Below are 230,686 nucleotides of genomic sequence, written 5' to 3' on the forward strand. Positions count from 1 at the left end.
CAGGGATATTATTGATTATGGATGCATCTATGGATAATTTTTGGACGGCTTCCAGTGTGTTGCCTGTTCCCAGACGTGGGCTTGTATTACCGTCACCCCAAGCTACAATTACCAGCTGGCAGTCGGGATTTTCGACCAAAGAAAGGGTGATGGCGGAACCTGTAGCCTGTTGCATAACTGCGCTTGGCATTCCACCAATGCGTTTGCCGGATTGATCGTATTGCTGTATTTCCAGATTATAGAGTAGATCCGGTTTTACCGAAACATCGCCTTTAGTCATAGCATTAGGTTGTAGCTCGTAACTGAATGCTCCTTTCCCGGTTGATGTGCCGGATTTAGTGGCAACGGTATAGCCGTCTGCTTCATCTGCAAATCCGATATGGAGAGATACTTCGACAGTCTTTCCCTCCGATGGATTCACCGCCGGATTATCGATTTTGTCCTCGCAACTTATGTTCATTAATACCAGTGTTAAAAGTGCCATAATGACTCCTTTCGTTTCTAAGTTTCGTCCTATACTCACCATCCTTTTATCATTTTTTCACTACTACATTTATGTTAAAACCAACTTCGACTTGTGTCTCTTTCTTATGTAGAAAGAGACACGGGACTGACGGTTTTTGTTAATCGCTGTTTTACAACGACTTAATGCAGTAATATTCCAATGATCGCTTACGCTTCAAAAGATGGCGTAATTTTAATATTACTAATTTGTAGCCAAATTAGGCCACGTTTCTTGCTCTACTCGTTAAAAGTTGCTACTTTAGCCCCCGATAACGGATAATAATCAATCATTTTGATAGTGTGTCTCTTTCTACATAAGAAAGAGACACTTTCTTTTTTTATCACCTCTTGATTGTCATTTCCTATGTTTATTTTCTTCATTTCCATTTTTATTCTTTTTTCGTGCTTGTCTCTTTACTTTTTTACGCACATTAACAATTACATTCAGACACACAAAAAGCTGCGCAACACCCGGCAGGATGCTGCGTAACTATTGAGTGCATCTGGCTTGTTTAACAGATGCGATTGAAAGGAAATGTGTTGATTTATTCGGCTGTCTTCACCCAGACACGTTTACCGTCGAAGGTGATGGCCATTTTCAGGATATCAGTGAAACCATCTTTACGGAGGATAGAATCGTATTTCTTATCTTCTATTTGTTGCAAGGCGGAATTTAAGGCCTTTTCCACCGTTTCTGTTTTACGAAGCCGTTTCAGTTCCATGATTACTGCCTGGCCTTTTCCACCTTTGGGACGCAAAAGAATATCGTAGCGGCCAAAGCCGGATTCGCGGTTACTGCTTACCTCATAGTCAGACATGCTGGCCAGCAATCCCAACAGGAATGCCTGATAAACCTTTTCCGGGTCACGACCGTTGGTGTCGTAATAGGATAAAGTATGGATCACAAAGTCGTTCAGTATCTCTTCAAAATAATCTATATCTCCGGCACGCAAGGCTTGCAACATGATCTCCAAACGGTCGTTCTTTACAGGACCTCCATCTATCCAACTCTGAATAATCGTGCGAAATACAGTCTTAACTTCGCGGTTAGGCACCTGCAACGTATATTCAATCAAATCTTCCGGAGTTAATACCGGATTTGAAGCCTTCAGGTATCCGCTAAACAACATAAACGACCAGATATTGGTCGGCTTTGCCAGTAAATCAGGAAACGCCAGTTTATCATTTATCACACTGCGAACAGGCTCACCTTGTATCAGAGCTTCCACTCCTGTACGTATCTGCGAAGGACCGTCGGCTAGCAAATGGCGTAGCAGTACATCGGAACCTGTGTTCACCCAGTAAGGAGCAAAAACGCCATTATACATTATATAATTAAGTACAGACCAAGGATTATACATTACTTCGCCGCCAAACAGATAACCATCATACCAGGTCTTTACATCTTCCTTATGCTCTCCCTGGGAATAATCGTCTAGAAGCCGGTCTGTTTCTTCTTGCGTAAAACCGAAAGCACTACAAATGGGCTGATCAAGTAGCGTAAATACAGCTATATTATTTAATCCGCTGAAAATAGACTCCTTGCTCACCCGCAAAATGCCAGTAATAACGCCACGGAATATGTCCGTATTGTCCTTGAAGACCTGACTCATAAAGTTACGCATGAAACCGATCATCTTGTCATAATAACCATTATCAAAGGCTACATGGATCGGGGTATCGTACTCGTCAAGCAAAACCAATGGCGGCATGCCCCAGTAAGAGGTAAGTAAATCAGACAATAGACGGAGCGCCCCCTCTAGCTGTTCAGATGTGGCACGCCCTTCGTAAATCGCATGAAACCACGGACGATATACTTCTTTCAATTGAGGATCAGACAATAAGTAGTCATGTCGGATAAATTCTCTTTGAAGTTCTTCCCCGATTTTAGTCTGGACACTTTCGAACGTATCCGCCTTGCAGTCTTTCAACGTTATCAGTATCACCGGATACTTTCCCTGATATTTATCAAAGTCTTTCCAATTTTCGATACTTTTACCTGCAAACAGCGGACGGTATACATTCCCTTCCGTCTTCTCAAAGAAATACCGCAAGCCAGACAGATTCAGCGTCTTACCGAAACGGCGCGGACGCGGAAGCAGCGTTATTTTACTTCCTTCCTCTATCACCTGACGGATAAAGTCTGTCTTATCCACATAATAATAATCTTCGTCTATCAACTCTTTATAATCGCTGATGCCTACCGGTAACTTTTTCCTGTCCATATGTCACTGTTTTTATCGTGCATACAAATATAGGAATTATTATGACAGGCACATTCAACTATTATTCATTTCCTATTATTCATTTCCTATCAATCTCATCATGTCAAAGAACTCGTTTTCCCCGATTGCTGGCAGGTTCGGGAAAGAACCTTCATATTACTACTCCACCATCCCTCTCAAAGGGGAGAAATAGTGTTCAAAACGGACACACCTCAAAGGTGCTATTTTTGTATACAGCGAAACGGTGCCGGATCGCTCATTGTTGCACCTGGTACTAATTCAAAACTACCCGAATAAAATCTGAGGTAATAATAAGCATAATTGTTGGTGCCTGTCGTACTGGTTCCTATATATCCTGTTGAGCTACTCTTTAAATTACCTGTGTTGCCAGCCCTGTTTCCAGCTACAGGGAACCAAGCTGAATTGTGAATAGTAATAGGGTTGGGTTCAGTTGTTCCTCCTGATATATTATACAAACGTCCAGCTACATTTACTTCTTTTTGATGCCAAAAGGTATTCTCTGCATTCAATCCGGTAAAAGCATCCTTTGGTGCAATCTTCCAACCTGCAGGACAAGGGTCATAAAGAGTTTTCAACTCATCGTATAAGTTTACATGTTTCTGTCCACTTGGATTGTTATCATACCATGATCCGGTGCTTATAATAATCTCATTTGGGTGTTGTATGGTGTATTGCATCATATTTCCGTTTACCATCAGATTATTGCTACATGTTGTTCTGGGTAAACTCAGGGAATACCCTTCTCCGTTATAAATTATATCTATTTCATTTGTTGTTCCGTCCACTATACCAAAAAACGGATCTTTACGCCCCCAGAAATACTGGAAGCCGGCTCGTTTAAAAAAATCTATCGACGAGACTTCCGTACCAGGATAATCTCCGGCAGTAGCCCCCAGATTGCGATCCATAATTACTTTACTGCTATAAGCTCCTTTATTAAAAGCGTCATTGTTATATTGGTGTACACTCCCTTTAAGGGTTGATTTTTGTGCCTGTTCATATGTTACAGAGGGAGAAATGCCTTGAGGCACATAATTAGTTATCCAAAGATGCCAACTCCAGACAATTATATCTTCATGATAAGCCGCTATTACCGCGTTGCCACCACTGGTAACAGGCACTTTTACGTGAATACGAGCTTTCTTCAAATCGCCTCCATCACTGAGATTTACCTGATTCGAATGATTATTTTCATCAATAGAGTAACCCATTACGAGTTCTCCCGTAGTTCCGTTATCTTTCGTTTGCCAAACTATTTTAACTTGGGTGATTTTTTTATCGTCCTTAAGAGTTGTTCCATCCGTTAGATGTGAATTCCAACCGCTTAAGTCGTTTCTGTAACCATCTTTTACAGCATCATGCTTAAAAGGGTTGAAACAGATATTCGTACCGGGTTGCATCATGAAGCAATTGGAGGTAGTTTGGACGTTAGTGCTTATCACCGGAGACAAATCTTGTAGTTGAATACGCTGGTCGGAGGTGTAATGATCTGTGTTGAGATTGATCGTCCAATGATAATTAGTGTTTTCAAACAGATTGAAATCGTTTGTCGTATTACCTCCCAGGTAGGCACGGTAAAGTAATCGTTCATTTTTTGTGGTACTATTTACCACAAATTCCACATAAGTAGCTGCCGAATGAGCGTAATTCTTATTACGATAGGTAGGATAGGTTACGTCGTTGCGAGTGCCACGGACGTTGGCGGGCATCCAGAAGGTTTGAGATCCATTTGCATTGGTCAATTTGTCTCCTGTCAAGCGGAAACCATCAACAAACTCGCTTATGCTGGTTGGATACATTTCGCCAAATGTAGGATCATTCTCTGTTTCAGGCAGGATACGGTAGTCCTTCGGTACCTGCATCAGGCGGACTTCAGAAAGGGTATAGCCTTTTTTCATTTCTTCGCTAAACGTCCAGTCAATCGTTACCCCCACGGCCAGACGTTTGAGCAGCAGGCGGACATCGGTACCTTCGGGACTGACCAGTTTGCCACTTTCTATTTTAACATGGGGCAGAAAAAGCAGATAAGGCATATTATTGATATTGGTTCCATCAGTAGCGCTGATGGCTTTGATTGTTGTTGCATTAGCTATGATTTTCCGAACTTCGGATAAGGATTTATTAGCCAAAGAAGCCACTGCCGGAACTGAGCTACGGGCTATGATAAGGAGTTGGCAATCACTACTGTTGGTTAAAGAGGCAATAGTAGTTCCGGGGGCTTGGCTTGCAATATTAGAAGAAGAGGCTAAATGCCCTCCTGCTGAGTTGTATTGATGAATTTCCAGATTATAGAATTTATCGGGATGGACAGCCGTAATCCCTGCCCGTGTTTGTGATGCAGGAACGAGTTGCATATCGAAGGGGGCTTGTTCGTTGCCTGCGCCATTGTTTGTGGTTTTGGTGCCGGCAGAGAGCGTGGCTCCGTCTACCTCGTCTGCAAAGCCGATGTTAAGCGCTACTTCCACCTTCTTTCCTTCCGACGGATTCACTGCCGGATTATCGATTTTGTCCTCGCAACCTATGTTCATTAATACCAGTGTTAGAAGTGCCATAATGACTCCTTTCGTTTTTATGTTTCGTCCTATCCTCGCCATCCTTTTATCATTTTTTTACTACTACATTTATGTTAAAACCAATCTTTTCGGGTGTCTCTTTCTTATGTAGAAAGAGACATGGGACTGACGGCTTCTTGTTAACCGCTGTATAACAGTTATTTAACGCAGTAATATTTCAATGATCGCTTACGCTTCAAAAGATGGCGTAATTTTAATATTATTAATTTGTAGCCAAATTAAGCCACATTTCTTGCTCTACTCGTTAAAAGTTGCTACTTTAGCACCCGATAACGGATAAAAATCAATCATTTTGATAGTGTGTCTCTTTCTACATAAGAAAGAGACACTTTCTTTTTTTATCAACTCTTGATTGTCATTTACTATGTTTATTTTCTTCATATCCATTTTTATTGCATTTTCGTGCTTGTCTCTTTACTTTTTTACGCACATTAACAATTACATTCAGACACACAAAAAGCTGCGCAACACCCGGCAGGATGCTGCGTAACTATTAGGTGCATCTGCTATTTTTTACAGATGCGATTGATAAGGGAAAAGATTTTTATTTCAGGAGTTGTCGGTTGCCGGTATCCTCCAGGATTCTCATTTGCGAAATGGCTATTTGGTTCAACTTCAAAAGACGCTCTTTTTGAGTCAGGCCTTCGTCAATGAATACAGCATTCAGATTTTCCATATTCGACAAACAGATCAGTTCGTTGATGGATGCGTAATCACGGATATTTCCTTTCAGGTCGGGATGTTGTTCGCGCCATTCTTTGGCTGTCAGACCAAACATGGCAACATTAAGTACATCGGCTTCACTGGCATATATAACGGATGCTTGCGCCATCGTTAATTCAGGCGGAACCAGATTCTGCTTAACGGCATCGGTATGTATATGGTAGTTGATCTTTGAAAGTTCCCGCTTGGCACTCCAACCGAGTTGAGCTTGTTCCTGGGCTTTGAGGCGTTGGAATTCTTTGATAAAGTAAAGCTCAAATTCCACAGAAATCCAACTTGCAAACTTGAATGCAATGTCTTTATGTGCAAATGTTCCACCATAACGACCTGATTTAGAAACAAGTCCGATGGCATTTGTTGATTCAATCCATTTTGAAGGAGAAATAGTAAAAGCATTTAATCCGGCTTCTTTTCTAAACCCCTCGAATTCGAGGGGTTTAAAATGAGGATTATACAATGTTTCCCATAAACCTAAATACTCGATAGTCATTCGGCTATCTTCACCCAGACCTGCTTTCCGTCGAAGGTGATAGCCATTTTCAGGATATCGGTGAAACCGTCCTTACGCAAAGTGGCATCGTAATGCTTATCGTCTATTTGCTGTAATGCAGAGTCAAGTGCTTTCTCGACCGTTTCCTTCTTACGCAAGCGTTTCAACTCCATGATGACGGCTTGTCCCTTGCCACCTTTGGGACGGAGCAGGATGTCATAACGACCAAAGCCGGATTCACGGTTACTGCTGACTTCATAATCAGCCATACTAGCCAGCAGTCCTAATAAAAATGCCTGGTATACCTTTTCCGGGTCACGCCCATTTGTATCGTAGTATGAAAATGTATTGATAATAAAGTCGTTCAAAAGTTCTTCGAAATACTCGACATCTCCTGCACGTAAAGCTTGGAGCATCAGCTCCAGACGATCGTTCTTAACCGGGCCTCCATCTATCCAGCTCTGGATGATGGTACGGTAGACGGTTTTCACTTCGCGGTTAGGTACCTGCAACTCGTATTCGATCAAATCTTCCGAGGTCAATACCGGATCGGAAGCCTTCAGATAACCACTGAATAGCATAAATGACCAGATATTAACCGGATTAGCCAATAAATCGGGAAATGCCAACTTATCGTTTATTACGCTACGGATAGGTTCTCCTTGTATCAACGACTCAACCCCTGTGCGGATTTGTGAAGGGCCATCGGCCAGCAGGTGACGCAAAAGGACATCCGAACCAGTGTTTACCCAGTAGGGAGCCAATACTCCACCTTTGCTTATGAAAGACAAGACAGACCAAGGATTATAGATTGTTTGCTCTCCAAATAAATAGCCGTCATACCATTGCTTAACCTCGTCCTTCAGATTACTCATTGAATAATCTTCGAGCATCCGGTCAGTTTCCTTCTGGGTAAAACCAAAGGAAGTGCACATCGGTTTCTCCAGGATGGTATCAACATCTATATTATTCAGTCCACTGAAAATCGATTCTTTACTTACTCTTAAAATACCGGTAATGATACCACGGAAAATATCCGTATTGTCTTTAAATACCAGACTCATAAAAGTACGCATAAAGCCAATCATCTTGTCATAATATCCTTTGTCGAAAGCCACATGGATTGGTGTATCATACTCGTCAAGTAAAACCAGAGGGGGCACTCCCCAATGAGTGGTTAGCAAATCGGATAATAAACGCAAGGAATTCTGTATGATAATGTCGTCTGCCTGCAACCGAAGCATCTTATCAAACCATTCCCGGTTGATTTCCGAAAGGGGGTCGTCAAGCAAATACCGGTGACGCGCAAACTCTTGTTGCATTTGTATTCCTATTTGAATGAGGGTTTCTTCAAATGTGTCTCCTTTGCAATCTTTCAACGTAATAAGTATCACCGGATATTTCCCCTGATATTTATCGAAGTCTTTCCAACTTTCAATGCTCTTTCCTTTGAACAACGGACGGTAAATATTCCCTTCCGTCTTCTCGAAGAAGTATCGGAGTGTAGAAAGATTCAACGTCTTACCGAAACGGCGTGGGCGCGGAAGCAGGGTGATCAAACTGCCCTCTTCTACTATCTGACGGATAAAATCGGTCTTATCCACATAATAATAATCCTCGCTGACCAACAGCTTGTAATCACTGATACCGATCGGTAATTTCTTTCTGTCCATATGTCACTGTTTTTTTAACGTGTATACAAATATAGGAATAATTATTTCATTCCTTATCAATCTCATCATGCCCAAGAACTCCCATCCGGCAAGATGCCGCGTAACTATTAGGAGAATCTCATGTATTCGCTAAAAAATGTAAACAAATAAATGCCCTTTTCAAAACACTGGTCTTTTGAAAACAAAAGTCCTGTATTTTAAATTCAAAAGTCTAGTCTTAACATTTCAAAAGACCAGTCTTTTTTTGTGACTGTAAATAGGATGTAGGATTTACTTTTACAGAACTTCTTCTGTATCTTGGTTGACAGTATTTTGCATATTCAGAGAATTATTGATTTCCCGACTATATTCGTTGACTAAGTCAATATCATGGATATCTTTGATATCTAGTATCTCACGGATCAATTCAACTTTACCATTCTCCAATTCAGTGTTAGGTATCATAAGTCTTTCTTGTTTTAGATTGATTAATATTGTATTATCTTATCACTTAACAATATAAGTTTCACATTGTTCATCAACCCCCACTCTTTCCTATACTTTTTAGGAAAATTGATATCATATCCGGTAATATTGCTATTTTCTATACCAAATGAAATACGGAACTTTACAGCGTCGATTATTTATAAATAACAGCACGAACAAATTATGCTTATGAAACGTTATATATTCATTCTATCAGGATTGCTGATATCGATTTCGATATTAGCTCAAAAAAACGAGGTAAATATGTTAGTAAAAAGCAAAAGCCAATTCAGCGTAGATGAGACTGTCAAGCGAATAGAGGCCAATCTTAAAGAGAAAGAGATACAGGTGTTTGCCCTGTTCGATCATAGTCAAAATGCCAAGGACAGCGGTATGGAGTTGTTACCTAATCAAGTAATTGTATTTGGTTCTCCCAAAGTCGGAACACTGTTGATGCAGCAAAATCCGGAAGTATCCATTGAACTACCGTTAAAGATTTCCGTATGGCAGGATAAGGATGGTCATGTCTGGACAGCATTTATCAGCATGAAGTCGATAGCCGACCGATATGATCTGGGCGATAGTCCAATCGTCACGAACATGCAGAATTTACTGGCAAGTATCGTAGAACAGGCTACAACCGAAAAAAGGTGATTGCCCTGCATGGACAATCACCTTTCCCTTTACTAAATAATTTCTTATTTCTTAGATGCTTCGATAGATGCTTTTCTGAATTCTTTCAGTAACTTTTCCAGTTCAAGAGAAGCTTTACGAGCACGAGTACCAGCTGCCTTGTTACCATTTTCTACCTGAGCATTAGCATCTGTGCTGAATTCTGCAATTGATGCATTAATTTTTTCTACTAATTCTTTCATTTTTCTTTGTATATATTGTTTGAGCCACAAAAGTATAAATAATTATATTATGTGCAAGAGAAATGTGTCTGTCAAGTCATATTTTATTTTATCTGTACACGTTTTTGCATGGCCGGACACCCCGGATAAACAGCCGTAAACGGATACATGTCGTAAAGCATATTCATTTTCAAGTTTATTTTAACTAAATAATTTGCCCTCTTGAGAGATATTGCCTAAGTTAGTGCCATTAAATAATTAACCGAAGTATTAACCTTCAAAATAAGGGAACCATGACAAAGACAATCACTTTTAATGAATTGCGCAGACTGAAAGACCGTCTGCCTGACGGAAGCACTCATCGCATTGCAGATGAGTTAGGTATATCAGTAGAAACTGTTCGTAATTATTTTGGTGGATATAATTATAAGGACGGTAAAAGCTGTGGGATACATATCGAACCGGGGCCTGATGGCGGTCTGGTCGTATTAGATGACACAACAATATTTGAACGTGCTCTACAGATACTCGCAGAAGTACAGGATGTATCTGAGGCACAAGAAGCGTAAAGAAATTCAAAGCAAATAAAAATCCCATAGCAAACGAAAGAAAAACGCTGTGGGATTTTTTATTTAGCAACATTTCCTATTTTCCGATTGTTTAATTTATAAAAACACACGAGTATGGAAGATAAACTAGTAACATTAGCTATTCACACGTTCGAGAAAGCACAAATTCTTAAGACGATACTGGAAACGGAAGGGATCGAAGTCTATATACACAATGTAAACCAGATCCAACCGGTTGTATCGGCAGGCGTACGTGTGCGAATTAAAGAAAGTGACCTGCCTCATGCTTTACGCATTATTGAGGATAGTAAATGGCTGAGTGAAGATACAGAGGAAGAATCGACTGCCCCACAGGTAAAAAAGATCCTGATCCCGGTTGACTTCTCCGACTATTCGATCAAAGCTTGTGAACTGGGTATTAATTATGCTTATCAGGCCGGTGCCGAAGTGATGATCATGCATGCTTATTTCAGTCCGTATTTCCCGTCGGCTATCCCTATGGGCGACACGCTGGCGTATCAGGTGAATGAAGAGGAATCGGTACAGAATGTATTGAAACGTGTTCAGATCGATATGGAAAATATCTGTACGATGATCAACCGCAAAATACAAGCCGGAGAATTACCCAAAGTGAAATATAATTATGTACTTCGTGAAGGATTACCGGAAGAAGAGATCATCGCTTACTGCAAAGAATACCATCCTACCCTGATCGTCATGGGAACCCGGGGTAAGAGCCAGAAAGATATGGATCTGATCGGTAGTGTGACCGGAGAGGTGATCGAGGTCAACAAAGTGCCTGTACTGGCAATTCCTGAAAATATACGTTTTAATGATTTGAGTGATGCTAAGAATATTGCTTTCGCCACTTCATTCAATCAACGTGACCTGGTTGCATTCGACGAATTTATGGAAATAATAAAAGGATACGACGTTAATATCCATTTATTCAATATCTCGACAAGTAAAGACGAATGGAATGAAATTCGCCTGACCGGTGTCAACGAGTATTTCAAAAAACAATATCCTGATGCAAATATCAGTCACACTGTTTTAGCCGATGGCGACTTGTTGCTGGCAATCGAGAAATTCGTTCGCGACAAACAGATCGATGTCATTGCATTAAGCACTTATCGTCGGAATATCCTGGCCAGAATGTTTAATCCGTCTATTGCCCGTAAGATGTTGTTCCACACCGATACTCCATTGCTGGTAATGCATTCCTGAAAAGATTAATGTAAGCAAGTGATTATTCATATCGGAGCGGGCTATCAATGTATATTGGTAGCCCGCTTTTCTTTTTTTTAACTACAAATCAATAATCATTAACAAATTAAAGAAAACCAAATCTCTTTATTCCTTGTTTATATAGTGCAAAAAATTAGGCTAGTTTTAATTATTATATTTGATCGAGATTTATTTATGAAAGAGAAAAGAATCGTTATGCCAGCGGGCAAACAACAAGAAGAAAATGTTCAGGAACCAAAGAACAACGGCGAGAAAAACGACTTAGTAAAAGGAAGGACTTTATTTATGGACAAGAGATATAGAAAACGTATTTTCTATGGATTAGTGGCAGTAGTTGCAATTGGAGTTACTATAGATACTCTTTTTATCTCTCCTTCCACCTCTCCGCCAACAGCTAATGAGCTCAATAAAAATGATGACCTGCTCTCCCGTTCGCTACCGACACTTGCTGATATTAAATCCTTCCAACCGGATAACATTTCCGGCCTTTACACCGTTTCCATTTATTCACGTAATGATTCCCTGAAACTGGATTACTGCTATCCGGATACTGTTATAACACGAGCTTTCACCCCTACCTCTCATCCAACTTCACATAGCAACCTTCAACCTACTTATCAGACTTACCTGGTAACAATTCCTGAGAACGAAAATATCATTCCGGGCGGAAATTATCCGGAGATATGGATCCCTTGCATGATCAGCCTGGTTCTATTAGGGGGATTGCTGGCATTTGAAGGGGGACGTCATCTAACCGGGTCGATCCGAAGAAAACAAATGATCGGAGAAGACACTTACCTGCCTGTCCTGTATCGCAAAGAAAGATGGAGCCGTATAACCGTTGTAACAATCCGTGTAGTCGGCTGCCTGTTCAGTACGACAGGATTACTATCCATGTCTCCGGTTCCTGAATGGTTGGAACATGCCCGTCCAAATGCCGATCACAAGAAACTCCATCCTGCCTTGGATCTGGAAAACTACTGCATGGAGCCTAAAACACTTCTGAAACCGGAAGCATTCGGCTTATCCGCAAGCGAAGGAAATAAAATATGCGAATTACGCTTGCGAACTTATCTGGATCGTCCGTTAATAGAAATTGTCCGCCAGTTTGGTAAGGATGAAGCATTGTCGGAATATGTCTATGCCAAAGACAGCATTCCCCACCGTTTTGTATTGACACGACCGGACATCGTACAATCACTAAAAAAGCTCTATGGTTCACAGATACCGCTCTTGCGTATCTCGCTAATAAGGGAATATGACGATTACTATACCCCTTCATCCCAATCAGCCCCTTTACCGTTGCCGGCATTTAAAATAGAAATGGATAATAAAGAGAAAGATTTATATTATTTTCCGGCAACAGCTCCTACTTATTATCATTATAATTCAAACACGAAACTAAGAAAACAAATACTGAAAACATGGAAGAATATATAACTTAAGATGCTCACATAAAAACGGCCGATAAATATCCTCAATATATTTATCGGCCGCTTTTTATTGTCCGGTATCAAACTTTTGTTTCCTATCTTAAACAGCTAGCCAAAGGTACATTGAATACGGCTATCAGTAAAACAGCTATAAAGATTGCATAAACGATGATACGTTTCTGTTTATCAGAATATAAAGCACTTGCTTCACCACTTGTACCGGGTACCAATGAACGGGCTTTTACATATAACCAGTAAACCAGCCAGCCAAAGAATACGCCAGCAATAGCCCCCGGCACAATATCAGATATAAAATGAACACCCAGATAAACCCTTGTATAAGCCGTCAGTGCAGCCCACAGAAAGATTGTCCATGTAAATAACCGGTAACGGAAGAGCAATGACATAAAAGTGGCAAAGCCAAAAGCATTGGCCGCATGACTGGAAATAAAACCATATTTACCACCCCGATAGTCGAACACCGTCTTTACCTGATCCATGAAGTCCGGATGATGTGTAGGCCGGAAACGGGTAAAAATAGGTTTACATACATGTGATGCAAACTGGTCACAAAAGGTTACAACAAGCACGATTGCCAATAAGATCAGGATAGATTCCCGCCATTTTTTCTTATACAGCAATACGATCAATATAAAAGCGGCTAACGGCAGCCATACTGCCTTTCCAGAATATAACCACATAAAGCGGTCGAGGAAAGGAGAATCGCTGCCGTTAAGCATAAAGAACAAGTCGCGTTCGTAAACTAATATTTTTTCTACCATCAGATTATTTCAATGTCTTTGGTCGGCATCCAGCCAACGTTTCCGTCTTCCAACGCAATTTCACTCCAATCACCTAACGTACTTTTAACGGAAACCTTAGTCCCTTCATGCAGGATAAACAAATCTGTACCGCTGGCATCAGGAGAACTCTTCACTGTTACTGTAGGAGCAAATACGATAGCATGAGAACGGTTAACCAATTCTGCTTTCTGGTTTGAGGCAAATACATTTGCCATAATCACACAAAACAGCAAAAGCAAGCCAACATAGAAACCTGTTTTCTTCAGACGGATCTGCCTTGAGAAGAAGAACAGGATCAAGCAACCGATGAACAGGATGAAACATACAATTCCCATTTTCGCCCATGAGTCGGCTGCTCCCATATTCTGAACCGAATTAAACCATCTTGCCAAGAAAAAGCTGTCAACCGGTTCAATCTTGTCAACGGTCTTTTGACGGGCTAACTGCAAGTTGAATCGGGCATCGCTGTCTCCCGGATCAAGAACCAGGGCACGCTCATAATTCAAAATGGCAGAAGCTGTTTTACCGGCTTTATAATAGGCATTCCCCAGATTGTAATATATCTCCGGAGAATCTCCGCTACTTTTTAATATGCCTTCATACAGTTCAATCGCTTTTCCGTAGTCTTCCTTGGTGTAAGCAGTTTCAGCTTCTTTGATCGCTGCATCCTGTGCGTAAGCAGTCCATGCCAGACACTGAATCAATAGGAAAAACAATATCTTTTTCATATTTATATTCGTCTTCATTTTATTGCTTTTTAATTGTATTCTCCATCTTACCAATGGCATCTACGGTTAACTCATATAATTTATCCATAGCATCCGAAGCTTGTGCCGGAGCGTAACGGGCAAACTCGCAAGTATTCAGGATATCCATAAATTCGTTTGTCAGCGTATCGTCCACACCGTATTTAGCCAACTCGGTTTCCACATTATCCTTCGTAAGATTTGCTTGCGGGATATTCAGCTTGTCACTCAGATAGCCCCACAGAGCGCGAAGAACTTCATCGTAGAACTCTTCTTTCTTGTTTTCCTTCATCAGCTTGCCAGCATTCTTCAATCTTCTGACAGCAATCTTATTGGCTTTCTTCGTTCTAACCAAAGCTATGTTAGAATTTTCTTTTACCTGTTTACGATAGATAAAGAAGAAAACAATAAACAGTATGGCTGGTACGATATAGCACATATAATACATGAACGAACCGAAGAAGATATCGTTATTAGTAACGAAGTTAAAGTCTTTCACTTTCAGGTAACGGATATCCTTACCCAGATACTTCACACTTTCCCTGTTGCTGAAATTAGATACTGCCGGAGAAGAACCACTTCCTTCCTTGCCTTGCTCTACATGCAATTTATAAGGTTCAGACTTTAATGTTTTATAAGTTCCTGACTTCGGGTCGAAATAAGAGAATGAAATAGCTGGTATTTCAAAATCTCCCGCATAACGGGGAATAGCCATGTATTCGATCGTTTTGCTTCCGCTTACTCCGGCTGTTGTAGTCTTGGTATCTGTTTCCACCTTCGGATCGAAAATATCGAAATCGTTCGGGAAAACAACTTCCGGATTCTTGATCAGTTTGATATTTCCGTTACCGGATATCTTCAGTTTGATGGTTACAGCATCATTTGTCTTTACATTTGTTGAATTGATATCCGATGTCATGGTGAAATTACCGACACCACCAGAGAATGAAGCAGGTTTACCTGACGGTAACGGTTTCACATCGATCGTAGCTGGACTCGATACCAGAGTTTTTTGTACATCATCATGCATATCCCTGAATTCATCAAAGATACTACGAATCTGCCGTTGTGTCGGGATGCGGATCAATGCGTCGAATTTACCGCTCTCAATGGTAATCTTACCCGAACGCTGCGGATAAAGAACTGTCTGCTTCATTACAACCGTGTAATAATTACGGCCATTGTAATGATCCTGCGACCATTGCGGATCGGGCTGTTCTATTTCTTGTGCAAGAAAACCTTCGAACTCTGGAAATTTGGCACCCGTTATATTACACATCCGGGCTGCATACAACTTGAATGTCACCAGAAAGCCCTCCTGCTCATATACATTCCGGTTGGAGACTTCCATTCTTACAAAATAATCATCCTTACCGATAGAAGCAGACTGACCTCCTCCGTTAGCTTCGGCAGCTTTATCCGGTGGAAGCACTTTTATGGCCAGTGCGTTCGAGGTATAATTCGCACCTTTCACTTTGATCGATGCCGGCCCGATATTGTATGTACCCTCTTTCTTCGGCATCAATATATAAGTAAATGTATAGGCGACTTCCGAAGAGACATTACCATTAATAATCTGAGTACTTGAACTGGTAGCCAAAGACGGCCCCATCAATACATCAAAATCCGGAAGTTCCGGAACACGCAAATCGCTGGCTTTCGCCTCTGCGTTTACAGTATACGCTAATCTGAATTGTTGCCCCATCACAACAGCATTCGGAGCGACTGCCTTAAAGGTCACATCGGCGGCCTTTGACATCACTCCCACTGTTAGAAAGAGAACGAATAAGAAAGCTAATCTTCTCATTATATTGTTGTTTTTTCTGTTTTCTGTATCCAAATTACCATTCTTTATCTGTCTTACGACGTTGATGTTGTTCAGCCTGTGCCTTCTTCACCTTTTCCTGGGTATTCTTTTCATCCTGCAGGAAGGCATCCAACATTTGCTGCGCATTATCCTGACTCATCTGTTCATTTTGCTGTTGTTCCTGCTGAGTCTTATCTTCCTTCTTGTCATCTTGCTGCTGCTGTTGTTGCTGTTGCTGCTGATCATCTTTGTTTTCCTGATCTTCTTTTTTATCCTGGTTCTGTTGATCCTGGTTTTGATCCTGATTCTCGTTTTGTTGGTTTTCCAGCAACTTCTGGGCTAAAGCCAGATTATAGCGCGTTTCATCATCTTTCGGATTCAGGCGTAAAGACTGCTTGAATGCTTCCACACTCTTCTGATATTCCTTTCCCTGCATACTGATATCTCCCAGGTTATGGAACACACTGGCCAGACGGGCTTTTCCCTCTTCGGTTTCCACCATCTTTTCAGCCTGCCCGGTCAACAACTGGTATTGCTCGGCAGCTTCAGGGAATTTCTTTTGTTTATATAAGGCGTTACCTAAGTTGTAAGTACCTTCAACAGAACGGGGATTTACCTCCAGGCTTTTGCGGTAAGATATTTCCGATTCGGTATATTTTTCGTCGGTGTACAACTTATTACCTTCACGTACGTTCTTACGCTCTGCTTTTTGGGCGAATACGGCTCCCGAGCAAAACAGGAGCGCTCCCATCCATATCATTGATTTTCGTATACGTCTCATCTTATCCATTGAATTAAGAGAACAATTTTACTTTTCTGAAAATACGGTTCTTCCTGTCTAATGTTAGGAAGTCGGCTATCAACAGGATCAATGCGATCCATGCCAAAGTTTGAAATTGCTCGTTATATTCGGAATACACTTTACTGTCTAACTCCGATTTATTCATCTTTTCTATTTCCGTCTGCAATGCTTTCAATGCAGAATTCGTGTTGTCGGCACGGACATACATACCATTTCCTGCTGCTGCAATCTCCTGGCACATCTGTTCGTTCAACTTGGTGATAACGACGTTACCATCTTTATCTTTCATGTAGTTATTGGCTCCTGCCACAGGAATAGGCGAACCTTTAGGATCTCCCATACCGACAATATTTACATGAATATTTTTCTCTGCTGCGGCAGCGGCTGCTTTCACGGCATCGTCTTCATGGTTCTCCCCGTCTGTTATCAGGATAATCGTTTTATCCGATGTCTCGCTGGGAGTGAATGAACGCATAGCCAGGTTGATTGCCGAACCGATAGCCGTACCTTGTGTCGAAACCATCGACGGGTTAATGGAAGAAAGGAACATCTTTGCCGAAATATAATCGGAAGTGATCGGCAATTGGGTGAAAGCATCACCCGCAAAAACGATCAGTCCCATCTTATCATCTTTAAAGCCATCTGTCAATTTCGATAACATCTGTTTAGCCTTGTCTAAGCGGTTAGGCGAGACATCTTCAGCCAACATTGAGTTTGAAACGTCCAGACAGACCATGATCTCCACTCCCTGACGTTTTACGGTTTCCAGTTTAGAACCAAACTGCGGCCCCGCAATAACAAAGATAACCATTGTAATGGCTCCGAACAATAGCCAAAACTTCAGATGCTGGCGTTTCGGAGATACCTCCGGCATCAACTCTGCCAGCAATTCGGGATTACCATATTTCTTTATTGCCTTTTTCTTCAGGATCATCGCATATACATAAAATGCAATGAGTACCGGAAGAATAAAAAGCAAGTACAAAAAGTCCGGATGTGCAAAACGAAACATAAGCCTTTATATTTACGGTATATTTCTTAACAATGTATTTCTCAATAAAATCTCAACCAGCAGCAACGCAAATAACAACAAAGCCCAGTTCTTATATTCTTCCTGTTTCTTGCTGTATTGCTGAACGCTGATCTTCGTCTTTTCCATCTTGTCGATCTCTGAATAGATCTCTTTCAGACTGGCATTATCCGTAGCACGGAAATACTGTCCGCCGGTCGTTGCTGCGATCTGCTTCAAGGTCGGTTCGTCGATATCGACATCCACGTCCTGATATTGTATACCGAATGCAGTCTGGAACGGGAATGGTGCCTTACCACGTGTTCCGACTCCGATTGCATATACACGGATACCGAATGTCTTAGCGATTTCGGCTGCCGTAACAGGTGCGATCTCTCCGGCATTGTTCACACCGTCGGTAAGCAGGATAATCACTTTCGACCGGGCCTGGCTGTCTTTAATACGGCTCACCGCATTAGCCAATCCCAGTCCGATCGCTGTTCCGTCCTGGATGATACCCGGCTGAATATCCTTGAACAGGTTCAGCAACACGGTATGGTCGGTAGTAAGCGGGCATTGTGTAAAACTTTCCGCCGCAAACACGACCAGTCCGATATTATCGTTCGGACGGCCATTGATAAAAGAAGCAGCCACATCTTTGGATGCTTCCAGACGGTTCGGCTTCAAGTCCTGTGCCAACATACTACTCGAGATATCCATCGCCATTACAATGTCGATACCTTCGGTAGAGGTGTTTTGCCAGCTATTCGTAGACTGCGGACGTGCCAGTATAATGATAAGTACAGCTACTGCCGCCATCCTCAAAACAAAAGGGACATGCCTCAGATACACCTTCCAGGAAGTCGCTCCCGGTGCATCAAATGCTTCCGAAGATGATACCTGCAAACTAGCCTGACTTTTACAGAGCTTCCAGATATACCATCCTATCATCGGGATAAGCAGCAATAACAAATACAGATATGTAGGATTTGCAAATACCATTTTATTCTTTTGTTATAGTTGAATCGTTCGTATCAGTTGCCTGTTTCTCTTCTGTTTCTGCTGTTTCAGGAGTTACAACTTCTTCTTTCTTCGTCTGATTAATGAACAGATATGCATTCGACAGACTTTGTTCATTCTCGCTGGGTAGCGGATTCATCTTCGCAAATTTCACGTAATCAGACAAATTCAATATCTGTTTCAGATTTTCGTACACTGAATCTGCTTCGTGATCTTTACGCAGAATATCCAGGATCTCGCCAGAAGTCATTTCCATCGCATTAATATTGAAACGTTCTACGATGTAACGACGCAACGTTTCAGTAACCAATGTATAATACTCCTTATTGCGACCCTGCTGCCACAGCTTCTGCTGTTTGATCTCGTCAAGTTCCTTGATAGCCTGTTCGTGAGGCGGAAGCTTTGGCTCCGGTTTCTTGAACGGGATAAGAGACTGTTTGTTACGCAGACGTTTGATAATGTATGCAATCACACAGATCAGGAAAAGAGCCAGCAATACGCCATAGATGATCGGATAATAGTCGGCCAGTACAAAAGGCGGCTTCCAGATCTCTTTGATATCGTAAAACTCTTCGGGCTTATCCACATTCACGGGAATGGTCGAAACCTTCAGCGCAATCTGGTTTGAATAAATAGTATCTACTCCGTCTATCACTTTGAACGGTGGCAAAAGATACAAGGATGAATCGAAAGAAGTAACCAGGATATCCTGCTTGATCAGCAGGCGGTCGTTTTCGATCACGGATGAATCGGCCTTCGACAGTTCCAGTACCTCTACTCCACGCATCAACGTATCGCTGGGTATCACGATCTGAACTGGCTTATCCTTGTCTGTTGTAACCGTCAAATGTAAAACAGTCTGTTCACCGATCAGAATGGCAGCAGAGTCGACCTTTACATCGATCAAAGTCCGCTGTGCAAACATCTTTCCTCCTGTCAGCAAGATCAGAAGAAGGAACAGAAAGCTTTTATTTATAAATTTCTTTTGCATGCTTAATTACGTTTATCAAAAAGAGCAATCAATGCTTTCACATAGTCATCTTCCGTACGGATAGAAACGGAGTCGACACGGCATTTCTTGAATGAGTCGCTCATTTCAGCTTGCCGGCGGTTCCACCATTCTTTATAGGCTTCGCGAACACGGGCCGAAGAACTGTCGATCCAGCGTTCCGCTCCTGTTTCCGCATCCTTCACTTTCATAAGTCCGACCGACGGAAGTTCGGTTTCACGGCGATCATACACCTGGATAGCCACCACGTCATGTTTACGGTTGGCAATGGTCAGAGCGTCTTTGAAACCACCCTTATCGATAAAGTCGGATATCAGGAAGGTCGTACAACGTTTCTTTATGGCGTTAGTCAGAAATTTCAATACCTGACTGATATCAGTCTTCGTATCCTGCGGCTTAAAGTCGATCAGTTCGCGAATGATATAAAGAATATGTTTCTTTCCCTTCTGGGGCGGAATAAATTTCTCGATCTTGTCGGAGAAGAACACCACGCCGATCTTATCGTTATTCTGTATGGCAGAAAACGCTAGTGTAGCTGCAATCTCCGTAATGACCTCTTTCTTCATTACGTTCACGGAACCAAAGTCACGACTCCCCGATACGTCAATCAGCAACATCACGGTCAGTTCGCGCTCTTCTTCGAACACCTTTATATAAGGGCGCACGTAGCGGGCGGTCACATTCCAGTCGATATCGCGGATATCGTCGCCGTATTGATACTCGCGTACTTCGCTGAAAGCCATACCACGGCCTTTAAAGGCAGAGTGGTATTGTCCTGCAAATATATTACGGGACAAGCCGCGGGTCTTTATTTCAATTCGCCGAACCTTTTTTAATAGTTCACTTGTTTCCATCGTAATCCTTTTAATTTTTTAATCACTATTCCTAACTATTCTTCCGGATGAAAAAAACATTCCTCCCGGAAGAAAATTCAATTGCATTCGGAAGGAATTTCTTTTCCTCCCGGATGGGATTAAAATTAAGGTACTTCTACCTTGTTAAGGATTTCGCTGATTACCTCTTCGGATGTCAGGTTGTTTGCTTCCGCTTCATAGCTCAAACCGATACGGTGGCGCATCACGTCGTGGCATACGGCACGGATATCTTCTGGGATCACATACCCTCTGCGTTTGATGAATGCATAAGCGCGGGCAGCCAATGCCAGGTTGATAGATGCACGGGGTGACGCTCCGAAAGAGATCATGTTCGACAGGTTAGCCAAACCATGTTCCTGCGGGAAACGGGTTGCAAACACGATGTCGACAATATAACGTTCGATCTTTTCGTCCAGATAAACTTCACGTACTACTTTACGTGCTTCCAGTATCTCGTTCTTAGTCAGGATCGGTTTAATATCCGGCTTCACTCCTGAGATGTTCTGACGAATGATCAGTTTTTCTTCTTCTTTCTTCGGATAGTTGATAATAACCTTCAGCATGAAACGGTCTACCTGTGCTTCAGGCAGCGGATAAGTACCTTCCTGCTCGATCGGGTTCTGTGTTGCCATTACCAGGAAAGGCTCCGGCAACTTATAAGTGTTCTCGCTGATTGTCACCTGACGTTCCTGCATGGCTTCCAGAAGTGCACTCTGCACCTTAGCCGGGGCACGGTTTATTTCATCCGCTAACACAAAATTAGCGAAGACCGGGCCTTGTTTTACCTGAAATTCTTCGCTTTTCTGACTATAGATCATTGTACCGATCACGTCGGCCGGCAGCAAGTCCGGGGTAAACTGTATTCGACTGTATTTTGCATCGATCAGCGAGGCCAGGGTTTTAATGGCAAGCGTCTTTGCTAACCCGGGAACCCCTTCTAGCAGGATATGCCCGTCGGAAAGCAGACCAATCATTAATGATTCCACCAAATGCTTCTGTCCAACAATTACCTGGTCCATGCCCATCGTAATCATGTTTACAAACGAACTTTTACTTTCAATTCGCTCGTTCAACTCACGAATGTCTACTGTCTGACTCATAGATTTTCTTATTTATATTGTTATTGTTTCTTGCTTGTTTTTATAGCTGCACAAAATTAGAAATGTTAAATTCGTATTCTTCACTTTTGCAGTTAAATAATACTAACCCAACAGCAACTATTTTGTTTTATTTTACTTAAAAGAGTGGAGTTTTGTTACAAATTCCCGGACAGTATTTCCGTTTGACGCGCAGCTGCTTTATCTATCGAAGCACGACTATATTTATCGATGCCATACAGAGACGGATCCGGAACCAGTATTTCAGTACCTACCGGAATGTTATTCGGGTCTTTTATCGCAGCTTTATTATAGTCATAGAGATAAACCCAGAATATCTTACTGCCATAATATTCCAGAGAGATCAGGGTCAAACGGCTACCCGTTTCTATTTTCACCTTGGCCAACACTTCAGGTGCTTTGGCAGGAACTTCCGGAGTCGCTACAGATGGTTCAGTTATAACAGTGTCTTTTATTTCTTCAATTTCAACATCGGTTTCAGTTTCTACTTCATGAAGCGTATCGACAGCAGCTGTCGCTTGATCGGGTAAAGATCTTCCGGTTAAGACAGGAGTAGGTATTTCGGGGCCTAAAAAGAAACTACGGTTGAGATACAAAAATGTACTACCTGCAACAACAATAGCCACAATACCGGCAATGACCAATCCTCTTACCCAATGAGAAGAAGAAGGTTCTTCGTCTTCAAACTGATAATCTGTATCAGAAAAATCATTTGCAGAAGAGATTTGTCCGGGTTCCTCTTTCGGTTCTTCTTCGGATATATCCTGCTCATCAACAGTTTCTTCCGGAGCAGGATCTTCTATATCAGGAGCATTCGGAACTTCTTCAGGCACGACCTCTTCGGATACGGTTTCCTCCTGTTCGACATCTTCCGGCAACTCTTCTTTTTCTGTGTCTTCAGGCACTTCCTCTGTAGATTGCAGAGATTCCACAACCTGCTCTTCTTCATTTTCGGGGATAACCTCTTCTACAGATTCATCTTCTGTTTCCTTTTCTTCCACGTCAGCAGAAACATCCAGATCTGTAAAATCGACATTTTCATTCAATTCTGTCGTTTCAAAGAATGAAAACGGTTTATTAACCAGTTCGCGCAACTCTTTATCAGGAAGAAATGAGAACTTATAATGTGCCGGTATCAGAAAGCGTTCACCTGTATTCACATGGATGCTCTCCCGTTTTTCCACCAAAATAACTTTAAAGGTACCAAGCCCTTTTACTTTAGCTATTTTATCCGTAAAAACACCTTGTGATACGATCGCAATAAACTCTCTCAGAAACTGTTCAGCACTGTTTCTGTCCTTTCCTGTACGTTCCGCTAATAAAGCAGCCAGATCTTGTATCGTCAGCCGACTATTCATTGTCGCTTAATTCTTTTAGTTTAGATTTGATAGTTGCCCCCGGCTTAAACACCGGAACCAATTTAGGGGGAACCAAATAACGTTTTCCATTTGCCGGATTTACAGAGATGCGTTCCGCTTTCTTCTTTATTTCAAACAGACCTAATCCCTGCAAGTAAATGGCATCATTATCTATCAGTTTCGAACCGACAACAGAGCCAAAAGCAGACAGCATTTCCGTTACTTCCTGTACAGTCCAGCCTAATTTTGCGGACAATTCTGTAATCAGTTCCTTGTTTTTCATACTTACTTCATCAATAGATTCAGCAGCGATATTAGTTATTTTTTTGTAAACAGACAAACTTATTAATGGTTTTTATATCAAAGAAACACTTTTCCGTAAAGGTCAAAAGCCTGTGATTCTTCGATAATTACGTTATAAAATTCTCCTGGATTTAGCGATAGTTGTTTAAAAACAACAACTTCCGGATCAACCTCCGGTGAGTCGAATTCGGTACGTCCGACATAACAATCTTCTTCTTCCCTGTCGACTATTATTTTAAAGTTTTGACCGACTTTCGCCTCATTTATTTCTGCGGAGATACCTTCCTGTATCCGCATAAGGTAATCCAAACGCTCCTGTTTTACTTCGTCGGGGACATCATCCGTATAGTTTTTGAATGAATAAGTGCCTTCTTCATGGCTATAAGCAAAAGCTCCCATACGTTCAAAACGTGCTTTCTTGACAAACTCGACAAGTTCTTCGAAATCTTCTTCCGTTTCTCCCGGATGGCCTACCATCAACGTCGTACGAAGGTGGATACCCGGAACTTCTTCACGGATACGCTCCAATAAGGCATAAGTTTCTTCTTTCGTGATATTACGGCGCATCTTTTTAAGCATGGGGTTACTGATATGCTGCAAGGCTATATCTAAATATTTGCAGACATTATCGCGCTCACGCATCACCCGCAGCAGATCATAAGGGAAATGAGACGGATAACCATAATGCAAACGGATCCATTCCACACCGGGGATATCGGAAATACGTTCGACTAATTCCGGCAAAGCGTATCTTTTATAGATATCCAGTCCGTAATAAGTCAAATCCTGTGCAATAACCTGAAACTCCTTTACTCCCTGCGCTACGAGCAAACGAACCTCCTCCTCTATCTGTTCCATCGGAATAGACTGGTAATGGCCGGTACTGATAGGAATAGCGCAATAAGAACATGTACGGTTACACCCTTCAGCAATCTTCAGAAATGCGTAATGCTTCGGAGTAGTTAACACACGGTCTGAAGCCAACTCACGGTGATAAGATTTCCCAATATCCGCAAGGAGCTCTTTCCAGTTGAATTTCCCATAGAAATGGTCAACCTCGGGTAATTCCTGCTTCATTTCTTCCAAGAAACGTTCAGTAAGACAACCCATTACATATAGCTGACCGATCTTCCCTTTTTTCTTTGCTTCGCCCAGTTCCAGAATCATATTGATCGACTCTTCCTGGGCATCACCGATAAAGCCGCAGGTATTTACCACCACGATCTCTCCGTTTATCTTATGCGGATCATGTTCTACGGTATAACCATTGGCGACAAACTGACGCATCAACTGTTCCGAGTCTACCAGATTCTTCGAACAGCCAAGCGTGATTATATCTACTTTATTTTTTCTCATACTTATTATTACAAACAAAAAGGGTGTTACAATTCCTGTAACACCCACTTTTATGTGATATGATTATTCTCCAAATAATGAATTTACAAATTCTTTTTTGTTAAATACCTGCAAATCCTCTATACCTTCACCCAGTCCGATATACTTTACCGGAATACGGAAATGATCTGAAATACCGATCACTACACCACCTTTTGCCGTTCCATCCAACTTCGTCACAGCCAGAGCATTCACTTCGGTAGCGGCAGTAAATTGTTTTGCCTGTTCAAATGCATTCTGTCCTGTCGAACCATCCAATACCAACAAAACTTCGTGGGGAGCATCAGGAATGACCTTCTTCATCACGTTCTTGATCTTGGTAAGCTCATTCATCAGGTTAATCTTATTGTGCAAACGTCCTGCCGTATCAATAATAATAACATCAGCATCATTTACCTTGGCAGAACTAAGCGTATCGAATGCTACGGAAGCAGGATCGGAACCCATTTTCTGTTTTACGATAGGAACACCTACACGTTCGCTCCAAATCACCAACTGTTCCACAGCGGCTGCACGGAATGTATCGGCGGCACCCAGATAAACGCTCTTACCGGCTTTCTTGAACTGGTAAGCCAATTTCCCGATCGTAGTTGTTTTGCCAACCCCGTTTACACCGACAACCATGATAACATACGGCTTCTTATCTTCCGGTACAGTAAAGCTTTCAGCATCTTCCGTATTATTTTCAGTCAGTAAAGTTGCGATCTCATCACGCAACAACGTTGTAAGTTCCTGAGTAGTGACATACTTATCCCGGGCCACACGCTTTTCGATACGTTCAATGATCTTCAACGTAGTATCTACACCGACATCGGAAGTGATAAGTACCTCTTCCAGATTATCCAATACTTCATCATCGACCTTGCTCTTTCCTGCAATAGCCCTGGTGAGTTTAGAAAATACAGTTTCTTTTGTCTTAGATAACCCTTTGTCTAAAGTTTCTTTCTTTTCTTTACTGAAAAAGCTAAAAATACCCATATATTAATTCGCTTAATTTATTTCTGCTTAGAATGAGACCGCTAAGTTACAACTTTTTTAGTTGACAGCCGACAGTTGACTACGGAAAGTTGTTCATTTAACTGTTTCTTCCTTTATAATCTTCGTAACCGAACGTCCGGTAAATCACCAATTCATCGTCTTTACTCCAAAGAGCCAGTGCCGGATGCGGTATACCGTTGAACATCGAAGTCTTCACGATGGTATAATGGATCATATCTTCAAAGATGATCTTATCCCCTACTTTCAAAGGCTCGTCAAACGACCAGTCTCCCATATAGTCCCCACTCAGACAACTGTTTCCTCCAATACGGTAAGTCGGCTTTCCTTCCACCTTATCAGTTGCATGACGAATAACCGGTTTATAAGGCATTTCAAGGCAATCTGGCATATGACAGGTAAAAGAAGCATCTATAATCGCTGTCTTTATACCGTGATTTTCTACGATATCCACCACTGTTGTCAATAAAAATCCGGTCTGCCAGGCGAAAGCACTTCCAGGCTCCATAATAAGCTCTAGATTAGGGTACTTAGCCTTAAATGATTGAAGTAATGATATCAGATGTTCCGTGTCATAATCTTTGCGTGTCATTAAATGACCACCTCCCATATTCAGCCACTTGATATGCGGTAGAAAGCGCCCGAAACGTTTTTCTACTTCAGATAATGTTTTCTCCAGATCATACGATGTCGATTCGCACAACGTATGGAAATGCAATCCTTCCACACCTTCCGGCAATTTATCACCCAACAGGTCTGCAATGATCCCCATCCGCGAACCGGGAGCACAGGGGTTATACAAGTCAGTCTCCACATCCGAATATTCAGGATTGATACGCAAGCCACAGGATATGCGGTTACCGTCAGCCTTCACCATCGAATAGAATCGTTCAAACTGCGATAATGAATTAAACGTAATATGACTGCTGTATTTCAATATGGCAGGAAAATCAGCCTCTGTATAAGCCGGTGAATAAGTATGTGCCGGACTTCCCATTTCCTCAAAAGCCAACTGTGCTTCAAACTTCGAACTGGCAGTTGAATATGGGATATATTCGCGAACGATAGGAAAAGATTTCCATAAAGCAAAAGCTTTAAAAGCAAGAATAATATTCACCCCTGCCCGCTCCTTCACACTTTTAATAAGCGCCAGATTATTACGGAGCAGCTTCTCTTCCATCACATAGCACGGAGATGGTATTACGTTGAAATCGATCATTTAGCTATATCTTTCTTAAAAAATTAAGGTACAAAGATAATAACTAAACTCGTTCGTGACAGGTCGACAGGGAGAAATTTATTATTTCACTCTATAATCGTCAACCGTGCAAACTTCAGCAACAACTGTTTTTGTCCGAAATGGGTAAATGAAACGGTTGCTTTTGCATTTCCTCCATCGCCCTCAATAGCTACTACTTCGCCTTCTCCGAAACGATCGTGACGAACCTTGGCACCCACACGCAAACCGGAAAGGTCTGAAGCCGGAGCAGAAGAAGCCATCGGTGTTGAAGTTGCCGTTTCCACCTTCGTCAAGCGTTGACGCTGAGCAGCTTGGGCAACAGGAGAAACAAAGGTAGCCTCCTCCTTCTCCATCGCACGCGGTTGCTGGAAAGGAGATGTAAACGCCGGACGTTGAAAACGTTCGCGGGCAGCAGCAAAGGTATCGGCTGACGAATCGGCCGGAAGATCCAGAAACTGCACATCGATATCTTTCAGGAAACGACTGGGCGAACACATCGCACTCTGCCCGTTCCTGAAACGGCTCTTGGCATAAGTCAACACACAATTCTCCTCAGCACGCGTAATCGCCACATAAAACAAACGACGTTCCTCTTCTACCGCACGCGGATTATCCTTCGACATTTGCGACGGGAACAGGTCTTCTTCCAGTCCGACCACAAACACATTCCTGAACTCCAACCCCTTCGCAGCATGTACAGTCATCATCGTCACCTTATTAGCCTGCTCGTCTTTATCATTATCCTGGTCAGTCAGTAAAGATACTTCAGAAAGGAAATCAGCCAATGAGACCTGCTCCACTCCCTCTTCACGGCGAAGCTCACAGAACTCGGCTATCCCTTTCAACAACTCCTGCAAGTTCTCCTGCTTACTGATACCTTCTACCGAACGATCCTGAAAAAGTGTACTTACAAGACCACTCTCTTTCACCACAATAGCCGCCAGTTCTTCTGCAGACAAACGGATATTCTGTTCCATAAAACGTTCCATCATTTCACGAAAATCCGTCAGCTTCTTAGCCGTTCCGCTATTGATAGGCAACGCATAATCGATCGGGGCATTCAATACCGTCCACAAACTTACATTATTCTCCGTAGCGGCACTGATCAGTTTGCCGACAGTCGTATCACCGATTCCACGCGACGGATAGTTGATGACACGCTTAAAAGCTTCCTCGTCATGCGGATTCACAATCAGGCGAAAATATGATATAATATCCTTTATCTCCTTACGCTGATAGAAAGACAAACCACCGTATATCTTGTAAGGAATTCCCCTTTTACGCAAGGCTTCCTCCAAAATACGTGACTGTGCATTCGTCCGGTATAAAATAGCAAAATCCGCATAATCATAATCCCTGCGCAACCGCATATCATTGATAGCAGAAGCAACCGCATATCCTTCCTCATAATCCGAGTAAGAAGCAAATACCCGCACCTTACTACCTTCCTCCTTCTCCGAATAAACATTTTTCTGTATTTGCTCCTTATTCTTATGGATCAGGCTATTTGCCGCATTTACAATATTTTGTGTAGAACGGTAGTTACGTTCCAATTTGAAGATACGGCATCCCGGATATTGATTCTTGAATTGCAGGATATTATCGATATTAGCCCCGCGAAAAGAATAGATACTTTGCGCATCATCTCCCACTACACAGATACGACGATGTTGTTCGCATAGTTTCTGAACAATCAAATGCTGGGCGAAGTTCGTATCCTGATACTCGTCAACCAATACGAACTGGAAGAAGCCACGGTATTTCTCCAACACCTGCGGATGATCACGGAACAGGATATTCGTCTGAAGCAGTAAATCATCGAAATCCATTGCTCCGGCCTGCTGGCACCGGTTCTGATACCGTTTATATATTTCACGCAACAAGGGCACTTTCGAGTCAATATCATGCTGCATCAGTTCCTTGCTTTGCTCGTAAGCTTTCCAGGTCACCAATGCATTTTTGGCATTTGAGATACGGCTCTGTACCATACCGGGACGATACACTTTGTCATCCAGCTGCATCTCTTTCATGATCGCTTTCAACAGGCTTTTTGAATCTGTCGTATCATAAATCGTAAAATTAGAAGGATACCCGATATGTTCAGCTTCATAACGCAGGATACGTGAAAAGATCGAGTGGAAAGTCCCCATCCACAAACGTCGGGCAGTCTGTTCACCGGTAATCGCTGCAATACGTTCTTTCATCTCACGGGCAGCCTTATTGGTGAAGGTGAGCGCCAGGATGCTTTGAGGTGCCAGCCCCAGATGTACTAAATAAGCAATTTTATAAGTAAGCACTCTGGTCTTACCGGAACCGGCACCGGCGATCACCAGTGACGGCCCTTCATTATATACCACAGCTTCACGCTGACTTTCATTCAGTTGATTCAGATATTCTTCCACGTACCTTTTCTTTTAGGAACACAAAGGTACTAATTTTTATTTATCCGGTTTCATCAAATCATCATTCGTGCAAATCGATACAATTCTGTAAGTCCGGATCACAATAATTTCTTATCTTCGGGCGTTAATAAAAGAAAAACGATGAACACACGGTTAGCAGCAAATCTATCGGTACTCTTTACAGCCTGCATGCTTGTACTCTCATTCAGTTTCGGCTTTCATAATTACTCAGTGACACAGAAAGCAATCGTTTCGGATCTGAACCAGGCATTACAGCAAACCATCATGCAGAATTCCGGACAATGGATGAATCAGGATACACTCAAGACCTATTCGCGCCTGTCCGCCCTTTTCGGAAATCCGGTTTCCATCGAAAGCTATAATAAAGATTTTGCCGAAGCACTGAAGTTCGAACAATTAAAAGACAAAAGTGGTATCATCATACATGTAAAAAATAAGAAATCCATAGGTAAACCCGTTGCAGACACAACACCGGGAAAAGATCAAACCCAAAATTACCTGGCAAGCGATACCGTTATCTGGTTAAGCGCCAATTCGAATCTCCCCGAATCATCCCAGGAAGATCTGGGAATATCTTTCCAGGGATATGTAAATTATTCCACATCCGACGTATTGGCACTGACTGACAAAAAGGCTCCCCTCCTGCTCCTGATAGCTGCTTTCATAGCCGGTTGCCTTTCATGGGTTTTGATGAGACGCAAACAGGCTGAGACTCCTGTACAAAAAGAAAACCTTATCGCTTTCGGAAATCTTACTTTCTCGTGCGATAAGGCTTATTTCTTTAAAGAAGACCAGGAAAAATTGAGACTGACCCCGCAACAGTATAAAGTAATGGAAATGTTTTTCCTTTCTTCCTCCCATGTGCTGGCCAGAACAGATATCTGCGACGCATTATGGCCAGGCAAGGAGAATGCCGACGAAACACTGAACACGCTGATACGCCGTCTCCGTCCGCTTATCGAGGATAACAGCAACCTGAAGATAACGACAGACCGGGGACGGGCTTATCAACTGGAGATCAAAGAACCGGTGACAGAAGTATATACTCAGACAGCATAAACGAAGATCTATTTTAATACACGTGCTATCCTGTTCAATCCTTCGATCAGTAGTTGCCGCGGGCAAGCTATATTGATACGTATGAAACCATCTCCGGCTTCACCATACATACTACCTTCGTTTACCCAAAGCATCTCTTTCTCAAGCAGCATCTTTACAATCTCTTCCGACGACTGTTTCAAAACAGAGCAATCCACCCAAACCAGATAAGTACCCTCCAATGCCAAAACCGGGAACTGAGGAAGCTGTTCCTCGAAAAATCTCTTCAGATAATTATAATTTCCCAGCAGATACTGCCTGAGTTCTTCCAGCCATTCTTCCCCCTCATTATAGGCAGCGATCAAGGCCTCTACAGCAAAAGGATTGATCTCGCAAACCTCGTTTACGTTGAGTGCCTTGTCTATTTTCTTCCTGACAGCCGGATTTGCAGCAAAAATATTGGCAACCTGCAGGCCTGCCAGGTTAAATGCTTTGCTGGGCGACGTACAAGTCACGGAAGAATGAAGGAAATCTTCGGAAATGGAAGCAAACGGAATATACTGATGACCGGGATAAACCAGTTCACAATGTATTTCGTCCGCCACAACAAAGACATCATTCTTAAGGCAGATTTCACCGATACGGGTCAATTCCCGCCTCGTCCATACCCTTCCTGCCGGGTTATGCGGATTACACAACAATAGTAATTTTACCCGGGGATCAGCCGCTTTCTTTTCCAGATCGTCAAAATCGATAGAATAGGCTCCATTCCGATAGATTAGCGGATTAGCAACCATTTCACATTCATCGTTGCGGATAGAAGAAAAGAAACAATTATACACAGGAGTCTGTACCAGAACCTTATCCCCCGGATGAGTCAACGCTTTGATAATGGCGGACAAGGCCGGAACCACTCCGGTAGTAAAAAGTACCCAGTCTTTCTCTACCCTCCAACTATGCCGGCGTTTGAACCAATCCCCTATAGCATCGTAATAAGCCGTAGGAACTTTCACATAGCCGAAAATACCATGTTCCACCCGTTTCCTTAATGCTTCAACCACAGCGGGAGCCGTACGGAAATCCATATCAGCCACCCACATAGGCAAAACATCCTCACTTCCCGCACTATCCCATTTATAGGAATTGCTTCCGCGACGCGGTACTAATTCATCAAAATTGTATTTCATTAATTGAAACAAGTTCTCGTATCCCACAATCTGATCTCACAATCCCCCGGAGTCTTACAATTCTCGTCGAAGATAATATCCCCATAACTTTCTGCAATAATCAAACCGCCACTGGGGTTCTTCACACTATGAACCGGCCCGTCGATCCGCGCCTGCAGCGTGCTGTATTCAAAGCACAGATCAGCATCCTCGCCCATCGTACAATTTACCATTACCAGATCTTTTGCATAACAAAGAGGTTGTGTACCGGAAATCTTACAATTGACAAGCCGCAGATTTTTTGAATGCCAGCCCAGATATTCACCATCCAATGTCGAGTTATAGACCGTTACATTTTCCGTATTCCAGAAAGCATCTTTCGAATGGATTTCAGCATTATGAATTTCCACATTCTTGCAGTACTGGAAAGAGTAATTACCTCTCAGTATAAAATCTTCGATATGGATATCGGCACCGTGAATAAACAAATAATCGCCTTTATCGACAGTCACATTTTTCATTTCTACATTTTTACAATGCCAGAGCGTTTCCTGCGCATTCGGCAATTGTACGTTTTCCAGTTTTATCCCATCCATTTCGCGGAACATCTTCGGTGCTTCTACTAACGTATCCTTCATATACAGGTTCTTGGAATACCAAAGAGCTGCACGCGCACCTTCGGTAAACATACAGTTCTTCACCACAAAGCTATCGTTATGCCAGAAAGGATATTTTCCTTCAAACCGGCAGTTTACAGCTTCTATGTTCCTACACTCTTTCAAAGCAGACTCTCCCGGATAAATTGTAACATCTTCCAACTGCAGGTCACGCGTGGCAAACAACGGACGTTCGCCTTCATAAGATTTATTCCTGATTAATTCCATATTCGATCATTTATTCGTTTTTATTGTAATTCAAAAGTCACCGTCACATTTCCTGAACCCACGGCTGCATTAAGCCCTGACACATCGTTAATACGTCCGAGCCGGCTATAGCTGTAGGAAGTAGAGAAGGTCTTATAAAAAAGTACCACTGTATTGCTCCCCCATAACATCAAGTCGCCGTTTTGTATAGTACCGGGACTGGATGCAGCTGTAGGCAGGTTACCCGGCAAATTGTAGTACTTCTCGTTCCCGTTCATTTCATTCATGTTGACCGTCATCGGCAATAAAGCTTTGAATGCGGTAGCCGTCGGATTATCGGAAAGAGTGGCTGTGAATGTAGATGAACCGATCTTAATCTTCATTGTGTTGCTCATAGGATTATCGTTATTGTCATCGTTGTCGTCGTCACCGGGAGTATCTGTTTGCCCCGAAACATCCGTATCGGGCAGTTCTATCGGACCATCTGTATCACAAGATGCAAAACAGAAGGTAAAAGATAAAAGCGAGAATAGTACGATTAATGAATGTTTCATATCCTTCTTTTTTTAATGATTTGCTTTTCTATATTTCCACATTGCAAATGTACGGTAGGAAAAACACATCTTTTGTAGACGGATTACTGGTATAATTACCCAAATTACAGGAATTAAAGATAGACATTTGGCTTTGTGGTCCAAGCCGAATGAAAGAGGATAGTAATGTGGATTTTGTAAAATGCGATAGATATAACGATAATATAGTATTAAATTCAAGGTTATGAAAGATTTAAACTCTTAAATCTCTGATACAGCATATAAAGGATAAACCCGAATTTTCTCATAAGTCGAATAAGGCTCAAGAGCACATCTGATTCCATAGGACGCTCCTTTTTTCTCTAAAAACAAATATAAGCTCTGCATGGATCCTCGCTTACCGGCTTTTACTTCCAGAGGAATAATATCTCCATGTCGTATTATCACATAATCGACTTCAGCCTGTGATTTAGGCTCCTCTCGCTGCCAATAATACAAACGCTGCCATTCATAAGGGTTGTCATATTTTAAAAGTTCCAGGCCAACAAACATTTCTGCCAGGCTTCCCTTATTAACAAATTCCATTGGTTCTGAAAGTAAAAAATCCTCCACTTTCAAATAATGTAAACGTAACAACAAAGCCGTATCCAGAAAAATAAACTTTCGGAATTTTTCATTTGCATCCGCCCCTAAAGGCTGTCCGTTTGCAGAAGTATGTGTAACGGGTATGATAACACCAGCCATTGTTAAAAGCAGCAAAGCCTCTTTTACCTGTCGTGAATCATAATTCGCAACACTTGCATACTTGAACTTCGCACAAACATTCGCCGCTATGACATTCATTACATTGCGGAGTAACTGGGGATCGACTTTCGATCCGTACTTTGAAAAATCATCCATATAGGACTGCACAATATCATTATGCACATCCCTGCATTCCTGGTAATTATGAGTCTGACACCATAGACTTACTGCCGCCGGCATCCCTCCGACCAAATGAAAATAACGAATCTGCTCTACCAGCTTATCATGTAAAGGTTCTGTCAAAGGATTTTCCGGAGATGCATTTTTCTTTGCCTCTAAAAGCCCTGTCAAATTCTGCGCTTCCAAAAACTCATTAAATGAAAACGGATACATAAATAATGATCGAATCCTCCCAACCCCAAACGATTGCAAATCTTTCAGGGCAAACTCCAACAGTGAACCTGCAGCAATAACATGTAATTGCTGATAATCTTCATAAAAAAAACGTAAAGAACTGATAGCCTCTTTACTCCCTTGTATTTCATCAATAAACAAAAGTGTTTCACCCGGTATAATAGGGGTAGATACCAGAACAGACAAATCCCTGCAAATTCTTTGTGGAGACAGATCTCCTTCAAATATCTTTTTGAGGTTCTTATCCCTTTCCAGATTCAATTCGACAAAATACTTAAATGATTTAGCCAAATGCCTCACAGCCGAAGATTTTCCCACCTGCCTTGCCCCCCTGATCAGAAGAGGTTTATGCCTCCGGTCTTCCTTCCATTTCAGAAGCTCCTTATCTATGGTACGTGGTATATATACATTATCATTTGTCATAATTCCGAATTTAAACTGGTTTTCAATGACAAAGATAGTATTTTGCAGAAAATTCGCACCATAAAAACGATCTTTTTGCAGAAAAATCAGATCATAGAATTCGTATTTTTGTAATAAATACAGACCATAAAAATATGACTAGGACAACAAACATTACAAAAACTCAAACTCTAACGTTTTGGCCAGCCCTTCTCCTAAGGTATAAGGAGCTTTAAAACCGGAGGTATGCATTTTTGTGGCATCGAATTGAGTCGTAGCACAAAATTTCTTTACACGGATGGAACTGATTGACAACTTTTTCCGGGAGACAAAAGCCAAACAATCAAAACAATACCCTCCCAGCATACCTAACCAATAAGGGAAATGAGTTGTCGGTATATGCTTCTTCAAAACCTCACTGACATGTCCAACCAGTTCATTCATTGTGAAATCCGGCTGATCGACATAATTATAGACATTATATCCCTCTCCTTTTTCCTCGACAAGAAACTTTATAAAAGCAACGATATTCCCCACATATGCCATAGATTTTTTATTATTCCCATTCCCCACCATCAGGAACTTTCCACTGGCTATTTGCCGTAACAGATTGTATACATTTCCTCTGTTACGCTCGCCAAATATGACCGTCGGGCGAATTATGTTAATATTCCAATCGGGATGCGACCGGTACCATTCCTGTAACACCTGTTCCGCCTGCCACTTGCTATTACCATAATGGTTAAACGGATCAGCTGGATGATTTTCGTCCGGATTCTTTTTATTTAAACCGTAAACAGCCACCGAACTTGTAAAAACAATCCGTTTAACACCGTTTGCTTCCATCGCTTTCAATGTATTCCGCATTCCCCCTACGTTTACATCCTGATAGAGAGATACTGGTGTGACATCATCCCGATGCTCTGCCGCCAGCAAAACAACAACATCCGTTCCTGCCAGTAAAGAAACCAGTTTCTTTTTATCCAGTACATTTGCTATCGAGGTAATTTCCGGATAAAATAAACTCTGTTGTTTATCTATATTCTGCAACGAATAAAGTGTCGGTTTAAGAAGTTCAATCAACCGGGAACCAACAAACCCGGAAGCTCCGATAAGTGTGATCTTCATTTTATTATATACTTTTACAATATTGAACAATTTCCCGGAAAGCATTATCCTGCATAGCAGCCAACCGGTCTGCATATTCCAGCGCAGCTTTTTTTTTCTGCCGGATCGAATCCTGATCGACTGATCGATAAAACGCATTAATTGAAGAGTCATAATCATCCGTTTCAGGAATGAGCCAGATAGCATCCGGAAACATAGTATACCCTTCCGACTGTTCAGAAGCATTATACAATACCGGAGTCCCCGCACAGATTGCACTAACAACTTTGGAAGGAACACAAACATGATCCCAGCAAGTTAACAACGAAGCAACATTGATATCGGCAAAAGTAAGTTCTTCAGCCGAAACATAATCCGTCAAAACTACTCCGGGAATTGAACTTACCACAGGTAAAACTCTCCCGGCCTTAGCCCCGTAAAGAGAAAGTATTATGGCAAACTTATCGGGATCCAACAATTCGATAAGCCGGGTCAAAAAATAGTCGTCATGTGCCTCTCCCAGATTTCCTGCATAACACAGGATTATTTTCTCTCTATACTGTTCTTTCCACCAGGGAACTACTCCCCCAACAGCTTGCCTGACCGAATTTATTCCGCAGGGTAGTATCGTATGAGGAATTTCAGTTTTATATTTATCCCTCAAATAACCATACTGCTGTTCTCCCAAAGCGATCATAAAGTCAGGAGTATGCCGATAGACATACTGATGTATGAGTCTGAATGCGGAATTACCGGCACTCACCAGTCCGGCCGAACAAAAAGCATCCGGATATAAATCCATCGTCCAGAATACCCACCGCGAACGGCTGAAATGCTTAAATACGGCCGCCCAGAAATTGATCAGTGACGGATTGGTAAGTACAATCCGTACATCCGCATCGGTCATCCGGCAAGCACTGAATACCAGCCGAAAGCCGTCCAACAAGCTGACCAATAACCGGCATATCTTATTACTGCCGTTATAAACCGCCTTCAGCTCCGTAACCAGGTAGGGTAACTGAACATTTTCGGCAACCTGCCCTTTATAAATGGCATCGATCGAGAAAGTATGAACCTCCAACCCATTCGAATAAAGGAGATCTGCCATCAACCTGACAGATCTCCCCGCTATGGACGGATGCCGGGGACTGAATTTCTCTATGATATCTACTTTTATTATTTTTCTTTCCTTATTCATAACTCACCTGTTATCGCTATCAAGCAATTTCAACAAACCGAAAAATACAAGAATGAATACAAATCTTTTGATAAATTCAAGCCTGATCCGGGTAAAAAAGCCATTTTAAATTATGAGGAATACAAACGTTTATCTTTCTCGAAATATCTGTTTTCCCGGCAATTTCTTCATCGACTGCCGCGAACGTAGGAAATAGGAAGGCTGTTTCAGATTGATGATATAAGTTTTATCTTATCTGCCATCCTTCATATATTTCCCGGAAAATCTGATCCAATGAGCGTGTAATATCCCAAGCCGGATAATGTGCCTTCATCTTACTTAAGTCGCTGTAGTAGCAGATATGATCTCCTATACGATTCTCATCCGTATAATCATAGATCATCTTCTTGCCGGATAGTTTTTCTATTTTATCAAAAGCTTCCCATATCGAACAAGTATTATCCTTTCCACCACCGATATTATAGACTTCCGCCACACGCGGAGCTTTAATAAACTCTTCCATAAAACGAGCCACATCATACGAATGGATATTATCACGCACCTGTTTACCCTTATATCCGAACACATGATACGCTTTCCCTTCCAGGTTACATTTGATCAGATAACTCAAAAAGCCATGAAGTTCCACCCCTGTATGGTTCGGCCCGGTCAGACAACCACCCCGTAATATACAACTCGGCATTCCGAAGTAACGCCCATATTCCTGCACCATCACATCCCCGGCTACTTTGGAAGCCCCGAAAATGGAATGTTTACTTTGATCGATACGGAATGTTTCAGGAATACCGTTCAAATAAGCATCATCCGCATATTCCCAACGGGTTTCCAGTTCTTTCATAGGGATCTCATTCGGCGCATCCCCGTATACTTTATTGGTCGACATATGCAGGAAAGGGATATCCAGGCGGTAACGGCGGGTCGCTTCCAGCATATTTAACGTACCGACGGCATTCGTATCGAAATCGTCGAACGGGATCGATGCCGCCCGGTCATGGCTCGGCTGGGCAGCCGTATGGACAATTGCATCCGGTTGAATTTCGGAAACAAGACGGATAATACCTTCCCTGTCACGAATATCCATTTCGTGATGTACAAAACCCGGAATCAAACGTTGCAAACGTTTCTGGTTCCAACGCGTATCGCCCTGTGGCCCGAAGAATACAGCCCGTTGATCATTGTCAACCCCATGTATTTCCCATCCTAGTTCAGAGAAATGCATACACACTTCCGAACCTATCAGTCCGGAAGAACCTGTTACTAAAAGTTTCATAAATTAGAATTATTAAGTTTATATTAGCTCTATGCACCTGCTATAAATCATGTGCATATATTTATTTCGACTATATATATTTGATTTTTTCATCATCGAAATCCTATTCGATGGAATAATTTGGAAAGACTGAATATCGACATGAAAAACAGGTCAGCCAGAAAATCATTTTTTAATCTCATTCCTATACCCAATACCCCGCTTTCATAATTTCCATATGAAAAACAATCCCGAAGTTTGTTTAAATAATCCAATCGTTTTTTTCTTTTCGGAACATTATTCAAACGGTACATATTTATTATCGTCATTTGCTTTTCTTTCTGACTAAATAATTTAGCAGCATTATTGAATACATGACTTTTCAAATGGTCAGCCAATAAATGTATTTTTTCACATTCAATGATACACGACAAATAATGTTGGTTAAAATCTATATTTCTATTAAATGATTGGGAAGATAAATGAATCCGATAGTAGTAAGTACAAACCGGATATAACCTGACTGATTCTATTGTTAAGCAATAGTCAAACATAAATACGGCATCTTCATGATAGGGTAACCGAGAATCAAATCGTATTTGACGAGAATGGATAATCTCCGTTTTTAAAGACTTATTACACGCATATCCAAACTCGTTACAATTGAGCAGTTCAGATAAAACATCCGGTAAAGATACTGTACTTTCGGCAGAAATATTATTTAATGGCACATTACTTATAACTCCCTCGAACTCGCGCGACATTTCTGTATAAACGATATCATAATCAAATTCTTTTCGAGCTTCCACGTAAGATTTTAAATAATCTGCAGATACCCAGTCATCCGAATCTACAAAATTAATATAACGCCCGCATGCCTTTTCCATTCCCTTATTTCTGGCAGCAGATACGCCTGAATTCTTTTCATGAAAAACCCGTATCCGTGAATCTTTCTTTTCATATTCGTCACAAATAAATCCACTTCTGTCTGTCGAACCATCATCTATCAAAAGCAACTCAAAATCAGAAAAAGTTTGTGCTAACAAACTGTCTATGCAAACGTTTATAAATTGTTCGGTATTATAAACCGGAACAATAATCGAAAAAACCGGCAATTTCTTAACCATATTATTGAAATCTTGTTTTTCGTAACAGAGAAATACCCCGCCATCCTACTTCAATCCCGATCCTTGACAAAACAGGAAAATAAAGATAACCTCCACATGCCAGATAAAAAAATTTTCTTTTTCTCCATAACATGCTTCTTATTTCCTCTTTATTCCAATAATAAGTTCTTAACCTATTATCAGTATCCGGCACGTTCTTTCTTATACAAGATAAGAAAAATGGAAAAAACAGTAAAGACACCTTATTTATAATCCGTTGTTCATAATCATGTATGTCAAACAAATCAAAAATAGCCTCCACCATTTCGATATTCATGGTAATTGCATTATCATTATGTCTGCATGTTACAGATAACGAATGCCTTACATAATTATAGACATACAATTCTATATAGGCAGCCTGCTTCACATTCAACGTTATTTGCATATTTATGAATAAGTCTTCTCCCATAGCAATAGGCTTATAAACGATTCGTTCGTCAAACAATGTCTTCCGGATCAATCGGCCACACAAACTCCAACAAAATCCATTCAACAGATCAATAAGTAGATTTTGTCCTGATAATCCGTTGATCTCAGAAATGGCACAGTTCTTTTCCCGGTTGTCTCCATAAACTGTATAAAAATTCCCAACCACATAATCTGCATTTCTTTTTATTGCTTCAGAATAGAGTTCACTGATTGCATTTTTTTTCTAAAAATCATCTCCGTCAAGATAAAAGACATATTCACCGCGAGCGACTTCCAATCCTGACTTACGGGCATAAATTACTCCCTGATTATTTTGATCGACCATCACTATACGTTCGTCAAGAGCCGCATATTCCTTTATGACATCAGAAGTAGTATCTGTCGAGCCATCGTTAACAACGATTATTTCGAGATCTACAAACGTTTGATTAATACAGGATGATAAGCAATAACCCAAAAAAGAGGACATATTGTATGCCGGTATAATAATTGAAACTTTTACATTCATAATATTTATTGTATTATTTCCTATTCATTGCGTCCTAACCCTATCTTTCTGAATGCCAATACGCGGAAAAACAATAAGAGTCCCCAATATTTTTGTAACAAGAAATTTCTTGCCATATATCTGAATGGCAAATCTTTACGGGGTAGCTGACAAATTGAATTATCCTGGATTTCAGTATCAATCTGTTTCATTGAAGAAGCTCCGGCCGCCAAATTAGGATAAATACCATCCACACGTATGCCATGACAATTCATATAAACAAAATCGTCGGCAACGATAGATGCCCTTGAAACGGATAATAATTTTTTCGCAGCTTTCCTGTTAATGAGATAAGCACATGTGCCCCAGGCATCAGATACTTTAAAAACAGAAAAAGAGTTTATCTGAAAAGAGTTTCCCGGATAATAAATATACTGTATTGAAAGAGTGATCAGATGTGATTTCCGCCGACTCAGTTTTGCTGTCAATTGTTGTAATATTTCTTCCGTTTCCTCCACAGGATATAAAAACGTAACATCATCTTCCAAAATCAGTGCGAACTCATTATCCGACTCCAGAAATCTTCTATAACATTCCCTATGACTTAACGTGCAACCTATTTCTCCCCGTTTGGGAGTCCGCTCGTACCGGTAAATAAACTTTAATGTGTGGAAACGGCTGGTAACCTCTTCTGCTGACATTTTCCTACCATCAACTGCTTCTACCAGTTCGATGTCCAAAAGCCTGTGTCCAGCCGTTTCCCTCAGAACTCTCTCTCTCCGTTCGACCGATTCTTTCAGATTAATGAGATAAGTTTTTATTGTACTCTTTTTCATATCACTTGCTTCCATAACTGTATCCATAATTATATCCATAATTATATCCGTAGTAGGAACGATGGTAACATACCCCATTCAATACCACTGCCATATGTGGTAACTTGCTTTCTGTATATAGCTTTTCAACCTCCGGCAACAATCTGCGGTCCATACGCCCTTCTCTTATCACATAAATGCATAAATCTGCTACTCTGCTTATTATCCTGGCATCTGCAACTATTCCATAAGGAACCGTATCTAACAGGATATATTCATATTCACCTCTTAAAAAAGACATCAATTCATCCAAACGACTATTTAACAGGAGTTCCGACGGATTCGGAGGAATCGGGCCGGAGGAAATAACATCCAATCCAGTCTGCCATTGACTTTTTCGAATAATTTTTCCGATATCCGTTATATTTCCGGATAAATAATTGGTAAGTCCCGGCAAAATTTTTCCATCACTGTCTTTTTCCGATCCCTTACGAATATCCATTTCCAACAAAATAACCCGCTTACCGGTTAAAGCCAAAGCGATTGCCAGGTTGGTAGATACAAAAGTCTTTCCCGATACCGGATTAAATGAAGTAAACATGATGGACTGCGCTCCCGAGCTTTTCTCCTGCATAAAATCAAGGTTCGAGCGAATAATGCGAAACGCTTCCGAAAGAGGATCACGTCCTTGTTCGTGAACAACAGCCAAACCTGACTTAGTCGACTTGCGAGGCACTTCACCCAAAAACGGGATTGTCAAATTATCTTCTATATCTTTTCGCCCATGTACCCCGATATCGAGCAACTGCTGGATATAGAAAACCATACCCGGTACCACTATACCGGCAATTAAGGCTCCGAATAGGATCACTAGGATATTGGCTCCTGCCCTGCCGGCATCATAAGCTTCATCTACGACTCGCAGATTACTGTCGGCAGTAGCCAGGGTCAGCGCATTTTCCTCCCGTTTGTTCAATAAATACAAGAACAGCTCTTCTTTTATCTTCTGCTGGCGCTCCACCGACAAAACATACTTCTCCTGTGTCGGAATAGAACTTATCTTACTGATTTCCAATGTCTGCATACGGCGTGAAAAATCCAGTTTCGTATGGATAGCCTCTTTCGTATTCCGCAAGCTTTCGCCAATGGTACGCCGTAAGGAAGACAGTTCCGTGCTGCGTTCTTTAACAGCCGGGCTGTTATCTCCGGCATTCACCTTAAGTTTATTCCGTTCCAGTAATGTATTATTGTACTTTTCAATCATCCCTTCTATACCGATGTTTGCTATCCCGGTATTGACAGGAAGTAGTCGTTCCTCTTTCAAGGGATCATGCAGATACAACTGGATAAGTCCGATCAGTTCCACCTGGTTGGTCAGTTCAGTCACTTCCCGGTCATATCGGTTGCGGTTATCCAGATAGATTCTGGCTTCCTGCCCAAGGTCAGCCGACTTATTCTGTTTCCTGTATTCCTCAATGTGGCCTTCTACATCTCCCAGTTCCTGATTGATCAGTTGTAAACGTTCATCGATGAAAACAGCAGTATTCCGGATAACCATATTCTTATCCCGCATAGATTCATCGACATACACTTGTATCAATGTATTCAGAATATCATCTCCTCTCTCCGGATTCGTATCTTGGTAAGTCAAAGTCAGCAAATTGGCATCCTTTACCGAACGCTCGGCCTCCAGTTTACCCAGACATGAAGAAATAAGGGATTCCTTCCCTGCACAGATTACCTGTACCGGAATATCCTTCCATTTCTCATTATAGGAAGGAGTACGATGTACGACCATTCGTCCGACCGGACTATCCTGGGGATTACCGAAAGTATATGTTATAACACCTTCCGGATCATCTTCCAAGCCTTCTATCCTGTAATTGTCACCCTCCAGAGGTATAATGGAAAAAACGGCAGGATGGGTAAACGTAGAATCAGGAAAGTGAACAGTTACCGGTGAATCCGAATACAATGTTTTATTCTTCAAGCCGTCATCTACTGTATATTCGATTTCCAACCCTAACCTGCCTATCACTTGCCCCATCAATAGGCGTGATTTGAATATCAGAATTTCTCCATCCACATTATTATTGCTGTCGTCAAACATCTGCTTTTCATTAAAAGCTTCCTCCGTCTTTACTTTATTTTTTAACTGCACAATCGCTTCCCGCTTATAAACGACCGGAACCGTTCGCACATACACGAAAGCCAGTCCCAGACATAAAAAAATGGATAAGGCGAACCAATGCCAACGGGCAATCAGGACATCAACAACAGTACGAAGATTGAACTCACTTTTCAGATGCCACTCTTCTACATAAGGTTTTTCCTTACTCATACGATATTATTTAAAAATAAGTACACAAGTCGACATAACGAATGATATCAAAGACATCCAGGTACCTACGCTGGTAAACTGGTTCTGGGTGCTTGCTTCCGCTTTGATCCGGTTAGGTTCCACATAAACCATATCATTCTGTTGCAGATAATAATCGGGCGATTTAAATACATCCCTCGACCGGAGATCATGGTACAAAATAGTACGTTCCCCGTCTTTTTCGCGTATCACAGCAACTCGGTTACGACGTCCGTGTATCGTTAAATCTCCTGCCATGCTCAAAGCTTCAAACAGTGTAACCCGTTCGGATGTAATATTGTAGGTTCCTGGCCGGTTTACTTCTCCCAGTACCATAATACGGAAATTCTGAAAGCGCACCGTTACAATTGGATCTTTTATATATTCTCCTTTTCTCAACTCATCCTGTACCAGTTCCGTTACTTTCCGTCTGGTCAGACCTGCGACCTTCACTCTACCCAACAAAGGGAAATTAATCGTTCCGTCCACTTCCACCAGGTATCCCCTGTTTCCGTTATATCCTCCATAATTTCCCCCATTGTTTCCCCATATTTGCAGATTGAATGGTTGCAACAATTCCGGTTCGGCACAACTGACCATAATATCCAATATATCGTTTTTCATGATTTTCATTTCAAACGTATCGACAACCGCCATTTTATCAAATAAGCCCTCTCCCTGTAAATAAGCGATATCCCTTACCGAGCCGCAGGATGACAATAAAATAAGAAACAACAAACTACCCCAAAAACCATTTATTATTTTCATATACCTGCACCTTTTTCATTTTCGTTCAACTTTGCAAGGAATCCTTTCCCCGGTTTGAATTTTACACTCATTCGTTTGCGGATCGGACAAACTACTCCGGTACGTGGATTCCGTCCGCTTCTTTCACTCTGTTGCCAAGGCTGAAAATGCCCGAAATTCTGTAACAATACCGATTCATTCTTTCCTATCGTCTCTCCCAATACATCACAAATGGTATCGATAAATTTAATAGACATCGTAACCGGCAACGACATGCGCCCGGCAATTTCTTTTGCTAATTCAATTTTGTTCATACGTGTATTATTTATTTGTTAATTGTTTCATTAAAAAGAATTTTACTTCGTAGAATATAAATATCAAGACAGACAACCTGTGATACACTAGAAACCCTTTCAACCTTTTAAAACGATATTTTTTAAAATTCTCTCTGTCGGCTGATTGTATCAGATAATTCATCCGTTCATAGCGTTGTTTCCACGATAAGCGGTCATGCACATACAAAACTCCGGCAATCTGCTGCGAGAACAAGAGGCGGTACCACTTCTCCATAAGGACATTCAATGCAGGTGGTACATCGATATCTTTAGCCAATATAAAAAGGGAAACACTTTTCCATAACCTGAGATGATCCGTAAGAAAAAAAGCATATTTTGCTTTCACCGATAATGATTCTATCTCTTGGACTACATGATACAAATTATACGAAACACCTCTGATTCCCTCTATATGTTGATAATAGGCATAATTGAAAATCAAATCTTCCCCCCAATTAATGCCTGAAGGGAAGCGGAGACGGTTAGTTTCGATTATATTCCGATCGTATAATTTGCAAATAGGACCGGCCAATAACCCGTCAGACAATTGCTCCGTTAATAGTTCAGCGATATTACTATCCATCAAGTATAAGTTGTTTTGTATAGTAACATTCATACTTCCTCCGTCCCTCTGTTGCACATGGTAGCCACAAAGGGGCATAATCCCGTTACCTGCAGATTCATATAATAACTGAAGATAATTCTGATCTATCCAATCGTCGCTGTCAATGAAAGCAATATACTCTCCCCTGCTAAATTCCAGTCCACGGTTACGGGCTACCGATACCCCTCTATTAGGTTGGTTGTATATCCGAAAGCGTAAATCCGCTTTCTCATAACGGTGACATACTTCCAAAGTGCCATCTGTCGATCCGTCATCGACAAGAACGCACTCCCAGTCTGTAAAAGTTTGGTACATTATCGAATCGAGACAACGGGATAAACAATAGTCCCTGTTATAAACAGGAACAATAATCGAAATCATAATTTAAATTTTATAAATTGATTACCAGTCCATTCTTTTCCCTGTCATCTCATAAAATTTCTCATTCCACGGTTTGTAGAATTGTTTAAGAAATAGTTTACACTCAGCAGATATCTGCTGAGTGTAAACTCCAATATTGGAGTTTACCAAATCACTTTCAACCCAGTTATAATGAGGAATTTTTAAAAAATCTTCTATTCGGAACAACGTTTGTTTCTTGTTTAATTTCAGCTCTTTATCCTCCAGTATTAATAGTTGATCAGGATTAAAATACCGATAATACCTCTCCAGTTGGTCGCTATATAAACCATGACGGATAAAATCCGGATAATGAAAAGCTGACGACGTGCAGGAGCCCGTTTCATCCATCTTTCTCAGTTCTTCCTTTATAAACCACTCGAAAGGATACTTATCCGGTTGTTTCAAACGATCGAAATACTCATGTTCCGGATCTTCCCTTACACATTTGTTTTTTTCTGTAGCATACCAGCAAGCCATATTGTATTCGGAGATAGCCCTGCTTACGGGTTCACGAACCAGAAGAATCATTTTAATTTGAGGATTATAATGAAAAATACGTTCCGGAACATCTTCTTCATAGATATTATCAGGTGTTGCTTCAAAGAAAAGACATTTGCCTTTATTTTTAAAAAGCTTACCAAAAGAGAAATAACCGACCAATCGTTTCAACCCTAATTTCTTTTTATAATACTTTGTAAATAATAAACGTTCTTTATTTACAGCACCGGTACAAAAGGGATGTTTATCCATATAATCAAACAGAGCCGAGGTTCCACATTTCTGTGCCCCGATAATCAGGAAATCTATTTTCTTATCTGCTTTTCCGACTAAGGAGGCACATACATACCTGATGATATATATCATTTTTATTTTCTTGATTGCAGCTTTCATTCGTTTATAAATTCAGGCTTATTTTTTCTATTTAAAATCCAATCATACATATCCGTTATCTGTTGAGAAATACGGTTAATAGCATATTTTTCTATAATTAGCTTTCGCCCGCGCTCCCCCATTTCCCGTAATTGTTTCGCATCTAAATCCAATATTTCACGAACAGCTTCCGTTAACGTATCCGTATCGTTCTTCACCCATCGCCCACAGCGATAAATTTCAAGTTCTTTCCAGGGCGAACCCGTTGTGGCGATTACGGGAATTTCCTGAAGTAGCGCTTCTGGCACGATCATTCCGAAATTTTCAAAATCGCTGGGGACGATCAGACAGGTAAGAGATGCCAACAAACGATTTTTCTCTATGCCGGATATCCATCCGAAAAAACGGACATTTGATAATTGCATACGCCCTGCTTCTTTCTTTAAAAAAGCAACATAATCCGGCTCTCCATTTCCTATAATCAATAGTTCGCCGGGCTCTTTTAAATTTTTCCAGACAGCCAGCAAACGTTCTACCCTTTTACGAGGATGCAAACGTCCTAAATAACCTATTCTTTTTTCTCCGGTAGACAAAGCCGGTGTTTCTATTTTACATATTTCCAATGGATTAGGAATAACGGCTACCGGGTTGGTGAACCCTAATTCCCGGTAATACTCCATCTCCTCGATGCATGTTACATGCGTACAGGCAGCTTCCTGTAATAACCGTCGTTCAAATAACGATAAGGCTATTTTTTTAATTAACGAGGAATGCTTCATGGCTTCGGGATACATACCGCCATGTAAAGTAACGACATAGGGACGAGAACTTTTTCGGGCGCATCGTGCCGTTGCATACCCCGGATATTGCCATAATTCCTGAATATGGTAAATATCTATATCCGGAATCATCTCTAAAGCTTTTGAATAATTTTTCGCATATCCCCACCGCTCATAGTAAAAAGGAGAGACGGATAAATAATGAATAAAAGATTCTTCTGATACCGGCTCTTCGCCGGACAACATCTGTTTTGTCAATATCTGTGTATCGACTCCTAAATCGTTAAGCCCTTTAACTGTCAGAAAAGTAGAACGGGCCGGCCCTCCATGAACTATACTCATAGAGTTAATGACATGTAAAATTTTCATTTCTATATATATTGAATTTTATTTTCTATCAACCAGTTTATAATATAGTTTTTTAATACGTCAGCGACTCTTTTCTGCCCTTGCTCATTCAAATGGATCATATCTCTGTAATCCGAACTTTCCATATATCGCAGTCCTTCTATCAGCGGTATAGAATTATCACGGCAAAACCGTATAATTTCTTTCCCCTCTTCATTATACTCGCCTGCTCTAAGTTCACTTTGTTCTGGATTCAACCAGATGAAAAAAGGAATATTCGCTGCTCTGAAACGACTGGCTAAAGCCTGAAAACCGGTGTTAAATATTCTACCGTCTTTTTTGATTTCAGAAGAAGAAGATGTTTCTTTCCCGGAAAAAGAAGTAAAAAAAGGAGACAGATACCGGGGATACAAATAACGATGAAACAACTCCCCATACGCAGACATATATTGTGAAACCGGATAATCCAAATGAATACCTACCACCGGCCGATGATCGATATTATCATGTGCATCATGTGAACTGCAAATTAAAAAAGCCATTTTTGCACCAAATAACCCATATTTATCCAGATAAGCATCACAGTTGTCAGGCCCCCAACTACCCGCCGAAATATTCAGTACCTGCACTTTACCCCCTAAACCGGATAAGTTTCCGGATAAACGGGTGGTTGCCAAACTATCCTGATCCGTAAGCGTTCCTCCGTTAATAACAGAATCGCCCAACCCCAAAATAATAAATGCAGAAGAATCGACCGGTTCACTACGTTGGCTGTATTTGTTATACCGGATATGTTTTTTAAAACGGCAGCGTTGTTGATCCGGCTGGGCAATATATTCAAAATCAGGATCAGCCTGCATCAATATGGCATCGCAAAACCCCCAGCATTTACGCAGATAAATCTCACCTGCAAACAGGAAAAATCCTATAAACACTAAAACAAATAAAGATACTTTTTTCATATATATGTACAATGTATTATCTTTTCCTAATCGCCGGATTACCTATAATCACCGAGTCATCAGGATATACTCCGCAAACCACACTACCGGCTCCGACAATACAGCGGTCGCCCAATACAGTGCCTTTGCAAATAATTACATTCATTCCGATAAAGCAATCGTTGCCGATGCGTACCGGTTTCCTGCGGATGGCATTCCTGTCGTTCATTCGCCTTGCAGTAATATTCAGCGGATGAAAATCATTGTCCATTATGATCGTATTTACTCCGATTTGCGTATTATCGCCAATTTCAACCGACTCGAGTGCATAAATAGTGGTACCGGATACGGACACATTATCTCCGAGACGGATTTTTCCCCCGTCACGGGCAACAAGGATGGTACGCTGATGCATTCCTGCCAGATTGGATAATGAATGGCTGTTAATTACAATATTTCGTCCCCAGCAAATCCGGGATTTTCTAAAAGCATATACAACGGTAAATCCATTAAAAGAAACCTGTTTGTATAAACGAAATTTTTCTTTCCAGTAAATGAGATATAATAATAAAGTGCGAAGCATTTTAATGTAAGGTTATAAATCATAAATTCTGAACAGATCAAGATCTTCAGTATATAAATCTTTGATCATTTCACAGATGTTTTTCGGAATAACATATTCTTTTGCAATCTTTAGATTCTCATGGTATTCAGCTAAACCGAAAAATTCCAACAATTTTCTCCAATCCTCTTCATATAATCCTGCGTTCTTTGTCAACAATCATAATTATAATGATTCAAGTTAAAAAATTATCTTCCACACCTTTTTTACCCGACTCAGGATTTTAATTATATTTTTCCCGGGCATTACCGGATAAGTCGAGTAAGACGGACGTTTTAGATCCTCAAATGAAAAATATTTTGCCTTATTTTTATACATTATCTTCTTTTCAACAGGTAGATTCCTTATTTCACAATAGTTATATCTGCAATCAAGCACTTTAGGAGTATGAAGCAAATAATATTTATTGATAATCGATTCGTCATGCCAAATAGGCACAATATTATTTTTTAGATCATTATCGATCCATCGGTTACACGTATCACACATTTTCAGAAAAGCAGCAGTTGTTCCTCCAAGCAACGATCCCTGGAAATAATGTTTACCTTTCCAATATGGAATAAAAGCGAAAGACATTCGCCGGCGTTCATACGGACAGTTCCATTTATGCTGGTCAAAATACCATGTGTGCAATGCTCCGACCAATCCGTTTTCTTTTTCTGTAGGTAATATATCTTCTCCCACAGGGCACATAAACTCCATATTGGCATTGAAAAAGAATAAATAATCCATTTGATCTTCTAACTGGTTACGTATACTCAGAAACATTTCGAAACGCTTCATCGTATTACCCGGCCATCCCAGATTTTCCTGATGGATACGGTGTATATGCTCATTTTCAAATTCACCATAAATAGAAGGAGAATCCGTGAACACGAAGTATTCACGATTCCAGGAATATTCCTGGAGAAAGTAACGCTCCGCACTTAAATAAAAGCTCTTCCAGAAAAAGTCATAAACTCCCGTACAGATATAGAGAATACCTATTTTCATAATACTAAAACTATTAAAGATTAATAAACCAGTCCGTTTTTAATACCGAAGAATGCGCCAATAAGGTCGTTACTTTCGACAATCGCTTATGCAAAGGAATCATACGTACAAATAGATCTGTACGCTCCGTTACAGTCAATGCCAATTGTAAATCGGACAACAATTGTTTGATCTGTCTTAATAAATCGGCTTCATATATTTCCAACCGGCTGAAACGGGTTACTTTTTTGATATATCCGGTGAACTCCTGATCTCCCATTAAACGAAGCAATGAGTCCGGATCATGTTTCGGTTCAAGAATGATCCGGCCGACAGAAAAGCCTTTTCCTGATAACAGCCAGGCGGATTTGATCTCATTTACCTGTCCGGCTTCGTCACCGTCAAGCATAACAATGGCACATTGTGTATATCGGTAAAGTAAAGCCGCATGCTGTTCGGTCAGAGTCGTGCCACACAAAGCAACCGTATTTCTAAATCCGGCAGCGTGCATGGCAAGCACATCCTTATACCCTTCGGTGATATAGACGAATTTATGTTTACGGATTTCATCTTGTGCTTGATATAAACCGTATAAAATCTCACTTTTGTGGTATACCGGACTGGTTGACGAGTTTACATATTTACGGATGTCCGTTCCTTCGGTTTCTCCCCGGTAACGCCCGGCGAAAGCAACCAGCTTCCCCTGTTCATTACGAATCGGGAAGATCAAGCGGTTACAAAATTTAGCATAATCGGGTGGTAAAAAATAAGAGGCTACGCCCACTTCAAAGAAACTATAAGTCTCTCGAAGATTATCTTCTTCCGGGACATATTTTTCCAGAAGATCCAACACCATCCGGTGATTACGAAGCAGGGCGGTAATATGCATAGGACTGACAAGCTCCGGTTTATCTTTCACCACCGGGATACTTTTCTTTCTTACCGGAGGATATTTTACAGGCCGGTAATCATCCGTATCCGACAAACCATACCAGCCTGCTAATATCTTCAATGTCTGACGAAAATCGCAGCCCTCCATTTGCTGTACGAACTGGAACAGGTCACCACCTTCGCCGCAAGCAAAACATTTGTAATATTGCCCTTCCACATTAACATGCAGCGACGGATGCCGATCGTCATGGAACGGGCAAAGACCTACCAGAGTCTTTGTCGAACTTCCTCCGCGTTTCAGAAGAAGGTAGCGTTCCACTACCTCCTCCAAACGGGCAACTTGTTTTATTTGATCTTTCAGATTCATTATTTGCTAAATCACTCTCGGATCATAATCCGTCAGGCAAGTCATTGCCGGATTATACCGGAATTTAGCTATACCGGTAGCTCCATTGCGATTCTTGGCCAACAATAGCAAGCCAACGCCGCGAAGGTCTTCCTTTGTTTTCGGATCGTAAAAAATATTGTATTTCTCGGCACGGTAAACAAAGATCACTACATCAGCCACCTGTTCGATTGCACCCGAGTTACGCAAATCACTCAGTACAGGGAAATGAAGACCCTGCCTGCGGTCGACCTCACGGTTCAACTGCGCCAGCAGGATCACAGGGATCTCCATTTCCTCTGCCATCAATTTCGTTTTGCGGGCAATACTACCTAAAGCCAGATCGGTCGTTTCCTGCAATTGATTTTTCGATACGACGATATTGATCAGGTTCAGGTAATCGATGAACAAAGCACCCAGTTTCCCCTGCTTATTCAATACCTGCGCTTTAGCACGAATGTCGTCTATCGTATCCGACCCGCAATATTCGAGTGTAATCGGCAAACGTTCCAGTTCCTGCTGCGCCTGCTCCAATCGCAAACGGTCGGAAGCCAAGGTTCCTTTGAAGCGCAAACGGTCGGCATCAATACCACTTATCATCGACAACAAACGGATCACATTCTGCTCCTTGCTCATCTCCACGCTAAAGAAAACGACCGGTATGCCCTTCTTGGCCATACTGAGTGCCATCCACAAGGCCACTGCCGATTTCCCCATCGAAGGACGGCCGGCTATCACTGTCAGCTCCCCTTTATACAATCCGCCGGTCAGGGCATCCAGATCATACAGACCGAAAAGGATACGGGTGATCTTACCCGCTTCGCGGTCTGCCTGCTCCTGAAAACTCTTTTCCAACACACGTCGAGCCACCGATCCGGCCTCTTCCATCGACACCGAACGAGCCATTCCGTTGCGTAACCTTCCCGCCAAATCCTCTACTCCCGTCAGCAATTCCGGCAAGTCGGCGGAAGGCAGTTGCGCCTCCGTCTCTTTCTCCTTCAAACCGTTGACCAACTGGCGCAAAGTATAGCAGCGCACCAGCTCATCGGCATGAATACGGATATGGCTGTCGGTACGCACATCCAGCAACATTTCCGTAAGGAATGACAAACCGTTCAACTGCATATAAAGGCTGCTATCCAGACGCAGCATCTCATTTTCTACTGTCAACATGTCGACTCCGGTACCCGACTCTACTAACGACAGGATCGCACGGTAAACAAAACTGATCCGCTGGTCGCTGAACATGTCTGCTTTCAAACGACCGATTACATCGAATATAGCATCCGGACTGGTCAATAAGCCCGCTATCACGGCCTGTTCCATTGCCAGGTTGATGTTCGGGATTATTTCCCGCTTTGTATTCTGTGTTGTTTTCATCAATTCACCATTCCTTTCTGTCCGTTATTAGGGTTATAGAAATTCATTGCTTGTCCAAAGAAATCCCCTGTTGATTCATTTTCTGCCGGTTGACCGATAGGTGAAGGCAAATCTGTATTAACAGAAACCGGCTTCTGTCGGTTATAGTTGTTTAATGAGATCAGCTTGTAGTTTATCAGATCCTTAACCTGCAGAAAACCGGCAGATTTCAGACGGATCAAACATTTCTTTACCGTTTTACGGCACAAGCCTGTCAGATTCGCCATCTCCGAATACGAAGTGATCCATTCGCCAGCATGGCAAATAAAAGTAGCCTCATTGAAACATACCACCCCTTCACGGAAATAAACAAAAGTTTGTACACACAACAACACCCTGGCCAGATGGCGTAATTCTACATTATCGCCAAAAGAGGCTTTCAGCACATTTCTTTCCACTCTCAGATAACCACCTTTGCTACTACTACCCGGAGTCATGTTTTCATTACATTTCGTCATGATTTCTTCGTTTTTAATTAATAATTGAAGTGTCACAGGTAAATCCGCAGTAAAGTCACATCTTGCAATCAATGATTTTCATCACATCCAAGCCGATTACGATCAGTAAGGATTACATTCGGGGTTGCAGCTCTCTTTAATATAGAATAAATATTATTTATTATTAATACAAAGAGGCTTGATCAAAAATTAAAATCCGGACTCTCCCGCCTATTTACCTGATGCGGTAAATATACAATAGCCTGTCCTTTGGGCGGAGTACACGAAAAAACAAGAAAACAAGAACAAAGCAACCTCATTCCCAACTGATTAATAATTTATTTCTTGTTTTTTTGTGTGGGGATAATATTCTTAAAAGATTTTAAATCCTCTTCATATTCCGGAGGCATTTCGTAAAACCATCGCCGGATCGTAGAACGTTCTTTCTCCAAGGAAAATACTTCATAAAGTGTATCGGCCAACTCTTTCCTATTGCATCCGAAAATACCGGACTCGAATAACACCATCACTACAGCAATAAAAAAACGGGGATAGTTTACTATTCTGCACGGCGTATAATGCATTAGTTTTTCATACCCGAAATACTGTATGATCGTATCACGGTATTTCTCAAAGAAACGTCGTGCAAATTTATGCCATTGTTCATTATCAACTTCATCCGATTCGCGTAAAAAAACGGCTGTCTCCATAATTGTTTTTACCGGATCGGGTTGTTGTTTTACATTCTCTCTGAAAGTAGGAAAAGATAACGGATCCCCTCCCGCAAGCCTTGATAAAATTTTTTATCCATATTGTTGTATGTATTAGGCCGGGAATGAGTTGCTTATTTCTTAAAAAAAGTCCTGACTTTTGATTTTAAAAGTCCCTTATTTTGAATTCAAAAGTCAGGTCTTAACATTTCAAAACACCCTTATTTTAAAAGTCTGGTCATAACCGAACGAATTAGGCGATTATCTAATCCGATCGATTTAATCTTCATGTTCATTCTTTTTTCCAGAATCTTCCTATTTACATACATTTTGCTATTCCCATACAGCCTGAAAGTATGATCATCACATTGTATATTACTTAAACTGAACGCATAGTCGAATATATTCAGTATCAGGTCATATTCCGAAAATATATACCAAAAACAGTCGGTGAAATCAAAGCTAGACCAGAAATCGGTGAAATAATAACGTATTTGCTTTTTCATATCTAATTTTTTTTTCGATTGATTATATTATTTGTTGTTTCGGGTAATAATTGATCCGGATCAGGCAGATCCCGGTCATATCCCCAAAAGAATAGCCATAGATATTTAAAACAGCCCGGCCAATCAGAATGGGTTCTGATTGGCTTTAACCTCGAGGTTAAAGCTATCCATTCTTTAGGACATTGAACTGCATTTTCTCTCATTCCCTGCAAATGATACCAGAACCAGCCTCCCAAAAGCATAGGAGCCTCGTACTTCATCCTTTCAATTGGGATTTTCCAGCCGGAATAAGTCGTATAAAAAGTATTCTCTGTTATACGAAAAATCAAATGGTCGGTTACTCCGTTAAACGGAAGTTTATTCAACAGATAAATTCCCCATCTCCCCTGTTTGTATCCCAGATTGATACCGGACAGAGATAATGCGTACTTATTGTTAATAATCTCTTTTAACAGATAGATTTCGTATTGCTTATCGACCATGCTTCGAACTCCCGGTATCAATGACAGCAAATCCACTTTAAATAAGGCCGGACATTTCCTGACTGCAATCCTATATATTTTGGCATAAAACTTTACGAGATAATTCCCAAACGATATTCTGACCATTCCCTCCTTACGATAAGCATCACAAAATCGTTTCAACTTTTCAGCAAAATAAATTTGATCGCTGTCGATCTTCATCGCATAACGATAGGTGGCCTTTGATAAAGTATAATTATAATAATTACATAACTTATGGACGGAAGTATCGGGTAGGGAAAAAGCATCTCTCGTTTCTTCCTCTGTCAATCCGTGACAAAAGACCGGAGGAGCATAATAATATACTTTGATCTTATCCGGATACTGTCGTTGTTTTTGCCGGATAAGATCAGGAGCATTATCCGTACAGTCCTGATAGCAGATTATCAGTTCATCCAGCGCAGTAATACAAGAGTCGATACAATCCGATAAAAACTCTGCATCGTTTTTTACGCGAAGCAGTCCCGATACACCGATAGGACGCTCTTTCTTCAGAAAAGACATATCCACCAAGTAATCCTCACTATTATAATACCCGACCATATTATTCATTTACTATCCTCAGATTTTCACGGGCCAGCCTCGGATTCTGCGGAAGGGATTTATGGAAATAAGAAGTTGCCGTTTCTTTATCGCCATCCATCAATGACAATACGCCCAGATTATTGTAAGCACGCTGATCTCCTCCGACCTGATTGAAAAAGTAACGGGCAGACTCTTTATCCCCCTGTGACAAAGCGGCTGCGGCAGCATTCAACTGAACGACAGCACACGAAGGATAGGTATATGCGGCCAGTTCATATACCTCACGATATTGATCCGTCCCCGGACGGTATAGGGAAGCAGTACGAAGAAAATCTGTCAAAGAGACTTTTTCCGGTTCATTGTAAATCTGTTCTATCAACAGAGCTTTGTCGGTAGAAAGAATCTGTGACTCCGCTTCTACCGTAAGTTCCATGCGACGCAAACGACCGAAGAAACTCTTTTCAATGTCTTTATAGACAGCTCCGTTATCCATTGCACGGATCTGTTTACGGCGGCTGTCGGGATCGTCCGTCAGTTGGAAAATTGCCAGTACACGGCTACTATACTTCTTATCCGATTTAGCAATGAGTTCTTTCAAACCGTCCCAATCCTCACCTACCCAATCGACTGTTACAAGGCCATTATCGGGCAAATTGAATTGCTTCAGTAAGTAGGTCTTGAATTGGATGGAACGGTTTCCAGCCAAGCGTTCGTTTTCTTTCGTGCCACCATCGGGAGAGGCATAGCCGGTGATACGGATTTTTGTAATACCACCGTCGCCGGATTGTAGAAGAGGCTTTAGATGTTCGCCCAGCTTTACCAATTCAGCTTGGTTATTGCCATATTTGGGATTGACCGATACACCCCCTGCCGGATAATCGACATAAACGGAAATATTCTGAGAAACTATCTTTGGAGCCAGTTCTTCATCCGGTGTGATATAGTTGATCATCCGGTTGTAAACGGATTGGGCATCGATCTGTAACTGGGGAATCAGGATACTCCTCGCCGGCTGTCCGACCGGATTGATTATCTTATTTTTATCACCTGAAGCAGTTTGTTCCTGACGTGCCACTTCATAAACATCGTTTGTAACTGCTTGCTTCTGTGTATTACAAGCCGGTAGAACCGCCAGCAAACCAAAGCCGGCTATTCCTTCTAAAATTCTTTTTCGCATGATTTATTAATTCTTTTGAATATTCTTTATTATCTGGTATAAACAATTCTTCAGGTTTGGGTAAATCACTTCGATATGCCCACCAGAACAACCAGGTTCTTTTCATAAGTCCAGGCCAGTGAGCAGATCTGCTCACTGGCTTCAGTTTCGGAACTGAAGCTATCCACTCTTTAGGGTATTGGGGCATACAACTTCTCATTCCCTGTAAATGATACCAGAGCCAATCACTCTTTAGCATTGTTTTATTATACCGCATAAGTTCAATCGGTATTTTCCAGTCCAGAAAAGTTATATAAAAAGTATCTTCTGTTATTTCAAATATTAAAGAGTCCATCATCCCGTTGAAGGGCAATTTATCTAAAACATAAATACCCCATTTTCCTTATTCATACCCCATATTTATGCCGGACATCGACAAGGCATATTTATGATTTATAATTGTTTTGATCTGATAATCCGTATATTTTTTAGCGATTAGACGACGGGTAAAAGGTATATAGGATAATATATCCAAATAATAAAAATAGACACATTTACTAATTATATGGTAATAGCACTTCGCATAATATCCAATCAAGTAATCACTCAACGACATTTTAACGGTTCTTCTCTCCGGTAAGCATCGCAATACAATTTCAGTTTTTCGGTAAAATAAATCTGATCACTGTCTATTTTCATAGCATACCGATAAGTAGCTTTCGACAGAGTATAATTATAATAATTACAGAGTTTATGAACAGAATCATCTGGAAGAGAAAAAGCATATGCCAGTTCTTCGTCCGTCAGATTATGGCAATAAACGGGAGGAGCATAAAAATAGGCCTTAATTTTATCCGGATATTGCTGCTGCTTTTCATGAATAATATTCGGTGCATTATCCGTACATTCCTGATAGCAGATGATCAGTTCATCCAAAGCACCGATACAGGAGTCGATACAATCCGTTAAGAACTCAGCATCATTTTTTACACGCAACAATTCGGATACTCCAATCGGACGCTCTTTCTTCAGAAAAGACATATCCACATAATAATCTGCACTATTGTAAGCACCTTTACTGCAAAGAGGACAGGTGCATTCGATTTGTTTTTTATTTTCACACATGTTTATTGAATATCGAAAGATACTTTATTTTTCTGTATCAAAGATGAAAAATCAGCAGGATTAAGGGTTGGTATTAATTTTGAAAGTTAAGGATTTTACTTTTTCTCAAATGAAGTACTTCTGAATTTGGCAGTTATTTTCAATGTTGAATGTTCAGTTCTTGACAGTTTTAAATGTTTCAATTCTTGACAGATGTGAATGTAGTGTCGTTGTCTTCATGGCTTTAGCCTCGTTTCAATTGCCGTCAGTTTTAACTGACGGTTGGGTAATCTCTACTATGATTGGCTTTAGCCAAATTTCTTTTAACTTTGGCTAAAGCCATGAAAAACAACATCATCTGAACCGTCGGTTAAAACCGACGGCAATTGAAACGAGGCTAAAGCCATGGAAGACACAGATACTATAATAAGTTCACATCCTAGTTTCGAGCCTCACATTCTTCTAGTTTCGAGTCTCATATTTCCTATTTTTCAAATAATCCTTCAACTTCCGATATTCATCTTCATATCCGAAAGCAATAAAGTCTTTTTTATATTTCCGGTATACGAGCCAAGCCGTAAAAGGGGTATAATAATCCATCCAGTTTCGATCAGTAAGGGAGGCAGCCCGATTACTATGAGACAACGGCAATAAATTGAAACGCTCACGAATCGACTTATACTCTTCATTCATATGTTCCACTTTTCCTGTAAAATCAACCAGACATCGACCCTTTTTATCATATATCAGGTTGTATTGTCTAACAAAATGAGCTTCAGCCTGCTCATTAGGAATTAAGTAAATTCTTATGATAAACTGATTAAAATTGCGCACCTCCAACAAATTTCTGAATCCTTCCCAACAAGGATCACCAGGATGTTGGATACATTTATCCTCAAAGCAGGAAACCAAACGTTCATAAGGATTCCGTACAAATGTAAACTTATAGTAATCATTCATTTCAGCAGACAGCTCTCTCACAGAAGGTACATATGCATGAATATTCTGCCGCTCTCCAAACATTGATTTCTTGATCGAAGTACATGCGACTTTAGGATTATTGAGATAGACTAATTTTCTATCCACATCATAAATAAAATCTCTAAAAAATACTTTTTCTGCTCTACTGTATTTTTTGTACAAAAAGATAAGCTCTCTAATGCATTTATAAACATTCCTCATAAATTCTGTTTTTATACTATTTCAAAAACCTTTATTTTATAATCCTGCCAATAACCGAACATGACGCCAGAAAACCATCATTTTCTCCAACTCACAATGATAAAATCCCTCAAAACTATTTCCATACGGCCAAAAAGGAGCCTGCATCTTTTCCAGGTAGGCCGTGTTCAATTTTCGGCCAGATGATAAAATAATCCATCAATCTGTAAGGTATTTTCTTTGCCATATCATACTTCATTTTATATTTTCACTAACTCTTTCGGGTAGCAATCATACAAGGATGAATATTTAAACCGAATGTACTGTCTAATTTTAATTCTTCGTTTTCTATTTCCTAAGGCTCTCCCAGAAAGCAGACAATCTGCCGTACCTGCAAAGGGGTGAACTTACGTTGGCCTTTGTGCCAACCGGCTTCTGTGAGAGCGGCTGTCAGATGGGGATTATGATTGATCCAGCGTTTTAATGACTGAGCAGCCGATCCTGGCTGCAAATCCGGATTATACAATAAACCTAACTCTGTAAATCCATAACTCTTGATGGGGAATTTTTCTTCTCCGGGATAATCACTTGCTTTCATAATGGTTGTTCCTTTATTGATTTATATGCTATAAATTTACTGAAAAGGCTTCATATATACAAACTTTATCACAATTCATTTCATTGTTTTTCAATGAGTACACAATCATCTTTCATCTTATTGTTCAGTGCCGTTCATAACCGTTATTTTGTTCACCTGCACACTCTCATCTATCCTGCATAATGATTAATAACACCCATTTTCTTTAGAAATAAATAGACCAACTTTTCATAGGCCAGACGACACTCAATCCAGGAATGAGGTAATAATCTTTTTCTTCCCGGAATAGTTCTTTCCTCCTGAATTGACGTACTGAATTTATCCCATTGCTGAACGACAACCGAAGGAAACAAAGAATAAATATGAGCACCCCACTTACGAAACAAATGCCAATCATCTGCTACCCAAAAATAAGGAGGTTTCTTTTGTAAAAATAATCGGGCAGCACTTTTATTTAATAAATAAGCAGTTGTAAACAATGCACTATAAACAGCATACAAATCATATTTACCATAAAAAGAAGAGTTACTTCCAATAGATTCGAAATCTGCATGCAACAACAAAACAACCGGGTCAGAACTATTCATAAATTCCATTACAGATTTTATAAAAAACGCTGAAAAAACATCATCTTTGATGTAGGCATCATCTTCAAGGATCAATGCAAACTCATATTCAGACTCTAACAGAAGTTTATAACAATTCCTATGACTCAAAGTACAACCTATCTCACCGGGAAGTAGAGTCCGTCCATAATATTTACGAAATTTATTTTTATCGAACAGACGGTCTTTTTCATTATCAGACAATATTTTTCCATAAATAGCTTTTACCATTTCAACATCCAGACAAGGATATTTTACAGTTTCCGCCAAAATGTTTTTTCTCCGTTCATGTTCCTGCGGAAGATTTATGATATATGTTTTTATCTGCTCCATATTTTTCAGATAACTGATCCGTGTAAATTTGAAATATCTATAATTTTTCGACAGATATCTAACGATTCCGGACGATGAGATATGATCAATAAAGTCAAATCCGGACATTCTTCCGACAACTTGATTATAGATTCGTTAATACTATGTTCGGTGTTTTCATCCAATGAAGAAGTAGCTTCGTCAAACATAAGAATATCTACTTTTTTATACAGAGCACGTGCTATACCCAAACGTTGACGCTGGCCTCCCGACAATAGACTTCCTCCTTCTCCGACCGATGTGTGGATACCTTCAGGTAAAGTCCTCACAAAACGATCCAGCGATGCCAAACGTAAAACCCGATCTATCCGCTCCATATCCGGGTTATTATTGTCTAGTCCCATAACAATATTGTCTAGCAATGATCCTTCTATCATAAACAGTTGTTGTGATACATACCCGATCCTACTTCGCCATGCTGTCAACTTATCGGCAGACAAAGCGACTCCGTCTATATAAATACCTCCCGAATCCGGTTTCAGGAATCCCAGTATCAGATGAAATAAAGTAGACTTTCCACAACCGGATTCGCCCCGGAACCCAATAAAATCTCCTTTATTGATCACCAAAGAGTATTGATTGAATACTTGTTTTTCCTTACCATACGAGAAACTGAGATCGCGGATATCGATAGAATGCCGGAATTCAATCGGATTTTGCTCTGTTGTTCCGTTATAAGCCAGATCCGATTCAAGATCAGACAATACATTGAATGCAAATGTATTTCCTCTTATATTGAACAGATATCCGGTACTTCGTATAATACCCGGCAACACCCGGTAAACAGCAATGGCAAACACTCCGACAATCATTCCCAGAGTCGGGAACTCAAACAATTGCGTAGCTATGATCAAAACAACTAGAGAGCAGATAATTGCAACTTCTAAAACCTTCTGCAAGGAATTATTCAATAATAAATTACGTACCTGTATAAAGTTTTGCTCATTTAATAAACTGGAAAACCGCGCGATACTTTCCGAAAAAGTGTTACTCATTTCCATGTCCGTAAATCCGATAAAAGTCTGTTGCAGCAATTTCCCTTTTTGAGGTGCCAACAAATAAAGTTTTTCTCCATATAGTTTTATCCGAGAACGGGAATAGCGGTAATAAACTAACGTGATCGGGACAAACGTCAACACGACCAATAAAAATACATACACATTGAAAGTAATCAATCCAACCAGTATAGAAATTGTAACTAATATCTCACACGTTAGCTGCGTAAAAGGAACAAAATAGCCCTGAATCACGTTAGTTGCAACACTGTTAACCTGGTTAATTAATTTATGGCTGTTATTCTGTTTGATAAACAAATACCCTTTGGCATAATAGCACCGGTATAACCGGATGGATAAGTAGGAAGATATCGAAAATAACCGTTGATTCTGCCTATACTGCAACCAGGTCGATAAACCTACACGAAAGATTGAAAAAAGCAAAACCAACCCACAAACGAAGAATACAAAAGAACTGGAGTTTTCGAACCCAGCCCAATTATAGAATAAAGCCAAATAATGATTTTCCAGCAATGTCTTTTCGTTCAACACCAATAATAAAACAGGCAATAAAACACCTGTACCTAACAAATCCAAAACAGACATGAGAAAGACGGACATGCCAACGCCCCATAAACGCAATCTGTATGAATGCGGTAATAAGTTGTACAAACGCACTATCTCCAAAGGTATCAATCGTACCATATATCACTTATTATTATTTATATTTAATACCCTATTACATTCTGATAATAACAACCACGGAAAAAAACAAAAATAGGCGCCTCCCGCAGTTAAATGAGCTTCAAAGAAAAGATGAAAGAAAAACATAAATAACAACGCTCCTAAAAGATATCCGTTCATCCCGATCACTTCCTTTTTATAAGAAATATATATGAACCGAATATAAGGAATGAAAAAAGAGAGAAAACCGACTAATCCCATGGATGATAGAAAAAACAACCAGGCACTTCCTGGTTCGATCAGACCTGTCTTTGTATTCACAATACTCGATTTGGCGTACTCTGTATTTATAGTGGCAAATCCCACACCAAAAACAGGAAAAGCTTTAAATTCAATCAAACGATCATCCCAGGAGTTATCCCGCGTACTGGTTATACTACCACTCTTTACACTACTTTCCATTTTATCACGAAACCTTTTCGTTAGCGGCCACCAAATTGAAGATGTAACGGCTAATAATACAAGAATGGAAAAAAAAATCTGTAATAATGATATTACTCGATGACGATAAATACGGCTAAGTAAAAAAATTATCCCTAAAATGCTACTGACTATAGCCGACCGGGATCCTGCAAGTAACATAATTGCAAAAGAGATTAGAGCGATTCCTATTTCTTTATAACGGCTCGTTGCCTTATCAGATACATAAAACCGATATAAACTGTATATCAATGATATACCTCCTAATGGCCCCATTAACATAGAGTGATTGGTAATTCCTTCAAAACCACTGATACCATTGACCTTTTCCCAACCGATACACCAGGCCCCAAAAGATATAATAACGACCCAGCGAATAGACAATAACGTATATACAAATAGCAATCGTCTCCAAGCCAGTATTACAGGATTTATAACAAAAGGTCCTACTGTTAAAATGATAGCTAAATAAGCAAATACCCTATACCATATCTTATAATAAGCAGGTATATCATTTACCCATACAGATAAGAAGATGACAGACAAAAAAGGTAAAAAAGTATATAAGATCGTAGCACCGCTCCGTAAGACAAACCAGATAATAACGCCCAAAAAACTACTGTAATAAATAACATCCGGTATACTGGGCAAATAAGGAATGACCCTTGTAAGCGAAAGAAAAAGGATGTAGGGTAATGCCATACGGGCACAAAAATCAATAGAAACCCGAGTCATTTCAATAATTTTAAGATAATATCCACTACTTGGGACGGGGTTACTAAATCTGATAATTCCCTACTTTTTTTCCCCATTTGCAACCATTGAGATTCCGGCAAATGAATAAAATGTTCAATGACCCGACGAATAGAGTTTTTATTTCCAGGCTTGAACAAATAACCATTTTCTCCGTCTTTTACGAAACAACTGACAGCACCGCAACAATCGGAGGCCAGGATCGGTAAACTGCAGCAAGCAGCTTCGTGAATAACCAAAGCCCAGGGTTCAAAGATCGACGGCAAGATAAATGCACCGGATTGCAGGAATTCATGTAGTAAATCTTCCTGCGACATAAAATCCTTAATTTCAACATCTGGAAAATCTTCTTGTCTTACACATTCCGGCCCATTACCGATCAATGTTAATGTCCATCCTTTCCGATCCGGTATGGAACACCAGGCTTTCAATAAATAAGTCAGACCTTTCTGCTTTGAAAATCTCCCGATATACAATAAACGTCGCGGATATTTTTCTTTTCGGACTATCAAATCAGTCTTATGAAATAAATCGACATCAGCCGACAAATTATGCATCAGGATCTGTTCTGAACGGAAACCTAACTTACGGGCATAAACTACCTGCGGTTCGCCTGATACAAACAGATGGCTGAACCAACACCGATGACGGAAACGAGCAGTTAACACATTCCACCACTGTGCCCCACCTCTCCATTGGGTATCACTACCGGCTATAACCGGAATTTGCATATCGCGGCGGATATAACTGCAAACTTCATTATACCCCGAATCCATCCAACCAGCCGTCCAAACCAAATCCGGACCTATTTTTTTTACAAATGTATAGAGATGATCCGCACTCCAGAAAGAAGAACGGTTGTAGTAAGTTATCCCTTTTTCCATCGGGGGATAATAAGGTGTCAACTTATTATTATCCCATAAAACAACATGTACTCTGCATCCTTTTTCAACCAATGTTCTAAAAATGATTACATTGTAAGGCATTACTTCTGTATATAGGACTAGTATCGCATACATTTCCTTAATCTTATTTTGAATTTATTTTTTTAACTGCCGGTAAACCTACATTACTTCTGATGATGAACTGCCCATTCATTTAAAGATTTACTTAGTGCACCCCCCAATAATAAATCGATCACCAGAAGAAGATTTATATTACAGATATCCACCAACCAATAATTCAGGATCAATAAACCTATTGTAAAGATCAAAACCAATCCGGTAGCCTGAAGATGTGTCATGCCGGTAGCCAGGCATTTATGGTGCAGGTGATTCCGGTCGGCCAGAAATAACGGACGATGGTGCATCGCACGTACCAACATGACCCGAAGAGCATCAAACATCGGAATAAATAGTAAGGTAAAGGGGATGACCAGGTTCTTTACATCAGGATCTGTTTCTGAGATATATAGGGGAAACTTTATTATTAAAAAAGATAACAAAAACCCCAACGATAAAGAGCCGGCATCCCCCATAAATATCTTACGGTCTCTGTGCCCCCATATATTAAAGTAAAGGAAAGGAAGCAGACAACCGGCAGCTGAAAAAGCCAACATCGAATATAACCATAAATCTTTTTGAAAAAACATCCAACCGATTACAACAAATGAAAAAGTACTCCCTCCTGCAGCCAATCCATCTATACCGTCTATCAGATTAACCGCATTCGTTATAAATACAATCAACAAGATTGTCAGTGGAACGCCCACATACACTGGTAGTTCATACAAACCCAACAAACCGTATAAGTTATTCAGATAAAAACCTGATATAGGAAGCAGGGAAGCAACCAGAAACTGGGTAATAAACTTTTTACGGTAACGAACACCTATCAAGTCGTCCTCTATTCCCATCATAAATAAGAAAAGACAACCTGCTGCTAAAAATAAAAATTCCAGAAGTATATTTCCTGTTAATTGTTCGTTTAGAGGAAAACCTATCAGGTAGCGGTAGCCGACTACTAATGACATCGACAGGACAATAGAAGGGAAAAATGCAATACCTCCCAAACGAGGGACTTTCTCTTTATGACTTTTCCGGCCATTGGGAACATCATACAACTGTTTACGTTTGGAAATCTTCATTATCTGTGGCAGAAAAATAAACGAGAAAATAAATGACAGAACCAGACAAAGAAATATGGAGAATTTACTTTTCAATGGTTCGCCGTAAATAATACCTATAATAGCTAATAATGAAGCTGTTAACATGTGTTTATTGTTTGAGGGTTGATATAACAAAGGTCGTCAGTCCCATTCCTACGGGTGACATACTAGTGCTTTATATTTTGACCCTTATTTATGGAATAAGGGTCATTGGGTTTAAATCACTATATATCAATCGGATAAAACGAATAAGATCAAGCGCATATAAGAAAGGGAAGAGAAAATTTCGGTTATTAATGCATATGAATAATATTCCAGAATGATCTATATCTGAAAAGTAAATGAGTAAAAATCCGGGAATATAGCTGATAGTGTTTATTTAGTAAAATAATATTACAAAGACCCCGCATCTTTAAATAAACGTCAATAAATTCATTTATGACTGTTTTGTGTTTCTGCTAAGTTCAGTTAATGAATTTACGGCAGCAGAGCTTGAATTTTATAATGATTTCATTTATAGCATGTTTAGTATCACATTTTCGTGAAATACAGCTAGATTATTATAAATTTAGTCTTTTTTAAGAGACAAAAAATTCTTTTGGCTAAAGATTTATCCATTTAATTTTTTTACATTTGCAGCGTTTAAGATTTTCAAGCCATTTGGTAGTATAGGGTATAAATATTACATTATTTTTCTACTAAATTATTGGCAATGACCCTTATTCCATAAATAAGCGTCAAATTTTAAATTCGGATCCCGAAACCAACTTTTCCACAAAGCCAATGATTTTCAAATTAGCTCGTGAAATGATCGTTTGATCCAATTTCTTCAAGTAATAATTTGTAGTTTTTTCTGATGTATGTCCCAGTGCCTGTCCTATTGCTGAGGCTGAAAGAGCATGATTTTTAGCACACATTGCCCAGGAATGACGTGCCACATAAGACGTTAATTTAACCGGAGTAGAAAGCCTATCACCGATTGCCGACAGACGACGGTTATAAGTGCGTAATGCTACTTTATACTTTTCATACGAAGCAGATTCGTCTTCCAGAACCGGAAAAAGCAGTGTCGAATCCTCCCTTTTATACTTATCCAATAAATAACGCATACCTTGAGTGATCGTTACCCTGATTTCAGTCTTTGTCTTGATACGGTAATAGACTATTTCATTTCCCCGTATATTGGCTTGTGTCAGATGTGCCAAATCGATAAAAGCCATTCCACATGCCATAAAACTGAATAAAAAGAGATCACGGGCAAACGTCAGGCGTTTATTACCCTTCAGATCCATACGGGTAATTTCTTTGATCACCTGCGTCCCTACGGAACGTTTATAGGTGGATACCGGCTTTATATGCAACTTGCGGAAGGGATGTTCCTCCGGCTTCACCAGGTTGTCGGCAACAGCAGCGTTATAGGCTGCACGAAAAGTACTGGTGTAGTTGCTGACTGAATTACGACTCAATGATAAAGATTGTAACCGGGCAATGAAATCCTGAACCAACCGGGCATTCACCTTCTTTATACTCAGATTTTCTTTTTCCAGGAACATTGCCAGCTGATGGCGGGTTGCCTTATATAACCCGGCTGTCCCCTTCTTACCCGATTCATACTTAGCTCTTTCCAGATACTCCATATAACTCAACAGGTATCCGGGAGTTTTCTTTTTAGCTTTCTTCTTTTGTAATGTTTCCATAAATTTACATCGAACATTTATTTACACGACTAATTTGCCGCACGTTGATTAGCAAATATATCGAAACTTACGAAGAAAAAATAGTTTTCAATCCGGATTTAAATGTAAGAAAGACTATTTAATAGAAGTATTTTATACTTTTACATATAAAAAGAATAAGATGATCAGGAATAGATTTATAGCAGCCCTTTTTATTTTAAGTCTCATATTACCTGTAACGGTAAAAGCAGGACAAAAAGAGTTGGAAAAACAATTACAGGAAGCGATAGCAAATAAAAAAGCGCAAGTAGGCATAGCTATCATCATCAATGGGAAAGATACGGTCACAATAAATAATAACTGCCGGTACCCGATGATGAGTGTATTCAAGCTGCACCAGGCTTTAGCTGTTGCCGATTATTGCCAGAAGAATGGCATATCTTTGGACACACCTGTTTATATCCGCCAGGCAGACCTGAAGCCGGATACGTATAGTCCGCTTCGTGACAAGTATCCTGAAGGGGATATCTCCCTTTCCATAAAAGAGTTGCTGGAGTATACGTTGCTTTTGAGTGACAATAATGCATGTGATATCCTTTTTGCCCAGGCCGGCGATACCAAATCCACCGATAACTATATACGCAGTTTAGGTCTCCGGGATTTCTCCATCAAAGTGACGGAAGACGAAATGCATCAAAACGAAAGTACTTGTTACGAGAATTGGAGTACCCCGCTCGAAACGGCCAAATTGATAGAATTATTAGTGACTAAAGAGCTATTCAATAAAGAAAGCCAGGAATTTATAAAACGTACAATGATTTCCTGTGAAACGGGAAAAGACCGGTTGCCGCTTCCTCTTATGGTAACAAATGCAATTATCGGACATAAGACAGGGACAGGAGACCGCAATAGCAAAGGCTTGTTGATCGGTACCAATGACGTCGGCTTTGTTTATTTACCGAACAGACAAAGGTACACGATCGCCGTTTTCATCAAAGATTCGGAAGAAAGCGAAAAAGCCACATCCGAAATCATTGCAGATATATCACGGATAGTCTATCAATATATGGGATGTATATAGATCACTTTTTTATTCTATCATCCCATCCAGATAACGTTCCGGTGGTAAGCCGAGACATTGCATAAAATCGGCAAGGGCACTCAAATTTAATTCATTGTCATCGCCACGGTCAAAGAGTGTCACCTTACGGATGGAAGCGAGAGGCAGCGACAAGGGAACCGTCGGTTCCAGCCGTCCGTCGGCATACCGGTAATCGACATCGGAAGAGTTACGCAGGACGGCAAGCCGCCATTCCTTTTCTGCTGCTAAACGGGGTTCCTTCACTTCGAGACAGGCGTTACACATAAGGGAGAAGAAACGGGAATCGGCTGTAAACCCGGTATGTTCTTCATCAAAGAAAAACTTATCATATTCGCGTTCCATCTGGTCGGCGAATGTCTGCGTAATTTGCTTTTCATCATATTTGCATCGAACCAGGAACATATTCTCAAGCAGGCAATGCTCGGCTAATGTCTCATAATCGAACGCCAGCTTTAAATAAGGTTCATGGATATGAGGCAACCACTCCGGAATATAGGCTTCATTCTCATAAAGGGATAACATGTAAATATCCATTTCAGGCCCGACCAGCTTCCATTTACCCTGCCGGAAAAAGTAAACACGCTGCTTGCTTTGGGAAAGAGGTATATGTTTTTGAGTTTCGTATATGCCGATCGCATTACGCAAAAGGGAAAGGCCGTAATAGAAATCGTGCCTGGGAATTGTATAAAATATAAATGAAGCGATTTAATTATTTAAAAGGACTGCGGGTACTTCTCGCAGCCCTGTTTTTTATACCTATACTTCTTTTCTTTCTGGACTTCACGAACAAGATGCCGGTCGATATGCACAGGCTGTTGCATATACAATTGATACCGGCCATTCTGGGTGGAATGTTCGGTATTGTTGTCGTACTGCTCGTGCTGACCTTATTGTTCGGGCGCATATATTGCTCGGTGATCTGTCCGGCAGGAGTCTTGCAGGATATCATCAACCGCCTGTTCTGTATCGGGAAAAAGAAGAAAAAAGGGATACGGCGCTTTAAGTATCACAAAGCGGCGAACTGGTTACGATATGTGTTGCTGGCTGCCACCGGGATAACTGCAGTATTGGGATTTTCCGGTTTATGTTTGCTGTTAGACCCGTACAGTAACTTCGGACGAATTGCGACAAACCTGTTCCGTCCGGCTGTTATGTGGGGTAATAATGTGCTGGCCGATTGGCTGATGAAGATGGACAACTATTCACTGTTTCATGTGACGATCAGCACCGTCAGTATAGCCGGATTGGTATCTGCCGTTATTGCGCTGGTGGTTTTTATAATGATGGTCGTTTTCCGCGGACGATTGTTTTGTAATACGCTTTGTCCGGTCGGGGCATTGCTCAGTCTCGTATCACGTTATTCATTCTTCCGTATTTCTTTCGATAAAGATGCTTGTACGCATTGCGGAAACTGCGAACATACCTGTAAGGCGGAAGCGATCGATGCCGAAAAATTGACGGTCGATACTTCGCGTTGCGTGGATTGCTTCAACTGTATTTCGTCTTGCAAGAAAGGCGGATTGCAGTATCGTTTCAAACCGGGATTCCGCAAAGAGGAAAAACCGGCTAAAGAAAAAATGATGATGGCCACGGAACAAGAACCGGCCGTAAATAGCCGCCGTACTTTTCTAGCTACCGGAGCAACTGTTGCCGCCACCCTGCCGATCGTTTCGGCTATCGCTGAAGGAGTCGGCCATTGTGACGGAGAAGGGAAAGGACATCAGCATGGGAAGAAAAACCGTAAGAAATGGCCGCCCATCACTCCCCCGGGATCACTCAATCTGGAACGTTTCAAGGATAAATGTACCGGATGCCATATCTGCGTCGTGAAATGTCCGAGCCAGGTATTGCGTCCTGCGGGGTTGGAATATGGTTTCGATTATCTGTTGAAGCCACGTATGGCTTATATCAGCAGTTATTGTAATTACGAATGTACCATCTGCTCGGAAGTTTGTCCGGCGCATGCTCTCCAGCCGATCTCGGTGGAAGAAAAGAAATCGTTGCAGGTAGGTATCGCCACTTTCTTTATCAACCGTTGCATCGTGAAGACGGAAGGAACCGATTGCGGCGCCTGCTCCGAACATTGTCCGACACAGGCGGTACACATGGTGCCGTACGAAGGAACACTGACCATTCCGCAGGTAAATCCCGATCTATGTGTAGGTTGCGGCGGGTGCGAGTCTATTTGTCCGGTACGTCCGATGCGTGCCATTATCGTGAAGGCGAATACGGTTCACCAGCACATTGTTTTACCGGAGGAAGAGGAAGTTAAAAACGTAGAAGTAGATGACTTCGGATTCTAACGGAAAAATACTACCTTTGCTGCAAATTTTGCAGAATGAAATTCGAATTACAACACAACGATACTAAAACAAATGCAAGGGCGGGCTTAATTACTACCGATCACGGGGTAATTGAGACGCCCATTTTTATGCCTGTCGGAACACAAGGCACAGTGAAAGGCGTCCACATGACCGAGTTGAAAGAGGATATCAAGGCCCAGATCATCCTGGGTAACACCTATCATCTTTATCTCCGTCCGGGACTTGAAATACTTAAAAAGGCAGGCGGACTGCATAAGTTCAATACCTGGGATCGCCCCATCCTGACCGATAGCGGAGGTTTCCAGGTTTTCTCACTATCCGACAATCGCAAGCTGCATGAGGAAGGTGCCGAATTCCGTTCGCATATCGACGGTTCGAAGCATCTTTTCACTCCTGAGAAAGTAATGGATATCCAGCGCATCATCGGAGCCGATATTATTATGGCATTCGACGAATGTTGTCCGGGGGATGCCGACTACGACTATGCCAAGAAGTCGCTGGGACTGACGGAGCGTTGGCTTGATCGTTGTTTCGCCCGTTTCAATTCGACCGATCCGAAATATGGCTATCAGCAATGCCTCTTCCCGATCGTTCAGGGTTGTGTATACCCGGATCTGCGCCGTCGTGCGGCAGAGAACATTGCAGAGAAGGGAGCGGACGGTAATGCTATCGGCGGACTGGCAGTAGGCGAGCCGACCGAAAAAATGTACGAAATGATCGAGGTGGTAAACGATATATTGCCGAAAGACAAGCCCCGTTACCTGATGGGGGTCGGAACGCCGATCAACCTGCTGGAAGCCATCGAGCGCGGTGTGGATATGTTCGACTGTATCATGCCGACCCGCAACGGCCGCAACGGACAGATCTTTACCCAATACGGCACGATCAACCTGCGCAACAAGAAATGGGAAGACGACTTCTCTCCCATCGACCCTGCCGCCAACTCATACGTGGATACGCTTTACAGCAAAGCATACCTGCATCACCTGATCAAAGCAAACGAGATGCTGGGCCTGCAGATCGCTTCCGTCCATAACCTGGCTTTTTATCTGTGGTTGGTAAAGGAAGCCCGCAAGCATATCATTGCCGGCGACTTTGCGACATGGAAGGGCATGATGGTCGGGCAACTTGGCAACAGACTTTAAAAGTTGACTAAAAAAACATTTCATGAAATTCAAATTAAAACGGGTAGACTGGTATATCATCAAGCAATTTCTCGGAACGTATGTTTTCGCGATCATCCTGATTATCTCTATCTCGGTAGTTTTCGACATAAACGAAAAGATCGATAAGTTCCTGAAGCCGGATGTGCCTTTGCAGGCAATCATCCTGGACTATTACATGAACTTTATTCCGTATTTTGCCAACTTGTTCAGTCCGCTGTTCACGTTCATTGCGGTTATTTTCTTTACCTCCAAGCTGGCTGACAACTCGGAGATCATTGCGATGCTTGCCAGCGGAATGAGTTTCCGGCGGTTGATGTTGCCGTATGCTATTTCGGCGGGGATCATTGCGATTGCCAGTTTCATATTGAGTGCGTACATTATTCCTCCGGCCAATATTACCCGTATCGACTTCCAGAATAAGTATATCCGAAACAAGAAGGTGGAGTCTGCACGTAATATCCAGATCGAAGTGGAGCCGGGTGTGATCGCTTATTTCAACCGCTACGATTCGCGTCCGAACATGGGCTACCGTTTCTCCCTGGAACATTTCGAAGGCAAGAAGTTGGTATCCAGACTGACTGCTAATTCCATCAAATACGACTCACTGTATCAATGGACGGTTATCGACTATATGATCCGTGATTTCGACGGACTGCGCGAACATATATCGGAAGGTTCCCGTAAAGATACGACGCTGACGATTATCCCCTCCGACTTCCTTATCTCCGCCACCGACTGCGAGACGATGACTTCGCCGGAGCTGGCTACCTATATCGAGCGCCAGAAAACGCGTGGTATCGGTAATATCCAGACTTTCCAGATCGAATATCACAAACGTTTTGCGTCGATCATGGCGGCGTTTATCCTTACTTCTATCGGAGCGTCGCTATCGTCACGTAAGATCAAGGGAGGGATGGGATTGAATATCGGTATCGGCCTGGGACTGAGTTTCTCGTATATCTTATTTACGACCGTAACATCAACCTTCGCCATTAACGGCTACGTAAGCCCGATGGTAGCCGCCTGGATCCCGAATATCCTTTATACGTTTATCGCGATTTATTTGTATAGGAAGGCGCCGAGGTAAACAGATAAAGAATCTTTTTAAACGAAATAAAAAACGCTGTCCCCCCAAAAAGAGACAGCGTTTTTATTTTTGTGCAGAGTAGAAAAACTACATCTGAGAATTATTCAAATACGACTTCGAATTCATCGACAATCAACGTACTTTCGGCAGCTCCCATAAACTTATCGCCGTCCTTGCTGGATGAGCAAACCAGAGCTAACTTATACAACTTAGTTGCGTCATATGTTTTACCTGTCTGAAATTTGAATTCAAGACTAAAAGGAGTATATTCTGCTTTCGCTGTCCCATCTTCCAATTCTGCAACAGCAACAATCTTATCTGAAGTACCGATATCATGACCTGTTAATGATTCTGTTTCATTAGAGACTTCATACAATACGCCCTTTATACTACATTCATCCTTCAGTTCAGGATGTTCTACAATATTTTTCTTATCAGATGCATCCAGATACAATTCTCCCGGAGTATACTTATAATATCCTTTGAATAATAACGGTTTTTTATCACACATAATACCAAATTTCGTACTGCTCAACTGATCCAAGATATTCAGTTCAAAACGACCAGTAAACAAAGATCCCGAAGTAATTGCAGGAGCCATGCCAAGACCTCCACCCAGTGTATATCGTGTTACTAACATTGCTGCAGATGCACCTTCTTTGGCATCATCTGTCGGTAGAACAGGAAAATCGCCATCATATCCAGGAAGATTAACTAAGAAATCTGCACCACCGTTGCTAGAATCTAATCTATCTGAAGGAAGCGGAGTCATATATTTTATTTTGTTGGAACCTTTTTCCACCCATTCGTCAAAAGAAAATTTCATAACTTTTCCACCTACAGAGACAGTATATTTAGCTGTTACAATCCCATCTTCAGAAGTTACAGTATAAGTTACGGGAGATGAGAAGTCCTGAGCAACTCCGCTTGCAGGAGTGATAGTTGCTTTATCTGAAACCTTAATTGTTGGAACTAATGCAGCTAAAACTTCCGGCTTAATTGTATCCACAACCATAAAAGTAACAGTTGTACCTTCAATAACCGGCTGCTGAATTACAGCTTCATGATCGAACGTAAACGCCGTAATCTTCGCTTCCGAGCTCTGGTCTGCCGCCAGCTTCGTACCCCTGAAATCAACTTTTACAGTGATAGCCGCGCCCGACTGGGTGGCTTTTACATCGATTACCATTTCAAGCTTGTCGCTAACGATCGTACCGTTCATTACGACATCGCATTCGCCAACAATAGGTAAAGTCAGTTTCTGCCCGCCATCAAACTTACAAGCGTTTTCGCCCTGCATTTCTGCATTGCATTTATCGACAGAAATGTCGCCCAGAGCCATAGCACCGAAGCTAAAGTTCTTCAGTTCCATCTTGATCGCATTTTCACCGACTTTGGTTACATACACTTTCTGAGGGAGATTTTCACCGACTTTGGTTCCGTCCAAATCTACATCCAGAGTACCTTTATATACTCCATCAAATCCGGTTCCGATAGGTTCCACCTTATCGTCATCACTACAAGCAACGAATAGGCTGAGCATGCACAGCATGCTGAATACATACAGTAATTTTGTCTTCATAAATTTGTAAATAACTAATACCTCTTATTAATAAAAATGTTTCAATCGGAGACGAAGATACTGATTAATTCCGGTTAAAAAAAAGATGTCCACATAACAATAATAAGGTCATTCTGATAATCTATTTTATCCCCCGCTTGTTTTTAAAGGGGCAGGAAAATTTATATTTTGAGATAAAAAATATAAAAACAAAAGGTTTATCCTTTTATCATAAAGTAAGTTCAATAGAGAAGTATCATTATCCAAATGAGAAAAATCTACTGATGATTGAGGTATAAAAAAGGCCTTATATGCTTCGTGCACATAAGGCCTTTTATTTTATCCTGACGGATCGATTATTTTTGTTTTACCAAATATAAAGTGGCATTTACATCAGTTGTTGTAGCCAATATTCCAGGGAGTTGTGTCATAAGATCCTGAACCAATGGCAACTGTTCTTTAGGTACTGCCTTCATGATCAAGCCTGCAATTGTTTCGTTTGACAATAAGCCTAATATCGGCAATAACAATTCCTTATCGGCAGTGATCTGTGCTTTACCATTCTCTACAGTGTAACTCAGCGGAACACCAGCCGACAGGTAAGCCATAAGTCCCGCCAAAGGATTATTATCAGCTTTGCTACTAGCTACCAGATCCATGATCTGTGCGATATTCAACTGAACATACATCTTACCATTTGCAATATAATATTGTGCCAGATTGATCGGAGATGTAGCCCAATCGGAAGCACCTGCTTTTTTATATGAAGCTACAATATTACCGTCTTCCTGGTATGTGATGCTTTGCAGAACGCCAGTCAGTAATCCGGAAACCATTGGGTTTACATTCATCTTAGCAAGAAGATCTTCTATCTTAATGTCAATAATTGTTCCGGCAGGTATATTTTCATCTAATATATGGGCATCAATTTTCAATGGTGTTTCAGATTTCCAAGCCATTACCATCGGGAGTGATCCGGTTGTCGGAGCGAACGGTGCCAGTGCCCAAGTACCTACTAAATCATTAGTCGGCATAGTAGCCTTTACGGCCATTGTCAGCTTGTCTTTCTTAACTTCACCTGAATAAGTTGCTTTTACACCGGAAGCACCTGTATACTCACCTTCAAATGTATATGTTTCACCGGAAAGGATCAGAGGAACATTAGATATCGTTGTTGTAACTTCACCCGGAATAACGCCCGGAGCCATAGACGGTGCAGCAGCTGTAGACTTCGGCATCAATTGAGCCAAAAGTTCACTTAAATTGAAAAGGCCTTTCATAGTAATGGTAGCAGTCTTGCCATCCTTAGTATCGAAGGTAATTTCTTTGCCTAAAAGCGCACTGTCGCCATACTTTAAATCCAATTTATCACCACTATAAGCAGTGTTCACGTCCAAGACAGTCGGATCCTTTGGATCATCGTCATCATCACCACAAGCCGTGAAAAAGCTTAACGTACATAACACGGTAAACAAATACAAAAAATTCTTCTTCATAATTCTCTTTTTTAATAAACAAAATCTCTATAATTAAGATTAATACTATACAAATTAACGTCGCGAATATAGTTATTATTTCATTACGCAAGCAAAAAATTCAAAGGCTTAACAATTGATGAACCAATTCTCTATAAATATTGACCAATATTATGGCAATAGAACAACCTCCAAACATAACCAGAGGTAGACGTAATGTAATTTACGCCTACCTCTCAATCAGTTCAGATATCATTTAAACCTGCTACAATTTCATGTGTGACCCATCGCAGAACGGCTGGTTCTTTGAATGGCCGCAACGACAAAGCGCCGTCTTTTCCATGATCATTTCTTTTCCTTCGGGGGTAATCAGTTTTACCGGGCCTTTTACTAACAGAGGACCTTTTGCTACTGCCTTTAATTCTGCCAAAGGCTGTTCGTTTGTTCTATTTTCCATGACACTATTGGTTTATATATGTAAGCTTTATATAATAACAACACCTTCTTGACATTTGTTTTGAAACTAAAGCATTATTGCCTTATACTCTTTTAAATCATATCACCTGATCAATTCAGCCAGATATCTTTTGCGAAATATCCATTGAAATGGTATTTTGAATTTACGCCATAAGAAAGTCATATGCGAGCCTATCTTTACCATCAAACTTCCCATATATGGATATACAAGGAATACTCTTATAATCAAATAAAAAGCTTTTTTTCTTCTCCACAAGAAAGCCTTTACTTCTTTATTATTCCAATAATAATCATATAAGATAGTTTTAACCTCCATGTCCTTTTGTTTTATGCTGTCCTGAAAAAAAGAACAAAACATCAAATAAAGACACTCTCTAATAGGTTGAATATAAGCATATCTATCTAATAATAAATGCACATATTTCGCCATAGCCAACTTTAATTTCCGATTTACTGTTCCCTCTTGATTTGTTATAGACCCTGTTCGTATAACATAATTGTACAAACATATATCAACAACAGTCGATTTTTTTACTTTCAAACAAATTTGCATATTAAAAAACAAATCTTCTCCCATAACAACCGGAAGATAAATCAAGTCATCAAACAATGATTTTTGTGTTAAACTGCCCCATATTCGCCATTCTCCGCGATTAATCATACGTAATAACAACTCTTGCCCTACTAATGCATTTAATTCACAAATACTTTTACCCTTCTGTTTATTATTTTCAGAAACAAGATAAAAATTACCGACTACATAATCTGCCTCACTTTTTACAGCTTCGCTATACAGTTCTTCTATCGCCGTTGTTTCTATATAATCATCCCCATCCAAATGAAAAACATATTTTCCACTAGCTACCTCCAAACCTGATTTACGGGCATAAATCAATCCCTGATTTTCTTTTGTTATTATTCTTATACGATCATCTATTGCTGCATATGCAGCAATAATTTGAGATGAACCATCTCGCGATCCGTCATTCACTACAATAATCTCTATGTCTTGAAACGTTTGATCGATACATGAAGATAAACATTTATCAAGGAAGGGTGCAACATTATACACCGGAATAATTATTGAAACTTTTATATCCATCTGATTAAATATACTTATTTACAATTATATACATCACTCAAATATTTTTTGATTTTTTCCTTGTCTGTTGTACCACAAGCTTGTTTTATTTCAAATATCTTAGTATCCACTAAAGTGCGATACCACCACCCTTGCAGGAAATGCCACAAAAAGCCCTCCTTTCCTTCCAGAAAGCCACCTTTAAGAAAGTAACGATAACAGAAATAAATAAATGCACGCCAGAAAAGAGGCATACGGGCATAACGATGTTTTATTCGTCTTTTATCCATTGCCTGAGCAGTTAAGACTTTCTGGTCATCTAATTGCGATGTACCATACAAATCCAACTCGATATCCAACAAATCAGCAGCCTCACGAACTGCATAACCCACATGTTTATTACAGAACCAGGATAAATTATTCAGATTGTGATCGACAAAGTCTCCTTCACTATTTACTGTTGTACCTTCCAGTAACTGAATATGTTCATCCATCAGTCGTTGTTCACAAATCGCTTTGCCATAACAAAACATACGAAGCAAATAAACAGGATAGATACCCCGTTTCATCCATTTCCCCAGAAAGTAATGTCGCCGTTTAAATACTATACCGGAAACAGTTTCCGGTAAAAATGGAACTTTCTCTGATAACTCCCTGATCAATGCAGGCAGCAAATACTCATCCGCATCCAGACGAAGCACCCATTTTGTCCGGATAGGAACATGTTCCAATCCCCAGTTAAATTGCTTTGCATAATTATTCTCCCACTTATTTTGCAAGATCGTAACTTTTTCATATTCGCTTGCAATCTGGAGGGTTTGATCCGTTGAATAACTATCTATCAGAAAAATATCTTTTACAAAAAGATATACACTTTCTATACAACGACGAATATGTATCTCCTCATTGTAAGTAAGGATGATAACAGAGATATCTAATTCTTCCATGATGTATTATCGACTAATAACTCTTTTCTTAATATACTGGGCAGGATTACCTCCTACAACAGTCCAGGGATCAACATTCTTGAATACACAGGCACAAGCGCCGACAACAGCTCCCTGCCCTATTTTTGAGCCCATCCCAATAAATGAACCTGCCGCAACCCAAACCTGATCCTCTATAATAATAGGTGCTGTTATTAATGAATGATACGGATCTGTTATATCATGAGAGGAAGCGCATAAATAACTTTTCTGAGAAATAGTTGTATGTTTCCCTATTCGTATCAAATCGGTATTGTAGCAATCCACATGGGGAGCCAGACAGGAATAAGCATCCATTTCCAGGTTCCAAGGTGCCCATATACGGGCAGACGAATAAACATGTGCTTTCGCATGTACTCTGGCTCCGAATAAACGGAGCAGGAATAAACGCCAGAAATTAAAACAGGATAAACTCAAAGGACGAAATGCCAGTATATAGGTAACATTCCATAACGATCTCATCAATTTATTTTTAAATCCTAATCTATTCTTATATAATGATAAATCAACCTTATTCATACTATTTTCGACAAGACCGATATTTTCTGTCATCTATACTTCTCTTAATTTTAAAAATCAACATTTCCAGATAAAATCCTATTCTATTAATGAATCGTGCTTTTATAATGCCATCCGTGGCTATCAACGTCTCATTTTTAAATTTAACCCGGCAAAAATGATGACCACCAAACTGATAGCGTTTATTAGTATGATCAAATAACTCCGGAATAACCAATGATTCGTGATAATCATTTTCAGTCAACAGATCTATCATATAAACAGCCACATTATTCGCATACGATTTTTCGTCATCTTGCCCCATCCGATATAGCGTATTACCCTCTTTGAATACACTACCGCCACCACGTGCACCTTTCAGCCCGGAGAAAACAGGTGAACAAGGATGTTCCTTCCAACTGTCCGACAATAAATTTTTCGAAACAAATAAACATAACTTGTCATCCGAAGGGCTTGTAAACAGATACCACATTCCCTGATGATAAATAACAGAAGAGTCACTATAAGGCTTTCCTGATAATAGAACACATATTTTTTCCCAATTACGAGGAAAATCCATTGCCCTATAAAGAGCTACTTCATTCACTTTACTTGTTTCCGGTAACATATATACATCTCCTTTGTATTCGAAAACATTCGGATACGACAAATGGAAAGGTCTTTCCAACACCACCCCCTCAAATATCCAATGTATCAAATCTGAAGTTTTATAGGCAACAATATGTCCGTGTCCTCCTCTTTTCATTCTTTCACAGAATAACCATAAATATCCGTCCTTTACAAATAAAAAAGGATCTGCATATAAACAAACATCCGACAATAGATTTTCACGACCGGGAAGAGTCAATGAGAAAACAGGATCAGTCAACCCAAATACATTTTCATCTTTCTGTCTGGAGACATAAACTGACCAAGCAACTAATTTAGAATTTAAACATCTCAACAAAAAATCGATCCACTTCCTATTTATTACAATTTTACAAACCATATTCTTATATTTATAAAAAGGATAAGTCTATCTGACTATCTTTTCCATTCTCATTTTATTATTCTCAAAAAAGTAGAATAACTGCTATATCTCTCACTTATTAGTTTCTGAGCATATTTTCCGGCAGCTTCTTTTTTTTCTGAAATATCATCAACTGAAAGTGTACTCAAAAAAGCAGAAACAGATTCTAATTGATTTTCCGAATTGGGTAACAACCAGATTGCATCAGGAAACATACAAGCACCCTCCGATTTTTCATCCGCATTGTATAATACAGGTAGTCCACAACATATCGCACTCACCACTTTCGATGGTACGCAAACATGATTCCACATCGATAGTAAAGAAGCGACACAGATGTCTACATATCTCATCTCTGCCGAAGATATATAATCAAGCAGGATCACCGATTCAAATGCATTTGCTTCTTTCAACACCAATTTTGCTTTTGCTCCATATAAACGAAGCAAGATCAAATGCTTTTCAGGATCCAATTGCCTGATAAGTTCCAACAAAAAAGCATCGTTATGAGCTTCTCCTATATTGCCGGCATAACAAAATATGATCTTATTTCTATTGGCTTGCCGCCAAGATGGTTCGGGTGCTTCCTCTTTCTGACATACCCCGCAAGGCAACACAATATGAGGAATAAAAGGCCGCTTATATTGCCGGCACAGATAACGATATTGCTGTTCGCCCAATGTGATCAGGAAATCAGGAACATGACGATAAACAAAAGAGAAAATCATCCGGTATATAAGATTATTACAAGAGATTAGTCCCGCCGAAGTAAATGCTTCCGGATACAGATCCATCGTCCAGAATACTAGTTTACTTCGGGAAAACGGGCGGAATAAAATTGCCCAAATATTGATCAGAGAGGGATCAGTCAGTACCACTTTCAATTGATGCTGTGGCAACAACAGAGAGTAAGCTATCAATCGGAAACCATCCACTAAATTACCTAAAAGACGAAACCATTTATTTGTACCACTATAAAAATCAGGCAATTCAATGGTTTGATAAGGCAATTTCTCCTCTTGCTGCGAAACCTGTCCTTTGTAAGAAGCATGAATAGAAAGTACAATCACATCGACTCCGTTTTCCCATAAATAATCAGCCAGTTTGCGAACCGGACGTCCCGTGGCCGAAGGATGCAATGCGCCGTACTTATTTATAATTACGACTTTTTTTTGCATGTGTTAAGGATTATATCCATAATAACTCTCGCCATAACCATACCCGTAATACCCGTAGCCATAGCCATAACCTGCATGCTTATAACGGGCATCATTCAGTAAAACAGACATATGCGGCAGTTTTCCGTCAGTATACAAACTTTCAATATCCGGCAAACGTCGGCGATCCATCATTCCTTCACGTATAACATAAATACATAAATCAGCTACACGACTGATTATAGGGGCATCCGCCACCATTCCATAAGGAACCGTATCAACAACAATATATTCATACATGTTTCTCAATTGCCCAATCAAATCATCCAAAGACTGTCCCAACAATAATTCGGCAGGATTAGGAGGTATAGGCCCGGAAGTTATCACATCCAACTCTTCAAAGCCGGGATAAGGACGTATCAATTGCGACAGGTCGGTTATCCTTCCTGATAAATAATGAGTAATACCCGGTAATACATTTCCTTCTCTATCTTTCTTCGATCCTTTGCGGATATCCAATTCCAGCAATACAGTCCTTTTCCCTGTCAATGCCAAAGAGGCTGCCAAATTATATGAAATAAACGATTTCCCGGAATACGGATTGAAAGAGGTGAACATCAATACTTGAGATTTCTTCTGCTTATCCAGCATAAAGTCTATATTTGTTCGCACAATACGGAAAGCCTCCGAAACCCCATCTCTCCTTTTTTTGCCGACCACCAATTCTTCTTTTTTCCGATTATGAGGTATCTCTCCTAAAAAAGGGATACTCAGGCTATTTTCCAAATCTTTTCGTCCCCGTACGGTTACATCCAATATCGGTTGCAGATAGAAAAACAATCCCGGTATAAACAATCCGGCTAGTAATGCTCCAAATAAAATCACCAACGAATTTTCGCCGGCAGTGCCAACTCCATAGGCGGGATCAACTATATGAAGATTACTTTCCGCCGTAGCCGATGTCAAAGCATTTTCTTCCCGCTTATTCAGTAAATAGAGGAATAACTCTTCTTTTATTTTTTGCTGACGTTCTACGGAAAGCACATATCGCTGCTGTGTAGGGATATTACTAATTCTGCCTGCTTCTAAAAACTGCATCCGTCTGGCATATTCCAATTTTGTAGTCAGCTCGTCTTTTGCATTCCTCAAACTTTGACTGATCGCCCGACGCAACGAGATTATTTCGTTCGTTCGGGATTTCACCGCCGGACTTTTATCTCCTCCACTTTCATTTAGCTTATCCCGCTCCAGTATTGTTGTATTATATCTACTGATTAAAGCCTCAATTCCATCACTCAATATACCTGTATTAGCCGGCAGAACAGACTCGTTTTTTAACGGATCATGCAAATACTGCTGAACCAGTTGGATCAGCTCTCTTTGGTTGGTCAGTTCAATCACTTCCTGATCATACCGACTCCGGTTTTCCAAAGATATTTTGGCTTCAATGGTAAAGTCTGCCGATTGGCTCTGTTTGCGGTAATCTTCTATATTACTCTCCACATTTCCCAACTCTTCATTGATTAACTTCAATCGCTCATCAATAAAGACTGCCGTGCTTCGGATAATCTGATTTTTATCCTTCATCGACTCGTCTACATATACACGTATCAATGTATTCAATATATCATCAGCTCTCGTAGGTTTCGTATCCAGATAAGTCAGTGTCAATAAATTGGCATCTTTGATGGAGCGTTCCACTGTCAATTTGTCTAGCAGTGAAGATATAAGTAATTCACGGTTGTAACAGGAAATAAGTACCGGAACATTCACCCAGTTTTCATCAAAAAAAGAAGTCCGGTTCACAATCATCTTTCCAATCGGAGTGATTACTTCGGCATCGAAATTATACACCATCACGCCATCCGGGTCATCATCCAACCCTTTTATTTTATAATGACTTTCCGACTGGGGAATAATAGAAAAAAAGGCCGGTTGGGTAAAAGTAGAATCCGGAAAATTTATTTTCAATGGTATATCTGTGTACATATCCCTGTCTTTCAGTCCGTCATCCAGCGTATAGCCGATTTCCAATCCTAATCGCCGGATCACTTCTCCCATCAATAAACGCGATTTGAAAACCAAAGCTTCTCCATCTATACTATTGTTATTATTGTTGCTGTCGTCAAACATCTGCTTTTCATTAAAAGCTTCTTCCGTTTTCACTTTGTTTTTCAACTGCACAATGGCCTCCCGTTTATAGATAACCGGAACGGTTTCTATATAAATATAGGCGCCTCCCACACACAACAAAGCCGATAAAGCAAACCAATACCATTTCGTTATCAGGACATCTAAAATCGTCCGGAGATTGAATTCATCCACCAGCTTAAAGCTGTCCGTATAAGGGGTCTGTTCTTTCATATTCTTTTATTTAAATATCAAAACACTCATCGATGCAAGGAAGGAGATAATCGACATCCAGGTTCCGATGTTCGTATACTGATTTTCTACACTTGTTTCCGCCTTGACACGGTTAGGTTCCACATATACCATATCATTCTGTTTCAGATAATAATCGGGAGACAGAAAAACATCTCTCGAACGCAGATCATGGTATAAAATCGTACGTACACCATCTGTTTCCCGAATAACCGCCACACGGTTACGACGTCCGTGAATGGTTAAATCACCCGCCATGCTGAGTGCTTCAAACAGCGTTATACGCTCCGAGGGAATGTTGTAAGTACCTGGATTTTTAACCTCTCCAAGTATCGATATGCGGAAATTCAGAAAGCGTACTGTTACGACCGGAGCTTTTATAAATCCTTCCTTCTCCAATCTATTCTGGATCAGTTCAATCACTTGCCCACGAGTCAGACCGGCTACTTTTATTTTTCCAAGTAACGGAAAGTTAATCGTTCCGTCTACTTCCACCAGGTATCCCTGGTTATATCCTTCCCCATAATATCCATCGAAGTTTCCATTATTATATCCGTTGCTATAACGCAAAAAAGGACGCAGTAATTCAGGATCCGGACAACTCACATTTATATCCAGTAAGTCATCTTTTTGTATTTTTAAGCTCACCGTATCAGCCACAGCCGTTTTTTTCAATAATTCCTCCCCTTGCAAGTAAGCTATATCCTTTACTGAACCACAAGAGACCAACAAACCAACCAATATCCAACTCAGAAAAAACAATCGATTCTTTTTCATACCCTATTATTCCTTGTTTATTTTTTCAATTAATCCTTTTCCAGGCTTGAATTTCACACTCATGCGTTCCGTAATCACACATTCCTGACCGGTACGGGGATTACGTCCCATACGTTCGGTTTGTTGCCAGGGCATATAATGACCGAAATCTTGTATCATCACTGAATCGTCACGTGCAATCGCTTCACATATCACTTCATCCATCGTGTCTATGAAACACAAGGATTGTGTAATCGTAGTAGACATACGACTTGCAATTTCTTTTGCTAAATCACTCTTGTTCACAATATTATCATATTTGTTTTAATCATATACAAATTCAGGTTTATCCCCTTGCCCAGCTACCCAAGCATACAACTGCTCCATCTGACGGGAAACGACATCCACCGAATATTTATCCAGTACCAGCTGGCGTCCGCGTTTACCCATCGCCTGCAATTCTTCTTCATCCAGCGATAAAGCTTCTCTCACAGCTTCGCCTAAGGCAGCTACCTCGTTGCTTACCCACCAGCCACATCGATATGTTTTCAAGACATCCCAGGGGGATCCGGTCGATGCAATAACGGGAACTTTCTGAAGTAAAGCTTCTGGAACAATCATTCCAAAATTCTCAAAATCGCTGGGAACAACCAGACAAGTCAATGATGCTAACAAACGATTTTTTTCTATCCCGGAAACCCAGCCGACAAAACTGATATTGGATAATTGCAAATGCTCTGCCTCTTTCTTCAGAAAAGCAACATAATCAGGTTCTCCATCCCCCATTATCAGCAACTCCCCGAATTCATGCAGATTTTTCCAAACTTTCAGCAAACGGTCAACTCCTTTAACCGGATGTAAACGCCCCAGATACCCAACTCTCTTTTTTTTATTTTTCTCAAAAGGATTTTCTATATCCGATATTTCCATCGGATTAGGAACAACAGCTACCGGATTGGTAAACCCCAATGCCCGGTAATGCTCCATCTCTTCCCGGCAGGTAACATGAATACAGTCCGCCTGTTGTAATTGCCGACGTTGATACATATTCAGAGCAATCTTCTTTATCAAGGAGGAATGGGCCAACGCCTGAGGATACAAAGTTCCATGCAAAGTGATCATATAATGAAATCCTTGATACCATGCAAATTTAGCAGTAGCATATCCTGCATACTGCCATAATCCCTGAATGTGATATACATTCGCCTCATTTTCCTTACTATTCAGTTCTAAAGGGATCGCCTTTGAATATCCCCAACGTTTCTCATGAAAACGGGGACGGGGAAGATAACAGATGGAAGGATTGTCCGATACGGTTTCCTCGCCCGGAGCCGGTTGGTTTGTCAATACCGTTACATCCATTCCAAGAGCTCTTGTCCCTTGCAACGTCAACAATGTTGTATACGCAGGGCCACCACAAGCCGTACTCATAGAGCTTATTACATGAATAATTTTCATTTTAGTATTTTTTTTCTAAGACCTTTTATATATAGTTCCCGATATTTTCAATACCTATATTTTCGGAATAATTCCGTATCTTCAGGATACAGTTTCTCAATCATCTCATACATATTATCGGGTATGTTATAAGCTTTTGCAATCGATAAACGAACCTGATATTCCGATAATCCGAAAATGTCTAATAATTTACCCCAGTCGCTTTCCGATTCATAATAAAAAATTTCTACATCTTTACCCCAAAAATAACTTTGCGGGTTTAGCCAGGGGATTTTTTTACTTCGTATGAATAAATCTTGTTTTGAATGTTTAAAAGATAAGATCTGTTTACAGCATTCCTCTGGTGAAACAGTAAAAAGTTTCACCAGAGTATGAGTATATGTCCAGGGACATATACTTCGAAAAAAAGTATTTCTTATTCTTGACTCCATTCCTTCTTTATCTAATCTTGCACAAGGAATTTCAATAAAGCTAAGTTTTACAGAGGCGATCAAATGCAGCTTAACCTCCTTGACTGCTGAATAAAAACGACTATACGGGTTACGCACCATCATTACAATCCTATAATCTTTCCAATCCGGAATAAAACGGTATAAATCTAAATAGGTAATATGTCCTAAGTCTGTTCCATATTGAGGGTCATAGGTTTTCCACCATTTCATAGCATCCGACTTCCCATACTTTTCAATATAAATATCTCTTAGAAATGTTCCTCCACATTTCGGATTATGCAAGTATATCACCTTGCGCTTATTGTCGACAATCATATCTGTTTTTTTCTGTGTTTATTCTAATAACCAATCCGCCTTTAACACCGGAGAATGAGCCAATTGACCCGTGACTTTTCCTAAACGTTTATGCAAAGGGATCATACGGGCAAACAGATCTGTACGCTCTGTTACAGTCAATGCCAGTTGTAAGTCAGACAACAGTTCTTTGATCTGTTTCAACAAAGTAGCTTCACATATTTCCAATCGGCTGTAGCGAGTTGATTTTCTTATATATTCGGAAAACTCTGTATCTCCCATTATACGAAGCAGAGAGTCCGGATCATGTTTCGGTTCAAGGATGATCCGACCGACAGAAAAACCTTTTGTTGATAATAACCGGGCAGATTTGACCCCGCTTACCTGTCCAGCCTTGTCACCGTCGAGCATAATGATTGCACATTGTGTATACCGGCTGAGTAATGATGCATGCTGTTCGGTCAGCGCCGTACCGCACAAAGCCACCGTATTCCTAAATCCGGTAGCATGCATGGCTAGCACATCCTTATACCCTTCGGTGATATAGACAAATTTTCGCTTACGGATTTCGTCCTGTGCCTGGTATAAACCATATAACAGTTCACTTTTATGATAAACCGGACTGGTCGGCGAATTGACATATTTACGGATATCCGTTCCTTCAATATCTCCCCGATAACGACCGGCGAAAGCCACCAGTTCCCCTCGCTCATTGCGAATCGGAAAGATCAGACGGTTACAAAATGCGGTATAGTCAGGAGGTAAAAAATAAGAGGCGACACCCACCTCGAATAGGCTGTAAACCTCCTGCAAAATTTCTTCTTCCGGAATATATTTTTTCAATAAGTCCAACACCATCCGATGGTTACGGAACAAGGTAGCAATATGTATAGGGCTGACAAGTTCCGGTTTATCTTTTGCCACCGGGATATTTGTCTTTTTTACCGGAGGATATTTTACCGATTGGTAATCGTCCATATCCGACACCCCATACCAACCAGCCAGTATCTTCAATGCCTGACAAAAATCGCACCTCTCCATTTGTTGCACAAATCGGAACAAGTCGCCACCCTCGTTACAAGCAAAGCATTTATAGTATTGCCCTTCTACATTTACATGCAGCGACGGATGCTGGTCGTCATGAAAAGGACAAAGGCCAACCAAAGTCTTAGCCAAGCTACCTGTCCTTTTTAAAGACAGATAGCGCTCGACTACATCTTCCAAACGAGCCACTTGTTTTATTTGATCTTTCAGGTTCATATTAACAATGTGCCAATAGAGCAATGGAGATAGTAATTGGTTCAATTATTGACAGTTTTGAGTCTTTATTTACGGCATACAAAACGATAAAAAGGCATGATCATATATTTAATCTTCACCTTATAAGAGCGCAGGTAATCCTTTACACCTGCCTTTTCTCCACGTAGATAAGCATAGCCTCCCCAGCTTCCATTTTTATCAAACAAACGAATTATTTCGGGAAAAGGAGATTTCCATCTTTCCGGATAACAGTAAGCAGGAGTTAAACACTTTGGGGGATTATCCATAAAATAACGATTGAGATGCGATTCATCGTGCCACAATGCTATCACTCCTTTTTTTTCGTCTTCCTGAATATTATTCAAAATCGTTTCCGACATTTTTAAGAAAGCTTCTGTTTTCCCTCCAATCAAAGCACCTGCATAATAAAAATCCCCTTCGCCTTCCGGTATATAAGCTGTCGACATAGGATTTCTATCATAACCAAATTCAAGATTCGTTTCGTTATAACTCCAAGGAAACATACACCCGACCAATCCATTTGAAAAATCATCAGGAAGAAACTCTTTCCCTACCGGTACTCTGAACTGCATATTCGCATTAAAAAAATAAAGATAATCAGTCTCTCTTTCCAGCTGTTTCTTTATTCTGAGGAACATATGAAAACGCATCAACGTATTCCGGGGCCATCCCAGATTTTCCTGATAAATACGATGAATATGCCCGTTCTCTTTCTCCCCATATACAGAAGGGGCATCCGTGAACACATAGTATTCACGGATGCAGGGATATCCCTGCATTAGATAGCGTTCGGCACTTTTATAAAACTTCTTCCAAAAAATCGAATATTTGCCTGTGCAGATATATAAAATCCCAATTCTCATATAATTATAAATTTAAAATCCACGTCTAATCTAAATCACTCTCGGATCATAATCCATCAGGCAAGTCATTGCCGGATTATACCGAAACTTGGCAGCTCCCGTTGCCCCGTTGCGGTTCTTGGCGACTAACAGAAGGCCGACACCACGAAGGTCTTCCTTTGTCTTCGGATCATATGTTATATTGTATTTCTCGGCACGGTAAACGAAGATCACCACATCCGCAACCTGTTCGATTGCACCGGAGTTGCGCAAATCGCTCAATACAGGGAAATGCAGCCCCTGTCGGCGGTCGACCTCACGGTTCAACTGTGCCAGCAGGATCACAGGGATCTCCATCTCCTCTGCCATCAGTTTCGTTTTGCGAGCAATACTGCCCAAGGCCAGATCAGTTGTTTCCTGTAACTGATTTTTCGATACGACGATATTGATCAGGTTCAGGTAATCGATGAACAAAGCACCCAGTTTCCCCTGCTTATTCAATACCTGCGCTTTGGCACGAATGTCGTCTATCGTATCCGACCCGCAATATTCGAGCGTGATCGGCAAATGTTCCAGTTCCTGCTGCGCCTGCTCCAACCGGACACGGTCGGAAGCCAAAGTTCCTTTGAAGCGCAAACGGTCGGCATCGATCCCACTGATCATCGACAACAAACGGATCACATTCTGCTCCTTGCTCATCTCCACGCTAAAGAAAGCGACCGGTATGCCCTTCCTGGCCATACTGAGTGCCATCCACAAGGCCACAGCCGATTTCCCCATCGAAGGACGGCCGGCTATCACTGTCAGCTCCCCTTTATACAATCCGCCAGTCAGGGCATCCAGATCATACAGGCCGGAAAGGATACGGGTGATCTTACCCGCTTCACGGTCTGCCTGCTCTTGATAACTCTTCGCGAGCACCCGGGCGGCCACTGATCCGGCCTCTTCCATCGAAGCCGAACGAGCCATTCCGTTACGCAACCGTCCGGCCAGATCCTCTACTCCCGTCAACAATTCCGGCAGGTCGGCGGAAGGCAGTTGCGCCTCCGTCTCTTTCTCCTTCAAACCGTTGACCAACTGGCGCAAAGTATAGCAGCGCAGCAGCTCATCGGCATGAATACGGATATGGCTGTCGGTACGCACATCCAGCAACATTTCCGTAAGGAATGACAAACCGTTCAACTGCATATAAAGGCTGCTATCCAGACGCAGCATCTCATTTTCTACTGTCAACATATCGACTCCGGTACCCGACTCTACTAACGACAGGATCGCACGGTAAACAAAACTGATCCGCGAGTCGCTGAACATGTCCGCTTTTAAACGGCCGATCACATCGAATATGGCATCCGGACTGGTCAGTAAACCGGCTATCACAGCCTGTTCCATTGCCAGGTTGATGTTCGGGGTAATTTCCCGTCTTGACTTCTGTACTTCTTTCATCAGTTTACCACTCCTTTCTGTCCGTTATTCAAGTTATAGAAATTCATCGCCTGGCTAAAGAAATCCACACCCGGGGCATCAACGGCAGGCTGAGTCGAGACAGGAGGCAGACCGGCATCGGATAAACCTGATGGCGGTTGATCGTAGTTAGTCAGGATTATCAGTTTGTAATTTACCAGATCTTTCACCTGCAAAAAATACCCTGCCTCCAAACGCTTCAGGCAGCTCTTTACCGATTTGCGACACAAGCCTGTAAGAACTGCGATCTCCGAATAGGAAGTAATCCATTCGCCTGCATGGCAGATATAAGAAAATTCATTCAGGCAAACCATCCCTTCACGAAAATAAGCAAAGGTTTGCACACAAAGCAGCACCTTTGCCAGGTGGCGCTGTTCCTGGTTACTGCCGAAAAAAGATTTCAGCACATTTCTTCCAACTCTCAGATAGCCGGTTTTACGATAATCCGGAGTCATGTGTTCATTACATTTCGTCATGATTTCTTCGTTTTTTGTTAATAGTTGAAGTGTCACAGGCAAAGTCACAGCAAAGTCACATCTGAAAGTTTCTGATATTCATCATACATAGATCGATTACGATTAGTAAGGATTACAGCCCCGGTTACAGCTCTCTTTAATATAGAATTAATATTATATATAATAAATACAAAGAAGGCCGATCAAAAAAAATTAGAGGATTCGCTTATCCATTCGCCTGATACAGGCAAATTTAATATAACCTCTCCTCAGGGCGGAGTACAGCCTTTTTGGAAGTTTTCAAAAAAAGCAGGCTCATTCCCAGCCCGTTAATAATTTATTTTTCTATTTTCCCTGTATCTTTTAAATCCTTAAAATAATCAAAAAGAAACTCGTATTGAGGGAGAATATCATAAAACGAGCGTCGGCAAGTAGTACGCATTTTCCCAAAATCAAATGATAAATAGAGCGTATCAGCCAATCCCTGCAAAGAGCAATCGAACAGACCGATTTCATACAGGGCAGACATGACGGCAAAAAAAAAGAACGGTTTTATCACTTTCTTCAGAGGTACCTGAAACTCGGCCTCTTCATAGCCATAGTAAGCAAGAATGGTTTTACGATAATACCTAAAAAATTGTTGTGAAAAAACTTGCCAGGATCCTTTGTTTATATCTTTCGATTCACAAAGAAAAGTAGCACATTGCATCACTGTTTCATTAACATCCGGTAATTTATCCATATTCTTTGAAAAAGAAGAAAACACAAGATGTTTTCCACCGGCCATCTTATAAAAAATTTTTTGTTGATTTTCTGTATCATAACTAATTTTCTCGATTAATGCCGGGAATGAACCTACTCACAAAAAAGTCGTATCTTTTGCTTTCAAAAGAAGGGACTTTTGATTTTAAAAGTCCTGTCTTAACATTTCAAAAGACCCTTATTTTTACTCTTATTCGATCATTTTCAAATTCTCGCGACTTAAACGAGGATTTTGTGCAGCATATTTACGAAAATAAATAACAGCTTTCTCTTTATCATCTTCCATCAGGGCCAATACTCCGAGATTATTCCAGGCACGCTGATCGTTCTCCACCTGATTGAAAAAATAACGAGCAGACTCGGTATCGCCCTGCGACAAAGCAGAGGCTGCCGCATTCAGTTGAGCTACAGCACACGAAGGATAGGTATAAGCTGCTATTTCATATACTTCACGATATTGATCCGTACCCGGACGATAGAAGGAAGCAGCATGGAAAAAATCTGTCAGAGATACTTTTTCCGGTTGACTATAAATCTGTTCTATTAACAGGGAATTATTTACAGAAATGATCTGCGACTTCGTTTCTACAGCCAACTCCATACGACGCAAACGACTAAAGAAACTCTTTTCAATATCCTTATAAACAGCTCCGCTATCCATTGCACGGATTTGTTTACGGCGATTGTCGGGATCGTCGGTTAGCTGAAAGATTGTCAACACGCGGCTTGCATATTTCTTATCTGATTTTGAGATTAGTTCTTTCAACCCGTCCCAGTCTTCCCCTACCCAATCGACCGTAATCAGGCCATTGTCAGGCAACTTAAATTGTTTCTGTAAATAGTTTTTAAACTGGATGGAACGGTTTCCTGCCAGACGTTCGTTCTCCTTCGTATTGCCATCGGGAGAAGCATAGCCGGTAATACGGATTTTTGTTACGCCACCATTACCAGATTGCAAAAGAGGCTTCAGGTGTTCTTCCAGCTTTGCCAACTCTGCCCGATTATTGCCATATTTCGGATTAACCGACACCCCTCCTGCCGGGAAATCAACAAAGACAGAAATATGTTGAGAAAGCATCTTCGGAGCCAGTTCTTCATCCGGAGTGATATAATTGATCATCCGGTTGTAAACCGACTGAGCATCGATCTGTAACAGCGGTATTTCAATCTTTCTTGTTGCCCCAGGAAGACTCTTTTCCTGCTGTTGCTCCGTTTCGGAGCTGATTTGCACAGAGCGTGCAGCAGCATAGACATCTTCGGTTACTGATTGTTTTGGGGCAGTACAGGCCGGTAAAACTGCCAGCAAACCGATGCCGGCGATCCCTTCTAAAATTCTTTTCATGACTTATATTTATTTTATAACGATTGAAACAATTCGATCCATTTATGTCCGATTTTATCAATATTGAATTGCTCTACGGATTGAACGGCAAAAGGTTGCATTCTATTTAACAATGAAGAATCCGAAGCTAGTTTATATAATTTCTCCGCATATAAATCTATATCAAATGGAGCTACCAAACAGCCATTTATCCCATCTTTTATAATATCTGTAACTGCAGAATAGCTGGAAAAAACAATCGGAATACAACCATTCTGCATACCTTCTACAATCGACATAGAAAATCCTTCACTAGTCGATACTAACGATATTATCTTAGCTTTAGAATAATATTCCAACGGAGATTGATAGCCGCAAAAAAACACATTTTTAAGTTCTAACTTCATTGCCAAATTCTCCAAACGAGCCCTATCTGCTCCATCTCCCACTAACTCAACTCTCCAATCAGAAAGTTTATCCTGTATTTTATGCCAGGCTTGCAACAGACGGTCAACTCTTTTATCTGAATAAGAAAGTCGTCCAACAAATAATATTACGTTTTCTTTCTGTTCCATACTTCTTACCTTTACATTTGAAAATGTAAGTGGATTGGGGATCGGTTTTATTTTTTTAGAGTAGGAAACACCTAGTAATTCTTTTATTTCTTCGACATATTTTGGAGATAGCACAACGATAGCATCCGTATATCGATGCATGAAATTCAGATTCAATCCTCTATGAATAAAATCTCGTTTTTTATATAAAGGCAAGAAAATATGTTTAACTAACATTTTAAAACTAAGGAATGGCTTACTCCAGGAATAGTCATAGCCAAATAATTCATTATAATATTTCATAGAAGAATCGATTGAATAATGAATAGAAGAAATGATCTTTACATTTGTGTTTAATATTTTATGATTACACAAATATAATTCTCCATACCAGGCATCCTGATTTATCAATACATCTATTTCCAGTTCTTTCAGTAATTGATTCATGTATAATACATTTTCCTGAGAATCGCATTTAGTTGAATTAGGTAGGAAATAGGTTTTAATATCCGTATTATCACTAAATGTATCTTTTTTGTAACGAATTAAATAGTAAATAGTATAACCGGATAATTTTAAATAATGAGACACAAGATCTGTTACACGTTCCGTCCCTCCTTGCTCCGGACTTATCGGAGTAGTATTGTAAAATAAGATATTCATAATTTATACATTATAAAGTCCAAAGATACAGATCATATCTTCCTAATTTTCAACTTTTAAGGTTCTCCCAGAAAACAGACGATCTGTTGTACCTGTAACGGAGTGAACTTGCGTTGGCCTTTGAGCCAGCCGGATTTTGTAAGGGCAGCTGTCAATTGCGGATTATGATGGATCCAGCGTTTTAATGACTGGGCGGCAGAGCCCGGCTGCAAATCCGGATTATATAATAAGCCTAACTCTGTAAACCCATAACTCTTAATGGGAAATTTTTCTTCTCCCGAATAATCACTTACTTTCATGGTTACCTTTCTTTATTGATTTATATGTTATGTCCATTTTAATTATTTAACCCCTGAATATCAACTATTTTACGGCAGATCGCTAATGATTCTGAGCGGTGGGAAATAACCAACAAAGTTAATCCGGGACATTCTTCCGACAGCCGGACGATCGCGCCATTAATGGCATGTTCGGTTGTTTCATCCAAGGAAGAGGTCGCTTCGTCGAACATCAGTATTTCCGCCTGCTTATACAACGCACGCGCAATGCCGAGTCGTTGACGTTGTCCGCCTGAAAGCAGACACCCTCCCTCACCTATCGGAGTATCAAGCCCCTGAGGTAAGGTTTTAATGAAATGATCTAACGAGGCCAGACGGATTGCCTCTCTAGCCCGGTCTCTATCGATTTCCATTCCATCCACTCCCATCGCTATATTATCCAACAAAGTACCTTCAATCATAAATAATTGTTGTGAGACATAGCCGATCTTACTTCTCCACGATTCCAACCGGTCTACCGATAAAGAAACTCCATCCACATAGATGCCTCCTACCTCCGGTTGAAGAAATCCCAGTAACAAATGAAATAAGGTAGACTTTCCCGAACCTGACTCTCCACGAAAACCGATAAAATCGCCTTTTGGGATATCCAGGGATATGTTTTTTAAAATTTGCACCTTTTTATCGTAGGAGAACGAGAGGGTACGGATCGATATGACTTTCTGAAAATCCAAAGGTTGTTGCTCCAGTATATGTATTTCTCTTTGTTCCGCTTCCAGGTCACTCAATAATCCGGCTGTAAATGAATTGCCTTTCATCTGAAAGATGAATCCGGAACTACGAACCAAACCGGGAAGGACACGGTAAACGGCTATTGCAAACAACCCTATTATCAACCCCAAAGAAGGCAATTCGAAGAACCGGGTAGCCAGGATCAGTACAACCAATGAACAGACAATCGCAATCTCCAAAGCTTTCTGCAAAGATCCATTCAGTAGTAAACGCCGCACATTGATCCGATTTTGCCTGATCATTAAATCCTGAAAATTGTCAAAACTTTTAGGAAAAGAATGACTCATTTCCATATCTGTATAACCGACAAAGGTTTGTTGCAATAACTTTCCCTTTAAGGGTATTAGCCGGAATAGCATATTTCCGTAAAGTTCCATACGGGATCGTGAAAAACGATAGTATGCCAGAGTGATCGGAACAAAGGTTAATAGAACCAACAGAAATATATAGACATTAAACAGTATCAAACCGGTCAGAATAGAAAGTATAACCACACATTCGCAGATCAGTTGGGCATATGGAACCAGATACCCTTGAACCAGATTATCAGAGATACCATTTACTTTATTAATGAGTGTCAGACTATTATGCTGTTTGATATACAAAAAGCCTTTCCGGTAATAATAGTTATACAAATGCAGAGATAAATAACTGGAGATAGTAAACAAACGTTTGTTCTGTATATATAGCAGCCAGGTGTAAGCTACTACCCGGACAACCGTAAACAACAGGATACAGACACAGATAAAAAACACAAATGAAGAAAAATCTGTAAACTCCCCCCATTTATATAGCCCGGATAAATACTCATTCTTATCAATCGCATTTTCGTCCAGCACCAATAATAAGATGGGAAGTAATACCCCGGTACCCAGCAGATCGAAAACAGACATCAAGAAAATAGTACCCCCTGTCATCCAGAGGTGCAATCTATACGTCCAGGGTAATAATTTATACAAACGGATTATAACTGATGGTATTACACGTATCATACAGATAAAAGTTTTTTGTTAGTAGTTTGTTGTAGAATTTGCTCACCTTCGGATAAGCTAAGCCATAGAAAAAAACAGAGATAGGCACCTGAAGCTGTGATGTACCCTTCCACGAGCATATGCACTGAGAATAGTACCATCATAGAGCTTAATAAGCCTCCGTTCAATCCGGTATCTAACTCTTTATACAGTATATATATTATATAAGCATAGGGTAATAAAAACGCAAGGAACCCGTATAACCCCAATGATGACAAAAGAAAAAGCCAACTGGTTCCGGGCTCTACAGTGCCTGCTTGCCGGTTTATTGTATGTTCACTTTGAATATAGTCCAGGTTAAAACTAGAAAATCCTACCCCGAATAAAGGAAATGCGGTAAATTCATCTATCCGATCCTGCCAGATCCTCTCACGAGAGGACACAGTACCACCATTCTTCCTGCTCGATTCTGTTTTCTGACGAAGCCTTTCCGTATAGGGCCACCAGAGGGCTGAAGTAGATACCGCCAAAAGAAGAATAAACAAACCGAACTGAAGTAATGCACCTATTCGGTGCCTATATAAACGGATATAAAAAAAAGCCCCCCCTACAATTGTTGCAGCCAAGGCTCCGCGAGAGCCGCTTAACAGCAATACCAGAAAACAAATACAGAGATATACCGATTCTTTATAATGTTCCAGCCGGGTTTCCGACAGATGAAACCGGTAGAGACTATACAATACGCAAATACCAGCTAAAGGGGATAACAGCATCGATTGATTAGTCAATCCGCTAAACCCCGAATAATCTGTAACTAAAGCCGGTGCTATAAACTTCAATAGAAATGACACCAAAACGATCCAGCGAAGAACCAATAAAGTCCGGATAAACAAAAGACGACGTATCCAAGTCAACCGATCATTTACAACAAAAGGTCCCACCATAAAGGTCACGCTGAAAAAAGCAAACATGCGCAAAGGGGTCTGAAAGAAAGCCGGTATATCATTCAGCCATATAGAAAGAAACACTGCCGAAATAAAGAAAAGATATTTTTTATTCACAATCATTCCTCCCCGAAACAGCAACCAAATGAAACAACCCAAATAAATGCTGTAATAGATAACATCGGGTAAAATCAGAAAGTGATTCACACATCTAGTAAAAGAAGCCCCAAATACAAGCCAGAAAAGTATCTTTTCCATATTTATTTCAACACAGTCAATAAAGTCTCAGCCACTCTTTCCGGAGTGATTTTCATCCCCAGCTTCCGGCTAATTCGTCCCATCTGCAACAAACCAGTTTCCGGTTGCATCAATAATTTTTCGACGGAGCACCGAATAGAACGAATATTTCCGGGAATAAATAGATACCCGTTTTCTCCCTCTCTGACAAATGAAGCAACCGCTCCGCAACATTTGGAAGCCAATAGGGGTAAACCGGCACAAGCTGCTTCGTGAAGAACTAAAGCCCAGGGTTCGAATACTGAAGGTAGAATAAACGCACCGGAACATTCCATTACTTTCAACAGATCCTGTTGATCCATAAAATCGAGTATCTCAACATCCGGATAGCCGGTTAACTTCTCTTTTTCCGATCCGTTACCCACCAATATTAATTGCCAGCCTTTCCGATCCAAAATAGATTGCCAGGCTTTTAATAAATAGGCCAATCCTTTCTCCGGAGCAAACCGACCGATATATAACAATCGCTTCGGATAATCCGCCTCCCGGCTGTTCAAATCTATCCGGCTAAAAAGTTCTACATCTGCCGACAAGTTATGCATCAGGATCTGATCCGGACGAAAACCCAATTTACGGGCATACTTCACCTGCCATTCACCGGCTACAAACAGATGGCTGAACCACTGACGCTGGCGAAAGCGGGCGGTTACTACATTCAACCATTGTTTTCCTCCTCGCCATTGCGTATCGCTACCGGCAACAACAGGAAGATGTAATTTCCCACGTACCATGCCAGCTACCTCATTATACAAAGGATCTATCCAGCCTGCCGTCCAGACCAGATCCGGATTCAAGCTTTTCACCATACGAAATAAATGATCAGGATTTTCAAAAGTAGAACGTTTATAATAAGTTACCCCTTCTAATAAGGGCGGTAGATAAGGCGTCTTTTTATTTGTGTCCTGTAATACCACATGCACACAACATCCTTTCTTTACTAATTCCTTTATTACAATTATATTGTAAGGCATTAATTCTGTATATAAAATCAAAATTGTAACCATTTTATCTGGATATAAATAGTCTGAATTTACGGTAGATAGAATCAAAATGATACCGTATATAAAATAAGAATTGATAAAAAGAATCTGTTACTACAAGTGTGGTATGAAATAAAATAAAATAGAACATTTTTTGATAAAAACCTTTCGGTTGGAATAATAAGATATCCTTTTTCAGTGTTGTATTCTCCAAAATATCTTTTCTCAAACATTCTATACGCTCTTTACGTGTCAACGGACTGTTTCTTTTATAAAGACTGGTTGCATAAGCTGAATAATCTGCAATTTTCCGGAAACTTAAAAAAGCTTCCACATTAAATTTATCTGAATTATACACTTTAAAAAAATGACGAAAAACATCTGCGGTCATTTCACAAGCTTGCAAATGAGTTGCTGAAAAAGATCCGGCCGCAGATAGTTCTTCCCGACGCATATAATGATAAAAGAGATCCGGTAAAAGAGTTACAGACTGGATATGTATATAGTAATTTAAATTAAACATCAAATCTTCGTAAGGTAAAACTTCAGGGAAGGCCAACCGATAATCTCTGATAATACTTGAACGATAAAGTTTGTTCACCGGGTATGCAAACAGATTTTTATCTGTCAAATCAAAATATAAATCCAACAAACGATTGCGGTCATTTTCTGTATATGCTTTATCCACTTGTTGATAAAGATGTTTTTTATCCTTTGTGTAATCCACACTTACACCACAAACAACCCAATCCGGATTATACATCAGCGCCATATTTAACATAGTTCTATACATATCCGGTTCGATCCAGTCATCTCCATCGATAAAACCTATATATTCACCCGTTGCCAATTCCAATCCGACATTTCGTGTAGCTCCCGGATTCCCGTTTCGTCTATGTACTACTTTTATCCGTCCGTCTCTTGCTGCATATTCATCTGCAATACGCCCACTATTATCTGTTGAACCGTCATCAACGACTATTATTTCCAATTCTCGTAATGTCTGGTTACAAATGCTTTCCAGACAAGCCGGGAGATATTTCTCCGCATTATAAACCGGAACGACTACTGATACAAAAGGGGATTCTTTCATTTTAACTGGGTTTGTTTTCGGATAACGATTCTTTCCGGGAGTGCCATATCCATACATTCAATGATTTACTCAACCCTATACCCAGAAGCAGATCGACTGCCAGCAATACATTAATATTACAGATATCTGCCAACCAGTTATTCAGAATCAATAAACCGATTGTAAATGCCAGATTCAGTTCCGTTGCCTGAAGATGAGTCATGCCGGCTGCCAGACATTTATGGTGAAGATGGTTACGGTCAGCCAAAAATAGCGGACGATGACGCATCGCACGCACAACCATCACCCGACAAACATCGAACATCGGAATAAATAATAAAGTAAAAGGGATGACCAGGTTCTTTACGTCGGGTTCTGTTTCTGAGATATAAGTGGGGTACTTTATAATTAAAAATGATAACAAAAAGCCCAACGATAAAGAGCCGGCATCCCCCATAAATATTTTTGTTCCTTTGGAAACACGCCCCCATATATTAAAATAAAGGAAAGGAATCAGGCATCCTGCTGCTGAAAAAGCCAGCATCGAATACAACCATAATTCTTTACTCCCAAACATCCAACCGATCACTACGAATGAAAAAATACTCCCTCCGGCTGCCAAACCGTCTATGCCATCTATCAGATTGATTGCATTTGTAATATATACGATAAGCAGAATGGTCAACGGAACACCCACATAAGCCGGCAGTTCGTATAACCCGAATAAGCCATACAAGTTTGTCAGATAAAAACCGGATATGGGAAGTAAAGATGCGACAAGAAACTGGATAAGAAATTTTTTACGGTAACGAACACCGATTAGGTCGTCCTCGATACCTTCCATGAACAGGAAAAAACAGCCTGCCGACAGAAATAAAAATTCTAATAAGATATTTCCTGTCAATTGTTCATTCAACGGGAAACCGATCAGATAACGGTAACCTACAACCAACGACATCGTCAGGGCAATAGAAGGGAAAAAGGCAATACCGCCTAAGCGAGGTATTTTCTCTTCATGACTTTTCCGGCTATTGGGGATATCATATAACTGTTTTCGTTTGGATATCTTCATTATCTGCGGAAGAAAGAGAAAGGAAAAGACAAACGACAGCACCAGGCAAAGAAACAGGGAGATTTTACCTTTCAATGGTTCGCCATAAACAATACCAATAGTAGCTGATAATAAAACTGTTAACATGCGTTTATTGTTTGAGAGTTGATATAACAAAGGTCGTCAGTCCCATTCCTCTGGGTGACATACTAGTGCTTTTTATTTTGACCCTTATTTATGGAATAAGGGTCATTTGGTTTAAATCGCTATATATCAATCGGATAAAGCAAGTGAGATCAAGTGCACATAAGAGAGGAAAGAGATAATTTCGGTTATTAATGCATATGAATAATGTTCCAGAATGATCTATATCAGAAAAGTAAATGAGTAAAAATCCGGGAATATAGTTGATAGTGTTTATTTAGTAAAATAATATTACAAAGACCCCGCATCTTTAAATAAACGTCAATAAATTCATTTATGACTGTTTCGTGTTTCTGCTAAGTTCAGTTAATGAATTTACCGCAGCAGAGCTTGAGTTTTATAAAGGTTTCATTTATAGCATGTTTGGTACCATATTTTCGTAAAATACAGCTATATTATTATAAATTTAGTCTTTTTTAAGAGGCAAAAATTCTTTTGGCTAAAGATTTATCCATTTAATTTTTTTACATTTGCAGCGTTTAAGATTTTCAAGCCATTTGGTAGTATAGGGTAATAAATATTACATTATTTTTCTACTGAATTATTGGCAATGACCCTTATTCCATAAATAAGGGTCAATTCTTAGACTCTCGTTTATTCATCCACTTTTCCACAAATCCCGTGATTTTCAAATTAACCCGATCAATTACCGATTGATCCAGATCGCTCAGATAAAATCTTGTTGTTCGTTCAGAGGTATGCCCCAATGCCTGACCTATTATTGCCGCTGATGCAGAGTTTTCTTTTGCACACATTGCCCAGGAATGGCGCGCCACATAAGAAGTCAATTTTACAGGACAATTCAACATATTACCGATTTTAGCCAAGCGCCGGTTATAGGTTCTCAAAGCCACCTTATAGGCCTCATAAGATACATCCACTGATTTCAATATAGGGAATAGTAGCTCAGACTCTGCATCTGAATATTTTTCCAATAAGCTACGCATTCCCTGAGTGATCGTTACACGTATTTCCGTTTTAGTTTTTATACGATAATAAACCAGCACATTCCCATGCAGATTCTTACGGGTTAAATGCGCCAGATCCACAAAAGTCATTCCACATGCCATAAAACAGAAAAGGAACAGATCGCGAGCAAAATCCAATCGTTTATTCCCTCCCAAATCCAGTTGTATCATATCCTTTATTACATTTGTTCCTATCGAACGTTTATACGATGGTACAGGACGTAAATGTAGTTTTTGAAAAGGATTTTCTTTGGGACTAACCAAGTGTTCAGAAATGGCACTATTATACACACTCCGGAATATGCTGGCATAATTACTTACTGAATTATGGCTCAGATTTAATGACTGAAGATGAGTTACAAAGTCGTTGACCAACCGCGCATCTATCTGTTTCATTGTCAATTTTTTTTTACCCAGAAACAGTTCCAACTGGTTGTGGGTTGCTTGATATAACACAGCTGTCCCCTTTTTACCGGATGCATATTTCTTCTCCTGCAAATAATCGATATAGTTCAACACAGAAGCGAGAGCTTTTTTCTTTTTTCTTTGTTCTACTAACATAATTCTCTAATTTTAAATTTATGAATATGAAACAAATATAAGCGATAGTTAGATTACGTTTGTACCGTCCAAACTAAAAAAAAGCGCTGGCAATAATATCGCCAACGCTTTTCCCAACAAAAACTTAATCTACTATTAAATCACTCAACGACCATCATCTTGTCGTTTACGGAAACTTTATCGCCATCCGTGATAAACACTTCTTTCACCACACCGTCGATCGGGCTGCGGATCTCATTCTCCATCTTCATGGCTACCAGGACACAAAGCGGCGTACCGGCTTTCACTTCGTCACCTGCTTTCACGTTCACTTTCAGGATCACGCCCGGCATCTGTGCCGTGATAACCTGACGGCCTACCGCGACAGACTGGATACGCGACAGACGCATCTTCTTCAGTTCGTCGATTACCTGTACCTGGAAATAATCGCCTTTGTTCTTGACCTCATACACATCGTCTGAGATATTGGATATCTGGACACCATGCGATTTATGATTAAGAATGATGGAATAGATGCTATCCCCTCCCACATTATAATCGACATTGTATATCTTACCGTTCACGGAGACTTTCTTTACCGGGCCGTCTTCGAGTATTTCCACCTTGAATTCGGTGTCCGGCATATCGTTCACTGTTGCAAAATAGGTTGCTAATGCTTTTGACATAATCAGATCCTCCTTTTAATAGTTATTGGCAGTCATCTGCAGTTTACCGTAATATTTCCATAAAGATTCGCCTACCAGCGGAACAGTCGTCATACGGGCGGAAGCCTCTTTCTCCTGTTCGAAATGTTTGAGGGCGGCTGCTATGACAGCAACCAGCGGATCATTGTTCTGGCGACGTTTCAAGTCTTCCTTGTCAAACTTGGTGTCGATAAAGGTCGTGTCGTAATTCCCTTTCAGGAATGTTTCGTTGTGTAATACACGCTGATGGAACGGGATCGTCGTCTTAATCCCCAGAATCTTATATTCGCGCAGGGCACGTGCCATATTGGAAATGGCCGACTCGCGGTTGCGTCCCCAGGTACATAGCTTGGCGATCATCGGGTCGTAATGCAGGGATACTTCGAACCCGGCATAGGCGGCACTATCCAGACGGACGTTACGTCCTTCGGGGGCTTCACGCACCTTGATAATACCCGGTGAAGGCATAAAGTTATTTTCCGGATCTTCCGCGTAGATACGACATTCGATGGCGGCTCCCCTGAACTCTACATCTTCCTGTTTGTAGGGCAACGGATTGCCGGCAGCTACCAGGATCATATCGCGAACGAGGTCGACACCCGTAACCTCTTCCGTCACCGGATGTTCCACCTGCAGGCGGGTATTCATTTCCAGGAAGTAGAAGTTCTGGTCTTTATCCATCATAAACTCCAACGTTCCGGCACTGTAATAACCGATCTTCTTACAGGCTTCCACGGCTACGGCAAGCATCTTCCGGCGTGTCTCCTCCTTCACAAAGGGAGACGGGGATTCTTCGATCACCTTCTGGTTACGACGCTGGATGGAACATTCGCGTTCGTAGAGGTGGATCACATTTCCGTATTTATCTCCCAATACCTGCACTTCGATATGGTGCGGGTTCTCAATATATTTTTCGATATAAATCGCATCGTTCCCGAACGAGTTACCGGCTTCGGAACGCGACAGGCGGAAGGCTTCTTCCAGTCCCGCTTCCTCACGTACGAGTCGCATACCTTTACCACCGCCACCGGCCAGGGCTTTCAGCATGATCGGATAGCCGACTTCCTTCGCCACTTTGCGTATCTCGGCAATATCCGAGACAGGTTCTTCCGTACCGGGCACAACAGGTACTCCGGCCGCTTTCATAATCTTGCGGGCTTCCGTCTTTATTCCCATGCGGGCGATAACGTCGGCACTCGGGCCGATAAAGATTACCCCTTCTTCCTCGCAACGGCGGGCGAAGTCGGCATTCTCCGACAGGAAACCGTATCCCGGATGGATGGCGGCACCGGTCTTTTGGGCTATCTGCAGGATTACATCCGGTTTCAGATAGGAAGTATCCGTTTCATTTTCTGAAATACAATAAGCTTCTTCTGCATATCGTACATGCAAGGCTCCCCGGTCTACATGCGTGTAGATCGCAACGGTAGGTATATTCATTACGCGGCAGGTACGAAAGATTCGCATCGCAATTTCGCCGCGGTTGGCTACTAATACTTTCTTTATCATAATCGTTCGCGTATTAAAGTGGTAAATTGGAATGTTTCTTCGGCGGGTTCGACTGCCGTTTGTTGGCAAGCAGTTCGAAACTGCGGATCAGGCGGGCACGGGTGCCGGAGGGTTCAATGATTTCGTCGACATAGCCCAGTTCGGCAGCGCGGTACGGATTAGCGAACTTCTCGCGATAATCGTCCTGAAGTTCCTTACGCTTCTTTTCCACATCTTCCGCTTTCTTCAGTTCCTTGCGGAACAGGATATTTACGGCACCATCGGGGCCCATTACGGCGATCTCGGCAGTCGGATAAGCGAAGTTGATATCTCCGCGTATATGTTTGGAGCTCATTACATCGTAGGCACCACCATAAGCCTTGCGGGTAATAACCGTTACTTTCGGGACAGTCGCCTCACAATAAGCATAAAGCAGTTTGGCTCCATGACGGATAATACCTTCATATTCCTGATTAACGCCCGGAAGGAATCCCGGAACATCTACCAGCGTAAGCAGCGGTATATTGAAAGCATCGCAGAAACGGACAAAGCGTGCAGCCTTCACCGATGAATTGATATCGAGTGTCCCGGCCATGACAGAGGGCTGATTGGCAACCACCCCGATCGTTTTACCATTCAGGCGGATATAACCGATCACGATATTCTTGGCATATTCTTCCTGTACTTCGAAAAAGTTGTGATCGTCCGCTACCGATTCAATCAATTCCTTCATGTCATACGGTTGGTTCGGATTGGTGGGGATCAGTTTGTTGAGTTGTTCGTCGATGCGGTTGGCACTGTCGGTTGTCGGAATAAACGGAGGTTCCTCCATGTTGTTGCTCGGCAGGAACGACATCAGTTCGCGTATCTTCAGGATACAATCCATATCGTTATCTCCCGTGAAATGAGCTACTCCCGAACGGCTGCTATGAACTTCCGAGCCGCCCAACTCCTGCATCGTCACTTCTTCCTGCGTTACACTCTTTACCACTTCCGGCCCGGTGATAAACATATAACTGGAGTCTTTTACCATAAAGATAAAATCAGTCAAGGCCGGCGAATAAACCGCTCCACCTGCACACGGCCCCATGATCGCACTGATCTGCGGGATCACACCGGAAGCCATCGAATTACGCAGGAATATTTCCGCATAACCGGCCAACGACCGTACGCCTTCCTGGATACGTGCACCACCCGAGTCGTTCAACCCGATCACAGGTGCTCCCAGTTGCATGGCCATATCCATGATCTTGCAAATCTTCCGGGCATAGGTTTCCGAAAGAGCACCACCAAATACAGTAAAGTCCTGTGCAAAAACAAATACGGTACGTTTTCCGATCAGTCCGTATCCGGTTACGACCCCATCGCCCAGCGGACGTTGTTTTTCCAGCCCGAACTCCGTGCATCGATGGGTTACAAACTTGTCTACTTCCACGAAACTTCCCTTTTCCAGTAGAAGTTCGATACGCTCACGGGCTGTAAGTTTACCCGCTGCATGTTGTTTCGCGATACGGTCTTCACCGCCTCCCAGCTCTGCCTGATGGTTTAGAGCAGCCAATTGATCAATTTTCTCTTTCATGGCGATTGTCGGTTTTTATTGATTGATGAACTTAAAATTGCTTGCTAAATCATGTATCTCGCAAAAATAAGAGTAACATATATCTTAAACTGTATGATAAATTACACAGTAAAGAACACTTCATCTTTTAATGTTCTTACAATATAAACATTTGCAGGAACGTAATAGTTATGAAAACCGATTGAATTTATTGATGAGGAGATTGATATAATTTATATCCAGCAGGAATAAAAGTTTTATTCCTAACTGTTGATTTGTGTCTTGCAAGTTAAAATATACAAATTTCTCTCTTTTTGTTATCGTGATATAAAATCTTTTTCTTTTATTTGTCTGACAAATAAGATTAATACGAATTATAAATCTAATATATACTTATGGATTCTTTAAAATTACATAGTCAGACCTTTACATTAGTAGACCAGGTCGAAGATAAACTACTCAACTATCTCAAGGAAAAAGATTTGCGCACAGGAGATCCAATCCCCAATGAACTGGAACTGGCCGCAGCCCTTGGCGTTGCCCGCAGTGTTTTACGCGAAGCATTAAGCCGTTTGAAAATGATGGGCATGATAGAAAGCCGTACCCGTAGAGGAATGATTTTGCGGGAACCTTCCATTTTGGGTGGAATGAAACGGGTAGTCGATCCACGTATATTAAGCGAAGAAGCTTTGTTCGATATTCTCGGTTTCAGAATCGCCCTTGAAATAGGGATGTGTAGCGACTTGTTTCGAAATATAACTCCTGAAGATATTGCAGAATTAGAGGAGATAGTAAAAATGGGTATTGTTTTTGAGAACAACGAATATGCTCCGGTAAGTGAATTCAGGTTCCATGCAAAACTGTATGAAATAACCGGTAATAAAACAATTTCTGAATTTCAGGAAATAATTCATCCTGTCATGGTGTTTGTTAAAAACAAATTCAAAGATTTGCTCGAACCCATCAATATCGAGATGAAAGAAAAAGACCAGATAGTTACCCACGCAGACTTGCTTGAATATCTAAAGAAAAAAGATGAAACGGGTTACCGCAAAGCAATCGAACTACATTTTGAAGTTTACAAGAGATTTATGAATAGCAAAACATAAAAACCGATCAACAAATTGTCATACCATGTCTAATACATTTAAAATAAAAACACTTTTCTGGATTTGCCTTTTTACAGTTTTCCAGGTAAAGGCTAATACCAGAAGCATTTCATCCGAATATCCGGATATGGAAAAAATAGAATGGAGCAACACATTGGCTTTGCCTGAAATTAACGGAAAGGCAAACATTGGTATTGCGGGAGCATTCTCCGGATTTATCGGCAGCAACCTGCTTGTAGGCGGTGGCGCTAATTTTCCGGATGCCACCCCTTGGAATGGTGGTCATAAAACCTGGTGGAATACATTATATTATATTAATGTACAGGATCCGGATGCTAAATGGAATATTATAAAGGAATGTTTACCTAGAACATTAGCATATGGAAATTCTATTGAATTGCCTTCCGGCATCTTATGTATCGGAGGATGCGATTCCACACAATGTTATAGTGATGTTTTCTTACTTCAATTAAAAGATGGAAAAGTAAAAATAGATACAGACTGGCCTTCTTTACCAGTTCCGCTAGCAAACTCAACCGGCGTTCTGTTGGATAATAAAATTTACATTGCCGGTGGTCAGGAAAGAATGGATGTGCAGGAAGCAAACGGACATTTCTTTATGCTTGACCTGGCAAACAGCAAAAAAGGATGGAAGACACTTCCTACCTGGCCGGGAGCCCCCCGCGGATATGCCGTTAGTGCTGCTCAAAGCGATGGCTTTGACAAATGTTTCTATCTTTTCAGCGGACGTAACTATAAAGCCGACGGATCCGTTGAGGTATTAACGGATGGATTTGCCTATAATCCACGACTAAATATCTGGAAAAAATTAGATCTGCAATTCCCGGTGATGGCCGGAACAGCGATAGCAACAGGAGCAAATCATATTCTTTTCTTAGGCGGTGTACCACAATTAATATCTGGTTCCGATAAACATCCCGGATTTGATAACACTGTCCGTCTATACCATACTATTACGAATACGTTGATTGAAAAAGAGACAGCGCCCTACTCTATTCCCGTTACAACAAACATTGCCCGTAAAGATAATTCGTTTTATCTCACAAGCGGAGAGATAAAACCTGGTATCCGTACTCCTCAAATACTAAAAGGAGAAATTATACCTTTTGAAAAAGGACTGGGCGTAGTGAACACTATCGTCATTATTCTATACTTTGCATCATTGGCCTGGATAGGTTACTATTTCTCGAAAAAACAAAAGAACACGGACGATTATTTCAAAGGGGGTGGCCGTTTACCTTGGTGGGCTGTGGGATTAAGTATTTTCGGTACAAGCCTTAGTGCGATCACTTTTATGTCTATTCCGGCAAAGTCCTACTCGTCTGATTGGAGCTATATGTTAGTCAATGCAGGTATATTAATGGTTGTTCCTATTATCCTGTATTTATTCATTCCATTTTATCGGAAACTGAATGTAACAACGGCTTACGAATATCTAGAACAACGATTTAACTCGTTAATCCGTGTCATTTGCAGTTTGGCTTTTATTCTGTTCCAGATTGGAAGAATGGGGATTGTCTTATTTTTGCCTGCAATTGCATTGAACGTTGTAACAGGTTTCGACATATTTCTTTGTATCGGCTTGATGGGGATTTTAAGCCTGATATATACAATGATGGGAGGTATTGAAGCTGTGGTATGGACAGATGCTTTACAAGTTGTCGTTTTACTGGGAGGTGCGATTCTTGTTGTTATAATCGCAGTCGCTAATATTCCGGATGGCTTTTCCGGTGTCATCCGGGAAGCTGCTTCCGATAATAAATTTGACCTGGGTAGTTTAAATTTCGATTTAAAGCAATCTACTTTATGGACTGTACTGATCGCAACCTTCTTTACTAATCTAACGACTTACGGAACCGATCAAACTATGGTGCAACGATATATGACAACAGAAACAGAAAAGCAAGCCAAGAAAAGTGTCCTGACAAATGCTTTTCTTACTATTCCTGCAACCTTACTGTTTTTCTTTGTCGGAACAGTTCTTTACGTTTATTATAAGCATAGCCCGGCAGAGTTGAGTCTAACTATTACAGATGGTGATGCCATCCTACCCTGGTATATTTATTCTGAATTGCCACAAGGGGTAACAGGCCTGTTAATATCCGGTATTTTCGCGGCTGCCATGTCGACACTCAGTAGTAGTATGAATTCAGCCGCCACAGCATATATTGTCGATATCCATAGTAAAATAGTTACTGATGATTCGAAAAACAGTCTGCATGCAGCTAAAATTTCCACATTATTATTAGGTATAGCCGGTATTGCTTTTGCTTATACAATGGCAACCTGGGAAATAAAGTCATTATGGGATGAATTCAATAAAATACTAGGAATAATCCTGGGTAGCTTAGGAGGACTTTTCTTACTGGGAATGATCACCAGAAGAGCTAATGCAACCGGGGCTTTATGCGGAATAATCGGTAGCATATTCATTCAACTTATTATGATTCATTTCCAATACGTTCATCTACTCTTATATACAACAACAGGGTTTATCTCTTGTTTCGTTATCGGATATATAGCAAGCCTGGTTATACCGGGTCACAAAAAGAATATCGATCATCTGACTATTTACAAAATATTTTCTAAAAAATAATGACATGAAGAATTATCAACGTCTGAAAGGATTGATTGCAGCATCCTTTACTCCTATGGATGCTCATGGAAAAGTAAACCTTTTCGCAATCGACAAGTATGCCGACCTAATGGCTGAATCAGGTATGACAGGAGTATTCGTGTGCGGAACAACAGGAGAATCCCTGTCACTCACAACAGAAGAACGCAAAAATATTCTGGAACAATGGATTAAATCAGCGAACCACCGTTTCAAAGTAATTGCGCATGTTGGAAGCAACTCACAGTTTGAAGCTATGGAATTGGCCCGTCATGCAACTGAAGCAGGTGCAGATGCCATCGCATCGATGGCCCCGTGTTTCTTTAAACCTGGAAGCGTGAAAGAGTTAATTGCATTTTTTGCTCCGATAGCAGAATCTGCAAAAGAATTACCTTTCTACTATTATAATATGCCGTCAATGACCGGGGTGTCTCTATCTGTTGCTGCATTTCTGGAAGAAGGTAAAAAAGTAATGCCCAATCTTGTCGGAACCAAATTCACCCATAACAATCTAATGGAGATGGGAGAATGCCTGGCATTAAATAATGGTGAGTTTGAAGTACTTCACGGATACGATGAAATTCTGATATCCGGACTTGCATTTGGCGCAGTTGCCGGCGTTGGCAGCACCTATAATTATCTTCCGGATGTGTATCACGGCATCCTGAAAGCAATGGAAGAAGGCGATATGCAAAAAGCCAGGGAACTTCAGATGAAATCAATTGAAATAGTAAAAATAATCATTAAATACGGAGGAGGTGTAAGAGGAGGAAAAGCAATTATGAATCTGATAGGAATAGAATGCGGACAATGCAGATTACCCATTTCGCCTGTAAGCGATGAAGAATACGATATGCTGAAAAACGATTTGTATAAAATCGGCTTTTTACCAAAATAAAAAAGACACGGGGAATAAAAACTTTGGTCGGTTGCCTATTCCCCGGTGTCGATCTTAAAATAACACTATTTTAAAACCAGTACAAAGATGAATAAAATTAATTATTTATGTCTACTATTGATCCTTTTATTATTCCCTTTTATCTCGGTTTCCGCTCAGGAAGTGAATATTTCAGGTGTTGTAATAGATAATGAAGGACTAACGATGCCCGGCGTTTCCGTGGCTGTTAAAGGTGCCACATCCGGTACGATCACAGATCTGGATGGCAAATTCAATATCAGTGTACCTAAAGGAACTACACTTATTTTCTCTTTTATAGGATATACGACGAAAGAAGTGAAAGTAGGAAACGAATCTATTTTAAATATCACTTTAAATGCATCTACGGTTGGTCTGGATGAAGTTGTCGTTGTCGGTTACGGCACACAATCGAGAAGAACCATCACATCTGCTATTACTAAAGTCAGCGGAGATGCATTAAAGAATGTGCCAGTAAATACGATCGGCGAAGGTTTGAAAGGCAAAATTGCCGGAGCCAGGTTGTATTCCAACAACAATACTCCGGGTGCCGATGCAACCATCCGTATCCGAGGAGGTTCCTCTATCAACAAAAGCAACGATCCGCTGATCCTTGTCGATGGTGTCGAACGCGCTTTTTCCGGTATTAACCCCAATGATATCGAGTCTATCGAAGTACTGAAAGACGCAGCATCTACTGCCATTTACGGATCAAGAGCCTCAAACGGTGTTATCCTGATCACGACGAAAAAAGGGTCAGCCAACCAGGCTCCCCGGATTACATTCGAAGCAAATGTAGCTCTGCAACAGGCTGAAACATTATATGATTTCATGAGTGCCGAAGATTACCTGAACATCGTCCGCCCTGCAGTGGCTGTCGGTCCGAATTCAAGATATAATTCGATGGATGGCTATTCTGCCAGTTCCGGTAATACGGCATCTTCCATTTATTCTACACGTTACCTGAGAGATGGGGAAAGTGTTCCGGCAGGATATAAATCGATGCCTGACCCACTTGATCCAAGCAAGACACTGATCTTTCAGGATAATAACTTTCAGGATGAAATCTATAAAAATGCTTTATGGCAGAATTATTATGTAGGTATTGACGGCGGAAGCGATGCAGTCAGATACAGTGCAAGTGTCGGCTATACGGATGATGGCGGTGTGGCCTTGGCTACCGATTATTCCCGTCTTAGCATGCGTAATAATCTGGATGTAAAAATCAACAGCAAATTATCTCTTGCTGCAGGTTTCGACTATTCCAAAACAAACTCATCCGAATATCCCAACCAAATGAATGTGATATCCAGAGGTCTGGCAACGCCACCCACACAGAAAAAATATAATGAAGACGGTACGCCGACCAAAGGTTATAACGCGACTTCTCCCAACCCGCTATGGTACCAATATTACAACGACCAGAGTAAGGAGGAAAAACGTTTGTCCGCTTTCGGTAAACTGACTTATCGCATTATCGACGGATTAAGAGCCGACGTTCAATTGTCTACCTATAACCACCATTGGAGAAGCGACAGTTTCGAGAAAGCAAACGAATTCAGCGGTTTACGTACAACTACAGCAAAATTCGGCGAACTAGATAGAAACAAACTGGAAGCGTACGGTACATATAACAAAACAATCAAAGATCATTCTTTCTCCATCATGGCTGGTTATTCGTATCAGAAAGATAAAAACCAAACAATGGAAGCGACTGTCACAGGTGCAAGCTCCGATAAAGTACCGACATTAACAGCAGGCCCTAATAAAAAAGATGCCAAGAGTGACTTTACAGACGACGTTACAATCGGCTACTTTGGACGTTTATCCTATGATTTCCAGAAAAAATATTTATTCTCGGCAACATTCCGGGAAGATGCATCCTCACGTTTTGCAAGTGGCAATCAATGGGGTTTCTTCCCCGGCGCATCTGTAGGCTGGGTGATGTCGGACGAAAGTTTTATGCAAAACGCTAAAGCTATCGATAACCTGAAATGGCGTATCAGCTACGGTCAGACAGGGAACAATACGATCGGACTGTATGATGCTTATGGCAAATACTCTACGGATGCCAAATACGACGGTGTAGCCGGTATCGTCCCCTCTACTATGCCTAACCTGGGATTAACTTGGGAGGTTTCGACACAGCTGGATGCCGGTTTCGATTTATCGATGTTTAATAACCGCTTAAACATCAATGCCGATTATTTCGACAAAAGAACTGACAATCTGCTATTCAGTAAAGAGCTGCCTAACACGTCCGGATTTGAAGACGTACAAACAAATATCGGTAAGGTTAAATTCTACGGTTTCGATATTGAAATAGGTTCAACCAACATTGAAACAAAAGATTTCACATGGACATCCAAGTTTACCTGGAGTTTTGTAAAAAACAAAGTACTGAAACTACCGGATAACGGCCGCGATAAAAACCGTATCGGAGGTATTACCTTAGCCGACGGAACGGCCTTTGGCGGAACCGCAGAAGGAGAATCTCTGTATAGTTATTATGGCTACGTTGTCGATCATATCCTTGAAACTCAACAACAGGCGGATAATGCAATGTATGACAGTTCCGCCAAAGGTTACCGTCATTCGGATGGTAAGAATATAGCAGGACGTAAAGAAGTCGGCGACTACGAATGGAAGAATCGCGAAGGTAGCCAGACACGCGACGGAAAAGATTATATCGACAGCCAGGACCAGTTCTTACTGGGTTACACTGTGCCACATTCCACAGGTGGATTGAACAACAATTTCACTTATAAGAATTTCACTCTGAATATCTTCCTGGATTGGGCTTTGGGACATTCCATCAATAACAATTCCGAAATGCGTTATTTCATGAATACATTTGCCAATAACTACACTTTGATCGATGAAGTGAAACAATGTTGGACACAACCAGGGGACAACACAAAATACGCACGTTTCACAGCCAACGACCCGGATGACGGTAACGCAAACTTCAGCCGTACTTCTAACATATTCAATTATAAAGGTGATTATTTGTGTATCCGCGAGATCAGTCTGCAATATAATGTACCGACCAATAAATTGGTCAAACTGGGTATTCAGAATCTTGCTTTCACGCTGGCCGGTAATAATCTGCATTATTTTACAGCAGTAAAGGGTGTTTCTCCCGAAGTAGGAGCCTCTACCACTTATAATAAAGATTACTATAACTACCCTCCTATTCGTAAATATTCGATCGGAGTTAAAGTGACATTCTAAAACAAAAGAATCTTTTAAGCTATAAAACAATAGTATTATGAAAATTAAGACAATAATATCAATATTACTGGCAGGAACCCTGTTCGCTTCATGCCACGGTGACCTGGACATCATTCAGAAAAGCGAAGTTTCTGCCAACTCCATGTGGCAAGACGAAGGAGATGCTACTTCTGCCATGTACGGTATGTTCAATAAATTCAGAGCAGCCTTTAATACCGGTTACATTTACTGGGGCGAATATAGAACAGGATTATGGGGAGACGGTTTAACCAGTCAGACAGCTCGCGATCAGGTCTATCAAAACCAGATTCCTACCAGCCACGGATATGCAAACTGGAAAGATTTGTACACAACGATCAATAATGCTAACCTTATTCTGAAATATACTCCCGATATTGCCTTCAACAGTGAAGAGACAAAGAATAAGATATTGGCAAATGCCTATTATGTAAGAGCGTTCTGTTATTACTGGATCGGACGTGTATGGGGCGATGCTCCGGTTTTACTGGAAGGTTTCGAATCAGACCAACAGGAAGGTTTATTCCCGACACGTCAACCGGCAGATGATGTATTCAGACAAGTAGGCGAAGACATCGACAATGCACTGACTCTTATACCTGCTTCCGTTAAAGACCGGAATCTGGCATCACCAGGATCGATCAATATGCTGAAAGCCGATTACAATTTGTGGATGTATAAGGTTAGAAGTGCTGGTGAATCTGCATTGAATAACGCGAATACAGCAGTTCAGGCTGTATTGGGTAATTCTGATTATTCCTTGGAAGAAGATTACGGAAATATCTTCTATAATGAACTAGGCAATGAAATTATATTTGCATGGAGTTATATTCAGGACGAATATACAGGCGGTTACCCGGGTGACTATCTGGTGCCTTCCCAATATGTGTCGGCCGAAGCTATAGAGAACCCTGTAAAAGTGGGAAGTCATCAGCAATGGTGTTTCTACACGGAAGACTATAAGGCATTACTTTCAGAAAATAAAGACGATCAACGGACGATCCTAAGTTTTGAAACCTATTTTGATGAGCCGAAGAATGCCACTTTCCAATGGATCAATAAATTTGCCGGGACATGGACAAACGGGACACGTATCTTCGATTCCGACATCATTGTATACCGCTATGCTGATGCAATCCTGTTTGATGCGGAGATCAAAATGGCTAAAAACGATATATCCGGAGCTGTCGCTTCCCTGAACAGGATTGCCGAACGGGCTTATGGCAAAGAAAACTTCTATCCTGCTTCCATCTCTGCGCCCGATCTGAACGAAGCGATCGTCACAGAACGTATGAAGGAATTTGCTGCCGAAGGTAAACTTTGGTGGGACTTTATCCGTCTGGGTGTCGTATTTAAGAAAGCTCCTTATCTGGTAGGTCGCGACAATGAACAGAACGTATTATTATGGCCGGTAGCTCAGACATCTATCAACAAGAATCCGAATATCACGCAGACACCGGGCTACGACAAATAAAATAACTTATATGCACGTTAATACATACTGGCAGAGGAACATTTCTCTGCCAGAGTTATGAGTCCGCAAATCTCTTTGAACTGGTTACAGACTACCATATCATTACCGAATTTTTTAATAAATAATCTCAAATCAATTTAAGTTATGAAGAAAATGATAGCAACTTGCTCTATTCTGCTGATGCTACTCAGTATTTCACTACAAGCCCAGGAAAACCCGACAACCGACGTTTTTCAAAAAGGACAAGACGGCTATGCCTGTTTCCGCATCCCGGCTATTGTCCGATCCAAAGCAGGTACTTTGCTGGCCTTTGCCGAAGCTCGAAGGAACAGCTGCTCGGATACCGGTAATATCGATCTGGTAGTAAAACGTTCGGAGGATGGCGGTAAGACCTGGAGCAAAGCAATTACTGTATGGGACGACGGAGACAATGTATGCGGAAACCCCGCTCCTATTGTAGATCAGGAAACCGGACGCATTATTCTGGTAACCTGCTGGAATCTGGGAGAAGACCACGAAAAAGAGATCATCGATGGGAAAAGCAAAGATAGCCGCTGCATATATGTACTCTCTTCGGACAACGACGGGATAAGCTGGTCTGCTCCCAAAGAAATCAGTTCTTCCGTAAAGCATCCGGACTGGACCTGGTATGCAACCGGTCCCTGTCATGGTATTCAACTGCAAAGCAAAAAGTATAAAGGACGGTTAGTCGTATCAGCCAATCACATGGTAGCCGGTACTAAAACATATCATTCCCAGCTTATCTATTCCGACGACAAGGGTGAAACCTGGAAACTGGGCGGGATAGTCAGCAAACACGGTGGAAATGAGAGTAGTGTAGTCGAACTTGAAAATGGAAACCTTATGTTGAATATGCGGAACTACAACCGAGAAGAAAGCAAATCGCGCAGCTACGTTATCAGTGAAGACGGTGGAGAAACCGTTTCCGAAATGCAATATCTGCCGGAACTGATAGAGCCCATTTGCCAGGGAAGCACGTTGAACTACATGAAGAACGGCAAAATAAGCAACAACATCCTGTTCTCGAATCCTGCATCCACGGATAAAAGGGAGAAAATGACAATCAAACTGAGCGAGAATAACGGTAAAACATGGCCATATGCTTTCCCTGTCTATTCCGGCCCCTCGGCCTATTCCGATTTAGTGAATCTACCAGACGGAAACATCGGGCTACTATACGAATATGGTACCGACAATGCATACGAAAAGATAGGCTTCACTTGTATCTCTTTCGAGACTCTGAAGAAACTCTGATCCGAAAGCCCGAAAGATAGATTTTATAAACTAGTCCAGATAAAACAACGAGCAAAAGTTTCAATCTGTTTCATGCACTGAAACTTTTGTTTCACATAAGAGAAACATTTGTTCCACCCTAATGAAACACTTGTTTCACTATACTGAAACAAAATAAAATAAATAAGTGCTTGAAGATTATAAGAACACTCCAAATCAGTAAGACTCCATGAATAAAACACTATTATTTACGCTTCTATCCATCTTGTCGATCTCCTGTACAAAATATACCGACAAGATATCTGTTACGATAAAACAACCCGTTCTGCCCGTCCTCACCATGAAGGATGCAAATCCGGTATTAAAGATTGAATTGATACGAAATCAGCCGATCGATTATACATTACAATCAATCGCGTTTGCTTTGCAGGGAACAACTAATATCAACGATATTGAAAGTATCGGACTTTATTATGCCGACCCTAAAGGTACTCTTGATAAAGATAAACCTGCAATACTCCCTATTGCAGTATCGGAAACTGTTACTATAAACACTGAGATTCACGTAGAAACAGATACGCTCACCCTCTGGCTTTCCTTCAGACTAAAAGAAAAAATCAACCTCGGCCATCGATTTAATGCCTATTGCTCTGAGTTGCAAACAAGCGAAGGTAAAATAAAAATACCTGAAACAACATCTCACGGACTACGTGCCGGCGTTGCCGTTCGTCAGCATATGCAGGATGGTGTACATACATCCCGCATTCCAGGTTTGGCTACTTCCCGAAAAGGGACCTTACTGGCGATTTATGATGCCCGTTACGAAAACTCACGGGATTTGCAAGGAGATATAGATATCTGCCTGAATCGTAGTACAGACGGTGGACAGACCTGGCAACCCATACAAGTCGTTCTGGATATGAAAGAATGGGGAGGTCTTCCCGAAAAATACAACGGAGTAAGCGATGCCAATATCCTCGTAGATGAAGAAACAGGAGATATATACGTAGCCGGTCTCTGGATGTACGGTGTATTGGATAATGAAACCGGCAAATGGATACCCGGAATGACTAAAGACAGTACCCGTTGGATGCACCAATGGCGTGGTAAAGGCTCTCAACCTGGCTTTGGCGTTAAAGAAACTAGCCAGTTCCTGATCAGCAAAAGCACAGATGATGGCCTGACATGGAGCGAACCGATTAACATCACAGCACAAGCCAAACAAAAAGAATGGTGGCTTTTTGCTCCCGCTCCCGGACATGGCATCACGTTGAAAGACGGAACTCTTATCTTTCCCACTCAGGGACGTGACAAAGAAGGACAATCATTCTCTAACATCACCTGGAGTAAAGACAATGGGAAAACATGGAAGACAAGCAGTCCAGCATTCCATAACACAACGGAATGCATGGCAGTAGAACTATCCGACGGAAGCATTATGCTGAACATGCGTGACAACCGTAACCGGGGCAACAGAGAAGAAAACGGCCGGCGTATCTGCGTCACTTCCGATTTGGGACAAACCTGGACGGAACATCCTACATCCCGGAAAGCACTTATCGAACCGACGTGTATGGCCAGTATCCATAAACATATCTATCATCAGGATAGCAAAGAAAAATCCATACTCCTTTTCGTAAATCCGGAATCCTACTCCGAACGTAATCACATCACTTTAAAAGTAAGTTATGATGATGGTAATACCTGGCCGGAAGAAAAGAAAATATTACTGGACGAATACAATAGCCGTGGATATTCCTGTATCACATCAGTAGATGAAAATACGATCGGTATTCTATACGAAAGCAGTCAGGCCGACATGGTATTCCAACAAGTCAGTCTAAATGAAATAGTACCATAAATTCAACAAAAAGGCAGAGATTATTCATCTCTGCCTTTTTTATAATCAACGAGAACAATCCTTCTAACAGGATTTCCCTGTCATAATATCCAGCACTAGTTTATCCGTTGCCTCCATACCTACGGAGCCGATAGCCGTCAGGTTGGCGATCGACTTGTCCACGTCTTCATCGATAATGCCTTCCACCGGAGTGACTACTTTATTTTCCATTGCCATCAATGCCGAAATCATCGCAGTAGAAACACCGCTCGATACTTTCAGGGCACAACTGGGTTTCGCACCGTCACAGATCATGCCGGTGATATTACCGATCATATTCTTGATTGCATAAGATATCTGTGTCTTGTTCCCTCCCATCAGGTAAGTTATGCCACAACTCGAACCTGTGGCAGCAACAACGCATCCGCACAAAGCCGAAAGACGTCCCAGGCTCTGTTTGATATAGATAACCATCAGGTGGCTGAGCATCAGGGCACGGATCAATTGTTCTTCCGTACATTCAATATCTTCGGCAAAAGAAAGAACCGGAAGCGTAGCGGCAATTCCCTGGTTTCCGCTACCGGAATTACTCATTACGGGGATCATCGCACCATCCATACGGGCATCGCAGGCGGCAGCGGTCATAGCCAGCATGTGGGTATAGGCAGACTCGCCCATATATTTCTTGCCGTACTCGCCCGATACGGTTTTACTTACGGTGTGCCCGTAATGTCCCTGTATGGAAGCTTGTGCAGCTTTCTTGTTCAGATCGGCCGTTTCGAGGATAAAGCGGATTTCGTCTACCGGCATTTCCATGGCAAACTCGTAAACTGTCGAGAAAGAGAGCTTCAGTTCATCCTCCGGACAGATGGCGTCGCAATGCAACTCCTTTCGTTCGTCGGTCAATACTTCGCCGTTTTTCTCTACATATATTATATGTGTATGCTCATGGCAGATAATTACCCGAGATGTTTCCTCTCCGGCTGTACAGATTATTTCGATATATAGTTTGTCTACATTCTCCTTTAAAGCGATATGGATAAGCTTATCTTCAATTATGGCCTTACCGGCTTGCAACGCTTCAGGGGTTATATCGCGAAGCACTTCCAGCCCGTAAGCCGATTTTCCGATCAGGGTTCCAAGAGCAATGGCGATAGGCAGTCCAACCATACCTGTGCCGGGAATTCCCACTCCCATTGCATTCTTCAGTATATTGGCACTAAGTAATACTTCTATTTTCTCAGGTCGGCATCCCAAAACTTCCGCTGCTTTTGCTGCGGCTAAAGCGACCGCCACCGGTTCCGTACAACCGATTGCCGGAATTACTTCCTGATGTATTAATTTAATGATTTGCGTTTGAGTTAATTTATCCATAAAATATAGAGTTTTTTCCTTTAATATCGTCCGGCAAAGGTAACTTATTAATCGATAATTAAGAGCCGAAAATCAAAAATTATATGCTATTTATCGCTATTACCTACAGTTTCCGCCGTAAATATTTCCTCTTCCGTACCATTACCGCGTCCTTCTTCCAGGCGCACACTAAAAACAGCCTGGCCAGTTTGTAATTCCGGGGAAGCATATACCGTGACTTCATAATTGATACATTCATCACGGGAGATACGGGGTATTTTCACCGGATTGGATAATTCCAGATGTTCCCCTTCCTTTATTTTTACGACAGGTATCACATCCAAAGCGTCCTGAAAGCTGTTATTAACTATCACAAACGAGATACGGCAGGTTTCTCCGGCATCGATCTTCCGGTTGCAGGTGATGCTGTCCTCTTCCAAAAGAATATCTTCTATATGCAGGTCGGGTAACAATACGTTCGAGGAAGTATTATATTTGCCCGGGATTCTCCTTTCGACTATCACTTCATCATTCGCAGTGGCAGCGATCGAAGCACCGGCGACACCTCCGACAGCCGTTCCGATGAATGCTCCTATTTCACCACCTCTTTCATCATTAATAGCCTCCCCGATCAATCCGCCGAACAGCCAGCCGACAAATGATCCGACCTGTGCCCCAAAACCAGTCCGGTCTTCGTTACTCATATTCCTTATCGATCCGCAACCCGGCAGGATCAATAAAACGATCATTAAGGATATAATTACCTTTTTCATAATATCACCTATCTTTCTATTCTACACAATCAACGAATAAAATCCTCATGTTTGCCTTTATGACAACGGAAAGGAGAAAAACCCCCATTCAATTCCTTTTTTTTATGTAAGTTTGCGGCCAGTTAAACAAAGAATTAATGACAAATCAAATCCAGACTCCATCTGCAGATCTGCAACGCCAATATGATCTCCTTCAAATGGAGTATGAATATGAGAAAGAGACCTACAGGCAGCAGTCCGAACGGGTGGGCATCCATCGGAAAATACAACAGGGACTTTGCTGGTATCCTGTTGTCCCGGGAAAAAGTTATTACAATTCACTCAACCAACTGGTCATTGAAATTGAACGCAGAGACGACAAGGAGATAGAGCATAATTTTGAATATGGCCGTCCGGTCTGTTTCTTTACAACCAATGGAACAGGCAGTCCGCGTTATCTGAATTTCTCCGGTATCATCAGCTATGTACAGGATGACCGAATGGTTGTCGTTCTTCCAACACCTTCGGCCCTGTTCGATCTGCAAGGTGTGAGCAGTGAGTTGGGCGTTCAGCTCTATTTTGATGAGACAAGCTATAAAACGATGTTCAGTGCACTGTCGGGTGTAATGAAAGCGAAAAATAACCGGTTAGCCCATTTGCGGGATGTATTACTGGGGAAAACGCCTGTCAGTGAAAGGAAGTTGTTTCCCGTTCGTTTTCCCTGGCTGAACGTTACCCAGGAAGAGGCTGTCAATCATGTACTGGCGGCAAAAGAGGTTTCCATCGTGCATGGCCCTCCCGGAACGGGTAAAACGACCACATTGGTGGAAGCGATCTATGAAACATTACACCGGGAAAACCAGGTGATGGTCTGTGCACAAAGTAATACAGCCGTTGACTGGATCTCCGAAAAGCTGGTAGACCGGGGGATCAACGTTCTCCGCATCGGCAACCCGACACGGGTGAACGACAAAATGCTTTCCTTCACCTACGAACGGCGCTTCGAGTCGCATCCCGACTACTCCGAACTCTGGGGTATCCGTAAAGCGATCCGCGAGATACAATCGTCTTTCCGCAAAAAGAGCCATAGCGAAAAGGAAACGGCACGCAACCGTCTTTCCCGCCTGCGTTTCCGGGCAACCGAACTGGAAGTACAGATAGACACCGACCTGTTCAGCGAAGCCCGAGTAATAGCCTGCACATTGGTAGGTTCTGCCAACCGGGTGCTGACAAACCATACATTCACGACTCTTTTTATCGACGAAGCGGCACAGGCACTCGAAGCGGCCTGCTGGATCGCGATCGGCAAAGCAGACCGGGTCATCCTGGCCGGCGACCATCACCAGCTCCCTCCTACTATTAAATGTATAGAGGCGGCACGCGGCGGTCTGGATCGTACGTTGATGCAGAAAGTGGCTGCCAACAAACCGGAAACGGTTTCATTGCTAAAAATACAATACCGGATGCATGAAGATATCATGCGCTTTTCGTCCCACTGGTTTTATCAGGACGAGCTGAAGGCAGCGCCGGAAGTAAGCCAGCGCGGTATCCTGGCATACGACACTCCTGTTGTCTGGTTCGACACGGCCGACTGCGACTTTGAAGAAGACCGGTTGTCCGAAAGTATGAGCCGCATCAATAAGCAGGAAGCAGTTCTATTGGTAGAACAGTTGCAAACCTATATCGAAAAGATCACCAAAGAGCGGGTGCTGGACGAAAGCATCGACTTCGGACTGATCTCGCCTTATAAATCGCAGGTTCAATATATCCGAGGATTGATCAAACGCAACGCGTTCTTTAAGCCGTTCCGTAAACTCATTACCGTCCATACCGTAGACGGCTTTCAGGGACAGGAGCGTGATGTTATCATGATCAGTCTCGTGCGTGCCAACGACCAGGGCAACATCGGATTTCTGAATGACCTGCGTCGCATGAATGTAGCCATCACCCGTGCCCGTATGAAACTGATCATCCTGGGCGATGCTTCCACATTGACAAAGCATGCTTTTTACAGAGAATTATATAAATACATCACAGCCCACGGGCATGTCATTCAAATAAATAACAATATATGAAATATAAGTTACTGGTTCTCGACCTGGACGGAACGCTGACAAACAGCAAAAAAGAGATCACCCCTTATACGCGGGAAGTCCTGATAAAAGCACAGGAACAGGGTCTTCATCTTGTCCTGGCATCCGGACGTCCCACGTATGGTATCGTTCCTCTGACAAAGACATTGGAAATGGAACGGTTCGGGGGATTTATCCTTTCCTTCAATGGCGGGAAAGTGATCGAAGTTAAGACAGGCAAAGTATTCTACGAACAGGCCTTGCCACCGGATATGATGCCACTGTTGTATCAACGTTCGCAGGAAGCCGGGCTGACAATCCTTTCTTACAACGGGAAATATATACTGACCGAGAATGCGGAAGACAAATATGTCAAATACGAGTCGTTCCTCACTAAGATGAAGATAAAGGAAACGGATAATTTCCTCCGCGACCTGCAACTTCCCGCCGACAAATGCCTGATCGTAGGCGAACCGGAAAATTTGGTTCCGCTGGAAGAGAAACTGCGTCAGGAAATGGGGAGCCGTATCAACGTCTATCGCTCGGAAGCTTTTTATCTGGAAGTCGTACCCAAAGGAATAGACAAGGCAGCATCCTTGCAGCGCCTGCTGGAACGCGTATACATAAAACAGGAAGAAGTAATAGCCATAGGCGACGGCTTTAACGACCTCACAATGATACAGTTTGCCGGTCTGGGTGTAGCTATGGCAAACGCCCAACCTCCGGTAAAAGCAAATGCCGACGAGGTAACGACTTATACAAATGATGAGGACGGAGTAGCACATTTCATCGAAGATTTGATGAAAGCGTAAGCGTTAAATGTGTATATTTGTGTTCTAAACAAAAACAGCAAGCCCATGAAGTACAAATTATTGGTTTTAGACGTAGACGGGACATTACTCAACAGCGAAAAAGAGATAACTGCCCGTACCCTTGCTGCCCTACTGAAAGTTCAGCAAATGGGAGTGCATATTGTATTGGCATCCGGCCGACCGACCAATGGGGTCATGCCGCTGGCTAAAGCTTTGGAATTGGATCATTACGGCGGTTTCATCCTCTCGTATAACGGGGGACAGATCATCAACGTTCAAACCGGAGAATTGTTTTTCGAGAAACGTATCAACCCGGAAATGCTGGCTTACCTGGATAAAAAAGCGAAGAAGAACAACTTTGCCATCTTCACTTACCATAAAGACTTTATTCTGACAGACAAACCGGAGAGCCGGCATGTGCAGGAAGAAGCCGCATTGAACAATATGCGGGTGATCGGTGTCGATAACTTCCCGGAAGCTGTCGACTTCAGCCCGTGCAAATGCGTATTGGCCAGCGATGATGAAGCAGAACTGGTCGGATTGGAAAACCATTGGAAGAAACGGCTCAACGGTGTACTGGATGTATATCGCACGGAAGACTTCTTCCTCGAAGTAGTTCCCCAGTTCATCAACAAAGGTAATACGCTGGCTGTTCTGATGGAGAAACTGAAGATCACGACCGAAGAGGTGGTTGCCATCGGTGACGGTATCGCCGACGTTCCTATGCTGCAACTGGCCGGAACCAGTGTTGCGATGGGCAATGCACGCGACTCGGTAAAGGTTTGTGCGGACTTCACAACCCTGACGAATGATATGGACGGGGTTGCCGTTGCTATCGAGACTGCGATCCTTGCCGCTATCAAACCGACGGAAGTTCCGCTGGCTCAGTTGAACATGCGTGCCAAACATGCGTTGATGGGTAATTTAGGTATTCAATATACCTATGCTTCAGAAGACCGTGTGGAAGCGACCATGCCGGTAGACGAACGTACCCGCCAGCCTTTCGGTATCCTGCACGGCGGTGCAACCCTGGCATTGGCAGAGACGGTTGCCGGACTCGGTTCCATGATACTGGCCAAACCGGACGAGATCGTCGTAGGAATGCAGGTTAGCGGCAATCACATGTCGTCGGCGCATGAAGGCGATACGGTGCGTGCCGTCGGAACGATCATCCATAAAGGACGCTCTTCGCATGTATGGAATGTAGATGTGTTTACCTCTACCGACAAATTGGTTTCATCCATACGTGTTGTGAATAGCATATTAAAGAAGAAATGATTTCAGAAGAAACAAGTAAATACAAGGCAATTGACTCACTGATCAGGCAGGGCCGCAGTTTTGCTATCTATCGTATACCGGGGGAAGAAACTCCCCGGTTCGTGATGCAAGCCTCCGGTTCTGCCCGTCTGTTTTATAATATAGAGGATCTGAATGAACAGCAGGGGTTTGTTATTGCCCCCTTCAGGGCAGGCCGGGAATGTCCGATCGTACTGATCAGGCCGGATTATTCCGAGTTGCCCGATAGCAGTAAAAAGGAATTCATCCCAATGGATTTGGAATTTCATCCGAATGAAACTGAAAACGCATCCGAACGAAAGACAAAAGACAACTATATCCATTGCTTCGATACTTTCATAAAACCTTTGCAGGAGAAAACGCTGGACAAACTGGTTCTTTCACGCAGTCTGACACTCGACCGGGAAGATGGCTTTTCTCCTGCAAAGGCTTTCTACAAAGCCTGCAAGCAATATATCCGTTCCTATGTATATCTCTGCCACACACCGCATACAGGTACATGGCTGGGAAGCACACCTGAAATCATCCTCTCCGGAGAAAAAGGGGAATGGCACACCGTTGCCCTGGCCGGTACACAGCCACTGCAAAATGGCGAATTACCTGTACATTGGAGCAATAAGAATAAAAGGGAACAGTTATTAGTATCCAATTACATACACGATCAACTCAGTTCATTAGGTATCGACTCAGCAATGGAAGGCCCTTATCCGGCACGCGCCGGGGCTTTATGTCATCTGAAAAGCGATTTCCGGTTCCGTCTCGGAGAAAGTAATAAACTGGGGAATCTGCTTAATCTATTACATCCTACTCCAGCCGTATGCGGACTTCCTAAAGAAGAAGCCCATCGTTTTATCCTGGCCAACGAAGGATATGATCGCCGTTATTATTCCGGCTTTATCGGTTGGTTGAATCCGGAAGGCAGAACAGATCTGTACGTAAACCTGCGTTGCATGAACATCAATGCCAAGACGCTGATACTGTATGCCGGTGGTGGCTTGCTTTCTTCTTCAGAGTTGAGTGACGAATGGCAGGAAACGGAAGATAAATTACAGACGATGCGGGCATTGTTGTAAAACAAAATTTGTGATAGTCCAAATATTGATCGTGGGATGTATCAGCTATTGAAGTAGCCGATACGTCCCACAATTAGTTTTAGATCAACGCGGATTCTGCACCATATTCGGATTAGCATCGATCTCCGTTTGGGGAATAGGTAACGCGACCCTCAGATCAGATGGAGTAATGACTGCTGCTCCGGCAACGGAAGGCAAATGCCATCCACCGGTACGAGTCACCGGCAAATCATTCCTCATGGCATCAAAAAAGGCATGTCCCTCTCCTACCAATTCCTTACGGCGTTCTTTCAGAATACGCTCCAGGCTCAGTTCAGATGCCTGCACCGATTTCGCTGGATTGGCACGGCTCACGATAGCATTAAGGCAATCCAGGGAGAAGGCCAGATTCTCTGCTCCACCCAATTTAAAGGCTGCCTCAGCAGCATTCAGGTAGACTTCGGAGAGACGAACGACACAGATATCATTATCCTGTGGATTTTCGCCCGTTTTGCCCGGATACTTGTTCAGATACTTAGGATGACCAGTAGAACCTTCGGGTAATATATCTTCTTCCGGTTTCTGCGGTAGACGATTCAATATATGACGCACATCGTCCGGATCTTCTCCCAGCAGATCGAGGAATGCCTTCGTGAGCACAAGATTATTCCAGTCCTTCACATTATCGGCATACACCATCGGAGCTCCCTCACCGCCTGTTCCACCATCCGGTTCGGAAAGGGTATAATAAAACTCAAAGAGCGACTCCGAATTAAAATCTTTTCCCCATACAGTGGGATATTCTTCGTGTGTGAATAGTTTATACAACCCTCCGTTATTTATTACTTCCTTAGCCAGTGCGAGTGCCTTTTCATTATTATTCATATAAAGATAAATACGCGATAGCAATGCTTTCACACTCCAGACATTGAGAAAGCCGTCTTTCTTATCGGTAGAGAGGGCGGAAAGGTTCAGTGCTTCCGTCATATCATCTATCGCCTGGCCGTAGCATTCGGCCACCGTATTGCGGGCAGGCTGATGAGTGGGTAATGTTGTTTTAATTTCGATAGCCACACCCAAAGAAGCACCGTTATCCAGAGTATAAGGCATACCGAACAGACGGGTAAGATCGAACAGGGCGAGCCCGCGCAAAGCAAGCGCCTCAGCTTTGATACAGTCGAGTGCTGCGGTATTATCCGTAGTTACCTCACCCGATTCGATCCTTTCCAGCAGACTGTTTGCCTGATGGATCACGTTATAAGGCTGGTTCCATACACGGGTGATGTTCAGGGCATCATCCGCCGTGACATTGAACTCATAATAGGGTGACACACGTTTGCCGGGCCCTTTACTGATACGTGCCTGTACATCTTCGCCACGGCAGTCGGCATAGTAGAGATAATTATCCCCATAGTAACTATGTGAAGCGGCAATACGATAGATACCGTTCAAAGCGATCTGAGCCTCTTCAAGCGTGCGGATAGCCTGCGAAGTAGTTACCGAAGTAGACGGATCCAGGTTCAACCAATCGCCGGAGCAGGAAGTGCAAAGAAGCGATGTGGCGGCAAACAAATATATAAATGTATGTTTCATATTCGAATAGTTTATAATAAATAAATCAGAAAGTTATCTCAACCCCAAAATTGAAGGTACGCATAGCGGGTGCTTCACAGAACACTTCACCATTAACCGGAACTTCCGGATCATATTGGTTCCATTTGGCCCACGTGAGCAGATTGGTACCGGAGAAATAAATACGTGCATTTTCTATCAGCGCCTTTTGTGTCCACTGCCCCGGCAGTGTAAAGCCCAATGTCAGGTTTTTGAGACGGATATGATCGGTACTGTGGATATAACGGGATGAGTTTTGCGGGCCGGCTCCCTGTTCCAGTACGAAGCGGGGCACATCGGTTATATCTCCCGGTTTCTGCCAACGGTCGAGGGCATATACGGGCAGGTTGTATGATTTTTCCTTACTACCGTCTGTCTCTATCAGAGTGCCAGCCTTATCAAAAGAATAACCACCCAATGAGTAGGTGAACGTAAGTCCCAGGTCAAACCATTTATAAGAAAGTATGTTGGTAAAACCTCCTGCAATCTTCGGATCGGCAGACTTATACGGAATGGCTTGTGCTTTAGATGCATCGTCAGTCTTTTCTTTATTATAATTGCCTTGCTCGTCCTGTGTATTGAGATAGTAGAGAGCTTTTCCGGTCTGCGTATCTACTCCGGCAAACTCTTTCACGTAGAAGCTGTTGTAAGGAAGGCCTACTTTATGGATAAACCAGGAGCCCTCGATTGATTGCTTCATATCGCCATCCAACGTTACGATCTTATTGCGATTGTGGGTCAGGTTCAGCACGGATGTCCAGTTAAAGTCAGGACTGGCAAAGTTGATCGTTCTCAATTCTAACTCCACACCTTTGTTGTTAAGCTGACCGATATTCGCCAGATAGTTCAGGAAACCGGTAGTAGCACTGATAGGACGGTTGTAAAGCAGGTCTTTGGTATCGCGATTATAGTATTCGAGCGTCACAAAAATACGGTTGATGAAAGCCAGGTCGATACCAAGATTCAGATTGTAGTTCTTTTCCCACTTCAACCCGGGATTGGCCTGGGCAGACTCATACGAACCTGCTGCTCCCATATAGTTCTGTCCGTAACTGTACAGCCCCATATATCCGTAAAGAGCTCCCGGCTGATTACCATTAACGCCATAAGAGGCACGTATCTTCACATCGTTCAACACCGGTTTCACTGCATGCATAAAAGACTCATTACTCAGATGCCACATACCGGAGACAGACCAGAAATCTCCCCATCGACTTTCCGGAGCCAGACGGGAACTGCCATCGCGGCGGTAACTGCCCGCAATATAATAACGGTCGTCATAATCATAATTCAAACGCGAAAGATAGGAGATCATCCTGTATGCCTGGGTAGAAGAAGCAAAGCTTTTCAGCACAGCTGCATTATCCGGTTCGAGCAACACATCCGAAGGTAATTTAGCTTTTTCTCCCATTGCCTTATCACTCTGATAACTTTCCAATTCATAGGCTGCCAATACATCGAGGTGGTGTTTGGTGGCAAAGGTACGGACAAAGTTGATAGAGGTAGATGAAAGAAACTTACCATATTCGGTAAATCCTTTTGAAGTCTGGGCATCACTTCCGCTCTTTGGCCCTGCTCCGCTAAGAGGGTTCAGATAACGGGAATCTTTCTGCACCGTGTAATCATAGCTCAACGTTTCTTTGAGTTTCAGTCCTTTAATAATATCAACTGAGGCATATCCGGTAGAGAACATACGCGTCATACGACTACGGTTATAGTCGGTACGGATATCGCGAAGCGGATTCACATTAGTACCGGGATAAGAGCCCACATAATTGCCTGAAGCGTCGCGTACCGGCATGGAAGGTGTGGCAGATACAGCGACACAGAGAAAAGGATTGATATTGGAGCCACGCTCTTCATTCATTTCCTGACTCATCTGGGTAAACATCATATTACCTCCTATTTCTGCACGGCTACCTACTTTCTGCGTCACATTCAGACGGGCCGAATAACGATCCAGACTGGAGTTTTCGACCAATCCCTCCTGACGGTTGAAACCAAGAGAAGAATAAAAAGTAGTACGCTCGTTACCCCCGGAAGCCGATACCTCATAATTTTGATTATGAGCCGTACGAAGCAATTCTTTCCGCCAGTCGGTATATCCCAGTTCGGGTATCCCCGCATACATGTCGATATTGGCTTTGGCATATTCGTCAGGAGACTCCATGCCCTTGTCTATAGCCGAGTTATACAGGCCTTCATAAATCATCTCACGGCGCTGATCTCCATTTAATGTAGGGCGGAAGTTGACAGCCGCATCAGAGAAACCGCCACTGGCACTCAAAGTGACTCTTGTACGCCCCACGGTACCTTTTTTCGTTGTGATCAAAATCACGCCATTAGCAGCACGCGAACCATAAAGAGAAGCGGCAGCAGCATCCTTTATCACCGTAATATTTTCGATATCGGCAGGATTAAGCGTGCTCATCACATTCGTTTTGGCGTTATTCATATAAGCGGCATCGGCACCCGTACCGGCACCCATACTACCGGATGTGACAGGTACGCCATCAATGACAAATAATGGTTCGTTGGAAGCATTGAAAGAACCCATACCACGGATACGAATACTCTGGTTAGCTCCCGGTTGACCGGAACCGGATGTTATATTCACTCCCGTAGTCATGCCTTGCAACTTCTGCTCTACAGAAAGTACAGGTACGTTTTTCAACATATCGGCCCGCAGGGTATTGGCAGAGCCGGTAAAAGATGATTTCGAGAAGTTTCCATATCCGGTGACCACCACTTCCTCCAAATTCTGTGATTCAGGGGTTAGCACCACATTCAAAACACCATTCTTAGGTACTTTTACCTCGGCTGTTTTCATTCCTACATAAGATACAACAAGGATCTTATCGGATGCTTCTACATCCAGTACGAAACGACCGTCTATATCCGTCACCACTCCCCGCTCCGCGACTCCTTTTACAGAAACGGTAGCACCAATAAGAGGTAGTTTATCATCCGATGAGGTTACTATACCTTTTATTTCCAATTGCTGTGCCTGCATATGTATACTGCACAGACACGCCAGTACAAACAATACAAATCTAAATTTTTTCATTAATCAATTATTATTAAATACTAATACCAGTTTGTACTTTATATGCCAATAATTGTACCCTAAAAGCGTCCGAGGAGTAAATTAAATCTAAATAGCGGTGAATAAATGCATTAATCATTCAAGGAAAACTAAGAAAAATAAAACGGTATGTAGAATTTCCACACAGATATGTAGAACTATTCTACATATTGATCATATCCGACCCGATTCTCCGTCAATTGAAAAATTATATCTACTTTTGCAAGTCAACCTAAGGAAGAACAGAATATGTACACCGATAAAAAAAACATTCTCCAATTAGTAGCTCTGCTCAAGGAGCATAATATCAATAAAATCGTATTATGTCCGGGAAGTCGCAATTCGCCTATCGTACATACGTTGGCTAATCATCCGTTCTTCACCTGCTATTCGGTGACCGACGAACGGAGTGCCGGCTTCTTTGCAATGGGACTGGCTCTGCACGGGGGAAAACCGGCGGCCGTCTGTTGCACCTCAGGTACAGCCCTGCTGAACATCCATCCGGCCGTAGCGGAAGCCTATTACCAGCATGTCCCCCTTATCGTGATATCTGCCGACCGACCGGGAGCCTGGATCGGGCAAATGGATGGCCAGACCTTACCGCAACCGGGTGTATTCGGTTCACTGGTAAAGAAATCGGTCAACCTGCCGGAGATACATACGGATGAAGATGAGTGGTACTGCAACCGCCTGGTCAATGAGGCGTTGCTGGAACTCAACCATCACGGAAAAGGCCCGGTACATATCAATGTCCCGATCTCCGAGCCGCTATTCCAGTTCACGACACCCGAATTGCCGAAGGTACGCGTCATTACCCGTTATCAGGGACTGAATATATACGACCGGGAATACAATACACTGATCGAACGGCTGAACGGCTATAATAAACGGATGATGGTGGTCGGACAAATGAGCCTGATCTATCTGTTTGAAAAGAAGATATCCAAACTACTCTACAAACATTTCGCCTGGCTGACCGAACATACGGGAAACAAAACGATCCCCGGTATCCCTGTAAAGAACTTCGATGCGGCAATTTATGCATTACCAAAAGAGACGCTCGACAAGATGGTTCCCGAACTGGTCATCACCTATGGGGGACATATCGTTTCCAAGCGCCTGAAGAAATTCCTCCGCGAGAACCCGCCTAAAGAGCATTGGCATGTATCGGCGGATGGCGAAGTGGCCGATCTGTACGGCTCAATGACTACCGTTATCGAGATGGATCCGTTCGAGTTCCTCGAAAAGATCGCTTATCTGCTGGAGAATAAAACAACCGAGTTTCCACGCGTATGGGAAAACAATACCAGGAATTTACCCGAACCGGAGTTCGCTTATTCGGAAATGGCGGCTATCGGTGCACTGATAAAATCGTTGCCAACTCCGTCTGCCTTACATCTGGCCAATAGCTCGACTGTTCGTTATGCGCAGTTGTTCACTTTGCCGGAAGAGGTAGAAGTGTGCTGTAACCGGGGAACCAGCGGGATTGAAGGTTCTCTCTCCACAGCTATCGGTTATGCCGTAGCATCCGATAAGCTGAATTTTGTAGCTATAGGTGACCTTAGTTTCTTCTATGACATGAATGCGATCTGGAACAGCAATTACGGTTGTAACCTGCGTATCCTGCTGCTGAACAATGGTGGTGGTGAGATCTTCCAGGCTTTGCCCGGTTTGTCTATGTCGGGAAAGACGCACCGTTTTGTCACCGCCACGCATAAAACATCGGCACAAGGCTGGGCTACCGAACGCGGTTTCCTTTATCAGGGTGTACACGACGGGAAAGAACTTGAAGAGTCAATGAAGATATTTACGGATCCCAACCCCATCAACCAACCGGTACTGATGGAAGTTTTCACAGATAAAGACGAAGATGTTCGTCTATTGAAAGAGTATTATCATCAATTAAAGCAAAAATAATATGTCAACTACAAGAGAATGGACAACTATAAAGGAATATGAAGATATTCTATTCGATTTTTATAAAGGAATTGCCCGCATCACGATTAATCGCGAACGTTATCGCAACGCCTTCACTCCTACCACTACAACAGAAATGAGCGATGCTCTTTATATCTGCCGCGAACGGCCGGATATCTGCGTAATCGTATTGACAGGAGCTGGCGATACAGCCTTCTGTGCAGGCGGCGATATGAATGTGAAAGGACATGGCGGTTATATCGGTAAAGACGGCGTTGCACGCTTGAATGTACTGGATGTACAAAAGCAGATCCGGTCGATGCCGAAACCGGTCATTGCAGCCGTGAACGGGTTTGCTATCGGCGGCGGCCATGTGCTGCATGTGGTTTGCGACCTGACAATTGCTTCCGAGAATGCGATCTTCGGACAGACCGGCCCCCGCGTGGGTAGCTTCGACGCCGGCTTCGGTTCCTCTTACCTGGCTCGTATCGTCGGTCAGAAGAAAGCACGTGAGATATGGTTCCTTTGCCGCAAATACAATGCGCAGGAAGCACTCGATATGGGACTGGTTAATAAAGTGGTTCCTTTAGATAAGCTGGAAGACGAATACGTGGAATGGTCTGAAACCATGATGATGCACAGTCCGCTTGCCCTGCGTATGATCAAAGCCGGATTGAATGCCGAACTGGATGGCCAGGCAGGTATCCAGGAACTGGCAGGCGACGCAACAATGCTTTATTACATGACAGACGAAGCACAGGAAGGCGGTAAAGCATTCCTCGAAAAACGCCGCCCACGGTTTGAAGATTATCCTAAATTCCCGTAATCAGTGTGACAGTTGACAGATCACAGTTGACAGTTAAATAACCGGAACCTGTATCTGTCAACTGTCAACTATCAACTGTCAACTGCTATGTCTTATCATATACAAATTATACCGAAAGTATTACATTTCAAACAACCTGCCGGAACCTCCCGCGGAACCTATACCACACGGAATAGCTGGTATCTGGTTCTGACTTCCGATGAAGCACCCGAACGATATGGTATTGGCGAGTGTGCCCCCTTACCCAAACTAAGTTGCGATGATGTGCCGGACTATGAACGTTTGTTGGCAGAGATTTGTCGCCAGACCAAGAGTAAAGGCAAGCCAGATACCGAACTTCTTCGTCCTTATCCTTCCATCCAGTTCGGCTTGGAAACAGCTTTCAGGCATTTCCATGCAGGTAACTACGCTTTATGGGATACTCCTTTCTCACGAGGTGAAGCCGGTATTCCTATTAACGGCCTGATCTGGATGGGCGAGTATAAAAAGATGCTGGAGCAGATCGAAGCCAAAATGCAATCAGGATTCCGCTGTATCAAATTAAAGATCGGGGCGATTAACTTTGAGGAAGAATTAGCTTTATTGAAACATATCCGTGCACATTTCTCCGCCAAAGAAATCGAACTCCGCGTAGATGCAAACGGAGCTTTTTCTCCTACTGACGCATTAGATAAACTGCACCGGCTGGCCGAATTAGACCTGCATTCCATCGAACAGCCTATCCGTGCCGGGCAATGGGAAGAAATGGCACGACTTACGGCTGAAACACCGTTATCGATTGCTTTAGATGAAGAATTGATCGGATGTAATACCTTACAGGGTAAGAAAGAGCTTCTATCTGCCATCCGTCCGCAATATATTATACTGAAACCTTCCTTGCATGGTGGCATAAGTGGCGGACAGGAATGGATCGATGAAGCTGAAAGACAAAAGATCGGTTGGTGGATCACTTCGGCCTTAGAGTCGAATATCGGACTAAACGCTATTGCACAATGGTGCGCAACATTTAATAATCCACTACCGCAAGGGCTTGGCACAGGGGCTTTGTTTACGGATAATGTAGAAATGCCGCTTAGTATACGAAAAGATTGTCTTTGGTACGATCCGAAGAGTAACTCATTCCCCTCTCGAGAGGGGACAGAGGGTGTGTTACATTTCACAACAGATCGAAGTAAGCAGCAATTGCAGCTAGAGGATGGAACGGTTTGTACGGCCGGAAATATTCAGGATTTGATAGCCAAACTCCCCACCGATACACCGGAGATACTTCGGGATTTATATCATTTCCTGGCAGACTTGTTTAGCGAATCACCCTATATTACCGTACACACTTCCGGCTCAACCGGAACCCCGAAAGAGTTTACCGTCCGTAAGGAACAGATGATGCAAAGTGCCCTACTGACCTGTTCATTCCTTCGTTTACGAAAAGGAGACAATGCGTTGCTGTGTATGCCTTTACAGTATATCGCAGGTAAGATGGTCGTTGTACGGGCATTGGTTGCCGGACTGAATCTTATCCTGCGGACACCTTCGGGACATCCGTTGGCAGATGTGACGGTACCGCTCCGCTTTGCGGCCATGATCCCTTTGCAGGTGTATAATACTCTCCGGGTGGCAGAAGAGAAAGAGCGTCTTTGCCGGACAGAAATACTAATCATAGGCGGTGGAGCTATCAATAAAGAACTGGAAGACGAGATACGACAACTACCGAATGAGATCTATTCCACTTATGGCATGACAGAAACACTGTCTCACATCGCCCTGCGTAAATTGAACGGCTCGGATGCGTCACCGGCTTACACGCCTTTCTCTTCCGTAAAGCTCTCTTTATCACCGGAAGAAACACTGGTCATCCAAGCACCGTTGGTTTGCGATGAGACCCTGGTAACAAACGACATAGCGCAAATACACCCGGACGGCACATTCACCATCCTGGGAAGAAAAGATAATATCATCAACACCGGTGGTATAAAAGTTCAAATTGAATGCGTAGAAGAAATACTACGTTCAATTATTTCTGTTACCTTTGCGATAACGGCCGTTCCACATCCCGGATTAGGAGAAGCCATCGTGCTACTGGTGGAAAAGACGACAGACCCGGAAAGGCTTTCGGATAAGATAGCCTCTCTCCTGCCTAAATACCAACAGCCTAAATACATCCGGCAAGTAGACGCCATCCCACTCACCGGCAGTGGTAAAACAGACCGGAAAGCCTGTCGTTTATTGGCGGCAAAGCTAATCTGATTATCATTTAAAAACACTATACTTATGAGGTATTTTACACTTACCGTATTATCATTTCTAACCCTCTCGTCCGCTTACGGACAGAGTGGAGAAAGTTGCCGGTTTGCACCGGATCCGACGCTTCAGAAGCCGGAAGTATATGCCGGATACGATTGCGTAAATCTGCTGGACAGTACATCTGTAACCGTACAACCGACCGGTTCCGGCTCATTTTCTGTCTGCAAGACAATTAAGATCCAGACTCCCCAGGGAGCAGTCAGCAACCGTATCATCAAATACGACTACGACCCGCTGACAGCTTTCGCCCGGTTCAAGAGAGCCACCGTTTACCGTGCTAACGGCGATGTGATCAATCTGGATGTCACCCAGGCTTGCGATTATGCAGCTCCTGCCCGTGCCATCTATTGGGGAGCCCGCCAGATCATGCTCGAAATAGGGCAACTGAATCCTGGAGATATTATCGAATACGAGATTGACAAGAAAGGTTTTACCTATGCCCTGCTGGCGGATGGTGGCGACGACGAATCACGTTTCATCCCTCCTATGCGTGGACAGTTCTATGATATCGTGCCTTTCTGGGTAACGGAACCGACCGTTCGCAAAGTATATAAGGTATCCATTCCGATGGAGAAAGAGATGCAGTTCCAGTTCTATCAGGGCGACTGTGCTTCCTCCATGCGCTACGAAGATGGCCGGAAAGCCTATACCTTCTCCACCAACGACGTAATGCCGGCAAAACGTGAACCAAATATGGTAGACCTGTTCGATGCCGCACCTAAACTGATGATGTCGTCCACACCTAAATGGCAGGATAAATCATTATGGTTCAATAAGGTTAACGAAGATTACGGAAGCTTTGCTCCACTACCCGAAGCACAGAAAAAGGTAGACGAACTGATCAAAGGAAAGAAAACGGAGATGGAAAAGATTGCCGTCCTCACCCATTGGGTAGCCGACAATATCCGCTACTCCGGTATCTCGATGGGGAAAGGCGAAGGCTACACGCTTCATAATACGAAAATGAACTATACCGACCGTTGCGGTGTATGTAAAGACATTGCCGGAACACTGATCTCTTTCCTCCGCATGGCAGGCTTTGAAGCCTATCCGGCTATGACAATGGCAGGCAGCCGCGTGGAAAGTATTCCTGCCGACCATTTCAACCATTGCGTAGCTGTCGTTAAGCTATCCAGTGGTACTTATATGCCGCTCGACCCGACCTGGGTTCCTTTCTGCCGTGAATTATGGAGCAGCGCCGAACAACAACAAAACTATCTGCCGGGCGTTCCCGAAGGTTCAGACCTTTGCCTGACTCCGGTTTCCGCTCCGGAAAACCATTATGTACGTATCAAAGCCAACAATAAACTGGATGCCAAAGGTACGCTGACCGGACAATTCACCATTACCGCCGAAGGACAGTCGGACAGTAATATCCGCGGTATGTTTACCCGTGGCTGGCAGTCGCAATGGAAGAACATGCTCGAAAGCCAGTTGCTGAACGTCTCTCCGAAAGCACGTCTGATCAGTGTCGATTATGGCAAAGATCCGAAAGACTACCAGGCAGCCCCTATCAAGATCACATTCCGCTACGAGATACCGGAATATGCTATCCCCGGAAAAGAAGAGCTTGTATTCAAACCTATGGTCATGAACAACCTGTATAACCAGGTGAAGAGCTATCTGCGTATCAATACCGACCTGGCAGAACGTCAGTACGGTTTTAAAGATGCCTGTTCACGTCTTGTGGAACTGGACGAAACGATCCAGCTTCCCAAAGGCTATACACTGCTTAATGAAGCCAAACAAGACAGCAAACAGAGTGATGCAGCCGACTTTGAAGGCTCATTGCATCAGGAAGGCGATAAGATAACGATCAGCCAGAAACTGGCACTGAAGAAACGTGTATACGAAGCCGGCGATTGGGATGGCTTCCGTTCGGCAGTCAATGCTCATAAAAGTTTCGGCGATTATCTAATTATTAAAAAGTAAAAGACAATGACTAATATAATAAATAAATTGACACTGCTTCTTTGCCTGCTGGCGCTTACGGCATCTGTATTCGCTGCATCGGAAGCCGAATACAAGAAGCTGTCGAAAGCATATACATTGAATGCAGACGGAAGTCAGGAGTTTCGTTACAGCATGGAACTTACACTCTTCACCCATACTGCTATGAACGGTACATACGGTGAGAGCTTTATCGTTTATAACCCGGAATACCAGGTACTGAAGATCAACTCTTCTTACACTAAACAGAAAGACGGGAATATCATAAAGACTCCCGATAACGCTTTTGTGGAAGTTCTTCCCCATGCAGCAGCCGATGCTCCGGCTTATAATAACCTGAAAGAAATGGTCGTTGTCCACACCGGTCTGGAGCTGGGTGCCACCATCTATCTGGATTATACGCTTACTTCCAAACCGGGTTATCTGCCGGAACTGGATATCTACGACGAACTGTTGCAAAGTTCTCCGGTAAAGGAATATACCATCAGCCTGTCGGCTCCGGAAAGCAAGCCTTTATTCTACACGTTGCAGAATAACAGCACCAAACCAGCTGTCTCCACAGCCAACGGCATGAAAACAGTTACCTGGAACCTACGTAACCTCCCGGCTTCTTCCCGCGACCCGTTCGTATCGGCTGCCAATGGCGATGTTCCTTTCCTGACAGCTTCTACTTATGCTTCTAATGGCGATGCCCTGAAAGCCTTATATACACAATTCACTCCCGCCTCTGATGTACAGTTGACAGCTATTGCCGAAAATATCACGGAAGGTAAAAAGAATGATACGGAAAAAGTACAGGCTATCCTGAAACATGTAAATGAGAACCTGGGATATAGTAGACTTTCATTACCGGACGCCGGATACAAGATCCGTTCATCCAGTGATGTGATCTATTCTGCCTACGGAACGGAAGCCGAAAAGGCAAACCTGTTGAACGGCCTGTTGAATGCAGCCGGTATCAAAGCGGAAGCAGCCGCCATCTATCGTGTAAAAGCCGATCCGGCCAGTTGCGGACTGAATGCCGTAAGCGGATTGGTGGTTGTAGCTAATGCAGACGGAAAACAATATGTCATGTCTCCTGCATCCAACAAAATGGCCGTCTGGAACGGTATCACTCCGGTAATAAGCTTGACAAATGCCGGAACTCCGGTAGCAGTCAATACACCGTCAGGTGACATCGATTATAAGGTAACGCTTTCTGTTTCTCCGGAAAAAGCAGATGCACAAGTGAGCGCTACGATCGGTAATGCTTACCTACCTTATTACGGTTCTTACCTGTCGACTTTTGCTGGTGGAGACAAAGAGGCCACCGAAGCCAAAACGCAGAACGGCACAACGATCTCTTATAAGGTATCGCAGAACCTGGAAACCAACAATGGCTATGTAATGGTATCGCTGCCAGACGCTCCCGTCAGTCTGGCTCACAGCTATTACTGCCAGATGAACAGCAGCCGCAAAGACAATCTGCTGTTGCCATGCAAAGCGAACGAGCATTATACATATACCGTTCAACTACCGGAAGGAATGAAACTTTCCACACCGGAAGCCGTAAAGACAATAGAGAACGCAGCCGGTAAAGTAGTTATCTCCGTCAAACAAAACGGCAACACCGCAGAAGTGGAACGCAGCCTGCAACTGAACAATCAGTTATATACGCCTGCACAGTTCACCAACCTGCGCAGCCTGCTTACCGAGTGGGGAAACACATCGAACCGTACTCTGTTATTGTCTATCAACTAAATAGAGATAGTTTAACTTATCGAATATACTCTCGGTAGATATCCGCAACCAGGACTATAGTCCTAACAGTTCCAGCACTACAGTGTTAATAGTATCGACACAGTAGTGCTGGTATTATTTACACAATAGTGCTAGAAGCATACAATTACTATCCTGCCATCAGTCTGATAAATATGTCGTTCCATCCTTGTTTATTTACTGAATGTTAATAACTTTACCCTCATAATTAATTTATAAAACCGTTGATCTATGCAAAAACTATCTAATCTACTCATTACCCTGTTACTATGTTGCCTACCGGGGATTAGCAATGCCCAGAGCCAGTATCCGGACTTATACCCGCAGCCGCAACATATTGTAATATCCAACCAGCAATATAAACCGGTCGGGGGATATACGTTACAGGGAATCAGCAATCCGGATGCAGATGCCGTCAAGTTGCTGAAAGAAACACTGCCTTTTGCCCAATCCGGCAAATCTTCTCCGCTGGAGATAAAGATGCTGAAAGCAAAAACACCCGAAATGGGACGTTCAGGAGCTTACATCCTCGATATCTCTAAAAAGAAAATCACCATCGAGATCGTAGATGGCCGCTCCCTGTTCTATGCCGCCCAGACACTGAAGCAACTGATCAGCTACAATGATGAAGGGAAACGGACACTCCCCCTTTGCACCGTCACCGATTATCCGGATGTTCTTCACCGAGGTACAGTGGAAGGTTTTTACGGTACTCCCTGGAGCCATGCCGACCGTATCGACCAATTGCGTTTCTACGGACAGTTTAAAATGAACACCTATATCTATGGCCCGAAAGACGATCCTTTCCACAGTGCCAACTGGCGCGAACCGTATCCCGCCGACCAGGCTAACCAGATCAAAGAACTGACAGCCGAAGCTGCCCGTAACAAAGTCGACTTCGTTTGGGCCATCCACCCGGGACAGGATATCAAATGGAATGTAACCGACAGCAACAACGTAATCACCAAGTTCGGACAGATGTACGACCTGGGCGTACGTGCCTTTGCCGTATTCTTCGACGACATTTCCGGTGAAGGAACAAACGCCGCCAAGCAGGCAGGACTGATGAACTTCATCCAAAAGGAATTCATTGAAAAGAAAAACGATATCCAACCGCTCATTATGTGCCCCACAGAATATAACCGTTCATGGGCCAAAACAGATTATCTCGATATTCTGGGAGAACAGTTGGATCAGGCCGTACAAATCATGTGGACAGGTAACCGTGTAGTAGACGATATCACACTCGAAGGTCTTGAATGGGTAAATAAACGCATCCAACGCCCCGCTTATATCTGGTGGAACTTCCCAGTGAGCGATTATTGCCGCGACCATCTGCTGATGGGGCCTTCTTACGGCCTGGATACCCAAGCATCCAATGCGATGTCAGGTTTCGTTGCCAACCCGATGGAACGGGCAGAAGCATCGAAAGTAGCCTTATTCGGTGTTGCCATGTATAGCTGGAACATCCATAGCTATGATCCGCAGTTTGCCTGGGAAAAGGCCTGCGAATACCTGATGCCCAGAGCTGCTATTGCCTTTAAAACCTTCTGCGAGAATAACAGCGATCCGGGACCTAATGGCCATTTATACCGCCGGGAAGAATCAGCCCGTTACGAAAAGCAAGCGAACCGTTTCCTTACCAGTTATCGCAACGGCTCTTTCGGCGAAAGAGATGGCAACCTGCTGGGTGCCCTGTTCGCACAGATACAAGCAGCCCCCGAACTGATCTATAACCAGGGAGACAACAAGCGGCTGATCGAAGAGATCAACCCCTGGCTTATGCAGTTCGAACTGTTGGGAAGATGCGGAACAAATGCCTTGCGCATGGCTCATGCCTGGTATGAAAAAGATCGTCAGAATACCTGGCAACGTTTCCTGGAAGTGTCGGCCGTAATGGACAGCATGAAGCTCATCAACCGTACTTTCAATCAGAACCCGTACCAGAAAGGTGTAAAGGTCGGTACAAGAGTTCTTATGCCGCTTATCGAAGGGTTATACAGACAGACAAGCCGCAACCTGCTTTCTACAGCCGATATGCCGTCTAACGAGATCAGGGTCAGTACCGCTTCCGTCATCACCAATATCGACCAACTGAAAAACCAGCCCTGGTCGGAAGACGAGAATCTGATCGCATACGTTCCCATGCTTGAAGTGGTAAAGGTCGAACCTGACCAGTATCTCGGCCTGGGATGGGAAATACAGAGGGATGCCGAGTCTTTCACGTTCAATCTACCTCAAAGCAATGTGGAAGGACGCGTATTCGAATGGTCGGCAGACGGCAAAACATGGACTCCTCTTTCCGATATACCTGCAGACCGGACAAAATTCACGGTCACTACAATTCCTTTGAATGCTCATTTCGTCCGGATGCGTAATAACTCCGGCAAACAAATGGAGCTGAAGGTGGCTTCTTTCTCCGTTAAGACCAAAGAAGCTCCGGAAATAAATGAAGCCCTGATGATGTACGACCTCAATCTGAGTACTTATAAGACACTGAAACCGGGTGAAAAGGTAGAAGTAAAGTGCGACGGTGTAGACAAGTATATCGAATTCTTCTTATCCGGCAACAATGAGAGTATGGTTTCTATCTCCGGTATCAATAAAGACGGAGAAGACAATATGCTGTACTGCGGATATGTCGGTTACGTAAAACTGAATAAGATCTCATTTGAAGATATACAAACACTGACAATCACTCCGGTAGGCAAGACTCCGGTACAGATTCATCAGATTGTCAGGGAATAGATCATTTAAGCAAACAATAAAAAGAGCCGCAAGTGTCAATACTTACGGCTCTTTTATTTATTTCATTATTACAACTATCGGATTATCCTCTTCTCCTATTCGCTTCAATTCTTTTACCTGTTGCGGGATATCTTGATCATCCTCATGTTCGTCAAACCATTCTGCCACTTCTCCGGCCGGAAGTAAACCTATATATTCTCCGGCAGAAGAAACGGTCATCGGCCGTAAAGGCATGAAACTTGTAAGGTCATCTTTCATTCCGTCAGCATATAAACCGACCTTAACTTCTCCGGTCGATTTGGTAACAACAGCATCATGCAAAACAGCTCCATGAAACAGCTTCGTAATAAAACGAATGATCATCCGGTCTTTGCTTTCCAATATCTGTGTTATCAATGCGGCATTGTCCTTATTCTTCATATAGCGGTCGGAATACTCCCAATGGTACTTTCCTAAATCAATGATGCTTGAAGGAACAATGGTAGTATCTTTCACCTGATAGATCGTATCATTGTAGGCTTCCTTGAAGTAGAGATTCTCATTCTGACGCCATAGGCTCGTATTATCAGGGAAGGAAATACTTCCGGTTTCCGGTTCTTTATAATTAACGATAACTACCCCAGAGTACGCTGTCGGACCGAACAGTTTAATTCCTTCCTCATTTTTAATAACCGATATAGAAGCTATATTGGATGGATCAAACGGTTTATCATCGGCAGCAATTGTCTGAAACGATGTTATTGGTTCATTATTCTTAAAGAAGAGAAGTGCACTTCCGTTCGCTCCCAAAATTCCTTCTTTATGACCAACAAATATTTCATCGGTTAGATAGTTGTAGGATGCAGCCGCATACCCCTCTGCTTCAAATGGGATCTTAATTTTTTCTTTAAACAATCCTTCCTGGTCATAACAGACTAATTCATTGTTCCACCCCCAAAAATAGATATCTCCCGTTTCATTATTTCCCCAACAATATACACTGCTGTATCCTTCAGGGTCATTCCCTACATGTCCGACTTGCTTTATAAACTTGCCGGTCTTATCGAACATCAAGCATTGCTCTTGATTAGTTGAAATCAATATCTTATCTTTAATGAGCTGTACGCGAGGAGCTGTTCCTACCAGACAACTGTCATTCGTTTCCAACGCCACATAAGATACTTGTTTAAAACAGTCGGAAGCCTTCAATCCGGAAGGAGTGTCAAGAGCGACTCCTACAGGGATTACGGTTACTTCTCCATCCGCTGTTTTACTATCATTACACGCTGTTAGAAAAAAACAGGCGGCAATTGCGGCCTGATATAAACAGGTCTTCATCATTTTATTTTCTTTGATGATGCATACTTGGTCGTAATCAGGATTACGCCGCTCCTACCCTCGTCTCCATATAGCTTAACCGATGTTGCATCTTTCAATACACTTATCGACTCGATCGTATTCGGGTCGAGTCTTGACATTGCATCATCAGCCGCTTTTATACCATCTATAAAAACCAAGGGTTTTTCTTTAACCGAGACACTTACGGAATCCCTCTTCATCACCTTTATGTTCAAAGGATTGCCAGGATCACTCATCGAGCCAAAGCCTACCACGCGCACTTCATCCTTTTTCACTTTGCCGGATGCTATCCCTTCTTTTGTTACTACGGAAATAATTCCTTTCTTATTTTCAGCGTTATGCTTCTTCAATACCTCCAGGCTATTCTCTTTCTTAATGACACCGAAGCTTTCGATATTTTCGGGTGAGATGCGGTCTAACTCGTCGTAGGTGGCGGTTTCGTTATCGATAAGAATCAAATACTGGGAAGTTTCCACCCGTTGCTTGCCTTTTCTCATTCTCTCTTCCGACGAGTGGGAGAAATCATCCAACTGCTTCTGCATGGCATCCTGCAAATCTCCCAAAGAAACCTTTTCTACAGGCTCCTTTACCTCCCGGACACTATCTGCTACTTTGGAGACCTTAGGGATTACTACAGCCACTTTCTCTACTGCCGGTTTCGGTGGAGACACTTTTTCCTCGCGGACAATTGCCGGTTCAACTTTTTTAGGCTCGACAACTTCCTTAACCGGAACAATTTCGCTAATTTTGGCACTTGAAATCTTTTCCAGTTCACGGGAGATTTCGGGACGGGCAAAAGCGACCACTGCAACAGCAGTCAATGGAAGTACATACAGGTACTTCAACCGTGCCCACGGACTTGATTTTTGTTTTAACATCATAGTAATTCGTTTTTTTAGTTTACTGTGATTAAAGCTGTTGGCCATAGAAGTGAAGCGCTGTGAACCAACAGCTTTTTTTATTAATAATAACTGATATTTCTTTGCTTCGACACCGTTACTGATAACATTCTCGTCTGCTTCGTATTCATGGATGTTCTGCAATTCCTGCTTCAACAACCAGACAGCCGGATTAAACCATTGAAGAACGACACAGATACTGCAAACCAGCATATCGATGGAATGACGGGCACGGATATGTGCCATCTCATGCGTCAGTATCTCCTCCCCGCCTTCCTCCATATCTTTCCGTGAAATAACAATATGCCCCATCCAACTGAACGGACTGATATTTTCGGCCGTTACGACTAGCTTTTTCCCGTCCGGGAGCAGTTGCTTCTCTCCTTTCCTTATCGTCCGGTATATCCATAAGGTTGAATAAAGAAAACGTCCGAAGAAGAAAAGGCAACCGACCAGATAAACGACAAACAGCAACGGCAGCCAGAAAGAGTCTCCTGTCTGTACTTCTACTTCCGTTTGCATCTGTGCCATTTGCAGAAGATATTCCAGGTTCTGCATCGGACGTTGCAAGGCAACAGGTTCTTCTGTCATAATACGTATAAAAGGTATAACGACAGACAGGATAATCACACTTAAAAGGGCAATACGGTTAAAGCGGTGAAACGTTTCGCGGCTTAACAACAGTCTGTAGAACAAGTAAAAGGTAGCCAGGCATACAGACGATTTAAGGATATAAACAAAGAAATCTCCCATAATTCTACTTTTTATTAGCTTGTTCCACTTCGTCCAGCAACTGCCGGAGTTCATTCACGGAGATCTCCTCCTCTTTGATCAGGGAAGATACGACACCAAGATAGGAATTATTAAAATACTTGGCAATGACATTCTTCAATGTACCACTGCTATATTCCTCTTCGGTGACAGCGGCATAATACTGATAGGTATTACCAAATGTATTATGTGCCAGAAAACCTTTATCTTCCAGCCCGCGGACAATAGTAGAAAGCGTATTGAAATGAGGCTTGGGCTCCTCATAATATTCCAGCAATTGCTTAACAAACAAAGGGCCTTTCTCCCAAAAATACCCCATAATCTCTTCTTCTTTTGCAGTTAGTCGTTTCATAATTCCGATTGTTTGCAACAAAGTAACTAAAACTTTTAGTTTCCGAACTAAACCAATTAGTTAATAAACTAAAAGATCTCGTTATTCTTTATATTCATCTTTTTATATCTCATTTTTCTCTATTTATGTTCCATTCTTGCTGCTAAATACCTACAGTTTCAAATAATTTTTATATTTGAATCCTCAATAAGATATTGAGAATCATTTTCTCCAAGATGTACGCTCAAAAATTAAACTAGATTTGATTTTTAACACCAATACACCTTAACCCTTTTCTGTTATTTCATCCGTGAGGAGTTAAATAACGAATGTCTATTTATGTAACAAGAGGGTTCCACATCAGATGCGGAACCCTCTTAAATATTTACCCAAACAAAACATAGTCTAATCAGACTATCCTTTGTAAAATTACCGTTGCGGTATATCCACCGACTTATCCGATTTTCCCAGCAGATGTTCTGAGAAATAATCGACCATACGCCAGTAGAAGTATTCGTCCATATCACCGAAGCCGTGGCGTTGCTGTGGTAACAGCAGCATATCGAAACGTTTGTTGGCACGGATCAGGCCGTCTACCACACGCATCGTGTTACCCGGATGGACGTTGTTGTCGATATCACCGTGAACCAGCAACAGATGGCCTTTCAGTTGTTTGGCCAGTTCGGGGTTGCTCTTGATGCTATATGTAAAGGTCGTATCGCCTTTTTCCGATACCACTTCTTTTACACCATGATGCGTTTCACTCCACCAGCGGTTATAAATCTTGTTGTCATGGTTTCCGGCACAGGATACAGCCACCTTGAAGAAGTCAGGATATTGCATAATAGCCGCCGTCGACATAAAGCCGCCGCCCGAATGTCCGTGAATACCGACACGATGGATATCGATGAACTTATATTTATCAGCCAGCTGGATAATAGCCGCTTTCTGGTCAGCCAGTCCGTAATCGCGCAGATTACCGTATCCGAAGTTATGATACCATTTCGAACGGCTCGGATGACCGCCACGGTTACCGACCGATACGACAATAAAGCCAGCCTGAGCCAGACGATCAGTGCGGACACTCATGCGGGTAAATGGATAACGGGTTGCTTCTACCTGCGGGCCGGGATAAACGTAATCGATAACAGGATATACTTTCGTCGAGTCGAAATCGAACGGTTTATACATCACGCCATACAGATCGGTCACCCCATCCTGTGCTTTTACCTTAAACGGTTCCGGGAACTGATAACCGGCAGCAAACAGTTGTGAGAAGTCGCTTTCCTCCAGTTCCATCACCTTCCGGCCGGTATTGTCCAGCAAGTCTGTTTTCGGTACGGTGTTGATACGGGAGTAGTTGTGGACAATAAACTGGGCATCATCATCTATCCGGACATCGTGGAAGTAATCACCGGTAGAAACCATTTGCAGGCCGCTACCGTCGAGGTTGGCGCGATAAAGATGTTCGTAATAAGGGTTTTCGTCTTTTTCTCTTCCGTTGGCAAGGAAATAAACAACGCGTTTGGCTTCGTCCACCTTCACGATCTGGTCTACATGCCAGGGGCCGGAAGTGATACGGTTCTTCAGATTGCCTTTATCATCATAGAGATAGAGGTGCGCCCAACCGTCGCGTTCGCTCCAATGGATCAGCTCTTTGCCATTGTTAACGGCGGCCAGCGGACGGACTTCGATATAAGTATTCATACGTTCTTCGATGATCGGGCGGATAGAATCTTCACCGATAGTATAAGTACAGATGTCGATCCGGTGCAGGTCGCGGCTGGAACGGGTCACGAAGAAACGGTTATTGTCGCCCAGCCAGATACTCGGCAGTTCTTTCATATCGCGCTGTTTCTGCAGGCGGGGCTGATAAGCCATACGGATAGTCTGGTCTTTAAAAGCCCAGGTATCGATCTCCTTGTACGAGTCGTTGCTCATATCGAACAGATACAGGTGGCTGATCGGTGCTTCCTTCTCGCCCGGCATCTGATATTTATAAGTTTCCAGTGTAGGACGAGGAGTTGCCATCGCATTGATCACCCACAAGTCTTTTACTTCGCGACTATCGGAGATTGAAACGGCGAAATGGCGGGAGTCGGGCGACCATAGCAGGTAGCCAGGACTCTTTCTCTTACCGTTGCATAATGTATCTGTATTCAGAATACTGTACGGCTGGCCGAAACCGAAGTCTTTTACACCGGTTGTAGTCAGCTGTATTTCGGTCACTGTACTGTCTTTATCGTCTTTCTTTAGTTTTTCGTAATCTTCGCGCGACATACGGTACAGGTTCAGGTCTTTGGCATAGACAACGGTTTTGCCATCCGGGGAGATGGAAGCCCAGTCGGGATATTCCGTATCCTTCTTTTTATCTGCCAAATGAGTCAATTTACGTGTCGGGTAATCGTAGGAGAAGTAAAAGACCTCCTTTTTTGTTTTGTTATCCTTATCCGTAGTGTCTTTCTTTGCATCCTGCGAGGAAGTCACCTGGAAAGTAAAAGTACGTCCGTCCTCACCCGCTTCCAACTTCTGGATCGGCAATTGTTGAGCGATATAAGGATCTTTTACGATCTCCGTCAGTTCAGCCGCCAGCTTATCCTGATCGAACAAAGGACGTTTTGATTTAGCTGAAGGATTAACTACATACCAGACATTTCCGTTACCGGTCTTGTATTCATACCAGAAGCAGTTGCCGGCCTTAAACCAATGCGGATCCACCGAAGTAGAGAACAGCATAGTCGGTAATTTGTCCCCGGCAAAGCGTTGAGCTTGTGTATAGCCCGGCAGCGGATCTGACGCTGAATTTGTTTGCGCACTTGCACCAAAACAAAGAAGAAGTCCTGACGCCAATAAGAGTAGATGTTTTTTCATGTTCTATAAATTATGTTATATTGCTTGCTTTCATACAAAAGTATATAAATATTTTGTTTCTCAAATGAAAGAATAAAAAATCCCCTGCTCTATCGGCTGATAAAGCAGGGGATTAAGATATTGTTAACTACTTACTATTATACCGGAAGAGTACCACCGATCAGGATGACAACCAGCAAAGCGAGGATTGCATACAATTCGGGGAATACGGCCATTACCATTGTTGCACCGAAAACGTTATGACCGGCACCAACGCCAGCGATACCATTCGCACAAACTTCTGCCTGGCGGATAGAAGAAAGCAAACCTGCAAATCCTAATACCAGACCGGCACCGAATACGGCTGTTGCATTCAACATCGTGATGTCTGCAACCAGGAATTTCTGCATCATGAAATAACCTACGAATCCGTACAAACCCTGTGAAGAAGGCAACGCACTTAATGCGATGTAAGTACCCAGTGCATCCGGGTTCTTCTTCATTGCTCCTACTACTGCGTTACCGCAGATTGTTACACCATAACTACTGCCGATAAAGGTTAAACCTGTCATCAACGCAATACCTAGATAAGCTAATAAAATTGGTTCCATAATGAAATTTGTTTGTTTAATTATTCTTTTGTTATTATTTTAAATCACGTTTTGTTTATGCTTTCTTGAAAGGTTCGTACGCCTTACCGCCACCTTCAAACTCTGCATTCTTATAATACTCTACGAAGATCAGACGAAGCGGGTGAACCAGCGAACTGATGGTACACAAACCGATGTTGATCGCATGGCCGACCAAAAGGATCAACAGCATACAGATCACACGCAATACGATGTTCATTCCTTCTGTCATATCCACAGCCAGCGAGTTGAACACGCCACCCAGGATCGCACCGGTCAAACCGATCGCGAACAGACGGATATAAGACAAAGTATCACCCAGCAGTCCGGAAGCCATATTGTAAGTATTCCACAGACCTGTACCGAAGTTCAGGAAGATATTCTTGCCCGGCGTATTGTAAAGGAAAGCAACCAGCAATCCAAGCCCGGCGATTACAAGGAATACATTTTTCACCATTTCGGGCAGTTGTACATCCAGCATCGGCAAGCCGAATACGAGACACAACGCTAGGATAATAAATACCCATGCCAACGGTGCAATACCATATTTCTTTCCTTTCTGCGACATGATCTTCAGCGCAGCGATTGTCTTTCCGAAGAGGATCTGCACCAATCCGATTATGATAGAGAACGTCATCAGGTTGTCGCTCGATACAAAGTAGTCTTTTACCGAAGCAAAAGCAGGTATGTCGACCAAAGCGATACCGAAGAACGAACCTGTACACGTACCGACGATCAGCGCCGCCAATCCGAGATACTGGAACAGACTCAGGAACGGCTTGAAGTCCGGATTGACTTTCCGTTTCAGGATCGTACAGACGATCATAACCAGTAAACCGTATCCGCCGTCACCGAAACAAAGTCCGAAGAACAGCATAAAGAACGGGGCAAAGAATGGTGTCGGGTCGAACTCGCCGTAGTTAGGCAAAGAGAACATTCTCGTGATCGGCTCGTATAGCTTGGCAAACTTTCCGTTCTTCAACAGGATAGGCACCTTGTCACCTTCTTCTATCTCCTGCGCCTGGTAGAAATAATTATCCTTTTCCAGCGCTTCTTCCATTGCCCGGGCTTTCTCGGTCGGAACCCAGCCTTCCAGCAACATCAGCTTTTCCCCTGCCTGACGGTCTGTCTGCACCAATACATTCGACAGATTGAACTCGTTTTGCAGGTTCTTATCGAACAGGTCGAGGGTATTATAATCAGTTGCCGCCAGTTTTTTTATTTCAGCATCCAACGCTTTCATTTCCTGCAGCAACAGATCAAGACGCGCATTCAGTTTCTGCAAACCTCTGTCCGGCATCTTCGGACGCTCCGCATCTATATCAATCGGAGTTCCGACTTTCGTTATAGTAAGGAAATAAGTAACCGACTGGAAGTTATTGATCAACACAGCATTGTACTCATCCCCCCATTTCGGCTCATATTTAGCAGTCGGACAAGTCCAGAACGTAATGTCATATCCGGCTTTCTTCAAGCGGTTGAAGTTAGCCCAACTGAAATCACCCCAGATCTCCATATAGGCAATATCCTTTTCAAGGGATGCCTTTACAGACTGAAGCTGTACTTTCTTGTCCTGCAATTCCTCTATCTTCTGCAACAATTTCAAGCCGGCTTTCTTATCCAGCTCGCGAGCCGGTGCCAGTTGAACATCTTTAGTTGCCGCATTCAATCCCTTGAAATAGCGCATCAACAGATTGATACGTTTACGCAAGGCCAGAATATCCTGAAGTTCCGCATTATCGAGAATAGACTTGTTTTCCTTCACATGCACAACACCCAATTCGCGCAGTTGTGCCAGGAACGTATCATATTCCTTATGATATACCATAAAGGCATATTTACTCATCTTTACTATCATACGCCAGCCTCCTCTTTTTGTTCTTTCGCTTTACGCTTTTCCTGATTAGCCCGCATGATCTTCTGTGACGACTTGGACAGACTCTCTTCGTCTTCCATAAATCGTTTCACTTTCCGGATCGCATCCTTATAGCCAGGGATCTGTACCTTCTCAAAAAGGTTCACTTTCTGAGTAGTCTTTTTCCTGGCATGCTCCAACAACTCCAGCTTCATTCCCGAAAACTCGGCTTCTATCCCGGTACGTGCCAACTTCTTCAGCAGCTCGACACCATCGGTAAACCAGGCAGGGGAATTAAAGAGACTGTAATGTCCGATCTCGAAGACAATATCATCGAGGACGGGAACGATTACACCGGCAATCTTCTTTGTGGAAAGCGTTACATCCTTCACTGCGATCAGTTCGGGAGAAAACTCGTTCCATAAAGCCACCATGTTCTCGTAGCTTTGTATCTCCTGTTCCAGCTGAAGTTCCAATTTCGTCACTTCATCCTTGGTACGCTTCACTTCGATACGCAACGCACTTTCCTTGCTCTTGATCGTAGGCAGGGAACGCTCGCGCATCTTCAGTTGCTTTTCCAGTTGCTGAAGAGAGGTTTTATTATATTGAAACTTTATTGCCATAATTATTTCTTCCAGTATTTGTCTACCAACTCTTGCTTGATATTCACTTCAGCCGGCTTGAAGTATTCGCCAAACAAGCCCCATGCCACGTCGAGCATTTCGGTTGTATCGAGGTTTACATCGATAGCCAACAGTTTTTCTGAATAATCCTTTGCAAAAGAAAGCGTACGGTTGTCGTAGTCTGTCAGGTCGAAACCGTTCTCCATCTTTGTCTTTGCATTGGCAGCATCGGCATACAGACGGACGGCGGCATTCATCACCTGCGGGTGATCTTCGCGTGTCTTCTTTCCTGTTACCAGCTGTTTCAAACGTGACAAGCTTCGGAACGGGTCAACGATAACCTTACCGACATCACTATCGCGGCGCAGGTATAACTGACCTTCAGTGATATAACCGGTATTATCAGGCACAGCGTGCGTAATATCGCCACCCGACAGGGTTGTTACCGCAATAATGGTGATAGAACCACCGGCAGGGAACTGTACGGCTTTTTCGTAAATCTTTGCCAAATCGGAATATAACGAACCCGGCATAGAGTCCTTTGAAGGAATCTGGTCCATACGGTTCGATACGATTGCCAGAGCATCTGCATAGTTGGTCATGTCGGTCAACAGTACCAATACCTTTTCGTTCTTCTGTACAGCGAAGTATTCAGCCGCACAAAGTGCCATATCCGGAATAAGGATACGTTCTACGGACGGGTCTTCGGTTGTATTGATAAAGCTCACGATACGGTCGAGTGCGCCGGCGTTGCTAAATGTATTTTTAAAGAACAGGTAGTCGTCATTGGTCATACCCATACCACCGAGGATGATCTTATCCGATTGGGCACGCAGGGCTACCATTGCCATTACCTGGTTGAAAGGCTGGTCAGGGTCAGCGAAGAACGGGATCTTCTGACCGGTTACCAACGTGTTGTTCAGGTCAATACCGGCGATACCCGTAGCGATCAGTTCAGACGGTTGTTTACGACGCACCGGGTTTACCGACGGACCGCCGATCTCCACTTCCGTTCCTTCAGGGATAGGGCCACCGTCGATCGGATCACCATACGCGTTAAAGAAACGTCCGGCCAACTGGTCGCCTACTTTCAGCGTAGGCGCCTTGCCCATGAATACTACTTCGGCATTCGTACGGATACCTTCCGTACCGGAGAACACCTGCAACGTAACCTCGTCGCCGATGATCTTCACCACCTGTGCCAGCTTGCCGTCTACGGAAGCCAGCTCGTCATACCCAACTCCCGTTGCTTTCAGCGAACAGGTAGCTTTCGTGATCTGGGTAATCTTCGTATATATTTTTTGAAATGCTTTTGTTGCCATACGTTCTGTTATTTTTCCATGCGCTCTGCGAGCAGGGCGTCAAGTTGATCGTTGAACTTCTTAAACTGGTCGCTTTCGTATTCGGAATAGTTCATCTGCTTGAAGACGTTGATCATCTGTTTGAAATATTCCATTACTTCAAGGAAGGTGTCGAAACGGAATTCCGCATGACAGATCTTCACCACCTTATCCAGCATAAATTCCTGACGGGCTAGCGGTGTCACAGCATCGATCGCGTCGAAAGCATCCTGTTGCAGGATCACGAAGTCGATCAATTCTGACTTCCAGAAAGTAACATGGTATTCCACCGGTACACCGTCATCACCCAGGATGTTGATCTGTTCGGCGATTTCCTTACCACGCAACATACGGGTCTTGATCTCGTTCACCTTGTCGATCCATTCCGGAGAGATATGCTTGGCGATATATTCCTGGAATTCGGGATATTCCAGATATTTCGAATAACTGTCGATAGGGTTCACAGCCGGATAGCGTTTACGGTCGGCACGTTCCTGCTCCAATGCGTAGAAACAGCGGGCTACCTTCTTCGTATTTTCTGTTACCGGTTCCTTCAGGTTACCACCGGCCGGCGATACCGTACCGATAAAGGTTACCGAACCTGTCTTTCCATTGTTCAATTCAACGAAACCTGCACGGGCATAGAAGTTAGCCACGATAGCAGACAAGTCCATCGGGAACGCATCCGGTCCGGGAAGTTCTTCCAGACGGTTGGACATCTCACGCAACGCCTGTGCCCAACGGGAAGTGGAGTCGGCCATCAGCAACACTTTCAATCCCATGCTACGATAATATTCAGCCAGTGTCATGGCGGTATATACAGATGCTTCACGGGCAGCCACAGGCATGTTTGAAGTATTAGCGATAATGATGGTACGTTCCATCAGCTTACGTCCTGTATGCGGGTCGATCAGTTCGGGGAACTCGGTGAAGATTTCCACAACCTCATTCGCACGTTCACCGCAGGCAGCGATAATAACGATATCGGCTTCGGCCTGTTTGGAGATAGCGTGCTGAAGCACGGTCTTACCCGTACCGAACGGACCGGGGATAAATCCCGTACCGCCTTCTACGATCGGGTTTACCGTATCGATCGTACGAACACCTGTTTCCAACAGTTTGTAAGGACGCGGTTTTTCTTTGTAACAGGTAACAGCCCTTTTCACAGGCCAACGCTGTATCATATTCACATCAATGTCCTTACCTTCTTCGTCAGTCAGAACGGCGATCGTCTGATTGATGGTATATTGTCCGGCTTCCGCCAGGCTCTTTACGGTAAAAGTACCTTTAAATGTGAAAGGCACCATGATCTTGTGCGGCTGGAAGTTTTCGTCCACTTCGCCCAGCCAGTCACCTGCGGCCACCTGATCACCCACTTTCGCCAGCGGTTTGAAGTCCCACAGTTTATCGTTATCCAGTGCAAATGTATATTCACCACGTTTCAGGAACACGCCGTCCATTTTATCCAGGTCATTCTGCAAACCGTCGTAGTTACGCGACAGCATACCCGGCCCCAATGTTACTTCAAGCATGTGCCCTTCAAACTCGGCTTCGTCACCTACACGCATCCCACGTGTACTTTCAAATACCTGAACAAAGGCATCCTTACCTATTACTTTAATAACCTCCGCCATCAGCTTCACGCCTCCTACGGAAATGTAACAGATTTCATTTTGAGAAACCGGCCCATCCACCTCTACGGTTACCAGGTTGGATACGATTCCTTTTACAATTCCTTTCGTAGCCATAATTATTTATTATTGTTTCTTTTAAATTCTTCCAACGCATTCTCACTACCGTGCTTCATTGCTCCTACTATTTCGCGGAAGGTCTTTTCGCCCGTCACCTTATCCAAGGTAACCCAGCGTTCGATCATTTCCAGCTTCAGCAAGTAGGCGAATACACTTTCTATATCGAAAGTTTTGAAGAACGTATTATCGTCCAGCCATTTCCATTTCAGCAAATCCACTTTCTTTTCACGAGCCATCAGATCCGGCTCTTCGGCAATGCGTTGCAGGTCGGGCAGATAGTCCACCGTATCTCCCAAGCCAAAATCACGGGCATTGGAAGTACGGATAGCTTCGGCTACCTCGTTGTTTCCCACTATATATTCTGATTTATCAAATCCATACTTACGGCAGGTAATAGCGGTCAGCATGTTGTTGATATTGAGGTTCAGTTCAAACCAGCTGCGGATAAAACCGTTGCTGCATTTCATCGCATATTCGTAATAAAGGGCTGCCAGACGGTCTTCCCAGGAGATCGTTTGCTTTTCCTCTTTTTGCTGGCTATCCAGGTATAGTTTGAAGAACTCGATGAAGTAAGGGGGTATCTGTTTATTCTTAGGCGGTTTCTCACCATCTTTCAGAGCATCAAACAGACTTTTGTACTCGTCGTATGTAATACATCCCTTCTCGTCCGGGTCATAGTCCGGATATTTGGAGAAAGCCAGCAGGTTCTTATTGTCAAATTTGAGGAAAAACAAGTCTACCAGCTTCTTATCACGGGACGTAAGAATACCGTCCAGTTCCTTCCTGAATTCAGAAACGGAATAGGTCAGCTTGCTATCATCCAATGATATATTTGGGAGTCCGGCTATCAGACAGTAGTATTTACTCATATCAGAACAACATTTCTACCAGTCCGGGACGCAGGAATTCTTTGAAGAATGCAACAAATTCGTCTTCCCCGAAGCTTACTTTATAGGAACCGTCGGCAGGAACAATAGTAAAGCCGGCATTCTTTCCGCTTACTTTCTCGATCTTCACGCCGCCGTCCAGCAATGATTTGGCATTTGCCTCGAAATATTTGGTTAATGCGTCCGCATCGGCAGTCTGGATCGTGATCGCTTCTTTCTTAGCCCATTCTTTAGCCATTTCCAGAATAACTTTCTGCATGAAAGCGGTGTCAGAAACGATCGCTTTTACATTCGAGGAAGTAATCTTTCCGGTTATGAGGTTCACAACTTCGCTCTTCAGCGCTTCTACGGCCTGGGTTGCGAACAGCTTCAATTCGGCTTCTGTATTCTTTTTCAGCTCGGCAGCTTGTTTCTGTGCCGCTGCAACAATACGTTTTGCTTCTGCTTCCGCTTCGCTAACAATCGCTTGTTTCTGAGCATTTGCATCGGCAATGATCCGTCCGGCTTCTTCGTTCCCTTTCTCTACACCTTCTTTGTAGATCTTGTCGGTCAGTTCCTGAATCTTTGTATCCATTTCTATATAATTTATTAAATTGTATTTTTCCCAGATATTAAACGCCCACAAAGTTATTCTTTTTCGTGAATAATCATTGAAATAAATGTAAAATCAATCTAAAAAATGAAACACTATAAATTAATTTTTAATTTTGTTGGTCTAAAAATCGCATTATATGTTCTCAATTAGAAAAGCTACTACAGATGATTGTCTGTTAATCAGAAACTTGGCTTCCAAAATATGGGAGCCAACCTATGGTTCTATCCTCTCCCGTGAGCAACTCGACTATATGTTTGAGATGATGTACGCCCCGGAAAGTATTCTTAATCAGATGAATGAACTTCATCACGAGTTCTTCATTATTTACAAGGATGGTGAACCATCCGGCTACCTCTCTATCGAGACGGTAGAAAAAGATTTATACGAGTTCCAGAAGATCTATTCGCTCCCCTCTTTGCATGGTTCGGGTATCGGACGTTTCATCATCGAACAGGGAGTCGCTTACCTGAAAACGATTCATCCGGGAACATTCACCGTCGAACTGAATGTGAATCGCGAGAATCCGGCTGTCGGCTTCTACAAGCACATGGGCTTCCATGAACATACGACACGCGACTTCCACATTGGCAACGGCTATTATATGAATGATTATATTATGCGGATGGAAGTGGCAAACTAACAATTTGTAAGTCTATACAAGCTTATAAATTACAATATTTACACCCCTATTATTTACTATTTAAAACGTGACAGACAAAAGCGCGCATTTATGACAGAATACAAACGTTGATTAACAATCCATAAACGCCACTTACAAGACATTACTTTGACAGCGGTTTGCACAGCCTCTTAAATATAGAATTAATATTTAATATAATAAATACAAAGGGGAGAAACTGAAAAATTGAAAAAATAGCCTTTCAAAAAAAAGCATAGGACTTTACAGAAGTTAAGACCTGACTTTTGATTTCAAAATAAGGGACTTTTAAAATCAAAAGTCAGGTCTTTTTTTCAAGGGAAATAATTGCATGTTAAATCCGAAAGAATTATCTTTGGAATGTGCTAAATTATAATCAGTTACAATGATATTTGCACAACTAATTTAATACTTAAATTCCATGAAACACTTCATCACAATCGTATGCCTTTTGATTTGTATAACAACCAACGGCATTTTCGCACAAACAAACGTAAACCGGCTAGACAGCATCATCCCTGTCAGAGGATTGGCAATAGCTGCCCCATCCGTACAGAAAATGGATGTTTTCCTGAAATTTATTGAAGAAGAACTTGCTCCCGGACATTTCAACCTGATTATCCTACGGGTTGACTGGAATTATGCTTACGAGTGTCATCCTGAACTGCGTGATCCCAACCCGCTTACACTTCAGGATGTAAAACGAATCGTCGCCACCTGCCGGAAGCATAACATACGGATAGCACCGCAGATCAACCTGCTAGGCCATCAATCATGGGCCGAAACAACTTATGCCCTGCTCCGCGAATATCCGGAATTTGATGAAACACCGCATGTAGATACGAAAAACTATACCGGATGGCCTAACCCGGACGGTTTATATTGCAAAAGCTACTGCCCTCTCCATCCGGATGTGCACAAGGTCGTATTCGCTTTGGTTGACGAGCTGACGGAAGCATTTGAAACAGACTTGTTCCATGCAGGTATGGATGAAGTCTTTTATATCGGTGACGAAAAATGCCCGCGTTGCAATGGACGGGACAAAGCGGAATTGTATGCGGGGGAAGTAACGAAAATACAGAACCACCTGTCTCAACAGGGAAAGCGGTTGATGATATGGGGTGATCGCCTGATAGATGGGAAAACAACAGGTATAGGTGCGTGGGAAGCCAGTATGAATAATACCCATCGTGCTATCGACCTGATCCCGAAAGAGGTTTTCATTTGCGACTGGCATTATGAACGTCCGGTGCAAACGGCTGTATATTTTGCCATGAAAGGCTTTGATGTCGCCACTTGTCCCTGGCGCAAACCGGATGTTGCCCTCAAGCAGTTGGACGATATGAAACGTTTCCGCCAGCAATCCGGAGCACTGATGAGCAACCGTTTCCAGGGCATTATCGAGACTGTCTGGTCGGGAGCCGACGGTTTTCTGGAAAACTATTACAAACCGGAAAGTGGCCAACAGGATGTGTCGGAAGCGGCTACTATCAAAAAACTGATCGATGCTTACAAATCGATGAACGAATAGAAAAATCCCCCGGACAAAATAAAATGCGTGCCTATTAATTAGGCACGTACCCACTTTCACTGATTACACGTTTTCCAGCTTCCGTCTGTAACCATTCATATAATTTGTATGTCATTGAATTATGATTCATATCGGAACGTATGGAAACGTAAACATTGGCAACAAACGGATAAGTCTTGTTTTTTATCGAATTTTCATCTGGAGAAATTCCATCTATCGCAATCGTTTTTATATTGCCGGCTCCCACTGCTTCACGAATAATGTATTCTTTGTAATAATGCGGTGAAAAACAGATCCCATTCTGAAAAACAGATAGTTCTGAATATACCGATGCCATCGTCGAAATAACTTCATCATCCGTATAACCAACCTCCCAATCAGGCATTTCTGCATTCCCCATCACAATTTCCTTCATCATTTCCTGACTGCCGGAATTCGGGTTTCTGATAAACGGCTTTATTGTTTCATTATCACCACCGAGTTTATTCCAATTCGTAATATTCCCACCATAAATATCCTGAACCTGTTTAACTGTCAGCGAATTGATCGTATTTTGCTTGTTGACCAGAAAGTCCAATGCATCCAAAGCAATGGGTGTTTCTATTAATGATACACCTAAGTTGTCGGCATACGTTTTTTCATCCGCCGACATTTTCCTTGCCGAAATAATCATGTCGGTTCGATTATCTATTAAATTAATAATTGCATTATGTGTTTGAGATGATTTTATCCGTTCTTCAAAAAAGTTATCCGGAATTTCTTCCCCGATGGGTTCTAAGCGCCAAATACCATTTCCATGAGTATAGGGTCGCCATTCATAACCCCAACCTAATAATTTACAGGCGATCAATGTATTCAATGGCTCTGTTGAGCTTGAACCATCTATTCTGGGATAATTGTCGACGGTTATTTCGTTTATCTCCAATAATCTATCATCTTCCTTATTGCAACAGACAAGGCCAATGGTTAGCAAAGCCAGAAATACTCCGAATAAATATTGTTTTTTCATGAATCCTTATTTTTAAATGGATATATAAACACCCTGCAATATAGCAATTTTTCCTATTATATTACAAAAACAGAGTGTAACGAACGCTGATTCAGCTAATTCATTACACTCTGCTTAATTATTTTTCTGTTCAGAAGTCTATTTTATACTACTCTTATAACAGATCTGATGCTAATTCGGACAACTGGCTTCGTTCCCCCTTGATCAGGTTGATATGGGCAAACAACTCCTGCCCTTTCATCTTATCGACCATATAGGCCAAACCATTACTCTGGGCATCCAGATATGGAGAGTCGATCTGCTGGATATCACCGGTAAACACCATCTTTGTTCCTTCTCCGGCACGGGTGATGATCGTCTTGATCTCGTGGGGTGTCAAGTTCTGTGCCTCATCGATGATACAGAAAGTTTCCGACAAGCTACGTCCGCGGATAAATGCTAATGCTTCGATAACCAGCTGGTTATTCTTCTGCAGGTCATCGATCTTACGAACATCCTGGCTTCCCGGAGAAAACTGATTCTTAATGACATTCAGGTTATCGAACAAAGGCTGCATATACGGAGCCACTTTTTGTTTTTCGTCTCCCGGCAAGAAACCGATATCTTTATTTGCCAAAGCAACGATCGGACGAGCCAATAAAATCTGCTTATACTGTCCGGCCTGTTTAAGGGCAGCTGCCAAAGCTAATAAAGTCTTTCCTGTTCCGGCTTTTCCGGTTAGTCCAACCAGTTTAACGTCAGGATCATTCAGGATCTCAAAAGCAAAGCTCTGTTCGGCATTACGAGGTTGAATACCATAATTAGTTCCTTTCTCTACCTTTTTTATCTTTCCTGTAAACGGATTATAACGGGCTAAAACAGAGGCGCGTACACTCTTTAAAATAAAGCATTCGTTCGGCTCGAGTTTTGTCTTGAATTCAAACAAATCGGCATCCACACCTTCCGGAGTAGAATAGATTTTATCGATCATATCGGGATCGATGTTTTCATAAGTATCCTGTGCCCGCTCAAAGATATCGACATTAACCACTTTGTCAGTGATATAATCTTCTACATGAATACCCAATGCACGGGCTTTCATCCTGAGGTTGACATCTTTCGTTACAAGGATTGTTTGCATTTTCGGAGATTTCTCCGCAACAGAAAGCGTACAGGATAAAATGCGGTGGTCAGGTGTCCTGTCCGGGAAGGACAAAGCAATCTTCTCCTGATATTTGTCACCTGTTACAATATGTAATGTTCCCAAACCCGGCCCCAACGAGGCACCTTTCAAAAAGAGATCGTTACTGGTCATCAGATCCAGCTCGCGCACAAATTCACGGGCATTATAATTAATCTGGTCGCTCCCCTTTTTAAATTTATCCAATTCCTCCAATACGACGATAGGAAGATAGATATCATTCTCCTGAAAATTTTCGATACACTTGTAATCATGCAAGATAACGTTCGTATCCAATACAAAATTCTTCTTTGCTCCCATGATCTTTCAATTTAAAGATTATCGCTTCTAAGTTAAAAACATTTTTGATACTTATTTAGTTTAATGCTGAAAATAAATATGACGAACCAATTTATTCTGGATTTGAGCGAATTTCTCGTATCTTTGCTACGAAAACTCAAACAAATAAAACAACCTAATGCTTATGATCTTTAATACGAACAAACTCAAAGTCACATCGTTACTATTACTGCTTTCAACCGCCTCTTTCTCCCAGAATAATATGTCGGCGTTATTGCCTATGCCTAACAAGGTTGAACAAATAGTCAATAAAAAGAATTTTACCCTGACTCCCCAAACAGTAGTTAAGACCAATCTCCCCAAGCAGGCTTTTTGCCTGTTTGAGTTACATCGTATTTTAGGAGAACGAACCGGACAAAGGGCTGCTATCGGAACACCTGCAACCGGGAATTCAGTTATTGAAATATGGTTGGACAGCTCGATAGAAGGAAAAGAACATTACATCCTGGATGTCTCAGAAAAAAAGTTATCCATCAAAGGAAGCAGTTATGCGGCGCTCTTTTACGGTCTTAAAACATTAGATCAGTTATTGCTGGGTGATGTCTGTAATACGGCTAACGGACAGATAGCTCCTGTCCGTATCGATGATGCGCCCCGTTATGGTTATCGTGCTTTAATGCTCGATCCTGCCCGTCATTTCCTCCCGGTCGAAGATGTAAAATTCTATATCGACCAGATGGCTAAATATAAATATAATGTACTCCAACTCCATCTGACTGACGATCAGGGATGGCGGGTCGAGATAAAAAAACATCCCGGACTGACAAAGACCGGGGCATTCCGAAATCCGGAGACAGGATCTAACGGGCCGGATAACGGGTTTTATACGCAGGATCAACTGAAAGAGATCATCCGTTATGCAGCCGACAGAAACGTAGAGGTCATCCCTGAACTGGATATTCCGGGACACACAGTGGCTGTACTGGCTACTTATCCGGAACTGGGCTGTACGCATACCGATACGATTCAAAAAATTATGGGGCAGACAGTCGACCTGATGCTTTGTGCCAACAACGACAAGGTATATACCATATACGACGATATCATCAAAGAAATAGCCGGGCTCTTCCCTTCTTCCAAAATACACCTGGGCGGTGATGAAGCCGTTATCGAAAAGAACTGGACAAAATGCGACCGTTGCCAGTCCTTAATGAAGCAACTGGGCTATACCAAAGAGTCTCAATTAATGAATTATTTCTTTGACAAGATACTGGCCTCTGTCCGTAAATACGGCAAAGAACCGATGTTATGGTGCGAGCTGGATAATGTCCGTATGCCGGCCAATGAATACCTGTTCGATTACCCCAAAGACGCTACACTAATAACCTGGCGTGCCGGATTAACTCCCAAATGTATCGAACTGACGGCCAAACACGGTAATCCGTTAATCATGGCTCCGGGGGAATATACTTATCTGGATTATCCCCAATATAAAGGCGATCTTCCCGAGTTCAACAATTGGGGAATGCCTGTTACAACCTTGGAAACCTCTTACCAGTTCGATCCCGGATATGGGCTGCCTTCTACTCAACAGGCACACATTATAGGAGTTACCGGGACATTATGGGGAGAAGCGATAAAAGACATTAACCGTGCAACCTATATGACCTATCCCCGTGGCTTGGCCTTAGCTGAAGCCGGATGGACACAAATGGAACACCGTAGTTGGGAGTCCTTCAAAGAACGAATGTATCCAAATCTGACCAATCTGATGAAGCAAGGGGTATTTGTCAGGGTTCCGTTTGAAATTGTACCGAGGTAAAATAAAAAAGCGTAGATCAGGATTATTGGTCTACGCTTTTTTATTTACAACGGACTAATTATTTCTTTTCCACCAACGTCAGATATATTTCTTTCTGTTCCATATCTACCCGCATAACCTGTACCGTGATCAAGTCGCCCAAACGAAAACACCGTTTGGTTTTACGTCCTGTGAGGGTGAAATTATTTTCATCCAGATCGAAATATTCATTTCCCAGACTATGTATCGGCACCACTCCTTCACACCTGATTCCATTCAGTTCAACAAGTAACCCCCATGTAGATACATCTAAAACTACTCCGGTAAATAGATCACTTTCTTTTTCCTGCATGAATTCAGCCAGTTTATACCGGACAGAATCTCTCTCCGCAGCCTTCGCCAATAATTCCATAGCAGAACAATGCCAGCAAAGTTTTTCGTATTTGCAACGTTGCGCATTGGTCTCGCTATTCAGATAACGCGTCAGTAAACGATGTACCAGTATATCGGAATAACGGCGTATTGGAGAAGTAAAATGAGTATAAGAATGAAATGCCAGTCCAAAATGCCCATTATTATTTGTAGTATATTTAGCCTTACTCATTAAACGAATCACCAATACATCTACCAGATTTTTCTGAACCTTATCTGTTATACTTTCCAGAAACAGATTGAGACTCCGGGAAAAATTACTCCTGCTACCTTTCGTCTCCAACTTATATCCGAAACGGCGTGCCAGGCATACCAGCTTTTCCTGTCTTTCTGCAACCGGTGCTTCATGGATGCGGTAAATAAATGTTTTGGCTTTTCCTGTTGCCTGCTTCTGTCCGATATAGCAGGCAACTGTCCGATTTGCCAACAACATAAATTCTTCTATCAGTTTATTCGCCTCTTTCGATTCATCCACGTAAGCCCGCAAAGGTTTTCCTTCGCTGTCCATTTCGAACTTGACAGCTCCACGATTAAAACAAAGAGCTCCGGCCCTGAAACGTTCTTCACGTAGCATTTTTGCCAGCTTATTCAAAACAAATATCTCCTCTTTGCATTCTCCCTCACCCGTTTCAAGTATCTGTTGAACATCTCCATACGAAAAGCGGTAATCACTTTTTATCACAGTACGGCAAATGTCGGAATTCATTATATTGCCTTCTGCATCAAACTCAAAAATAACAGAAAAGCATAACTTCTCTTCACCGGGGCAAAGTGAACAGATCCGGTTGCACAGGCGTTCCGGCAACATTGTAGACGTGTGGCCTGTCAGATAAACAGACGTTCCCCGGTGCATTGCTTCCCGGTCTATAACAGTATCCGGCTTTACATAATAAGTAACATCGGCTATATGCACCCCTACTTCCCAATTCCCATTGTCCAGCAGGCGTGCAGAGAGAGCATCGTCAAAGTCTTTAGCATCTGGCGGATCGACAGTGAAGGTTTTAATATGCCTGAAATCTCTCCGTTTTACGATTTCTTTTTCGTCTATGGTTTCCGGTATTCTTTTAGCTGCCCGTTCAACACGTTCCGGATACTTATAAGGTAAGCCATGTTCGATCAGCAGCGCACGCATCTCTGCTTTATTTTCTCCCGCGATCCCCAACAAATCAATCACTTCCCCTAACGGATTTTTTTCTTTATCTGGCCATGAGATGATACGGACGAATGCCTTATCACCGTCCTTCCCTCCTTTCAGCATGCCACGACGGATAAAAACATCGTTGGATATTTTTTTACTTTCAGTAACCAGAAATGCATATTCATTTGTTACCTGCAATTTACCTACCACCGTATGTTCTTTCCTTTCAAGTATTTCTAGAACTTCTGCCTCCGGAGACGGACCGGTTCGCTTTGTCAATAATCTCACCCGAACCCGATCTCCGTCCAGTGCATGCTTGGAGTTTAGATTGCTTATTGCTATCGGAGAAGACCTATCGTCAGAAATAAATAAATTATTACCTTTTCGTCTTCCCACAAAAGAACCTGACAGGATCGCACCTTTATTATTATAACGATAACGTCCGCAGTTGACTTCAATAATTGAGTTTTCATCTGCCAAGTCATAGAGTATCTCTACAACCTGCAGCTTTTGTATGGGGTTGATCACACCTATACGTCTACTTATCTGTTTATAATTGAATAATTCACGTGGAGAAGATTTAAAAATAAATATAATCGCATGTTGTAATATATATCTTCTTGTCATCTATTATTTTGTGCAATTAATAACGAGTGAAATCCCTATGCACAAAATAAGTAAATATAATTGAAAGAGAGAAAAGATATGACTTATTTCCCAAACCGGGATGTATCTACCTTATCATGTTCTTTGCTTTTATATCCTCCGAACTTCCAGATAAAGGAGACGGTCAGGCAACGAGTATCGTCGATCTTGCTCATGCGGCTGTATTGGTTTGCCTGGTTTATTTCTACTTTTTTCGGAATATTGCTGCGGAAAATGTTATCGCACTTCAACAGGACAGTAGCCTTATCATTGGCAAACTGCCACTTCAAACCGGCAGATACGTTATATACAGATCCCAGATCATAAATACCCTGTACGGCTCCGGTAATATAATATCCATTCAGATCCAGCTTCAGGTTCGGACGGGATTTGGACAGGGTGAACGTATTATTCAAAAAGAACTGTCCCAGATATTTACTGTTATTGAAAGAAATATCATTGAAGTGATCCAGTTTCTGCTGCATCCGGATACCTTGGGCCGTGAACTGGCTATTCATGAATTCACCGATACGGAACGGGATAACAGCCCCTATTCCTACCATCAAATTATAATCCATATTCTCATAACGGAACACATTTTTCAGTTCCGTAGAACTTTGATACGGCAACTGGGCAAAGTAATCCGGTTCGTACTGCGCGAAAACCATAAAGGTATACTTCTGTTTAAAAATATAAAGTAACTGTCCTTCATACGAGCAATAAGGTTTCAACGCCGGATTTCCTACAATTTCCGAATAAGAATTCATAGGTGTAGACTGTGGCGTGATATCCCAGTAAGAAGGATAGGTCTTATCGCTGTTCATATTCAGTTGCATTATATGCTGTGGAGTAAATGTATAAGTTAACGATGCATTCGGGAAGAAAGTCCAGTCATTCCAAAGAGTCGACTTCTTTCCATTCGAAGTATAATCCGACTTAAAATACTCCCCTTTTACAGATGCGGTTGCAGAGAAATGATCTCCAAAATTTTTAGACGCTTCCAGAAAGACATTTCCGGTATATTCTTTCTGCAGATTATTTTCAAGCGATTCCGGATCAAGTTCATACCCGTTACCTTTATTATATAGATAATCATTATACGTTTTGGAAAAGGTGTAGCCACCGTGGACACCGTAATTCAGTGTCCACCCGGTAGCAAAAGTGTGTGTATGATTGGCAAATAGTGCCCATTGTGAAATATTTTGACGGGAATTATTACTCATATCCGTCAATGTTTCCTCGCCGCGTTTTTCCAGGAAATGTTGGAAAGAAGGCGAACGATATTTAGTAAAATCAATCCCTGCCATTAAACCGCTATGACCGTCGTATTGAAAACGAACATTATGCAATGTCGCATCGTCATCTCCATTCGTTCTACTGAAACGCTGATCGGTAGAATAGGACTGCTCTGGAGTCAGAAAAGACGTTTCAGCAGAACGATGTGTTTTGGTATTGCTACCTCCCAGATAATAAGTAGCCGAGAGTTTATCTTTATTTTTAAATGTATAGTCCATGCCTAACCGCATATCTCCATTCATAATATTGCTGTTTCCACGTCCGGTCTGGTTGATCTCAGTAACTTGATCTTTAAGTGTATGGCGGGCTATGATATCTTCTCCCACAAACCCACGTCCTTTACCACCGTTCATCAAGAAGTCAATATTTAGATTAGAGGTAGCATACAACAGATTGGCATGTGCCTTACCGGCTGCATAATGTTTTTGAAGATAATCCACCCCCACTTCACCCTGCAAAGTAGTACCATCAGCTTCCCCGCTATCCAGTATGACATTGATCAAAGCTCCTCGGATATTGTATTTAGCCGGAGCATTATACATCACTTCCACATTCTTTACCCGTGAGGAAGGGACACTTTTAAGAAGTGTGATAAGCTGATCCAGCGACATCGTTGTCAACTGTCCGTTCAGAACAATTTGCGGTGAACCGGCTCCCAGCAATTGTATCTCGTCAGACCCACCGATAATTCCGGGTAATTGTTTAACGACTTCGAATGCATTGTTAACCGTTTTGTCTTTCATCAGTTGGGGAACATCATATTTCAAGGCTCCGTTTTCCACTTTTACCTGTGGACGTTCCGCTTTAACAACAATACCGTCCAGTTCGTAATTCTTCGGGGTCAGCCGGATCGTTCCTGCATCTGCCCCGGATATCTCCTGTTGGAAAGGTTCATATAACAAATGCTGGAACAAAAGGCGATATCTCCGATCGGCAGTATGCCCCAGGTTAAACTGTCCGAGACTATCGGTTATCACGGCATCTATATAGACAGAGTCCAGTGTTTGAAGAACTACGGCAACTCCATCGACCGGATTACTTTCCATATCCGTCACTTGTCCGTGAATTGTATTATTCTGGGCGATCATCTTCCCGTTACATATAATAAGGAAGAATGTAATGCAGTAAAGTATTCGTTTCATAACTATAAGTTTTTTACGTTTTCTATACTGCAAAGGAAAGCTGTTCCGACGAGAAACTATGTTACCACCGGCTTACCTAGTGTTATTTAGTCTTATCGCCCGCTATCCTAACAAAGAAAAATCAGATAATAACACAGGTAACAGACTAATCTATAATTATTAAGGTATTCCCTGTTTTCTTTTAAAAGAAGGCTATTTATGGTAACCTTTAGTACAATCTATTGGTTAACTTTGTACCTGAATAATAAGATATTTATGAAAATCAATGCTGAAACAAAATATTGCCAGACGTGTGGAATACCTTTAGATATAGATTATACAAATCTTGAGGCAAACCAAAATGTGGAATATTGCGACTATTGTTTGCATAACGGGGTTAAACTCTATGATTTCTCAATGGATTATCTCATTTATCTTTGGGGGCTTTTCCCCGAAGAATATTATAAAGAGACAGGAGTTAATCTCACGTCGGAAGAGTTGAGAGCGGAAATGTCCAAACGACTTCCAAATATCAAAAGGTGGAAACAAAAAATCAATACGGCTCATGTGCAATATGATTTGATTATAAGAGTTCAGGAGTATATCAACCGCCATTTGTTTGACGACCTTAATACTGAAAAGCTGTCCCATGTTGCAGGTATCTCCAAATATTATTTCCACAAACTTTTCAAAACTGTTTGTGGCGAAAATATTGGAATGTACATTCAACGACTGAGATTAGAGTACATTGCATTTAAGCTAATAACAACTGATGTAAGTGTCCCGGAACTTCTCGGTCAAATCAATTATCAGAACAAACATACACTTTCGAGGGCATTCAAAAATTATTTCAATTGTTCCATTCCTGAATTTCGTAAAAGGCATTCAAACATCAATCCCGAAAGGATAAATCCTATACGAATTGAGCCAAGTATTGAAAAAGTACCAAGTATCCGAATCGCATACTTAAAATTGGAAAGAACATATAATGTCAGTCATAGCTTCTCTGTTTTGTGGAAACAATTGCTACAATTTTCCGAAAAATATGAATTATCTTCAAAAGGATGTAAATACGTGAGTTTGACTCTCGATTATCCGTATATCACGCCAGAAGAACAAAACCGTTTTATGATTGGGGTAACATTGCCGCAATCATTTGAAGCTCCGAAAGGCTTTGGCGTTTATGAAATTCATACGGGAGAATATGCAATCTTTCGTTTCAAAGGGTTTTATCATGAATTAAATAAGGTGTACCGCCATATTTACCTTGACTGGTTGCCGACAAGCGATTATACCCTGCGGGAACAATTCACCTTTAAGACTTACATCAACACTCCCGAAAAAACTCCGACTTCGGAGCTTATAACAGATATTTATATCCCTATTACAAAAAAAGAGACATGCAATACTTAAACCAAGAGATAGAAAACAAATTAAAAAATCAAGGAGCAGAACTGATACGCTTTGTCAGTATATCGCATTTAGACGAAAAGCAAAACAGACAACTTCCGAACGCCATTGTTTTTGCACTTCCGCTAACCGCAGAATATGCTAAAATGGTATTTAATATTCCCGACTACGTACAAGCACGGATAGCGGATAATTACAATTTCGACGATGATGAATATTCGCAAACCGAACATAAAGCGGGAGAAATAGCAGACGAATTGGCCAAGTTCATCACCGGAAAGGGCTATAAAGCCATATCGCAATCCGATACAGGATTATTAGCCGACGGCGTATTCGATTATGAAACAAAAGAATCAGTATTGCCCCATAAAACCGTTGCACTACTTGGCGGATTAGGGTGGATTGGGAAAAACAATCTGCTAATTACTCCTGAATATGGCGCAGCACAATGTCTCGGTACCGTTTTAACTGATGCTCCACTGGAAACGGTATTGTATGAACCTCTATCTCCAAAATGCGGTAATTGCATTACCTGCGTCAATATCTGCGAGAGAAAAGTCCTTAAAGGTAAAGTTTGGAGTAGATCGGTTTCAAGAGATGAAATCGTTAACATACATGGATGTAGTACCTGTTTGAAATGCCTTGTGCATTGTCCCAGGACACAAACATATATAAAGAGGAATATTTAAACCCTGTCCTCTCCTACAACACAATTCTCACCGATTGTAACCTCCGAAAGTTGCTCCTTATTTCAATCTCTTACCATCCGAAAAGGCATTGCCAACCTTTTTACCCACTTCCAGGTAATCGTTATTGAACGGGTCGAATATAATAGGAGACACTTTGGATACATCTACTTTTCCGTTTTCGTCGAGAACACGTTCGTCTACACTTACGTTTATTATCTCACCACGCAAAATACAGGTTTCAGGATTATAATCCTTCAATTTACATTCCAGCACAACGGATAATTCGTCGATCAACGGTGCATCCACAAACTCCGAACGAGTCGCATGGAAACCTGCACGAGCAAATTTATCCGAAACCTTATTACCGGAAACAATACCCACATAATCACAGGCTATCACCTGTCCGACCTCTGCCATACTCACGGTAAAAGCCTTACGCTTCAGTATATTGGCTGTCGTTTTATGTCCCTCACTAATACAAATACTAATTTCATGCATCTCGCTGATACCACCCCAAGCCGCATTCATAGCGTTGGGAGTACCGTTTTCATCATAAGCAGCGATAATAAACACCGGCTGCGGATAAGTAAAGGGCTTTGCCCCAAAATTCTTTCTCATAATAATTTATTTTTTAGTCCATTTCTTAATATCTTCCTTCGTCGCACCATTCAAAAGGCGGCCCTTTTGCCATTTCATATCAGGATAGGTTTCCTGCAACTCTTTTTCCGCATTAGAAATACTGCTGCTCCCCGATGTTGCAAACGGAATAATCACTTTGCCTGCAAAATCACCGCTTTCAATAAAAGTATTGATGATTCTCGGAGTTGAATTCCACCAAATAGGGAAACCTATATAAATGGTATCGTAATCTGCAAGATTTTCCGGTTTAGATTTTAATGCAGGACGTGATTTAGCATCTGACATCTCCACACTGCTACGTGAAGATTTATCATGCCAATCCAAATCAGCAGTGACGTATTCTTTTTCAGGTTGTATTTCGTAGAGCGTTCCACCTGTAACTTCTACAATCAACTTTGCTGCTTTCTCCGTTGTTCCTGTTGCCGAGAAATAAGCAACCAATGTCTTATTACTCTGTTCCTGTGCATTTATAGTGATACATAACATCATGATCACTACCATAACAATACTTTTAATCTTCATTGCCCTTTATAGTTTTAATTTCTAGTATTATGGCACAAAATTACAGAATAGTATCCATCATAAAGGTATATAAATCACTGATTATCTAACCAAAATCACTGATAGATGAAAAACAATCGTCTGTAGTGACTCGCTCGGACAATCATTTTCCCATCAAGGGATGTCAGCATGTGACAAAAAATATGAGGTCTATTCATATCTGATTTTATAATGTATTTAAGAAATAACATTACTCCTATCAAAATAAGCAACAAGCCGGATATCTGGATGAAAATTAGACTTCCACATAGGAACATCTAATAATAAAATCCAAAGTGCAGTGGAAAAGGCGATGATAGCCACAAAGCTGTTCCTCACTCTGGGCGAGTCGATTAAGATAGACCATAACAAACTACTCTGCCAGAAAGGATGGCTGCTGGCGTTCCATCCCGATTTGCTGCATGTTGGCTCAAAATTAAATAATTCCAAGATATGAAACCCTCAGATTCGAATCTCTCATCTACGCCACGGTACCCATAGATCAAGCGACAGAGTTAGCTATACGCAATCTGATAAAAATGGGGATATTCTAATGATACGAATGATATTATTTCAACGTTTACTGATGAAAATAAACAATAATATTATATAGAATGATTTATTGTTTATATTTTTGCTGCTAAATATATAACGCCTGTTCATCATGAAAAAACTCGTCTTATCATTCATTCTCTGTTTTTGTTTTTCACTCCAGCAGCAACAAGCTTGTACCTCTGTTATTATCTCAGGGAAAGCGACACCCGACGGACGTCCTTTGATGTGGAAACACCGGGACACCGAAGCTCCTTACAACCATATCGCCTATATCGATGAAGGCGGTTACCGTTTCCTGGGACTGGTAAACAGTGACGATCCGAACGGAGCCGTCTGGACAGGCAGCAACGAAGCCGGCTTCTCCATTATGAATACAGCTTCATTCAATCTAAAGGATGATGATGTAAAAGAGATGGATCACGAAGGACTGTTGATGCGGCAGGCACTGAAAACCTGTAAGACCATACAGGACTTCGAACATCTGCTCGATACCTTACAGCGTCCTTTACGGGTGGAAGCCAACTTCGGAGTAATCGATGCGTATGGTGGTGCGGCATATTACGAAACGAACAACGAACGTTACTATAAAAAAGACGTCAACGATACCGGTTTAGCTCCTGACGGTTACCTCATCTATACGAACTTTTCTTTCGAAGGCCGTACAGATGAAGGTTTGGGGTATATCCGTTACGATAGTGCACGGAAAATATTCAAACAAATGGAAAAGAAAGGATTTACACCGGAACGCATCTTTCAGGAAGCCTCACGCTCATTCTATAATAGTTTACTGGATATAGACCTGAAAAATCCGGATGAAAGCCCGAACAAACATTCCGGTTGGTTCGTAGAACAGGATTTCATTCCCCGTTCAGAAAGTACGGCTTCTATCGTAATACAGGGAGTAAAACCGGGCATGTCGCCGGAACATACGGTTATGTGGACTATGCTAGGATATCCGCCGACCTCTATCGCTTTGCCGTTATGGGTAAAAACGGGGAAAGACCAGCCTTCCTTCATACAGTACGATGCCGCTTTACAGACTGCCCCGCTCTGCTATTATGCCTCCCGCCTGAAAGATAAAGTTTACTCCATATACCGCGGTAACGGACAGAAATATCTCCATTGGCAACTTCTATGGAATGATGAAAACACCGGCTATATCCAACAATTGCAGGATGCGGAAACTCAGATCTTCCGATTATTTGAAACAATATCTTCTACTAACGACAAACAGTTTCCGGATACGGAAAAAATAAAAGCATCCTACAAACAGGCTGAATCTATTATCACGACTACCTACCGGCAACTGGATGCTTTGTAAGAAGCTATCCGCAAAGGATCAGTTAGAAAGTAATTGAAAACAGCATTTCCGCCTGGAACTTGCCATAATCGATCGGTTGTATCAAACGCACTCCGGTGGTAAGCGGGAACGTCATACGAAGAACATTCCAGTCAAAGATCAGGTCTGTTCCACATGAACTCTGTGTTGTCCATCCACCCTGTTCACGAGCCTGGTTGCGGGTCAGATCGTAAAAAAGATTGGCTCTCAGGCGACGGATATAAGCGAACTGACCGATGCTGAGATCCGGGGAAATAATTGAAAAAGCATAATCGGCCTTGAACGCCCACTGCTGATGGGTCTGATACAAATAATCGTACCCTCTTGTTTCATCCAGCAGACGCTTGGGAAGATATAGTGCTTTTCCATTCAGATTCTGATACTGATAACCGGCACGAAGCATCAAACTATGGTTACGGATAATTCCCGGCCAGTAGGTTGTCAGGCGAGCCGCATACAAATCCCCGTAGTTTTCGCCATTAAACGGTGAGTTCAGATATTGCAGGCGAACCTGATACCCCCAGCGTGGCAAAATATCACGTTGGGCAAGCTGCCTGTAATTATAAAATCGTACTTCCGGTAAAATATACTGGAAATTGCGATACTTCCTGCTATCATACTGCTGATACTTATCATTCGTAAAATAATAAGTCAGAGACGGCTGAATACCCCGTACATAATGATTCTTCGTCAGGTTGAAAGGCAAATAAACACGTACATCCGCTTTCAACAAGTTTCGGTCGGTATAGCGTAACCGGGAAATTTCTTTTCCTTCCTCATTCTTCTCCCAACTCATATCGAACGCTTTCTCCCCATAATCCACAGCCAGGTCAATCACCGGGAACCATCCTTTATAGGTAAAGGCCATCCTACCGTGATGATATCCTTTTTTGTAATACCAGCCGGCTTGCATAATAGCCGTGTTCAGCGAATTCTGCGATAAGACCATAACACCCGGTTTGACAATCGTAGCTAAATCATCGGCTCCACTGCTCATCGCTTCCGCCACATCGTAATAGAAAGGAGCCCAGCTATGTATTTTAAATGTATGCAATCCTTTCCGGTATGGAACAGGATTGAATGCAACCGAGTCCAACGGGGCAACATCCAGATTAAACTGCTCCTGGGCCGCCAGTGTTTCAGCTAACGGGAAACGATATGGTTCTCCCAGATCCGTAACCTGTTCCAACAAACTATCTGTCGGCAGGGAAGCTACCCGGTATCCTTTAGCCTGATAATCGGAAAAATAAAGTCTGTCTCCTTGTGAAGAAAAGGCTGGGTCGAAAGCACCGAACCGGGAAGAGGTCAGCCGGTAAGCAACAGTATCCGGTAAATTTAGCGTATAGATATTATTGGTACCCGAAGCACCGGATTCAAAGAATAAACGTCCCTTGTACCAGATCGGTGAAGTTATATTGGCCGTCGTATTTAATATCTCATTCCAATTACCAGTCAGTAAATCCAACTGCAAAAGACTTATTCCGCCATCATTAACGGCTACGGCAACCACTGTATCATTCCCGGCAAATGTCAATTCCTTAATAAAAGCATTCTCCGGAACATCAAACCCGATCTGTTCTTTCCCGGTTTCCAGGTCGACCAGCACCAACTGATTTTTACCATCGATGGCAAAACGGGAAACAGCCGCCCTCTTTTCCTGCTCATCGATTGCAGGAGCCAGATAACGTTGGCGGGGAGTAAGTGTTGTAATGCGTTTTTCCTCCGGATCATACCGCTTCAGCACCGAATAGTTTTCATGTGTCCAACGAATTCCCGGAACGATCTCCGTCCAGTACACATGCCCGTTACGGATATGCAAACGGCTATTGATCCGGCCGATATAAGTCAAACGTTCTTCCTTCCCGTCCGTCAGCAGGACAAGAAAATTCAAATCGTCCAGACTCGATTTGACGGCTATGATCGTAGAGTCGTTCAGTAGCTGGGGATATCGGTATGATGTATATTTTTTTACTTTAGGAGAAGAATAAGAAGGAACAACTACACCTGTGTCCTGCTTCTCCCATTCATTTTTAAGATAGTCGAACGTCTCTTTGTAATGTTCATTTATACTGACACCCGCATGGTGTTTGAAAGCGGCAGAGAAAAGAAACGGGACGGAGATGTAGCGGCTTGTCGTTTTATCCCATATATCGCTGCCATAACGATACCTGGCATAAGAAGTCATGTCATACCCCAGCGCATAATAATCCCCCGTATAATCTTTATAGGAACCCAATAATAATTTATCGAGCGAAAATAATTCTCCATCCCCGAGCATTTGTGCCCGATACGTCATATTGAATTCCGGCAATCGTCCGCGGCCGGCGTTCGACATGGCCGTTTCCGTACTTACTGCATCCCCTTCCAGAAACCAGGATGGCATAAAGAAAGCAGCCACTCCCGCAGCTTGTTCACCTATTATATAGTATAAAGGCCTGAAAATACCATGCATCAGTTTTCCCATCTGAATTACATGACGCGACTCATGCAGTACCAGGTGTTTATCCCAGCTCTGCGCATCCAGTTTCGACGAGGGTGTCGTAATCAGTTCCATTCGTCGCGGTGCCCACGATACCAATCCGTTGGACGACATGCTGGCCGGATGAAGAATGACCGGAAACTTTTTCTTCATCGGTTCCCCTATCGTCTTTTTGACATGCGGGTAAACATTCTCCAGATACAAAGCATATCGATAAGCCATCGAATCATTTCCCTGAGGATAGATCAGATTGTAGTGCGGCAGTTTCGCCACATTCCATTTGAAACGGGCAGGATCTGTTCCATAATCCAGAAACTGGGCATGTAAATCAGAAGTGATCAGCGAACAGGCTGATAATATGAAAAGGTATCTTAATATCGACATCTGGCTATCTTATAGGAAATAAGGCGCAAAGCTATAAAATAAAATGGACTTTTTATAGCAAAACATATATGCTTTGACAACAAAAGATATATGCTTTGATGACAGAACATATATCTTTTGCTATCCGGGAAGTGTACCTGCTATATCTAAATTCATCGTTTCAACAAGAATCAACCTATTTCGGTTGTTTTCCTCAAATCAACCCAAACAGGTTGTTTTTATTAAATCAACCCAAACAGGTTGTTCTTTTAATAAATATCAGTATATTTGCTTTCGGATAAAAACCTTTCCATAAATATATGAAAATAAAAGGAGTAATTACAGGAGATATCATTCAGTCTACTCACATAAATCCAGCAGACAGAAATCTATTGTTGGACACTATTCAGGGTATTGTACAATACACCCGAAAATGGGGAGAGATCCGCCTGGATATCTATCGCGGCGACAGCTTTCAAATACTAGTGGACAACCCCATACAAGCATTAAGGATTACTCTGTTGATACGAGCCGGATTGCAGGCTAAGTCACCCACCGCTTTCCGATGGGATGCGCGGGTTGCATTAGGTCTGGGAACAATCGACTTTGAAAAAGAACAAAGTGTAATCGAATCCGATGGAGAAGCTTTCCGTAACTCCGGTTGGGAATTTGATAAATTAGGCCGTTCAAAAAAGATGGCAATCAGAACTCCCTGGGAAAACTTCAATGAAGAATTTATAGTCAGTACCGCTTTGGTCGACGATATTGTTTCGAATTGGACGATCACACAGGCTCAGGCAATATTTTTGTTTCTATCAACCGGCAAAACGCAAAAAGAGATTGCCGATGATTTACGAAAATCATCACAAGCAATCAGCAAACTATTAATTGGGGGAAAAGTAAACTTAATAGAACTTTACCTGAATCGCTATGAACAATTGACAACAACCTTAATACAATAATAATTATGGAATTAACAGACCTGAATCTTTTACTAAAACTATTATTCTCCCATTTGATTGTAGATTTCATTTTACAAACAAATAAAATTGTTAGAAAAAAACGGGAAGGTAAATACCAATATCATATCATCCACAGCCTGACACAAGCCTTAGTTACTTATATTGTTGCAGGACTATGGAATTGTTGGTTCATTATTCCTATTATTTTCATAACACATTTCGCCATCGACTTATGGAAAATCACTCAGAAAGAGAAACTATATTCATTTATCATAGATCAGGTCTTACACATCCTGGTACTTTGTACGTTATGGGTGGTAATAACCAAACAATATGCAGCTGTCGGAGATATACTTCAAAACATTATGAAATGTGACAAATGTTGGATATATCTGATCGGTTATCTGCTTATACTAAAACCTGCATCTATATTCCTCGGACTGTTCACCAAACGATGGAGAGAGAAAGGTAACGTATCTGAAAGTCTTCAAAATGCAGGTCAATGGATTGGCTATCTCGAACGAATATTGATTATAACTTTTATATTGATTGGAAAAATTGAAGCAATAGGATTTCTTTTAGCTGCCAAATCTATTTTTCGATTTGGAGAATTGAATAAAAGTAAAGAAATCAAAACCACTGAGTATGTTCTGATCGGGACACTTGCCAGTTTCACCATTGCCATAATTATAGGGCTTATTATGAATTGGCTTTCTACTTATCCGGGAAGTGTTATTTAGTCTTATCATAACCCCGAAACTCCCGAACTTATCCATTACTTTTGTCTGAAAGAAGAGGTTTTAGACATGAAAACAAAATTAAGCTTTAAGATTATAGCCGCTTTGATCAGTATATCATTGGCGGCACTGTTGTTCTCACAGGGATACTGGCTGAAAGGATTGTACGACTCAACCTCGAAGCAAATCAACGATAACATAGAGGAAGCCATGCGTATGGCTGATTACAAGGAAGTATTTTTCCGCATCGACGAACTGACCCAAGGAGATGTTCACGGAGAGATAAATCAACGTCTTTCCTTTTCAAAAGAAGAGGATGAAGAAACTGAAAAAGTAGGGATGATGGATACTTTTGCCGTCCATACGGATAAGAATCCATTCAAAAACGAGGATATAGCAAACTCCCTGAACGAATACCTGAGCTTGCTTACCAACCTGGAAGGACAAATACAGCAAGCCCTCCACCTCAAAATAGACTCGCTCATGCCAATCAGCTATAATAAATACGATAGCCTTCTTTCCATAGAACTCAAACAACATGATATTTTTGTTCCTCACAAACTGGAAGTCGTACAATTGGTCGACAGTTTGCCGGAAGTAGTAGTGACTTTCCTGTCTGCCGACTCTTTGAAAACGGCTGAGAACTGGAATAAAGCCATCCAATTCAACTATCCGATCTCTACACAATCGGAACAATATTACCAGTTAACATTAAATACGCCTTCTCTACTGGTATTCAAACAGATGGCCGGAATACTCATCTCCTCCCTCCTGCTCGTGATCCTGATCCTGATAGCTTTCATCTATCTGATCCATACTATTCTCCGGCAAAAGACCGTAGAAGAATTGAAAACGGACTTCACCAACAATATGACACACGAACTGAAAACGCCGATATCCGTTGCTTACGCGGCCAACGACGTATTACTCAATTACGACAACAACGCCAACGAGAAACAAAAGAAATACCTCGGAATTATCCGTGAACAACTGACCCAGCTAAGCGGCCTGGTCGAACAGATCCTTACGCTTTCGGTAGAGAATCGTAATACATTCCGTCTGAAACAGGAATCGATTCCTATCACGGATATCATTCCTCCGCTCATTGAACAACACAAGTTGAAGGCCGGTAAGCCTGTCAACTTCACCGTAAATATCCCGGACAACATTGCAGTATTTGCAGACCGTACGCATTTCTATAATATGTTGGGAAACCTGATCGATAATGCCGTGAAATATTCGGGAGATAAACCTTGTGATATCTCCATACAGGCAGAGACACAAGCAAACGGGATCCGTATCTCCGTTACCGACAACGGAATCGGTATCAGTGAAGCCAGCCTGCCACATATATTCGATAAGTTCTACCGGGTACCCAGCGGTAACCTGCATAATGTAAAAGGATTCGGCCTGGGACTTTATTACGTAAAGGACATGATGGCCAAACACGGAGGATCGGTATCCGTAAAAAGCCAACCGGGCAAAGGAACCACATTTACCCTCCATTTTAAAAACTGAAAAAGAGAAGAATATGGCAAAGATAAAAGTATTACTGGTAGAAGACGAACCGACCCTTGCAATGATCATCAAAGATACATTGGATGGTGAAGAGTTCGACATCGTATTGGCTGCCGACGGCGAAGAAGGCCTGGCTCTTTACAAAGAAGTAAAACCGGATATCATTGTAACAGATATCATGATGCCGAAGATAGACGGCTTCACCCTGATACGTCATATCCGCAAGACCGACAGCCAGATCCCTGTCCTTTTCCTTTCGGCCCGTTCAGCAGCGAATGATGTGGTCGAAGGCTTCGAACTGGGCGGTAACGATTACCTCAAAAAGCCCTTCGGCATGGCCGAGCTGATCATCCGTATCAAAGCCCTGCTGAATAAGATCACCGTCCGTAAAGAAGAAAAGTCGACCTTCAACCTCGGACAATACACATTCGACTCCATCACGCAAACCCTGCAATATTGTGGAGAAAAGCAACTGTTAAGCAACCGCGAGTCGGAAATACTCAAACGTCTTTGCGAAAACAAGGATCATGTATTGCCGATGAAAGATGTCCTGCTCGACCTTTGGGGCGACGACTCTTTCTTTAATGCCCGCAGCCTTCATGTTTTCATTACAAAGCTGCGCCATAAACTATCGGACGATCCTAGTATAAAGATACTGAATGTACGGGGAATCGGTTACAAACTTATTATTGACTGAAAGTGCATTGCCTATGGCACAAAAGTGCCACTGCATGTGCACAATTGTGCCACAGGCAATGCACAACTGTGCCAAGGCAGTGGCATAAGTAAGGAATAACTATAAATGAACCATAGAATACACTAATGAATATGAAAATACTGATAAGCTTGTTACTTCTCTGCTGTACCTCATGGCTAACAGCAAACGACCGGTATGTAATACAAGCACATATAACAGGCGTAAAAGAAGGTTCTGTCTTTTTTCTCAAACAATACGAGAACCAACGGATCATTAACTCGATGCGTATCGAAAAAGGAGAATTCACCATGAAAGGAACCCTGCCCGATATTCCTCAACATTTATGGTTATGCACTACGATAGACGACGAATTCTATTATTGCGACCTGCTTATCGACCGGGACACCTTGTTCATCAAAGGCGACTTATCCGACTTCCCGAACGGATTACATTTCAAAGGAGCCGCCACCCACATGGGATATGCCGTCTATCTGGAAAACACCCACGACCTGAATATAAAAATAGACAGCCTCAGCACCGTCTCCATGTTTTTGCACGACTTGGGTGCCACCGGCAAGAAAAAGGATGACGACAAAAAGAAAAAGACACTCAAGCTATCCTTCGGCGGTGGAAGCCCCAGGCCGGTACGGGGAAGCCAGGAGCTGGAAGTCGATATCGAATTACATGCCGCCCAGCAGGAACGCGACTCTATCCGCATTGACTTCATTGAAAGCAATATGGATAAATATGCCGGACAATTCCTCTTGACCCGCATTATGAAGAAACTGTCGCCCGATTCGCTCCGCCAGTTCTACCGCTTGATCCCGGTGGAAATGAAAAAGACGAAGTTTGCCCGTATGATCAGTAACCAAATCAACCCTTATGCGGACAACTGTATAAGGCAGGCAGACGATCTGCTCTCGCTGACAGGCGGCCCGATCGAAACAAACAAATACACCGAAGAAGCATACAAATTATACGAGCAGGGAGTGCGGCTCGACCCGGAACGCACCGACGGCTATATCGCACTGGCCACCATGTACGAACGTCTCCTCCCGATAAAAGGGGCTGAAGCCTACGACATATCCATCTCTTACCTCAATAAATTCATCGAAAGCGACGTCAGGGAAGAAGACCGCGAAGAAGCCCGCAAACGGATCAGGGATATCGAATTCCGGAAATGGTTGTCGACCAATATCAATCCGGAAATGATCGCAGTAAAAGGCAGTACCTTCAAAATGGGATCGACCTATAAGGAAGACAATAACCCGCCTCACGAAGTAACGGTGAAAAGCTTCTCTATCAGCAAATACGAGATCACCAACTTCCAGTTCGCCGCATTCCTCGATACCTACAAAAGTGCTGTGATAAAAGAAGGGCCTGATGCCGGACAACCTTTATATTATGAATGCAACTGGGGAATACGGCAGGGCAAACCCGTACCGGGTTACGAAGCCTATCCGGCCATTTACATCACCTGGTACGGAGCCAATGCATACTGTAAATGGGCGGGCGGACGCCTGCCTACCGAAGAGGAATGGGAATATGCAGCCCGTGGCGGCTTGTACGGCAAACGCGACCATCTGTACAGCGGAGGAATGGAACTCGACAGCCTGGGATGGTATGCCGGCAACTCCGAAGGCAAACCCCATCCGGTCGGAACGAAAAAGCCGAACGAACTGGGAATTCACGATATGAGCGGCAACGTCTGGGAATGGTGTTCCGACAGGTTTACCAAAGAAGACAGGGAGTATGCCGTTGTACGCGGCGGCACCTGGTTCAACGAACGGGCTTCCTGCCGTCCTACCTGCCACTACTACATTTATCCGGGAAGCAAACACTTCAACAATGGATTCAGACTGGTCAAAGACACTTTATAATTTCTTCAATGCCTGGGCCAGCTGATCCGGGCAGGATGTTCCTCGTTCGCGGCAGTCGATACCTTCGAGCCGTTGGATAGCGTCTTGTATTTCCATACCGACCAATAACCTGGACAATCCCTGTGTATTGCCCTGGCAACCGCCTACGATCTGCACATTCGATATAACGTTATCTTCAGCTTCCACAATTATCATTTTAGAACATACCCCACCGATCGGAGTATAAGCTACACGTTGTTTATTCATCTTTTTCTACTCTATATTTTATACAAACGGGCACAAAGGTATAAATAAAATTAACTACTTTTGCCAATTATAAAAACGAAGAACATGACTTACGAAGAAACGCTCCATTATTTATATACAAGCACTCCGGTATTTCAGCACAGCGGCGCATCCGCTTACAAACCCGGACTTGATACCAGTATCGCACTTGATAATTATCTGGGTAATCCGCATAAAGCTTATCGGACGATCCATGTAGCAGGAACTAACGGGAAAGGTTCCGTCTGCCATTTACTGGCAGCTATCCTCCGGCAGGCAGGATATAAAGTCGGGCTTTTCACTTCTCCTCACCTGATCGACTTCCGCGAACGCATCCGTGTCAACGGCAAAATGATTTCCAAAGAATATGTAATAGATTTCGTAGAGCGCCACCGTACCACATTCGAACCCCTCCGCCCCTCCTTCTTTGAACTGACTTCCACTATGGCATTCGATTACTTCCGTTCCGAAAAGGTCGACTTTGCCATTATCGAAACAGGTATGGGCGGACGGTTAGACAGTACGAACATCATCACCCCTATCCTGAGTATCATTACAAATATCAGTCTCGACCATACCCAGTTCCTGGGAGACACGGTAGAGAAGATCGCCTTTGAAAAGGCGGGAATCATCAAACCGGGAATACCGGCGTTGATAGGTGAGATCGACAACCAGGGCGTTCTCGATGTATTTGCAGAAGCAGCCGAACGAAATCAGACAATGATCTATCTGGCATCCGAAGAAGAATTGATCAATCATGAGAAATCATATCTGATGGATACGGGAGAATGGTATCTGGACACTGCCGAATACGGACAATTGTTCGGCCAGCTGGGTGGTGCGGTTCAGTTCAGAAACGCTCAGACTGTACTGGGAGCTCTTAGCCTGCTCGATGAACTGGGAGTGGATATTCCCAGGGAAGCCGTACGCGAAGGGTTCGAACATGTAGTGGAGCTGACCGGATTGATGGGACGCTGGCAAGTATTACAGGACAAACCGAAAGTGGTTTGCGATACCGGACATAATCCCGGTGGTTGGCAATACCTGCAATTCAACCTGGAAAACCTGAGACGGACGACACTCCGCATGATAATGATTGTCGGCATGGTAAATGATAAGGATGTGAATGGAGTAGTAAGCCTGATGCCCAAAGAAGGTGCATTTTATATATTCACACAAGCTTCCGTCGAACGGGCTATGCCGGCAGCCGAACTGGCCGCGATCGGGAAAGCACACGGACTGACAGGTATTGTCCGCGACAACGTACCCTCGGCCGTTAAATGGGCTCTGGAGATGCTTAATGAAGACGATGCGATCTTTATCGGTGGAAGTACTTTCGTCGTAGCCGATGCCCTTCCGCTATTCATGAAAGAAGACAAATAATATAACTTAATTAAAACAAATATCATGATTGAACAAATTCATCAAAAACTGAGCGACTCGAAGGTCGCCCGATGGAGCGTACTCGCGCTCGTCGCATTTACTATGCTTTGCGGATATTTCCTCACCGACGTGATGGCACCGCTCAAACCGATGCTGGAAGAACAGCTTTCCTGGAACAGTACCGAATACGGTTTCTTCACCAGTGCCTACGGTTGGTTCAACGTATTCCTTTTCATGCTGATCATTGGCGGTATCATACTCGATAAGATGGGTGTCCGCTTTACCGGGGTCGGTGCTTGTATATTGATGATTATCGGTTGTTCTCTTAAATATTATGCTATCTCCGACTTTTTCACGATGGATGGCGAAATCTTCGGATGGAAAGCACAAGTGATGGTTGCAGCCATTGGATATGCCATCTTCGGTGTGGGTGTGGAAACAGCCGGTATCACCGTTTCCAAGATCATTGTAAGATGGTTCAAGGGAAAAGAAATGGCATTGGCGATGGGTCTGGAAATGGCTACAGCCCGTCTGGGTACGGCTCTGGCCTTATCTATCACCGTTCCGGCCGCTAAATTCTTCGGAAGCATCTCCGCTCCCATCCTGTTGTGTCTTTGTATGCTTTGTATCGGTCTGATCGCCTTTCTGGTGTTCTGTGTGATGGATCGCAAGCTCGATACGTCGATGAGTGCCATCGAACAGGCAGAAGAGGAAGAGCCATTCCGCCTGAAAGATATCGGATTGATCGTTACAAACAAGGGGTTCTGGTTGATTGCCTTGTTGTGCGTATTGTTTTATTCAGCCGTATTCCCTTTCCTGAAATATGCAACCGACCTGATGGTCAACAAATATGGTGTAGATCCTGACTTGGCCGGAAATATCCCTGCTATTCTCCCCTTCGGTACGATCCTGTTGACACCATTCTTCGGTAATCTGTACGACCGTAAAGGAAAAGGGGCAACTATCATGATCTATGGAGCATTGATGCTGATCGGTGTCCACCTGTTGTTTACGCTGCCTATCCTCAACGAATGGTGGTTTGCTACTATCGTAATGGTTGTGCTGGGTATCGCTTTCTCATTGGTTCCGTCCGCCATGTGGCCATCTGTTCCGAAAGTAATCCCTGAAAAGCAACTAGGTACAGCCTACGCCCTGATCTTCTGGGTACAGAACATCGGCTTAAGCATGGTTCCCCTGTTGATTGGCTGGGTATTGGATAACTATTGTAAGATCGACAACGGCACAGGCAAACCGGCTTACGACTATACGCTTCCGATGGCTATCTTTACCTGCTTCGGTGTGCTGGCACTGGTCATCGCTTTACTGCTGAAACGTGAAGATGGCATCAAGCATTACGGTCTGGAACAACCCAATATCCAGAGCGATGCCGACAAGGCACGTATCCTTGCAGAAGAAACGATTGCAGAACCTTAATGGATCGAGGTTAACATATAAAGAGCCCCGGCATTTTCTCCAAGTAGAATGCCGGGGCTTTTTTATACTAAAACACTTACATTATTTTAATCTCCGATGATCCATTTACTACCGGGTAGAAACGATAGAATCTTTGTCGTTACATAACAACTGACAAAGGTACTCACAGCAATGCTGGGTATGGCGGCAACAGTTGGCAATGCCAAAGTTTGCTTGAACACTGTTACCCATAATCCGAGCCAGAATATATGCATAAGGTACATACCATAGCTAAGTTTCGACATTTCTGTTATCAGCTTCGGAGCCTTCGGACGGTCTATACATGTGAACATAAGGAACGTGCCCGCGGTAAGAAGCACACAGTTGATCGTACAGAAAGCCCATCCTATTTCTATTACGGGAGTAGTATGAAGTTCTCCGGGTATAGCCTGGATATAGAACGAATAGATGGTCAGTGCAGCTCCTACGACCATCAGGACGAATCCTATGGCAAGACGTTTGGAGCGATCCCAGGTAAGATGAACACGTATGTAATGTGCCATCACAAGATACCCCAGATAACCGGAGAAGTACCACAACATATGATATTCATTCCAGAAACATTGCCCCCACACTTCACCACACCAGCGGTTGAGATACGGCATACAGGTCGTTAACAGGAACAACCCGATAAAGAAGCGTTCTTCTTTTGCCGTGGCTTTACTCAGCCAGGGTGATATAATAGGTATAAAGAGGTAAAGACTGATCAGAGGATACATAAACCATAAGTGCCCGGCCAACGTAGGGAAATTCAGCAATATTCGCGATAAGTCCTTTATTGAAGTTTCTCCATCTATCTGCCCCCACAACATGGGCAGTGTGCTGTAAAGGATCATGAAGATAAAAAATGGCGGCAGGATACGGATACAACGCTGCCGATAAAACTGCCACATAGTCTGTCCCTCCTTCATCGGTGCCAGAAGAAAGGCGGAGACAATCATAAACAGGGGAACTGCCATACGTGAAAAACCGTCATACACAGACACCCATAGCCGGTCTGCCTCATTGGCTAAGAAGGATTGCGGCCCCGCCATATCTGTAGACCCGGGAGCACCATAAAAATTTTCACTGGCGTGAACCACCATAACGAGGAAGCAGGCAAACACGCGTACATAGTCTAAAAAAACGATACGTTTCATTTTCTTTTTAGTTTTCCAATTGGTATTAATAATTTGAGAATTCCGGAGGCGAAGATAATCAATATTCCCGTAAATCAGCTTTTTTAGTAATAAGAGTAGCCTTAAAAATACGAATTTGCCGTATTACAGACAAAAGAACATCTTGTTGAAAAATCTGACAGGCCTACTTGTAAATAATGAACTTATACAAGTCCAAAACTTGTATATTCTGTTCAACACAAAGCTCTTTTAGCCTATAAATATCAATTAACAACGCCAAGTATTAATATTCCAAAAATGATTAGTTTCATTCATTTAAATTACATATTTTTGTAATGTACTTTATGAAGATATAAAGCACTTAACCGATCATTAAACATTCAAAAAGTTAGCAACATGAATGGGATACAATTTCAACAAAAATTATTGGGCTTGCAAGAAAATATGATGAATTTTGCACTTATGCTCACAGCAAACCGGGACGATGCCCAGGATTTGTTACAGGATACTACACTTAAAGTTTTAGATAATCAGGATAAATTCGTCGACAATGTTAATTTCAAGGGATGGGTTTTGACTGTCATGCGTAATATTTTCATTAACAACTATCACAAGATTGTACGTGTACAGACAGTCGTCGACTCAAGTGCAGACTTATACAATCTGGATATTGTCAATGATTCAGGATTTGATTCACCGGATAAGGCATATCAGATCCAGGAAATCACAAAAGCGATCAACGGATTGAACGACGATCTGAAAGTTCCTTTCTCCATGTTTTTAAGCGGTTATAAATATAATGAGATCGCTGATAAACTGAATGTCCCCCTGGGAACTGTAAAGAGCCGTATTTTCTTTGCCCGTCAGGAGCTACAAAAACAACTAAAGGATTTCCAAAATTCGTAATCCATTTTCCAACTCCACATAAAAGCGACTACCACTCTTTGGGTAGTCGCTTTTTTTATTATCATATATGTTAAAGAAAAACAGGGACAAATAACAATTTGTTTATAAGGATTATTTTATATACGTTTGTCTACAATATATAAAATTTAAAGGATCCATATATGATTTGTTTTCCTAATGCCAAAATAAACCTGGGACTCAACGTCGTTAATAAACGACCGGATGGTTATCATAATATAGAAACCGTATTTTATCCTATACCGGTGAAAGATGCACTCGAAATTGTGAGTGCAGAAGAATTATCTTTCACCCAGACAGGGATTCAAGTAGATGCTCCGATGGAAAAAAACCTCGTGATAAAAGCATTGAACCTGCTAAAAACACAATATAAAATACCTCCGCTCGAGATCCATTTGCTTAAAGCAATCCCTTTCGGTGCCGGATTGGGTGGCGGATCGGCTGACGCAGCTTTTATGCTGAAATTGCTGAATGATTTCTGCCAACTGAATATCCATGCGGATGAACTGGAGAGAATAGCCGCATCCATCGGAGCAGACTGTCCTTTCTTTATCCGTAACACACCGGTATTTGCCAGCGGAACGGGTAACCAGTTCGAACCTGTCGACCTCTCACTGAAAGGGTATCATTTCTGCCTGATAAAGCCGGATGTAGCCGTTTCCACCCCTGAAGCCTATTCGTTGGTTTCACCGAAAGCTCCGGAAATTTCTTTAAAAGAGATCATCCGCAAACCGGTTACTGAATGGAGAAACTTAATGATAAACGATTTTGAGAAGAGCGTCTTTACCAAACATCCGGTTATCGGTCAGATAAAAGAGTCTCTTTACCAGGCAGGAGCGGTTTATGCTTCCATGTCAGGATCCGGTTCTTCCGTATTCGGACTGTTTGAAAATCCGACTCACCTGAAGGAACAATTTTCCGATTGCTTTGTCTGGGAGGGACAATTACCATGAATGTCATAGCCAACTTCTTTGATGCATTGGCTGATCGCTGGGATGAACTATGCTATCATGCGCCGGAAAAGATCAACCATATTCTTGAACAGACGACTTTACACAAGGGATTGCGTATATTGGATGTCGGATGCGGAACAGGAGTATTGGAAAAATATCTCCTGACCTACTCTCCCGCCCATATTACCGGAATAGATATTTCTCCCCGGATGATTGAAATGGCTCATAACAAATATGCAACACCCATAGTCGATTTCCGTTGTCTGGATGTAATGGATCTGAAAGACGAACAGTTCGACTTTATCATAGCCTATAGTGTATTCCCCCATTTCGAGCAACCGGATAAACTGATCGCCCATTTGGCGAGCTTGCTTATTCCCGGTGGCGAACTCGTGATCTGCCACAGTGAAGGACGGGAATCGATCAACGGCCATCATAACAAACAAGCCAACCGGATTTCATTCGGCCTTCCCCCGGCGCGGGAAGTTGCCGCCCTGATGGAACCGTTTTTTCATATACAGGAAATGGAAGATACCGACGAACTTTATATAGTCAACGGTATACGCAATCAATAAAGATAAAACGAAAGAAAGGGAGTGCCGATAACCGGTCACTCCCTTCTTCGTATATAACATATAAGAAACTTCTTATTTCATGTGCGGGTTGATTGTGTGCCACAAATGGATTTCCGGGATAATACCCATGCTGATCACTTCGTCACGCAATTTTGACAGGTGTACGTAGCTTTCTTCCAGTTCGGCATTTTCTTTGGCTGTACCTTCCACTTCTTTATAGAAGATACCGTCTTTTGTAATTTCTGTTTCCATAGCCATCATGATATGGTCGAATTTACCTGTATGTACGTATGTTCCGGCAGGCCAGCGGAAAGCTTCGCCACCCATAGCGGCACGGATCATTTCAATAGACAGATAAGACGGGCTCTGGAAAGAAGAACGGCCACGCAATTCGATAATACGTTTTCCACCCTGTATCACTTTAACTTTCAGGTCAGCCCATTGTTCGTCGGTCAGTTCCGGTGTACCGATCAGATCCAGCAACGGTTTACCATCTACAGTTGCAGTAGAAGCGAAAACAGCCATCTGCTCACCGTGACCACCATAAGTACGGCAGCCTTTCACCAGGTTCTGGCGGATACCGAAATGTTGAGCTAAAGCAGTTTGCAGACGAGTGCTATCCAAGGCAGCCAGTGTACTTACCTGAGAAGGTTTCAATCCGGAGTACAGCAACGTAATCAATCCTGTAATATCAGCCGGGTTAAAAATTACTACCACATGCTTAACATCCGGGCAATAAGTACGAAGATCTTTACCGAACTGAGCTGCGATCTCTGCATTACCTTTCAGCAAATCTTCACGAGTCATACCGGCTTTACGAGCTGCACCACCGGATGAAACCACATATTTTGCACCTCTTAATGCTTCGCTGATATCAGAAGTAAAGGTGATATTTGCATATTCGAATCCTGATTGGAACATTTCTTCGGCAACTCCTTCCAAGGCCGGAGCAAAAGGATCGTAAAGACAAATATTAGAAGTCAGACCCATCATTAATGCTGTTTGTGCCATGTTAGAACCGATCATACCTGCTGCGCCTACGATGGTGAGCTTTTCGTCTGTTAATGCTTTCATACTGTATTGTTTTTAAAATAATTATGTTTGCTAAAAGAACACTTATCTAGCTGATAATGTTTGCAATGCAATGCTGTTTTTTTCGATTGCAAAGATAAGGGATTGATTCTTCATGTGCCAATCATTAAATACTATCCGCTATAAACAAAAGTTATACCAATCAACCGGAAACAAACCGTCAATCATTATCATATATAATTATTATCTTTGCACCATGAAAACATTCAGACCTGAAGCCTGGTTGCCTACAACCAAGAAAGAAGTTGATGCACGGGGATGGGATTATATAGACGTTATTCTTTTTAGCGGGGATGCCTATGTGGATCATCCTTCGTTTGGTGCTGCCGTTATAGGACGTACGCTCGAAGCAATGGGGCTTCGTGTGGCGATCGTTCCGCAACCGGATTGGCGCGGGGATTATCGTGATTTTAAAAAGCTGGGAGTACCCCGTCTCTTCTTCGGAGTCTCTCCGGGTGCGATGGATTCGATGATCAATCACTATACCGCCAACAAACGGTTGCGCAGCGACGATGCATACACACCGGATCGCCGGGCAGGTATGCGGCCGGATTACCCTAGCATTGTCTATACCAAAATACTAAAGGAACTCTATCCCGATGTACCGGTCGTGCTCGGTGGAATCGAGGCTTCTTTACGTAGGCTGACTCATTACGACTACTGGCAGGATAAACTTCGTCCGGGTATTCTGATAGACAGCCCGGCTGATCTGCTGATCTATGGAATGGGCGAATTACCTATCAGAGAACTGGTCACCCGCCTGCAGAAAGGAGAAGCGTTCGATCAGCTGAGAGATATCCGCCAGACAGCTTATCTGACAGATAAAGAAGAGAAAAAAACCGATGACATCGTACTTTTCTCACATGAAGAGTGTTTGCGTGACAAACTGAAACAAGCTAAAAACTTCCGGCATATTGAAGAGGAATCGAATAAGTATAATGCATCCCGTATTCTTCAACAGGCAGGAAAGCAGACTATTGTGGTCAACCCGCCTTTCCCACCCATGACGGAAGCCGAAGTAGATGCATCGTTCGATCTGCCCTATACCCGGTTGCCGCATCCGAAATATAAAGGGAAAACGATACCGGCATTCGAAATGATCAAGTTCTCCGTCAACATGCACCGGGGATGTTTCGGCGGCTGCGCTTTCTGTACGATCTCAGCACATCAGGGAAAGTTCATCGCTTCCCGGAGTAAAGAGTCTATACTGAAAGAGGTAAAAGCGATCACGGAAATGCCCGACTTCAAAGGAAACCTGAGCGACCTGGGAGGCCCCTCAGCCAATATGTACCGGATGAAGGGCAAGGATCAGAGTATCTGTGCCAAATGTAAAAAGCCGTCTTGTATCTCACCGGTGATATGTAAGAACTTGAATGCGGATCATACGCCGTTGCTGGATATTTACAAAGCGGTAGACCGTCTGCCGGGCATCAAACGCTCATTCATCGGCAGCGGTATCCGTTACGACCTTCTTTTGCACCGTTACGACGATGAAATCGTGAATAAGTCAGCACAAAGCTATACGGAAGAACTGATCGCCCGGCATGTATCGGGACGCCTGAAGGTAGCACCCGAGCATACGGAAGACAATGTACTGAAGATGATGCGTAAGCCTTCTTTCGAACAATTCGGACAATTCAAGAAGATATTCGACCGCGTCAATAAGCAACAAGGGCTGAACCAGCAGTTAATCCCTTATTTTATTTCCAGTCACCCGGGCTGTACGGAAGAGGATATGGCCAAGCTGGCAATCGAAACAAAGAAACTGCATTTCCAACTGGAACAGGTACAGGACTTCACTCCTACGCCGATGACACTGGCTACCGAAATGTACTATACCGGTTATCATCCTTATACGCTGGAGAAAGTTTATACCGCACGTACCAAAGAGCAGAAACTGGCACAACGACAGTTCTTCTTCTGGTATAAACCGGAATTTCGCCGGCAAATAACCCAGGCATTACAGAAGATGGGAAAGAAAGATTTACTTAACAAATTGTTCGGAAGGTAGTACCCTAAATAAAATAAGGGTCTTTTGAAATGTTAAGACTAGACTTTTAAGAACAAAATAAGGGACTTTTGAATCCAAAAGTCCCTTATTTTTTCAACTATGATTATCAAGCCTTTACAGCAATCACTTCGATCTCTACCAGACCATTCTTCGGTAACGTTTTTACAGCTACAGCCGAACGAGCCGGGAAAGTGCCTTCAAACTGTGAAGCATATACCTCGTTCATGGCTACGAAATCGCCCATATCAGCAAGGAATACTGTAGTTTTCACCACATCGTCGATGCTGTATCCGGCTTCTGTCAGGATAGCCTTGACGTTCTTAAAAGCCTGAGCGGTCTGTTCCTTCACAGCCCCTTCCACGAAGTTGCCTGTAACCGGATCGATACCCAGCTGTCCGGAAGCGAACAGCATATTTCCTACTTGTACTGCCTGGCTGTAAGGGCCTATTGCGGCAGGTGCATTTGTTGTTGCAATAACTTTTTTCATTGTGTTTTATCTATTAGTTGTTTTGTTCTTCATTCATACGCTGGCGTACCACCTCGTAAACCAAAATAGAACTTGCTACCGATACATTCAGCGAACCGATCGTACCGAACTGAGGTATCTTCACCATGCTGTCGCAGATACGCAGGTTGTCCATCGAAACACCCGTATCTTCCGCTCCCATCACGATGGCTACCGGGCCTTCATATTTGATAGCTGTATAGTTTTCGTACGCTTTTTCACTCGCAGCATATACTTTCACTCCGCTTGCCTGCAGGAAACGGATCGCTTCCGAAATGCTCTTCTCCTTACAAACAGGTAATACATGCAGGGCACCGGCAGATGTCTTGATGGCATCGGCATTGACGGTAACGCTTCCCTTTGCCGGAATGACAATAGCGTCGACTCCCGCACATTCGCAGGTACGGGCTATCGCTCCGAAATTACGGACATCGGTAATTCCGTCCAAAAGTACGATGAAAGGGTTTTTCCCCTGCTCATAAACGAACGGTATGATATCTTCCAGACGCTGATAGCTTACCGCCGGAATAAATGCAATCACGCCTTGATGGTTCTTCCGGGTCAAGCGATCCAGACGCTCTGCCGGAACCCGTTGAACAGGTATTTCACGCCCTTTCAGTACTTCAAACAGTTCACGGGAAAGGTCGCCCTGCAGCTCACGCTTTACAAGAATTTTATCTATTTCCTTATCGGCCTGGATAGCCTCAATCACGGCACGTATGCCGAATACCATTTCGTTCTCTTTCATCAAATATATATTAACTGTATTCTTTCTTTAAAATGCGGATACAAATATACAAACATTATTTACTGTTTCGACCTTCCTTCACGCTTTGAATAAGAAATAATATACCGGTTATGATGAGAGCGGAAGAAAGACCGGTATAAAAAACGGAAATAAAAGAATCGGGCAATATGCGGGAATGGCGGATTCCTACGCCTAAAGTGATCATAAAAATCATTACAATCCAACCTTTAGCATCAAAAAAAGAGAAAGGACAATTCTTTTCTCCCTTTTGGGCAATACGCCGGCTATGTTTCCTGAATAAACGTAGAAATACAAAATTAAGAAACAACACAAATACGATAACTGCTTCTCCTACTTTCAATACTGAATAATGGGCTTCATGCATCCAGGTAAGAATTCCGATACGCAGAATATTAGCTCCGGCTATGATCCAAACACAACCGGCTATAAATAATAATATCTGCTTATTGACTCTGAACATCCGTCTACTTTTACTGCAATGCAAAAGTACGATTTTTAACGATATATCCTAATTCCGGTGGACTATGAAGCGTTCTTTCATGTTCATGAAAGTTCTGTTACCGGATTTCAGCTTCTGCGATACACTTCAGAACGTTTACTTTCCTGACGTTTATTTTCTTTCTTGTCTTTTTTATCCTTTTCTTTCCGGTCTTTATCATCCCTGGCCTTGTCACGATCTCTTCTGTTATCAGACTTCTTGTCCTTGCTATACCGGTCATTATGCGGACGGGACGGTCTGTCATAATGCTGGTTGTGATCAGGACGGGACGGACGATCGTATCTATCAGGGCGGTGGTTCCGATGACCAGGGCTATCGTATTTACCCGGATACCATTTACCGTCATCAAAACGTCCATTCCATCGTCCATTACTGTATACCCATTCATTATACCAGTAATGATCTTCGTAACGCCAGCAAACATGCGACGGGCGGTAATCGGGATAATTAGGATTATTATACCATCCCTGATAATCGTGGATACGCTGCGGACGTTCGCGGACGAAGCGCACATACAGGCGGAACTGTGAAGGAGAAAGAACACGTTGCAACTTACGGTCGCGTTCCATACGCAGATTAAAGATCTTCTTGGCCGACTGATCCCAGTAACGGTAATGTTTACGGGCTTCTTTCTCTATCTTCTGGCCATATTTATGAACGATATTATGATAATCGGCTGCTTGTCGGCCATTCAAACGCATTGCCTGTTCCATCCAAAGACAACTCTGGCAATGTGGTTCATTCCAACCAAAACTGATCCAAAACTGAGCTTGTCCCGGCAAACTACACAATAACATCAACATACATAATAGGTAAATCCGTTTCATGACTTTTAGTTTTTAGTTAGTAATTACTACTATGACCGATCCCGGATGAAATGGTTTAACGGTGAAATCAGCGTTTCACCTTCAACAACTCTTTCGCATTGGCGATAGAGGCTCCTGTCAAAGAAGCACCGCTCAACATACGGGCTACTTCTTTTATACGCTCCTCCTTGTTCAGTTTCTTGATACGGGTAATCGTACGTTCTGTTGTATCTTCCTTATAGACAAAGAAATGATCTTTGCCCTTTGCGGCAATCTGTGGCAGGTGCGTAATGGTGATCACCTGCATCTTTGCACCCAGATCCTGCATAATATCCCCCATTTTATCGGCAATATCTCCGGAAACACCTGTGTCTACTTCATCAAAAATAATTGCAGGAAGAGCAGTAAATCCGGCAATCATTGCTTTTATGCATAACATCAGGCGGGATATTTCACCACCGGATGCCGTTTGTGCCACCGGTTGCAACTCTCCGCTCTTATTGGCGGAGAAAAGAAAACGAATATCGTCCATTCCATCGCTTTCCGGTTCGGGACGGGCAACAAAATCGACAGCAAAACGAACATTGGGCATTCCCAGCGGAATAACCATTTCCACCAGTTGGGAAGCGATCGCACGGGAAGCGATCTTACGTTGCTCACTCAATACGGCAGCCTGCTGAAGCAGTTCCTGATGGGATATCTCCAACTGAGCCTTTATGGCATCGATCTGTTCGTCGAACGAGTCGATATCACGAAGCTGTTCCGTATATTTATCCTGTATGGCGATCAACTCTTCAACAGTCGAAACACGATGTTTCTGCTCCAAGGTATAAAGGGTGTTCAAACGTTCGTTCACCCAATCCAGGCGTTCGGGGCTGAACTCCACATCTTCTTTCAACACATCGGTTTCGGAAGCCAGATCGTTCAGGTCGATATAGGCGGAACGCAAACGTTCTGCAATTTCCTTTGCCCTGGGGTAATAGCGTTCCAGCGAGTCGGCCGTAGAAAGCGCTTCCTTGATAAGGCGGACACTGCCCTGCTCTTCACCGTTCAGCAACTCGGTTATCTTATATAACGAACCTTTGATATCTTCGGCATGCGACAATGTTTCCAATTCCTGCTCCAATTCTTCCTGCTCTCCGACGACCAAACGGCCTTCAGTCAGTTGTTCGAGTTGGAAACGGATATAATCTTCTTCCTGCCGGTTCTGGTCGGCCTTTTCCGTTATAACCCGAAGTTCTCTCTTCAGCGACTGGTAGCGCTGGTATTCTTTACGGTACAGGATCAGCAGGATTTCATTTTCCGCCATTACATCGATCACTTTCAACTGGAAGCGATTATCGCCCAGTAACAGGTTCTGATGCTGTGAATGGATATCGATCAGACGTCCTCCCAACTCTTTCATGACATTCAGGGATACAGGCGAATCATTTACAAAAGCACGCGATTTACCCGAGGCGAATAATTCCCGGCGAAGGATACAGATCTCGGGATCATACTCCAGGTCATTCGTATGGAAAAACTCTTCCAACTGATATTTGGAGACATCGAAGGTCGCTTCGATCACACATTTATCGGAGCCATTCTTTATACTCTTTCCATCCGCACGCTGACCGAGCACCAAAGATAATGCCCCTAAAATAATAGACTTTCCGGCTCCCGTTTCACCGGTGATCACCGAAAAGCCGTTATCAAACTGAATATCCAGACTATCTATTAAGACAAAGTTCTGTATAAATAAAGACTTCAGCATAGTTCAATTTTATTTTTTAAGTGCCTCCAAACGGGTAGTCATCGCCGGATAGAGGTTGGAAAGCATCTTATACCCCTCCTGTTTCTCCGTTGTTGTCGCTTTAGAATAGATGGAGACTACTTCGTCCAACTTGGCATCGGCAAACATCTGCAACAGGACAGAGTTCGGCCGGGTTTTCTTTATCTCTTCCATGACCGGCAACAAAGATATGATTGTCGTACGAGCGCGATCGGAATTAGCCGCCATTTCATCGAGACCTTTGCGGTGATAGTTGTACCACATATCACGAAAAGTATCGGAAGTATTATCCGTCAGGGCTGTAGCCAGTGCATGACGGTTACGGTCGTTATCGAAAGCCTTCCAGCCATTCCATGATACCTGCGCCTGCGCCAGGGTTACGATCTGCTGCGCCTGCTGAAAGAAAGGATTTCCCCCCTTAGGAGCAAAGCTATCGAAGTCGAGCCCCAGAATAGTATAAATATAGAAGACGAGTGTAGCCGTCAGGTTACTTGTCAGGGAGTTTTCCGTATATTCAAACGGGTCATACTCCGTATAATCGAAGTCGAGCTGAGTATCACGAAAGTTCAGCAGTGTAGTCGTATAACTTGAATTATAGACCGGACGACGTGCCTGAACCTGTATTTCAGCCTTAAAACTATTGTCGGAAGGCTTTTCGTTGATAATGATATTAAAAGTACAGTCAATCCGTTCGTTTACAGCGAAGGTAGCATCCGTCCATTTACGGTTGTTGATGAACTCGGTCAAGGCTTTTTCCAGTGTTTCAAACACCGTCATGGTACCCTGGATCTTGTCTCTGTTGATTTTGACCTGGGCATTCAACTCTTGCGCTTTACCAGTAAAAGGTATAGTCCCCAGCAGGAACAGGAATAACAGTCTTTTAATCATTTTCATTTCAATAATGTTGCCAACTTGTTTACGATATCAGTTGCCACCCCCTGTTTACTTTTCAGCGGATAGCCGGTCGATTCTCCCTTATTGTCGATGATGGATATCTTATTGGTATCGCAACGGAAACCGGCACCTGCATCACGAAGTGAATTCAGAACGATGAAATCGAGGTTTTTCCGCTTCAGCTTACTCTCGGCATTCGTGGCTTCATTGTTCGTCTCCAATGCAAAACCCACTAGAACCTGTCCCTTCCGTTTGATTGCCCCTAAAGAGGCGGCAATATCCTTGTTCGGAACCAGATGAAGCGTGATATCTCCTTTACTTTCCCGTTTGATCTTTTCGTCAGCCTGTACCTCCGGACGGTAATCGGCCACCGCAGCACATAAGATGCCGGCATCGGCCTGCGGATAGGCAGCCATAGCCGCTTCATACATCTCGTCGGCCGACTCCACATCGATCCGGCGTATATTCGGATGAACGGTTGCCAACGATACCGGACCGGCTATCAGCGTGACCTCCGCTCCCTGTGCTGCACAGGCTTCTGCCAATGCAAATCCCATCTTCCCAGAAGAATAGTTACCTATAAAACGTACGGGATCAATCTTTTCGTACGTCGGGCCGGCTGTTATTACAATCTTTTTTTTTTCAAGGACGGTTTGAGAAGCGAAAAACTCCTCCAAGACAGTGATAATCTTGTCCGGTTCCTCCATCCTTCCCTTACCAACCAGATGACTGGCCAGTTCGCCTTCGGCCGGTTCGATGATATGGTTTCCGAACGAACGGAGACGATCCAGGTTCTGCTGTGTGGAAGGATGAGCGAACATATCCAAATCCATAGCCGGAGCTACGAATACCGGAGCTTTACATGACAGATAGGTCGTGATCAACATATTATCTGCAATACCATTTGCCATCTTGCCGATCGTCGAAGCCGTAGCCGGAGCCACCAGCATGGCATCCGCCCATAACCCCAGGTCGACATGACTGTTCCATGAACCGTCGCGGTTAGAGAAAAACTCACTGATAACCGGCTTACTACTTAATGCAGAGAGCGTTATCGGCGTAATAAACTCTTTCCCGGCAGGAGTAATAACAACCTGCACTTCGGCTCCTTTCTTCACCAGGGCACGGATAATATAAGCAGCCTTGTAAGCAGCTATACTTCCTGTAATTCCTAATATGATATGTTTACCTTTCAGCATCTTTTCTTTTATAAACGCAGCATCAGGATGTCGCGTGTCACCTTGCTGTCAATATTATGGTGTTCACCCAAATGCCAGCCCTGCTTATCTACCGGGGCGGCAAGTGCATCCAGATCACTTTCTTTAATACCACATTCGCTCAAACGGGTTTTCAATCCCATCCGGCGGAAAAACTCTTCACAAGCCACAATCGTTTTACGGGCACGTTCTTCTTCAGTTCCTTCGGTGATATTGAAAACAACTTCACCCATACGGGCCAGCTTCACCTGTTTTTCCTTGAACATATAAGTCATAACTCCCGGCAACAGAATAGCCAGCGTCTGTGCATGATCGAGACCGAACTGAGCAGTCAAAGCATATCCCATCCGGTGGGACGACCAATCCTGCGGTACACCCTGCCCGATCCATACGTTCAGCGCATTGGTAGCAGCCCACATCAGGTTGGCACGGATATCGTAATCGTTCGGGTGATCCAGTACTTTGATACCCTCTTCATAGATCACTTTCATCAGACCTTCTGAAAAAGCATCCTGTACTTTAGCATTGACCGGATAAGTCAGATATTGCTCAACGACATGAATAAATGAGTCTACAACGCCATTTGCCACCTGCCGGGCTGGTAATGAATAGGTCACTTCCGGATCCAGGATAGCGAACTGAGGGAAGACTAACGGACTGGCAAAATTCAGTTTCTCGCGAGTCTCGACACGTGAGATAACAGAGCGTTCGTTCATTTCGGAGCCGGTAGCCGATAAAGTCAAGACAGCGCCCAATGGCAATGCCTGTTTTATCACTCCACCTTTCGAAAGAATATCCCAGGGTTCTCCTTCGTAATAATAAGCGGCTGCAATAAACTTGGTGGCATCGATCACCGAACCACCGCCCACAGCCAGCAGAAAGTCAATATTTTTCTCTTTGACGATCTCTACTGCTTTCATGCAGGTTTCATAATGAGGGTTAGCTTCGATACCCGGAAATTCCGTAACCTCAAAGCCTTTCAACGCATCCGTCACCTGGTTGTAAATACCGTTCTTTTTAATGCTTCCGCCTCCGTACACCATCAGCACCTTGCTTCCGGCAGGGATCAAAGCGGATAAACGTGCAATCGTACCTTTCCCAAAAACAACTTTCACGGGATTAGCAAACTCAAAGTTATTCATTGCTGTTATTTCGAATTAAAACCTCTCAATTTGATTTCTGTAAGGATCTTTTTGGTGTTCAGCGGGAAATCACCGTTCATGATCCAGGAATAATAGCCGGGATCTGTTTTCAGTACTTCTTCCACCAGCTTTCCTTTGTATTTACCGAAATTGATCACCTCTTTTCCATCCTCATTATAAACCATACGGCCTGCAAAGTCCACATTGCTCGTGAAGCTGGAATATTTGGAAAGGAAGTCGATATCGTTCTGCAAATCAGAATAACGATCCAACTGTGCCTTCAAGATCTCATAAGTCGCCATTGTATCAGCTTCTGCCGTGTGGGCATTTTCCAGGCTTTTATCACAGTAGAACTTATAAGCAGCCGACAATGTACGCTGTTCCATCTTATGGAAGATAGTCTGTACATCCACGAACTTACGTTTATTCAGGTCGATATCCACACCTGCCCGAAGAAATTCTTCAGCCAGCAAAGGAATATCGAAACGGTTGGAGTTGTATCCGGCCAGGTCGCAACCTTCGATCTGTGCGGCCAGCGATTTGGCTATTTCTTTAAAAGTAGGGCAATCTTTTACATCTTCGTCCGTAATGCCGTGAATAGCGGTAGACTCCGGTGGAATGGGCATTTCCGGATTGATCCTTCTCGTCTTCGTCTCTTCTTTGCCGTTAGGGTGAACCTTTACAAAGGAAATTTCAACGATACGGTCTTTTACTATATTTATACCCGTAGTCTCCAGGTCGAAGAAGACTATCGGGTTTTTTAAGTTTAATTGCATTTTTTATTTGTTAGTCATTCAACATCATCGGCATAAGCAGCATCAGCAAGTCTTCGTTCTCTTCGTTTTCAGCAGGAACGATCAGGCCGGCACGTGAGGGGTCTGCTAATTCCAGAATTACTTCTTCCGAATTAATGTTACTCAATATTTCAATCAGGTAAGTAGCCTTGAAACCGATATTCAGCTCTGTTCCGTCGAACTGGCATACGATCTTTTCTTCCGCAGAGGTAGAGAAGTCGATGTCCTGAGCGGAAACAACCATTTCGCTTTCTTTCAACTGTAATTTAACCAGGCTGCTTGCCGGGTTAGAGAATACGGATACACGTTTCAGGGCATTCAGGAACGATACACGGTCGATCGTTACCTTAAACGGGTTTTCCTGCGGAATTACACTGTTATAGTTCGGGTAACGGCCTTCGATCAGACGGCAAACCATTTCGAAGTTCGTGCAATTCACATAAGCGTTATTGTCGTCGAACTTGATACTTACCATTTCCGACCCCTTAGCCAAGACATTCTTCAACAGGTTAGCCGGTTTCTTCGGAAGGATAAAAGAAGCTCTTTCGGGCGATTTCACCGACAGGTTACGCAAACGAACCAGTTTATGCCCGTCTGAAGCAACAAAAGTCAGGTCGTCTGTATGGATGTCGAAATAAACACCGTTCATGACCGGACGAAGTTCGTCGTCGGCTGTAGCAAACAAAGAGCGGCTAATACCATTCAACAACATCTGCGACTCAACGACAATAGCGATTGCATTATCATTCAGCGGCTTCTGCTGCGGATAAGTATCCCCTTTCTGTCCGATGAAGTTATATTTACCGTTCTGGAAATGGATAAAGATCTCCAGGTTCTCGTCGTTGATGTCGAAAGTAAGCGGTTGCTCCGGCAATTCTTTCAAAGGATCGAGCAGTATCTTAGCAGAAACAGCGAAAAGTCCGGCACCTTTTGAATTCATCACCTCAACAGAAGTAACCAGACGTGTTTCAGCATCCGAAGCTGTTATAGTCAGTTTATTACCATCCAAATCGAATAGAAAGCTGTCGAGGATCGGTAAAGAGTTCTTAGACGCAATAACTTTGCTGATAGACTGCAAACGGGATAACAGCGCAGTGCTGGATACATCAAATCTCATGGTTCTTAATTGTTTATATTATTAATTTTATTATTGTACATATTATTTGCGATGCGTCATAAACGCCCATACAAAAGTAAAAAAATATTTGATTTGGAGCATTATTATATGTGTTCTTTTATCCTTAAAGAAAAGAACAAAAAAAGAGGCTCTCCACTGCGGGAGAGCCTCTTTTCGTATTTTATGTAGTTAAAAATTATTTCGCGAAATAATCTTTTACCATTTCGTTAGGAACCATTTCTTCCTGGAAGATGTAAGCACCAGTTTTCGGAGACTTAACCATCTTAATTACTTTTGAGTAAGTACGACCGTCACCTTTCTTAAATGTTGCAACTGCTTTTTTTGCCATCGTTTAAAATCTCCTATTACTTAATTTCTTTGTGTAAAGTCATCTTCTTCAGGATCGGATTGTATTTCATCAGTTCCAATCTCTGAGTTGTATTTTTTCTATTCTTTGTAGTGATGTATCTGGATGTACCCGGCATACCACTTTCTTTGTGTTCAGTACATTCCATGATTACCTGAACTCTGTTACCTTTTGCTTTCTTTGCCATTTCTTTCTTTCCTCCAAATTAAGCGTTTAAATAACCTTTTTCAGCTGCCTTTTTAATTGCTGCATCTAAGCCCAGCTTATTGATAGTACGCAAGCCTGCGGCTGAAATATTCAGGCTAACCCAACAATCCTGTTCTACCCAGTAGAACTTTTTAGTAAACAGGTTAACATCAAACTTACGTTTCGTTCTTCTCTTAGAGTGAGAAACGTTGTTGCCAACCATTGCTTTCTTTCCGGTAATTTGACAAATTTTAGACATTGCTATCTTCTTTTTTTATTAACGCAATAAATTAATTACAACTCCTGCTATCTGTCTTCCCTTTCCGAACTAGCATCATGATCAGAACGAAGATTCTAATAGAGTTTCTCTCTTTACAGGGCGCAAAGGTAAAAAATATTTTTTATTATACCATATTTTTCTCCAATAAATTTCACCTATACTTATATATATACATCCGTGCAACAAAAGTATTACATTATTGGTTTTACTAATGATAATAAACATAAATACTTACAGAAATTATGGCTAAAAATTTTAAAGAAGCAGTTAAGCACAGGAGAACCTATTATAACATCACTAACAGCTCTCCTATTTCGGACAATGAAATTAAAGAGATTATCGATTTTGCAGTAACAAACGTACCTTCGGCATTCAATTCACAATCGACAAGGGTCGTTCTCCTTTTGGGCAAAAATCACAAGAAGTTTTGGGATATAACAAAAGAAGCTCTGCGTGTGATCGTTCCGGCTGATGCGTTCGAGAAAACTCTTTCCAAGATAAACACCAGCTTCGACTGCGGATATGGCACGATCCTGTTCTATGAAGATATGGAAGTGGTGGAGAATTTACAAAAGGCATTCCCCGGCTATAAAGATAATTTTCCCATTTGGTCGCAACAAACATCCGGAATGCATCAGTTTACTATATGGACGATGCTGGAAGATGCCGGTTTCGGAGCTTCCCTGCAACATTACAATCCATTGATCGATGAAAGGGTACAGGCAGAATGGAACATCAACCCGAACTGGAAATTAATTGCACAAATGCCGTTCGGTACACCGACCAAAGAACCGGGCGAGAAAGAGTTCAGACCACTCAAAGAGCGCGTTTTGATTTTCAAATAATTAAAGTTCATCCATTATGAAATACGATATAGCCATTATCGGTGGAGGGCCGGCGGGTTACACTGCCGGTGAACGGGCAGCCGAAAATGGGTTAAAAACTATTCTCTTTGAGAAAAATGCCATTGGAGGAGTCTGCCTGAATGAGGGGTGTATCCCCACCAAGACGTTATTATATTCAGCCAAAATACTGGATAGCATAAAAAGTGCGTCCAAATACGGAATACAGGCGGATGCTGCTCCGGGCTTCGATCTGGGTAAAATCATTGCACGAAAAAATAAGACCGTAAAGAAACTGACACTCGGTGTCAAGGCCAAACTGAACGGCAACGGTGTGACAATCGTGCAGGGAGAAGCTTTGATCCGGGGAGAAGAAGATGGATATATCCTGATCCAGTGTGGCGAGGAAGTGTTTGCTGTTAAAAATATCCTGCTGTGTACCGGTTCGGAAACGATCATCCCTCCTATTAAAGGATTATCGGAGGTAGATTACTGGACTTCCAAAGAGGCACTGGATATGAAAGAACTTCCCCGGTCGATCGCTATTATCGGCGGTGGAGTTATCGGTATCGAATTTGCTTCTTTCTTTAATAGTATGGGCGTCAAAGTGAAGGTGATCGAAATGATGCCGGAGATACTCGGGGCTATGGATAAGGAAGCTTCAGCCATGCTACGGGCAGAATATTCCAAGAGAGGTGTTGAGTTTTTCCTTGAAACAAAAGTGATCGAGGTTACACAGGACAGTGTGATCGTGGAAAAAGACGGTAAGACAGAAAAGATTGAAGCAGATAAAATACTGGTCAGTGTAGGCCGCAAAGCCAACATCCGTAACCTGGGAATTGAAACGCTGTCGGTCGAACTTCTCCGTAACGGTGTGAAAGTGAACGAATACATGCAAACCTCACATCCGAATGTGTATGCCTGTGGCGATATCACCGGTTTCTCCATGCTGGCCCATACAGCTTACAGGGAAGCGGAAGTGGCTATTAACCATTTGTTGGGACGTGAAGACCGGATGAGCTATAAAGCTATCCCTGCCGTCGTTTATACCAACCCGGAAGTAGCTGGTGTAGGAAAAACAGAAGAAGAATTGAAAGCAGAAGGCATGACATATAATGTAGTGAAGATCCCAATGACTTATTCAGGTCGTTTTATGGCCGAGAACGAAACCGGTACGGGATTATGCAAACTGATTACCGATACGGACGATCGCATCATCGGTTGCCACCTGCTTGGAAATCCGGCATCCGAAATCATTATTGCCGCCGGTATAGCTGTGGAAAACGGTTATACGACCGAACAATTCAAAAAGAATATCTTCCCCCACCCGACAGTCGGAGAAGTTATACATGAAAGTTTATACATGTAATGCTTTGCATTTACAACATCCATACAGACGCCTGGTTCAATCTTGCTGCGGAAGAATATCTTTTAAAGAACTTTTCAGAAGATATTTTTATGCTGTGGCAGAATGAACCGGCTGTCGTTATTGGGAAACATCAAAATATATGGGCGGAAACGGATCTTGAATATATAAAGGAAAAACAGATCAGAGTCGCCCGCCGTTTCTCCGGAGGAGGTGCGGTATACCACGATATGGGAAACCTGAACCTTACCTTCATTGAGAACAGCAGCCAGATCGACTCCATCCGGTTCACTGAAAATATAATCCGTTTTCTCGAAACTGTCGGAGTCCATGCACGGGCAGATGAACGACAAGGCTTAACCATTGACGGATTGAAAATATCCGGCAGTGCCCAGGCCATTCACAAACGCAGGATGATGCATCATGCCACCTTGTTATTTTCGACAGACCTGGATGTACTAAACCGATCCCTACAACCGTCAGACATCCCTTCTTCCGACAAGGCTATTCCACATCCTTATTTCGTCAAATCGGTTAAAAGCCCGGTCACCAACCTGTCCGGTTTACTTCCGCAGCCAACCACTATCGATGCATTTAAAAGCTTGCTGATGGATTATTTCTTCAACAACAACGAGAATAATCGTTATTACGAATTCAGCCAGGATGATCTGGAGAATATCCGGTTGTTAAGGAATAACAAATATGCCGACAAAAACTGGATTTACAACACTTACCCTCTGTAAAATAGAACTTTCCTTGTCTGACCTTTGTTCTAATTTAACGATAGAGTAAAACAAAACGCATAGAGGTCGACAGACCTTATCCGGCGAAAGAACAAAAGCAAAAAGATTAATTAACTATGGCTACATTTGAAATAAAAATGCCCAAGTTGGGCGAAAGCGTTACAGAAGGAACCATTATCTCCTGGTCTGTTAAAATTGGTGATCAGGTAAATGAGGATGATGTGCTTTTCGAAGTAAGCACGGCAAAAGTAAGCGCGGAGATCCCTTCTCCCGTTGCCGGCAAAGTATTTAAGATATTATTTAATGAAGGCGATACGGTTACTGTAGGTACGACTGTCGCCATCATCCAACTGGAAGGATCTGAAGAAGAGATCCCGGACAATAGTACTACACTCCAGGAAGAAGCAGACAGTACAACGAGCGCAAGTGTGGTGGCCGCTAAAGAAGAGGAAAGATGGTATTCGCCTGTCGTTCTCCAAATGGCACAGGAAGCTAATCTGAGCAAGGAGGAAATGGATCATATCCCGGGAACCGGTTATATGGGACGCCTGAGCAAGAAAGATATGAAAGATTATCTTTCCGGAAAGAAGAGCACAACGACAAAACAGCAAGTACAACCGGCCGTACAGGCCAAAGCAACCCCGGCAGCTGCTCCTTCTGTCGCTTCCACCCCGTCATCAGCGACCAGCGAAGACAAGATCATCGAAATGGATCGTGTACGTCGTATTATCGCAGACCACATGGTGTTATCCAAGAAGGTTTCCCCACATGTTACTACAGTTGTGGAAGTAGATGTCACCAAACTGGTACAATGGCGTACCCGTAATAAAGAGGCTTTCCAAAAACGCGAGGGCATCAGCCTGACTTATATGCCGGCCATTACAGAAGCGACAGCCAAAGCTTTGGCCGATTTTCCACTGGTAAACGCGTCGGTAGAAGGTTACCAGATGATCCTGAAAAAACATATTAACGTAGGTATTGCCGTTTCATTAAATGATGGGAATCTGATCGTCCCGGTTGTTCATGATGCCGACAAGTTAAACCTGAACGGCCTGGCTGTTGCCATAGATACACTGGCAAACAAAGCCCGTGATAACAAACTGGCTCCGGACGATATACAGGGAGGCACTTTCACGATCACTAATTTCGGCACGTTCAAAAACCTGTTCGGTACACCGATTATCAACCAGCCCCAGGTTGCTATACTGGGAGTCGGTTACATCGAGAAAAAACCAGCCGTGATCGAAACACCGGAAGGCGACACGATCGGTATCCGCCATAAGATGTACCTCTCGTTGTCATACGACCATCGGATCATCAACGGAACATTGGGCGGAACATTCCTGCGCCGTATCGCCGATTATCTGGAAAACTGGAATCAATAATTAATATGCTCAAAAATGAAAAAGTACGATATAAAGAATACAGACAAGGAAACCCTGAAAAAATGGTTTTATCTGATGACATTAGGACGGGCTCTCGATGAAAAGGCCCCTTCTTACCTGTTACAATCGCTGGGCTGGTCGTATCATGCTCCTTATGCGGGACATGATGGCATTCAGCTGGCGATCGGACAGGTATTCAAAAAAGGAGAAGATTTCCTGTTCCCCTACTATCGGGATATGCTCACGGTGTTATCGGCCGGAATGACTCCTGAAGAGATCATACTGAACGGGATCTCAAAAGCAACCGACCTGACAAGTGCCGGACGCCATATGTCGAACCATTTCTCAAAAATGGAATGGAATATCGAAAACATATCTTCCGCCACAGGTACCCACGACCTGCATGCCGCCGGTGTAGGCAGGGCAATGGTTTATTACAAGCACAAAGGAGTAGCCATTACCTCCCACGGTGAGTCGGCCACATCCGAAGGGTTCGTATACGAAGCGATTAACGGAGCCAGTACGGAAAGACTACCGGTTATATTCGTTATTCAGGATAACGGATACGGAATATCCGTACCGAAAGAAGACCAAACGGCCAATCGCAAAGTAGCCGATAACTTCTCCGGCTTTAAGAACCTGAAGATTATTCATTGCAACGGTAAAGACGTGTTCGACTCGATGAATGCCATGACGGAAGCTAAAGAGTATGCACTCAACCGGATTCCGGTGATCGTACAGGCGAACTGTGTCCGTATCGGCTCCCACTCCAACTCGGATAAACATACCTTGTACAGGGATGAGAACGAATTAAACTATGTAAAGGCCGCCGATCCTTTGCAGAAGTTCCGCCGTATGCTTCTCCGTTATAAACGTTTCACCGAAGAAGAACTGAAGGAGATCGAAGAAAAGGCTAAAAAAGACCTGAGTGCAGCCAACCGGAAAGCACTGGCAGCCCCAGATCCGGATCCTGCCACCGTCACCGATTTCGTATTACCGGAACCTTATATTCCAAAGAAATATATAGACGGAGTACAAAACGAAGCCGGTGAAAAGGAAACATTGGCTACCGCCATCAATAAAACCTTGAAAGCCGAATTCCGGCACAACCCGGACACTTTCATCTGGGGGCAGGATATTGCCAACAAAGACAAAGGCGGTGTATTCAATATATCGAAAGGCATGCAACAGGAATTTGGAGACACACGCGTGTTCAATGCTCCGATTGCAGAAGATTATATCGTCGGATCAGCGAATGGAATGTGCCGGTTCGACCCGAAAATACATGTCGTAATTGAAGGAGCGGAATTTGCCGATTACTTCTGGCCTGCTGTCGAACAATATGTGGAATGTACGCATGAATACTGGAGAAGTTACGGACAGTTTACTCCAAATATCACCCTGCGACTAGCCTCCGGTGGCTACATCGGCGGAGGTTTGTATCATTCCCAAACTATAGAAGGTGCGTTGACCACCTTGCCGGGAGCACGTATCGTCTATCCTTCGTTTGCCGATGATGCAGCCGGCTTGCTTCGCACCAGTATGCGTTCCAAAGGTTTCACATTATTCCTGGAACCCAAAGCTCTTTATAATGCCACAGAAGCGGCAACTGTTGTACCCGACGACTTCGAGGTTCCTTTCGGTAAAGCTCGCATCCGTCGGCCGGGAGAAGACATGAGTATCATCACCTATGGTAACACGACACACCTCTGTCTTAATGTTGCGGAACGCCTACAGAAAGAACACGACCGGAATGTGGAAGTGATCGACATCCGTTCGTTGATCCCGCTGGATAAGGATACGATATTCGAGTCTGTAAAAAAGACAAGTAAGGTTCTGATTGTACATGAAGACAAAGTATTCTCCGGCTTCGGAGCAGAAATAGCCAGTATAATCGGATCGGAGTTATTCCGGTATCTGGATGCCCCTATACAGCGGGTCGGTTCGATATTTACGCCGGTAGGCTTCCATCCGGTACTTGAAAAAGCGATCCTTCCGGATGAAGAGAAAATTTATAAGGCAGCCAAAGAATTGTTGGATTATTAATTATAACGAGATATGAAAAAGATAGGATTATTTTATGGTTCGTCTACAGCAAAGACAGCAGCAGTCGCCCAAAAACTAAAAGAAGCATTCCATGATGTCCAGGTCGATATTATCCCGGTTGAGAATTCAGGAGAAGCAGATTTCGAGGCATACGACCACATCATTGCCGGTTCGTCAACCTGGTTTGACGGGGAATTACCGACTTATTGGGATGAAATAATGCCGGTAATAACATCAGCCGACCTGAAAGGAAAGAAAGTGGCCGTTTTCGGATTAGGAGATCAGGTGAAATATCCGGATAATTTTGTCGATGCGATCGGTTATCTGGCAGAAGCATTTGTTAACCGGGGAGCAATCCTGATAGGGTATACATCTGCTGAAGGATATAACTTCAACCAATCTCAGGCATTGAAAAAAGGAATGTTCATGGGATTGGCACTGGATATCGAAAACCAACCCGATAAGACAGATGAACGAATCAGGAAGTGGGTCGACCAACTAAAGAGTGAATTTGAGAAAGATATATCATCTGCCGATAATTCATTCAATTGTTAAATAAAATAAGGTCTTGCAGATAAATATCTGTAAGACCTTATTCTTGTGAAAGAGATTATTCCGTCATTGCTTCTTCGCCGGATGCCTTATAAAAACCTATTTCTGATATCTGGGGGACATCCCTCGATTCACGGACAACGATACGTGCCTTACTGCAACGCACCGGATCAAACCGGAGAATCCGCTTATATCCTATTGTCGTCCCTTCCGTTACCGGTATCCAACTATCTCCAACCAGGCATTCCAGAACAAACTGTTCTATCCGTTGTCCTTCGGTTATATTTTCTTGCAAAAGAAGCCGATCGAAAACCTGATCCCCGTCAAAGGATATCTCCAGTACGTTCTTACCGGGAGAACCCTGCCAGTAAGTATCCAACTGTCCATCGACCAGCCGGTTGATATTACCGGAAGACACTCCGGCTCCGGCAATCAGATTCTTTTCAAAAGTCTTTCGCAGTATCCGCTGCATGTTCATCAGACTGGATACGTCATTCTCATGGATCAATCCCCGTTTGTCGGGAGGCAGGTTCAATAGTAATAACGAATTCTTTCCGATCGAGCTATAATAAATATCAATCAGTTTCTGAGGAGACTTAACCAATGTATCTTCGGAAGCATGATAATACCAGCCCGGACGGATAGAGACATCCACTTCAGACGGATACCAGATCACACCTTTGGCATCAGCCAGCAACTTACGGCTACCCAGATCATCCTCCATCATATTTCCTACCGGCAGGAATGTACCGCTTCCCGCTTCCTGCTGGGACGACTCGGCGATATCCGACAGACTGGTAGCCGTAACAGGTAACGTACTCCATTCCGTATCGCGACCGTAACCACTCTCTGTTCCCACCCATCTGACATCTGGCCCCATAACAGCAATAACAGCCTGAGGTTGCAGACGACGGATCACATCGTAGTAACGTTTAAAATCATATACCTGCTTTTTACCGTTCGGCCCCTCGCCACAGGCACCATCAAACCAGACTTCAGCCACAGGGCCATACTGCGTTAGAAGTTCCGTCAGCTGATCAACAAAGAAATCATTATACCGCTCAGTTCCGTAGTCCGGATGATTCTGATCCCACGGAGACAGATAAACAGCAAACTTCACTCCCTGCTCCTTACAAGCTTCCGCAACGTCACGCACCAAATCACCTTTCCCCTCTTTCCAAGGAGTCGCGGCAACTGAAAAATCCGTATAGGCCGATGGCCACAGGCAAAAACCGTCATGGTGTTTACAGGTAAGCAAGATCATTTTCATACCGGCCTCTTTGGCTGTACGTACCCATTGCCCGGCATCCAGTTCTGTCGGGTTAAATATTGCCGGATCTTCTTTTCCGGTACCCCATTCCACGTCGGTAAAAGTATTTACACCATAACAAATAAAGCCGGTAAACTCCATTTGCTGCCATTCCAGCTGCCGGGCAGAGGGAACAACATGAGCCGATAAGCGGATTTTCTCTTCTACACTTGCCCCTTCCGGGAAGGCACAAGAGTTGACATATATCTCTTTTTGCTTGTTGCTGCAAGCTATCAGGAAACAAAAGGCAACTCCCAGTAACAAGTTATCCAGTTTTTTCATACAGATTATGAATTTTCTATTTATTCTCTTTTATCATGCGCCCCACTTCCCGGAGCACTTTACAGTCTATCTCACGAATATTCCCGTTATAATCCGGGCCGATATTCAATGAAAAGATATTTCCATATTCAACTGCCTCCTTATAATCCTTATAGATTTTTTCTGCCGGAAAAACCAACGAGTCATGTTGCGGCAGAGAATAGAACCAGTCTGCACCACCTTCGTGGGGTGGCAGCAACGGATAAGTAAATTCAGCCACGAGATAACCGTCATAAGCCTTTTCATTCTTTCCGGCATCTTCCACCCAGGTTAAGTTGTCGCCACCTAGAGGTCCTGCACATCCCCGTTCACGCAGGCTCAAACGACCGGATGGTGCCCCATGATTATAACCGGCAAAACAATCGGGTTGAAACTGATGTACCCATGCCGTTGTTTCTTCATGCGAAAGCCCCCCATCGCCTACGGCATGATCGAACCAGATAAATTCCACCGGGCCGTATTGGGTCAGTAATTCTTTCAGCTGGGCTTTTTTCATGTCCGGATTACTTCCGCCTTTCTGGCTTTGTCCGCGTTCGGCACCTTCCCAATTCCAATCCCCTTCCGAAAAGTACAGAGCCAGTTTTATACCATATTTATCGCATGAAGCACGCAACTGTTTCAAAACATCAGTCTTAAGCGGGGCATTAGTCACTTTCAGGTCGGTTGTTTGGGTATCCCACAGGCAAAAACCGTCATGGTGCTTTGTCAGGAACAAGATATAATTCATTCCCGCTTCTTTAGCCGTTCTGGCCCATTGATCGGTGTTACAGGAAGTAGCCCGGAAGAAGGAGACATCGTGCGGTTCACCCGTCCATTCCTTACCGGAGAATGTGCTGTACGACCAGCAGATAAACATTCCGAAACGAAGATCAGCCACTTCCTTCGCCCTGACCGGATCAGGAGTAGCCTTTTTCTGACCGCAACCGGAAAATACACATAATATAATCGCACACCAAACGAACAAATTTCCTGCTATTGTTTTCATGATATCACATTTAGAATTTAGTATCAGCAAAAATAAATATTCCTTTTCACATACGGATTGTATAATTTTTGGCTATTATTGTACAATCTTATTCCAGACAACAGCAATATGATTCATTTAAGCCATACGATCGACATTCTTACGGGAGGAACTTACACAGGCAACAATTCCTGGAATAAGAAACACTCGGATATAGACAACTGCTTCAAGATATACCAGATCACGGAAGGAAAGCTCTTTCTCTCCGATGAAAACGAGGAATATTTACTGGAAAGCGGAAACCTGTATTTTATTAACGGAAGCAAGCTGGCAGCCCAGCAATGCCGACACTCTTTTTCCACCAACTGGCTTCATTTCATCCCGAAAGACCTGGTCATACATCACAGCCTGTTATCGATGCCGTTAGTCGTCAATTTTACCGGGATAATGGATCTCGTTAGTAACTCGCTGGCGAATATAGAAGTATTGGTCTCCGGCGAGCCGGCTTCCTACAAAGACTATTTCCTCGAGTCATTGCGTATGCAGGCGGGTATCCAGTCCATGATCGTTTCCCTGTTGGAAAAATATCCCTGGACATCGCCACAGGAAATTTACTCGATCCGCATGATCGAACCGGCAATTCTATATATCAAGGAACATTTTACCGAACCTGTCCGGCTGAAGGAGCTGGCTGATTGCTGTAACATTTCACCGAACTATTTCCACCGGATATTCACCAAAGCATTAAAGACCACCCCGGCCAATTACATTTCATTGCTGCGGATGAATACAGCACTTCCCCTTCTCCTGAATAATGAATACAGTATAAAGGAAATAGCCTATCAATTGGGATTCTATGACGATGCCTATTTCTCGCGTGTCTTCAAAAACCATTACGGCATTACCCCCGGTGAATACAGGAAAAAAAGAAAAGAACTATTATTTTGAGGGATCACTTCTTCTTGGTAGGAAAAGAAAGGATATGCCAGGTTACCCCGGCACTGATAAGTATCAACAATATCTTTACCCAGAGATATTCAATCAAATAAAGAGAGGTCAGGATGGCAGAGAGCCACATGATCGAAACAGAAATGATCTTCGAGCGTAAAGGGATGGCCTTATCTACCAGAAAGTTTCTGATGTAATTACCGAAATAACGGTTGCTCATCGCCCGGTTGTACAACTTTTCCGAACTGCGAAGATAAAACCAGCAGGTCAACAGCCAGAAAGGAGTAGTCGGAAGCAATGGGACAAATATGCCCACTGCCCCCAATATCAGGAAGAAAGACCCCAGTATGATATAAATGATACGTCTGGTCTCTCCCATTCTTATTCTACAGTGAAATCCCCGATTTGTTTGTTACCGTTCAGGAAATCTTTCACGCCCATCCGTTTCTTTCCCGCCAACTGAAGGGATAAAAGGCGGATATATCCATCTTTGACGGCTACATCGATATAGCTCTTCGCATCTGTCAGGATAGTGCCCGTTGCATGGTTATGAGAGGCCGGATGCTTCTCTGTTTCATAAACCTTCAGTGCCAGGCGGCTTCCATCGGGAGCTACCAGATCCGTCCAGGCAGCAGGATAGGGAGATAAACCACGAATAAAATCGTAGATTTTCTTTAAAGGCTGCCCCCAGTTGATACGGCAAGTATCTTTAAATATCTTCGGAGCCGGACGAAGCTCGGCAGCATCCTTAAAGAATTCTTCCTGCGGAATGGCATCTACTTTACCTGCCAGCAAAAGATCGACTGTTTCGGTAACAAGTCCTGCACCTATCGTCATCAAAGCATCATGCACCACTCCTACATTATCCGTATCCGCAATCGGAAGATGTTTCTGGCGGATAATTTTTCCGGTATCGATCTCATGCGTAAGGAAGAACGTTGTAACTCCGGTTTCAGTATCACCGTTGATAACCGCCCAATTGATCGGGGCTGCACCACGATACTGCGGCAACAACGAAGCATGCAGGTTGAACGTTCCGAAGCGCGGCATATCCCACACAACTTCCGGCAACATACGGAAAGCAACCACAATCTGCAGGTCGGCATTCAAGGCACGCAATTCCGCAATAAACGCTTCATCCTTCAGCTTCTCCGGCTGCAATACCGGAAGATTCTGCGACAAAGCATATTCCTTTACAGGACTCGGTTGCAAAACGCTGCCATGACGTCCTACCGGTTTATCCGGCATCGTGATCACTCCTACTACATTATATCCCCCTTCGACCAGGGCACGCAGGCTCTCCACGGCAAAGTCGGGAGTGCCCATATATACAATACGTAATTCTTTTTTATCCATCTTTTAATCTCCTGAAAAGTTTTCTACCAATACTTCGCGGTATGAATTAAATATCTTCGACTTCGACATAAATCCGACATAACGTCCTTCTTCATCCACTACGGGAAGATTCCAGGCCTTCGTATCGTCAAATATCCCCATGATCTGTTCCATCGGGGTTCCGATCTGTATCTTGGCCGGAGCCGACACCATGAATTTGGATACATGGAATCTGTTATATAACTCCGGACGGAACATAATGTTGCGGATATTGTCCAATTGCACAATTCCCAGCAATATCCCCTTTTCATCGATAACCGGGAATGCATTTCGTCCGCTCTTTGCGATCACCTTTACCATATCACCCAATGACATTTCCGGTGAAACGGTCTGGAAATCTTTCTCGATCACACTATCCGTATTCAGCAAAGTCAGAACGGCACGGTCTTTATGGTGGGTAAGCAGCTCCCCTTTCTGTGCCAGACGCATAGAATAGATACTATGAGGTTCAAACATCAGAATGGTCAGGTACGAACTGATGGAAACGATCATCAACGGAAGAAAAAGGTCGTATCCACCGGTCAGTTCCGCGATCAGGAACACGCCTGTAAGCGGTGCATGCATCACCCCCGACATAATACCCGCCATACCCAACAGGGCAAAGTTCTTCTCCGAAATATACATCGTGAACGGGAAATAGTTGGAAGTATGGGCAAAGAGGAACCCGGATATACAACCCAGATACAAGCTCGGTGCAAAGATACCACCACAACCACCACCCGCATTGGTCGCACTCGATGCAAACACCTTTGTCAGCAGGATCAGGAACAGGAATACAACAATTCCCCAGTAATTATCGTTCAGGTCATAGAACAAACTTTTATCCATAATATGCGAGAACTGCCCGTTCAGCAAGGAGCCGATCGTGTCGTAACCTTCGCCATACAGCGGGGGGAAAAGGAAGATCAGGATACTCAGCATCACACCTCCCAACAGGAACTTCTTCCAATAGACACCCAACTTGCGGTACATCCCTTCCACCCTGTTCATCACCCGGGTAAAATACAGTGAAACCAAACCGCAGAAAACACCCAGCAGCAGTACATACGGAATACGTTCGATCTCAAAGACCTCGGTCTGCGAGAATTTAAACATAGCTTCCGTTCCCGTAAAAATATAGGAAACAGTCGCCGCCGTCACCGATGAAATCAGCAAAGGCAACACCGAAGTCATCGTCAGGTCGAGCAATAACACCTCGATCACAAAGACCAACCCCGCAATAGGAGCCTTGAAGATACCGGCAATTGCACCTGCCGCCCCACAGCCCACCAGCAGCATCAGGGTTTTCTGCTCCATGCGGAACAAGCGTCCCAGATTGGAGCCGATAGCCGCTCCCGTCAATACAATCGGAGCCTCGGCTCCTACCGATCCACCGAACCCGATAGTCACCGAACTGGCAACAATGGAAGTCCATGTGTTATGAGGTTTGATACGGCTCTTACGCTGCGAAATAGCATAAAGGATCTTTGTCACCCCGTGACTGATATCGTCGCGAACAATATATTTAACGAATAATCCCGCCAGCAAAATACCGATCACCGGATAAAGCAGATACAGGTAGTTCACCCCGCTGGCATCAAAATTTCCGGTAAGGAGATGCTGGATAAAATGAATCAGTTGCTTCAGAATAATAGCGGAAGCCGCCGTACAAATACCGACCAGGAAGCTGATCACCAAAATAAAATGTTTCTCTTTTATATGCTTATCCCGCCACAACAGAAACCGATAGAATAGTCCTTCTTTTGCCATTTTAAATTCCTTTTCCTGTAAACACTGTCCTTACTGTGTAAATCAATATTGTTATATCCAGCAGCAACGACATATTTTCGTAATATAAAATATCATATTTCATACGTTCGATCATCTTATCCACATCACCGGCATATCCGTATTTCACCATTCCCAGGGAAGTGATACCGGGTCGCACATTATGCAGCAAGTAATAGTAAGGTGCCACCTTCACTATCTGATCAATAAAAAACTTCCGTTCCGGTCGCGGCCCAACCACCGACATATCTCCTTTCAGTACATTCCAGAACTGGGGAAACTCATCCAGCCGGTATTTCCGCATAACATGCCCGAACGGAGTAATACGTTCGTCATTCTCCGACGATAACAACGGCCCGTTATCCTCTGCCCCTACATACATCGTACGGAACTTATAGATCATAAACGGTTTTCCCATATATCCGATCCGCTCCTGACGGAAAAAGACCGGCCCGGGAGAATCTCTCTTCACCCGCCAGGCAATATACAGATACATCGGCGATAAAAGTACAAGCACCAGAATAGATATAACCCTATCCATAAATAGCTTGATATTCTTTTCTACCGCAGAAAAGTTATTATCCGTTACATTTACCAGCGGAATACCGCGGATCGTCTTTATCTTTACCTGCGACAACATACTCAACTTATCAGCCAGCACCTTGATCGGCAGCTTATAATGATAAAGCGAATAAAGTATGTTCAACAGCTTTTTGTTATCACTCGTTTCTGCAGCAAGCACCAATTCATCGATCCGTCTTTCGGTTACAATTGCCGGCAAGTTCTCCAAAACACCTGCCAGTTCTTTTTTATCCACCTCTACCGGGGTCGTGTCGTCTTCCGGCACAAATCCGGAAATATTATATCCCATCCGGTAAAGATCCTTCGCGATATGGCACGCTTTCTTTCCTGCCCCGATTATCAGGATATTCATAGCCCATTCCCTGCTCTTTATCTTCCGCAGTCCCGCCTGTGTGATCGACAGTCGCGGTATATAAGTCAAAAAGAACTGTAAACCGAATAAGACAAAAAAGAACTCATAATAAATATGGAACGAACGGGGCAGGTCATTCAGTACCACGATAAAAAAGATCAGGACAACCCCGATCAGGGAGGTCACGAAAGTAGAAAACAGCTCGGTAAGTCTCGACTTGCCGAACGGTTTATTATAGTAACCCGAAAAATAGTACAGAATCAACCAGAAGAAAGGAATCAACAACTGCCCTTTCAACACCTGCAGATAAGCCAGATAATTACTGAAAGAGCTAGCCCCCTCATAAATAGCCACTTCCTTATAACGCAACAGGTTAAACAAGAACCATGCTACGGCTGCAGATATAAAGTCTGATAATATGTATTTTCCTGCCTGTCTGCTTTTCTTCATTCTTATCTGATAACCTGAATAAGACCTCCGGCACCAAGCTTAATAATATTTGATGGTTGTGCCTTGCTCATATCATCCTGGCGATAGCCAACAATATAATCTACTCCATTCTTGATTACATCCGATACTTCCGTGAAGTTTGCCGGTGATAATTCACCGCTCACGTTGGCGGAAGTCGATACCAACGGCTTACGGAAACGTTCACACAACTTACGTGAAAATTCTTCATTCGTAATACGGATACCCACGCTTCCATCGTCGGCCAGCAGGTTCTTAGCCAGATTTTTTGCATTGGAATAAATGATCGTAAGCGGTTTATCGGCCACCTCGATCAAATCCCAGGCGATATCGGGTATATCCGATACATACATCTGCAATTTAGCAGTGCTATCCATCAGAACCAGCATCGCCTTATTGTCTGCCCTTCTCTTCAATTCATATACGCGTTGCACCGCTTCCTCATTCGTTGCATCGCAGCCTATGCCCCAGATTGTATCTGTGGGATAGAGTATTATACCACCCTCCTGCATTACTTCGCAGGCCTTTTTAATATCTTCCGTCATTGTTTTTTATAATATTGTGACAAATGTACAAATCATTCGTGTACTTATAAAAAAATAATAACAAAAAAACTATTTTACCCGGGCTATTGCTATTATCCATTTTAAATTCCTAATTTTACAGGTTGAATAGAAAAGAAGTGAAACAAGTGTTTCATCCGGGAGAAACTATTACAAGCCGTAAGGCTATAGATAGATAAAAAAGAAAAAAACAATATATAATGATTAACAAATGGAATTTTCAAACCCCGACAGAAGAAGAATTACGTAAGAGAGATGCGTTGGCGGCTGAAATCGGTTTCAGTCCCATTATCTGTCTCCTGCTTGTTCAGAGAGGGATTACCACGGCAGAAGAGGCTAGAAAGTTCTTTAAACCCAATCTGGGCGACCTGCATGATCCATTCCTGATGCCGGACATGGATAAAGCGGTAAAACGGTTGAACAAAGCGCTTGGGAATAAAGAAAAAATTCTGGTGTACGGTGATTACGATGTGGACGGAACGACAGCCGTCTCACTTGTGTTCAAGTATCTGAGGCCTTATTCTTCAACCCTCGATTATTACATACCGGATCGGTATGACGAAGGGTACGGTATTTCTTACAAGGGGATTAACTATGCGCATGAAAACGGCGTAACGTTAATAATTTCACTCGACTGCGGTATCAAAGCGATCGAAAAGATCGAGTACGCAAAAGAGAAAGGTATCGACTTTATTATCTGCGACCACCACATGCCGGACGATACGCTTCCGGATGCTGTGGCTGTACTGGATGCTAAACGGGTGGACTCGATCTATCCGTACGAACATCTGTCGGGTTGCGGTGTCGGTTTCAAATTCATGCAGGCGTTTGCCAAAAGCAACAACTTCCCTTTCTCCGAACTGGAAAAGTTGCTGGAGCTGACAGCCGTCAGTATCGCTTCCGATATCGTGCCTATCACGGGAGAGAACCGTATCCTGGCCTATTACGGGCTTAAGCAACTGAACAGCAACCCCAGCCTGGGGCTGAAAGGGATCATAGACATCTGCGGACTGACCGGGAAAGACATCACTATCAGCGATATCGTATTCAAAATAGGCCCCCGTATCAATGCTTCCGGACGAATGATGAACGGAAAAGAGGCGGTAGACCTGTTGCTAGCCAAAGATGTGGAATCGGCTCGCGAGAAAAGTGAAAATATCAACCAGTACAACGACGAACGCCGTGAACTGGACAAGAAAATAACGGACGAAGCCAACGCGATCATCGATGAATTCGCCAATATGGAAGACCGGAAAGCAATCGTGGTCTTCAACCGGGGTTGGCATAAAGGCGTGATCGGCATCGTTGCTTCGCGTCTGACAGAGAAATATTACCGCCCGGCAGTCGTACTGACCAAGTCGTCCGAACTGATCACAGGCTCTGCCCGCTCGGTTACCGGTTTCGACATCTATAAGGCGATAGAAAGCTGTCGCGACCTGCTGGAAAACTTCGGTGGACATACCTATGCCGCCGGCCTTTCCCTGAAAGAAGAAAACCTGGAAGCCTTCACAGACCGCTTCCTCAAACTGGCAGCCGAAGAGATCATCCCGGAACAGATGACTCCGCAGATCGACATCGATGCCATACTTGACCTGAAAGATATCAACTCCAAATTCATGAACGAGCTTAAAAGGATGAATCCTTTCGGCCCGGACAACCAGAAGCCGGTATTCTGTTCGCTGAATGTCAAAGACTACGGCACAAGCAAGCTGGTGGGCAAGGAACTGGAACATATCAAACTGGAACTGATAGACGACAAGTCGAACACGCCGATCCACGGTATTGCTTTCGGAATGCATGAACATAGCAAGCATATCAAAGGGATGAGCCCCTTCAATATCTGCTACACCATCGAAGAAAATACGTATAACGGAAACACGACCTTGCAACTCATGGTTAAAGACATAAAGGTCGATGACATATGAAGGAAGCCGGTGGACGTCTACCATAAGATATTAGAGAAGTACTGGGGATACCCTGCTTTTCGTCCTCTGCAAGAGGACATTATTCACTCTGTTTGTGAGGGAAAAGATACACTGGGACTCATGCCGACCGGTGGAGGTAAGTCGATTACCTTCCAGGTGCCGGCATTGGTCATGGAAGGGATATGTATTGTCGTAACCCCGCTGATCGCCCTGATGAAAGACCAGGTGGACAATCTCCGCCGTCTGGGTATCAAGGCGACGGCTGTCTATTCGGGAATGACCCGCCAGGAGATCATCGGCCAGCTGGAAAATTGCATCTTCGGTGATTACAAGTTCCTGTATGTCTCCCCCGAACGCTTAGCCACAGATATATTCCTGAGCAAATTGCAGGCCATGAACGTCTGTCTCCTGGTTATCGACGAAAGCCACTGTATCTCGCAATGGGGGTACGACTTCCGTCCCTCCTACATGAAGATAGCCGACGTCAGGGAACAACTTCCCGGTGTGCCTGTGCTGGCGCTTACGGCTACGGCAACTCCCGAAGTGGTCAACGACATACAGGAACGACTGCACTTCAAAGAAAAGAATGTTTTCCGGAAAAGCTTCGCCCGAAAGAACCTGTCCTATATCGTACGCCGCACGGAGGATAAGATAAACTCGCTGGTCTACATTCTGGGGAAAGTCCCCGGAACCGCCATCGTCTATGTGCGCAACAGGAAACGGACTAAAGAGGTGGCAACGATCCTGCGTGAAGCCGGAATATCGGCCGACTTCTTCCATGCCGGGCTTAACCGCGATGAAAAGACCCTTCGCCAGAGCCGCTGGAAGAATAACGAATGCCGCGTGATCGTATCTACCAACGCTTTCGGTATGGGGATCGACAAACCGGACGTGCGCCTGGTCGTCCATCTGGATATGCCCGGATCACTGGAAGAATATTACCAGGAAGCCGGACGCGCCGGACGCGATGAACAACGCGCTTATGCCGTCGCCTTATGTTCGAATACGGATACCGCCAAGCTGAAAAAACGGCTGGCCGACGAATACCCGGACAGGGAATTTATCAGCCGGGTGTACGATGCATTGGGCAATTATTACCAGATCGCAATGGGCTACGGACTCGATACGGTGCACGATTTCTCCCTGATCGATTTCTGCTCGGCCTACAAGTTCTCGCATCTGCAAGCCCACCATGCTCTGAAGATACTGGAACTGGCCGGCTACATAGAATATACGGAAGAACAGGATAATGCCTCGCGCCTGGTGTTCAGCGCCACCCGCGACGAGCTTTACAAGTACCTGCACCAGGACAAAAAGACGGACGAGGTGATCCAGTGCATCCTCCGCTCCTATACCGGGCTGTTTTCCGATTACGTATATATTAATGAAGGACTGATCTCTACCCGTACCGGACTGAGCCAGCAGGAAATATATGACGTATTGATCGGTCTTTCCAAATACCGGATCGTCAATTATATCCCGCATAAAAAGACACCGCTCATCATCTACACCCGTACAAGGGAAGAGCTGAAATACCTCTCCATCCCCCGTTCGGCCTATGAGGAGCGGAAGGAACGATTCGAAAACCGGATGAACCGGGTGATAGAGTACATCAACGAAGACCGGGTATGCCGGAGCCGTATGCTGATCTCTTACTTCGGTGAAAAGGGCATTTCCGATTGCGGTTGCTGCGATGTCTGCCTGGCAAAGAACGATTCGGGACTGAACAACCATACGTTCAACGCCATACGGGATACGTTGCTTGAAACGCTGGAAGAAACCGGTTCGCGGGAAGTTAAGAAGCTGTCGGAAGAGTTATCGTTCCCGGCCGACAAGGTCATAACAGTTGTCCGGTTCCTGGCTGAACACGACGACCGTTTTTCATTGGAAGACGGAACGTTAAGTCTCACGAAAACGAACACAGTGTCCGATAACGAACAGCAATAACCGGATAGCGATCGCTGTATTCCAACATATTAGCTTTATGGCACAGACTTTGTTATTATCGGTACCAAACAATAATAACAAAGTCTTTTATGTATAAAGTCTATTTCAGGCAAGCCGTTCAGATGCTGAAACAAAATAAATTCTTCAGCATCATTTATATAGCCGGTACCGGCCTGGCTATCGCTATGGTCATGATACTGGCAATACTCTATTATTTCCATACGGCCAACATAGAGCCGGAAAGTTACCGCAACCGGATGATGATCATCCAGTCCGGGAAAGTAGCCCAAAAGGACGGGAAAGGATTTGGCAGCAGCCAGCTATCTTACCCCACTATCAAGGAATGCTTTTATCCGATGCAAATACCCGAAGCCGTTACAGCCGTCATCCCGTTGGGCGAACAAAGCGAATTTATCCAGCTGCAAGGCAACAAGAATATTTACAACGGCCTTGTCATGGGGACAGACGCCGCATTCTGGAAAGTATTCAACTTCACATTCCTGTCCGGCACTCCTTATACGGAAGAAGAATTCACCTCCGGCATCCGGAAAGCCGTCTTATGCGAATCGCTGGCACGCAAACTGTTCAATACGACCGATGCGGCCGGAAAGACTTTTCTGCTGAACTTTGAAGAATACACGGTAGCCGGAGTAGTAAAAGACGTCCCCTCCATTACGAGTTATTGCTATGCCGAGCTATGGCTGCCGTTCACCAACCGGCCTTCGGTTATCAAAGGTGGTTCGTGGTGCGACTATGTCCTCGGAAGCATGCGGGTATATATCCTGGCTAAAAGCACCGGCGACTTTGATGCTATCCGTGCAGAAGCGGAAGACCTTTGCCGCAAATACAATACGACTACAGCCCGATATAACCTGGTGCTGAACGAACAGCCGGATAGTATTTTCCGAGCCTACCTGCGCAATGGAGAGTCATTCAACGTCCCCGACTATACCCTTCTTTATATACAGATCACACTGATCATCCTGATCCTGCTGCTGGTTCCCTCCATCAACCTGACGGGAATGACAGCTTCGCGCATGAAGAAAAGGATGGAAGAACTCGGTATCCGTAAAGCATTCGGTGCCATGAACAGGACACTGCTTATGCAGGTACTCTACGAAAACCTGCTGCTTACCCTGCTGGGAGGCGTGGCCGGATTACTGCTATCCTACGGACTGGTCAGCCTGTTCAAAGGCTGGCTGCTGGGAAGATATAACTGGGACGGCAGTTCGCTGACCGCTTCGATAGACCTCTCACCCGGTATGTTCCTGAACCCGGCCATCTTCGGATATGCTTTTGCCTTTTGCCTGATACTGAATTTACTGTCAGCCCTTGTTCCTGCCTGGCGTGCCCTCAGAAAACCGGTTGTCGATGCATTAAACGATAAATAAACTGAACCATGATACAGCACCTTTTAAAATTGATATGGATACAACGCAGGCAAAATGCCTGGATCGTTGCCGAATTATTCATCGTATTCATCCTCTTATGGTATATAATGGATTTTTTCATCACACTGGGATATACTTCTTCCATTGAGAATGCCTACGACATAAAAGACACCTACCAGGTACAGCTGGCCACCCTTCCGCAAAGCAGTCCGCAATATGTCCGTTATGAAGAAGAGAGTCAACAGGCTGCCACTGATTTCCAGACTATCCTGGAGCGTATTCGCCAGCATCCCCAGGTAGAGAGCGTATGCGTCTCCAATATGAGCGCCCCCTATTGTGCCAGCTACCGGAATACCGGGGTTTCAAAAGATACCACAAAGACAGTCTCCCGCCATTACCTGGAAGTGACACCCTCCTATTTCGAGGTGTTCCGCATCCATCCGCTGGCAGGAGGAAACCCGTCCCAGCTGGCAGAAGCGCTTAAGGAGAAAAGCGTTATTATCTCCCGGCTATTTGCACAGGATGAATTTCCCGACGAACAGGCGAAAGGGAAAACAGTTTATTTCCAGGGGAATGATGATGAATATATAGTAGGCGACGTTTGCGGCCCGCTCAAACGCGACGATTACAGGCCGGAAGAATACGCAGTCTATGAATTACTATCTAACGCCAATATAGCTCAAATGGACGAAGGCACTTTATCCGGATTTGAAATAAGCATGCGTGTCAAACCCGGATTGAACGAACGGGAATTCATACAGAACTTCCAGCAGGACATGCGGGAACAGCTGGCTGTCGGCAACTATATGTTATATAAGGTAAGGTCTTTCGACGACCTGCGCTATACCTTATACCTTTCGGACGGACGGATGGACGCCATCCGTTACCGGGTAGCTTTCATGGTATTCCTTATCTTCAACATCTTCCTCGGCATTATCGGTACTTTCTGGTTCCGCAATGAATACCGCAAACCGGAAATCGGCTTACGGTTGGCAGTCGGTGCTACCCGCAGCCAGATATTACAGATGATGATCGGTGAAGGCTGGCTGTTGCTAAGCCTGGTAGCCATCCCCGCTGTTATCATCTGTATCAACCTGGCAAAAATGGAGTTTATCGGAACAAACATCATGGATATTACATTCTTACGAATCTTCTTTGGCCTACTGCTGACCTATTTATTCATGGCTTTGGTCATCCTGCTCGGCGCCTGGTATCCCGCCTACCTGTCCTCACGGATTGCTCCGGCTGATACATTGAGAAGCGAATAACCCTATAATGAACTATATATAAGTGAAAAGCCCCTCGAAGTTGTTTGACTTCGAGGGGCTTTTCCGTAAAAGAAACAACTTTATATTATTGATTTATTTCTGTTCCTTATAATCCTTCCGGTAAGAGCATTGGCTCTCGGTCGGGAAATCTTTCGGGACTTTCTGGGTGACTTTTCCGGTAGCAGCCCATTCGGCACCACGCAGTAATAAGACCTGAAAACCTGTACATTGCATGGCTGTATTATTCTCGGCTGTTTCACCGGCATGTCCCAGCATCGTGTGGAAAATACGGGCATTACCGTAATCCACTGTAAAGATCAGCGGTTCTTCACGACCTGAGCCGCCTGTTTCCTTCTCCGAATAAGCGGTATAAAGGAGAGCACCGATATTACCCGGCCCGCGCATACGGTCGTACAATTCATCCTTGGTGTGGCGCCATTTCAAAGGTAATCCTTTTACGATCGGGTGTACCTTATCGCGTCCGTTCAGAACATACTCATGCTGACTGCCATGCGAACCTCCGGGGCCTGCAGAACTATCCTTGACCAGTTTACCGTCCTGCCAGTATACATACGGGCCTGCGTTCTCATTACGGTTTTCCCAACCACCCAAAGCACAGATCTTATTAAATTCCGGCCACTGGGAGAAAGCGTTGTCGGCTGCGTGGTAGACCACTACTCCACCGCCACCCTGCACATAATCGAGGAAGCGTTTGTTTGTTTCTTCGGGCCAGGAGTCGCCATTATAATCGAGTACCACCAATTCGTAAGGGGTAAAATCGAGCACAAAGCCCGACATATCTTTCCCCTGGGAAGGTGAAACCGCAAAATCGACAGAGAAACGACCGGAGTTTTCGAGTATTTGCTTCAGTACCACATGGCTAACCTGCCAGTTATGGTTATTCTGCCCTGTTATCAATAAAGTCCTGATGGGTTTCCTGGCCGATACCGAACACACACACAACATGGAAACCAACACAACAAATAGTTTTCCTAAAAATAAATGTCTCATGGTATTAATATGGTTTAAAGATTTGTACCGGCAAACTTACGGAAAAATTGACAGTTGACAATTCACAATTGACAATTATTTGAGGGAAGAGCAGAACCAAAGCTACGCCAGGCTTGTTTTTATCGAGCTTATGAAGGTAAACTGGAGGATATTAAAGCTGAAACTGGTGGATGCCAGACTCTATTTCGTGAGTCTCATCGTGGGGCTGCTTACCGGTCTGGTGGCAGTGCCGTATCATTTCCTGTTGCAGTTATTCTATAATTACCGGAAAGATTTCTTCGAGTCGTCCCCTCCCTGGTATCTCCATGTAGTCGCTTTCTTCACGCTTTGGGCAGTACTTATATTTGTCTCGCGACTGGTAAAACGCTGGCCGTTCATTGGTGGCGGTGGTATCTCGCAAACACGCGGGGCTATCAACGGCAGGATCGTATATAAACACTCACTCCGGCAATTGCTGGCAAAGTTTGTCGGCGGAGTATTGACACTGAGTAGCGGCCTTTCGATGGGACGGGAAGGGCCATCCGTACAAATGGGTTCCTACATAGGCGACCTGGTCAGCAAATGGGGTCATATCCTGAGCGGCGAACGCAAACAACTGTTGGCAGCGGGTGCCGGTGCAGGACTGGCGGCTGCTTTTGCCGCCCCGCTGGCTGCCACGACACTGGTGATCGAGTCGATCGAACGTTTTGATGCTCCCAAGACGGCTATTACCACGATACTGGCCGGAGTAGTAGCCGGTGCGATTGCCAATATGATCTTTCCGATCAATCCTTACCATGAGATACAGGCGGTAGCTCCAGACCTGACCTTCTCTTTACAGATCAAATTGTTCCTGTTGTTTGCCGTTGTCGTCTCCATCTTCGGAAAGTTTTATTCGCTACTGATGCTATACGTTAAAAGGATCTATCCTGCCATAAAGCAGCCGGAATATATCAAACTACTGGGGTTGTTGGTCATGGCCTACATTATTTCACTGACATTGACCGACCTGACCGGCGGCGGAGAACAATTTCTTATGGAGCAGGCGCTGGGAGGTACGCAAAGCATCCTGTGGATTACCGGAATGATGCTCTTACATGTGGTATTCACCGTTTATTCCTTCTCTTCGGGATTACCCGGTGGGAGTTTCATTCCGACACTCGTTACGGGTGGGTTGTTGGGAAAGATATGCGCACTCCTGTTAGTGCAGCATGGGGTCATCGCTCCCGAAAATATCAGTTATGTGATGCTGATCGGGATGGCTGCTTTCCTGGTGGCTGTTGTCCGTACCCCTATCACGGCGATCATCCTGATCACGGAGATTACGGGGCATTTTGAAGTGTTCTACCCTTCAATCGTTGTCGGGGGATTGACTTACTACTTCACCGAACTATTGGAGATAAAGCCTTTCAATGTAATGTTTTACGAGGAGATGATAAAAAAACCGCTCTTCCAGGAGGAGAAACGGCTGCAGCTCGATGTCGAAGTGATGGCCGGCTCCTACTTCGACGGCAAAGCGATCGACACCCTGCATCTACCGAACAACTGCCTGATCATCAACATCCACCGCGACCGTAAAAACTTCCCCCCAACCGGCCAGACGATCCTGCCCGGCGACCAGCTTACGCTCGAAATAGATGCACAGGACATCGAGAAGCTGTATGAGCCGCTGGTGAGTATGGCGAATATTTATTGACCTTCATATCACTTTCCAATCCGCAATATTACGTGTCTTTGTACTGAAATTCACTCCGATCTTAAAAAGTTTACGGGGATCGGAAGCGAAAGGTAAAGCGTAATCCTTTTCTTCAATCTGCTGTAAAGCAGTATCGGTTGTTCCGTCCAGCTTAAATTCCATGACATAGATAAAACGATCTGTCTGCAGCAGCAGGTCGATACGGCCTTCCGATGTATGGTATTCGGCTTTCACATAGAAGCCGATCAGTTTGCAGACAATGAACAGGACATTCTGGTAATGAAGCTCCAGATCACGCACCAGCTCGTAAGGAGTATCGGCAAAAAGACTTTGCAGGCGGCGAAAGAAAGCATTGTAATCGCCACTCTCCACTTCCTGAACGAATTTTACAATATGGAACGGCACCTCCACCTTGTCGGTATCGGCATAAAAAGGGAGCAGAAACTTCATAAAACCTTCTTCTACTTCCCGGTTGGGAAAGCCCAGGCGATAGATGCCGAAACGGCGGTCGTACCCTTTGATCGTGAGGTAACCGCTTTGATAGATTACAGGGATCGGGTTGGTAGAAGTGGAATCGATACTGTTCAGCACATCCGAGTCTGTCTCTGTATGTGCCATATTATATAGGTTGTAATGCGAACGTTTCAGCAGGTCTACCAGATAGGTGGGGGTACCGGTTTCAAACCAATAACTACCGAATTTACGTTTGGAAAAGGTGTTAAGCAGGCTGAAAGGATTATAGATACCGGGACTGTTCTCTACGAAATGATAACCATCGTAACATTCCTTCAACTCGGCACAAGTCTCCTCATAACCCATTTGCCCTGCGGCAGCAAGCACATGGATATCTTCTTCAAAATAGGCATGCAGTTCTTCTTCATTGATACCACAGAGGGAAATATACGGTTCCCACATCGAGATATCGTTCAGGTTATTTAAGTCGCTGAACACGCTGACCTGACCGAACTTAGTAACTCCGGTCAGGAAAGCAAATTTGATATAGCCGTCCATGCTTTTCATCACGCCGTAGAAGGCTTTCAACGTATCACGAAACTCCTTCTGCAGTTCATCATTATCGAGGGCTTGCAACATCGGCTTGTCGTATTCGTCGATCAAGATAACGACAGGCCGCCCGGTCTGTTGGAAGGCACGGCGAATTACTCCAGTAAAACGGGCTGAGAAAGTATTCTCCCGAGCGTCTGTCCCCCAAGAGTCTTCCCATAAAAATAAATGACGATCCAGTATTTGTTCGAGTCTTTCCTGCGAATCGAACTTCTCAGCATTGAGATCCATGTGCAACACAGGATATTGTATCCAGTCTTTCTCCAGCTTCCCGATCGCTAAGTCTTCAAACAACTCTTTCTTTCCTTGAAAATAAGCCTCAAGCGTGGAGATAAGCAGGCTTTTTCCGAAACGGCGGGGACGGCTCAGGAAGTAATAACTACCAGTGGTTACCAATCGATAAATCAGCTCTGTTTTATCGACATAGATGAAGCCCTCTTTACGAAGTTTCTCAAAGTTCTGTATGCCGATAGGATATTTTACTTCCATAACTCGTTTTAATTTTAGTGATACGCTAGCAAAGGTAGAGAAATATTCCATATATATACAAAAAAAGGTACCCACGATGAGTACCTTTTAATACATATATAATACGGACTGTCTTTACGCAAAGAACAAGATCAGCAACTGTGCCGTAAGCACGCGCAGGAACATGGTCAGCGGATAAACGGTTGCGTATCCTACGGAAGGGGCATCGTTACCGGCTGTCGCGTTCGAGTAGGCCAAAGCGGGCGGGTCGGTCGTGCTACCTGCAATAAGACCCATCAGCGTAAAATAGTTCACTTTACAGAAATAACGACCGATGCAACCGATAATCAGCAACGGAACAGTCGTGATGATAAAACCATAGCCGATCCAGGCAAAGCCACCGTTATTCACGATCGTATCTACAAAACCATCCCCGGCACTGATACCGACACAGGCAAGGAAAAGGGTTATACCGATCTCACGCAACATCAGGTTTGCGCTCTGAGTCGTATAAGTGACCAACTTATATTTATAACCGAAACGGCTGATCAGGATAGCCACGATCAACGGGCCACCGGCCAATCCCAGTTTCACAGGTTGCGGAATACCCGGGAAAGTAATAGGTATGCTACCCAGCACGATACCCAGTGCGATACCGATAAAGATCGTGATCAGATTCGGCTCGTTCAGACGCTTCATTGAGTTACCCAGTACCTTTTCTACATTTGTAACGGCCGTTTCAGTACCTACCACATTTACACGGTCGCCCACCTGAAGTGTCAGATGCGGGGTAGCAACCAAATCTACACCGGCACGATTGATACGGGTTATATTGATACCGTATAACTGACGCAGTTTCAGCTGTCCGAGACGCTTACCGTTCAGTTCCGGCTTCGTAACCAGAATACGGCGGTTGATAAACTGGCTTTCCATACGGATCCACTGTTTGCGTTCCATATCGATCACTTCACCAACAAAAGTCTTGATGGTATCGGCATCCTGTTCGGTTGTAATTACAAAAACTTTATCGTTCTCATGCAATACGGCATTAGCAGATGCTATTTCAATCTGTTTGTCGCTGTCATGCCAGATACGGGAAATAACGAAATCGCGGTGTTCCAACAGATAAGACAATTCCCCTACTGTTTTCCCGAATATAGCCGGATTTTTAACCACCAGGGAAATAGGTTTCGCCTCATTCGCATGGGAAGAATCTTCGTTATTCAACTGTTCATTTTCTTTGTCGAAATTTACACGGAATGCATAACGGACAAACATGATTGAAAGAATAATACCGATCACACCCAACGGGTAAGCGACAGCATATCCCAAGGCTATTGTATTATCCGCTGTTCCATACATGTCGGAATAAGCCTGCTGCGCCGCCCCCAGACCCGGAGTATTCGTTACGGCTCCCGACAGGATTCCTACCATAGTCGGCATTGGAATACCAGTCGTATAATGCAGAATAATAGCCGTTACCACTCCAAGAAATACTATCCCGCAAGCCAGCAAATTAAGCGTTACCCCTCCTTTCTTAAATGAGGAGAAAAAACCCGGCCCTACCTGCATACCCACAGAGTACACAAACAGAATAAGACCGAACTCTTTAAAAAAGTGAATCACATTGTGGTTGATCGTAAAACCGAAATGTCCGAGAATGATCCCCACAAACAAAACCAGTGTGATGCCTAACGAGACGCCAAACACCTTAATTTTACCCAATTGAATTCCGGCCGCTATCACAAACGACAGCAACAGGATGGAGTGGCCGATGCCTTCTCCCCATAATAAATCATTGATCCAATTCATATTCTAATATTAAAAAACCTTGTCACTCTTTAATAAAGTTGGCAAAGGTAACTATTTAGTTTGTGTTTAACAACATAAATGCTATCTTTACCCGACAAATAAAAACTGGAGCATGAATAAGATATATTACCTGATTTTGGTATTGTTAGCCAGCCTGGGAACCGCTCAGGCGCAAAACGCTGGAAAAACAGTCACTATCCAGACAAACGTCGGAACTATAAAGGCGCAACTATATGATGACGTGCCTAATCATGTCCGCGCATTCGTCAACCGGGCACGGCAAGGTGAATTTAACGGCACCCTGTTCACCCGCGTTATCAAAGAGTTCATGATACAGGGCGGTGCCCCCGATTCTAAAACAGCGCCTCCCGGTGCCCGTTGCGGTTTCGGTGATTCGTCTGCCGAGATCATGCCGGAAATGAACGATAAATATTTCCATAAGCGAGGGGCCCTGGCTGCTCCCCGGCAGAATGACGATGTAAACCCGCAGAAGAAATCGGATATGTCGCAGTTCTTTATCGTACAGGGAAAAGTGTACCGCAACGGCGAGTTGGACACATTGGAATTGATCGCTAACCAGGATATTCGTAAAAAAGCGCTCGATAAATTTTACCGTCCTGTAGCCGTAGAACTGAAAATGCAGAAACAGACGAACAAACGGGAATACAGCAAACGTATCAAAGCCATCAATATAAAGATAGACTCGATGATACAGGCAACGCCCGGCCATCTGCTCTTTACCGACGAACAGCGGAAAGCCTATACAACAATCGGAGGCTGTCATCACCTGGATGGTATTTATACGATCTTCGGCGAGGTAACGGAAGGTTTCGATGTATTGGATACGATTGCCAATCAGCCTAAAGACCAGTACGACCGTCCTAAAAAAGATATAAGAATTATAAGTGTAACCGTAGAATAACCCCCATCCATTATGCTAAAAAGAGATTTGATCATGGTACAGATAGAAGAACTGGGCAAAATGATCGCCCAGGTGATCTTCAACCGTAATAACAATGCAGCCGGGAAAAATCCGGAACTGATACAGACCGTTTACGAGAACTTGAAACTGACTTCAGATTTCCTGATGACAACGGCTCCCGACGATATCCTCCGTTTCCTCGACAATGAAGAGAAAAGCGGTGTCTTGCGTCTTGAGATCGCCATCAAGACTTTGATTGAAGATAGTTATCAGCAACCGAAAAACCAACCAGATATGCTAGTACGGGCTAAAGAGTTGCTGGAATACCTGCAAGCACACGATACCACGTTCTCGTTGGAAAGGGTTAATCTGATGAATGAGATTGAAAAGCTCCGTTCCTCTTGTCGCTGACAAGAGGACGTTGAGTCAGCGACAAGAGGACGTCGAGTCAGCGACAAGAGCCGCCCCTTCCGCACAGCGTTCTCCGTCGATTGCTGCCGACACAATGCCACCGGCATAACCGGCACCTTCGCCACAGGGGAAAAGCCCTTTGATCGTTACATGCTGGTAACTGTCACGGTCGCGAAGAATACGAACCGGTGAGGAGGTACGTGTCTCCACGCCTATCATCAGAGCGTCATTGGTAAGGAACCCTTTCGATACTTTTCCAAAATAACGGAAGCCATCCCGCAAACGGCTGGTTACAAATTCCGGCATCCAGAAATGAAGCGGAGAAGCCAGCAGTCCCGGTGTATAAGAAGATTCCGGCAGATCGAACGAGTTTTTCTTCGTTACGAAATCATTCATGCGCTGGGCCGGTGCCGTTTGTTTCATGCCACCGTTCAACCAG

The 230,686-nt window shown here is 42.9% G+C and carries 193 protein-coding genes and 4 pseudogenes (1 of these 197 only partly in view); 59 read left to right on the plus strand and 138 right to left on the minus strand.

What is annotated here, in order from left to right:
• The 5 genes and pseudogenes from HMPREF1536_RS28260 to HMPREF1536_RS28465 form a co-directional block, all read right to left on the minus strand.
• Nucleotides 1-484: pseudogene (locus HMPREF1536_RS28260) on the minus strand (DUF4906 domain-containing protein); the annotation flags it as partial.
• A gap of 565 nt (nt 485-1,049) precedes the next feature.
• The gene (locus tag HMPREF1536_RS20555) at nt 1,050-2,729 is read right to left on the minus strand and encodes an AAA family ATPase (RefSeq protein WP_028729274.1); all 1,680 of its coding nucleotides are present in this window, start codon (nt 2,727-2,729) and stop codon (nt 1,050-1,052) included.
• 221 nt (nt 2,730-2,950) lie between these two features.
• Nucleotides 2,951-5,302, minus strand: coding sequence for a DUF4906 domain-containing protein (locus tag HMPREF1536_RS20560; protein WP_052349899.1), 2,352 nt, complete (start codon nt 5,300-5,302; stop codon nt 2,951-2,953).
• A gap of 565 nt (nt 5,303-5,867) precedes the next feature.
• Nucleotides 5,868-6,542, minus strand: a pseudogene (locus HMPREF1536_RS28460) (KilA-N domain-containing protein); the annotation flags it as partial.
• The gene (locus tag HMPREF1536_RS28465) at nt 6,533-8,209 is read right to left on the minus strand and encodes an AAA family ATPase (RefSeq protein WP_028729271.1); all 1,677 of its coding nucleotides are present in this window, start codon (nt 8,207-8,209) and stop codon (nt 6,533-6,535) included. The pseudogene HMPREF1536_RS28460 and the gene HMPREF1536_RS28465, both read right to left, overlap by 10 nt.
• Nucleotides 8,210-8,938: 729 nt before the next feature.
• Between HMPREF1536_RS28465 and HMPREF1536_RS20575 the strand changes: the two genes are divergently transcribed.
• Nucleotides 8,939-9,328: a DUF302 domain-containing protein gene (locus HMPREF1536_RS20575; RefSeq protein WP_225608034.1), complete on the plus strand. Its 390-nt coding sequence runs from the start codon at nt 8,939-8,941 to the stop codon at nt 9,326-9,328.
• A 44-nt stretch (nt 9,329-9,372) separates the two neighbouring features.
• Here the strand turns inward: HMPREF1536_RS20575 and HMPREF1536_RS20580 are convergent, their stop codons facing one another.
• Nucleotides 9,373-9,549 (minus strand): histone H1, encoded by a 177-nt coding sequence (locus tag HMPREF1536_RS20580; RefSeq protein ID WP_028729269.1) that lies wholly within the window; start codon nt 9,547-9,549, stop codon nt 9,373-9,375.
• Between the two features lie 272 nt (nt 9,550-9,821).
• Here HMPREF1536_RS20580 and HMPREF1536_RS20585 point away from each other — a divergent pair, with 272 nt between their 5' ends.
• The 3 genes from HMPREF1536_RS20585 to HMPREF1536_RS20595 all read left to right on the plus strand — a co-directional run bounded on the left by HMPREF1536_RS20585 (nt 9,822) and on the right by HMPREF1536_RS20595 (nt 12,785).
• Nucleotides 9,822-10,097 carry a hypothetical protein gene (locus HMPREF1536_RS20585; RefSeq protein WP_028729268.1) on the plus strand — a complete coding sequence of 92 codons (276 nt, stop codon included), beginning with the start codon at nt 9,822-9,824 and terminating at the stop codon, nt 10,095-10,097.
• 114 nt (nt 10,098-10,211) lie between these two features.
• Entirely contained in the window at nt 10,212-11,324 is a 1,113-nt protein-coding gene (locus HMPREF1536_RS20590; RefSeq protein ID WP_028729267.1) for a universal stress protein, read from the plus strand.
• A 195-nt stretch (nt 11,325-11,519) separates the two neighbouring features.
• A complete protein-coding gene (locus tag HMPREF1536_RS20595; RefSeq protein WP_150115639.1) occupies nt 11,520-12,785 on the plus strand; it encodes a hypothetical protein in 1,266 nt (421 codons plus the stop codon).
• 88 nt (nt 12,786-12,873) lie between these two features.
• Here HMPREF1536_RS20595 and HMPREF1536_RS20600 read toward each other — a convergent pair whose 3' ends face one another.
• From HMPREF1536_RS20600 to HMPREF1536_RS20670, 15 genes are all read right to left on the minus strand, one after another.
• Entirely contained in the window at nt 12,874-13,560 is a 687-nt protein-coding gene (locus HMPREF1536_RS20600) for a phosphatase PAP2 family protein (protein WP_028729266.1), read from the minus strand.
• Nucleotides 13,560-14,327, minus strand: coding sequence for a tetratricopeptide repeat protein (locus HMPREF1536_RS20605; protein ID WP_028729265.1), 768 nt, complete (start codon nt 14,325-14,327; stop codon nt 13,560-13,562). Before HMPREF1536_RS20605 ends, HMPREF1536_RS20600 begins: the two co-directional genes overlap by 1 nt.
• A gap of 1 nt (nt 14,328) precedes the next feature.
• A complete protein-coding gene (locus HMPREF1536_RS20610) occupies nt 14,329-16,134 on the minus strand; it encodes a BatD family protein (protein WP_028729264.1) in 1,806 nt (601 codons plus the stop codon).
• 34 nt (nt 16,135-16,168) lie between these two features.
• Nucleotides 16,169-16,915: a tetratricopeptide repeat protein gene (locus HMPREF1536_RS20615; protein ID WP_028729263.1), complete on the minus strand. Its 747-nt coding sequence runs from the start codon at nt 16,913-16,915 to the stop codon at nt 16,169-16,171.
• A gap of 13 nt (nt 16,916-16,928) precedes the next feature.
• Nucleotides 16,929-17,948, minus strand: coding sequence for a vWA domain-containing protein (locus HMPREF1536_RS20620; RefSeq protein ID WP_028729262.1), 1,020 nt, complete (start codon nt 17,946-17,948; stop codon nt 16,929-16,931).
• Between the two features lie 12 nt (nt 17,949-17,960).
• Nucleotides 17,961-18,947, minus strand: a complete 987-nt coding sequence (locus HMPREF1536_RS20625) for a vWA domain-containing protein (protein WP_028729261.1) — start codon at nt 18,945-18,947, stop codon at nt 17,961-17,963.
• Nucleotide 18,948: 1 nt separating this feature from the next.
• Complete coding sequence (locus tag HMPREF1536_RS20630) at nt 18,949-19,956, minus strand: hypothetical protein (protein ID WP_028729260.1); 1,008 nt, start codon at nt 19,954-19,956, stop codon at nt 18,949-18,951.
• Nucleotides 19,957-19,958: 2 nt separating this feature from the next.
• A complete protein-coding gene (locus tag HMPREF1536_RS20635) occupies nt 19,959-20,828 on the minus strand; it encodes a DUF58 domain-containing protein (RefSeq protein WP_028729259.1) in 870 nt (289 codons plus the stop codon).
• Nucleotides 20,829-20,953: 125 nt separating this feature from the next.
• Nucleotides 20,954-21,949 (minus strand): AAA family ATPase, encoded by a 996-nt coding sequence (locus tag HMPREF1536_RS20640; protein ID WP_028729258.1) that lies wholly within the window; start codon nt 21,947-21,949, stop codon nt 20,954-20,956.
• A 155-nt stretch (nt 21,950-22,104) separates the two neighbouring features.
• On the minus strand, nt 22,105-23,325 hold the full coding sequence (locus tag HMPREF1536_RS20645) for an HU family DNA-binding protein (protein ID WP_028729257.1): 1,221 nt from the start codon (nt 23,323-23,325) through the stop codon (nt 22,105-22,107).
• A complete protein-coding gene (locus tag HMPREF1536_RS20650) occupies nt 23,318-23,608 on the minus strand; it encodes an HU family DNA-binding protein (protein ID WP_028729256.1) in 291 nt (96 codons plus the stop codon). The genes HMPREF1536_RS20645 and HMPREF1536_RS20650 overlap by 8 nt, the downstream gene beginning before the upstream one ends.
• 77 nt (nt 23,609-23,685) lie before the next feature.
• Entirely contained in the window at nt 23,686-24,984 is a 1,299-nt protein-coding gene (gene rimO, locus HMPREF1536_RS20655; protein ID WP_028729255.1) for a 30S ribosomal protein S12 methylthiotransferase RimO, read from the minus strand.
• 63 nt (nt 24,985-25,047) lie between these two features.
• Complete coding sequence (ftsY, locus tag HMPREF1536_RS20660) at nt 25,048-26,001, minus strand: signal recognition particle-docking protein FtsY (protein WP_028729254.1); 954 nt, start codon at nt 25,999-26,001, stop codon at nt 25,048-25,050.
• A 97-nt stretch (nt 26,002-26,098) separates the two neighbouring features.
• Nucleotides 26,099-27,238, minus strand: a complete 1,140-nt coding sequence (nspC, locus tag HMPREF1536_RS20665) for a carboxynorspermidine decarboxylase (protein ID WP_028729253.1) — start codon at nt 27,236-27,238, stop codon at nt 26,099-26,101.
• Between the two features lie 86 nt (nt 27,239-27,324).
• A complete protein-coding gene (locus tag HMPREF1536_RS20670; protein ID WP_028729252.1) occupies nt 27,325-29,661 on the minus strand; it encodes an ATP-dependent helicase in 2,337 nt (778 codons plus the stop codon).
• A 141-nt stretch (nt 29,662-29,802) separates the two neighbouring features.
• On the opposite strand from HMPREF1536_RS20670, the gene HMPREF1536_RS20675 reads away from it, so the two are divergent.
• The gene (locus tag HMPREF1536_RS20675) at nt 29,803-30,741 is read left to right on the plus strand and encodes a helix-turn-helix domain-containing protein (protein WP_028729251.1); all 939 of its coding nucleotides are present in this window, start codon (nt 29,803-29,805) and stop codon (nt 30,739-30,741) included.
• A gap of 8 nt (nt 30,742-30,749) precedes the next feature.
• Here HMPREF1536_RS20675 and HMPREF1536_RS20680 read toward each other — a convergent pair whose 3' ends face one another.
• The 37 genes from HMPREF1536_RS20680 to HMPREF1536_RS20855 all read right to left on the minus strand — a co-directional run bounded on the left by HMPREF1536_RS20680 (nt 30,750) and on the right by HMPREF1536_RS20855 (nt 67,381).
• Nucleotides 30,750-31,907 carry a MalY/PatB family protein gene (locus HMPREF1536_RS20680; protein WP_028729250.1) on the minus strand — a complete coding sequence of 386 codons (1,158 nt, stop codon included), beginning with the start codon at nt 31,905-31,907 and terminating at the stop codon, nt 30,750-30,752.
• A complete protein-coding gene (locus HMPREF1536_RS20685) occupies nt 31,907-32,770 on the minus strand; it encodes a DUF3737 family protein (protein WP_028729249.1) in 864 nt (287 codons plus the stop codon). The genes HMPREF1536_RS20680 and HMPREF1536_RS20685 overlap by 1 nt, the downstream gene beginning before the upstream one ends.
• Before the next feature lie 20 nt (nt 32,771-32,790).
• On the minus strand, nt 32,791-33,303 hold the full coding sequence (locus HMPREF1536_RS20690) for a cyclophilin-like fold protein (RefSeq protein ID WP_028729248.1): 513 nt from the start codon (nt 33,301-33,303) through the stop codon (nt 32,791-32,793).
• A 240-nt stretch (nt 33,304-33,543) separates the two neighbouring features.
• Nucleotides 33,544-34,863, minus strand: coding sequence for an ATP-binding protein (locus HMPREF1536_RS20695; RefSeq protein WP_044193136.1), 1,320 nt, complete (start codon nt 34,861-34,863; stop codon nt 33,544-33,546).
• A gap of 153 nt (nt 34,864-35,016) precedes the next feature.
• Nucleotides 35,017-35,970, minus strand: a complete 954-nt coding sequence (locus tag HMPREF1536_RS20700) for an NAD-dependent epimerase/dehydratase family protein (RefSeq protein WP_028729246.1) — start codon at nt 35,968-35,970, stop codon at nt 35,017-35,019.
• A 4-nt stretch (nt 35,971-35,974) separates the two neighbouring features.
• Entirely contained in the window at nt 35,975-37,147 is a 1,173-nt protein-coding gene (locus HMPREF1536_RS20705; protein ID WP_028729245.1) for a glycosyltransferase family protein, read from the minus strand.
• Between the two features lie 226 nt (nt 37,148-37,373).
• Nucleotides 37,374-38,417 (minus strand): NAD-dependent epimerase/dehydratase family protein, encoded by a 1,044-nt coding sequence (locus HMPREF1536_RS20710; protein ID WP_028729244.1) that lies wholly within the window; start codon nt 38,415-38,417, stop codon nt 37,374-37,376.
• 92 nt (nt 38,418-38,509) lie between these two features.
• A complete protein-coding gene (locus tag HMPREF1536_RS26725) occupies nt 38,510-39,523 on the minus strand; it encodes a glycosyltransferase family 2 protein (protein WP_052349897.1) in 1,014 nt (337 codons plus the stop codon).
• Between the two features lies 1 nt (nt 39,524).
• Entirely contained in the window at nt 39,525-40,160 is a 636-nt protein-coding gene (locus HMPREF1536_RS26730) for a hypothetical protein (RefSeq protein WP_028729243.1), read from the minus strand.
• Nucleotides 40,161-40,217: 57 nt separating this feature from the next.
• Nucleotides 40,218-40,502 (minus strand): glycosyltransferase family 2 protein, encoded by a 285-nt coding sequence (locus HMPREF1536_RS20720; RefSeq protein ID WP_028729242.1) that lies wholly within the window; start codon nt 40,500-40,502, stop codon nt 40,218-40,220.
• 20 nt (nt 40,503-40,522) lie between these two features.
• On the minus strand, nt 40,523-41,344 hold the full coding sequence (locus tag HMPREF1536_RS20725; RefSeq protein WP_044193222.1) for a glycosyltransferase family 25 protein: 822 nt from the start codon (nt 41,342-41,344) through the stop codon (nt 40,523-40,525).
• Nucleotides 41,319-43,637: a GumC family protein gene (locus tag HMPREF1536_RS20730; RefSeq protein ID WP_028729241.1), complete on the minus strand. Its 2,319-nt coding sequence runs from the start codon at nt 43,635-43,637 to the stop codon at nt 41,319-41,321. The genes HMPREF1536_RS20725 and HMPREF1536_RS20730 overlap by 26 nt, the downstream gene beginning before the upstream one ends.
• 6 nt (nt 43,638-43,643) lie before the next feature.
• Nucleotides 43,644-44,423 carry a polysaccharide biosynthesis/export family protein gene (locus tag HMPREF1536_RS20735; protein ID WP_044193133.1) on the minus strand — a complete coding sequence of 260 codons (780 nt, stop codon included), beginning with the start codon at nt 44,421-44,423 and terminating at the stop codon, nt 43,644-43,646.
• Nucleotides 44,420-44,716: an HU family DNA-binding protein gene (locus HMPREF1536_RS20740; RefSeq protein WP_028729239.1), complete on the minus strand. Its 297-nt coding sequence runs from the start codon at nt 44,714-44,716 to the stop codon at nt 44,420-44,422. The genes HMPREF1536_RS20735 and HMPREF1536_RS20740 overlap by 4 nt, the downstream gene beginning before the upstream one ends.
• A 7-nt stretch (nt 44,717-44,723) precedes the next feature.
• A complete protein-coding gene (locus HMPREF1536_RS20745) occupies nt 44,724-45,722 on the minus strand; it encodes a glycosyltransferase family 2 protein (RefSeq protein ID WP_081693394.1) in 999 nt (332 codons plus the stop codon).
• Nucleotides 45,723-45,743: 21 nt separating this feature from the next.
• A complete protein-coding gene (locus HMPREF1536_RS20750; protein ID WP_028729237.1) occupies nt 45,744-46,634 on the minus strand; it encodes a sulfotransferase domain-containing protein in 891 nt (296 codons plus the stop codon).
• A complete protein-coding gene (locus HMPREF1536_RS20755) occupies nt 46,631-47,734 on the minus strand; it encodes a glycosyltransferase (protein ID WP_225608035.1) in 1,104 nt (367 codons plus the stop codon). Before HMPREF1536_RS20755 ends, HMPREF1536_RS20750 begins: the two co-directional genes overlap by 4 nt.
• A gap of 29 nt (nt 47,735-47,763) precedes the next feature.
• On the minus strand, nt 47,764-48,702 hold the full coding sequence (locus HMPREF1536_RS20760) for an SGNH/GDSL hydrolase family protein (protein WP_044193131.1): 939 nt from the start codon (nt 48,700-48,702) through the stop codon (nt 47,764-47,766).
• Nucleotides 48,703-48,718: 16 nt separating this feature from the next.
• Nucleotides 48,719-49,264 carry an acyltransferase gene (locus tag HMPREF1536_RS20765; RefSeq protein ID WP_028729235.1) on the minus strand — a complete coding sequence of 182 codons (546 nt, stop codon included), beginning with the start codon at nt 49,262-49,264 and terminating at the stop codon, nt 48,719-48,721.
• A 12-nt stretch (nt 49,265-49,276) separates the two neighbouring features.
• Nucleotides 49,277-49,459, minus strand: coding sequence for a hypothetical protein (locus tag HMPREF1536_RS28270; protein WP_150115641.1), 183 nt, complete (start codon nt 49,457-49,459; stop codon nt 49,277-49,279).
• Between the two features lie 24 nt (nt 49,460-49,483).
• Nucleotides 49,484-50,296, minus strand: a complete 813-nt coding sequence (locus tag HMPREF1536_RS20770) for a family 6 glucosyltransferase (protein WP_046149335.1) — start codon at nt 50,294-50,296, stop codon at nt 49,484-49,486.
• A 13-nt stretch (nt 50,297-50,309) separates the two neighbouring features.
• Nucleotides 50,310-51,533, minus strand: coding sequence for a DNA primase (locus tag HMPREF1536_RS20775; RefSeq protein WP_028729234.1), 1,224 nt, complete (start codon nt 51,531-51,533; stop codon nt 50,310-50,312).
• Nucleotides 51,534-51,539: 6 nt separating this feature from the next.
• Complete coding sequence (locus tag HMPREF1536_RS20780; protein WP_028729233.1) at nt 51,540-52,931, minus strand: replicative DNA helicase; 1,392 nt, start codon at nt 52,929-52,931, stop codon at nt 51,540-51,542.
• The gene (locus HMPREF1536_RS20785; RefSeq protein ID WP_028729232.1) at nt 52,931-53,428 is read right to left on the minus strand and encodes a hypothetical protein; all 498 of its coding nucleotides are present in this window, start codon (nt 53,426-53,428) and stop codon (nt 52,931-52,933) included. The genes HMPREF1536_RS20780 and HMPREF1536_RS20785 overlap by 1 nt, the downstream gene beginning before the upstream one ends.
• A 317-nt stretch (nt 53,429-53,745) precedes the next feature.
• Nucleotides 53,746-54,117: a hypothetical protein gene (locus tag HMPREF1536_RS20790; protein ID WP_028729231.1), complete on the minus strand. Its 372-nt coding sequence runs from the start codon at nt 54,115-54,117 to the stop codon at nt 53,746-53,748.
• Between the two features lie 508 nt (nt 54,118-54,625).
• Nucleotides 54,626-55,696, minus strand: coding sequence for a hypothetical protein (locus HMPREF1536_RS20800; RefSeq protein WP_081693393.1), 1,071 nt, complete (start codon nt 55,694-55,696; stop codon nt 54,626-54,628).
• Entirely contained in the window at nt 55,689-56,846 is a 1,158-nt protein-coding gene (locus HMPREF1536_RS20805) for a tetratricopeptide repeat protein (RefSeq protein WP_028729229.1), read from the minus strand. The genes HMPREF1536_RS20800 and HMPREF1536_RS20805 overlap by 8 nt, the downstream gene beginning before the upstream one ends.
• The gene (locus tag HMPREF1536_RS27975) at nt 56,782-57,183 is read right to left on the minus strand and encodes a hypothetical protein (RefSeq protein WP_157395731.1); all 402 of its coding nucleotides are present in this window, start codon (nt 57,181-57,183) and stop codon (nt 56,782-56,784) included. The genes HMPREF1536_RS20805 and HMPREF1536_RS27975 overlap by 65 nt, the downstream gene beginning before the upstream one ends.
• A gap of 248 nt (nt 57,184-57,431) precedes the next feature.
• A complete protein-coding gene (locus tag HMPREF1536_RS26740; protein ID WP_028729227.1) occupies nt 57,432-57,950 on the minus strand; it encodes a hypothetical protein in 519 nt (172 codons plus the stop codon).
• A 441-nt stretch (nt 57,951-58,391) separates the two neighbouring features.
• Nucleotides 58,392-59,111, minus strand: a complete 720-nt coding sequence (locus tag HMPREF1536_RS20815; protein WP_044193127.1) for a sulfotransferase family 2 domain-containing protein — start codon at nt 59,109-59,111, stop codon at nt 58,392-58,394.
• A 334-nt stretch (nt 59,112-59,445) separates the two neighbouring features.
• Complete coding sequence (locus HMPREF1536_RS20820) at nt 59,446-59,688, minus strand: DUF4248 domain-containing protein (RefSeq protein ID WP_028729226.1); 243 nt, start codon at nt 59,686-59,688, stop codon at nt 59,446-59,448.
• 170 nt (nt 59,689-59,858) lie between these two features.
• A complete protein-coding gene (locus HMPREF1536_RS20825) occupies nt 59,859-60,626 on the minus strand; it encodes a glycosyltransferase family 25 protein (protein WP_052349893.1) in 768 nt (255 codons plus the stop codon).
• A gap of 5 nt (nt 60,627-60,631) precedes the next feature.
• Nucleotides 60,632-62,365: an ATP-binding cassette domain-containing protein gene (locus HMPREF1536_RS20830; RefSeq protein WP_028729225.1), complete on the minus strand. Its 1,734-nt coding sequence runs from the start codon at nt 62,363-62,365 to the stop codon at nt 60,632-60,634.
• A 3-nt stretch (nt 62,366-62,368) separates the two neighbouring features.
• The gene (locus HMPREF1536_RS20835) at nt 62,369-63,559 is read right to left on the minus strand and encodes an O-antigen ligase family protein (protein ID WP_028729224.1); all 1,191 of its coding nucleotides are present in this window, start codon (nt 63,557-63,559) and stop codon (nt 62,369-62,371) included.
• Nucleotides 63,556-64,596, minus strand: a complete 1,041-nt coding sequence (locus HMPREF1536_RS20840; RefSeq protein WP_028729223.1) for a glycosyltransferase family 4 protein — start codon at nt 64,594-64,596, stop codon at nt 63,556-63,558. The genes HMPREF1536_RS20835 and HMPREF1536_RS20840 overlap by 4 nt, the downstream gene beginning before the upstream one ends.
• Before the next feature lie 50 nt (nt 64,597-64,646).
• Nucleotides 64,647-65,789, minus strand: a complete 1,143-nt coding sequence (locus tag HMPREF1536_RS20845) for a glycosyltransferase family 4 protein (RefSeq protein ID WP_028729222.1) — start codon at nt 65,787-65,789, stop codon at nt 64,647-64,649.
• A 632-nt stretch (nt 65,790-66,421) separates the two neighbouring features.
• A complete protein-coding gene (locus HMPREF1536_RS20855; protein WP_028729220.1) occupies nt 66,422-67,381 on the minus strand; it encodes a tyrosine-type recombinase/integrase in 960 nt (319 codons plus the stop codon).
• 163 nt (nt 67,382-67,544) lie between these two features.
• On the opposite strand from HMPREF1536_RS20855, the gene bla reads away from it, so the two are divergent.
• Nucleotides 67,545-68,441, plus strand: a complete 897-nt coding sequence (gene bla, locus HMPREF1536_RS20860; RefSeq protein WP_374938060.1) for a class A beta-lactamase, subclass A2 — start codon at nt 67,545-67,547, stop codon at nt 68,439-68,441.
• 9 nt (nt 68,442-68,450) lie between these two features.
• Here bla and HMPREF1536_RS20865 read toward each other — a convergent pair whose 3' ends face one another.
• Complete coding sequence (locus tag HMPREF1536_RS20865) at nt 68,451-69,107, minus strand: hypothetical protein (protein ID WP_052349892.1); 657 nt, start codon at nt 69,105-69,107, stop codon at nt 68,451-68,453.
• A 50-nt stretch (nt 69,108-69,157) separates the two neighbouring features.
• On the opposite strand from HMPREF1536_RS20865, the gene HMPREF1536_RS20870 reads away from it, so the two are divergent.
• The 3 genes from HMPREF1536_RS20870 to HMPREF1536_RS20880 are packed head-to-tail and all read left to right on the plus strand — an operon-like array spanning nt 69,158 to nt 73,039.
• On the plus strand, nt 69,158-70,765 hold the full coding sequence (locus HMPREF1536_RS20870; RefSeq protein WP_028729218.1) for a 4Fe-4S binding protein: 1,608 nt from the start codon (nt 69,158-69,160) through the stop codon (nt 70,763-70,765).
• A 35-nt stretch (nt 70,766-70,800) separates the two neighbouring features.
• On the plus strand, nt 70,801-71,931 hold the full coding sequence (gene tgt, locus HMPREF1536_RS20875) for a tRNA guanosine(34) transglycosylase Tgt (protein ID WP_028729217.1): 1,131 nt from the start codon (nt 70,801-70,803) through the stop codon (nt 71,929-71,931).
• A 22-nt stretch (nt 71,932-71,953) separates the two neighbouring features.
• The gene (locus tag HMPREF1536_RS20880) at nt 71,954-73,039 is read left to right on the plus strand and encodes an LptF/LptG family permease (protein WP_028729216.1); all 1,086 of its coding nucleotides are present in this window, start codon (nt 71,954-71,956) and stop codon (nt 73,037-73,039) included.
• A 100-nt stretch (nt 73,040-73,139) separates the two neighbouring features.
• On the opposite strand, the gene HMPREF1536_RS20885 is transcribed toward HMPREF1536_RS20880, so the two are convergent.
• The 30 genes from HMPREF1536_RS20885 to HMPREF1536_RS21030 all read right to left on the minus strand — a co-directional run bounded on the left by HMPREF1536_RS20885 (nt 73,140) and on the right by HMPREF1536_RS21030 (nt 105,853).
• Nucleotides 73,140-74,621 (minus strand): PCMD domain-containing protein, encoded by a 1,482-nt coding sequence (locus tag HMPREF1536_RS20885; protein WP_028729215.1) that lies wholly within the window; start codon nt 74,619-74,621, stop codon nt 73,140-73,142.
• A gap of 335 nt (nt 74,622-74,956) precedes the next feature.
• Nucleotides 74,957-76,096, minus strand: a complete 1,140-nt coding sequence (locus HMPREF1536_RS20890) for a DUF4925 domain-containing protein (protein WP_028729214.1) — start codon at nt 76,094-76,096, stop codon at nt 74,957-74,959.
• Between the two features lie 244 nt (nt 76,097-76,340).
• The gene (locus HMPREF1536_RS20895) at nt 76,341-76,532 is read right to left on the minus strand and encodes a CDGSH iron-sulfur domain-containing protein (RefSeq protein WP_028729213.1); all 192 of its coding nucleotides are present in this window, start codon (nt 76,530-76,532) and stop codon (nt 76,341-76,343) included.
• A 102-nt stretch (nt 76,533-76,634) separates the two neighbouring features.
• Nucleotides 76,635-77,654, minus strand: a complete 1,020-nt coding sequence (locus HMPREF1536_RS26745) for a glycosyltransferase family 2 protein (RefSeq protein ID WP_052349891.1) — start codon at nt 77,652-77,654, stop codon at nt 76,635-76,637.
• A gap of 14 nt (nt 77,655-77,668) precedes the next feature.
• Nucleotides 77,669-78,580, minus strand: a complete 912-nt coding sequence (locus tag HMPREF1536_RS20905) for a glycosyltransferase family 2 protein (RefSeq protein ID WP_028729212.1) — start codon at nt 78,578-78,580, stop codon at nt 77,669-77,671.
• 6 nt (nt 78,581-78,586) lie between these two features.
• Nucleotides 78,587-79,081 carry an LbetaH domain-containing protein gene (locus tag HMPREF1536_RS20910; protein ID WP_225608036.1) on the minus strand — a complete coding sequence of 165 codons (495 nt, stop codon included), beginning with the start codon at nt 79,079-79,081 and terminating at the stop codon, nt 78,587-78,589.
• Between the two features lie 58 nt (nt 79,082-79,139).
• Nucleotides 79,140-80,126, minus strand: coding sequence for a glucosamine inositolphosphorylceramide transferase family protein (locus tag HMPREF1536_RS26750; protein ID WP_052349890.1), 987 nt, complete (start codon nt 80,124-80,126; stop codon nt 79,140-79,142).
• A gap of 50 nt (nt 80,127-80,176) precedes the next feature.
• Nucleotides 80,177-81,325, minus strand: coding sequence for a glycosyltransferase family protein (locus HMPREF1536_RS20920; RefSeq protein ID WP_028729210.1), 1,149 nt, complete (start codon nt 81,323-81,325; stop codon nt 80,177-80,179).
• 3 nt (nt 81,326-81,328) lie between these two features.
• Nucleotides 81,329-83,668, minus strand: coding sequence for a GumC family protein (locus HMPREF1536_RS20925; protein WP_028729209.1), 2,340 nt, complete (start codon nt 83,666-83,668; stop codon nt 81,329-81,331).
• A 6-nt stretch (nt 83,669-83,674) separates the two neighbouring features.
• Nucleotides 83,675-84,463 (minus strand): polysaccharide biosynthesis/export family protein, encoded by a 789-nt coding sequence (locus HMPREF1536_RS20930; RefSeq protein WP_044193123.1) that lies wholly within the window; start codon nt 84,461-84,463, stop codon nt 83,675-83,677.
• Between the two features lie 6 nt (nt 84,464-84,469).
• Nucleotides 84,470-84,748 (minus strand): HU family DNA-binding protein, encoded by a 279-nt coding sequence (locus HMPREF1536_RS20935; protein ID WP_028729207.1) that lies wholly within the window; start codon nt 84,746-84,748, stop codon nt 84,470-84,472.
• A gap of 18 nt (nt 84,749-84,766) precedes the next feature.
• A complete protein-coding gene (locus HMPREF1536_RS20940; RefSeq protein ID WP_028729206.1) occupies nt 84,767-85,900 on the minus strand; it encodes a glycosyltransferase in 1,134 nt (377 codons plus the stop codon).
• A 47-nt stretch (nt 85,901-85,947) separates the two neighbouring features.
• Nucleotides 85,948-86,667 (minus strand): sulfotransferase family 2 domain-containing protein, encoded by a 720-nt coding sequence (locus HMPREF1536_RS20945; protein ID WP_028729205.1) that lies wholly within the window; start codon nt 86,665-86,667, stop codon nt 85,948-85,950.
• Between the two features lie 18 nt (nt 86,668-86,685).
• The gene (locus HMPREF1536_RS20950; RefSeq protein ID WP_225608037.1) at nt 86,686-87,951 is read right to left on the minus strand and encodes a DNA primase; all 1,266 of its coding nucleotides are present in this window, start codon (nt 87,949-87,951) and stop codon (nt 86,686-86,688) included.
• Nucleotides 87,952-87,971: 20 nt separating this feature from the next.
• Nucleotides 87,972-88,790, minus strand: coding sequence for a family 6 glucosyltransferase (locus HMPREF1536_RS20955; protein WP_028729203.1), 819 nt, complete (start codon nt 88,788-88,790; stop codon nt 87,972-87,974).
• 30 nt (nt 88,791-88,820) lie between these two features.
• Nucleotides 88,821-90,212, minus strand: coding sequence for a replicative DNA helicase (locus tag HMPREF1536_RS20960; protein WP_044193120.1), 1,392 nt, complete (start codon nt 90,210-90,212; stop codon nt 88,821-88,823).
• Nucleotides 90,212-90,706, minus strand: a complete 495-nt coding sequence (locus HMPREF1536_RS20965) for a hypothetical protein (RefSeq protein WP_028729201.1) — start codon at nt 90,704-90,706, stop codon at nt 90,212-90,214. Before HMPREF1536_RS20965 ends, HMPREF1536_RS20960 begins: the two co-directional genes overlap by 1 nt.
• Before the next feature lie 316 nt (nt 90,707-91,022).
• On the minus strand, nt 91,023-91,472 hold the full coding sequence (locus HMPREF1536_RS20970; RefSeq protein ID WP_052349889.1) for a hypothetical protein: 450 nt from the start codon (nt 91,470-91,472) through the stop codon (nt 91,023-91,025).
• A 165-nt stretch (nt 91,473-91,637) separates the two neighbouring features.
• A complete protein-coding gene (locus HMPREF1536_RS20975; protein WP_028729199.1) occupies nt 91,638-92,789 on the minus strand; it encodes an OmpA family protein in 1,152 nt (383 codons plus the stop codon).
• Between the two features lie 14 nt (nt 92,790-92,803).
• Nucleotides 92,804-93,985 (minus strand): glycosyltransferase, encoded by a 1,182-nt coding sequence (locus HMPREF1536_RS20980; protein WP_028729198.1) that lies wholly within the window; start codon nt 93,983-93,985, stop codon nt 92,804-92,806.
• A 56-nt stretch (nt 93,986-94,041) separates the two neighbouring features.
• Complete coding sequence (locus HMPREF1536_RS20985; RefSeq protein WP_028729197.1) at nt 94,042-94,284, minus strand: DUF4248 domain-containing protein; 243 nt, start codon at nt 94,282-94,284, stop codon at nt 94,042-94,044.
• A gap of 38 nt (nt 94,285-94,322) precedes the next feature.
• Nucleotides 94,323-96,047, minus strand: a complete 1,725-nt coding sequence (locus HMPREF1536_RS20990; RefSeq protein ID WP_028729196.1) for an ABC transporter ATP-binding protein — start codon at nt 96,045-96,047, stop codon at nt 94,323-94,325.
• A complete protein-coding gene (locus HMPREF1536_RS20995) occupies nt 96,044-97,228 on the minus strand; it encodes an O-antigen ligase family protein (RefSeq protein ID WP_044193118.1) in 1,185 nt (394 codons plus the stop codon). Before HMPREF1536_RS20995 ends, HMPREF1536_RS20990 begins: the two co-directional genes overlap by 4 nt.
• Before the next feature lie 2 nt (nt 97,229-97,230).
• Nucleotides 97,231-98,238: a glycosyltransferase family 4 protein gene (locus tag HMPREF1536_RS21000; RefSeq protein WP_225608038.1), complete on the minus strand. Its 1,008-nt coding sequence runs from the start codon at nt 98,236-98,238 to the stop codon at nt 97,231-97,233.
• Between the two features lie 34 nt (nt 98,239-98,272).
• The gene (locus HMPREF1536_RS21005) at nt 98,273-99,340 is read right to left on the minus strand and encodes a glycosyltransferase family 2 protein (protein ID WP_028729194.1); all 1,068 of its coding nucleotides are present in this window, start codon (nt 99,338-99,340) and stop codon (nt 98,273-98,275) included.
• Nucleotide 99,341: 1 nt separating this feature from the next.
• Nucleotides 99,342-100,517 carry an MraY family glycosyltransferase gene (locus HMPREF1536_RS21010; RefSeq protein WP_044193116.1) on the minus strand — a complete coding sequence of 392 codons (1,176 nt, stop codon included), beginning with the start codon at nt 100,515-100,517 and terminating at the stop codon, nt 99,342-99,344.
• 632 nt (nt 100,518-101,149) lie between these two features.
• A complete protein-coding gene (locus HMPREF1536_RS21015) occupies nt 101,150-102,103 on the minus strand; it encodes a tyrosine-type recombinase/integrase (protein WP_044193114.1) in 954 nt (317 codons plus the stop codon).
• 140 nt (nt 102,104-102,243) lie between these two features.
• Nucleotides 102,244-102,768, minus strand: a complete 525-nt coding sequence (locus HMPREF1536_RS21020) for a biotin/lipoyl-containing protein (RefSeq protein WP_028729192.1) — start codon at nt 102,766-102,768, stop codon at nt 102,244-102,246.
• Nucleotides 102,769-102,783: 15 nt separating this feature from the next.
• Complete coding sequence (gene accC, locus HMPREF1536_RS21025) at nt 102,784-104,295, minus strand: acetyl-CoA carboxylase biotin carboxylase subunit (protein WP_028729191.1); 1,512 nt, start codon at nt 104,293-104,295, stop codon at nt 102,784-102,786.
• Nucleotides 104,296-104,308: 13 nt separating this feature from the next.
• On the minus strand, nt 104,309-105,853 hold the full coding sequence (locus tag HMPREF1536_RS21030; protein WP_028729190.1) for an acyl-CoA carboxylase subunit beta: 1,545 nt from the start codon (nt 105,851-105,853) through the stop codon (nt 104,309-104,311).
• A 374-nt stretch (nt 105,854-106,227) separates the two neighbouring features.
• On the opposite strand from HMPREF1536_RS21030, the gene HMPREF1536_RS21035 reads away from it, so the two are divergent.
• From HMPREF1536_RS21035 to HMPREF1536_RS21065, 7 genes are all read left to right on the plus strand, one after another.
• A complete protein-coding gene (locus HMPREF1536_RS21035; protein WP_028729189.1) occupies nt 106,228-106,941 on the plus strand; it encodes a FadR/GntR family transcriptional regulator in 714 nt (237 codons plus the stop codon).
• Between the two features lie 25 nt (nt 106,942-106,966).
• Nucleotides 106,967-109,558: a sodium:solute symporter family protein gene (locus HMPREF1536_RS21040; RefSeq protein ID WP_028729188.1), complete on the plus strand. Its 2,592-nt coding sequence runs from the start codon at nt 106,967-106,969 to the stop codon at nt 109,556-109,558.
• A gap of 4 nt (nt 109,559-109,562) precedes the next feature.
• On the plus strand, nt 109,563-110,474 hold the full coding sequence (locus tag HMPREF1536_RS21045; protein WP_028729187.1) for a dihydrodipicolinate synthase family protein: 912 nt from the start codon (nt 109,563-109,565) through the stop codon (nt 110,472-110,474).
• 87 nt (nt 110,475-110,561) lie between these two features.
• Nucleotides 110,562-113,726, plus strand: a complete 3,165-nt coding sequence (locus HMPREF1536_RS21050) for a SusC/RagA family TonB-linked outer membrane protein (protein WP_028729186.1) — start codon at nt 110,562-110,564, stop codon at nt 113,724-113,726.
• A 37-nt stretch (nt 113,727-113,763) separates the two neighbouring features.
• Nucleotides 113,764-115,218 (plus strand): RagB/SusD family nutrient uptake outer membrane protein, encoded by a 1,455-nt coding sequence (locus HMPREF1536_RS21055; RefSeq protein ID WP_028729185.1) that lies wholly within the window; start codon nt 113,764-113,766, stop codon nt 115,216-115,218.
• Between the two features lie 144 nt (nt 115,219-115,362).
• A complete protein-coding gene (locus HMPREF1536_RS21060; protein ID WP_028729184.1) occupies nt 115,363-116,493 on the plus strand; it encodes a sialidase family protein in 1,131 nt (376 codons plus the stop codon).
• A gap of 208 nt (nt 116,494-116,701) precedes the next feature.
• Nucleotides 116,702-118,333 (plus strand): sialidase family protein, encoded by a 1,632-nt coding sequence (locus HMPREF1536_RS21065; protein ID WP_028729183.1) that lies wholly within the window; start codon nt 116,702-116,704, stop codon nt 118,331-118,333.
• A 63-nt stretch (nt 118,334-118,396) separates the two neighbouring features.
• Here the strand turns inward: HMPREF1536_RS21065 and HMPREF1536_RS21070 are convergent, their stop codons facing one another.
• Both HMPREF1536_RS21070 and HMPREF1536_RS21075 read right to left on the minus strand, forming a co-directional pair.
• A complete protein-coding gene (locus HMPREF1536_RS21070) occupies nt 118,397-119,686 on the minus strand; it encodes an L-cysteine desulfidase family protein (protein WP_028729182.1) in 1,290 nt (429 codons plus the stop codon).
• An 86-nt stretch (nt 119,687-119,772) separates the two neighbouring features.
• Nucleotides 119,773-120,438 (minus strand): glycine zipper family protein, encoded by a 666-nt coding sequence (locus HMPREF1536_RS21075; RefSeq protein ID WP_028729181.1) that lies wholly within the window; start codon nt 120,436-120,438, stop codon nt 119,773-119,775.
• A gap of 137 nt (nt 120,439-120,575) precedes the next feature.
• Here HMPREF1536_RS21075 and HMPREF1536_RS21080 point away from each other — a divergent pair, with 137 nt between their 5' ends.
• Genes HMPREF1536_RS21080 through HMPREF1536_RS21095 form a run of 4 tightly spaced genes read left to right on the plus strand, consistent with a single transcriptional unit; the run spans nt 120,576 to nt 125,670 of the window.
• Complete coding sequence (locus HMPREF1536_RS21080) at nt 120,576-122,492, plus strand: AAA domain-containing protein (protein WP_028729180.1); 1,917 nt, start codon at nt 120,576-120,578, stop codon at nt 122,490-122,492.
• Nucleotides 122,489-123,301 (plus strand): Cof-type HAD-IIB family hydrolase, encoded by an 813-nt coding sequence (locus tag HMPREF1536_RS21085; protein ID WP_028729179.1) that lies wholly within the window; start codon nt 122,489-122,491, stop codon nt 123,299-123,301. The genes HMPREF1536_RS21080 and HMPREF1536_RS21085 overlap by 4 nt, the downstream gene beginning before the upstream one ends.
• 45 nt (nt 123,302-123,346) lie before the next feature.
• Nucleotides 123,347-124,579, plus strand: a complete 1,233-nt coding sequence (locus HMPREF1536_RS21090; protein WP_028729178.1) for a Cof-type HAD-IIB family hydrolase — start codon at nt 123,347-123,349, stop codon at nt 124,577-124,579.
• Complete coding sequence (locus HMPREF1536_RS21095; protein WP_028729177.1) at nt 124,576-125,670, plus strand: isochorismate synthase; 1,095 nt, start codon at nt 124,576-124,578, stop codon at nt 125,668-125,670. Before HMPREF1536_RS21090 ends, HMPREF1536_RS21095 begins: the two co-directional genes overlap by 4 nt.
• A gap of 84 nt (nt 125,671-125,754) precedes the next feature.
• Here the strand turns inward: HMPREF1536_RS21095 and HMPREF1536_RS21100 are convergent, their stop codons facing one another.
• Nucleotides 125,755-127,242: a RagB/SusD family nutrient uptake outer membrane protein gene (locus HMPREF1536_RS21100; RefSeq protein ID WP_028729176.1), complete on the minus strand. Its 1,488-nt coding sequence runs from the start codon at nt 127,240-127,242 to the stop codon at nt 125,755-125,757.
• A 25-nt stretch (nt 127,243-127,267) separates the two neighbouring features.
• Nucleotides 127,268-130,327, minus strand: a complete 3,060-nt coding sequence (locus HMPREF1536_RS21105) for a SusC/RagA family TonB-linked outer membrane protein (protein WP_028729175.1) — start codon at nt 130,325-130,327, stop codon at nt 127,268-127,270.
• 267 nt (nt 130,328-130,594) lie between these two features.
• Between HMPREF1536_RS21105 and menD the strand changes: the two genes are divergently transcribed.
• The 7 genes and pseudogenes from menD (at nt 130,595) to HMPREF1536_RS21135 (ending at nt 141,845) form a co-directional block, all read left to right on the plus strand.
• The gene (menD, locus tag HMPREF1536_RS21110; RefSeq protein ID WP_028729174.1) at nt 130,595-132,262 is read left to right on the plus strand and encodes a 2-succinyl-5-enolpyruvyl-6-hydroxy-3-cyclohexene-1-carboxylic-acid synthase; all 1,668 of its coding nucleotides are present in this window, start codon (nt 130,595-130,597) and stop codon (nt 132,260-132,262) included.
• Between the two features lies 1 nt (nt 132,263).
• Nucleotides 132,264-133,088 (plus strand): 1,4-dihydroxy-2-naphthoyl-CoA synthase, encoded by an 825-nt coding sequence (gene menB / locus HMPREF1536_RS21115; protein ID WP_028729173.1) that lies wholly within the window; start codon nt 132,264-132,266, stop codon nt 133,086-133,088.
• An 87-nt stretch (nt 133,089-133,175) separates the two neighbouring features.
• Nucleotides 133,176-134,189: pseudogene (locus tag HMPREF1536_RS28275) on the plus strand (o-succinylbenzoate synthase); the annotation flags it as partial.
• A 45-nt stretch (nt 134,190-134,234) separates the two neighbouring features.
• Entirely contained in the window at nt 134,235-135,332 is a 1,098-nt protein-coding gene (locus tag HMPREF1536_RS28280; protein ID WP_225608089.1) for an AMP-binding protein, read from the plus strand.
• Nucleotides 135,333-135,356: 24 nt separating this feature from the next.
• Nucleotides 135,357-137,321 (plus strand): DUF3857 domain-containing protein, encoded by a 1,965-nt coding sequence (locus HMPREF1536_RS21125; protein WP_028729171.1) that lies wholly within the window; start codon nt 135,357-135,359, stop codon nt 137,319-137,321.
• A gap of 6 nt (nt 137,322-137,327) precedes the next feature.
• Complete coding sequence (locus tag HMPREF1536_RS21130) at nt 137,328-139,079, plus strand: DUF3857 domain-containing protein (RefSeq protein WP_028729170.1); 1,752 nt, start codon at nt 137,328-137,330, stop codon at nt 139,077-139,079.
• 249 nt (nt 139,080-139,328) lie between these two features.
• A complete protein-coding gene (locus HMPREF1536_RS21135) occupies nt 139,329-141,845 on the plus strand; it encodes a beta-N-acetylglucosaminidase domain-containing protein (protein WP_044193111.1) in 2,517 nt (838 codons plus the stop codon).
• 57 nt (nt 141,846-141,902) lie between these two features.
• On the opposite strand, the gene HMPREF1536_RS21140 is transcribed toward HMPREF1536_RS21135, so the two are convergent.
• The 11 genes from HMPREF1536_RS21140 to HMPREF1536_RS21190 form a co-directional block, all read right to left on the minus strand.
• The gene (locus tag HMPREF1536_RS21140) at nt 141,903-143,165 is read right to left on the minus strand and encodes a DUF4934 domain-containing protein (protein WP_028729168.1); all 1,263 of its coding nucleotides are present in this window, start codon (nt 143,163-143,165) and stop codon (nt 141,903-141,905) included.
• On the minus strand, nt 143,162-144,835 hold the full coding sequence (locus HMPREF1536_RS21145) for a M56 family metallopeptidase (RefSeq protein WP_028729167.1): 1,674 nt from the start codon (nt 144,833-144,835) through the stop codon (nt 143,162-143,164). Before HMPREF1536_RS21145 ends, HMPREF1536_RS21140 begins: the two co-directional genes overlap by 4 nt.
• Before the next feature lie 4 nt (nt 144,836-144,839).
• Nucleotides 144,840-145,205: a BlaI/MecI/CopY family transcriptional regulator gene (locus HMPREF1536_RS21150; protein WP_028729166.1), complete on the minus strand. Its 366-nt coding sequence runs from the start codon at nt 145,203-145,205 to the stop codon at nt 144,840-144,842.
• Between the two features lie 408 nt (nt 145,206-145,613).
• A complete protein-coding gene (locus HMPREF1536_RS21155) occupies nt 145,614-148,055 on the minus strand; it encodes a S9 family peptidase (RefSeq protein WP_028729165.1) in 2,442 nt (813 codons plus the stop codon).
• A 137-nt stretch (nt 148,056-148,192) separates the two neighbouring features.
• Nucleotides 148,193-148,645 (minus strand): ATPase, encoded by a 453-nt coding sequence (locus HMPREF1536_RS21160; protein ID WP_028729164.1) that lies wholly within the window; start codon nt 148,643-148,645, stop codon nt 148,193-148,195.
• 55 nt (nt 148,646-148,700) lie between these two features.
• Nucleotides 148,701-150,521 carry a V-type ATP synthase subunit I gene (locus HMPREF1536_RS21165; RefSeq protein WP_028729163.1) on the minus strand — a complete coding sequence of 607 codons (1,821 nt, stop codon included), beginning with the start codon at nt 150,519-150,521 and terminating at the stop codon, nt 148,701-148,703.
• Complete coding sequence (locus HMPREF1536_RS21170) at nt 150,518-151,141, minus strand: V-type ATP synthase subunit D (protein ID WP_028729162.1); 624 nt, start codon at nt 151,139-151,141, stop codon at nt 150,518-150,520. The genes HMPREF1536_RS21165 and HMPREF1536_RS21170 overlap by 4 nt, the downstream gene beginning before the upstream one ends.
• Nucleotides 151,142-151,143: 2 nt before the next feature.
• Nucleotides 151,144-152,463 (minus strand): V-type ATP synthase subunit B, encoded by a 1,320-nt coding sequence (locus HMPREF1536_RS21175; RefSeq protein WP_007656318.1) that lies wholly within the window; start codon nt 152,461-152,463, stop codon nt 151,144-151,146.
• 8 nt (nt 152,464-152,471) lie between these two features.
• On the minus strand, nt 152,472-154,229 hold the full coding sequence (locus tag HMPREF1536_RS21180) for a V-type ATP synthase subunit A (RefSeq protein ID WP_028729161.1): 1,758 nt from the start codon (nt 154,227-154,229) through the stop codon (nt 152,472-152,474).
• Between the two features lie 2 nt (nt 154,230-154,231).
• Nucleotides 154,232-155,101, minus strand: a complete 870-nt coding sequence (locus tag HMPREF1536_RS21185) for a DUF2764 domain-containing protein (protein ID WP_028729160.1) — start codon at nt 155,099-155,101, stop codon at nt 154,232-154,234.
• A gap of 1 nt (nt 155,102) precedes the next feature.
• Nucleotides 155,103-155,693 carry a hypothetical protein gene (locus tag HMPREF1536_RS21190; RefSeq protein WP_007656315.1) on the minus strand — a complete coding sequence of 197 codons (591 nt, stop codon included), beginning with the start codon at nt 155,691-155,693 and terminating at the stop codon, nt 155,103-155,105.
• A gap of 157 nt (nt 155,694-155,850) precedes the next feature.
• On the opposite strand from HMPREF1536_RS21190, the gene HMPREF1536_RS21195 reads away from it, so the two are divergent.
• The gene (locus HMPREF1536_RS21195) at nt 155,851-156,354 is read left to right on the plus strand and encodes a GNAT family N-acetyltransferase (protein WP_028729159.1); all 504 of its coding nucleotides are present in this window, start codon (nt 155,851-155,853) and stop codon (nt 156,352-156,354) included.
• Nucleotides 156,355-156,793: 439 nt separating this feature from the next.
• Nucleotides 156,794-157,903: a family 20 glycosylhydrolase gene (locus HMPREF1536_RS21200; protein ID WP_028729158.1), complete on the plus strand. Its 1,110-nt coding sequence runs from the start codon at nt 156,794-156,796 to the stop codon at nt 157,901-157,903.
• A 34-nt stretch (nt 157,904-157,937) separates the two neighbouring features.
• On the opposite strand, the gene HMPREF1536_RS21205 is transcribed toward HMPREF1536_RS21200, so the two are convergent.
• Nucleotides 157,938-158,912, minus strand: coding sequence for a PstS family phosphate ABC transporter substrate-binding protein (locus HMPREF1536_RS21205; protein WP_028729157.1), 975 nt, complete (start codon nt 158,910-158,912; stop codon nt 157,938-157,940).
• A 154-nt stretch (nt 158,913-159,066) separates the two neighbouring features.
• The gene (locus HMPREF1536_RS21210; protein WP_028729156.1) at nt 159,067-160,392 is read right to left on the minus strand and encodes a PhoH family protein; all 1,326 of its coding nucleotides are present in this window, start codon (nt 160,390-160,392) and stop codon (nt 159,067-159,069) included.
• A 163-nt stretch (nt 160,393-160,555) separates the two neighbouring features.
• On the opposite strand from HMPREF1536_RS21210, the gene HMPREF1536_RS21215 reads away from it, so the two are divergent.
• Nucleotides 160,556-162,193: a beta-N-acetylhexosaminidase gene (locus tag HMPREF1536_RS21215; RefSeq protein WP_044193107.1), complete on the plus strand. Its 1,638-nt coding sequence runs from the start codon at nt 160,556-160,558 to the stop codon at nt 162,191-162,193.
• Nucleotides 162,194-162,251: 58 nt separating this feature from the next.
• Here HMPREF1536_RS21215 and rnr read toward each other — a convergent pair whose 3' ends face one another.
• Both rnr and HMPREF1536_RS21225 read right to left on the minus strand, forming a co-directional pair.
• A complete protein-coding gene (gene rnr / locus HMPREF1536_RS21220) occupies nt 162,252-164,369 on the minus strand; it encodes a ribonuclease R (protein WP_028729154.1) in 2,118 nt (705 codons plus the stop codon).
• 83 nt (nt 164,370-164,452) lie between these two features.
• Nucleotides 164,453-166,825: an outer membrane beta-barrel family protein gene (locus tag HMPREF1536_RS21225; RefSeq protein WP_028729153.1), complete on the minus strand. Its 2,373-nt coding sequence runs from the start codon at nt 166,823-166,825 to the stop codon at nt 164,453-164,455.
• Nucleotides 166,826-167,080: 255 nt separating this feature from the next.
• Here HMPREF1536_RS21225 and HMPREF1536_RS21230 point away from each other — a divergent pair, with 255 nt between their 5' ends.
• Both HMPREF1536_RS21230 and HMPREF1536_RS21235 read left to right on the plus strand, forming a co-directional pair.
• Nucleotides 167,081-168,217, plus strand: coding sequence for a GyrI-like domain-containing protein (locus HMPREF1536_RS21230; RefSeq protein ID WP_028729152.1), 1,137 nt, complete (start codon nt 167,081-167,083; stop codon nt 168,215-168,217).
• Complete coding sequence (locus HMPREF1536_RS21235; RefSeq protein WP_028729151.1) at nt 168,205-168,903, plus strand: epoxyqueuosine reductase; 699 nt, start codon at nt 168,205-168,207, stop codon at nt 168,901-168,903. The genes HMPREF1536_RS21230 and HMPREF1536_RS21235 overlap by 13 nt, the downstream gene beginning before the upstream one ends.
• 57 nt (nt 168,904-168,960) lie before the next feature.
• On the opposite strand, the gene HMPREF1536_RS21240 is transcribed toward HMPREF1536_RS21235, so the two are convergent.
• Nucleotides 168,961-169,521, minus strand: coding sequence for a flavin reductase family protein (locus tag HMPREF1536_RS21240; protein ID WP_028729150.1), 561 nt, complete (start codon nt 169,519-169,521; stop codon nt 168,961-168,963).
• Nucleotides 169,522-169,527: 6 nt separating this feature from the next.
• Nucleotides 169,528-170,064 (minus strand): flavodoxin, encoded by a 537-nt coding sequence (locus tag HMPREF1536_RS21245; protein WP_028729149.1) that lies wholly within the window; start codon nt 170,062-170,064, stop codon nt 169,528-169,530.
• A 337-nt stretch (nt 170,065-170,401) separates the two neighbouring features.
• Between HMPREF1536_RS21245 and HMPREF1536_RS27730 the strand changes: the two are divergent.
• Together HMPREF1536_RS27730 and HMPREF1536_RS21250 are read left to right on the plus strand one after the other, a co-directional pair.
• A pseudogene (locus HMPREF1536_RS27730) lies at nt 170,402-170,503 on the plus strand (AraC family transcriptional regulator); the annotation flags it as partial.
• Nucleotides 170,504-170,746: 243 nt separating this feature from the next.
• On the plus strand, nt 170,747-171,958 hold the full coding sequence (locus HMPREF1536_RS21250) for a C45 family peptidase (protein ID WP_028729148.1): 1,212 nt from the start codon (nt 170,747-170,749) through the stop codon (nt 171,956-171,958).
• 22 nt (nt 171,959-171,980) lie between these two features.
• Here HMPREF1536_RS21250 and HMPREF1536_RS21255 read toward each other — a convergent pair whose 3' ends face one another.
• Nucleotides 171,981-174,839 carry a TolB-like translocation protein gene (locus tag HMPREF1536_RS21255; protein WP_028729147.1) on the minus strand — a complete coding sequence of 953 codons (2,859 nt, stop codon included), beginning with the start codon at nt 174,837-174,839 and terminating at the stop codon, nt 171,981-171,983.
• A 299-nt stretch (nt 174,840-175,138) separates the two neighbouring features.
• On the opposite strand from HMPREF1536_RS21255, the gene HMPREF1536_RS21260 reads away from it, so the two are divergent.
• The 5 genes from HMPREF1536_RS21260 to HMPREF1536_RS21280 all read left to right on the plus strand — a co-directional run bounded on the left by HMPREF1536_RS21260 (nt 175,139) and on the right by HMPREF1536_RS21280 (nt 180,612).
• Nucleotides 175,139-175,780, plus strand: a complete 642-nt coding sequence (locus tag HMPREF1536_RS21260; protein ID WP_028729146.1) for a hypothetical protein — start codon at nt 175,139-175,141, stop codon at nt 175,778-175,780.
• A 5-nt stretch (nt 175,781-175,785) separates the two neighbouring features.
• The gene (locus HMPREF1536_RS21265) at nt 175,786-176,520 is read left to right on the plus strand and encodes a DUF3307 domain-containing protein (protein WP_028729145.1); all 735 of its coding nucleotides are present in this window, start codon (nt 175,786-175,788) and stop codon (nt 176,518-176,520) included.
• A 66-nt stretch (nt 176,521-176,586) separates the two neighbouring features.
• Nucleotides 176,587-178,035 carry a sensor histidine kinase gene (locus HMPREF1536_RS21270; RefSeq protein WP_028729144.1) on the plus strand — a complete coding sequence of 483 codons (1,449 nt, stop codon included), beginning with the start codon at nt 176,587-176,589 and terminating at the stop codon, nt 178,033-178,035.
• Nucleotides 178,036-178,048: 13 nt separating this feature from the next.
• Entirely contained in the window at nt 178,049-178,732 is a 684-nt protein-coding gene (locus HMPREF1536_RS21275) for a response regulator transcription factor (protein WP_028729143.1), read from the plus strand.
• A 131-nt stretch (nt 178,733-178,863) separates the two neighbouring features.
• Nucleotides 178,864-180,612 (plus strand): SUMF1/EgtB/PvdO family nonheme iron enzyme, encoded by a 1,749-nt coding sequence (locus tag HMPREF1536_RS21280; protein WP_044193209.1) that lies wholly within the window; start codon nt 178,864-178,866, stop codon nt 180,610-180,612.
• On the opposite strand, the gene HMPREF1536_RS21285 is transcribed toward HMPREF1536_RS21280, so the two are convergent.
• The gene (locus HMPREF1536_RS21285) at nt 180,607-180,858 is read right to left on the minus strand and encodes a TIGR03905 family TSCPD domain-containing protein (protein ID WP_044193104.1); all 252 of its coding nucleotides are present in this window, start codon (nt 180,856-180,858) and stop codon (nt 180,607-180,609) included. The genes HMPREF1536_RS21280 and HMPREF1536_RS21285 overlap by 6 nt on opposite strands.
• An 84-nt stretch (nt 180,859-180,942) precedes the next feature.
• Between HMPREF1536_RS21285 and HMPREF1536_RS21290 the strand changes: the two genes are divergently transcribed.
• Nucleotides 180,943-182,259 carry a bifunctional folylpolyglutamate synthase/dihydrofolate synthase gene (locus tag HMPREF1536_RS21290; RefSeq protein ID WP_028729140.1) on the plus strand — a complete coding sequence of 439 codons (1,317 nt, stop codon included), beginning with the start codon at nt 180,943-180,945 and terminating at the stop codon, nt 182,257-182,259.
• A gap of 24 nt (nt 182,260-182,283) precedes the next feature.
• Entirely contained in the window at nt 182,284-183,693 is a 1,410-nt protein-coding gene (locus tag HMPREF1536_RS21295; protein ID WP_028729139.1) for an MFS transporter, read from the plus strand.
• 86 nt (nt 183,694-183,779) lie between these two features.
• Here HMPREF1536_RS21295 and HMPREF1536_RS21300 read toward each other — a convergent pair whose 3' ends face one another.
• Nucleotides 183,780-184,871 (minus strand): acyltransferase, encoded by a 1,092-nt coding sequence (locus HMPREF1536_RS21300; protein WP_028729138.1) that lies wholly within the window; start codon nt 184,869-184,871, stop codon nt 183,780-183,782.
• A gap of 375 nt (nt 184,872-185,246) precedes the next feature.
• Here HMPREF1536_RS21300 and HMPREF1536_RS21305 point away from each other — a divergent pair, with 375 nt between their 5' ends.
• The 3 genes from HMPREF1536_RS21305 (at nt 185,247) to HMPREF1536_RS21315 (ending at nt 187,302) form a co-directional block, all read left to right on the plus strand.
• A complete protein-coding gene (locus tag HMPREF1536_RS21305; RefSeq protein WP_028729137.1) occupies nt 185,247-185,756 on the plus strand; it encodes an RNA polymerase sigma factor in 510 nt (169 codons plus the stop codon).
• A 161-nt stretch (nt 185,757-185,917) separates the two neighbouring features.
• Entirely contained in the window at nt 185,918-186,727 is an 810-nt protein-coding gene (ispE, locus tag HMPREF1536_RS21310) for a 4-(cytidine 5'-diphospho)-2-C-methyl-D-erythritol kinase (RefSeq protein WP_028729136.1), read from the plus strand.
• Entirely contained in the window at nt 186,724-187,302 is a 579-nt protein-coding gene (locus HMPREF1536_RS21315; protein WP_028729135.1) for a class I SAM-dependent methyltransferase, read from the plus strand. Before ispE ends, HMPREF1536_RS21315 begins: the two co-directional genes overlap by 4 nt.
• A 72-nt stretch (nt 187,303-187,374) precedes the next feature.
• Here the strand turns inward: HMPREF1536_RS21315 and HMPREF1536_RS21320 are convergent, their stop codons facing one another.
• Nucleotides 187,375-188,376, minus strand: a complete 1,002-nt coding sequence (locus tag HMPREF1536_RS21320) for a malate dehydrogenase (RefSeq protein WP_028729134.1) — start codon at nt 188,374-188,376, stop codon at nt 187,375-187,377.
• A 214-nt stretch (nt 188,377-188,590) separates the two neighbouring features.
• Between HMPREF1536_RS21320 and HMPREF1536_RS21325 the strand changes: the two genes are divergently transcribed.
• The gene (locus HMPREF1536_RS21325; RefSeq protein ID WP_028729133.1) at nt 188,591-190,405 is read left to right on the plus strand and encodes a YgiQ family radical SAM protein; all 1,815 of its coding nucleotides are present in this window, start codon (nt 188,591-188,593) and stop codon (nt 190,403-190,405) included.
• 106 nt (nt 190,406-190,511) lie between these two features.
• On the opposite strand, the gene HMPREF1536_RS21330 is transcribed toward HMPREF1536_RS21325, so the two are convergent.
• The 13 genes from HMPREF1536_RS21330 to rpmB form a co-directional block, all read right to left on the minus strand.
• On the minus strand, nt 190,512-190,892 hold the full coding sequence (locus tag HMPREF1536_RS21330; RefSeq protein WP_028729132.1) for a RidA family protein: 381 nt from the start codon (nt 190,890-190,892) through the stop codon (nt 190,512-190,514).
• Between the two features lie 13 nt (nt 190,893-190,905).
• Complete coding sequence (gene rlmB / locus HMPREF1536_RS21335) at nt 190,906-191,658, minus strand: 23S rRNA (guanosine(2251)-2'-O)-methyltransferase RlmB (protein ID WP_028729131.1); 753 nt, start codon at nt 191,656-191,658, stop codon at nt 190,906-190,908.
• A gap of 55 nt (nt 191,659-191,713) precedes the next feature.
• A complete protein-coding gene (locus tag HMPREF1536_RS21340; RefSeq protein ID WP_028729130.1) occupies nt 191,714-192,139 on the minus strand; it encodes a hypothetical protein in 426 nt (141 codons plus the stop codon).
• A gap of 107 nt (nt 192,140-192,246) precedes the next feature.
• On the minus strand, nt 192,247-193,005 hold the full coding sequence (locus tag HMPREF1536_RS21345) for a hypothetical protein (protein WP_028729129.1): 759 nt from the start codon (nt 193,003-193,005) through the stop codon (nt 192,247-192,249).
• Between the two features lie 67 nt (nt 193,006-193,072).
• Nucleotides 193,073-194,737, minus strand: coding sequence for a DNA repair protein RecN (gene recN, locus HMPREF1536_RS21350; RefSeq protein WP_028729128.1), 1,665 nt, complete (start codon nt 194,735-194,737; stop codon nt 193,073-193,075).
• Between the two features lie 9 nt (nt 194,738-194,746).
• The gene (porD, locus tag HMPREF1536_RS21355; RefSeq protein ID WP_028729127.1) at nt 194,747-195,649 is read right to left on the minus strand and encodes a type IX secretion system protein PorD; all 903 of its coding nucleotides are present in this window, start codon (nt 195,647-195,649) and stop codon (nt 194,747-194,749) included.
• Nucleotides 195,646-196,848 carry a bifunctional phosphopantothenoylcysteine decarboxylase/phosphopantothenate--cysteine ligase CoaBC gene (coaBC, locus tag HMPREF1536_RS21360; RefSeq protein WP_028729126.1) on the minus strand — a complete coding sequence of 401 codons (1,203 nt, stop codon included), beginning with the start codon at nt 196,846-196,848 and terminating at the stop codon, nt 195,646-195,648. The genes porD and coaBC overlap by 4 nt, the downstream gene beginning before the upstream one ends.
• Nucleotides 196,849-196,856: 8 nt before the next feature.
• The gene (locus tag HMPREF1536_RS21365) at nt 196,857-198,008 is read right to left on the minus strand and encodes an iron-containing alcohol dehydrogenase (protein ID WP_028729125.1); all 1,152 of its coding nucleotides are present in this window, start codon (nt 198,006-198,008) and stop codon (nt 196,857-196,859) included.
• 5 nt (nt 198,009-198,013) lie between these two features.
• Nucleotides 198,014-198,784, minus strand: coding sequence for a 3'-5' exonuclease (locus tag HMPREF1536_RS21370; RefSeq protein ID WP_028729124.1), 771 nt, complete (start codon nt 198,782-198,784; stop codon nt 198,014-198,016).
• 10 nt (nt 198,785-198,794) lie between these two features.
• Entirely contained in the window at nt 198,795-199,919 is a 1,125-nt protein-coding gene (gene dnaN / locus HMPREF1536_RS21375; protein ID WP_028729123.1) for a DNA polymerase III subunit beta, read from the minus strand.
• 196 nt (nt 199,920-200,115) lie between these two features.
• A complete protein-coding gene (locus HMPREF1536_RS27235) occupies nt 200,116-200,268 on the minus strand; it encodes a DUF4295 domain-containing protein (RefSeq protein ID WP_081693391.1) in 153 nt (50 codons plus the stop codon).
• A gap of 16 nt (nt 200,269-200,284) precedes the next feature.
• Nucleotides 200,285-200,473 (minus strand): 50S ribosomal protein L33, encoded by a 189-nt coding sequence (rpmG, locus tag HMPREF1536_RS21380; protein ID WP_007657199.1) that lies wholly within the window; start codon nt 200,471-200,473, stop codon nt 200,285-200,287.
• An 18-nt stretch (nt 200,474-200,491) separates the two neighbouring features.
• On the minus strand, nt 200,492-200,731 hold the full coding sequence (rpmB, locus tag HMPREF1536_RS21385; RefSeq protein WP_005638129.1) for a 50S ribosomal protein L28: 240 nt from the start codon (nt 200,729-200,731) through the stop codon (nt 200,492-200,494).
• Between the two features lie 263 nt (nt 200,732-200,994).
• Here rpmB and HMPREF1536_RS21390 point away from each other — a divergent pair, with 263 nt between their 5' ends.
• The 6 genes from HMPREF1536_RS21390 (at nt 200,995) to HMPREF1536_RS21415 (ending at nt 207,689) form a co-directional block, all read left to right on the plus strand.
• Nucleotides 200,995-201,597, plus strand: a complete 603-nt coding sequence (locus HMPREF1536_RS21390; RefSeq protein WP_028729122.1) for a nitroreductase family protein — start codon at nt 200,995-200,997, stop codon at nt 201,595-201,597.
• Nucleotides 201,598-201,613: 16 nt separating this feature from the next.
• Nucleotides 201,614-202,963, plus strand: a complete 1,350-nt coding sequence (gene lpdA / locus HMPREF1536_RS21395) for a dihydrolipoyl dehydrogenase (RefSeq protein WP_028729121.1) — start codon at nt 201,614-201,616, stop codon at nt 202,961-202,963.
• Nucleotides 202,963-203,703, plus strand: a complete 741-nt coding sequence (locus tag HMPREF1536_RS21400) for a lipoate--protein ligase family protein (protein WP_028729120.1) — start codon at nt 202,963-202,965, stop codon at nt 203,701-203,703. The genes lpdA and HMPREF1536_RS21400 overlap by 1 nt, the downstream gene beginning before the upstream one ends.
• Nucleotides 203,704-203,819: 116 nt before the next feature.
• Complete coding sequence (locus HMPREF1536_RS21405) at nt 203,820-205,088, plus strand: dihydrolipoamide acetyltransferase family protein (protein WP_028729119.1); 1,269 nt, start codon at nt 203,820-203,822, stop codon at nt 205,086-205,088.
• Nucleotides 205,089-205,103: 15 nt separating this feature from the next.
• Nucleotides 205,104-207,134: an alpha-ketoacid dehydrogenase subunit alpha/beta gene (locus tag HMPREF1536_RS21410; RefSeq protein ID WP_028729118.1), complete on the plus strand. Its 2,031-nt coding sequence runs from the start codon at nt 205,104-205,106 to the stop codon at nt 207,132-207,134.
• 12 nt (nt 207,135-207,146) lie between these two features.
• Nucleotides 207,147-207,689, plus strand: coding sequence for a flavodoxin (locus tag HMPREF1536_RS21415; RefSeq protein WP_028729117.1), 543 nt, complete (start codon nt 207,147-207,149; stop codon nt 207,687-207,689).
• A gap of 55 nt (nt 207,690-207,744) precedes the next feature.
• Here HMPREF1536_RS21415 and HMPREF1536_RS21420 read toward each other — a convergent pair whose 3' ends face one another.
• Together HMPREF1536_RS21420 and HMPREF1536_RS21425 are read right to left on the minus strand one after the other, a co-directional pair.
• Nucleotides 207,745-209,277 (minus strand): alpha-L-fucosidase, encoded by a 1,533-nt coding sequence (locus tag HMPREF1536_RS21420; protein WP_028729116.1) that lies wholly within the window; start codon nt 209,275-209,277, stop codon nt 207,745-207,747.
• A 16-nt stretch (nt 209,278-209,293) separates the two neighbouring features.
• Nucleotides 209,294-210,301, minus strand: coding sequence for an alpha-L-fucosidase (locus tag HMPREF1536_RS21425; protein WP_147337533.1), 1,008 nt, complete (start codon nt 210,299-210,301; stop codon nt 209,294-209,296).
• 108 nt (nt 210,302-210,409) lie between these two features.
• Here HMPREF1536_RS21425 and HMPREF1536_RS26755 point away from each other — a divergent pair, with 108 nt between their 5' ends.
• Nucleotides 210,410-211,228, plus strand: coding sequence for a helix-turn-helix transcriptional regulator (locus HMPREF1536_RS26755; protein WP_052349888.1), 819 nt, complete (start codon nt 210,410-210,412; stop codon nt 211,226-211,228).
• Nucleotides 211,229-211,232: 4 nt separating this feature from the next.
• On the opposite strand, the gene HMPREF1536_RS21435 is transcribed toward HMPREF1536_RS26755, so the two are convergent.
• From HMPREF1536_RS21435 to HMPREF1536_RS21455, 5 genes are read right to left on the minus strand one after another with little or no spacing between them, the layout of a single operon-like run.
• Nucleotides 211,233-211,607: a YbaN family protein gene (locus HMPREF1536_RS21435; RefSeq protein WP_028729114.1), complete on the minus strand. Its 375-nt coding sequence runs from the start codon at nt 211,605-211,607 to the stop codon at nt 211,233-211,235.
• A gap of 2 nt (nt 211,608-211,609) precedes the next feature.
• On the minus strand, nt 211,610-212,584 hold the full coding sequence (gene fmt, locus HMPREF1536_RS21440; RefSeq protein WP_028729113.1) for a methionyl-tRNA formyltransferase: 975 nt from the start codon (nt 212,582-212,584) through the stop codon (nt 211,610-211,612).
• Nucleotides 212,585-212,587: 3 nt separating this feature from the next.
• Nucleotides 212,588-214,372, minus strand: a complete 1,785-nt coding sequence (locus HMPREF1536_RS21445) for a chloride channel protein (RefSeq protein WP_028729112.1) — start codon at nt 214,370-214,372, stop codon at nt 212,588-212,590.
• A gap of 1 nt (nt 214,373) precedes the next feature.
• Nucleotides 214,374-215,774, minus strand: a complete 1,401-nt coding sequence (locus HMPREF1536_RS21450; protein ID WP_028729111.1) for a sugar transferase — start codon at nt 215,772-215,774, stop codon at nt 214,374-214,376.
• Between the two features lie 2 nt (nt 215,775-215,776).
• Complete coding sequence (locus HMPREF1536_RS21455) at nt 215,777-216,337, minus strand: L-threonylcarbamoyladenylate synthase (RefSeq protein WP_028729110.1); 561 nt, start codon at nt 216,335-216,337, stop codon at nt 215,777-215,779.
• A 218-nt stretch (nt 216,338-216,555) separates the two neighbouring features.
• Between HMPREF1536_RS21455 and recJ the strand changes: the two genes are divergently transcribed.
• The 4 genes from recJ to HMPREF1536_RS21475 all read left to right on the plus strand — a co-directional run bounded on the left by recJ (nt 216,556) and on the right by HMPREF1536_RS21475 (nt 222,886).
• Nucleotides 216,556-218,280, plus strand: a complete 1,725-nt coding sequence (recJ, locus tag HMPREF1536_RS21460) for a single-stranded-DNA-specific exonuclease RecJ (protein ID WP_028729109.1) — start codon at nt 216,556-216,558, stop codon at nt 218,278-218,280.
• A gap of 9 nt (nt 218,281-218,289) precedes the next feature.
• On the plus strand, nt 218,290-220,227 hold the full coding sequence (locus HMPREF1536_RS21465; RefSeq protein WP_028729108.1) for a RecQ family ATP-dependent DNA helicase: 1,938 nt from the start codon (nt 218,290-218,292) through the stop codon (nt 220,225-220,227).
• A gap of 89 nt (nt 220,228-220,316) precedes the next feature.
• The gene (locus HMPREF1536_RS21470) at nt 220,317-221,618 is read left to right on the plus strand and encodes an ABC transporter permease (RefSeq protein WP_028729107.1); all 1,302 of its coding nucleotides are present in this window, start codon (nt 220,317-220,319) and stop codon (nt 221,616-221,618) included.
• A gap of 8 nt (nt 221,619-221,626) precedes the next feature.
• A complete protein-coding gene (locus tag HMPREF1536_RS21475) occupies nt 221,627-222,886 on the plus strand; it encodes an ABC transporter permease (protein ID WP_028729106.1) in 1,260 nt (419 codons plus the stop codon).
• A 93-nt stretch (nt 222,887-222,979) separates the two neighbouring features.
• On the opposite strand, the gene HMPREF1536_RS21480 is transcribed toward HMPREF1536_RS21475, so the two are convergent.
• On the minus strand, nt 222,980-223,897 hold the full coding sequence (locus HMPREF1536_RS21480) for a ThuA domain-containing protein (RefSeq protein ID WP_028729105.1): 918 nt from the start codon (nt 223,895-223,897) through the stop codon (nt 222,980-222,982).
• Nucleotides 223,898-224,027: 130 nt separating this feature from the next.
• Between HMPREF1536_RS21480 and HMPREF1536_RS21485 the strand changes: the two genes are divergently transcribed.
• Nucleotides 224,028-225,572 (plus strand): ClC family H(+)/Cl(-) exchange transporter, encoded by a 1,545-nt coding sequence (locus tag HMPREF1536_RS21485; RefSeq protein WP_028729104.1) that lies wholly within the window; start codon nt 224,028-224,030, stop codon nt 225,570-225,572.
• Between the two features lie 3 nt (nt 225,573-225,575).
• Here the strand turns inward: HMPREF1536_RS21485 and HMPREF1536_RS21490 are convergent, their stop codons facing one another.
• Nucleotides 225,576-227,123 (minus strand): ATP-binding protein, encoded by a 1,548-nt coding sequence (locus HMPREF1536_RS21490; protein WP_028729103.1) that lies wholly within the window; start codon nt 227,121-227,123, stop codon nt 225,576-225,578.
• A 114-nt stretch (nt 227,124-227,237) separates the two neighbouring features.
• Nucleotides 227,238-228,914, minus strand: coding sequence for a putative transporter (locus HMPREF1536_RS21495; protein ID WP_028729102.1), 1,677 nt, complete (start codon nt 228,912-228,914; stop codon nt 227,238-227,240).
• Between the two features lie 112 nt (nt 228,915-229,026).
• Here HMPREF1536_RS21495 and HMPREF1536_RS21500 point away from each other — a divergent pair, with 112 nt between their 5' ends.
• Nucleotides 229,027-229,836, plus strand: coding sequence for a peptidylprolyl isomerase (locus tag HMPREF1536_RS21500; RefSeq protein ID WP_028729101.1), 810 nt, complete (start codon nt 229,027-229,029; stop codon nt 229,834-229,836).
• Nucleotides 229,837-229,869: 33 nt separating this feature from the next.
• Nucleotides 229,870-230,247, plus strand: coding sequence for a hypothetical protein (locus HMPREF1536_RS21505; RefSeq protein ID WP_225608039.1), 378 nt, complete (start codon nt 229,870-229,872; stop codon nt 230,245-230,247).
• 15 nt (nt 230,248-230,262) lie between these two features.
• Here the strand turns inward: HMPREF1536_RS21505 and HMPREF1536_RS21510 are convergent, their stop codons facing one another.
• On the minus strand, nt 230,263-230,686 hold the 3' end of the coding sequence (locus tag HMPREF1536_RS21510) for an NAD(P)/FAD-dependent oxidoreductase (protein ID WP_028729099.1). It continues 1,175 nt past the right edge of the window; the window shows 424 of its 1,599 coding nt (coding positions 1,176-1,599); the start codon falls outside the window, past its right edge; it ends in the stop codon at nt 230,263-230,265.

The organism is Parabacteroides gordonii MS-1 = DSM 23371 (assembly GCF_000969825.1).
Lineage (GTDB): Bacteria > Bacteroidota > Bacteroidia > Bacteroidales > Tannerellaceae > Parabacteroides > Parabacteroides gordonii.

Bases quoted from the DNA above. Each gene is read 5' to 3' on its own strand.
- HMPREF1536_RS21245 (WP_028729149.1), bottom strand. From the start codon at position 170,064: ATGAAGATTAAAAGTATTGTTATGGTAGTGATCATGATGTTATGTATC.
- HMPREF1536_RS21015 (WP_044193114.1), bottom strand. From the start codon at position 102,103: ATGTTAGTAGAACAAAGAAAAAAGAAAAAAGCTCTCGCTTCTGTGTTG.
- HMPREF1536_RS21045 (WP_028729187.1), top strand. From the start codon at position 109,563: ATGAAGAATTATCAACGTCTGAAAGGATTGATTGCAGCATCCTTTACT.
- HMPREF1536_RS21255 (WP_028729147.1), bottom strand. From the start codon at position 174,839: ATGTCGATATTAAGATACCTTTTCATATTATCAGCCTGTTCGCTGATC.
- menB (WP_028729173.1), top strand. From the start codon at position 132,264: ATGTCAACTACAAGAGAATGGACAACTATAAAGGAATATGAAGATATT.
- HMPREF1536_RS20975 (WP_028729199.1), bottom strand. From the start codon at position 92,789: ATGAAAAGAATTTTAGAAGGGATCGCCGGCATCGGTTTGCTGGCAGTT.
- HMPREF1536_RS21485 (WP_028729104.1), top strand. From the start codon at position 224,028: ATGAAGGTAAACTGGAGGATATTAAAGCTGAAACTGGTGGATGCCAGA.
- HMPREF1536_RS20905 (WP_028729212.1), bottom strand. From the start codon at position 78,580: ATGGAAGAATTAGATATCTCTGTTATCATCCTTACTTACAATGAGGAG.
- HMPREF1536_RS20590 (WP_028729267.1), top strand. From the start codon at position 10,212: ATGGAAGATAAACTAGTAACATTAGCTATTCACACGTTCGAGAAAGCA.
- HMPREF1536_RS20600 (WP_028729266.1), bottom strand. From the start codon at position 13,560: ATGGTAGAAAAAATATTAGTTTACGAACGCGACTTGTTCTTTATGCTT.
- HMPREF1536_RS20970 (WP_052349889.1), bottom strand. From the start codon at position 91,472: ATGGCCGGTGGAAAACATCTTGTGTTTTCTTCTTTTTCAAAGAATATG.
- HMPREF1536_RS21455 (WP_028729110.1), bottom strand. From the start codon at position 216,337: ATGACGGAAGATATTAAAAAGGCCTGCGAAGTAATGCAGGAGGGTGGT.
- HMPREF1536_RS21305 (WP_028729137.1), top strand. From the start codon at position 185,247: ATGAATGGGATACAATTTCAACAAAAATTATTGGGCTTGCAAGAAAAT.
- HMPREF1536_RS21095 (WP_028729177.1), top strand. From the start codon at position 124,576: ATGATTTCAGAAGAAACAAGTAAATACAAGGCAATTGACTCACTGATC.
- HMPREF1536_RS20840 (WP_028729223.1), bottom strand. From the start codon at position 64,596: ATGTATGCGATACTAGTCCTATATACAGAAGTAATGCCTTACAATGTA.
- HMPREF1536_RS20945 (WP_028729205.1), bottom strand. From the start codon at position 86,667: ATGATTGTCGACAATAAGCGCAAGGTGATATACTTGCATAATCCGAAA.
- HMPREF1536_RS21195 (WP_028729159.1), top strand. From the start codon at position 155,851: ATGTTCTCAATTAGAAAAGCTACTACAGATGATTGTCTGTTAATCAGA.
- HMPREF1536_RS21475 (WP_028729106.1), top strand. From the start codon at position 221,627: ATGATACAGCACCTTTTAAAATTGATATGGATACAACGCAGGCAAAAT.
- rpmB (WP_005638129.1), bottom strand. From the start codon at position 200,731: ATGTCTAAAATTTGTCAAATTACCGGAAAGAAAGCAATGGTTGGCAAC.
- HMPREF1536_RS20575 (WP_225608034.1), top strand. From the start codon at position 8,939: ATGTTAGTAAAAAGCAAAAGCCAATTCAGCGTAGATGAGACTGTCAAG.
- HMPREF1536_RS21295 (WP_028729139.1), top strand. From the start codon at position 182,284: ATGATTGAACAAATTCATCAAAAACTGAGCGACTCGAAGGTCGCCCGA.
- HMPREF1536_RS21100 (WP_028729176.1), bottom strand. From the start codon at position 127,242: ATGAAACATACATTTATATATTTGTTTGCCGCCACATCGCTTCTTTGC.
- HMPREF1536_RS20885 (WP_028729215.1), bottom strand. From the start codon at position 74,621: ATGAAGACAAAATTACTGTATGTATTCAGCATGCTGTGCATGCTCAGC.
- lpdA (WP_028729121.1), top strand. From the start codon at position 201,614: ATGAAATACGATATAGCCATTATCGGTGGAGGGCCGGCGGGTTACACT.
- HMPREF1536_RS20595 (WP_150115639.1), top strand. From the start codon at position 11,520: ATGAAAGAGAAAAGAATCGTTATGCCAGCGGGCAAACAACAAGAAGAA.
- HMPREF1536_RS20605 (WP_028729265.1), bottom strand. From the start codon at position 14,327: ATGAAGACGAATATAAATATGAAAAAGATATTGTTTTTCCTATTGATT.
- HMPREF1536_RS20645 (WP_028729257.1), bottom strand. From the start codon at position 23,325: ATGAATAGTCGGCTGACGATACAAGATCTGGCTGCTTTATTAGCGGAA.
- HMPREF1536_RS20725 (WP_044193222.1), bottom strand. From the start codon at position 41,344: ATGGATACAGTTATGGAAGCAAGTGATATGAAAAAGAGTACAATAAAA.
- rlmB (WP_028729131.1), bottom strand. From the start codon at position 191,658: ATGAAAGAGAACGAAATGGTATTCGGCATACGTGCCGTGATTGAGGCT.
- HMPREF1536_RS21420 (WP_028729116.1), bottom strand. From the start codon at position 209,277: ATGAAAAAACTGGATAACTTGTTACTGGGAGTTGCCTTTTGTTTCCTG.
- HMPREF1536_RS21135 (WP_044193111.1), top strand. From the start codon at position 139,329: ATGCAAAAACTATCTAATCTACTCATTACCCTGTTACTATGTTGCCTA.
- HMPREF1536_RS21260 (WP_028729146.1), top strand. From the start codon at position 175,139: ATGAAAATAAAAGGAGTAATTACAGGAGATATCATTCAGTCTACTCAC.
- HMPREF1536_RS21105 (WP_028729175.1), bottom strand. From the start codon at position 130,327: ATGAAAAAATTTAGATTTGTATTGTTTGTACTGGCGTGTCTGTGCAGT.
- HMPREF1536_RS21065 (WP_028729183.1), top strand. From the start codon at position 116,702: ATGAATAAAACACTATTATTTACGCTTCTATCCATCTTGTCGATCTCC.
- HMPREF1536_RS20585 (WP_028729268.1), top strand. From the start codon at position 9,822: ATGACAAAGACAATCACTTTTAATGAATTGCGCAGACTGAAAGACCGT.
- HMPREF1536_RS20640 (WP_028729258.1), bottom strand. From the start codon at position 21,949: ATGAGTCAGACAGTAGACATTCGTGAGTTGAACGAGCGAATTGAAAGT.
- HMPREF1536_RS20700 (WP_028729246.1), bottom strand. From the start codon at position 35,970: ATGAAGATCACACTTATCGGAGCTTCCGGGTTTGTTGGTTCCCGGTTG.
- HMPREF1536_RS20995 (WP_044193118.1), bottom strand. From the start codon at position 97,228: ATGGAAAAGATACTTTTCTGGCTTGTATTTGGGGCTTCTTTTACTAGA.
- HMPREF1536_RS21345 (WP_028729129.1), bottom strand. From the start codon at position 193,005: ATGAAACGGATTTACCTATTATGTATGTTGATGTTATTGTGTAGTTTG.
- porD (WP_028729127.1), bottom strand. From the start codon at position 195,649: ATGAAAATGATTAAAAGACTGTTATTCCTGTTCCTGCTGGGGACTATA.
- HMPREF1536_RS21180 (WP_028729161.1), bottom strand. From the start codon at position 154,229: ATGGCTACGAAAGGAATTGTAAAAGGAATCGTATCCAACCTGGTAACC.
- HMPREF1536_RS20675 (WP_028729251.1), top strand. From the start codon at position 29,803: ATGAACACACGGTTAGCAGCAAATCTATCGGTACTCTTTACAGCCTGC.
- HMPREF1536_RS20870 (WP_028729218.1), top strand. From the start codon at position 69,158: ATGAAGCGATTTAATTATTTAAAAGGACTGCGGGTACTTCTCGCAGCC.
- HMPREF1536_RS21200 (WP_028729158.1), top strand. From the start codon at position 156,794: ATGAAACACTTCATCACAATCGTATGCCTTTTGATTTGTATAACAACC.
- HMPREF1536_RS21185 (WP_028729160.1), bottom strand. From the start codon at position 155,101: ATGAGTAAATACTACTGTCTGATAGCCGGACTCCCAAATATATCATTG.
- HMPREF1536_RS20775 (WP_028729234.1), bottom strand. From the start codon at position 51,533: ATGAATCTGAAAGATCAAATAAAACAAGTTGCCCGTTTGGAGGAGGTA.
- HMPREF1536_RS21365 (WP_028729125.1), bottom strand. From the start codon at position 198,008: ATGAATAACTTTGAGTTTGCTAATCCCGTGAAAGTTGTTTTTGGGAAA.
- HMPREF1536_RS21190 (WP_007656315.1), bottom strand. From the start codon at position 155,693: ATGGATACAAAGATTCAGGAACTGACCGACAAGATCTACAAAGAAGGT.
- HMPREF1536_RS20820 (WP_028729226.1), bottom strand. From the start codon at position 59,688: ATGAAAGCAAGTGATTATCCCGGAGAAGAAAAATTCCCCATCAAGAGT.
- HMPREF1536_RS21300 (WP_028729138.1), bottom strand. From the start codon at position 184,871: ATGAAACGTATCGTTTTTTTAGACTATGTACGCGTGTTTGCCTGCTTC.
- HMPREF1536_RS21415 (WP_028729117.1), top strand. From the start codon at position 207,147: ATGAAAAAGATAGGATTATTTTATGGTTCGTCTACAGCAAAGACAGCA.
- HMPREF1536_RS21445 (WP_028729112.1), bottom strand. From the start codon at position 214,372: ATGGCAAAAGAAGGACTATTCTATCGGTTTCTGTTGTGGCGGGATAAG.
- HMPREF1536_RS20930 (WP_044193123.1), bottom strand. From the start codon at position 84,463: ATGAAAAAGAATCGATTGTTTTTTCTGAGTTGGATATTGGTTGGTTTG.
- HMPREF1536_RS20785 (WP_028729232.1), bottom strand. From the start codon at position 53,428: ATGACGAAATGTAATGAAAACATGACTCCGGGTAGTAGTAGCAAAGGT.
- HMPREF1536_RS20555 (WP_028729274.1), bottom strand. From the start codon at position 2,729: ATGGACAGGAAAAAGTTACCGGTAGGCATCAGCGATTATAAAGAGTTG.
- HMPREF1536_RS20745 (WP_081693394.1), bottom strand. From the start codon at position 45,722: ATGATTTCGATTATTGTTCCTGTTTATAACAGGGACTATTGTTTATCC.
- HMPREF1536_RS20740 (WP_028729239.1), bottom strand. From the start codon at position 44,716: ATGAACAAAATTGAATTAGCAAAAGAAATTGCCGGGCGCATGTCGTTG.
- HMPREF1536_RS21425 (WP_147337533.1), bottom strand. From the start codon at position 210,301: ATGAAAACAATAGCAGGAAATTTGTTCGTTTGGTGTGCGATTATATTA.
- HMPREF1536_RS21315 (WP_028729135.1), top strand. From the start codon at position 186,724: ATGAATGTCATAGCCAACTTCTTTGATGCATTGGCTGATCGCTGGGAT.
- HMPREF1536_RS20580 (WP_028729269.1), bottom strand. From the start codon at position 9,549: ATGAAAGAATTAGTAGAAAAAATTAATGCATCAATTGCAGAATTCAGC.
- HMPREF1536_RS21330 (WP_028729132.1), bottom strand. From the start codon at position 190,892: ATGAAAAAAGTTATTGCAACAACAAATGCACCTGCCGCAATAGGCCCT.
- HMPREF1536_RS26750 (WP_052349890.1), bottom strand. From the start codon at position 80,126: ATGGTTTGTAAAATTGTAATAAATAGGAAGTGGATCGATTTTTTGTTG.
- ftsY (WP_028729254.1), bottom strand. From the start codon at position 26,001: ATGGGTATTTTTAGCTTTTTCAGTAAAGAAAAGAAAGAAACTTTAGAC.
- HMPREF1536_RS21055 (WP_028729185.1), top strand. From the start codon at position 113,764: ATGAAAATTAAGACAATAATATCAATATTACTGGCAGGAACCCTGTTC.
- HMPREF1536_RS21370 (WP_028729124.1), bottom strand. From the start codon at position 198,784: ATGCAATTAAACTTAAAAAACCCGATAGTCTTCTTCGACCTGGAGACT.
- HMPREF1536_RS20940 (WP_028729206.1), bottom strand. From the start codon at position 85,900: ATGAAAATTATTCATGTAATAAGCTCTATGAGTACGGCTTGTGGTGGC.
- HMPREF1536_RS20895 (WP_028729213.1), bottom strand. From the start codon at position 76,532: ATGGAAAATAGAACAAACGAACAGCCTTTGGCAGAATTAAAGGCAGTA.
- HMPREF1536_RS21140 (WP_028729168.1), bottom strand. From the start codon at position 143,165: ATGATGAAGACCTGTTTATATCAGGCCGCAATTGCCGCCTGTTTTTTT.
- HMPREF1536_RS20735 (WP_044193133.1), bottom strand. From the start codon at position 44,423: ATGAAAATAATAAATGGTTTTTGGGGTAGTTTGTTGTTTCTTATTTTA.
- HMPREF1536_RS21165 (WP_028729163.1), bottom strand. From the start codon at position 150,521: ATGATAGTAAAGATGAGTAAATATGCCTTTATGGTATATCATAAGGAA.
- HMPREF1536_RS20880 (WP_028729216.1), top strand. From the start codon at position 71,954: ATGAAATTCAAATTAAAACGGGTAGACTGGTATATCATCAAGCAATTT.
- HMPREF1536_RS21040 (WP_028729188.1), top strand. From the start codon at position 106,967: ATGTCTAATACATTTAAAATAAAAACACTTTTCTGGATTTGCCTTTTT.
- HMPREF1536_RS21400 (WP_028729120.1), top strand. From the start codon at position 202,963: ATGCTTTGCATTTACAACATCCATACAGACGCCTGGTTCAATCTTGCT.
- HMPREF1536_RS21500 (WP_028729101.1), top strand. From the start codon at position 229,027: ATGAATAAGATATATTACCTGATTTTGGTATTGTTAGCCAGCCTGGGA.
- HMPREF1536_RS21495 (WP_028729102.1), bottom strand. From the start codon at position 228,914: ATGAATTGGATCAATGATTTATTATGGGGAGAAGGCATCGGCCACTCC.
- HMPREF1536_RS21505 (WP_225608039.1), top strand. From the start codon at position 229,870: ATGGTACAGATAGAAGAACTGGGCAAAATGATCGCCCAGGTGATCTTC.
- HMPREF1536_RS20765 (WP_028729235.1), bottom strand. From the start codon at position 49,264: ATGCTTCGCACTTTATTATTATATCTCATTTACTGGAAAGAAAAATTT.
- HMPREF1536_RS21235 (WP_028729151.1), top strand. From the start codon at position 168,205: ATGCAATACTTAAACCAAGAGATAGAAAACAAATTAAAAAATCAAGGA.
- HMPREF1536_RS20710 (WP_028729244.1), bottom strand. From the start codon at position 38,417: ATGAAACTTTTAGTAACAGGTTCTTCCGGACTGATAGGTTCGGAAGTG.
- HMPREF1536_RS20610 (WP_028729264.1), bottom strand. From the start codon at position 16,134: ATGAGAAGATTAGCTTTCTTATTCGTTCTCTTTCTAACAGTGGGAGTG.
- HMPREF1536_RS21085 (WP_028729179.1), top strand. From the start codon at position 122,489: ATGAAATATAAGTTACTGGTTCTCGACCTGGACGGAACGCTGACAAAC.
- HMPREF1536_RS20845 (WP_028729222.1), bottom strand. From the start codon at position 65,789: ATGTTAACAGCTTCATTATTAGCTATTATAGGTATTATTTACGGCGAA.
- HMPREF1536_RS21175 (WP_007656318.1), bottom strand. From the start codon at position 152,463: ATGGCAACAAAAGCATTTCAAAAAATATATACGAAGATTACCCAGATC.
- HMPREF1536_RS21290 (WP_028729140.1), top strand. From the start codon at position 180,943: ATGACTTACGAAGAAACGCTCCATTATTTATATACAAGCACTCCGGTA.
- HMPREF1536_RS21150 (WP_028729166.1), bottom strand. From the start codon at position 145,205: ATGAAACGACTAACTGCAAAAGAAGAAGAGATTATGGGGTATTTTTGG.
- HMPREF1536_RS20990 (WP_028729196.1), bottom strand. From the start codon at position 96,047: ATGATACGTGTAATACCATCAGTTATAATCCGTTTGTATAAATTATTA.
- HMPREF1536_RS20805 (WP_028729229.1), bottom strand. From the start codon at position 56,846: ATGCGAAAAAGAATTTTAGAAGGAATAGCCGGCTTTGGTTTGCTGGCG.
- HMPREF1536_RS21125 (WP_028729171.1), top strand. From the start codon at position 135,357: ATGAGGTATTTTACACTTACCGTATTATCATTTCTAACCCTCTCGTCC.
- HMPREF1536_RS20790 (WP_028729231.1), bottom strand. From the start codon at position 54,117: ATGGAGACAGCCGTTTTTTTACGCGAATCGGATGAAGTTGATAATGAA.
- HMPREF1536_RS20780 (WP_028729233.1), bottom strand. From the start codon at position 52,931: ATGAAAACAACACAGAATACAAAGCGGGAAATAATCCCGAACATCAAC.
- HMPREF1536_RS21205 (WP_028729157.1), bottom strand. From the start codon at position 158,912: ATGAAAAAACAATATTTATTCGGAGTATTTCTGGCTTTGCTAACCATT.
- HMPREF1536_RS21000 (WP_225608038.1), bottom strand. From the start codon at position 98,238: ATGCCTTACAATATAATTGTAATAAAGGAATTAGTAAAGAAAGGATGT.
- HMPREF1536_RS21340 (WP_028729130.1), bottom strand. From the start codon at position 192,139: ATGTTCAGAGTCAATAAGCAGATATTATTATTTATAGCCGGTTGTGTT.
- recN (WP_028729128.1), bottom strand. From the start codon at position 194,737: ATGCTGAAGTCTTTATTTATACAGAACTTTGTCTTAATAGATAGTCTG.
- HMPREF1536_RS20830 (WP_028729225.1), bottom strand. From the start codon at position 62,365: ATGGTACGATTGATACCTTTGGAGATAGTGCGTTTGTACAACTTATTA.
- nspC (WP_028729253.1), bottom strand. From the start codon at position 27,238: ATGATCGATTTCAACGTAATACCATCTCCGTGCTATGTGATGGAAGAG.
- HMPREF1536_RS20695 (WP_044193136.1), bottom strand. From the start codon at position 34,863: ATGACAAATGATAATGTATATATACCACGTACCATAGATAAGGAGCTT.
- HMPREF1536_RS21435 (WP_028729114.1), bottom strand. From the start codon at position 211,607: ATGGGAGAGACCAGACGTATCATTTATATCATACTGGGGTCTTTCTTC.
- coaBC (WP_028729126.1), bottom strand. From the start codon at position 196,848: ATGCTGAAAGGTAAACATATCATATTAGGAATTACAGGAAGTATAGCT.
- HMPREF1536_RS21230 (WP_028729152.1), top strand. From the start codon at position 167,081: ATGAAAATCAATGCTGAAACAAAATATTGCCAGACGTGTGGAATACCT.
- HMPREF1536_RS21060 (WP_028729184.1), top strand. From the start codon at position 115,363: ATGAAGAAAATGATAGCAACTTGCTCTATTCTGCTGATGCTACTCAGT.
- HMPREF1536_RS20720 (WP_028729242.1), bottom strand. From the start codon at position 40,502: ATGAATGTAAAAGTTTCAATTATTATACCGGCATACAATATGTCCTCT.
- HMPREF1536_RS20910 (WP_225608036.1), bottom strand. From the start codon at position 79,081: ATGAGATCGTTATGGAATGTTACCTATATACTGGCATTTCGTCCTTTG.
- HMPREF1536_RS21320 (WP_028729134.1), bottom strand. From the start codon at position 188,376: ATGAAAGCATTAACAGACGAAAAGCTCACCATCGTAGGCGCAGCAGGT.
- HMPREF1536_RS20800 (WP_081693393.1), bottom strand. From the start codon at position 55,696: ATGAATAATATGGTCGGGTATTATAATAGTGAGGATTACTTGGTGGAT.
- HMPREF1536_RS20750 (WP_028729237.1), bottom strand. From the start codon at position 46,634: ATGAAAGCTGCAATCAAGAAAATAAAAATGATATATATCATCAGGTAT.
- recJ (WP_028729109.1), top strand. From the start codon at position 216,556: ATGATTAACAAATGGAATTTTCAAACCCCGACAGAAGAAGAATTACGT.
- HMPREF1536_RS21080 (WP_028729180.1), top strand. From the start codon at position 120,576: ATGACAAATCAAATCCAGACTCCATCTGCAGATCTGCAACGCCAATAT.
- HMPREF1536_RS26725 (WP_052349897.1), bottom strand. From the start codon at position 39,523: ATGGTTAAGAAATTGCCGGTTTTTTCGATTATTGTTCCGGTTTATAAT.
- HMPREF1536_RS21050 (WP_028729186.1), top strand. From the start codon at position 110,562: ATGAATAAAATTAATTATTTATGTCTACTATTGATCCTTTTATTATTC.
- HMPREF1536_RS21450 (WP_028729111.1), bottom strand. From the start codon at position 215,774: ATGAAGAAAAGCAGACAGGCAGGAAAATACATATTATCAGACTTTATA.
- HMPREF1536_RS20705 (WP_028729245.1), bottom strand. From the start codon at position 37,147: ATGAATAAGGAAAGAAAAATAATAAAAGTAGATATCATAGAGAAATTC.
- HMPREF1536_RS21030 (WP_028729190.1), bottom strand. From the start codon at position 105,853: ATGAAAGAGAAAATTGATCAATTGGCTGCTCTAAACCATCAGGCAGAG.
- HMPREF1536_RS20925 (WP_028729209.1), bottom strand. From the start codon at position 83,668: ATGAAAGAACAGACCCCTTATACGGACAGCTTTAAGCTGGTGGATGAA.
- HMPREF1536_RS21270 (WP_028729144.1), top strand. From the start codon at position 176,587: ATGAAAACAAAATTAAGCTTTAAGATTATAGCCGCTTTGATCAGTATA.
- HMPREF1536_RS20680 (WP_028729250.1), bottom strand. From the start codon at position 31,907: ATGAAATACAATTTTGATGAATTAGTACCGCGTCGCGGAAGCAATTCC.
- HMPREF1536_RS21215 (WP_044193107.1), top strand. From the start codon at position 160,556: ATGATCTTTAATACGAACAAACTCAAAGTCACATCGTTACTATTACTG.
- HMPREF1536_RS20615 (WP_028729263.1), bottom strand. From the start codon at position 16,915: ATGAGACGTATACGAAAATCAATGATATGGATGGGAGCGCTCCTGTTT.
- HMPREF1536_RS20760 (WP_044193131.1), bottom strand. From the start codon at position 48,702: ATGAAAAAAGTATCTTTATTTGTTTTAGTGTTTATAGGATTTTTCCTG.
- HMPREF1536_RS21005 (WP_028729194.1), bottom strand. From the start codon at position 99,340: ATGAAAGAATCCCCTTTTGTATCAGTAGTCGTTCCGGTTTATAATGCG.
- HMPREF1536_RS20620 (WP_028729262.1), bottom strand. From the start codon at position 17,948: ATGTTTCGTTTTGCACATCCGGACTTTTTGTACTTGCTTTTTATTCTT.
- HMPREF1536_RS20890 (WP_028729214.1), bottom strand. From the start codon at position 76,096: ATGAAGAAGAATTTTTTGTATTTGTTTACCGTGTTATGTACGTTAAGC.
- HMPREF1536_RS21390 (WP_028729122.1), top strand. From the start codon at position 200,995: ATGGCTAAAAATTTTAAAGAAGCAGTTAAGCACAGGAGAACCTATTAT.
- HMPREF1536_RS20920 (WP_028729210.1), bottom strand. From the start codon at position 81,325: ATGCAAAAAAAAGTCGTAATTATAAATAAGTACGGCGCATTGCATCCT.
- HMPREF1536_RS21145 (WP_028729167.1), bottom strand. From the start codon at position 144,835: ATGGGAGATTTCTTTGTTTATATCCTTAAATCGTCTGTATGCCTGGCT.
- HMPREF1536_RS21325 (WP_028729133.1), top strand. From the start codon at position 188,591: ATGAAAACATTCAGACCTGAAGCCTGGTTGCCTACAACCAAGAAAGAA.
- HMPREF1536_RS21470 (WP_028729107.1), top strand. From the start codon at position 220,317: ATGTATAAAGTCTATTTCAGGCAAGCCGTTCAGATGCTGAAACAAAAT.
- dnaN (WP_028729123.1), bottom strand. From the start codon at position 199,919: ATGAGATTTGATGTATCCAGCACTGCGCTGTTATCCCGTTTGCAGTCT.
- rimO (WP_028729255.1), bottom strand. From the start codon at position 24,984: ATGAGAAAAAATAAAGTAGATATAATCACGCTTGGCTGTTCGAAGAAT.
- tgt (WP_028729217.1), top strand. From the start codon at position 70,801: ATGAAATTCGAATTACAACACAACGATACTAAAACAAATGCAAGGGCG.
- HMPREF1536_RS20980 (WP_028729198.1), bottom strand. From the start codon at position 93,985: ATGAATATCTTATTTTACAATACTACTCCGATAAGTCCGGAGCAAGGA.
- rpmG (WP_007657199.1), bottom strand. From the start codon at position 200,473: ATGGCAAAGAAAGCAAAAGGTAACAGAGTTCAGGTAATCATGGAATGT.
- HMPREF1536_RS20815 (WP_044193127.1), bottom strand. From the start codon at position 59,111: ATGAGGAATGTTTATAAATGCATTAGAGAGCTTATCTTTTTGTACAAA.
- HMPREF1536_RS27975 (WP_157395731.1), bottom strand. From the start codon at position 57,183: ATGATGGACTCTTTAATATTTGAAATAACAGAAGATACTTTTTATATA.
- HMPREF1536_RS28465 (WP_028729271.1), bottom strand. From the start codon at position 8,209: ATGGACAGAAAGAAATTACCGATCGGTATCAGTGATTACAAGCTGTTG.
- HMPREF1536_RS27235 (WP_081693391.1), bottom strand. From the start codon at position 200,268: ATGGCAAAAAAAGCAGTTGCAACATTTAAGAAAGGTGACGGTCGTACT.
- HMPREF1536_RS21285 (WP_044193104.1), bottom strand. From the start codon at position 180,858: ATGAATAAACAACGTGTAGCTTATACTCCGATCGGTGGGGTATGTTCT.
- HMPREF1536_RS20560 (WP_052349899.1), bottom strand. From the start codon at position 5,302: ATGGCACTTCTAACACTGGTATTAATGAACATAGGTTGCGAGGACAAA.
- menD (WP_028729174.1), top strand. From the start codon at position 130,595: ATGTACACCGATAAAAAAAACATTCTCCAATTAGTAGCTCTGCTCAAG.
- HMPREF1536_RS21010 (WP_044193116.1), bottom strand. From the start codon at position 100,517: ATGTTAACAGTTTTATTATCAGCTACTATTGGTATTGTTTATGGCGAA.
- HMPREF1536_RS21280 (WP_044193209.1), top strand. From the start codon at position 178,864: ATGAAAATACTGATAAGCTTGTTACTTCTCTGCTGTACCTCATGGCTA.
- HMPREF1536_RS21210 (WP_028729156.1), bottom strand. From the start codon at position 160,392: ATGGGAGCAAAGAAGAATTTTGTATTGGATACGAACGTTATCTTGCAT.
- HMPREF1536_RS20685 (WP_028729249.1), bottom strand. From the start codon at position 32,770: ATGGAATTAATCAGGAATAAATCTTATGAAGGCGAACGTCCGTTGTTT.
- HMPREF1536_RS21405 (WP_028729119.1), top strand. From the start codon at position 203,820: ATGGCTACATTTGAAATAAAAATGCCCAAGTTGGGCGAAAGCGTTACA.
- HMPREF1536_RS21075 (WP_028729181.1), bottom strand. From the start codon at position 120,438: ATGAAAAAGGTAATTATATCCTTAATGATCGTTTTATTGATCCTGCCG.
- HMPREF1536_RS21250 (WP_028729148.1), top strand. From the start codon at position 170,747: ATGAAAAAACTCGTCTTATCATTCATTCTCTGTTTTTGTTTTTCACTC.
- HMPREF1536_RS20965 (WP_028729201.1), bottom strand. From the start codon at position 90,706: ATGACGAAATGTAATGAACACATGACTCCGGATTATCGTAAAACCGGC.
- HMPREF1536_RS20730 (WP_028729241.1), bottom strand. From the start codon at position 43,637: ATGAGTAAGGAAAAACCTTATGTAGAAGAGTGGCATCTGAAAAGTGAG.
- accC (WP_028729191.1), bottom strand. From the start codon at position 104,295: ATGATAAAGAAAGTATTAGTAGCCAACCGCGGCGAAATTGCGATGCGA.
- HMPREF1536_RS20955 (WP_028729203.1), bottom strand. From the start codon at position 88,790: ATGAGAATTGGGATTTTATATATCTGCACAGGCAAATATTCGATTTTT.
- HMPREF1536_RS21090 (WP_028729178.1), top strand. From the start codon at position 123,347: ATGAAGTACAAATTATTGGTTTTAGACGTAGACGGGACATTACTCAAC.
- HMPREF1536_RS20690 (WP_028729248.1), bottom strand. From the start codon at position 33,303: ATGAAACATTCATTAATCGTACTATTCTCGCTTTTATCTTTTACCTTC.
- HMPREF1536_RS20650 (WP_028729256.1), bottom strand. From the start codon at position 23,608: ATGAAAAACAAGGAACTGATTACAGAATTGTCCGCAAAATTAGGCTGG.
- HMPREF1536_RS21410 (WP_028729118.1), top strand. From the start codon at position 205,104: ATGAAAAAGTACGATATAAAGAATACAGACAAGGAAACCCTGAAAAAA.
- HMPREF1536_RS20635 (WP_028729259.1), bottom strand. From the start codon at position 20,828: ATGGAAACAAGTGAACTATTAAAAAAGGTTCGGCGAATTGAAATAAAG.
- HMPREF1536_RS26755 (WP_052349888.1), top strand. From the start codon at position 210,410: ATGATTCATTTAAGCCATACGATCGACATTCTTACGGGAGGAACTTAC.
- HMPREF1536_RS21490 (WP_028729103.1), bottom strand. From the start codon at position 227,123: ATGGAAGTAAAATATCCTATCGGCATACAGAACTTTGAGAAACTTCGT.
- HMPREF1536_RS21265 (WP_028729145.1), top strand. From the start codon at position 175,786: ATGGAATTAACAGACCTGAATCTTTTACTAAAACTATTATTCTCCCAT.
- HMPREF1536_RS20985 (WP_028729197.1), bottom strand. From the start codon at position 94,284: ATGAAAGTAAGTGATTATTCGGGAGAAGAAAAATTTCCCATTAAGAGT.
- HMPREF1536_RS21225 (WP_028729153.1), bottom strand. From the start codon at position 166,825: ATGAAACGAATACTTTACTGCATTACATTCTTCCTTATTATATGTAAC.
- fmt (WP_028729113.1), bottom strand. From the start codon at position 212,584: ATGGATAAAAAAGAATTACGTATTGTATATATGGGCACTCCCGACTTT.
- HMPREF1536_RS26745 (WP_052349891.1), bottom strand. From the start codon at position 77,654: ATGGATATAAAAGTTTCAATAATTATTCCGGTGTATAATGTTGCACCC.
- HMPREF1536_RS20630 (WP_028729260.1), bottom strand. From the start codon at position 19,956: ATGCAAAAGAAATTTATAAATAAAAGCTTTCTGTTCCTTCTTCTGATC.
- rnr (WP_028729154.1), bottom strand. From the start codon at position 164,369: ATGACAAGAAGATATATATTACAACATGCGATTATATTTATTTTTAAA.
- HMPREF1536_RS21275 (WP_028729143.1), top strand. From the start codon at position 178,049: ATGGCAAAGATAAAAGTATTACTGGTAGAAGACGAACCGACCCTTGCA.
- HMPREF1536_RS26740 (WP_028729227.1), bottom strand. From the start codon at position 57,950: ATGTGTGAAAATAAAAAACAAATCGAATGCACCTGTCCTCTTTGCAGT.
- HMPREF1536_RS21170 (WP_028729162.1), bottom strand. From the start codon at position 151,141: ATGGCAATAAAGTTTCAATATAATAAAACCTCTCTTCAGCAACTGGAA.
- HMPREF1536_RS20770 (WP_046149335.1), bottom strand. From the start codon at position 50,296: ATGAAAATAGGTATTCTCTATATCTGTACGGGAGTTTATGACTTTTTC.
- HMPREF1536_RS20825 (WP_052349893.1), bottom strand. From the start codon at position 60,626: ATGGAGCAGATAAAAACATATATCATAAATCTTCCGCAGGAACATGAA.
- HMPREF1536_RS21130 (WP_028729170.1), top strand. From the start codon at position 137,328: ATGACTAATATAATAAATAAATTGACACTGCTTCTTTGCCTGCTGGCG.
- HMPREF1536_RS21020 (WP_028729192.1), bottom strand. From the start codon at position 102,768: ATGTCAAAAGCATTAGCAACCTATTTTGCAACAGTGAACGATATGCCG.
- HMPREF1536_RS20855 (WP_028729220.1), bottom strand. From the start codon at position 67,381: ATGGAAACATTACAAAAGAAGAAAGCTAAAAAGAAAACTCCCGGATAC.
- HMPREF1536_RS20835 (WP_028729224.1), bottom strand. From the start codon at position 63,559: ATGACTCGGGTTTCTATTGATTTTTGTGCCCGTATGGCATTACCCTAC.
- HMPREF1536_RS20960 (WP_044193120.1), bottom strand. From the start codon at position 90,212: ATGAAAGAAGTACAGAAGTCAAGACGGGAAATTACCCCGAACATCAAC.
- HMPREF1536_RS21480 (WP_028729105.1), bottom strand. From the start codon at position 223,897: ATGAGACATTTATTTTTAGGAAAACTATTTGTTGTGTTGGTTTCCATG.
- HMPREF1536_RS21035 (WP_028729189.1), top strand. From the start codon at position 106,228: ATGGATTCTTTAAAATTACATAGTCAGACCTTTACATTAGTAGACCAG.
- HMPREF1536_RS21240 (WP_028729150.1), bottom strand. From the start codon at position 169,521: ATGAGAAAGAATTTTGGGGCAAAGCCCTTTACTTATCCGCAGCCGGTG.
- HMPREF1536_RS21160 (WP_028729164.1), bottom strand. From the start codon at position 148,645: ATGGAACCAATTTTATTAGCTTATCTAGGTATTGCGTTGATGACAGGT.
- ispE (WP_028729136.1), top strand. From the start codon at position 185,918: ATGATTTGTTTTCCTAATGCCAAAATAAACCTGGGACTCAACGTCGTT.
- HMPREF1536_RS21070 (WP_028729182.1), bottom strand. From the start codon at position 119,686: ATGGATAAATTAACTCAAACGCAAATCATTAAATTAATACATCAGGAA.
- HMPREF1536_RS20625 (WP_028729261.1), bottom strand. From the start codon at position 18,947: ATGGTATTTGCAAATCCTACATATCTGTATTTGTTATTGCTGCTTATC.
- HMPREF1536_RS20755 (WP_225608035.1), bottom strand. From the start codon at position 47,734: ATGAGTATAGTTCATGGAGGGCCGGCCCGTTCTACTTTTCTGACAGTT.
- HMPREF1536_RS21155 (WP_028729165.1), bottom strand. From the start codon at position 148,055: ATGAAAAAACATCTACTCTTATTGGCGTCAGGACTTCTTCTTTGTTTT.